Origin of the sequence: Microbacterium sp. Bi121 (assembly GCF_918698005.1) — a bacterium.
In the GTDB taxonomy this organism is placed as follows: Bacteria; Actinomycetota; Actinomycetes; order Actinomycetales; family Microbacteriaceae; genus Microbacterium.
Map to the genome: position 1 here is coordinate 171,830 of NZ_CAKKLJ010000005.1, position 167,336 is coordinate 339,165.

Annotated in this window: 168 protein-coding genes, 3 tRNA genes and 1 other RNA gene (1 of these 172 cut by a window edge); 56 read left to right on the forward strand and 116 right to left on the reverse strand. The window is 67.6% G+C overall.

Annotated elements, in window-relative coordinates:
• Nucleotides 1-116, reverse strand: the start of a protein-coding gene (locus LQZ87_RS09785) for a carboxyl transferase domain-containing protein (RefSeq protein WP_230103278.1). The gene continues 1,438 nt to the left of window position 1, outside the view; the window shows 116 of its 1,554 coding nt (coding positions 1-116); its start codon is at nt 114-116; its stop codon lies beyond the left edge, outside the window.
• 96 nt (nt 117-212) lie between these two features.
• On the opposite strand from LQZ87_RS09785, the gene LQZ87_RS09790 reads away from it, so the two are divergent.
• The gene (locus LQZ87_RS09790) at nt 213-800 is read left to right on the forward strand and encodes a TetR/AcrR family transcriptional regulator (protein ID WP_230103279.1); all 588 of its coding nucleotides are present in this window, start codon (nt 213-215) and stop codon (nt 798-800) included.
• Nucleotides 801-813: 13 nt separating this feature from the next.
• Here LQZ87_RS09790 and LQZ87_RS09795 read toward each other — a convergent pair whose 3' ends face one another.
• Genes LQZ87_RS09795 through pdhA form a run of 3 tightly spaced genes read right to left on the reverse strand, consistent with a single transcriptional unit; the run spans nt 814 to nt 4,308 of the window.
• Complete coding sequence (locus tag LQZ87_RS09795; RefSeq protein ID WP_230103280.1) at nt 814-2,187, reverse strand: dihydrolipoamide acetyltransferase family protein; 1,374 nt, start codon at nt 2,185-2,187, stop codon at nt 814-816.
• On the reverse strand, nt 2,184-3,194 hold the full coding sequence (locus LQZ87_RS09800; protein ID WP_230103281.1) for an alpha-ketoacid dehydrogenase subunit beta: 1,011 nt from the start codon (nt 3,192-3,194) through the stop codon (nt 2,184-2,186). Before LQZ87_RS09800 ends, LQZ87_RS09795 begins: the two co-directional genes overlap by 4 nt.
• Before the next feature lies 1 nt (nt 3,195).
• The gene (gene pdhA, locus LQZ87_RS09805; RefSeq protein WP_230103282.1) at nt 3,196-4,308 is read right to left on the reverse strand and encodes a pyruvate dehydrogenase (acetyl-transferring) E1 component subunit alpha; all 1,113 of its coding nucleotides are present in this window, start codon (nt 4,306-4,308) and stop codon (nt 3,196-3,198) included.
• A 169-nt stretch (nt 4,309-4,477) separates the two neighbouring features.
• Here pdhA and LQZ87_RS09810 point away from each other — a divergent pair, with 169 nt between their 5' ends.
• Nucleotides 4,478-4,951 carry an Lrp/AsnC family transcriptional regulator gene (locus LQZ87_RS09810; protein WP_230103283.1) on the forward strand — a complete coding sequence of 158 codons (474 nt, stop codon included), beginning with the start codon at nt 4,478-4,480 and terminating at the stop codon, nt 4,949-4,951.
• Here the strand turns inward: LQZ87_RS09810 and LQZ87_RS09815 are convergent.
• Nucleotides 4,923-5,858, reverse strand: a complete 936-nt coding sequence (locus LQZ87_RS09815; RefSeq protein ID WP_230103284.1) for an alpha/beta hydrolase — start codon at nt 5,856-5,858, stop codon at nt 4,923-4,925. The two genes, LQZ87_RS09810 and LQZ87_RS09815, sit on opposite strands and share 29 nt — an antisense overlap.
• A 77-nt stretch (nt 5,859-5,935) precedes the next feature.
• Here LQZ87_RS09815 and LQZ87_RS09820 point away from each other — a divergent pair, with 77 nt between their 5' ends.
• Nucleotides 5,936-6,664, forward strand: coding sequence for a 3'-5' exonuclease (locus tag LQZ87_RS09820; RefSeq protein ID WP_230103285.1), 729 nt, complete (start codon nt 5,936-5,938; stop codon nt 6,662-6,664).
• Nucleotides 6,665-6,711: 47 nt separating this feature from the next.
• On the opposite strand, the gene LQZ87_RS09825 is transcribed toward LQZ87_RS09820, so the two are convergent.
• The 3 genes from LQZ87_RS09825 to glgA all read right to left on the reverse strand — a co-directional run bounded on the left by LQZ87_RS09825 (nt 6,712) and on the right by glgA (nt 9,046).
• A complete protein-coding gene (locus tag LQZ87_RS09825) occupies nt 6,712-6,966 on the reverse strand; it encodes a type B 50S ribosomal protein L31 (protein ID WP_230103286.1) in 255 nt (84 codons plus the stop codon).
• Between the two features lie 92 nt (nt 6,967-7,058).
• On the reverse strand, nt 7,059-7,844 hold the full coding sequence (locus LQZ87_RS09830; protein WP_230103287.1) for an ABC transporter ATP-binding protein: 786 nt from the start codon (nt 7,842-7,844) through the stop codon (nt 7,059-7,061).
• 17 nt (nt 7,845-7,861) lie between these two features.
• A complete protein-coding gene (gene glgA, locus LQZ87_RS09835) occupies nt 7,862-9,046 on the reverse strand; it encodes a glycogen synthase (protein ID WP_230103288.1) in 1,185 nt (394 codons plus the stop codon).
• A 46-nt stretch (nt 9,047-9,092) separates the two neighbouring features.
• On the opposite strand from glgA, the gene LQZ87_RS09840 reads away from it, so the two are divergent.
• The 3 genes from LQZ87_RS09840 to LQZ87_RS09850 all read left to right on the forward strand — a co-directional run bounded on the left by LQZ87_RS09840 (nt 9,093) and on the right by LQZ87_RS09850 (nt 11,762).
• Nucleotides 9,093-10,337 carry a glucose-1-phosphate adenylyltransferase gene (locus LQZ87_RS09840; RefSeq protein ID WP_230103289.1) on the forward strand — a complete coding sequence of 415 codons (1,245 nt, stop codon included), beginning with the start codon at nt 9,093-9,095 and terminating at the stop codon, nt 10,335-10,337.
• A gap of 36 nt (nt 10,338-10,373) precedes the next feature.
• Nucleotides 10,374-11,009: a phosphoserine phosphatase SerB gene (gene serB, locus LQZ87_RS09845; RefSeq protein WP_230103290.1), complete on the forward strand. Its 636-nt coding sequence runs from the start codon at nt 10,374-10,376 to the stop codon at nt 11,007-11,009.
• 63 nt (nt 11,010-11,072) lie between these two features.
• Nucleotides 11,073-11,762: an alpha/beta hydrolase gene (locus LQZ87_RS09850; RefSeq protein WP_230103291.1), complete on the forward strand. Its 690-nt coding sequence runs from the start codon at nt 11,073-11,075 to the stop codon at nt 11,760-11,762.
• Nucleotides 11,763-11,772: 10 nt separating this feature from the next.
• On the opposite strand, the gene LQZ87_RS09855 is transcribed toward LQZ87_RS09850, so the two are convergent.
• Entirely contained in the window at nt 11,773-12,483 is a 711-nt protein-coding gene (locus LQZ87_RS09855) for a beta-ketoacyl-ACP reductase (protein ID WP_230103292.1), read from the reverse strand.
• A 131-nt stretch (nt 12,484-12,614) separates the two neighbouring features.
• On the opposite strand from LQZ87_RS09855, the gene LQZ87_RS09860 reads away from it, so the two are divergent.
• The 4 genes from LQZ87_RS09860 (at nt 12,615) to LQZ87_RS09875 (ending at nt 14,602) form a co-directional block, all read left to right on the forward strand.
• On the forward strand, nt 12,615-13,151 hold the full coding sequence (locus tag LQZ87_RS09860; RefSeq protein ID WP_230103293.1) for a DUF4190 domain-containing protein: 537 nt from the start codon (nt 12,615-12,617) through the stop codon (nt 13,149-13,151).
• 76 nt (nt 13,152-13,227) lie between these two features.
• Nucleotides 13,228-13,593 (forward strand): DUF3099 domain-containing protein, encoded by a 366-nt coding sequence (locus tag LQZ87_RS09865; protein WP_230103294.1) that lies wholly within the window; start codon nt 13,228-13,230, stop codon nt 13,591-13,593.
• The gene (locus tag LQZ87_RS09870) at nt 13,590-13,781 is read left to right on the forward strand and encodes a hypothetical protein (RefSeq protein WP_230103295.1); all 192 of its coding nucleotides are present in this window, start codon (nt 13,590-13,592) and stop codon (nt 13,779-13,781) included. The genes LQZ87_RS09865 and LQZ87_RS09870 overlap by 4 nt, the downstream gene beginning before the upstream one ends.
• Complete coding sequence (locus LQZ87_RS09875) at nt 13,778-14,602, forward strand: SURF1 family protein (RefSeq protein ID WP_230103296.1); 825 nt, start codon at nt 13,778-13,780, stop codon at nt 14,600-14,602. The genes LQZ87_RS09870 and LQZ87_RS09875 overlap by 4 nt, the downstream gene beginning before the upstream one ends.
• Nucleotides 14,603-14,612: 10 nt before the next feature.
• Here the strand turns inward: LQZ87_RS09875 and trmD are convergent, their stop codons facing one another.
• The 4 genes from trmD to rpsP are packed head-to-tail and all read right to left on the reverse strand — an operon-like array spanning nt 14,613 to nt 16,584.
• Nucleotides 14,613-15,305: a tRNA (guanosine(37)-N1)-methyltransferase TrmD gene (trmD, locus tag LQZ87_RS09880; RefSeq protein ID WP_230103297.1), complete on the reverse strand. Its 693-nt coding sequence runs from the start codon at nt 15,303-15,305 to the stop codon at nt 14,613-14,615.
• A gap of 22 nt (nt 15,306-15,327) precedes the next feature.
• Nucleotides 15,328-15,915, reverse strand: coding sequence for a ribosome maturation factor RimM (gene rimM, locus LQZ87_RS09885; RefSeq protein ID WP_230103298.1), 588 nt, complete (start codon nt 15,913-15,915; stop codon nt 15,328-15,330).
• A 1-nt stretch (nt 15,916) separates the two neighbouring features.
• Nucleotides 15,917-16,147 (reverse strand): RNA-binding protein, encoded by a 231-nt coding sequence (locus LQZ87_RS09890; RefSeq protein ID WP_230103299.1) that lies wholly within the window; start codon nt 16,145-16,147, stop codon nt 15,917-15,919.
• Between the two features lie 5 nt (nt 16,148-16,152).
• The gene (rpsP, locus tag LQZ87_RS09895; RefSeq protein ID WP_230103300.1) at nt 16,153-16,584 is read right to left on the reverse strand and encodes a 30S ribosomal protein S16; all 432 of its coding nucleotides are present in this window, start codon (nt 16,582-16,584) and stop codon (nt 16,153-16,155) included.
• Nucleotides 16,585-16,788: 204 nt separating this feature from the next.
• Here rpsP and LQZ87_RS09900 point away from each other — a divergent pair, with 204 nt between their 5' ends.
• Nucleotides 16,789-17,934 (forward strand): glutamate--cysteine ligase, encoded by a 1,146-nt coding sequence (locus tag LQZ87_RS09900; protein WP_230103301.1) that lies wholly within the window; start codon nt 16,789-16,791, stop codon nt 17,932-17,934.
• A 2-nt stretch (nt 17,935-17,936) separates the two neighbouring features.
• On the opposite strand, the gene glpK is transcribed toward LQZ87_RS09900, so the two are convergent.
• Both glpK and LQZ87_RS09910 read right to left on the reverse strand, forming a co-directional pair.
• Entirely contained in the window at nt 17,937-19,436 is a 1,500-nt protein-coding gene (gene glpK / locus LQZ87_RS09905; protein WP_230103302.1) for a glycerol kinase GlpK, read from the reverse strand.
• 104 nt (nt 19,437-19,540) lie between these two features.
• Nucleotides 19,541-20,506: a sugar-binding domain-containing protein gene (locus LQZ87_RS09910; protein ID WP_230103303.1), complete on the reverse strand. Its 966-nt coding sequence runs from the start codon at nt 20,504-20,506 to the stop codon at nt 19,541-19,543.
• Between the two features lie 88 nt (nt 20,507-20,594).
• Between LQZ87_RS09910 and LQZ87_RS09915 the strand changes: the two genes are divergently transcribed.
• Nucleotides 20,595-22,313, forward strand: a complete 1,719-nt coding sequence (locus LQZ87_RS09915; protein WP_230103304.1) for a glycerol-3-phosphate dehydrogenase/oxidase — start codon at nt 20,595-20,597, stop codon at nt 22,311-22,313.
• Between the two features lies 1 nt (nt 22,314).
• Here LQZ87_RS09915 and ffh read toward each other — a convergent pair whose 3' ends face one another.
• Genes ffh through LQZ87_RS09935 form a run of 4 tightly spaced genes read right to left on the reverse strand, consistent with a single transcriptional unit; the run spans nt 22,315 to nt 25,658 of the window.
• Complete coding sequence (gene ffh, locus LQZ87_RS09920; protein WP_230103305.1) at nt 22,315-23,865, reverse strand: signal recognition particle protein; 1,551 nt, start codon at nt 23,863-23,865, stop codon at nt 22,315-22,317.
• A gap of 12 nt (nt 23,866-23,877) precedes the next feature.
• Nucleotides 23,878-24,384, reverse strand: a complete 507-nt coding sequence (locus tag LQZ87_RS09925; RefSeq protein ID WP_230103306.1) for a sigma-70 family RNA polymerase sigma factor — start codon at nt 24,382-24,384, stop codon at nt 23,878-23,880.
• Nucleotides 24,381-25,034 (reverse strand): hypothetical protein, encoded by a 654-nt coding sequence (locus LQZ87_RS09930; protein WP_230103307.1) that lies wholly within the window; start codon nt 25,032-25,034, stop codon nt 24,381-24,383. Before LQZ87_RS09930 ends, LQZ87_RS09925 begins: the two co-directional genes overlap by 4 nt.
• 36 nt (nt 25,035-25,070) lie before the next feature.
• Nucleotides 25,071-25,658 (reverse strand): TetR/AcrR family transcriptional regulator, encoded by a 588-nt coding sequence (locus LQZ87_RS09935; RefSeq protein ID WP_230103308.1) that lies wholly within the window; start codon nt 25,656-25,658, stop codon nt 25,071-25,073.
• 188 nt (nt 25,659-25,846) lie between these two features.
• Here LQZ87_RS09935 and lipB point away from each other — a divergent pair, with 188 nt between their 5' ends.
• Genes lipB through LQZ87_RS09955 form a run of 4 tightly spaced genes read left to right on the forward strand, consistent with a single transcriptional unit; the run spans nt 25,847 to nt 30,683 of the window.
• On the forward strand, nt 25,847-26,518 hold the full coding sequence (gene lipB / locus LQZ87_RS09940; RefSeq protein ID WP_230103309.1) for a lipoyl(octanoyl) transferase LipB: 672 nt from the start codon (nt 25,847-25,849) through the stop codon (nt 26,516-26,518).
• On the forward strand, nt 26,515-27,507 hold the full coding sequence (lipA, locus tag LQZ87_RS09945; protein WP_230103310.1) for a lipoyl synthase: 993 nt from the start codon (nt 26,515-26,517) through the stop codon (nt 27,505-27,507). The genes lipB and lipA overlap by 4 nt, the downstream gene beginning before the upstream one ends.
• A 57-nt stretch (nt 27,508-27,564) precedes the next feature.
• Nucleotides 27,565-29,988 (forward strand): hypothetical protein, encoded by a 2,424-nt coding sequence (locus LQZ87_RS09950; RefSeq protein ID WP_230103311.1) that lies wholly within the window; start codon nt 27,565-27,567, stop codon nt 29,986-29,988.
• Complete coding sequence (locus tag LQZ87_RS09955; RefSeq protein WP_230103312.1) at nt 29,985-30,683, forward strand: GNAT family N-acetyltransferase; 699 nt, start codon at nt 29,985-29,987, stop codon at nt 30,681-30,683. Before LQZ87_RS09950 ends, LQZ87_RS09955 begins: the two co-directional genes overlap by 4 nt.
• 13 nt (nt 30,684-30,696) lie before the next feature.
• On the opposite strand, the gene LQZ87_RS09960 is transcribed toward LQZ87_RS09955, so the two are convergent.
• The 3 genes from LQZ87_RS09960 to smc are packed head-to-tail and all read right to left on the reverse strand — an operon-like array spanning nt 30,697 to nt 35,699.
• Nucleotides 30,697-31,197, reverse strand: coding sequence for a DUF2004 domain-containing protein (locus tag LQZ87_RS09960; protein WP_230103313.1), 501 nt, complete (start codon nt 31,195-31,197; stop codon nt 30,697-30,699).
• A gap of 21 nt (nt 31,198-31,218) precedes the next feature.
• Entirely contained in the window at nt 31,219-32,094 is an 876-nt protein-coding gene (ftsY, locus tag LQZ87_RS09965; protein WP_230103314.1) for a signal recognition particle-docking protein FtsY, read from the reverse strand.
• Between the two features lie 53 nt (nt 32,095-32,147).
• Complete coding sequence (gene smc / locus LQZ87_RS09970) at nt 32,148-35,699, reverse strand: chromosome segregation protein SMC (protein WP_230103315.1); 3,552 nt, start codon at nt 35,697-35,699, stop codon at nt 32,148-32,150.
• A gap of 506 nt (nt 35,700-36,205) precedes the next feature.
• On the opposite strand from smc, the gene LQZ87_RS09975 reads away from it, so the two are divergent.
• The 5 genes from LQZ87_RS09975 (at nt 36,206) to LQZ87_RS09995 (ending at nt 40,845) form a co-directional block, all read left to right on the forward strand.
• A complete protein-coding gene (locus LQZ87_RS09975; RefSeq protein WP_230103316.1) occupies nt 36,206-36,508 on the forward strand; it encodes a hypothetical protein in 303 nt (100 codons plus the stop codon).
• A 13-nt stretch (nt 36,509-36,521) separates the two neighbouring features.
• A complete protein-coding gene (locus tag LQZ87_RS09980; protein WP_230103317.1) occupies nt 36,522-37,610 on the forward strand; it encodes a GNAT family N-acetyltransferase in 1,089 nt (362 codons plus the stop codon).
• Nucleotides 37,607-38,698 carry a GNAT family N-acetyltransferase gene (locus tag LQZ87_RS09985; protein ID WP_230103318.1) on the forward strand — a complete coding sequence of 364 codons (1,092 nt, stop codon included), beginning with the start codon at nt 37,607-37,609 and terminating at the stop codon, nt 38,696-38,698. The genes LQZ87_RS09980 and LQZ87_RS09985 overlap by 4 nt, the downstream gene beginning before the upstream one ends.
• Before the next feature lie 114 nt (nt 38,699-38,812).
• Nucleotides 38,813-39,529 carry an ABC transporter ATP-binding protein gene (locus LQZ87_RS09990; protein ID WP_230103319.1) on the forward strand — a complete coding sequence of 239 codons (717 nt, stop codon included), beginning with the start codon at nt 38,813-38,815 and terminating at the stop codon, nt 39,527-39,529.
• The gene (locus LQZ87_RS09995; RefSeq protein ID WP_230103320.1) at nt 39,526-40,845 is read left to right on the forward strand and encodes a permease; all 1,320 of its coding nucleotides are present in this window, start codon (nt 39,526-39,528) and stop codon (nt 40,843-40,845) included. The genes LQZ87_RS09990 and LQZ87_RS09995 overlap by 4 nt, the downstream gene beginning before the upstream one ends.
• Nucleotides 40,846-40,857: 12 nt before the next feature.
• On the opposite strand, the gene mutM is transcribed toward LQZ87_RS09995, so the two are convergent.
• The 6 genes from mutM to LQZ87_RS10025 all read right to left on the reverse strand — a co-directional run bounded on the left by mutM (nt 40,858) and on the right by LQZ87_RS10025 (nt 45,941).
• Complete coding sequence (mutM, locus tag LQZ87_RS10000; RefSeq protein WP_230103321.1) at nt 40,858-41,724, reverse strand: bifunctional DNA-formamidopyrimidine glycosylase/DNA-(apurinic or apyrimidinic site) lyase; 867 nt, start codon at nt 41,722-41,724, stop codon at nt 40,858-40,860.
• Between the two features lie 8 nt (nt 41,725-41,732).
• The gene (rnc, locus tag LQZ87_RS10005; protein ID WP_230103322.1) at nt 41,733-42,425 is read right to left on the reverse strand and encodes a ribonuclease III; all 693 of its coding nucleotides are present in this window, start codon (nt 42,423-42,425) and stop codon (nt 41,733-41,735) included.
• A 16-nt stretch (nt 42,426-42,441) separates the two neighbouring features.
• Entirely contained in the window at nt 42,442-42,651 is a 210-nt protein-coding gene (gene rpmF / locus LQZ87_RS10010) for a 50S ribosomal protein L32 (RefSeq protein ID WP_196323994.1), read from the reverse strand.
• 2 nt (nt 42,652-42,653) lie between these two features.
• Complete coding sequence (locus LQZ87_RS10015) at nt 42,654-43,151, reverse strand: DUF177 domain-containing protein (protein WP_230103450.1); 498 nt, start codon at nt 43,149-43,151, stop codon at nt 42,654-42,656.
• Nucleotides 43,152-43,235: 84 nt separating this feature from the next.
• Entirely contained in the window at nt 43,236-43,733 is a 498-nt protein-coding gene (gene coaD / locus LQZ87_RS10020; protein ID WP_230103323.1) for a pantetheine-phosphate adenylyltransferase, read from the reverse strand.
• A 27-nt stretch (nt 43,734-43,760) separates the two neighbouring features.
• The gene (locus LQZ87_RS10025; protein WP_230103324.1) at nt 43,761-45,941 is read right to left on the reverse strand and encodes an ATP-dependent DNA helicase RecG; all 2,181 of its coding nucleotides are present in this window, start codon (nt 45,939-45,941) and stop codon (nt 43,761-43,763) included.
• Nucleotides 45,942-45,980: 39 nt separating this feature from the next.
• Here LQZ87_RS10025 and rsmD point away from each other — a divergent pair, with 39 nt between their 5' ends.
• The gene (gene rsmD / locus LQZ87_RS10030) at nt 45,981-46,559 is read left to right on the forward strand and encodes a 16S rRNA (guanine(966)-N(2))-methyltransferase RsmD (RefSeq protein WP_230103325.1); all 579 of its coding nucleotides are present in this window, start codon (nt 45,981-45,983) and stop codon (nt 46,557-46,559) included.
• Here the strand turns inward: rsmD and thiL are convergent.
• Nucleotides 46,529-47,524: a thiamine-phosphate kinase gene (thiL, locus tag LQZ87_RS10035; RefSeq protein WP_230103326.1), complete on the reverse strand. Its 996-nt coding sequence runs from the start codon at nt 47,522-47,524 to the stop codon at nt 46,529-46,531. The genes rsmD and thiL overlap by 31 nt on opposite strands.
• Before the next feature lie 23 nt (nt 47,525-47,547).
• Between thiL and LQZ87_RS10040 the strand changes: the two genes are divergently transcribed.
• Nucleotides 47,548-48,075, forward strand: coding sequence for a DUF3515 family protein (locus LQZ87_RS10040; RefSeq protein WP_230103327.1), 528 nt, complete (start codon nt 47,548-47,550; stop codon nt 48,073-48,075).
• 7 nt (nt 48,076-48,082) lie between these two features.
• Here LQZ87_RS10040 and LQZ87_RS10045 read toward each other — a convergent pair whose 3' ends face one another.
• From LQZ87_RS10045 to LQZ87_RS10075, 7 genes are all read right to left on the reverse strand, one after another.
• Nucleotides 48,083-49,165, reverse strand: coding sequence for a D-alanine--D-alanine ligase family protein (locus tag LQZ87_RS10045; protein WP_230103328.1), 1,083 nt, complete (start codon nt 49,163-49,165; stop codon nt 48,083-48,085).
• Nucleotides 49,071-50,219 carry an NAD(P)H-dependent glycerol-3-phosphate dehydrogenase gene (locus tag LQZ87_RS10050; protein WP_230103329.1) on the reverse strand — a complete coding sequence of 383 codons (1,149 nt, stop codon included), beginning with the start codon at nt 50,217-50,219 and terminating at the stop codon, nt 49,071-49,073. Before LQZ87_RS10050 ends, LQZ87_RS10045 begins: the two co-directional genes overlap by 95 nt.
• Nucleotides 50,209-50,964 carry a lysophospholipid acyltransferase family protein gene (locus LQZ87_RS10055; protein ID WP_230103330.1) on the reverse strand — a complete coding sequence of 252 codons (756 nt, stop codon included), beginning with the start codon at nt 50,962-50,964 and terminating at the stop codon, nt 50,209-50,211. The genes LQZ87_RS10050 and LQZ87_RS10055 overlap by 11 nt, the downstream gene beginning before the upstream one ends.
• A 5-nt stretch (nt 50,965-50,969) precedes the next feature.
• On the reverse strand, nt 50,970-52,337 hold the full coding sequence (gene murA / locus LQZ87_RS10060; protein WP_230103331.1) for a UDP-N-acetylglucosamine 1-carboxyvinyltransferase: 1,368 nt from the start codon (nt 52,335-52,337) through the stop codon (nt 50,970-50,972).
• Nucleotides 52,338-52,430: 93 nt separating this feature from the next.
• Nucleotides 52,431-53,027 carry a 3-isopropylmalate dehydratase small subunit gene (gene leuD / locus LQZ87_RS10065; protein ID WP_230103332.1) on the reverse strand — a complete coding sequence of 199 codons (597 nt, stop codon included), beginning with the start codon at nt 53,025-53,027 and terminating at the stop codon, nt 52,431-52,433.
• A gap of 2 nt (nt 53,028-53,029) precedes the next feature.
• Nucleotides 53,030-54,505, reverse strand: a complete 1,476-nt coding sequence (gene leuC, locus LQZ87_RS10070; RefSeq protein WP_230103333.1) for a 3-isopropylmalate dehydratase large subunit — start codon at nt 54,503-54,505, stop codon at nt 53,030-53,032.
• A gap of 148 nt (nt 54,506-54,653) precedes the next feature.
• A complete protein-coding gene (locus LQZ87_RS10075; protein WP_230103334.1) occupies nt 54,654-55,646 on the reverse strand; it encodes a TerC/Alx family metal homeostasis membrane protein in 993 nt (330 codons plus the stop codon).
• 342 nt (nt 55,647-55,988) lie between these two features.
• Between LQZ87_RS10075 and LQZ87_RS10080 the strand changes: the two genes are divergently transcribed.
• The 5 genes from LQZ87_RS10080 to LQZ87_RS10100 all read left to right on the forward strand — a co-directional run bounded on the left by LQZ87_RS10080 (nt 55,989) and on the right by LQZ87_RS10100 (nt 60,599).
• On the forward strand, nt 55,989-57,020 hold the full coding sequence (locus tag LQZ87_RS10080) for a TerC family protein (protein ID WP_230103335.1): 1,032 nt from the start codon (nt 55,989-55,991) through the stop codon (nt 57,018-57,020).
• 61 nt (nt 57,021-57,081) lie between these two features.
• Complete coding sequence (locus LQZ87_RS10085) at nt 57,082-57,639, forward strand: RNA polymerase sigma factor (protein ID WP_230103336.1); 558 nt, start codon at nt 57,082-57,084, stop codon at nt 57,637-57,639.
• Nucleotides 57,636-58,745, forward strand: coding sequence for a DUF4349 domain-containing protein (locus tag LQZ87_RS10090; protein ID WP_230103337.1), 1,110 nt, complete (start codon nt 57,636-57,638; stop codon nt 58,743-58,745). The genes LQZ87_RS10085 and LQZ87_RS10090 overlap by 4 nt, the downstream gene beginning before the upstream one ends.
• Nucleotides 58,746-58,804: 59 nt before the next feature.
• Nucleotides 58,805-59,353: a helix-turn-helix domain-containing protein gene (locus LQZ87_RS10095; RefSeq protein ID WP_230103338.1), complete on the forward strand. Its 549-nt coding sequence runs from the start codon at nt 58,805-58,807 to the stop codon at nt 59,351-59,353.
• A gap of 10 nt (nt 59,354-59,363) precedes the next feature.
• Nucleotides 59,364-60,599, forward strand: a complete 1,236-nt coding sequence (locus LQZ87_RS10100; protein WP_230103339.1) for an MFS transporter — start codon at nt 59,364-59,366, stop codon at nt 60,597-60,599.
• A 55-nt stretch (nt 60,600-60,654) separates the two neighbouring features.
• On the opposite strand, the gene LQZ87_RS10105 is transcribed toward LQZ87_RS10100, so the two are convergent.
• Nucleotides 60,655-60,727, reverse strand: a tRNA-Glu gene (locus LQZ87_RS10105).
• Nucleotides 60,728-60,881: 154 nt separating this feature from the next.
• Between LQZ87_RS10105 and LQZ87_RS10110 the strand changes: the two genes are divergently transcribed.
• Both LQZ87_RS10110 and LQZ87_RS10115 read left to right on the forward strand, forming a co-directional pair.
• Nucleotides 60,882-61,520 carry an MBL fold metallo-hydrolase gene (locus LQZ87_RS10110; protein WP_230103340.1) on the forward strand — a complete coding sequence of 213 codons (639 nt, stop codon included), beginning with the start codon at nt 60,882-60,884 and terminating at the stop codon, nt 61,518-61,520.
• Nucleotides 61,517-62,044: a GNAT family N-acetyltransferase gene (locus LQZ87_RS10115; protein WP_325471466.1), complete on the forward strand. Its 528-nt coding sequence runs from the start codon at nt 61,517-61,519 to the stop codon at nt 62,042-62,044. Before LQZ87_RS10110 ends, LQZ87_RS10115 begins: the two co-directional genes overlap by 4 nt.
• Here the strand turns inward: LQZ87_RS10115 and pepN are convergent.
• Nucleotides 62,029-64,518 (reverse strand): aminopeptidase N, encoded by a 2,490-nt coding sequence (gene pepN, locus LQZ87_RS10120; RefSeq protein WP_230103341.1) that lies wholly within the window; start codon nt 64,516-64,518, stop codon nt 62,029-62,031. The two genes, LQZ87_RS10115 and pepN, sit on opposite strands and share 16 nt — an antisense overlap.
• A 219-nt stretch (nt 64,519-64,737) precedes the next feature.
• Here pepN and LQZ87_RS10125 point away from each other — a divergent pair, with 219 nt between their 5' ends.
• Nucleotides 64,738-64,941: a cold-shock protein gene (locus LQZ87_RS10125; protein WP_175986543.1), complete on the forward strand. Its 204-nt coding sequence runs from the start codon at nt 64,738-64,740 to the stop codon at nt 64,939-64,941.
• 466 nt (nt 64,942-65,407) lie between these two features.
• Nucleotides 65,408-66,076 carry a M23 family metallopeptidase gene (locus LQZ87_RS10130; RefSeq protein WP_230103342.1) on the forward strand — a complete coding sequence of 223 codons (669 nt, stop codon included), beginning with the start codon at nt 65,408-65,410 and terminating at the stop codon, nt 66,074-66,076.
• A 3-nt stretch (nt 66,077-66,079) separates the two neighbouring features.
• On the opposite strand, the gene LQZ87_RS10135 is transcribed toward LQZ87_RS10130, so the two are convergent.
• The 4 genes from LQZ87_RS10135 to LQZ87_RS10150 all read right to left on the reverse strand — a co-directional run bounded on the left by LQZ87_RS10135 (nt 66,080) and on the right by LQZ87_RS10150 (nt 69,614).
• Nucleotides 66,080-67,063, reverse strand: coding sequence for a DNA topoisomerase IB (locus LQZ87_RS10135; RefSeq protein ID WP_230103343.1), 984 nt, complete (start codon nt 67,061-67,063; stop codon nt 66,080-66,082).
• 76 nt (nt 67,064-67,139) lie between these two features.
• Nucleotides 67,140-67,211 (reverse strand) — tRNA-Gln (locus LQZ87_RS10140).
• A 94-nt stretch (nt 67,212-67,305) separates the two neighbouring features.
• Nucleotides 67,306-68,811: a glutamate--tRNA ligase gene (gltX, locus tag LQZ87_RS10145; RefSeq protein WP_230103344.1), complete on the reverse strand. Its 1,506-nt coding sequence runs from the start codon at nt 68,809-68,811 to the stop codon at nt 67,306-67,308.
• 32 nt (nt 68,812-68,843) lie between these two features.
• Nucleotides 68,844-69,614, reverse strand: coding sequence for a class I SAM-dependent methyltransferase (locus LQZ87_RS10150; protein ID WP_230103345.1), 771 nt, complete (start codon nt 69,612-69,614; stop codon nt 68,844-68,846).
• Between the two features lie 274 nt (nt 69,615-69,888).
• Here LQZ87_RS10150 and LQZ87_RS10155 point away from each other — a divergent pair, with 274 nt between their 5' ends.
• Nucleotides 69,889-71,133 (forward strand): acyl-CoA dehydrogenase family protein, encoded by a 1,245-nt coding sequence (locus tag LQZ87_RS10155; protein ID WP_230103346.1) that lies wholly within the window; start codon nt 69,889-69,891, stop codon nt 71,131-71,133.
• Nucleotides 71,134-71,189: 56 nt separating this feature from the next.
• On the opposite strand, the gene LQZ87_RS10160 is transcribed toward LQZ87_RS10155, so the two are convergent.
• The 6 genes from LQZ87_RS10160 to LQZ87_RS10185 all read right to left on the reverse strand — a co-directional run bounded on the left by LQZ87_RS10160 (nt 71,190) and on the right by LQZ87_RS10185 (nt 78,312).
• The gene (locus tag LQZ87_RS10160; protein ID WP_230103347.1) at nt 71,190-72,446 is read right to left on the reverse strand and encodes an MFS transporter; all 1,257 of its coding nucleotides are present in this window, start codon (nt 72,444-72,446) and stop codon (nt 71,190-71,192) included.
• Nucleotides 72,443-73,225, reverse strand: a complete 783-nt coding sequence (locus LQZ87_RS10165; protein WP_230103348.1) for a fumarylacetoacetate hydrolase family protein — start codon at nt 73,223-73,225, stop codon at nt 72,443-72,445. The genes LQZ87_RS10160 and LQZ87_RS10165 overlap by 4 nt, the downstream gene beginning before the upstream one ends.
• Before the next feature lie 120 nt (nt 73,226-73,345).
• On the reverse strand, nt 73,346-74,320 hold the full coding sequence (locus LQZ87_RS10170; RefSeq protein WP_230103349.1) for a hypothetical protein: 975 nt from the start codon (nt 74,318-74,320) through the stop codon (nt 73,346-73,348).
• Nucleotides 74,321-74,523: 203 nt separating this feature from the next.
• Nucleotides 74,524-75,618 carry a branched-chain amino acid aminotransferase gene (locus LQZ87_RS10175; RefSeq protein WP_230103350.1) on the reverse strand — a complete coding sequence of 365 codons (1,095 nt, stop codon included), beginning with the start codon at nt 75,616-75,618 and terminating at the stop codon, nt 74,524-74,526.
• A gap of 44 nt (nt 75,619-75,662) precedes the next feature.
• On the reverse strand, nt 75,663-76,712 hold the full coding sequence (locus LQZ87_RS10180; protein ID WP_230103351.1) for a 3-isopropylmalate dehydrogenase: 1,050 nt from the start codon (nt 76,710-76,712) through the stop codon (nt 75,663-75,665).
• A gap of 64 nt (nt 76,713-76,776) precedes the next feature.
• Nucleotides 76,777-78,312 (reverse strand): MFS transporter, encoded by a 1,536-nt coding sequence (locus LQZ87_RS10185; RefSeq protein WP_230103352.1) that lies wholly within the window; start codon nt 78,310-78,312, stop codon nt 76,777-76,779.
• A gap of 58 nt (nt 78,313-78,370) precedes the next feature.
• On the opposite strand from LQZ87_RS10185, the gene LQZ87_RS10190 reads away from it, so the two are divergent.
• Nucleotides 78,371-78,913, forward strand: a complete 543-nt coding sequence (locus LQZ87_RS10190; protein ID WP_230103353.1) for a TetR/AcrR family transcriptional regulator — start codon at nt 78,371-78,373, stop codon at nt 78,911-78,913.
• Between the two features lie 6 nt (nt 78,914-78,919).
• Here LQZ87_RS10190 and serA read toward each other — a convergent pair whose 3' ends face one another.
• From serA to LQZ87_RS10205, 3 genes are all read right to left on the reverse strand, one after another.
• A complete protein-coding gene (gene serA, locus LQZ87_RS10195; protein WP_230103354.1) occupies nt 78,920-80,524 on the reverse strand; it encodes a phosphoglycerate dehydrogenase in 1,605 nt (534 codons plus the stop codon).
• 127 nt (nt 80,525-80,651) lie between these two features.
• Nucleotides 80,652-80,987 carry a hypothetical protein gene (locus LQZ87_RS10200; RefSeq protein WP_230103355.1) on the reverse strand — a complete coding sequence of 112 codons (336 nt, stop codon included), beginning with the start codon at nt 80,985-80,987 and terminating at the stop codon, nt 80,652-80,654.
• Entirely contained in the window at nt 80,984-81,478 is a 495-nt protein-coding gene (locus tag LQZ87_RS10205; RefSeq protein WP_230103356.1) for a hypothetical protein, read from the reverse strand. Before LQZ87_RS10205 ends, LQZ87_RS10200 begins: the two co-directional genes overlap by 4 nt.
• A gap of 71 nt (nt 81,479-81,549) precedes the next feature.
• Between LQZ87_RS10205 and LQZ87_RS10210 the strand changes: the two genes are divergently transcribed.
• Entirely contained in the window at nt 81,550-82,452 is a 903-nt protein-coding gene (locus tag LQZ87_RS10210) for a hypothetical protein (protein ID WP_230103357.1), read from the forward strand.
• Nucleotides 82,453-82,555: 103 nt separating this feature from the next.
• Here the strand turns inward: LQZ87_RS10210 and ilvC are convergent, their stop codons facing one another.
• The 7 genes from ilvC to LQZ87_RS10245 all read right to left on the reverse strand — a co-directional run bounded on the left by ilvC (nt 82,556) and on the right by LQZ87_RS10245 (nt 91,187).
• Entirely contained in the window at nt 82,556-83,584 is a 1,029-nt protein-coding gene (gene ilvC, locus LQZ87_RS10215; protein ID WP_230103358.1) for a ketol-acid reductoisomerase, read from the reverse strand.
• Between the two features lie 39 nt (nt 83,585-83,623).
• Nucleotides 83,624-84,133 (reverse strand): acetolactate synthase small subunit, encoded by a 510-nt coding sequence (gene ilvN, locus LQZ87_RS10220; protein ID WP_230103359.1) that lies wholly within the window; start codon nt 84,131-84,133, stop codon nt 83,624-83,626.
• 3 nt (nt 84,134-84,136) lie between these two features.
• Entirely contained in the window at nt 84,137-85,939 is a 1,803-nt protein-coding gene (locus tag LQZ87_RS10225; RefSeq protein WP_230103360.1) for an acetolactate synthase large subunit, read from the reverse strand.
• Between the two features lie 24 nt (nt 85,940-85,963).
• A complete protein-coding gene (gene ilvD / locus LQZ87_RS10230; RefSeq protein ID WP_230103361.1) occupies nt 85,964-87,682 on the reverse strand; it encodes a dihydroxy-acid dehydratase in 1,719 nt (572 codons plus the stop codon).
• Nucleotides 87,683-87,691: 9 nt separating this feature from the next.
• Nucleotides 87,692-88,489: a trehalose-phosphatase gene (gene otsB, locus LQZ87_RS10235; RefSeq protein WP_230103362.1), complete on the reverse strand. Its 798-nt coding sequence runs from the start codon at nt 88,487-88,489 to the stop codon at nt 87,692-87,694.
• Nucleotides 88,490-88,568: 79 nt separating this feature from the next.
• On the reverse strand, nt 88,569-89,981 hold the full coding sequence (locus tag LQZ87_RS10240; protein WP_230103363.1) for a trehalose-6-phosphate synthase: 1,413 nt from the start codon (nt 89,979-89,981) through the stop codon (nt 88,569-88,571).
• Between the two features lie 33 nt (nt 89,982-90,014).
• Complete coding sequence (locus LQZ87_RS10245; protein WP_325471455.1) at nt 90,015-91,187, reverse strand: MFS transporter; 1,173 nt, start codon at nt 91,185-91,187, stop codon at nt 90,015-90,017.
• 235 nt (nt 91,188-91,422) lie between these two features.
• On the opposite strand from LQZ87_RS10245, the gene LQZ87_RS10250 reads away from it, so the two are divergent.
• Nucleotides 91,423-91,719, forward strand: coding sequence for a hypothetical protein (locus tag LQZ87_RS10250; RefSeq protein WP_230103365.1), 297 nt, complete (start codon nt 91,423-91,425; stop codon nt 91,717-91,719).
• A gap of 9 nt (nt 91,720-91,728) precedes the next feature.
• Here LQZ87_RS10250 and LQZ87_RS10255 read toward each other — a convergent pair whose 3' ends face one another.
• Genes LQZ87_RS10255 through LQZ87_RS10265 form a run of 3 tightly spaced genes read right to left on the reverse strand, consistent with a single transcriptional unit; the run spans nt 91,729 to nt 94,348 of the window.
• Nucleotides 91,729-92,907: an acetyl-CoA C-acetyltransferase gene (locus tag LQZ87_RS10255; RefSeq protein ID WP_230103366.1), complete on the reverse strand. Its 1,179-nt coding sequence runs from the start codon at nt 92,905-92,907 to the stop codon at nt 91,729-91,731.
• Nucleotides 92,904-93,557: a 3-oxoacid CoA-transferase subunit B gene (locus tag LQZ87_RS10260; protein WP_230103367.1), complete on the reverse strand. Its 654-nt coding sequence runs from the start codon at nt 93,555-93,557 to the stop codon at nt 92,904-92,906. The genes LQZ87_RS10255 and LQZ87_RS10260 overlap by 4 nt, the downstream gene beginning before the upstream one ends.
• A gap of 2 nt (nt 93,558-93,559) precedes the next feature.
• Nucleotides 93,560-94,348 (reverse strand): CoA transferase subunit A, encoded by a 789-nt coding sequence (locus tag LQZ87_RS10265; RefSeq protein WP_230103368.1) that lies wholly within the window; start codon nt 94,346-94,348, stop codon nt 93,560-93,562.
• 104 nt (nt 94,349-94,452) lie between these two features.
• On the opposite strand from LQZ87_RS10265, the gene LQZ87_RS10270 reads away from it, so the two are divergent.
• Nucleotides 94,453-95,244: an IclR family transcriptional regulator gene (locus LQZ87_RS10270; RefSeq protein ID WP_230103369.1), complete on the forward strand. Its 792-nt coding sequence runs from the start codon at nt 94,453-94,455 to the stop codon at nt 95,242-95,244.
• On the opposite strand, the gene LQZ87_RS10275 is transcribed toward LQZ87_RS10270, so the two are convergent.
• The 9 genes from LQZ87_RS10275 to LQZ87_RS10315 are packed head-to-tail and all read right to left on the reverse strand — an operon-like array spanning nt 95,238 to nt 103,874.
• On the reverse strand, nt 95,238-96,173 hold the full coding sequence (locus LQZ87_RS10275) for an alpha/beta hydrolase (RefSeq protein WP_230103370.1): 936 nt from the start codon (nt 96,171-96,173) through the stop codon (nt 95,238-95,240). The two genes, LQZ87_RS10270 and LQZ87_RS10275, sit on opposite strands and share 7 nt — an antisense overlap.
• The gene (locus tag LQZ87_RS10280) at nt 96,170-96,922 is read right to left on the reverse strand and encodes a 3-hydroxybutyrate dehydrogenase (protein WP_230103371.1); all 753 of its coding nucleotides are present in this window, start codon (nt 96,920-96,922) and stop codon (nt 96,170-96,172) included. The genes LQZ87_RS10275 and LQZ87_RS10280 overlap by 4 nt, the downstream gene beginning before the upstream one ends.
• Nucleotides 96,915-97,589 carry a TetR/AcrR family transcriptional regulator gene (locus tag LQZ87_RS10285; protein WP_230103452.1) on the reverse strand — a complete coding sequence of 225 codons (675 nt, stop codon included), beginning with the start codon at nt 97,587-97,589 and terminating at the stop codon, nt 96,915-96,917. The genes LQZ87_RS10280 and LQZ87_RS10285 overlap by 8 nt, the downstream gene beginning before the upstream one ends.
• A gap of 19 nt (nt 97,590-97,608) precedes the next feature.
• A complete protein-coding gene (locus LQZ87_RS10290) occupies nt 97,609-99,171 on the reverse strand; it encodes an AMP-binding protein (RefSeq protein ID WP_230103372.1) in 1,563 nt (520 codons plus the stop codon).
• Complete coding sequence (locus tag LQZ87_RS10295) at nt 99,168-100,292, reverse strand: branched-chain amino acid ABC transporter permease (protein WP_230103373.1); 1,125 nt, start codon at nt 100,290-100,292, stop codon at nt 99,168-99,170. Before LQZ87_RS10295 ends, LQZ87_RS10290 begins: the two co-directional genes overlap by 4 nt.
• Entirely contained in the window at nt 100,289-101,164 is an 876-nt protein-coding gene (locus tag LQZ87_RS10300; RefSeq protein WP_230103374.1) for a branched-chain amino acid ABC transporter permease, read from the reverse strand. The genes LQZ87_RS10295 and LQZ87_RS10300 overlap by 4 nt, the downstream gene beginning before the upstream one ends.
• Complete coding sequence (locus LQZ87_RS10305) at nt 101,161-101,871, reverse strand: ATP-binding cassette domain-containing protein (protein WP_230103375.1); 711 nt, start codon at nt 101,869-101,871, stop codon at nt 101,161-101,163. Before LQZ87_RS10305 ends, LQZ87_RS10300 begins: the two co-directional genes overlap by 4 nt.
• Nucleotides 101,868-102,662, reverse strand: coding sequence for an ABC transporter ATP-binding protein (locus tag LQZ87_RS10310; RefSeq protein ID WP_230103376.1), 795 nt, complete (start codon nt 102,660-102,662; stop codon nt 101,868-101,870). The genes LQZ87_RS10305 and LQZ87_RS10310 overlap by 4 nt, the downstream gene beginning before the upstream one ends.
• A gap of 21 nt (nt 102,663-102,683) precedes the next feature.
• Complete coding sequence (locus LQZ87_RS10315) at nt 102,684-103,874, reverse strand: substrate-binding domain-containing protein (RefSeq protein ID WP_230103377.1); 1,191 nt, start codon at nt 103,872-103,874, stop codon at nt 102,684-102,686.
• 131 nt (nt 103,875-104,005) lie between these two features.
• Between LQZ87_RS10315 and LQZ87_RS10320 the strand changes: the two genes are divergently transcribed.
• The 3 genes from LQZ87_RS10320 to LQZ87_RS10330 are packed head-to-tail and all read left to right on the forward strand — an operon-like array spanning nt 104,006 to nt 106,177.
• Nucleotides 104,006-104,449, forward strand: a complete 444-nt coding sequence (locus tag LQZ87_RS10320; protein ID WP_230103378.1) for a MarR family transcriptional regulator — start codon at nt 104,006-104,008, stop codon at nt 104,447-104,449.
• The gene (locus tag LQZ87_RS10325) at nt 104,446-105,678 is read left to right on the forward strand and encodes an MFS transporter (protein WP_230103379.1); all 1,233 of its coding nucleotides are present in this window, start codon (nt 104,446-104,448) and stop codon (nt 105,676-105,678) included. Before LQZ87_RS10320 ends, LQZ87_RS10325 begins: the two co-directional genes overlap by 4 nt.
• A gap of 22 nt (nt 105,679-105,700) precedes the next feature.
• Nucleotides 105,701-106,177: a YbaK/EbsC family protein gene (locus LQZ87_RS10330; RefSeq protein ID WP_230103380.1), complete on the forward strand. Its 477-nt coding sequence runs from the start codon at nt 105,701-105,703 to the stop codon at nt 106,175-106,177.
• A gap of 61 nt (nt 106,178-106,238) precedes the next feature.
• On the opposite strand, the gene LQZ87_RS10335 is transcribed toward LQZ87_RS10330, so the two are convergent.
• Nucleotides 106,239-106,311: transfer RNA gene (locus LQZ87_RS10335), tRNA-Lys, on the reverse strand.
• A gap of 105 nt (nt 106,312-106,416) precedes the next feature.
• Here LQZ87_RS10335 and LQZ87_RS10340 point away from each other — a divergent pair.
• Together LQZ87_RS10340 and LQZ87_RS10345 are read left to right on the forward strand one after the other, a co-directional pair.
• Nucleotides 106,417-107,220: an inositol monophosphatase family protein gene (locus LQZ87_RS10340; protein ID WP_230103381.1), complete on the forward strand. Its 804-nt coding sequence runs from the start codon at nt 106,417-106,419 to the stop codon at nt 107,218-107,220.
• Nucleotides 107,221-107,225: 5 nt separating this feature from the next.
• Nucleotides 107,226-107,801, forward strand: coding sequence for a hypothetical protein (locus LQZ87_RS10345; protein WP_230103382.1), 576 nt, complete (start codon nt 107,226-107,228; stop codon nt 107,799-107,801).
• An 80-nt stretch (nt 107,802-107,881) separates the two neighbouring features.
• Here the strand turns inward: LQZ87_RS10345 and ssrA are convergent.
• Nucleotides 107,882-108,251, reverse strand: a transfer-messenger RNA (tmRNA) gene (gene ssrA / locus LQZ87_RS10350).
• A gap of 126 nt (nt 108,252-108,377) precedes the next feature.
• Here ssrA and LQZ87_RS10355 point away from each other — a divergent pair.
• Entirely contained in the window at nt 108,378-109,043 is a 666-nt protein-coding gene (locus LQZ87_RS10355; protein WP_230103383.1) for an SIMPL domain-containing protein, read from the forward strand.
• 128 nt (nt 109,044-109,171) lie between these two features.
• Here the strand turns inward: LQZ87_RS10355 and hflX are convergent, their stop codons facing one another.
• On the reverse strand, nt 109,172-110,680 hold the full coding sequence (hflX, locus tag LQZ87_RS10360) for a GTPase HflX (protein ID WP_230103384.1): 1,509 nt from the start codon (nt 110,678-110,680) through the stop codon (nt 109,172-109,174).
• Between the two features lie 59 nt (nt 110,681-110,739).
• Between hflX and LQZ87_RS10365 the strand changes: the two genes are divergently transcribed.
• Nucleotides 110,740-111,381, forward strand: a complete 642-nt coding sequence (locus tag LQZ87_RS10365; protein WP_230103385.1) for a methyltransferase — start codon at nt 110,740-110,742, stop codon at nt 111,379-111,381.
• On the opposite strand, the gene LQZ87_RS10370 is transcribed toward LQZ87_RS10365, so the two are convergent.
• From LQZ87_RS10370 to dapA, 15 genes are all read right to left on the reverse strand, one after another.
• Nucleotides 111,382-112,764: an LLM class flavin-dependent oxidoreductase gene (locus tag LQZ87_RS10370; RefSeq protein WP_230103386.1), complete on the reverse strand. Its 1,383-nt coding sequence runs from the start codon at nt 112,762-112,764 to the stop codon at nt 111,382-111,384.
• A gap of 57 nt (nt 112,765-112,821) precedes the next feature.
• Nucleotides 112,822-113,217, reverse strand: a complete 396-nt coding sequence (locus tag LQZ87_RS10375) for an HAD-IA family hydrolase (protein WP_230103387.1) — start codon at nt 113,215-113,217, stop codon at nt 112,822-112,824.
• On the reverse strand, nt 113,105-113,977 hold the full coding sequence (gene dapF, locus LQZ87_RS10380) for a diaminopimelate epimerase (RefSeq protein ID WP_230103388.1): 873 nt from the start codon (nt 113,975-113,977) through the stop codon (nt 113,105-113,107). The genes LQZ87_RS10375 and dapF overlap by 113 nt, the downstream gene beginning before the upstream one ends.
• A gap of 35 nt (nt 113,978-114,012) precedes the next feature.
• Complete coding sequence (locus tag LQZ87_RS10385; protein ID WP_230103389.1) at nt 114,013-114,534, reverse strand: dihydrofolate reductase family protein; 522 nt, start codon at nt 114,532-114,534, stop codon at nt 114,013-114,015.
• Nucleotides 114,531-115,457 (reverse strand): tRNA (adenosine(37)-N6)-dimethylallyltransferase MiaA, encoded by a 927-nt coding sequence (gene miaA / locus LQZ87_RS10390; RefSeq protein WP_230103390.1) that lies wholly within the window; start codon nt 115,455-115,457, stop codon nt 114,531-114,533. The genes LQZ87_RS10385 and miaA overlap by 4 nt, the downstream gene beginning before the upstream one ends.
• Nucleotides 115,450-117,000, reverse strand: a complete 1,551-nt coding sequence (gene miaB, locus LQZ87_RS10395) for a tRNA (N6-isopentenyl adenosine(37)-C2)-methylthiotransferase MiaB (RefSeq protein WP_230103391.1) — start codon at nt 116,998-117,000, stop codon at nt 115,450-115,452. Before miaB ends, miaA begins: the two co-directional genes overlap by 8 nt.
• A gap of 32 nt (nt 117,001-117,032) precedes the next feature.
• A complete protein-coding gene (locus LQZ87_RS10400) occupies nt 117,033-117,731 on the reverse strand; it encodes a regulatory protein RecX (RefSeq protein WP_230103392.1) in 699 nt (232 codons plus the stop codon).
• Nucleotides 117,731-118,786, reverse strand: a complete 1,056-nt coding sequence (gene recA, locus LQZ87_RS10405; RefSeq protein WP_230103393.1) for a recombinase RecA — start codon at nt 118,784-118,786, stop codon at nt 117,731-117,733. The genes LQZ87_RS10400 and recA overlap by 1 nt, the downstream gene beginning before the upstream one ends.
• A 241-nt stretch (nt 118,787-119,027) precedes the next feature.
• Complete coding sequence (locus LQZ87_RS10410) at nt 119,028-119,252, reverse strand: DUF3046 domain-containing protein (RefSeq protein ID WP_230103394.1); 225 nt, start codon at nt 119,250-119,252, stop codon at nt 119,028-119,030.
• Nucleotides 119,253-119,276: 24 nt separating this feature from the next.
• Nucleotides 119,277-119,585 carry a helix-turn-helix transcriptional regulator gene (locus tag LQZ87_RS10415; protein ID WP_194422266.1) on the reverse strand — a complete coding sequence of 103 codons (309 nt, stop codon included), beginning with the start codon at nt 119,583-119,585 and terminating at the stop codon, nt 119,277-119,279.
• Nucleotides 119,586-119,729: 144 nt separating this feature from the next.
• On the reverse strand, nt 119,730-120,212 hold the full coding sequence (locus LQZ87_RS10420) for a CinA family protein (protein WP_230103395.1): 483 nt from the start codon (nt 120,210-120,212) through the stop codon (nt 119,730-119,732).
• Nucleotides 120,209-120,787: a CDP-diacylglycerol--glycerol-3-phosphate 3-phosphatidyltransferase gene (pgsA, locus tag LQZ87_RS10425; protein ID WP_230103396.1), complete on the reverse strand. Its 579-nt coding sequence runs from the start codon at nt 120,785-120,787 to the stop codon at nt 120,209-120,211. Before pgsA ends, LQZ87_RS10420 begins: the two co-directional genes overlap by 4 nt.
• A complete protein-coding gene (locus LQZ87_RS10430; protein ID WP_230103397.1) occupies nt 120,787-123,534 on the reverse strand; it encodes a DNA translocase FtsK in 2,748 nt (915 codons plus the stop codon). Before LQZ87_RS10430 ends, pgsA begins: the two co-directional genes overlap by 1 nt.
• Before the next feature lie 86 nt (nt 123,535-123,620).
• Nucleotides 123,621-125,297 carry a ribonuclease J gene (locus tag LQZ87_RS10435; protein WP_230103398.1) on the reverse strand — a complete coding sequence of 559 codons (1,677 nt, stop codon included), beginning with the start codon at nt 125,295-125,297 and terminating at the stop codon, nt 123,621-123,623.
• Nucleotides 125,298-125,375: 78 nt separating this feature from the next.
• On the reverse strand, nt 125,376-126,353 hold the full coding sequence (gene dapA, locus LQZ87_RS10440) for a 4-hydroxy-tetrahydrodipicolinate synthase (RefSeq protein ID WP_230103399.1): 978 nt from the start codon (nt 126,351-126,353) through the stop codon (nt 125,376-125,378).
• A gap of 55 nt (nt 126,354-126,408) precedes the next feature.
• Here dapA and LQZ87_RS10445 point away from each other — a divergent pair, with 55 nt between their 5' ends.
• Nucleotides 126,409-126,948, forward strand: a complete 540-nt coding sequence (locus LQZ87_RS10445; protein ID WP_230103400.1) for an NUDIX hydrolase — start codon at nt 126,409-126,411, stop codon at nt 126,946-126,948.
• Between the two features lie 16 nt (nt 126,949-126,964).
• Here the strand turns inward: LQZ87_RS10445 and LQZ87_RS10450 are convergent, their stop codons facing one another.
• The 3 genes from LQZ87_RS10450 to LQZ87_RS10460 are packed head-to-tail and all read right to left on the reverse strand — an operon-like array spanning nt 126,965 to nt 129,008.
• A complete protein-coding gene (locus tag LQZ87_RS10450) occupies nt 126,965-127,726 on the reverse strand; it encodes an SDR family NAD(P)-dependent oxidoreductase (protein WP_230103401.1) in 762 nt (253 codons plus the stop codon).
• Nucleotides 127,726-128,202, reverse strand: coding sequence for a dihydrofolate reductase (locus LQZ87_RS10455; protein WP_230103402.1), 477 nt, complete (start codon nt 128,200-128,202; stop codon nt 127,726-127,728). The genes LQZ87_RS10450 and LQZ87_RS10455 overlap by 1 nt, the downstream gene beginning before the upstream one ends.
• Nucleotides 128,199-129,008 carry a thymidylate synthase gene (locus tag LQZ87_RS10460; protein WP_230103403.1) on the reverse strand — a complete coding sequence of 270 codons (810 nt, stop codon included), beginning with the start codon at nt 129,006-129,008 and terminating at the stop codon, nt 128,199-128,201. The genes LQZ87_RS10455 and LQZ87_RS10460 overlap by 4 nt, the downstream gene beginning before the upstream one ends.
• Nucleotides 129,009-129,086: 78 nt before the next feature.
• Here LQZ87_RS10460 and LQZ87_RS10465 point away from each other — a divergent pair, with 78 nt between their 5' ends.
• The 3 genes from LQZ87_RS10465 to LQZ87_RS10475 all read left to right on the forward strand — a co-directional run bounded on the left by LQZ87_RS10465 (nt 129,087) and on the right by LQZ87_RS10475 (nt 130,507).
• Complete coding sequence (locus tag LQZ87_RS10465; RefSeq protein WP_230103404.1) at nt 129,087-129,536, forward strand: thioredoxin family protein; 450 nt, start codon at nt 129,087-129,089, stop codon at nt 129,534-129,536.
• Nucleotides 129,533-130,012, forward strand: coding sequence for a DUF4395 domain-containing protein (locus tag LQZ87_RS10470; protein WP_230103405.1), 480 nt, complete (start codon nt 129,533-129,535; stop codon nt 130,010-130,012). Before LQZ87_RS10465 ends, LQZ87_RS10470 begins: the two co-directional genes overlap by 4 nt.
• A gap of 69 nt (nt 130,013-130,081) precedes the next feature.
• On the forward strand, nt 130,082-130,507 hold the full coding sequence (locus LQZ87_RS10475; protein ID WP_230103406.1) for an OsmC family peroxiredoxin: 426 nt from the start codon (nt 130,082-130,084) through the stop codon (nt 130,505-130,507).
• A 25-nt stretch (nt 130,508-130,532) separates the two neighbouring features.
• Here the strand turns inward: LQZ87_RS10475 and LQZ87_RS10480 are convergent, their stop codons facing one another.
• From LQZ87_RS10480 to LQZ87_RS10505, 6 genes are all read right to left on the reverse strand, one after another.
• Nucleotides 130,533-130,970 carry a hypothetical protein gene (locus LQZ87_RS10480; RefSeq protein WP_230103407.1) on the reverse strand — a complete coding sequence of 146 codons (438 nt, stop codon included), beginning with the start codon at nt 130,968-130,970 and terminating at the stop codon, nt 130,533-130,535.
• Nucleotides 130,970-131,716: a 4-hydroxy-tetrahydrodipicolinate reductase gene (dapB, locus tag LQZ87_RS10485; RefSeq protein WP_230103408.1), complete on the reverse strand. Its 747-nt coding sequence runs from the start codon at nt 131,714-131,716 to the stop codon at nt 130,970-130,972. Before dapB ends, LQZ87_RS10480 begins: the two co-directional genes overlap by 1 nt.
• Nucleotides 131,717-131,735: 19 nt before the next feature.
• Entirely contained in the window at nt 131,736-132,338 is a 603-nt protein-coding gene (locus LQZ87_RS10490) for a histidine phosphatase family protein (RefSeq protein WP_230103409.1), read from the reverse strand.
• Nucleotides 132,339-132,417: 79 nt separating this feature from the next.
• Nucleotides 132,418-133,446, reverse strand: a complete 1,029-nt coding sequence (locus tag LQZ87_RS10495; protein WP_230103410.1) for an aldo/keto reductase — start codon at nt 133,444-133,446, stop codon at nt 132,418-132,420.
• Between the two features lie 183 nt (nt 133,447-133,629).
• Nucleotides 133,630-135,912 carry a polyribonucleotide nucleotidyltransferase gene (locus LQZ87_RS10500; protein WP_230103411.1) on the reverse strand — a complete coding sequence of 761 codons (2,283 nt, stop codon included), beginning with the start codon at nt 135,910-135,912 and terminating at the stop codon, nt 133,630-133,632.
• A 154-nt stretch (nt 135,913-136,066) separates the two neighbouring features.
• The gene (locus tag LQZ87_RS10505; RefSeq protein ID WP_230103412.1) at nt 136,067-137,989 is read right to left on the reverse strand and encodes a GDSL-type esterase/lipase family protein; all 1,923 of its coding nucleotides are present in this window, start codon (nt 137,987-137,989) and stop codon (nt 136,067-136,069) included.
• 154 nt (nt 137,990-138,143) lie between these two features.
• Between LQZ87_RS10505 and LQZ87_RS10510 the strand changes: the two genes are divergently transcribed.
• Both LQZ87_RS10510 and LQZ87_RS10515 read left to right on the forward strand, forming a co-directional pair.
• Nucleotides 138,144-138,764, forward strand: coding sequence for a VTT domain-containing protein (locus LQZ87_RS10510; protein ID WP_230103413.1), 621 nt, complete (start codon nt 138,144-138,146; stop codon nt 138,762-138,764).
• Between the two features lie 9 nt (nt 138,765-138,773).
• A complete protein-coding gene (locus LQZ87_RS10515) occupies nt 138,774-138,953 on the forward strand; it encodes a DUF5302 domain-containing protein (protein WP_230103414.1) in 180 nt (59 codons plus the stop codon).
• Nucleotides 138,954-139,020: 67 nt separating this feature from the next.
• On the opposite strand, the gene LQZ87_RS10520 is transcribed toward LQZ87_RS10515, so the two are convergent.
• Nucleotides 139,021-139,665: an FMN reductase gene (locus LQZ87_RS10520; protein WP_230103415.1), complete on the reverse strand. Its 645-nt coding sequence runs from the start codon at nt 139,663-139,665 to the stop codon at nt 139,021-139,023.
• Between the two features lie 2 nt (nt 139,666-139,667).
• Complete coding sequence (locus LQZ87_RS10525) at nt 139,668-140,894, reverse strand: LLM class flavin-dependent oxidoreductase (RefSeq protein ID WP_230103416.1); 1,227 nt, start codon at nt 140,892-140,894, stop codon at nt 139,668-139,670.
• 116 nt (nt 140,895-141,010) lie between these two features.
• Here LQZ87_RS10525 and LQZ87_RS10530 point away from each other — a divergent pair, with 116 nt between their 5' ends.
• Together LQZ87_RS10530 and LQZ87_RS10535 are read left to right on the forward strand one after the other, a co-directional pair.
• On the forward strand, nt 141,011-142,135 hold the full coding sequence (locus tag LQZ87_RS10530) for an acyltransferase family protein (protein WP_230103417.1): 1,125 nt from the start codon (nt 141,011-141,013) through the stop codon (nt 142,133-142,135).
• A gap of 73 nt (nt 142,136-142,208) precedes the next feature.
• The gene (locus tag LQZ87_RS10535) at nt 142,209-143,213 is read left to right on the forward strand and encodes a 2-oxoglutarate and iron-dependent oxygenase domain-containing protein (RefSeq protein WP_230103418.1); all 1,005 of its coding nucleotides are present in this window, start codon (nt 142,209-142,211) and stop codon (nt 143,211-143,213) included.
• Nucleotides 143,214-143,396: 183 nt separating this feature from the next.
• Here the strand turns inward: LQZ87_RS10535 and rpsO are convergent, their stop codons facing one another.
• On the reverse strand, nt 143,397-143,666 hold the full coding sequence (rpsO, locus tag LQZ87_RS10540) for a 30S ribosomal protein S15 (protein WP_230103419.1): 270 nt from the start codon (nt 143,664-143,666) through the stop codon (nt 143,397-143,399).
• A 144-nt stretch (nt 143,667-143,810) separates the two neighbouring features.
• Between rpsO and LQZ87_RS10545 the strand changes: the two genes are divergently transcribed.
• Complete coding sequence (locus LQZ87_RS10545) at nt 143,811-145,097, forward strand: MFS transporter (protein ID WP_230103453.1); 1,287 nt, start codon at nt 143,811-143,813, stop codon at nt 145,095-145,097.
• 27 nt (nt 145,098-145,124) lie between these two features.
• On the opposite strand, the gene LQZ87_RS10550 is transcribed toward LQZ87_RS10545, so the two are convergent.
• The 3 genes from LQZ87_RS10550 to LQZ87_RS10560 form a co-directional block, all read right to left on the reverse strand.
• On the reverse strand, nt 145,125-145,679 hold the full coding sequence (locus LQZ87_RS10550; protein ID WP_230103420.1) for a YceI family protein: 555 nt from the start codon (nt 145,677-145,679) through the stop codon (nt 145,125-145,127).
• A 150-nt stretch (nt 145,680-145,829) separates the two neighbouring features.
• The gene (locus LQZ87_RS10555) at nt 145,830-146,198 is read right to left on the reverse strand and encodes an FKBP-type peptidyl-prolyl cis-trans isomerase (protein WP_230103421.1); all 369 of its coding nucleotides are present in this window, start codon (nt 146,196-146,198) and stop codon (nt 145,830-145,832) included.
• 196 nt (nt 146,199-146,394) lie between these two features.
• Nucleotides 146,395-147,630 carry a PrsW family intramembrane metalloprotease gene (locus LQZ87_RS10560; RefSeq protein WP_230103422.1) on the reverse strand — a complete coding sequence of 412 codons (1,236 nt, stop codon included), beginning with the start codon at nt 147,628-147,630 and terminating at the stop codon, nt 146,395-146,397.
• A 60-nt stretch (nt 147,631-147,690) separates the two neighbouring features.
• Here LQZ87_RS10560 and LQZ87_RS10565 point away from each other — a divergent pair, with 60 nt between their 5' ends.
• Nucleotides 147,691-148,560, forward strand: coding sequence for a fumarylacetoacetate hydrolase family protein (locus LQZ87_RS10565; protein ID WP_230103423.1), 870 nt, complete (start codon nt 147,691-147,693; stop codon nt 148,558-148,560).
• Here the strand turns inward: LQZ87_RS10565 and LQZ87_RS10570 are convergent.
• From LQZ87_RS10570 to LQZ87_RS10580, 3 genes are all read right to left on the reverse strand, one after another.
• Nucleotides 148,557-150,017 (reverse strand): aspartate ammonia-lyase, encoded by a 1,461-nt coding sequence (locus tag LQZ87_RS10570; protein ID WP_230103424.1) that lies wholly within the window; start codon nt 150,015-150,017, stop codon nt 148,557-148,559. The two genes, LQZ87_RS10565 and LQZ87_RS10570, sit on opposite strands and share 4 nt — an antisense overlap.
• 64 nt (nt 150,018-150,081) lie before the next feature.
• Entirely contained in the window at nt 150,082-150,417 is a 336-nt protein-coding gene (locus LQZ87_RS10575; protein WP_230103425.1) for a peptidase, read from the reverse strand.
• Nucleotides 150,414-151,874, reverse strand: a complete 1,461-nt coding sequence (locus tag LQZ87_RS10580) for an inorganic phosphate transporter (protein ID WP_230103426.1) — start codon at nt 151,872-151,874, stop codon at nt 150,414-150,416. Before LQZ87_RS10580 ends, LQZ87_RS10575 begins: the two co-directional genes overlap by 4 nt.
• A gap of 154 nt (nt 151,875-152,028) precedes the next feature.
• Here LQZ87_RS10580 and LQZ87_RS10585 point away from each other — a divergent pair, with 154 nt between their 5' ends.
• Nucleotides 152,029-154,122 carry a S9 family peptidase gene (locus LQZ87_RS10585; RefSeq protein ID WP_230103427.1) on the forward strand — a complete coding sequence of 698 codons (2,094 nt, stop codon included), beginning with the start codon at nt 152,029-152,031 and terminating at the stop codon, nt 154,120-154,122.
• A gap of 130 nt (nt 154,123-154,252) precedes the next feature.
• Here the strand turns inward: LQZ87_RS10585 and LQZ87_RS10590 are convergent, their stop codons facing one another.
• The 7 genes from LQZ87_RS10590 to LQZ87_RS10620 form a co-directional block, all read right to left on the reverse strand.
• The gene (locus LQZ87_RS10590; protein ID WP_230103428.1) at nt 154,253-155,281 is read right to left on the reverse strand and encodes a 6-phosphofructokinase; all 1,029 of its coding nucleotides are present in this window, start codon (nt 155,279-155,281) and stop codon (nt 154,253-154,255) included.
• 213 nt (nt 155,282-155,494) lie between these two features.
• Nucleotides 155,495-157,630: a DEAD/DEAH box helicase gene (locus LQZ87_RS10595; RefSeq protein WP_230103429.1), complete on the reverse strand. Its 2,136-nt coding sequence runs from the start codon at nt 157,628-157,630 to the stop codon at nt 155,495-155,497.
• A 149-nt stretch (nt 157,631-157,779) separates the two neighbouring features.
• Nucleotides 157,780-158,736: a bifunctional riboflavin kinase/FAD synthetase gene (locus tag LQZ87_RS10600; protein WP_230103430.1), complete on the reverse strand. Its 957-nt coding sequence runs from the start codon at nt 158,734-158,736 to the stop codon at nt 157,780-157,782.
• A complete protein-coding gene (locus tag LQZ87_RS10605; protein WP_230103431.1) occupies nt 158,733-159,173 on the reverse strand; it encodes a hypothetical protein in 441 nt (146 codons plus the stop codon). The genes LQZ87_RS10600 and LQZ87_RS10605 overlap by 4 nt, the downstream gene beginning before the upstream one ends.
• 46 nt (nt 159,174-159,219) lie before the next feature.
• Nucleotides 159,220-159,588, reverse strand: a complete 369-nt coding sequence (locus tag LQZ87_RS10610) for a hypothetical protein (RefSeq protein WP_230103432.1) — start codon at nt 159,586-159,588, stop codon at nt 159,220-159,222.
• Nucleotides 159,585-160,478 carry a tRNA pseudouridine(55) synthase TruB gene (gene truB, locus LQZ87_RS10615; RefSeq protein WP_230103433.1) on the reverse strand — a complete coding sequence of 298 codons (894 nt, stop codon included), beginning with the start codon at nt 160,476-160,478 and terminating at the stop codon, nt 159,585-159,587. Before truB ends, LQZ87_RS10610 begins: the two co-directional genes overlap by 4 nt.
• A 35-nt stretch (nt 160,479-160,513) precedes the next feature.
• A complete protein-coding gene (locus LQZ87_RS10620) occupies nt 160,514-161,155 on the reverse strand; it encodes a hypothetical protein (protein ID WP_230103434.1) in 642 nt (213 codons plus the stop codon).
• A gap of 77 nt (nt 161,156-161,232) precedes the next feature.
• Here LQZ87_RS10620 and LQZ87_RS10625 point away from each other — a divergent pair, with 77 nt between their 5' ends.
• Nucleotides 161,233-162,132 (forward strand): A/G-specific adenine glycosylase, encoded by a 900-nt coding sequence (locus tag LQZ87_RS10625; RefSeq protein WP_290368262.1) that lies wholly within the window; start codon nt 161,233-161,235, stop codon nt 162,130-162,132.
• Nucleotides 162,133-162,137: 5 nt separating this feature from the next.
• On the opposite strand, the gene LQZ87_RS10630 is transcribed toward LQZ87_RS10625, so the two are convergent.
• The 3 genes from LQZ87_RS10630 to infB form a co-directional block, all read right to left on the reverse strand.
• On the reverse strand, nt 162,138-164,348 hold the full coding sequence (locus tag LQZ87_RS10630) for a helix-turn-helix transcriptional regulator (protein WP_230103435.1): 2,211 nt from the start codon (nt 164,346-164,348) through the stop codon (nt 162,138-162,140).
• A gap of 85 nt (nt 164,349-164,433) precedes the next feature.
• The gene (rbfA, locus tag LQZ87_RS10635; protein ID WP_230103436.1) at nt 164,434-164,868 is read right to left on the reverse strand and encodes a 30S ribosome-binding factor RbfA; all 435 of its coding nucleotides are present in this window, start codon (nt 164,866-164,868) and stop codon (nt 164,434-164,436) included.
• 60 nt (nt 164,869-164,928) lie between these two features.
• A partial coding sequence (gene infB, locus LQZ87_RS10640) for a translation initiation factor IF-2 (RefSeq protein ID WP_230103437.1) occupies nt 164,929-167,336 on the reverse strand: 2,408 nt, incomplete at its 5' end.

A 167,336-nucleotide genomic window follows, 5' to 3' on the forward strand; every position in this document is an offset into this window, starting at 1 on the left:
GGCAGGAGCTTGCCCCTGGCCACGTGGCGCTGGCGCGACGACTCCGGCCCCCCGGCGGCCGCTACGGCCAAGCGCGCATGCAGCTCGGCCGCGAGCGACTGCTGTGTCACTGACATCGTGTCGTCCTCCTCGACTCACGTGGTGGCATCCATCGCACGTTTTCGGTTAGTGTTCACTAACCCGATAATTTAGGTTAGCGAGCGTTAACTGAAATGACAAGCCCTCTCACCGCCAGGGATCGTGCGAAGGCCGAGCGCGCCGATGCGCTCCTGACCGAAGCGGCACGCCTGTTCGCGGAGCGCGGATACTCCGGCGTGAGCCTGGAGGACATCGGCGCGGCCGTCGGCGTCTCCGGCCCAGCCGTGTACCGCCATTTCAGCGGAAAGCAGGCGCTGCTCGGCGCCGTCCTCATCAAGGTCAGCGAGGACCTCGTCAGCGGGGGCTTGCGCGTCGCCGAGGAGGAGCAGAGCGCCGAGGATCGGATGCGGGCGCTCGTGGGCTTCCACGTCGACTTCGCCCTCGGGAACGCCGACGTGATCCGCGTGCAGGACCGGGACCTCGCGCATCTCTCCGATGAGGACCGTGCCGACGTGCGCCGGCTGCAGCGCGAGTACATCGACATGTGGATCTCGGCACTCTCGCCGCTGCACAATGCGCCGGCGGACGAACTGCGGCTGCGCGTTCAGGCGTGCTTCGGCCTGATCAACTCCACGCCGCACAGTACCCGAAGCGCCACACGCTCGAAGAAGTCGACCGCGGCGATCCTCAGCGCGATGGCGCACGCTGCGCTCATCGCCTGAGGATCGCCTGCGCTCACCCCAGCAGCATGGCGCGGCCGGGCTCCTCGAGGATGTCGGCCACGTCCTTGACGAAGCGCGCGCCCTCGGCGCCGTCCACGATGCGGTGATCGAACGAGAGGCTCAGCGTCATGACCTGGCGCAGGGCGATCTCTCCGCGGTACTCCCAGGGCATCCGCCGGACAGCGCCGACAGCCAGGATGCCGGACTGCCCTGGCGGCAGGATCGGCGTGCCTGCGTCGATTCCGAACACGCCGATGTTTGTGATCGAGAACGTGCCGCCGGCGAGGTCGGCCGGCGACGTCTTGCCCGACCGCGCGGTCTGCGTCAGCGCACCGAGCGCATCGGCCAGCTGCGGCAGCGTCATGCGATCAGCATCGCGGATGTTCGGCACGATCAGGCCGCGTTCGGTCGCTGCCGCGATGCCGAGATCGACGTAGTGCGGCTGAACGATCTCACCCGCTTCCTCGTCCCAGCGGGAGTTCAGACCCGGGGTGCGACTGAGCCCCAGGCACGCGGCCTTCGCGACGACGACCAGGGGTCCGATTCTGTGCTCGGAGAGCGAGCGGTCGGCCTTGAGGCTCGCGATGAGATCCATCGTGGCCGTGACATCGACCGTGTGGAACGTCGTCACGTGCGGTGCCGTGAACGCGCTCTGCACCATCGCTGCGGCCGTGTGCTTGCGGACGCCGCGGATCGGGATCCGCGTCTCGCGCTCCGTCGAGCCGGTGAACAGAGTCGGCTGCGCAGCAGGAGCCGCCTGCACCTCGACGTGTCCGCCCACGCGCTCGGCGTACGCGTCGATGTCGTCGCGCGTGATGACCCGATCGCCGACCTCAGCCGCGACGAGCGCGATGTCGACGCCACGTCGCTTGGCATGGGCGCGGACCGGCGGTGTCGAGCGGGGCCGCTCGCCGACCGCGGCGGCAGCGGCGGTCTCCGGCAGCGCATCGTGCGGTGCTGCTTCCAGGACGGCGGTGTCGGCGGCGACGGACGCTGCGGCGCCACGACGGGCGCGACGTGCAGGGCGGGCCTTGCTGGAGGGCGCGGCGCCGTAGCCGACGAGGTTCGGGGGCGTCTTCTCCTCCGCCGCGTCCTCGACCGGTTCCTTGGCAGCGGCATCCTCGCCCGGACCCGTCGCCGGCTCGTCACCCGCGACGTCGAACTCGATCAGTGGAGCGCCGACGTCGACGGTCTCACCGGCTTCTGCATGCAGCGTCGTCACTGTTCCGTCATAAGGCGATGGCAGCTCGACGACGGCTTTGGCCGTCTCGACCTCTGCAAGCGTCTGGTTCAGCGTGACGGTGTCGCCGGGGGCGACGAGCCACTGGACGATCTCGGCGTCGGCGAGACCTTCACCGAGGTCAGGGAGGCGGAACTCCTGGATCATGACTCGGCTCCCGTCAGGCTGTTGGGACGGTCGAGGACGCGGTCGACGGCATCCAGGATCCGGTCCAGGTCCGGCAGATGGAACTTCTCGAGCTTCGCCGGCGGGTACGGCACATCGTGCCCTGTGACGCGCACCGGAGCGGACTCCAGGTATTCGAAGCAGCGTTCGGTGATGCTCGCGATGACCTCAGCCGCGACACCGGCCTCGCGAGAGGCCTCGTGTGCGACGACGACACGGCCGGTTCGACGGACGGATGCCGCCACCGTGCCGTAGTCGACCGGCGAGATCGAGCGCAGATCGATGACCTCGAGCGACAGGCCTTCGTCCTCGGCTGCGGCCGCCGCATCGAGCGCCGTCGTGACCATGGCACCGTAAGTGATTACGGTGGCGTCGGTGCCCTCCCGGACGACGTGCGCGAGCCCCATCGGAGGCGCGTCGGCGAGCGGGGCGTCCAGATCGACCTCGCCCTTGTGGTGGTACAGGCGCTTGGGCTCGAAGAAGACCACTGGATCGTCCGAGGCGATGGCCTGCTGAAGGCAGCGGTAGGCATCCTGCGGATTGGACACGGTGATGACGCGGAGTCCAGCCGTGTGCACGAAGTAGGCCTCAGGGGACTCGGAGTGGTGCTCGGCCGCCCCGATGCCGCCGGCCCACGGAATGCGGATCGTGATCGGCATCTTTACGCGGCCCTGCGTGCGGTAGTGCAGCTTCGCGACCTGCGACACGATCTGATCGAACGCGGGATACACGAAGCCGTCGAACTGGATCTCGACCACGGGGCGGTAGCCGCGGTAGGCCAGACCGACCGCCGTGCCGACGATGCCCGACTCGGCGAGCGGCGTATCGATGACTCGCGCGGCGCCGAACTCGTCGAGGAGCCCGTCGGTGATCCGGAAGACGCCACCGAGCTTGCCGATGTCCTCCCCCATGATGACGACCTTGTCGTCATCATGCATGGCCTGGTGAAGGCCGGCGTTCAGTGCTTTGCCGAGGGTGAGTTGCGTCATCTCAGGCCTCCTCGAAAGTCGCAAGGTACGCGGCGTACTCGTCGCGCTGGCGGTCGATGCCGCAGTGCGGCTCTGCGTACACGCCGTCGAAGACGGCGAGCGGCTCGCGGGTGACCATGCCCAGGCATTCGGCGCGCATCTCGCGGGCCATCTTGTCGGCGTCGGCGTGCGCTGCGGCGATCTGCTCGTCGTCGATCTCGCCGAGGCTGCGCAGGTACGACTCGACACGGGCGATCGGGTCCCTCGTCTTCCACGACTCGAGCTCTGCCGGGTCGCGGTACCGGGTGGGATCGTCGGACGTCGTGTGCGGGCCCATCCGGTAGGTCACGGCCTCGATGAACGCGGGACCCTTTCCGGAGCGCGCGTGGTTCAGCGCCCAGCGCATGGCGGCCATGCAGGCGAGGATGTCGTTGCCGTCGACACGCATGCTCGGGATGCCGAAACCGGGCGCTCGGCCGGAGATCGGGTACTGCGACTGCAGTGCGACCGGCTCGGAGATCGCCCAGTGGTTGTTCTGACAGACGAAAACGACCGGCGCCTGGTACGACGCGGCGAACACCATCGCCTCGTTGACGTCGCCCTGGCTGGTGGCGCCGTCGCCGAAGTATGTGACGGCGACCTCGGGGGCCTGCTCGTGCTTGATGCCCATCGCGTAGCCGACGGCGTGCAACGACTGCGCTCCGATGATGATCTGCAGCGGAGCGACCCGCATCTGCATCGGGTCGTACGGAGCACCCTCCTCGCCGCGCCAGACGCGGACGAAATCGCCGGGCTGGGCGCCGCGAGCGTAGATCACACCGGTTTCGCGGTAGCTCGGGAAGACGAAGTCGATCGGGTCGAGCGCACGGGCGGTGCCGATCTGCGAGGCCTCCTGCCCGTTGCACGGAGCCCACAGTCCGAGTTGTCCCTGCCGCTGCAGAGCGACGCCCTCGGCGTCGATGCGGCGCAGGATCACCATGTCGCGGTGGAGCGAGCGCAGTTGTGCTGGATCGACATCGGCGACGAACGGGTCGAGCTCGGGGTTGCTGAGTCGGGTTCCGTCCGGGGCGAGAAGCCGCTCGGCGAGTTCAAGATCCTGCGCTGTGTCTGCGATCGGAGTGGTCTGCGATGACATCTTCGTCCTCCTGTCGTGTGTGTCCCTTGTGGGGACGTTCACGCCGTGCACCGACGTCTTCATCGGTTAGTTCGAGGGTACGTCCGTTTGTCAGCACGCTCAAGCATCTACGCCACGCTTGAGCATGTTGCGCAATTCGGAGCGTGCGCACCTGCTATGGTTTGGCACTATGTCCGCCCTCGATCGTGTAGACCTCGAACTGCTGAGTGTCCTGTCCGAAGACCCGCGCACAACGGTCGTCTCGCTCGCCGAACGCCTCGGCCTGTCGCGCAACACCATCCAGGCCCGGATGGCTCGACTCGAACAGACCGGCGTCTTCCTGTCGTACGAGCGATCGTTCTCGCCTGAGGTACTCGGCTTCCCGCTCCAGGCGTTCATCAGCATCGGACTGCGTCAGACAGAACTGCCGCGGATCACCGCCGAGCTGGCGAGAATCCCTGAGGTGCTGCAGGTGCACGGACTCAGCGGATCGATCGATCTTCTCGCCCGCGTCGCGTGTCGCGACGCCAGGCATCTCTTCGACACGGATGCCCGGATCCTGTCGATCGAGGGCGTCGAGCGAACAGAGACCTCCCTCGCCATGGGCGAGGTCATCCCCTACCGTGTCGCCGGACTCATCGGCCTCGCGCGACGGGAACCCTGAGGAAGCGGCGGATCGCTCCGGCAGCCTCCTCCGGAGTCTCGTAGTGGATGAGGTGGCCGACGTCGGCGATCTCGACGAGTTCGGCGTCGGAGAAGAGCGTCGCCAGACGCCGCTCCGCCTCGATCGGGGTGATGTCGTCGTCCTGCGCGGCGATCAGCAGCGTCGGTACGTCGATATCAGGAGCGAACTCGCGCACGTCGTGCGACACGCTCGCGACGAAGGCGTCACGGAGCACGTCACGATCGGCGAAGTCGGAGAAGTACGTGTCGTGCTGGCCGTGGATGAACCGGCGCAGGTCGGAGTCCTTCGTCTTGGCCATGGCGATGCTCATGCCGCGGACGATCAGCCCGTTGCGCAGCAGCGCGGTGCCCAACGCGGCCGGGAGCTTCGCTCCGAGGCCGTAGTACAGCACGGCGAGCTTCGTCAGCACACCCTTCGGACCCTCGAGTGCCGGCGCACCGATCGGGTTGATCAGGATGAGCCGTGGGGTCTCGAGGCCGCCGGCGACGGCGGCCGACGCGACGATGGATCCGAAGGAATGCCCCAGGATGACCGCGTCGGGGGCGACCGCCGCCGCGAACTCCGTGAGCCATTGGGCGTACGCGTCGAGATCGTGCGTGCGACCGGGCAGCGGCGCGGTCTCCCCGAAGCCCGGAAGATCCGGCGCGATGACCCGCAGCTCCGGCAGGTAGGCCAGGACCGGCTCGAGGCCGTGGTGCTCACCGCGGAAGCCGTGCACCGCGATCACGGTCAGCGGCGCGCGCTCATCACCGCCCTCGCTCGGCGTCTGTGCTTCCGTCGATGGTCCGTACGTCCAGTAAGCGGTCCGCCCACCGGTCACATCGACCTCGTGCCGTTCGATCTGGATACGGCTGAGCCGTTCGGCGTAGGGCGACGGGATGGGCATGCATTCAGTCTACGGGCGAGCCTTCGCCGCCATGTCGGTGGCCATCCCTACCGTTGGGCGAGACAGAGGAGAATTTCATGGCAATCGATCAGGAGCTCCCGAACTGGCTCGGGCGCATCGGCGTCTTCGATCTCGAAACCACCGGCGTCGACGTCACGGCAGACCGCATCGTCACAGCGCACGTCGGAGTGCTCGACGCGAAGGGACGCGAGATCGCCGCTCGCTCATGGATAGCGGACCCGGGCGTTCCCATTCCGGACGGCGCCGCCGCCGTGCACGGGATCTCGACGGAGCACGCACGTGCGCATGGCCGTCCGGCCCGTGAGGTCGTGACGGAGATCGCCGGATCACTGCGCGCCCTGTTCGACCAGGGCCTCCCCGTGGTCGCGTACAACGCCTCATACGACTTCTCACTGCTGACCAACGAGTGCCTCCGGCACGGCATCCCGCCGCTCGAGGCGCCGGGCCCGATCATCGACCCGCTCGTCATCGACAAGGCTTTCGACCGCTACCGAAAGGGCAAACGCACGCTCGAAGTCGTGGCGGAGCATTACGGCGTCTCATTGGACGGCGCGCACGAGGCCTCGGCCGACGCGATCGCCGCAGGGCGTGTCGCACAGGCCATCGCGCGCAGCTTTCCGCTCGCCGAGACCGCGCAGGAACTGCACACCCGTCAGATCGGCTGGGCGCGAACGCAGGCCGAGAGCCTGACCGAGTACTTCGTCCGCATCGGCCGCATCGAGCCGGAGGAGGCGCTCGACGGGACCTGGCCCGTGAGAGGGCGCGCCCCGCAGCACGAGGCCTGAACACGAAGAAGGCCCCGCCGGAGCGGGGCCTTCTTCGTGCGATCAGCTTACTTGCTGCCGCCGAAGCCCTTGAAGCGCTGGTTGAACTTCTCGACGCGACCGGCCGAGTCCATGATGCGCTGCTTGCCCGTGTAGAACGGGTGCGAAGCCGAGGAGATCTCGACATCGATGACCGGGTACTCCACGCCGTCGAGTTCGACGGTCTTGTCGCTGGTGACGGTGGAGCGGGTCAGGAAGGTCTCGCCCGAGCCCAGGTCGCGGAACACGACGTTCTTGTAGTCGGGGTGAATGTCAGTCTTCATGGGGTTCCTTAGATGGTGCCCTGGATTGTGCCAGGAGCGAGGGAAGTCTGCGGCGCGAAAGCACCAAGGATCGATTCTAGCAGATCCTCGGCTCAGGACGTGGCGCGGGCCGCGTAGCGGCCGTCCTCGGCGGACAACGTGATCGGCATGCCGAACGCCTCGGTGAGAGCATCCGCCGTCAAGGTCTGCTCGATCGGGCCGGCCGCGACGACGCCGCCGTCGCGGAGAAGCAGCACGTGCGTGAAACCGACGGGTATCTCCTCGACGTGATGCGTCACCATCACCATCGCCGGTGTGGTCGGCGACGAGGCGTAACCGCTGAGGAGCCCGAGCAGCTCTTCGCGGGCTCCGAGGTCGAGGGATGCCGTGGGCTCATCGAGCACCAGGAGCTCGGGATCCGTCATCACCGCGCGGGCGATCTGGACGCGCTTCTGCTCGCCGTCGCTGAGCGTGCCGAAAGTGCGATCGGCGAGGTGGTCGAGCTTCCACTCCCCCAGCACGCGCAGCGCGCGGCGCTCGTCGATGTTCTCGTACTGCTCGTTCCATCGGCCGGTGACCGAGTAGGCGGCGGTGAGCACGACGTTCAGGACGCTCTCCTCGCGCGGGATGCGCTTGGCCATCGCCGTGGACGCGAAGCCGATCCGCGGACGGATCTCGAAGACGTCGGTGCGCCCGAGGGTCTCGCCGAGGATCTCGACGCTTCCCGACGTCGGGTGCATGAGCGTGTCGGCCAACTGCAGCAGGGTGGTCTTGCCGGCGCCGTTCGGCCCGAGCACCACCCATCGCTGGTCGTCTGCGACCTGCCAGGTCACATGATCGACGATGTTGCGCCCGTCACGGCGCACGACGACATCGGTGAAATCAAGAGCGCTCGGCATGCACCCAGCCTATCGGCTCAGTCGATCAGCTCCGCGTAGAGGGCGCGCGTGGTGTCGGCGATCGCCGCCCAGCTGAACTCGCGTGCGGCTCGCTCCCGCCCGGCGCGGCCGTACTCGGCGGCACGGTCGACATCGGAGACGACCTCGGTGAGAACGGCTGCGAGATCGGCGACGAACCGGTCGGGGTCGAGCGGTGTTCCCGTCCCGTCCTGCGCCTGATCGATCGGGACGAGGCGGCCTGTGACGCCGTCGTCCACGACCTCGGGGATGCCGCCGGTGGCCGTGCCGACGACGGCTGCTCCGCACGCCATCGCCTCGAGGTTCACGATGCCGAGGGGTTCATAGACCGATGGGCATACGAATGTCGTGGCCGCCGCGAGGATCGCGCTGAGCTGTTCGCGGGGCAGCATCCGTTCGATCCAGATCACGCCCTCACGGGACTGCTGGAGGCGGCGCACCCCCTCCTGCACCTCGGCCATGATCTCCGGCGTATCAGGGGCCCCTGCGCAGAGCACGAGTTGCACGTCCGGCGGCAGCAGCTCCGCCGCGCGGAGCAGGTACGGCAGGCCCTTCTGCCTCGTGATGCGTCCGACGAACACCACGGACGGGCGTGTCGGATCCATCCCGACAGACGCCAGGAACTCCGGGTCGTCGACGGGCTTCCACCGGTCGACGTCGATGCCGTTGTGGATCACGCGCACTCGCGCGGGGTCGACGTTCGGATAGCTGCGCAGGATGTCCGCCCGCATACCGGCGGACACGGCGACGATAGCTGTGGCGTTCTCGTAGGCGAGCTTCTCGACTCCGCTGGAGACCGCGTAGCCGCCGCCGAGCTGTTCGGCCTTCCACGGCCGCAACGGCTCGAGGCTGTGCGCGGTGAGCACGTGCGGGATGCCGTGCAGCTGCGATGCGAGGTGCCCGGCGAAGTTCGCGTACCAGGTGTGGCTGTGGACCAAGTCGGCTCCAGCGACGTCGGAGACCATCGTGAGGTCGGTGCCGAGCGTCTGCACGGCGGGATTCGCATCCGCAAGCTCGCGAGGCGTCCGGTACGACTGCGTCCCCGGCTCGGAGCGCTCGGCACCGAACGCGCGCACCCGCACGTCGATGGATTCGCGCAACGCGGCGACGAGCTCGGCGACGTGCACTCCAGCGCCCCCGTAGATCTCCGGTGGGTACTCTTTGCTGATCATGTCCACGCGCATGTCTGAACGCTAGTACAGCGACCCGTTCGGGTTCTATGGTGGAGCCATGGCAGCCCCAAAGAAGGTCTTCGGCATCATCCTCGCCGGCGGTGAGGGCAAGCGGCTCATGCCGCTGACAGCGGATCGCGCCAAGCCGGCCGTTCCGTTCGGCGGCCAGTATCGGCTGATCGATTTCGCGATCTCGAACCTCATCAATTCGGGCCTGCGCCAGATCGTGGTGCTCACCCAGTACAAGTCGCACAGCCTCGACCGTCACATCACGCAGACCTGGCGGATGTCGGCACTGCTGGACTCGTACATCACCTCGGTCCCGGCGCAGCAGCGTCTGGGCAAGCGCTGGTTCTCGGGTTCTGCGGACGCGATCCTGCAGAGCCTGAACCTCATCAACGACGAGAAGCCGGACATCGTCGTCGTCATCGGCGCCGACCATGTGTACCGGATGGATTTCCAGCAGATGGTGGATGCGCACATCGCCTCTGGTGCCGCGGCGACCGTCGCCGGCATCCGTCAGCCGCTCGCCCTCGCGAACCAGTTCGGCGTGATCGATGCCGACCCCGACGGATCGGGACGGATCCGCGCATTCCTCGAGAAGCCGACGGATGCCACGGGTCTCGCCGATTCGCCGCACGAGGTGCTCGCGTCCATGGGCAACTACATCTTCGACGCCGACGCCCTGATCGCGGCGGTGGAGGCCGACGGAGAGGTCGCCACCTCGAACCACGACATGGGCGGCGACATCATCCCCTACTTCGTCGAGCGAGGCGAGGCGGCGTACTACGACATGAAGCAGAACGACGTGCCGGGTTCCTCGCCGCGTGATCGCGCCTACTGGAGAGACGTCGGCACCATCGACTCCTTCTTCGACGCGCACATGGATCTCATCGCGACGCTGCCGGTGTTCAACCTGTACAACACGCTGTGGCCGATCCGCACGCAGAGCGTGAACGCGCCCCCTGCGAAGTTCGTCCGCGACGCCGTCGGCCGCATCGGCAACGCGATCGACTCGATCGTGTCACCGGGTTCTGTGCTCTCGGGCACGCACCTGGAACGCAGTGTCATCGGGCCAGGCACCCTCGCCGCAGGCGGCTCGACGATCACCGACTCGGTGGTCTTCGACGGGGTCGTCGTCGGCCAGGGAGCGCGGGTTCACCGAGCGGTGCTCGACAAGAACGTCGTGATGCTCGACGGGGCGACGGTGGGCGTCGACCGCGACCGCGATCTGGACCGCGGATTCACCGTGACCGAGTCCGGGATCACCGTGGTCGGCAAGGGCGAGCTCATCGAACGCTGATCAGCGGGCCATCGATTCGGCGCTACGCTCGATCGCGTGACTGCTGCGCGTTTCCTCGTCGTCCTCGATGCCGATTCCACGCTGATCCAGGATGAGGTGATCGAACTCCTCGCCGATGAGGCGGGTCGACGCGACGAGGTGCAGGCCGCCACAGAAGCCGCGATGCGCGGCGAGATCGACTTCGCCACGAGCCTGCGCTCACGCGTCCACGCGCTGACCGGTGTCGGAACTCGTTCCTTCGAGCGCGTGCGCGCCAGGGTCAGGCCGACGATCGGCGTCCGCGAGCTCACGTCCGCGATTCACGAGCGCGGAGGTGTCGTCGGCGTCGTCTCCGGCGGGTTCCACGAGATCCTCGATCACGTCGCCCCGGAGCTGGGCGTGGATCGATGGCGCGCGAATCGCCTGGCCGTCACGGATGACGCTCTGACCGGTGCTGTCGACGGCGAGATCGTGGATGCCACGGTCAAGGCGGGTTCGCTGATCGACTGGGCACGCGAGCTCGGTGTTCCTCGGCGCGCGACGATCGCGATCGGCGACGGCGCGAACGATCTCGAGATGATGGCGGTTGCCGGGCTCGGGCTCGCGTTCAACGCCAAGCCCATGGTGCGCGCGTCCGCGGATCTCGTGATCGGCCAACAGGATCTGCGCGCGGTCATCCCACTGCTGCCGTGATGTTCCCCGGGCTCGATCGCCCATGTCTGGTCGATGTCCGAGGGTTCGCGTAACGTTCGCGACATGGACATCATTCTCGTGCCTGGTCTCTGGCTGGATGCCTCCTCGTGGGACGATGTCGTCCCTGCCCTCGAGGCCGCTGGGCTCCGCCCGGTCCCGGTGACGCTTCCCGGCCTCGGCGAACCCGCCGAGACATCGGCCGGCATCGGCATCTCCGACTGGGTCGACGCCGTGGTGCAGCAGATCGATGCGGCGTCCGAACCCGTCGTGCTCGTCGGGCACAGCGGCGGCGGCAACGTCGTGTGGGGTGCGGCCGACGCCAGGACAGACAGGGTGGCGCGGGTGATCTTGGTCGACACCGTGCCGCCTCCGCCCGAATCGGTCATCTCCGAGTTCGCGCTCGTCGACGGTGTCATCCCGTTCCCCGGGTGGGACTTCTTCCCCGATCAGGACGTCTACGACCTCGATGAGCAGACTCGGGCTCGCACCCTTCCGCTGACGCGTTCCGTGCCGGCGCGCGTACCGACCGACCCCATCCAGCTCAGCGGTGCACGGCACACCGTGCCCGTGACCATGCTCATGGGCGGGATGAGTGCGGAAGAGTTGGAGAGCGAGCTCGACCAGTGGGGCTCATACGGCGACGAGTACCGCGCGCTCCGCGACGTCACCGTCACAAAGGTCGGCAGCGGGCACTGGCCGCAGTTCTCGCAGCCCGCACGGCTGGGCGAGCTGATCGCCGCCGCCGCCCGCTAGGTTTCGTTGGTCAGTGGCCCATTCCCAGGCCGCCGTCGACGGGGATGACCGCGCCGGAGATGTAGGCAGCGTCGTCGCCGGCGAGCCAGGTGACGACACCCGCGACCTCTTCCGGCGTCGCGAAGCGGGCAGCAGGGATGTTCGCCTTGTACTGCTTCTGGGTCTCTTCAGGCAGTTCGGCCGTCATGTCGGTCTCGATGAAGCCGGGGGCGACGACGTTGGCCGTGATGCCTCGGGCGCCGAGTTCACGAGTGAGCGAGCGCGCGAACCCGACCAGCGCGCTCTTCGACGCGGAGTAGTTGACCTGTCCTGCGGAGCCGTACAGGCCCACCACGCTCGAGATCAGGATCACGCGGCCGAACCGTGCTCGCAGCATGCCCTTCGAAGCCCGCTTGACCACGCGGAACGTGCCGCCGAGGTTCGTCGCGACCACACTGTCGAAGTCGTCCTCGCTCATCCGCATGAGCAGCGTGTCCTTGGTGATGCCTGCGTTGGCCACGACGACTTCGACGGGGCCGAGCTTGTCCTCGACCTCGGTGTACGCCGCGTCGATGGAGGCGGCATCCGTCACGTCGGCGCGCACCGTGAGCGTGCCCTCCGGACCCTCACCGCTTCGGGCCGTGACGGCGACGCGGTATCCGTCGCGGACGAACCGCTCCGCGATCGCGCGGCCGATGCCGCGATTGCCGCCGGTGACGAGGACGACGCGTTCTGAACTCATGAGTGCACTCCCGGAGGGCTGTTCGAAGGGACCCGAGCCATCCTATCCGGGCACATCTCCCCGCCCCGGGACACGAGATTCACGACAAGATGGATACGACCACCGAACGGCATCCGATGAAAGGTACCGCGATGAGCGACAGCACGAACCAGGGCGATCACCCGGCGCTTCCGCCGCAGGCCCCGCCCTACTCGCCACCGCCCGCAGCCGCGCAGTATCCGGCGCAGCCCGCTCAGCCGCCGTACCCCGCTCAGCCGCCGTACCCCGCGGCACAGCAGTACCCGCCGCAACAGCAGTACCCGGCTCAGCAGCAGTACCCGGCCGCGCAGCCGTATCCCGGAACTCAGCAGTACCCCGGCGTCCAGCCGTACGCACCGTCCCGGCCGACCAGCGGTCTCGCTGTGACGTCTCTCATCACCGGCATCGCAGGAATCGTCCTGAGCTGGGCCTTCCTGCCGCTGCTCGCCTCGATCGCCGCCGTGATCACCGGTCACATGGCGCTCAAGCAGACACGCACCAACCCGGCACTCGGCGGACGAGGCATGGCGATCGCCGGCCTCATCCTCGGGTACGTCGGGGTCGCGATCCTCGCCTTGACCCTCATCTTCGGGATCCTCTCGCTCTTCGTCATCGGCAGCGCGGGCTTCGTGCCCTTCCTGCTGTCCTGACACGCGTGCCCCGACGCGGCGATCCTGCCGCGATTGCGACTCCGGCATCGCCCGCGCGGCGTAGGCTGGAGAGATCGTGAAACAGTCGCATGCCGCACCTGTGACCTCGCTCCCGCAATCCCCGCAGGACGAGGCATCCGGTCGTGTGCGCCGGTACTGGATCACCATGGGGATCCGAATGGTGTGCTTCGCGCTGACCGTGCTCGTGACGCCGTACGGCTGGTACACCTGGGTGTTCGCGGCAGCGGCTGCGATCCTGCCGTACATCGCCGTCGTGTTCGCGAATGCGGTGAGTCCGACGGCCACGCCCCCGGCCGAGTCGCCGACGCAGGAGCTCAGCGCCCCGGCTCCTGCGGCGCCTCCCGCTGCCGCCGATCCGACCATCATCACGATCCAGGAGCGTCCAGCTGTGACCGAACGCCGCGAGGACGACGAGAAGTGACGCACGAATGCTCCCGCGCCGGCTGCCGGCGCGATGCGACGCAGCACATCGTGTGGCGCAACCCGCGGATCCACAGTGCCGATCGCGAGAAGATCTGGCTCGCCTGCGATGAGCATGCGGTGTTCCTGCGCGATTATCTGGCGGCGCGGGACTTCCCCGTCGCCGTCCGTGAGGGGCTTCCTGCGTGAACAACCGGTTCGTCCGCTGGGGCGTCTACCTCCTCATCGCAATCGCCTTCGCGATCGCCTGCGTCTTCCTTTCGCAGTGGCAGTTCGACCGCAACGAGACCCGCGCCGCGGACATCGCGCTGGTCGACCAGAACTACGACGCCGACCCGGTGCCGCTGGACGACCTGATCGGAACCGACGGCGGGCTCGGCACCGACGACGAATGGCACCCTGTTCTGCTTCAGGGCGAGTACCTCGCCGACGAACAGGTCCTCGTTCGCAACCGTCCGCACGGCGGGACGAGCGCGTTCGAGGTTCTGGTGCCCTTCCAGAACGAGGACGGCAGGATCCTCATCGTCGACCGCGGCTGGGTTCCGCCAGGCGAAGGCGATACCCCGGATGCCGTCCCCGCGCCGCCGTCCGGCACCGTGGAGGTCACTGTCCGCCTGCGGCCGGGCGAACAGCTTCCGTCTTCGGGACGCAGCGCCCCCGAGGGACAGGTGCCGACGATCCACCTGCCGACCGTCGCAGCCGGCCTCGACGGCGACGTCGTGACCAGCGCCTACGGCCGGCTCGTCGACGAGACCCCGTCACCGGAGACAGCACTCGGAGGGTTCGAGTCGCCGACCGACGATCCGGGCCCGCACCTGTCCTACGCGATCCAGTGGATCCTGTTCGGCGTGATGGGTTTCATCTTCATCTTCTACATGATCCGCACCGAGGTGCAGAAGCATCGCGAAGAGGCGGAAGGCCGTCCCGCTGCGGCTCCGAAGGTGCGCCGGCGCGACCGGGACGCCGACGTCGAGGACGAGCTCCTCGACGAGGTCGGCAGCGGGCGCTGAGCCGCGGCGGTCAGTCGGAGAGCAGATCGGGTCGACGTGTCCGCGTGCGTTCGAGCTGCTGCTCACGCCGCCAGGACGCGATGGCAGCATGGTTGCCGCTCAGGAGGACATCCGGCACCGCGCGCTCGCGCCACGCCGACGGCTTCGTGTACGACGGGTACTCGAGGAGTCCGTCCTCGTGAGACTCCTCGACGAGACTCTCCGGGTTGCCGACGACACCGGGGATGAGTCGCCCGATGGCTTCGATCATCGCCATGGCGGCGACCTCTCCCCCGTTGAGCACGTAGTCACCGAGGCTGACGAGGCGGACCTCGCCCAGGGTCGCGGCGTACTCGAACACGCGCTCGTCGATGCCCTCGTACCGACCGCAGCCGATGATGATGTGCTCGCGTTCCGCGAGATCGCGGGCCGTCGCCTGTCGGAACACCTCGCCGGCGGGTGACGGGAAGATGATCGTCGGTCGCGCGGCGCCGGACTCGCGCGTCAGCTCATCCAGGGCTTGAGCCCACGGCTCCGGCTTCATGACCATTCCGGCGCCGCCGCCGTACGGCGTGTCGTCGACGGTGCGGTGACGGTCGCTCGTCCAGTCGCGCAGGTCGTGCACGCGAAGGTCGAGGATGCCGGATTCGCGTGCCTTGCCGAGCAGAGAGAGCGCGAGACCGTCGAAGTACGACGGGAAGATCGAGATGACGTCTACGCGCATGGGTCGATCGTACTCAGCGCCGTCAGTCGGCGTCTTCGGCCGCAGCGGCCGTGCCGTCGGCATCCGGGAGCTCTTCGAACAGCCCTGGAGGCGGCGTGACCGTGACGCGGCCGGCGGCGATGTCGACGGAGGGGACGATCGCCTCCACGAACGGGACCATGACCTCGCGCTCGCTCGCCTTGATGATCAGCAGGTCCTGCGCCGGCATGTGCTCGACGCGGACGACCTTGCCGATGACCGTGTCCTCACGGACGACGTCGAGGCCCACCAGCTGGTGGTCGTACCACGCGTTGTCCTCGGGCTCATCGGCATCCTGGTCGATCCACAGGATGGCGCGCACGAGTCCTTCTGCACCCTCACGGTCGTCGACGCCGTCGATGAACACCACCGGGTTGCCGTTCATCACACGGTACTCGCGGACGGTGATCGACTTGCCGTGCCACGGAGATGCCTCCGGCACCTGCAACGTGAACTCGGCCCCCGGGACGAAGCGTCGCTCCGGGTTGTCGGTGTACAGCTCCAGCTTGAGCGCGCCCTTGAGGCCGTGGGCCTTCACGAGGCGGCCGACGCGCAGCTGGTTCTTGCCCTGGCTTCGGTCGTTGGCGACCACGTCAGTCGTCCGCGACGTCGACGCGGACACGCTGCCCATCTGCCAGGGAGGAGATGAGCGTGCGCAGTGCCTTCGCGGTGCGGCCGCCGCGCCCGATCACGCGTCCTCGGTCCTCGGGGTGCACGCGCACCTCGAGGAGATCGCCTCGCGGCGAGGTGGAGGAGCTGATGCGGACATCGTCCGGGTGATCGACGATTCCCTTGACGATGTGTTCGAGCGCGGCGGCGAGCACGGCGATTACTCTGCGTCGGCGGCGGGAGCCTCAGCGGCCTCCGCGTCGGCGGCGGGAGCCTCCTCAGCAGGAGCCTCCTGCTTCTTCTCAGCCTTCGGCTTCACGACGGACTTCTTCGCCGAGTCGACCTCGAACGGAGCCTTGGGCTCAGCGACCTGAACGGTGGACTTCGCGTCCTTGTCGCCCTTGAACTTGCCCCAGTCACCCGTGAGCTTGAGGATGGCGGCGACCTGCTCGGTCGGCTGAGCGCCGACGGACAGCCAGTACTGCGCGCGCTCCGAGTCGACCTCGATGAACGAGGGCTGCTCGGTCGGGTGGTACTTGCCGATCTCTTCGATGACGCGGCCGTCGCGCTTGGTCTTCGAGTCGGCGACGACGATGCGGTAGTAAGGCGCGCGGATCTTGCCCAGGCGCTTGAGACGAATCTTTACAGCCACGATTCTCCTGAATGGTGTGGAAGGAACGAACTGATCGCCTGGAGAGTGGGGTGCACACCCGGCGGAAGCTCAAATGAGTGGACGCGGTCTGGATAGAGGGTCGAGAACGTCGTCCGACCTTCTATTCTGCCAGATCCCACGCCGCACGCGAAACCGTGCGACACGCATGTCGGGAGTTACGGGGCGGCGTGTCAGACTGTGCTCGTGAAGCAGGAGTTCGCAGATTCGCCGCGCTCGACAGTCGGTCTCGAGTGGGAGATCATGCTCGCCGATCCCGACTCGGGTGATCTGGTCGGGCGCGCACCGGAGCTTCTCACCGCGCTCGAGGACGAGAGCGCACCCGAACGCCACACCGTCACCGGCGAGCTCCTCACCAACACGATCGAGGTGACCAGCGGCATCGGCGACTCCGTCGAGCACGCCATCGGCGACATCGCGGCCGCCATCGCGGCTGTCAGGGCACGCACCGACCCGGCCGGCGTCGAGCTGCTCTCTGCGGGGAGCCATCCCTTCGCGCAGTGGTTCGACCAGCGCGTCACCGACAAGAGCCGCTATCACAAGCTCATCGAGCGCACCCAGTGGTGGGGACGCAACATGATGATCTGGGGCATCCACGTCCACATCGGCGTCGAGGATCGCGACAAGGTGATGCCGATCATCGGCGCGCTTTCGGCGTACCTGCCGCATCTGCAGGCCCTCACATCGTCGAGTCCCTTCTGGGCGGGCGAGCGAACCGGCTACGCCTCCAACCGCGCACTCGTGTTCCAGCAGCTGCCGACCGCCGGACTCCCCTGGCCGATGCGCGATTGGTCCGACTTCGAGCGATATCTCGACGACATGGTGCGAACCGGTGTGATGGCGGACGCCACCGAGGTGCGCTGGGACATTCGGCCGGCCCCGCGCTGGGGCACGATCGAGGTCCGGGCGTGTGACGGCCTCTCCACCCTCACCGAGATGGCGGCGATCGCCGCGCTCGTCCAGGTTCTCGTCGAGCATCTCTCCCGCCGCCTGGATGCCGGTGAGACGCTGCCGACCATGCCGCCGTGGTTCCACCGGGAGAACAAGTGGCGCGCTGCGCGATACGGCTTGGAGGCGCGGGTCATCGTCCACGCGGACGGCACCCAGCGCCTGATCCGCGAGCACGTGTCCGAACTTCTGAGCGAGCTCTCGCCGGTGGCCGAGGAGCTGCACTGCGGTGCGGAGTTCGCCGGTGTGCGAGACATCCTCGATTCCGGCGCCAGCTACGAGCGTCAGCTTCGCGTGGCGGATGCCGCCGACGGCGACCTGCACGAGGTCGTCCACCATCTGATCCGCGAGTTCCGCTCCGGACCAGGCGTCCCTGTGGTCTGAGCTCAGTCCTCGTCGACCCAGTCGAATGTGCGCTTGACCGCCTTGCGCCACCGCGCAAGCAGCCGCTCGCGCTTCTCGTCGTCGATGCCGGCCTCCCAGCGCTCGTCCTCCCGCCACATGGCTCTGAGCTCATCACGGTCAGCCCAGACGCCGACCGCGAGCCCGGCGGCGTAGGCGGCACCGAGCGCCGTCGTCTCGATGACGGCGGGCCGGACGACCGGCACGCCGAGCACATCGGCCTGGAACTGCATGAGAGTGTCGTTGCCGACCATGCCCCCGTCGACACGGAGCTCTTCGAGCTTCACCTGGGTGTCGGCGGTCACGGCATCCAGCACCTCCCTGGTCTGGAAGGCGACCGCCTCGAGCGCCGCACGGGCGATATGCCCCTTGTTCGCGAACCGGGTGAGCCCGAGGATCGCGCCGCGCGCATCCGGCCGCCAGTAGGGGGCGAACAGGCCGGAGAAGGCGGGAACGATGTAGACGCCCCCGTTGTCCTCGACGCTCAGCGCCAGGGACTCGACGTCGGGCGCCTGATCGAACAGGCCCAGGTTGTCACGCAGCCACTGCACCAGGGATCCGGTCACAGCGATCGATCCCTCCAGCGCGTAGCGGGGTGCTTCATCGCCGAGCTGATAGGCGACCGTGGTGATGAGGCCGTTCTCGCTCTCGACGATCTCCTCTCCCGTGTTCACGATGAGGAAGTTCCCCGTCCCGTAGGTGTTCTTCGACTCTCCGCGCTCGAACGCGGCTTGGCCGAAGGTCGCGGCCTGCTGGTCTCCGAGGATCGCCGCGATCGGAGTGCCGTCGAGAGCGGTACCCTTGGCCTCCCCGTAGAGCTCCGACGATGAGCGGATGCTGGGCAGCATGGCCCTCGGCACGCCGAACGCGCTGAGCAGACCGTCGTCCCAGTCCAACGTGCGCAGGTCCATCAGGAGGGTTCGGCTGGCGTTGGTGACGTCGGTGACGTGGACGCCGCCGTCCGGACCGCCGGTCAGATTCCACAGCACCCAGGTGTCAGGCGTGCCGAACAGCAGGTCGCCGGTCTCCGCGCGCTCTCTGGCGCCGTCGACGTTCTCGAGAATCCACGCGATCTTGGACGCGGAGAAGTATGTCGCGAGCGGCAGTCCGGTGATGTCCGCGAAACGACGGATGCCGCCGTCCGCCGCGAGCTCGTCGATGAGCGGCTGCGTGCGGGTGTCCTGCCAGACGATCGCGTTGCAGATCGGCTCCCCTGTGCTGCGGTCCCAGACGATCGCCGTCTCACGCTGATTCGTGATCCCGATTCCGGCGACCTCCGACGCGTCGATGCCTGCGGCCTCGAGCGCCTCGCCGATCACGGCACTGGTGTTGGTCCAGATCTCGGCGGCGTCATGTTCGACCCATCCGGCGCGCGGGAAGATCTGCTCGTGCTCGCGCTGACCTGTTGCGACGATGGTGCCGTTGTCGTCGAAGACGATGGCCCGACTGCTGGTGGTGCCCTGATCGATGGCGACGATGTGCATAGGTTGTTCTCTCCAGCCGGTGACGGCGTTGTCTGGTCTGATCCACAGCCTAGGGCGGCCGGCGTCTCACGCCCCGCGTGCGTGCACGAACGTGCAGCTCGAGCTCACGTTCCGACGAGCTGGTCCGCGAGATGCTCGTCGAGGATCAGGTCGGTGATGAGCCGCGCTGCGATCGCGCCACGAAGGCTCGCGAGCTTCTGGGTTCCCGAGACGACGCAGATCCGCCGGGCGGCACGAGCGAGCACCGAGAAGCCGGGCCCCGTGGCCCGGCGGTTCAGTTCGATGTCCTTCCAGCTCCCGTCCTCACGGTAGAAGACCGTCGCGACGTCCCCGACGATCCTCCCGTCGCGGATGCTCCGATAGTCGGAGCGGTCGAGATAACCGCCGATGTAGACGCGACTCGGCACCTCAGCGAACGGTGAGCCGAGACCGAATATCACGACGTCGGCGCGTGATTGCAGGTCCAGGACGCGCCGGGTGCTGCGCTCGCGCCACATGGCCTCCTTCGTCATCGGATCGTCGAAGAACGCGGGCACGGGGAACTGCTGGACTGCGGCCCCGAACGCCTGGCCGAAGCGGTGCAGGATCTCGCTGGCATAGTCGACACCGCTCGTGAACGTGTTGCCTGCCCCGTTGAGCTGCACCACGGTCGAGTTGTGCGTCTCCTTCTTCGGCAGGTGCCTGCTGATGGCATCCAGGGTCGATCCCCAGGCGATGCCTACCGTCATGTTCGAGTCGATGTGCAGTGGAAGCTGTCGTGCGGCGCTGAGCGCCACCCGCTCGAATCTCTCCACGTCCGAGAGCGTCCGCGGCGCGGGGACGACATGAGCGGCGATCCCGAAACGGGCTCGGATCGCCTCCTCGAGCCGGAGCTCCTGGCCCTGCGGCGGATGGATGCGCACCTCGACGAGACCGGTCTCCCGCGCATGGCTGAGAAGACGAGACACCGACGACCTCGAGGTTCCGAGTTCGGTCGCGATGGCATCCATCGTCATGTCCTGGAGGTAGTAGAGCTGGGCCGCCCGAAGGGCGGATGCCACCTTCGGGTCATCCGGTGATCGATCGGGCATCGCGTTCTCCTTGCACGTTCGTGCAGCCCGCTTGCGCAGGTGTGCTGACCGGCTCAGGATATACGGTGAGGCACCAACGAGGAGAGATATGAGCGCGGTCAGCATCCCGAACGAGCGAGCGAGCGTCACGGCAGTGCGCGAGAGCGGACGCACGAGCGTCATCGTGATCGGTGCGGGCATCAACGGCATCTCGACCTTCCGCGACCTCGCGATGCAGGGCGTCGATGTTCTGCTCGTCGAGCGCGCAGATTTCGCCTCCGGTGCGACGGCGGCTTCGAGCCACATGATCCACGGCGGCATCCGATACCTCGAGAACGGCGAGTTCCGCCTCGTCAAGGAGTCCGTTCAGGAACGCAACGGCCTGCTCAAGATCGCACCGCATTACGTCAAGCCCCTGCAGACGACGATTCCGATCTACTCGACGTTCTCCGGCATCTTCACCGCCCCCCTGCGTTTCCTGACGCACAAGCAGGGCAAGCCGCAGGAGCGCGGGGCATTCCTGATCAAGATCGGCCTGACGCTCTACGACACGTTCTCCCGCGACGGCGGCAACGTGCCGCGGCACCGTTTCGTGGGTCGCAAGAAGTCACTCGAGCAGCTGCCGCAGCTCGACCCGGCCATCAAGTACACCGCCACGTACTACGACGCATCGATCCACGACCCGGAACGCCTCGCGCTCGACGTTCTTCGCGACGGCCAGGCCGCGCACGCGGGCGCCAGGGCGCTGAACTACGTCGAAGCCGCGGGGCTCGTTCCCGAAGGACTCCTCCTGCGCGATCTCGAGACCGGCAGCGAGTTCCCCGTGCAGGCCGACGTCATCGTCAACGCCTCCGGACCATGGACCGATCTGACCAACGAGACGCTCGGCACCGATACGGCTTTCATGGGCGGCACCAAGGGCTCGCACATCGTTCTCGACCACCCCGAGCTGCTGGACGCCACGGGCGGCCGCGAGATCTTCTTCGAGCACTCCGACGGCCGCATCGTGCTGATCTATCCGCTCAAGGGCCGCGTGCTCGTCGGCACCACGGACCTGGAAGCCGATCCTCGTGAGCCCGCGCTGTGCACGGAGGAGGAGGTCGACTACTTCTTCGACCTCATCGGGCACGTGTTCCCGACGATCGCTGTCGACCGTTCGCAGATCGTCTACCGCTACTCCGGCATCCGTCCGCTCCCTCACCACGACGACACCGCGCCCGGATTCGTGTCACGCGACTATCGGATCGAGCGCCGCAAGGACGCTGGGCTCCCGACCGTGTTCAGCCTCGTCGGAGGCAAGTGGACCACATTCCGCGCGCTCGGTGAGAATCTCGCCGACCACGTGCTCGAGGAGCTGGGCCGCCGGCGAAGCGTCGGCACCGCCGGCGTCCGGATCGGCGGCGGCAACGGCTACCCCAAGACGCCGCGACGCAAGCTCGAGTGGCTGCGCGAGAACGTCGGCGATGACGAGCGCGGTCGCGTGCTGTTCACCCGGTACGGGACCAGGGCAGCGGAGGTCGCGTCGTACATCGCGGATGGCGAGGACGCACCGCTCGTGGGCGTCGCACTGTCGACACGCGAGCTCGCGTGGATGGTCGAGCACGAGATGGTGCGGCATGTCGCGGACGTGATCTTCCGGCGCACGAGTCTCGCGTTCACGGGTGATGCCGACGCCGGTGTGGTGCGTACGATCGCGGCCGTGCTCGCGCCTCTCATGGACTGGGACTCGGTGCGAGTGGATGCCGAGATCGACGACGCCCTCACCCAGCTGCGCGAGGCGCACGGCGTCGGCATCGCCGCGGAGGCCGCAGCAGACGTGAGCTCCTGACTCAGCCCTTGCCGAAGAGCTTCTGGATCTCGGCGAGATCGGCCTCGCTGGGGGCCTTCTGACCGCCGAGGCCGAAGCCGGAGCCCGTCGAAGGGCCGGTCGGGACTCCAGCGTTCTCCGCTGCGCGCTTCGCCGGGTTGCCCGAGCGCGAGCCGCCGGACGACTTCCCCTTCTTGCCGCGCTTTGTTGAGGCGCCAGGGCGTCCCATGCCGGGTACCGGGCCCATGCCCGGGATGTTCGGGGTTCCACCGCGCGCGACGGTCTTCATCATCTTGGCTGCCTGGTCGAAGCGCTGCACAAGCTGGTTGACGTCGGTGACCGTCATGCCGGAGCCCTTGGCGATGCGCAGGCGACGCGAGCCGTTGAGCACCTTGGGGTTGCGCCGCTCCCCCGGCGTCATCGAGCGGATGATCGCCTCTGTGCGGTCGATCTCGCGCTCGTCGAAGTCATCGAGCTGCTGCTTCATCTGGCCCATGCCCGGCAGCATCCCGAGCATCTTCTTCATCGATCCCATCTTCTTCATCTGCTGAAGCTGGTCGAGGAAGTCCTCGAGGGTGAAGGCCTCGTTCGCGAGCTTTTCGGCGACCTTCTGCGCTTCCTCCTCGTCGAACGCCTGCTGGGCCTGCTCGATGAGCGTGAGGATGTCGCCGAGGTCGAGGATGCGGCTCGCCATGCGGTCGGGGTGGAACGGCTCGAGGTCGTCCAGCCCCTCGCCGGTCGAGGCGAAGATGATCGGACGCCCGGTGACGGACGCCACGGAAAGCGCCGCACCACCACGGGCGTCGCCGTCGAGCTTGGACAGCACGACGCCGGTGAAGTCGACGCCCTCCTGGAAGGCCTTGGCCGTGTTCACGGCATCCTGACCGATCATCGCGTCGATGACGAACAGGACCTCGTCGGGGTCGACGGCCTTGCGGATGTCGGATGCCTGCTTCATCAGCTCGGCGTCGACGCCCAGGCGTCCTGCGGTGTCGATGATGACGACGTCGTGCTGCTGACGACGAGCGTGCTCGACGCCGTCGCGTGACACCTTGACGGGGTCGCCGACGCCGTTGCCGGGTTCGGGTGCGTAGACCGTGGCGCCGGCCTGCTGCGCGACGACCTGCAGCTGGTTCACCGCGTTGGGACGCTGGAGGTCGGCCGCGACGAGGAGCGGCGTGTGACCGTCCTTCTCGAGCTGCTTTGCGAGCTTGCCTGCGAACGTCGTCTTTCCCGACCCCTGCAGGCCCGCGAGCATGATCACCGTCGGCGGGGTCTTGGCGAACTCCAGCCGACGCTGCTCGCCGCCGAGAATGCCGACGAGCTCCTCGTTGACGATCTGCACGACCTGCTGCGCCGGGTTCAGCGCCTTGCTGACCTCGTCACCGAGCGCGCGCTCGCGCACCTTCGCGGTGAAGTCCTTCACGACGGCGAGGGCGACGTCGGCGTCGAGCAGCGCGCGACGGATCTCGCGGACGGTGCCGTCGACGTCGGCGGCGGTGAGCTTTCCCTTCGTGCGCAGGTTGCGGAAGGTTTCGGTCAGCCGATCGGAGAGCGTGCCAAATGTAGCCATGGTGCTCCGATTCTACGCGAGCGGAGCCTCCATGCTCAGCGCGGCGCGAAGCTGTTCCCTGGCCTTCTGATAACGCCCGCGGGCGGTGGATGCCGGGATGCCGAGCAGCTCGGCCGCATCGGCCAGGCTGAGCCGGTCCCAGTGCACGAGCCGGACGAGTTCTGCGAGCTCGGGGTCGAGCCGGGCGATGGCGTCACGCACGTCGGCGCCTTCGTCGGCTGCCGGCGCCGTGGCGCCCTCGCGAACGCGTCCGCGGATGCGATCGGCCAGGGCCCAGCGGCGGCGCTCCCCTCTGGTGTGATTCTGCAGCGTGCCGCGGGCGATGCCGAACAGCCACATGCGAGCGCGCTCCGGGTCGGCGGGCAGGTCCTTCACCCTGCGCCAGGCGACGACCATGGTCTCGCCGAGAAGGTCGGGCGCATCGTCGGCGTTCGTTCGGCGAGAGAGGTAGGCCAGGAGATCGGCGGCATTGCTCTCGAACGCTCCGACCAGTGCCCGGCTCTCAGGCTCACGCCTCATTCGGCGGCACCCGTTCCGTCCCAGTCCTCGCCCTCGCAGTGGAGCTGGCTGTGGGAATCGGTCCCGGCAAGCGCTCCGCTGTCGTAGCCGTGCATCTTCAACTCCATGTGCAGCGCCTCCGAGAGCGCCTGCTCGTGGGCAGTCCATGCCTCAAGGTCCGGCAGCCGCGGGTCCGCGCTGTTCTCGGCGTCCCGGCTGTCCGCCATCACCGCCAGGTACTTCGCGACGAAGGGCTCGGCCGCGGCCTCGACGTCGGTGTTCGCGAACCACTCGTCCACGACGCGGTTCACGTCACCCTGGATCAATGGCTTGTGGGTGTCGAATCCGCTGAAACGGATCTCGCACTCACCCCACGTCGGCGAGGTGTAGGCATAGCTCCGGTCGGGATTCTCCAAGCCGTCGCCCCAGAGCCAGTCCGAAGACGCCGTCGCGACCCCCGCTCCTCCGGCCATGAGAATCGCCAGCACACCCGTGATGACTGCGGCCCGCTTGGCCCGCGGGGCGACGCGAACCTCCTTACGAGCGTCCGCGACCATCGCGAGCACGTCGCGATCGTCGACCGTCGCCGCCGGCGGTGCGGCAGCATCCAGCAGATCATCCAGAGCATCCCTGGTCATGAGTTCCTCCTCGTCGGGGGTGGGTTCACTCATGACGTGTCCGGCAGCGGCGATTTCGTCCGCGGCGCGTCAGATCTTCCACGGCAGGTCGTGGATGCCGCCCAGCGCCTCCTGCGCGAGTGACTCCGGCGTGCCGTGCCCTGCCCCGCGCTCCGCCCAGACACGCAGCGCCGACAGAACAGCGGTCGCGTGGGCCGCACCGAGGATGTCGGCGGGGATCGCAGCGATTCCGCTGCGGCGCGCGGCCTGCGAGATTCCGTCGGCGAGTCGCGCGCTGCGCAGCCCGGTGTCGCGGACCAGCTCCTCCTCCAGCCCCATCGCGCTCGCATTGCGCAGCGCGAGTGCGAGCGGGTCTGGGGCGAAGTCGTCCACGACGTGCAGCAGGATCCCGCGCACCGGATCGGCGCCGGCTGCCGCACCCAGCGCGGTGAGCGCCTCGAGCGCCTGATCGATCCGTGCGTCGAGCCCCGACCACAGCACATCGCTCTTCGAGGAGAAGTAGTTGAAGAAGCTCGATCGGCTCACCCCGGCTCGCCGAGTGATGTCGGCGACGGAGGTCGCCTCGTACCCCTGCTCGAGGAACAGCTCGCACGCTGCCTCGGCGAGCGTCTCGCGCGACGACGCGCGAGGGCGTCCTGGGCGCGGCTCGTTTCTCACGCATTCACCGTATCGCGCCGGCGTCCGCAGGAAGCGACGGCGATGGAAGAACAGTTTTCCGGCTTCGCACGCGTCGGAAGGCACGATTTCCTTCTCGCATCGCTGGCACTCCGCGTCGCATGGGCGTCGACGAGTCACCTCGTCGAGGGGTATTGTTAGACAGCATCCAATAACCCGGGAAGGCGATCATGCTCGACATTCTCACCGCGGGACTCGCACCGCGGTTCGTCCCGTATGTGGACGGCTGGGAGCTGCAGCGCAACGTCCACCACGACGTGGCCTTCGGCAGCCGCCCAGACACGCTCATCCTTCTCGAGCACGAGGCCGTTTACACCGCAGGCAAGCGCACCGAGCCGCAGGAGCGGCCGCGAGACGGCACTCCCGTCGTCGACGTGGATCGCGGCGGCAAGATCACCTGGCACGGTCCGGGACAGCTTGTCGGGTACCCGATCGTGCGTCTGCCGGAGCCGATGGACGTCGTCGCGCATGTTCGCCGGCTCGAGCGCGTGCTCATCGAGATCCTCCGCCCGCTGGGCGTCGCCGGCTATCAGGTCGAGGGGCGCAGCGGCGTGTGGGTGCGCCGGCCGCTCAGCGAGGACAAGATCGCCGCGATCGGCGTACGAGTGCAGAACGGCGTGACCATGCACGGCTTCGCCATCAACTGCGACAACACGCTTTCCGGGTTCCGCGGGATCATCCCCTGCGGCATCACGGATGCCGGCGTCACGACCATCAGCGAGGTCGTGGGCCGTGACGTCTCCCCCGCTGACATCGTGGATGCCGTCGCCGAAGCCTTCGTCGACGAACACGCGGATGCCGAGTCCGTGCCGACTGCCCAGTACGAAGGAGTTTCCGCGTGAGCGCCGCTGCCCCCGAGGGTCGCAAGCTCCTGCGCCTCGAAGTCCGAAACGCCGAGACGCCGATCGAGCGCAAGCCGGAGTGGATCAAGACGAAGGCGAAGATGGGTCCGGAGTACCAGGCCCTGCACTCGCTGGTGAAGGACGAGGGCCTGCACACCGTCTGCCAGGAGGCCGGCTGCCCGAACATCTTCGAGTGCTGGGAGGACCGCGAGGCGACCTTCCTCATCGGCGGCTCGCAGTGCACGCGTCGCTGCGACTTCTGCCAGATCGACACCGGCAAGCCCGATGCGTACGACACCGACGAGCCGCGCCGCGTCGCCGAGAGCGTCACCCGGATGGGTCTGAGGTACGCGACCGTCACGAGCGTCGCCCGCGACGACCTCCCCGACACCGGCGCATGGCTGAACGCCGAGACAGTGCGCCGCATCCACGCCGAGAACCCGAACACCGGCGTCGAGCTGCTCGCGAACGAGCACAACGGCGACCCGGAGTTCCTGGGTCAGATCTTCGACGCTCGGCCCGAGGTTTTCGCGCACAACGTCGAGACCGTGCCGCGCATCTTCAAGCGCATCCGCCCGGCGTTCAAGTACGAGCGGTCGCTGGATGTCATCACGCAGGGGCACGCAGCCGGACTCATCACCAAGTCCAATCTCATCCTCGGCATGGGCGAAGAGCCCGAAGAGGTCGTGCAGGCACTCAATGACCTGCACGAGGCCGGCTGCGACATCATCACGATCACGCAGTACCTTCGCCCGACGCCGCGGCACCTGCCGGTGGCCCGCTGGGTGAAGCCCGCCGAGTTCGTCGAGTTCAAGGAGGAGGCCGAGCGCATCGGGTTCCTCGGCGTTCTCGCCGGCCCGCTCGTGCGCTCGTCGTACCGTGCCGGGCGCCTGTGGGCGCAGTCGATGATCTCGAAGGGGCGCGAGATCCCGCCGCACCTGGCACACATCGCCGCGGGCGCGGACCTGGGTTTCGCGCAGGCCGTCTGAAATTCCTCGCTTGCTCTCGCCGCGACCCCTACACTGGTCGGCATCGAGAGGAGCCTCGTGGACCGCGACGACCCGACGTCGCCGGCATCCGTCTTCGCATCCGTCGACGTCGACGCGGATGCTGCCCGGCAGTGGATCGCTGACGGCCTCACGCGGCAGGCCGAGCTCGGCGAACGCCACGCGTTGAGCGCGAGTCAGCGCGCCGATCTGACTCAGCTGCTCAGCGGCACGTGGTGGGAGTCGATCTTCGAGAACGAGGGCGACGCCGACGAAGAGCCGCGCGCGCTGCTCGAACGCGCGCTGCCGCCGGTCGTCCGCGCCGCCGACCGGCTTCCGGCCGGTGGACTGGTCCTCTCCCTGTACCTGCGCAACCTCGTCAACAGCGCGTGGGCGCTCACGTGGGACCACGAGACGCTCGCACTCGCCATTCGCGTCGCGTGCGCGGCCGCCGCCGCCGCGCGGAAGCGCCGCGCCGATCCGCTGTGCACGCTCGGCTGGCACCTGCTGGAGTTCCTGCTGCTGGAGTTCCGCGTCGAATCCGCTCTGCTGGCGGGCCGGCTCGACATCGTGGACCGAGCGGCGGACGATGCAGTGGACGCTGCGGCCGTCATCGTCGAAGCCGTCCGAGCTCTGACGATCGACGACGCGGAGGAGCACGCCAGGCGAGGGCACGGTGTTCTCGAGGCCGAGGCGTCCAACGAGCTGGCCTATTACCGCACGGTCCGCGACGGCGCCCGCCTCGCACAGAGGATGCTGGAGGGCTTCGTCGGCGACGCTGACGAAGAGCTCGAACGCTTGCGCGTCCGCGTCGCGACCACTCCGTTCAACCCCGTCGACGCCAGCGAACTGCGCGGTCATCTGACGGCCATCGGGACGGTCTGCGTCTCTCAAGATCGCGACCGCCTCCACATCGACGAGGGGCGCGTGCGCTTCATATACCCGTTCGGGGTGCGCAGTCGTCACCATCAGACACACATCGAGATCACGGAATCGCTCGTCCTCGCTGCGCAGCGAAGACGAGCCGACGGCGGGACGATCGGCGGCGTGCCGATCAAGGGGGTGCGCCGACGTCTCGATCTGAGCGACGTGTGGCAGGGAACGGACAGCTTCGGGCGCGGCTATCGCGGTGCGACGATCGAGCTCGGCGACATCCGGGTCGAGCATCCGGGTAACGATCGAACGCCGCAGATCATCAGAACGCGTGTCCAGCTGTCTCATCTGGGAAACAATGCGATCATCTTCGAGATCGATCTGGCCGACCATGCGGCGCACCACGTGGCCGAGACCGTCCATCTCGCGACGCCTTCCTTCGGCGATCTCAGGGAGATTCCAGAACTGCTGCGCATGCGCAGCGACGCCGGCGACCTGGCCGGGCTGCCCCAGCTCGTCGACGATCTCCTCGACGACATCGGCGCACTCGATCCGGAGGCGACGGTCGCCGCACGCGAAGGATCGTTCGGCGTGATCACCAGTGTGCTCGCAGCGTCGAGGGTCCGTGGGCGCACACGGACGGCGCTCACGAGCGCTGGCGAGCTCCTCGATGTGTGGGGAAACCAGCCGCTCATCCACCCGTTGCCGAGCGGCGCAGCCAGCATCGCCGACTGGACGATGTACGACCTCGACGGCATCCACACCTGGTCTCTCCTGCATCTAAACAGCGAGATCCTCGCCTCCAACAGCAACGTCTCGCTGCTCGCGAGTCTCGGATCTCCGGATTTCGCCGTTCAGGACATCGAGAGCTTTCTGGAGTTCGCACACAGCATGCACGGCATGTACCAGGGCTGGCAGGACACGATCCGCTACTTCGCCGAGCAGATCGCTCAGTTGCTGCGCGATGCGGAACTGCTTCTGTCCCGTGCCGAGTCGACGCCGGACTCGGCCGACGCGCGCGCAGGCGCCATCGGCGAGCTGAACGAACTCGTGAACCGCGTCGAGCGCACCGAGTTGGCGCTGCAATCGTTCGTGCAGTCGAACGAGGCGATCATGCTGTTCATCGAATCGCCGACGATCGTGACCTCTCCCCCGCTGCGAGTCGACCTCGACACCGTCCTGAGATCGAACGGCTACACCCGACTTCGGGACGGCTTCACCCGGGCGGTGCGCGATGTGCTCGGTACCAGGCTGCAGCCGCTTCTGGAGGTCGTGCACCGGCGCATGGAGCAGGCCTTCGCCGCGGAGCAAGCGCTGCAGGTGCGCGAGCAGCGCGAGCACCAGGCAGCGATGGAGGAGATGCGCGAGGCGCGCGAGCGGCGCAACTCCCGGCTGCTCGAGCTGCTCGGCGCCGTATTCGCCGCGGTGGGGTTCGCCGGTCTCGCCTCGGTGCTCCAGGCCGGGCATCCGGAATGGGGCGCCGCTGAGGCGTGGGTGCTGTTCGCCGCAGTGCTCGGCCTGGCCGCGCTAACGGGTGCGGTGCTCGCCGCTGTCACGCGTGCCGGCCGCCGCAGCCGCCGCGGAAGCGGACCCCGAGATGAGCCCGGATGAGCATGCGCATCGAACCGACAGCGGATGCGCGCCTGCTCGAGACTGTCTATCTCGAGATCCTCGAGCCGAGCTTTCCCGCGAAGGAGCTCACCCCGCGCACCGCGTTCCTCGAGCAGGTGCGGGATGGTGATCTCGATGCGCTTGTCGCCCGTACGGACGGCGCAGTGTGCGGGGCGATCGTCGGCGAACGCGTCGGATCGACCGTCCTCATCGCCTGGCTCGCTGTGACAACGAACCGGCGCGACCGCGGCGTCGGTTCAGCGCTCCTGGCTGCCGGGATCGAGCGCTGGTCGGCATCACCGGACGTAGACCTCGTACTGGCGGAGATCGAGCGGCCCGACATGCATCTCGCGGACACCGCGTTCGGCGACCCGTATCGACGCATCGAGTTCTACGCGCGACACGGAGCGGCCGCACTCGTCATGCCCTACTACCAGCCGCCCATCTCCGAGGGGATGCCCCGGGTTCGCGGCCTCATCCTCGCACTCGTCGCCTCGGCCACCCGCGCACCCGTCCCACGGATGCTCGACGCCGCCGAAGCGGAAGCCCTTCGGGGCTACCTGCTGGAGACGTTCGGCCCCGCGCATCGCGCGCATCGCGGCGATGACGAGACGGTGCGCATACACGCCGCAGCCGGCGCCGCTGATGGCATCCGCGTCATCGCCCTGAACGACTACGAAGAGATTCCGGTCTGAGCACGCCTCAGCGTCAGTCGGCGCTCATCACCGACTGGACGGTGCCGTCCGAGGCGAGATTCACCAGCAGCACTTCGTCTGTGTCATCCGCATCGAGGGCGTACTCGAGGACGGCGAAGGGTTCGCTGCCGCCGTGCTCGTCGGCCAGGATCGTCATGCTCATCAGGCGGAGCGAGCGGATGATGTCGACGGCTGCGTCTCCGCTGACATCGATCAGCAGGTCAGGCAGATCCTCGCCGTAGGCCTCCTGCTGCTGCAGGATGAACTCGGTCACCTCACTCGTGCGATCGTCGACCTCGGCGAGCATGCCGCGGCGTGCCGTCGCATCCACGTTCTCGATCCCAGAGATCAGCGCGGCGGCGATGTCGAGGGCGTCGGGCGAGATGTCGTCCTGGTCCGGCGCGGTGAGGTCGACAGTCACCGTCTGGTCGCCGAGATCCACCGTCTCGCTCCAGAAGATCGATCCGTCCGGCCCCGAGGACAGGAGCCCGAAGTAGTCGTGTTCGATCGCCATAACGCTATGAAACCAGTCCGATCACTGCCCGACAAGGGATGCCACGAAGACATGCGGTGTGAATCCGGTGAGGTCGTCGATCCCCTCTCCCTGACCGAGGAGCTTCACCGGGATGCCGGTGCGCTCCTGCACCGCGAGAACGAAGCCGCCCTTGGCGGAACCATCGAGTTTTGTGATCACCAGACCGGTGACGCCGGCATGCTCGAGGAACGCCTCCGCCTGCATGACACCGTTCTGACCTGTGGTGGCATCGAGAACCAGCAGCACCTCGCTGATCGGTGCCTGCTTCTCGATCACACGGCGGATCTTGGACAGCTCGTCCATCAGCCCGCCCTTGGTGTGCAAGCGGCCGGCGGTGTCGATGATCGCGATCTCGATGCCTTCGCGCTGGGCGAATTCGATGGTCTGGTAAGCGACGGATGCCGGATCCTGGCCCTCCTGCTGCGGCCGGACGATGGCGGCTCCCCCGCGCTGCGCCCACGTGGCGAGCTGATCGACCGCCGCTGCACGGAACGTGTCCGCTGCACCGACGACGACGCTGCGCTGGTAACCGCGCAGGAACTTCGTGAACTTGCCGATCGTCGTGGTCTTGCCGACTCCGTTCACGCCCACGACGAGCACCACGGCCGGACGCTCGGTGAGTTTGAGCGTGGTGTCGAACTTCGCGAAATGCTCTTCGAGGGTCTCCCGCAGCATCCGCTGCAGATCCTTCGGATCGGTCGTGCGGTAGCGCTCGACCTTGTCTCGCAGCTCATCGACGATGCGCTCAGTGATATCGGGCCCGAAATCAGCGGTGATCAGAGCTGTCTCGAGGTCCTCCCACGTCGTCTCATCGATCGTGGGTTTGACGAACATGCCGCGCAGCGCGCGGCCGAGGGACCAGGACTTCTCCGCCATGCCTCCAGCCTATGCGGTGCCGGCCCCGTGCAGTTGCGGCGGACGCCGGATGCTCAGCTCGCGGCGGCGGCGCGATCGCCCACGCGCTGTCCGACCACAGCGGAGACGCCGTCCTGGCGCATCGAGACGCCGTACAGGGCGTCAGCGATCTCCATCGTGCGCTTCTGGTGGGTGATCACCAGCAGCTGCGAGCTCTCACGAAGCTGCTCGAACACGCTGAGAAGACGACCGAGGTTGGCGTCGTCCAGGGCCGCCTCGACCTCGTCGAGGATGTAGAACGGGCTCGGCCGCGCTTTGAAGATCGCTACCAGCAGCGCGACAGCCGCCAGCGACCTCTCGCCGCCGGAGAGCAGCGAGAGCCGCTCGATCTTCTTGCCGACGGGCCGGACCGACACCTCGATGCCTGTGGTGAGCATGTTGTCCGGATCGGTGAGCGAGATGCTGCCGGACCCGCCGGGGAACAGCAGCGGGAAGACCTCGCCGAACGCCTGCTTGGTGTCCTCGAACGCGCTCGCGAAGATCGTCTGCATGCGCTCGTCGAGGTCGGCGATGATCGTCAGCAGATCCTGCCTCGTCTGCGTGAGGTCGGCGAGCTGCTCGGTGAGGAACGCATGCCGCTGCTCGAGCGCGGCGAACTCCTCCAGAGCGAGCGGGTTCACGCGCCCCAGTTGCGAGAGCTTTCGCTCCGCCTCGGCGAGCCGACGCTCCTGCATGCGCCGGTCGTACGGGATCGCGGTGGGGTTGACGCCATCGATCGCGTCTGTGACCGGCTCGGCGAGCGGGTCGCGGGGAACGAGCTCATCCGGCCCATATTCCGCAATGAGAATATCTTCGTCGAGGGCCAGTTCGGATGCCACGCGCTCGAGCAGGCTCGTCAGGTGGAGCTTCTTCTCGTGGATCTGCAGCTCGAGGCCGTGCACGCTCTCAGTGAGGCCTGCGAGCCGTTCGCGCAGGGATGACTCCTGGGCACGGAGCGCCGTGAGCTCCTCGTTCTGCGCCGACCGCGCGCTCTCGGCACCGCTGAGTGCGACGCGCGCCTCGGTGACTGAACGATCCAGAGAATCCAGGATGCGGGGCAACTCAGCCGCGACCCCTGATGCCGCCTCCCGCTGCGCACGCCGGATCACAGCGCGACGTGCGGCCTCGGCAGCGGCATCCCGTTCCTGCTCGCGCTGACGCTCCAGGCCGGCGACCCGCGCCTGCGCCGCGCGCACCCGCTCGCGCAGTGTCTCGATCTCGAGGCGGGCGCGGACCTCGCCCTCGCGTGCACTCTCGAGCGCCTCGAGCAGACCATCGCGCGCCGAGGCATCGAGCACGGGGCGCGGTGTGGCCTCTGCCTGTTCGAGCTCGGCCGTCGCCGCTGCCGCAGCCGTCTCGGCATCCGAGACAGCAGCCTGGGCCTGGACGAGTCCGGTCTCGAGACGCTCGCACTCCGCGACTGCGGACTCATGCCGAACCGTCACACGGTTGACCTGCTCGGCGTGCGTCGCGAGCGCCGCGTCGTGCTCGCGCAGGGACCGAAGGGCGTCCTTCGCGTGTCGACGGGTGGTGTCGACACGCTCCGAGGCCTCTTCGCGCGCCTCCCGCAGCGAATCCACGATCACCCTCACCTCGGAGAGGCGCTCCTGCGCAGCATCGCGCTCGGCCGTCAGCTCGAGGCGTGAACGCTCTCCCCCGGCGCCCGTGCGCAGCGTCTGTGCCGTTATGACGTCTCCACCCGTCGTGACGATCGTGACGGCGGTGTCACCGAGCGCGTCCAGCGCGGTGCGTGCACGCCTGGCCGCATCGAGGTCGTCGGCGATGAGCACGTGCGAGAGCACGCCGAGCACGCCGTCCGGCGCGGTGACGACCGAGGCGGCAGGTGTGACACCTGCGACCTCTGGCAGATCCACCGAGCCGCGAAGCGCATCGGCGATCACGAAGTCCACGACGCCGCGCTTGTGCTCGACCGCCGAGGCGGCCAGTGCGTACGCGGCATCCGCATCATCGACGAGCACGCCCTCGGTGAGCGGCCCCAGCACGGCCGCGATCGCCGCTTCGAAGCCGGCGGTGACCTGCACCGCGTCGCCGACGAGACCCCGTACGCCGGCGGCTGCCGACTTCACGACCTCGGCGGCACCGCCGGAGAGCGACAGTGCGCTCGAAAGGGCCGATGCCTTAGCCGTGAGCGACTCGGCCTCGCGTTCGGCGGAGTGCAACCGCTCACGCAGCGCCTCCAGCTCGCCCTCCGCAGCCGTCGCGTTGCGCTGCGCGGTCTCATACGCCGCCGCGTGCTCGGCCGCGCTGCCCTCCGGCGCTTCGGCGTCCTCGAACTGCTCGAGCGCCTCTGCGGCCTCACGACGACGCTCGTTCGCGGCTTCGAGCGCGTTCTCCTGGCGCACGACAGCGCCGCGTACGGCGGCCAGTGCGGATGCCGCGGCCTCGGCTGTCCCTCGCAACGCGCTCAAGCGCATGTCGTGCTGAGAGACGAGCGCGCTCTGCTCGGCGATGTCGACATCCAGGGTGTCGAGCTCGGCTCGTGCGCCGATGACCTCGCGGCTCGCCGCCGAGGCTGCGTCCTGCGCGTCGCCGAGTCCGGCGGATATCTCCGTGATCTGATCCTTGGCCTCGTCGATGGTCGCCTGCGTCACGGTCACTGATGCGACTGCAGCATCGTCCTCCTCGGAGCCGAGGAGCGCGAGCCGCTGATTGGCCAGCGTGTACAGGGACCGCATCCGCTCCTGGACCTGCTCGAGTCCGAACGCCACTCGCCGGGCCTCGTCGACGGCGGCCGAGTTCTGATCGGCCTCGAGCTTCGCGATCCCTGACCGGACGGTGTCGGACTGCTCCGTGAGCACGAGTCGCTCGGTGTGGCGCTCCTGCTCCGTACGCGCATGATCGGCGAGGGATGTCCGAAGCGCGACGACGTCATCCGCGAAGATCCTCGCCTTGGCATCGCGCACGACCGCGGCGATCGTCTGCGCCTCTCTGGCGATCTCGGCCTGCCGCCCCAGCGGCTTCAACTGGCGTCGGATCTCGCCCGCGAGGTCGCTGAGCCGGGTGAGGTTGGCCTCCATGGCGTCGAGCTTGCGGAGAGTCTTCTCCTTGCGCCGCCGGTGCTTCAGGATGCCGGCTGCTTCTTCGATGAACCCTCGACGGTCCTCCGGCGAGGCCTGCAGGACCGTGTCGAGCCGGCCCTGACCGACGATGACGTGCATCTCACGGCCGAGGCCCGAGTCGCTCAGCAGCTCCTGCACATCGAGCAGGCGGCAGTTGGATCCGTTGATCGCGTACTCGCTCGAACCGTTGCGGAACAGCGTGCGGCTGATGGTGACCTCTGCGAACTCGATCGGCAGCGCTCCATCGCTGTTGTCGATCGTCAACTGCACCTCGGCGCGACCGAGCGGGCCGCGAGTGGAGGTGCCGGCGAAGATGACGTCCTCCATCTTGCCGCCGCGAAGCGTCTTGGCGCCCTGCTCTCCCATGACCCAGGCGAGCGCATCGACGACGTTCGACTTTCCGGAGCCGTTCGGCCCGACGATGCAGGTGACTCCGGGCTCGAAGACGAACGTCGTGGGTTGCGCGAAAGACTTGAAGCCCTTGAGGGTCAGGCTCTTCAGATGCATGGGCGCACCGCCCGGGGAGCGAGAGGACGTCCAGCGAGAATCACGCGGCAACGCTATCGGAATTCCGCGGTTTCCCCGGCATCCCGCGCTGCGGGGAGCCGGATCCCTGAAGCGCACGACACGCCGATGGAGGAACAAATGCTTGACGTCCTGGCGGATCAGGCACTAACTTTGCAACCCGGATCGCTCACGAAAGGAGGACGCTCATGATTTCCACAATCAACACCGCAGCAGCTGCAGGCTTCGATACCGCGCACACTGTCGGCAAGGCGTCCTCGGCATTCGGCGTCCGTCGCAGCGCGCTCGCGTAGAACCGCAGCCAGAGGTCTCCGCCGATTCCGGCTGACCTCCACCGGTTCCGCAGCCCCGTGCATCCGTCGGTCTCTTCGACCGTCTGCATGCCCCAGGTGACCTCTCCATCCTTCGAGATCGCACCTGCGCCCCCGCCACCCGCGGGTCAGACGCATCACTCCTTCCGCACCGTTCGACAAGAAACGAGCACTCTCGTGAGTACCCAAACGCTGCTTCGCAGCACCGCCCACCCACCATGTCCGCAGGAACAGGAGATCCTCGAGATCGCCGTCCCCGCAGACCGAACCGAACTGGCCCTCACCGACCGGCTGTCGCTGCGTCTCGGTCTCTGGCTGATGCTGCGAACGCAGCGCCAGCGCCGCAACCGGAACACCACGATGAGCCGCGATGAGGCTCTGCGCCTGCTCAGCGCCCGCCGCAACGCGGGCATCGAACACTTCACCGACCGTGAGAGCCTCGCCATGCTCACGTACGACATGCAGCGCCACATGCTGTGACCCTGGAGTCCCGATGAGCATTCGACTGAACGAAACCGCGACGCTGCATCCGCTCGAGCTTCCCGCTCGGGCGGATGCAGCGCCCACCGATCTCGTCCGCACTTACGCCGACGTGCGCAACCGGTCCATCCGCGAAGTCAGCGGACGTTCCGACGAAGACATGAGTGCCGAGTCGCTGCTGCCCCTGCTCCGCTCGACTCCGGAGTTCACGCGGCGCCAGTGGTGCGTGCGGGACGGCGGAGACATGGTCGGCGTCGCGACTCTGAACATCATGGCCGACGCGGACGGGCGCACCGCGATCACCGTCATCAGCCTGCTGCGCAGCGCCTGGGGCCGCGGCATCGGCTCCGCCGTGCTGCCGCATATCGAGCGCGTGGCCAGGGATGCCGGTGTCGTCCGTCTTCTCGTCTGGGTCGAGCATCCGGCATCCGACGAACCGGCGCTCGCCGCGCCGACCGGATTCGGTGAGATCCCCCGCGACCACCACGCCCGCTTCCTGCTCCGGCACGGATTCTCGCTCGAGCAGGTCGAGCGGGTCAGTATGCTCACCTGGTCGGATGCCGTGGTCGACCGCATCCGCGCCGCACGAGCGGTCGCCGAGCAGAAGTCCGCCGGTTACCGCGTGGTGCAGTGGATGCTGCCGACGCCTGCCGAGCACGTCTCCGGGTACGCCTGGATGAAGGAGCACATGTCCACCGACGTCCCGGACGCCGACCTGGGCATGCCGCCGGAGAAGTGGGACGCCGAGCGGGTCGCCAGGCACGACGAGCGATATGCACAGCGCGGCACCACCGTGCTGGTCACAGCGGCCGAGCACATCGCCACCGGCGAACTGTGCGCATACAACGAACTGGCGATCGACACCGACCCCGGCGACACCTCGCATCAGGAAGACACGCTCGTGCTGGCATCCCATCGCGGTCACCGTCTGGGCATGCTCGTCAAGACCGCTGGGCTCCTCGCATGGCACGATCAGCATCCGGATTCACCCGGCGTTATCACCTACAACGCCGAGGAGAACCGTCCGATGCTCGACATCAACGAGGCCATCGGATTCGCGCCCATCTCGTACGAGGGCGCCTGGAAGAAGGAACTGCAATGACCGACACGACACTGGTCGATCTCGTCATCACCGACATGATCGTCCCCACCCGCGCCGACGCGTCGGATGGTGCGGAGTTCCGCGCCATGGTCGAACTCGGCAATCGCTCGGCGGAACTCGACGCCGGCATCGACGACCTCAGCGACACCCCGGAGCAGGTGCTCCCTGGGTGGCTCGATCAGACCGATCGCCTGCGCCGCGGCTTCATCGCACGACGCGGAGGCGAGATCGTGGGAGCGGCCGTGCTCACCACCGCGTCTGCTGCAGGGACGACCGCGGCCGAGCTCGAGCTCATGGTCGTCCCGCCGCACTGGCAGACCGGGGTCGGGAGGGCTCTTCTCGAGCGCACCGAGCAGGAGGCGAACGCACTGGGGCGCACCGTGCTGCACCTGTGGACCCTGCATCCGACGACGAGGACCGACGGGATGCTGTCACCGGCCACCGGGTGGGGCGAGGTGGCTCCGACGTCGCTGAGCGAACTCCTGGCAGCGAGCGGATACGCACTCGAGCAGGTGGAGCGCAACAGCGTGCTGCTGCTCGACGGCCCCCTCGAGATGGCAGAGCAGCGGCTCGCCGAGGCAACGGCGTTCGCCGGGCCGGAGTACCGCGTGGTCGCGTGGACCCTGCCCACGCCGCCGGAGTTCCGGAGCGGCTACGGCGGGGTCATCGCGCGGATGGCAACGGACGTGCCGAGCGGCGATCTCGAAATCGATGAGGAGGTCTGGGACGACGGGCGCGTGGCGCGTCGCGATGCGACGCTTCTCGCGGGCGGGCAGACGATGTCGGTCGCGGCCGTCATCCACGAGCCGACAGGAGACATGGTCGCATTCAACGAGCTTCTGATCGGCGCGGACAGAACCGGGGTCACGCACCAGTGGGGAACGCTCGTCACGAAGGAGCACCGAGGAAAGCGGCTCGGCACGATCGTGAAGTGCGCGAACCTGCTGCGCTGGCGCGATGTCGCCCCCGAGTCTCCCAAGATCTCGACGTTCAACGCAGAGGAGAACCGTCCGATGCTCGACATCAACGAGGCGATCGGCTTCGTGCCGGCGTCGTACGCCGGTGCGTGGCAGAAGCGTCTGCGCTGAGGCATGACCTGACCCTCGTGACCGGCCGTAGATCATCCTCTCGGTGTATCTTCGGCCGGTCATGTCGGTCGGCAGGCTGACGACGTCGACCCGGCGACTGACGATGCTGGAAGCATGAACTCTCCCGTCATCGAAGCGCAGTCCCTCGTCAAGGCCTTCGGGCCGACCACGGCCCTCGCCGGCGTAGACCTCACCGTCCGAGGCGGTGAGTCCGTCGCGATCATGGGGGCATCCGGATCGGGCAAGACCACGCTCCTGCATGTGCTCGCCGGCATCACCGCCCCCGGCACCGGACAGGTCCGGTTCACGCCGGCAGATGGCTCCCCGGTCGACGTGACCGCGATGAATGAACGCGATCGTTCGCGCCTGCGCAGGGAGTCCTTCGGGTTCGTCTTCCAGCAGGGGCTGCTCATTCCTGAGCTCACCGCGATCGAGAACGTCGCGCTTGCGCTGATGATCAACGGGACTCCGCGCCGCCGGGCCCTCGAGCACGCAGCGGGGTGGATGGCATCGCTCGGTCTCGCCGGATTCGAGGAGCGCCGCATCGGTGAGTTGTCGGGCGGGCAGGCTCAGCGCGTCGCGATCGCGCGATCGCAGGTCACCGGCGCAGAGCTCGTCTTCGCCGATGAGCCGACCGGAGCGCTCGATTCACAGACCTCCGCGGACGTCATGGATGCGCTGCTGTGGTCGACGACAGGGCAGGGCCGCACGCTGATCGTGGTGACGCACGACGCTGAGGTCGCTGCGCGCTGCTCTCGCACGGTGCACATGCGTGACGGCGGCATCGTCGCAGGTGAAGTGTCCGCCGCGGTGAACGAGGCGCGGTCGTGAACGCCCGCGTGCTCGCCCTGCTGCTGCGTCCTGCCCCCGGCCGCAGCGGTGTCGTCGCGCTGCCGGCGACTGCCTTCGCGCTGGTGACGTCGCTCGTGCTCGTCGTGGTGGGCGGGGCCCAGGCGTTCTGGACGTGGACCGATCCGGATGCCGGTCTCTACCAGGCGCTCGCCGCGATCGCGCTGGTCCTCCTGATCGTTCCGCTCGCCGGTCTCGGCGGCGCGGCGGCCAGGCTGTCAGCGCGCCGCAGGGATGAGCGCCTGTCGACGCTGCGTCTTCTGGGGGTCTCCCCCGCCGGCGTCGTGGGCGCGACGGTTCTCGAATCTACGCTGGTGGCGGCATCCGGCGCCGTGCTCGGAGCTGTCGCGTATCTCGCCGCGGCACCGCTGGTCGGCATGATCCCGTTCCGCGGATCGCCGCTCGGGCTGGATGCCGTGACGCTCCCTCCCCTGGCGATCACCGGGGTCGCAGCCGGCGTCACCGCGCTGGCGGGAGCGAGCGCGGCGATCGGTCTGCGCCTGGTCGTGATCTCACCGCTCGGAGTGCGAACGCGGACTGCGGTACCGCGTGTGCACTGGATCCGCTGGGTCATCGCGGTCGGAGTCGTCGTCCTCGCCTTCGCCACCATGCAGTTCTTCCCCGGTACCGCCGGCCTGATGATCACGATCGTCGTCGTGGCCGGCATGTTCGCCGCTGCGCTCGCCGTGCTGAACCTGATCGGGCCGTGGGCGCTGAAGGTGCACGCCAACCGCACGCTGCACCGAGCGGAGGTGCCCACGAAGCTGCTGGCAGCGCGGCTCGTCCTCGACTCGCCGAAAGCGGCGTGGCGTCAGGTGAGCGGTGTTGCGATGGCGAGCTTCATGGCCGTGTTCGCCGGTACTGGCGTCGCGATGGTCGACGCCATGAGCGCGCCGGGCGCCGGTGCCGAGGCGTACCTGGGCGCAGACATCCGCACCGGCCTGATCATCACCCTGATCGCGTCGTTCCTCATGGTCGCCGTCTCGGTCGGGGTGAACCAGGCCTCGAGCATCCTCGACCAGCGCGAACTGCACCGAAGCCTGCACTTCCTCGGCCTGCCTGTGGAGACGGTCGACCGCGCGCGAACCCGTGCCGTGATGGCACCGCTGCTGCTCACTGCGATCGGGTCCGCCCTGTGCGCCGGCGTGCTCGTCCTGCCGCTGATCGGAATCGCTCTGATCGTCCAACCCGTCTCGATCCTCACGATCGTCGCCGTGCTCGCCGCCGGCGTCGGGATCGTCTGGCTCAGCACCCGGCTCACCCGTCCGCTGCTGGGTCGAGCGTTCGTGGACGCCTGACCAGTCGCTCCGCTACCAGCGTCGTCTCTGGCACCGCGGACAGTAGTGCGAGCTGCGATTCATGAATGCGTCGCGGCGGATCTCGCCACCGCACCGAGGACACGGCTGACCGCCGCGACCATAGGCGTTGAGCGAATGGGCGAAGTACCCGGCCTGGCCGTTGACGTTCACGTACTGCGCATCGAAGCTCGTCCCGCCTTCAGCGAGGGCCTTCTCGAGAACGAAACGCGCTTCACCGAGCAGCCGGCGTACGGCCTGCGAAGACAGGGCACTGCCCTGGGTCTCCGGGTGGATGCGGGCCGCCCACAGAGCCTCGTCAGCGTAGATGTTGCCGACGCCGCTGATGACGGTCTGATCGAGGAGGATGCGCTTGATCGCACTCGAGCGCCGACGCACCGAGGCGATGAAGCCCGCATCGTCGAACGCAGGATCCAGGGGGTCGCGCGCGATGTGGCTGACCTGTGTCGGGACGAGATCCGCGCCGTCGGCGACGAGGATGTCGACGGCGAGAGAGCCGAACGTCCGCTGGTCGGCGAACACGACCGCGAGATCGCCGTGGCGCGGGTGCAGGATGCCGATGCGGATGCGCTCATGACGCTCGAGTGGAGCGTTCGGAGAACGCAGCAGGAGCTGGCCGCTCATGCCCAGATGTGCCGTGAGCGCAGCGGTGCCGCCCGCGAGCGGGAGCCAGAGGAACTTGCCGCGTCGCTCGGCGGCGATGATCGAAGCGCCTTCGAGACGTCCGACGAAGTCGGCCGCCCCTGCGGGGTGCCGCGTGAGCGCCCGCTCGTCGACGACGGAGACGCTGGTGATCCCGGCGCCGATGACAGCTGGGGCGAGGCCGGAGCGGACGACCTCGACTTCGGGAAGTTCAGGCACGGCGCTTTTCAGGCACGCTCGCTGAGCGCGCGCCAGACCGCCAGTGCGCCCGCCATCTCAGCGGTCTTCTTGCTGGTGCCGTCGCCGCGCATGCTGACGCCTGCCGCTGTGACCGTCGCGGTGAACCGTCGATCGTGGTCGGGACCGGATGCCGACACCGTGTACGCGGGCGGGGCTGCGCCCAATCGTGCGGCCAGCTCCTGCAGACTCGTCTTGGGATCCATGGCGGCACCGTAGCGCTCGGGGTCGGCGAGCAGAGGCGCGGTCAGCCGAAGCACGAGTTCGGTTGCGGCCTCCGGGCCCGCCGACAGATACGTGGCGCCGAAGACCGCCTCCATCGTGTCGGCGAGGATCGAATCCTTGTCGCGCCCACCCGTCTGCTCCTCGCCGCGTCCGAGCAGGAGGTGGTCCCCTAGGCCGATGCTGCGGGCGACCTCAGCGAGAGCGACCGTCGATACGACACTGGCACGTCGCTTGGCGAGCTGGCCCTCGTCGAGGTCAGGGTGCGTCGTGAACAGCATCACCGTCACGGCTTGACCCAGCACGGAGTCGCCGAGGAACTCGAGTCGCTCGTTGTGCGGGATGCCGCCGTGCTCATAGGCGTACGAGCGGTGGGTCAGCGCCAACGCAAGCAGCTCAGGGTCGATATCGACCCTGAGCTCAGCTGCGAGAGGCGCCGTCCCCCTGGGGACGTCTGTCACGATCGTGAGACCGTGATCAGATGTCGGCGACCTTGCGGCCCTTGTACTCGAGGAACAGCTCGGTGCCCTGCGAGTCGGTGACGACCTTCGCCTGGTGCGGGCGGCTGTAGACGACCTTGCCGTTCTCGACGGTCTTGACGAGCGGGGTGGGCTCGGCCTTCCACTGCGCGCGACGCGAGCGGGTGTTCGAACGGGAAACCTTGCGCTTCGGGGGGTTACCGGCCATGGCTAACTCTCTTCTGTGTTCTCGGGATCGCGGCCATCTGCCGCGCTCCCCTGGTCTGCGATCTGTCGGAGCGCACTCCATCGAGGATCGATGGGGGCGTCTTCCTCTGCCCTGGTGTCATCTGTCCGCCGCTCACCCGTATTCGGGTCGAGCCCGGGGCAATCCGGCTGACACACCGGCTGAAATGGAAGCGCCAGTACTGCCGCCTCCCTGACCAGAGTTTCAAGATCCACGTGGTCGTCTTGAACCTCGAAGTCAGTTTCTTCCTGTCCAGGATACGCGAAAAGCTCCTGGAACTCGACTTCGACAGGCTCAGAGATGTCCGTGAGGCATCTGCCGCACACACCGGTGTACTCGGCATCCGCTGTTCCGGAGACGAGAATGCCCTCGTGCACGGACTCCAGGCGGACCTCGAGATCGATGTCGGCGCCGGCGGGGTACGAGACGATGCCCTCACCCCACTGCTCGGCGATGGCGACGGAGAACTGGTGCTCGCGCATCTCGCCGGGGTGATGGACGATGTCGCGTACGGGCACCACGAAGGGTCCGTTGAGTCGAGTCTTCACACGACAATGCTACGCGTATCAGAGGTTGCGGGCGCCCGTGTCGAGGAAAGCGGCGACCGCGGGCGGGACGAACGGGGCGATGTCGCCACCGAGCCCGGCGACCTGCCGGACGAGCGAACTCGACACCATCGCATGCGAGGGATCCGGCAGCAGGAACACGGTCTCGATGTCGGCGAGGTGGCGGTTGACGATCGCCATCGGCGACTCGTAGGCGACGTCGATCTGAGAGCGGATGCCCTTGACCAGGACGCCGGCGTTGACGTCGCGGGCGTAGTCGACCAGGAGTCCCATGCTCCAGGACCCGACGACGACGTTGCCGTCGATGCAGTCCTCCTGAATGGACTGCTCGAGCAGCGACAGACGCTGCGCGATCGGCAGCATCGCCTCCTTGCCGGGGTTGTGCACGACCAGCACGTGCAGCTCGTCGTACAGCTTCGCCGCGCGACGGATCACGTCGAGGTGACCGAGAGTGGGCGGGTCGAAAGAACCAGGGACGACGGCGATCCGGCTGCTCATGCCTTTCACCCTATTGCACGCATTCGGCTAATTCTTCGCGAGCGCTGCGCGGTCCTCCTCCGTCACCCGGCGCGCGATGACCTCTCGCAGACCGGAGTGGTCGGCGAGCGTGGGATCGGCTTCCAGTATCCCCTCGGCGAGCTCACGGGCGCGGGCGATGAGCTTCGAGTCCTTGACGACGCGCAGGAGGCGGAGCGAGGATCGAACGCCGGACTGCGTCGAGCCGAGCACGTCGCCCTCCCCGCGCAGTTCGAGGTCGACCTCGGCCAGAGCGAAGCCGTCGAGGGTGGCCGCGACGGCTTCGACCCGTTCGCGCGCAATGGTCCCTTCCTCCGCCTCGGTCACCAGCAGACACAGTCCGGGGACGGAGCCTCGGCCGACGCGGCCGCGCAGCTGGTGCAGCTGTGAGACGCCGAAGCGATCGGCATCCAGCACGATCATGGTGGACGCATTCGGCACGTCGACGCCGACCTCGATCACCGTCGTGGCGATGAGAACGTCGATCTCGCCGCGTGCGAAGGCCTGCATCACGGCATCCTTCTCGTCCGAAGGCATCTTGCCGTGCAGAACGGCGCGGCGCAGTCCGCCGACCGTCGGGTGCGTCGCCAGCGCCTCGTCGAGTTGCACGACGCCCCAGCGCGGGCCCGTCGCCCCCTCTTCCGTCGGCAGCAGGGCTTGGTCCTCCTCGGCTGCGCCGGTCTTCTTCGTCGTGTCGATGGCGGCGCAGACGGCGAACACCTGACGGCCCTGCGCGACCTCTTCCGCCGCACGGTCCCACACGCGCTGGAACCAACCGGGGTGCTCGGCGAGCGGTGCGACGAACGACTGGATCCCGGCGCGCCCTGCCGGCATCGTGCGGATCACCGAGGTGTCGAGGTCACCGAATACCGTCATCGCCACGGTTCGAGGGATCGGCGTCGCCGTTAGCACGAGTGCGTGCGGGCTCGAGCCCTTGGCACGCAGCGCCTCGCGCTGCTCGACGCCGAACCGATGCTGCTCGTCGACCACGACCAGTCCGAGTTCGGCGAATGTCGTCTTCTCCCCCAGCAGGGCGTGCGTGCCCACGACGATGAGGGCCTGGCCCGCCGCGACCCGCAGTGCGGCCTTGCGACGCTCGGGAGCAGACATCTGCCCTGTGAGCAGTGTCGGCATCAGTTCGGGCGCGAGCTGGGGTCCGAGCATCCTGGTGATCGATCGCAGGTGCTGCCCTGCAAGAACCTCGGTGGGTGCGATCAGCGCCGATTGTCCGCCTGACTCGGCGACCTGCAGCATCGCCCTGAGTGCCACGAGGGTCTTGCCGGAGCCGACCTCACCCTGCACGAGTCTGTTCATCGGCCACTCGCCGGTGAGGTCGGCCGCGACCCGGGCGCCGACGGACTGCTGATCGGGCGTGAGCGTGTACGGCAGCGTCGCATCGAACCGTTCGAGGAGTCCGCCGGGCTTCGCCGCCCGTGGGGTCGCCGTCAGCGCGCGCACGGCTGCGCGCTGCTGCAGCAGCGCCGTCTGGAGCACGAGCGCCTCGTGCATCCGCATCGTACGAACGGCGGGCGCGACGTCGCTCTTCGTCTCGGGCCGATGCACCTGAATGAGTGCGGTACGCGCGTCGAGAAGACCCTCTGCGGCCCGCATCGAATCGGTGAGCGGATCCGGTACATCGCCGAGCGCCGGCAGCACCTTCTCGACGAGCTCGCGGAACTGCCCGCTCTCCACCGCCGACGTCGCCGGATAGATCGGGATCGGCCGGTGCGCGCGCTCCTCGACTTGCGTTCTGCGGTCCTCGTCGTCGTCGAACAGCTCGTACTGAGGATGGGAGAACTGCGTGACCTCGTTGAACAGCCCGACTTTGCCGGAGAACACCCCGCGCCGCCCCGGGCGGAGCTGATCCCTGCGCCACTCAGCCTGTTTGATGCCCTTGGCGAAGAAGGTCAGCGACACCCGACCGTGGCCGTCGCCGATGATCACATCGGTCATCGCGCCGTTGCGGTTGCGCATCGGACGCGCAGACGATGAGAGCACTTCGGCGACGATCGTGACCGTCTCGCCGACGGGAAGATCGAGGATCGGCGTGAGCTCGGCGGGGTCGGCATAGCGACGGGGATAATGCGCGAGCATGTCGCCGACGGTGCGCATCTCGAATGCCCTCTCGAGTTTCTTCGCAGCCGTGCCGCCGACGGCCTCCGCCAGCGGCGTGTCGAACGAGAAGACCATGTCAGAAGTCTAGAGAACGCCACGGACTACGCTGATGAGGTGACGAGGATCATCGCCGGCGACGCGAGAGGACTGCGCCTGGAAGTGCCTGGCAGCGGGACCCGGCCCACCAGTGACCGCGTGCGCGAGTCGCTGTTCGGTGCGCTGGAATCCGCGGACGCCGTCTCCGGAGCCCGGGTGCTCGACCTCTACGCCGGCTCAGGAGCCCTCGGTCTCGAGGCGCTCAGCCGCGGCGCCGCGAGTGCGGATCTGGTCGAGCGGTCCCGCCCCGCGGCTGCGGTGGTGAGGCGCAATGCGGCAGCGGTCGCCAAGGCGCTGTCCGGCGCTGCGGCCCGTGTGCACGAGAGCGCCGTCCTGCCGTTCCTGAAGCGCGCCGGCGGACAGTGGGACCTCGTCTTCACCGACCCCCCGTACGACCTCGACGATGTCGCGATGACCGCTGACCTCGTGGCCCTCGGTCCGCTGCTGTCCGAGGATGCCGTGGTCGTCATCGAGCGCGCACGGCGTTCGACGCCACCCGATGTGTCCGCAGCCGGCCTGGAGGTCTTCCGCGAGAAGGCCTACGGCGACACGGCCGTGTGGTGGGCTCAGCCCGTCGCGGCATCCCAGTCGCGGTAAGGGTCCCATCCCGCAGCATCCACCGGCTGCCCGTCGCACAGCACGCCGTCCTCGGCACGCTCGCGCACGTCGCCGATGACGCGGAAGCCGGGAGGCAGCACGTCGGGCGGGAACGTCGCGAGCAGCGCATGGTCCTCGCCCCCTGTCAGCGCGCGCTGCGGATCGCTGCCCAGCGTCACGCGCGAGAGATCGATCGTGACGGCGGATGCCGATGCCATCCGGCCCGCATCGAGCGCCAGCCCGTCGGAGATGTCCATCATCGCGGTCGCGCCGGCCATCGCGGCGACGCCGCCGAGACCGATGGGCGGTGCGGGGCGCAGCTGCGCATCGACGGCTGCGCGCTCTCCATCCGCGAGTCGGGCCGCATCCACCGGGATCGGCGTGTCACCATCGCGGAATCGGCCGAACAGCACCGCGAGGCCGCGGGCTGCGAGCCCGAGCTCGCCAGCCACCGCGACGACGTCTCCGGGGCGTGCTCCTGCGCGCGTGACCGCACTCCTGCCCTCCAGATCGCCGAGCGCGGTCACGGCGATCGTCAGCACATCCGAGACGGTCAGGTCGCCGCCGATCACGGAGCATCCGGGGGCCAGCGCCTCGCACGCGGCGCGGAAGCCGTCCGCGAGCTGCTCGACGAACGACAGGCGCATGTCACGCGGAACGGCGAGGGCGACCAGCAGGCCGGTCGGCCGAGCGCCCATCGCCGCGATGTCCGCGAGGTTCACGGCAGCGGACTTCCACCCCAGGTCGTACCCGCTCGACCAGGCGAGACGGAAGTCGGGACCGTGCACGAGGGTGTCGGTGGTCGCCACCACGGAGCCGGACGGTGTCGCGAGCACTGCGGCGTCATCACCAGGGCCGAGGATCGCGTGAGAGGCGGGCGCTGTACGGGCGAGGATGGCACGCAGGACGGTGCCTTCCGAGACGTCGCCGAGGCGCGGATCGTCGTCGGCTGAGCGGGAGGGCATGCAGTCAAAGGTAGCCTGGAATCATGTCCCGTCGTCTTGCCGTCGCCGCCGTCCTGCTACTGGGAGCGACGCTTCTCGGCGGCTGCTCGAGCACGGTGCACCTGGAGCCTGCGGCCGACGCGAACAACCCGAAGTGCGCGGATGTCACGGTCGGGCTGAAGAACGCGAACAGCATCGCAGACCTCGATCGCCGCTGGACCGACGCCCAGGCGACAGCTGCGTGGGGCGCGCCGTCCGGCGACTCGGCGATCATCCTGCGATGCGGGGTCACTGTGCCGGGACCCACCGCCGATCTGCAGTGCGTGACCCTCGAAGGGGTCGATTGGCTCGTGGATGCGTCGGAGACGCCGTACCTGCGTCTGACGACATACGGGCGCGACCCCGCCGTGCAGATGTTCATCGACACCGGCGCCGTGAGCTCCAACGATGTCATCAGCAGTCGGGCGCTCGTCGGGGCGATCACCTCGATCCGCGCCGATGGCAAGTGCACGAAGCCGGACGAGCTCGATCAGGACGTGCAGGACCTGCTCGACAGCACGCCATCGAGCTAGGACCGGCTCAGCGCCGCAGCCCCGCCTCGATCAGCTCGCTGATCAGGTCGCCGTAGCCGAGTCCTGACGCGACCCAGCACTTCGGGAACATCGAGATCGGCGTGAACCCCGGCATCGTGTTCAGCTCGTTGACGATCAACTCGCCCTCGTCGGTCAAGAACATGTCCACGCGGGCGAGCCCGCGGCCGTCGACAGCCGCGAACGATCGAACGCCGACTTCCTGGATCGCGGCGATCTGGGCATCGCTGAGTTCGGCAGGGCACACGACGTCGACCCCGTCTCCGCCGAGATACTTGCCCTCGAAGTCGTAGAACCCGCGCGAGGTGAGCACGATCTCCCCCGGCAGCGAGGCCCTGACACCGTCGGCTGTCTCGAGGATGGCCACCTCGATCTCACGCCCGGTCACCCCGGTCTCGACGAGTACCTTCTCGTCTTCGGCGAAGGCGATCTCGAGCGCCGCGTCGAGTTCGGCGAGATCGGAGACCTTCGAGACGCCGACGCTGGAACCGGCGCGGGCGGGCTTGACGAACAGGGGCAGGCCGAGCTTCTCGATCCGCGTGCGCGACTGCGCAGCATCTTTCGCCCAGTCCGCACGGCGAACCGTCTCCCACGGAGCGACTGCGATCCCGGCGGACGCGAGCACGACCTTCATGAAGTGCTTGTCCATGCACAGCGCGGAGTCCAGCACGCCACCACCGGCGTACGGCACCTCCAGGGTGTCGAAGAAGCCCTGGATCGTGCCGTCCTCTCCGTGCGTTCCATGCAGGATCGGCAGCACGACGTCGATCGCACCATGATCGCGGATCGTCCCATCCGCGTCGACGACGCGCAGGGTCCGTGTTCCGCCCGGCTCCGGCCAGAGCACCCGTGATCCGTTGTCGACGACCTCGGGCAGGTGCGCGGCATCCAGCGCGAACTTCTTCGGGTCGTCAGACTCCAGGACGAACGCCCCGTCGCGCGTGATCCCGACCGGGATCACGTCGTAGCGCTCTCGATCAATCGCGTCCAGTACTCCGCCCGCCGTCGCGGAACTGATGGAATGCTCGCTGGAACGCCCGCCGAAGAGCACCACCACCGTCTGCTTGTCCATGATTGCTTCTCTCCTCCTGGGGAGTGTCGTCGTCCGTGGTGAGGTGGGGTGCGATGTCGCGGGGATTCATCCTGCCGTCGAGCACCATCTTCACCTGTTCCACGATGGGCATGTGCACGTCTGATTCGCGCGCCAGCTGCAGGATCGGCGCAACGGATGCCAGGCCCTCAGCGGTCTGGTTCATCTGCTTGACGACGTCCTGATAGCCGTATCCCTGTCCGAGGAGCCGCCCGGCGGTGTTGTTCCGGCTGAGCGGTGACTGGCAGGTCGCGATGAGGTCGCCGAGGCCGGCGAGACCCTGCAGCGTCTCGGGCTTGGCGCCGTTGGCGACGGCGAAGTCGGTCATCTCGACCAGGCCGCGCGTGATGATCGAGGCCTTGGTGTTCTCGCCGTATCCGACGCCGTCGACGATGCCGATGGCGACCGCGATGAGGTTCTTCAGGACGCCGCCGAACTCCGTGCCGATCACGTCGGTGTTCACGAAGGTGCGGAAGTACGAGTTGCGCGCGGCGCGTGCGATCGTCTCGGCCGTCTCTTGGCTGAGGGACGCGATCACGGCAGCCGTGGGCTGCTCTCGGGCGATCTCGAGGGCGAGGTTCGGACCGGATGCCACGGCGATCCGTGCAGGGTCGCAGGCGAGCTCCTGCTCGATGACCTGGCTCATGCGCAGCCCGCTGGCGCGTTCGACGCCCTTCATGAGGCTGACGACGGGGATCTCGGAGTTTTCGAGCAGCGGACGCACGGCCTTGAGGTTCTCGCGCAGCGACTGGCTCGGCACTGACAGGTAGACCTGATCCGCTCCGTCGATCGCCGTGGACAGGTCGTGCGTGGCGGTCATCGTCCGCGGCAGGTTGATGCCGGGGAGGTACTTCGAGTTGCGCTTGCCCTCGGCGATCTCGAGCGCCTGCTCTGGGCGGCGCGCCCACATGGTGACCTCTGCCCCGCCATCGGCGAGGATCTTGCCGAAGGTGGTGCCCCAGCTCCCGGCGCCGATGACCGTCACGCGGGGACCGTGGACGCTGGCGTTCTTACGAGTCGGCTTCCTAGACGTCAAGGCGACCGGTCTCCTTCTGCCCGTGGTCCGCAGGATTCCAGCGCTTGGCGGGTGCCTTCTCGTGTCTTACCTGTTCGAGCAGGGCGGTGATCGCGTTCATGAGACGGTCGGTGGCCTCGTTGATCGCCGCCGGCTCGTTCTGCCGATCCTTCAGATCGCTGAGGTCGACCGGGTCGCCGAAGATGATGTCCACGGGCTTGCGCGGCGGCCACAGCTTGAGGCCCTTCTGATAGCGCCCCATGATGTTCTGCGTGCCCCACTGCGCCATCGGGATCAGCGGGATGCCGCCGGCCATCGCGAGACGGACGGCGCCGGACTTGCCGCGCATGGGCCACAGCTCAGGGTCGCGGGTGAGCGTCCCCTCGGGGTAGACGATGACGCCGCGCCCGTTCTCGACGATCTCGCGCGACTGTGCGATCGTCTGAGCGGATGCCGTGCGCGATGACGACCGCGCGACGGGAACCATGCCCGTCCCGCGCAGAGCCGCGCCGACCACGGGGACACGGAACAGGCTCTCCTTCGCCATGAAGCGCGGGGCGCGGCCCAGCTTCCACACGGCGGCGGCGACGATCAGCGGATCGAACTCCGAGTAGTGGTTGGGTGCGAGAACGAACGAGCCGCTCATCGGCAGCTTCTCACGATCGGTGAAGCGCATCTTCGACAGATAGGAGACGAAGGGCACCACGATGACGGCGAGAAGCCAGAACAGGCTCGGCCGAGACTTCTCCGGCGACGCGGGGGCCATGCGGGTCAGCCGATGACGTCGAAGTCGGCGCCGAGGGCGTCGAGCTTGGCCAGGAACTTCTCGTAGCCGCGGCTGAGGATGTCGACACCGGACACCTTCGACTCGCCGGTCGCCGTGAGCGCCGCGATGACGTGGCTGTACCCACCGCGCAGGTCCGGCACGACGATGTCGGCGCCGTGCAGCGGCGTCGGGCCTGTGATGACCGCTGCCTGCTCGAGCTCGCGACGCGGCACGCGACGGGGCCCGTCCTGCAGCCCGTGCGGGTGAACGACGATGTCGGCGCCCATCTTCACGAGAGCCTGGGTGAAGCCCATCCGGTTCTCGTACACCGTCTCGTGGACGACGGAGCGGCCCTTCGCCTGGGTCAGAGCGACCACGAGCGGCTGCTGCCAGTCGGTCATGAACCCGGGGTGCACGTCGGTCTCGACGACGACGGGGCGCACGTCGCCGTCACGACGGAACAGGATGCCGTCCTCGCGGATGTCGAACCATCCGCCCGCCTTGCGGAAGACGTTGAGGAACGTCAGCATCTCCTGCTGCTTCGCCCCGCCGACGAAGATCTCGCCGTCTGTGGCGAGGGCCGCGGATGCCCACGACGCAGCCTCGTTGCGGTCGAAGATCGACCGGTGGTCGTAGCCGCGGAGCTTCTCGACACCCTCGATGAGGATGACGCGGTTCGGCTCGTACGAGATGATCGCGCCCATCTTCTGGAGCACGGCGATCAGGTCCATGATCTCGGGCTCGATGGCCGCGTTGCGCAGCTCGGTCGTGCCCTCGGCGCGGACGGCGGTCAGGAGCACCTGCTCCGTGGCTCCGACGCTCGGGTACGGCAGGTGGATGTTCGCACCGTGCAGGCGGCCGTCTCTCGTCGAGAGACGGATGCCGCTGGGCAGCTTTTCGACGACGGCGCCGAACTTGCGGAGGGCGTCGAGGTGAAAGTCGATCGGGCGGTCGCCGATGCGGCAGCCGCCGAGATCGGGGATGAAGGCCTGGCCGAGACGGTGGAGCAGCGGTCCGCAGAACAGGATCGGAATGCGGGATGCACCGGCGTGCGCGTCGATCTCCTCCATGTGGGCGGACTCGACGTCGCTCGGGTCGAGGTGCAACGTGCCCGGCTCGTCCCCCTCGGTGACGCGCACACCGTGCACCTCGAGGAGTGAGCGGACCACGGCGACGTCGCTGAGATCGGGGACGTCGCGGAGGATGCTGGGTTCTTCGCCGAGGAGCGCGGCGACCATCGCCTTGGTAGCGAGGTTCTTCGCGCCCTTCACGTCAACTCGTCCACGCAGCGGTCGTCCGCCGCGGATCGCCAGCACATCTCCGGTCAAAGCAGACACCCCATCCTGGAGGTCAGCGCGCACAGTAGCGGTCATTCGATGAGCCTCACTTCGTCTTCACGGTCGCGGCGGCAGCCGCCGGGGCGAGGATGCCCCAGGCTCACGATGCTCGGTGTCGGCGGACTGGTGTCAGCGAACAGGGAGCGTACGTGGCCGCCACGACTCGCGGCGGGCCTCGAACTGAGCGATCTTGTCTTCGTTGCGCAGCGTGAGCCCGATGTCATCGAGCCCTTCGAGGAGCCGCCATCTAGTGTAATCGTCGACGTCGATGGGAGCCTGGAAATCCGCGATCGCGGCGGTGCGCGCCTCGAGATCGACGGTGATGGACGTGCCCGGATTCGCATCGATGGCGGCCCAGATGCGCTCGAGGTCGTCTTCGGAGATGGTGGCCGCCAGCAGCCCCTGCTTGCCGGAGTTTCCGCGGAAGATATCGGCGAAACGAGGGCTCAGCACGACCTTGAAGCCGAAGTCGCGCAGCGCCCACACGGCGTGCTCACGGCTGGATCCCGTGCCGAAGTCGGAGCCGGCGACGAGTACGGACGCCCCCTGGAACGGCTCCTGGTTGAGCACGAAGTCCGGGTCCTGGCGCCAGGCGTGGAACAGCGCGTCGTCGAAGCCGGTCTTGGTGACCCGCTTGAGGAACACGGCGGGGATGATCTGGTCGGTGTCGACGTTCGAGCGCTTCAGGGGCGCGGCGACACCGGTGTGCGTCGTGAACTTCTCCATGCTCAGGCTCCCACCAGCTCGCGTGCGGTCTCGAGGTCGCTCGGGCTCGACAGCGTCCCCCGCACAGCGGTGGCTGCGGCCACCAGCGGCGACACGAGATGCGTTCGGCCGCCCTTGCCCTGTCGTCCCTCGAAGTTGCGGTTCGATGTGGAGGCGCAACGCTCGCCAGGGGCCAGCTGATCCGGATTCATCCCCAGGCACATCGAGCATCCGGCGAAGCGCCACTCGGCTCCGAAGTCCTTGACGATCTGGTCGATGCCCTCGGCCTCGGCCTCCAGCCGAACCCGCGCGGAGCCGGGCACGACCATGACGCGCACGCCCTCTGCCTTCGTGCGTCCCTTGATGATGGAGGCGAACGCCCTGAGGTCCTCGATGCGGCTGTTCGTGCACGAGCCCATGAAGACGGCATCCACCGGCACCTCCTTCAGAGGGGTGCCCGGTACGAGATCCATGTACTCCAGCGCACGCTCTGCAGCTGCCCGCTCGTTCGCGTCGGCGATCTCGGCGGGGTTCGGAACCGTCGAGGACAGCGAGCTGCCCTGTCCGGGGTTGGTACCCCACGTGACGAACGGCTCGAGCTCGTCCGCGTCGATGTCGACCTCGGCATCGAAGGTCGCGCCGTCGTCCGTCGGGAGCGTGCGCCAGTAGGCGACCGCGTCCTCCCAATCCTGGCCCTGCGGCGCGTGCGGCTTGTCCTGCACGTAGGCGAACGTCGTCTCGTCGGGGGCGACCATGCCGGCGCGCGCGCCGGCCTCGATCGACATGTTGCAGATCGTCATGCGCCCTTCCATCGACAGCGCGCGAATGGCGCTGCCGCGGAACTCCAGCACGTATCCCTGACCGCCACCGGTACCGATCTTCGCGATGACGGCGAGGATGATGTCCTTCGCCGAGACGCCGGGCTTCAGCTCGCCCTCGACGTTGATCGCCATGGTCTTGAACGGCTTCAGCGGCAGCGTCTGCGTCGCCATGACGTGCTCGACCTCGCTGGTGCCGATACCGAAGGCCATGGCGCCGAACGCACCGTGCGTCGAGGTGTGCGAATCGCCGCACACCACCGTGATGCCGGGCATCGTGAGCCCCAGCTGGGGGCCGACGACATGGACGATGCCCTGCTCGGCGTCGCCGAGCGAGTGCAGCCTGACACCGAACTCCTCGGCGTTGCGACGCAGCGTCTCGATCTGCGTGCGGCTGGTGAGATCCGCGATGGGCTTGTCGATCTCGAGGGTCGGCGTGTTGTGGTCCTCGGTCGCGATCGTCAGGTCGAGGCGTCGGAGCGGACGCCCCTCTGAGCGGAGCCCGTCGAACGCCTGCGGGCTGGTGACCTCGTGGACGAGGTGCAGATCGATGTAGATCAGGTCGGGCTCGCCGTTCTCGCCCTTTACGACGAGGTGGTCGTCCCAGACCTTTTCCGCCAGCGTGCGCTTGGCGGCCTTCTCGGCGAGGGTCCGCGGACGATTCGATGAAGCTTCGGTCATGTCGGTATCTCCAGTATTCGGCGGTTCGGCCACGCTGGACGCCGCGACGAGGAAGGCCTAGATCGAGGTCTCGTCGCGGCCGCTAAGGAGAAGAACCACCCGCCGCATGTCGGTCAGTTTACATGCTGGAGGCGGGTGGTCGGCACGGTCACTCGGTCAGTGCGGCCGCGCGCTTCTCGCGTGACGAAGCGATGAGGCTGGCGACGGTGGCTACCGCCATCGACGCGAAGATGACACCCAGCGAGACCCAGTTGTTGATGTCCGGAGCCCACTCGATCGGCTGGCCCCCGTTGATGAACGGCAACTCGTTCTCGTGCATCGCGTGCAGCACGAGCTTCACGCCGATGAAGCCCAGGATGAACGCGACTCCGTAGTGCAGGTACTTCAGCTTCTCGAGCAGACCGCCGAGCAGGAAGTAGAGCTGGCGCAGACCCATGAGCGCGAACAGGTTCGCGGTGAAGACGATGAACGGATCCTGTGTCACACCGAAGATCGCCGGGATCGAGTCGACCGCGAACATCAGGTCGGTGACGCCGAGAGACACGAACACGATGAGCATCGGCGTCCACATCTTCTTGCCGTTCACGACGGTGCGGATCTTCGGGCCGTCGTACTCGTCGCTGATGTCGATGCCGCGACGCAGCAGACGGATGATGAATCCCTCTGTCTTCTCGTCGTCCTCATGCTTCTCAGGCATCGCCTGTCGAATGGCGGTGTAAACGAGGAAGGCGCCGAACACGTAGAAGATCGGGCTGAGGTGCTCGACGGCGGCGCCCACGATCACGATGAAGATCGCGCGCAGCACCAGGGCGATGATGATGCCAACCATCAGTGCTTCCTGCTGGTAGCGCCGCGGCACCGAGAACTGGGTCATGATCAGCACGAACACGAACAGGTTGTCGATCGAGAGGCTGTACTCCATCGCCCAGCCGGTGAGGAAGTCGAGCGAGGTCTTCGAGTCGCCGATGAAGAACAGCACGGCCGCGAAGATCAGCGCCAGCGTCACGTAGAACGCGACCCAGAGCGCGGACTCCTTGGTCGACGGAATGTGTGGACGCTTCAGGATGAGGAGCAGGTCAGCGAGGAGGATGACGCTCAGGACCACGAGGGCTGTGATCTCGAACCACACGGGGATGTTCAAGGGCGTACTGCACCTTTCGAGAGGGTCGGCAATGGTTCGAAAGTCTCTCCCCCGCACGATACGCGGCCCGCGCCCGGAGCAACACCGTCGATGCTCGTGATGACGAACGCAGAGAATCGGGATACTCCCTCTCGCTCAGTAGATGCTAGCCGAGGAATCGCGGCGGGCTCACGTGCAGCCGACTCCTGGAGAGTTCGTGTAACCTTTCGGGTGCAAGGGGAGTACTCCGACACGGTCGGCTCGTCATTACGGATGCATGTCGCATCCCGGGTCACCGGTTCCCGATCGGGAATGGAGAAGACCTTGGCAGTGATTCCGTCACGCCAGGTATTGGAGCTCCTCTTGAACATCACCCCGCTCGTCTGGGGCGTCACGATCCTCATCACGGTCGCCTTCTTCGTCTACGAGTTCTTCGCTCACGTCCGCAAGCCGCATGAGCCGACCATCGCGGAATCCGCCCGCTGGTCGGTTTTCTACATCAGTCTCGCCCTGCTCTTCGGCGTCGGCATCGGCGTCGTGTCGGGGTGGACGTACGGCGGAGAGTACTTCGCCGGGTACCTCACCGAGAAGGCGCTGTCGATCGACAACCTCTTCGTCTTCCTGATCGTGATGACCGGGTTCGCTGTACCGAAGATCTATCAGCAGAAGGTGCTGATGATCGGCATCGTGATCGCGCTCATCATGCGCGGCGTGTTCATCGCCCTCGGCGCGGCGCTCATCGAGAGCGGTGCGTGGGTGTTCTATCTATTCGGCGCCCTGCTGCTGGCCCTGGCCTATCGTCAGGCCTTCAGTCACGGGGAGAGCGACCCGACGGACAGCTGGTTCGTCCGATCGGTCAGGCGCGTCCTGCCGGTGACCGACGAGTACCACGGCGACAAGCTCACGGTGAAGAAGAACGGCAAGCGCTGGGTCACGCCGATGCTGCTGACCATCGTCGCGATCGGGTTCATCGACCTCGTCTTCGCATTCGACTCGATCCCCGCGATCTACGGTCTCACCTCGGAGGCGTACATCGTCTTCACCGCGAACGCGTTCGCCCTGATGGGCCTGCGTCAGCTCTACTTCCTCGTCGGAGGCCTGCTCGAGCGTCTGGTGTATCTCGCGCAGGGCCTCGCCGTCATTCTCGCCTTCATCGGCGTGAAGCTGGTGCTGCACGCGATGCACGTCAACGAGGTGCCGTTCATCAACGGCGGAGAGCCGATTCTCTGGGCTCCGGAGATCCCCATCTGGTTCTCCCTGATGTTCATCGGCCTGACGATCGCCGTCGCGACCGCCGCCAGCCTGCTGAAGACCCGGGCGAACGGCCGTCGAAGCGGCGCCCCGATCGCATCATCCGCCGACGGCGCTCACGAGGAAGTTTCCATGCGCGACTGATCTTCTGAGACGATGAGGCATCGCGCGACACTCTCCAGTGAGAGACACCGAAAGGAACCGGATGTCGGAACGGTCCGAAGACCAGAACCTCACGTCGCGCGCTGCGGCAGGCGACGAGAGCGCCTTCCGCGAGCTGTACCGCGCACACGTGCGTCCGGTCTACTGGATCGCCCACGGCATCCTCCGCTCCTCCACTGATGCGGAGGATGTGACGCAGGAGACTTTCGTCACCGCGTGGCGGAAGCTCCCCGGCCTCCAGATCGCCGGCGACTCCCTGCTGCCGTGGCTGGCTACGATCTGCCGATTCCAGGCGGCCAATCGGCTGCGCAGGCGTCGCACCGATCAGGCGCACACGACGGATGCGGCCGATGAGAGCCTCCCGGACACCGTGAACGTCGAGGAGCAGGTGATCACAGCGGCGCTGGCCGAGCGCATCGCCGACGAGATCGGCACACTCGGAGAGCTCGACCGCGAGATCTTCCGGCTGTGCGCGGCTGAGGGGTACGCCTATCAGGCGGCAGCGGACGAGCTCGGCGTGTCGACCGGTGTGGTTCGGAACCGTCTCTCCCGTGTGCGCACGCAACTGCGGAGCGCCGTCGATGAAGTGAGAGACGCATGAACGATCAGATTCCAGCGGATGCCGCAGCACAGCTGCCCGAGCTGCCACAGGCGAGCATCGACAGGATCGAGAAGGCGGTGCTCGCCGATATCGCCGCCGACCGCGCACCGGCTCTGGCATCCGCCGCCGTGCCCGCGAAGCGTCGCACACGTCGTCGTGGGTGGCTGACCGCGGTCGGCATCGCCGCGGCCTTCGTCGTCGGCGTCATGATCACCCCTCCGCTGTTGAACGTCACGAACACCACGGCAGGGAGCTCCGGCGATGTCGCGTTCGTCTCGGACGGCTCGGCCGGCGGAGCGGCCGACACTTCCGCGGGCGACAGCGCCGGCATGGCAGTACCGGAGGGCGCATCCATGGATGCCGCGGCCGAGGCGGACCAGAGCGGGCGGGAGATCATCGCCAGTGCCGGGGCGACCGTCCGGGTGCGGGATATCGCGGCTGCCGCGGACGAGATCGCGGGCCTCGCGGACGAGCACGGCGGCTACGTCGAAGCCACGAACCTCTCGGCATCCGGCTTGTCGACCGACGGGAGCACGTCGACCGATGTGAGCATGCCGGCGCCCGAGGGCGTGTACGGGTGGGTCAGCGTCCGCGTGCCTGCGGACGATCTCACCGACGTGATCGCCGCTCTGGCCGACACCGGCACTGTGCTGTCGTCGTCCACCGCGAAGCAGGACGTCACGTCTTCGGCCATCGATCTCCGTGCTCGCGTCAAGGCGACTCAGGCTTCGGTCGATCGCCTGACGGAGCTGATGTCGCAGTCCGGCTCGGTCTCCGAGCTCATCGATGCCGAGGTGGCGCTCACCGACCGTCAGGCGGAGCTCGAGTCGTACACCCAGCAGCTCGTCGCCCTCGAGGATCAGGTGGCGCTGTCGTCGCTGCAGGTGCAGCTGACCGAGGCGACGACAGTGGCACCGGCCGAGCCTGCCGGCTTCGCGGACGGACTGCTGGCGGGGTGGAACGGACTGATCGCCTCGCTCAACGCCCTGGTCATCGCTCTCGGGTTCCTGCTGCCGTGGCTCGCCGTCGCCGGAGTGATCGCGCTGATCGTGTGGTGGATCATCCGCAGGCGCCGTCGCACCGTCGCAGCATCCGATATTCCCTGATTTCTCGGGGTATACAAGAAGTCTTGTGAGAACTGTCTCCCGCGCTTAGCGTGGGTGCCATGGAACCCATCGAGGCGATAACGGCCGTGCATCACCCGATGCGCAGGCGCATCGTCGACTACCTCGGTCTGTACGGCGCGAGTCAGGTGACGACGCTGGCGCGCGCGCTCGAGCAGCAGGTCGGCAGCATCAGCCATCACCTGCGGATGCTGGAACGCGCGGGCATCATCGAGCGCGCGGACGATCCGACGGGCGACAAACGCACCAGCTGGTGGCAGCCGTCCAGGACGAGCTTCAGCTGGTCGGTCGACGACTTCGCCGACTCCCCCGCCGACGCGATGCTCGCTCGCGGGGCTGAGCGCGCCAACATCAACACGCAGATCGGAAGGCTGTCGGCCTGGCATCGCAGCGGGAACGCCGACCCGGCGTGGAGCCGAGCGGCCTTCAGCTCCGACACGCTGACCTGGGCGTCTTCCGACGAACTCGCGGCGCTGTCGGCAGCCGTGTCCGCGACGATCGAGACGTGGCGTCGCTCCATCGACAGTACGGATGGCGTCGAACGGCGCCCGGTGTTCGTCTTCGCACACGGATTCCCGACCGCACCGTGACCACCAAACCATGACCGCCACAGAACCGACCCTGCTGCGCGAGCCTCCTCGCTTCTCCCGCGACCTCACGGTCCACGCGTGGATCGTCGTGAAGGCGCTGTCCGACGCCGGCGATGCGATCTGGAGCATCGCGCTCGCGTGGACCGCGGTGCAGATCACCTCACCGGCGATCGCCGGCCTCATCGTCGCGGCAGGCACCGTGCCGCGCGCCGTCATCCTGCTCTTCGGCGGCGTCCTCGCCGATCGAGCCAATGCCCGCCACGTGATGATCGCGTTCAACGTGCTGCGGGTCGCGGTGCTGGTCGGCGTCGCCCTGTGGGTGCTCGGGCATCCGCCGACCGTGCTGGTGCTGCTGCTCGCCGCGATCGCCTTCGGCGCGTGCGACGCGTTCTACGAGCCGTCGGCGGCGACGATCGGTCGGCAGCTCGTCCGGGTGGAGGATCTGCCGTCATACAGCGCGGTGATGCAGACGGCCACCAGACTCGGGACAATGGGCGGCGCGGCGCTCGGCGGATTCCTCGTCGCGTACGCCGGCCTCGTCGGCAGCGCATCGATCAATGCCGTAACCTTCGCGCTCGTCATCGCCTTCATCGCGATCTGGCTTCGGCCCAGGTTCGCGCTGGCCAGGGCAGATCGGGAGTCGGCGCTGCGCGGCATAGCGCGCGGGTTCACACACCTGAAGGATGCTCCGACGACACGCACCCTCGTGATCGCACTGTCCGGTCTCAATCTCGCGGTCGGGCCGGCGACGGGCATCGGGATCGCACTGCGAGCGCACGACGAGGGCTGGGGAGCACAGGCGGTGGGCATCTTCGAGGCGCTGATCGGACTCGGCGCGGCTCTCGGTGCGATCACGGTCGCGAAGTGGCGGCCGCGTCACGAAGCCCTCGGCGGATTCTCGGCGCTCGTCGTGCAGGGCGTCGGGATCATCCTGATCGGAGTCGGGCCGCTGTGGCTGACCGGTGTCGGCAGTCTCGTCATCGGCCTCACTGCTGGTTTCGCATCCGTGCTGCTGAGCGCCACGTTCGCGGCGACGATCGACACCGCGTACCTGGGCCGGATGAGTGCGATCACCCGGCTCGGCGACGACGTGTTCATGCCACTGGCCATGGCAGCTTTCGGAGCGCTGGCTGCGGCGACCGCGACCTGGATCGCGTTCGTGGTGTTCGGCATCGCGCTGGTGGGCATGATGGTCTTCCCGCTGCGCAATCGGCAGTTCCGCGAGTTGACGCTGCGAGCGACCTGATCGCGGCCTCCGGATACGCGAAAACCCCCGGCAGAACCGGGGGTTTTCCGTGTTGTGACCCCAGCGGGATTCGAACCCGCGTTACCGCCGTGAGAGGGCGGCGTACTAGGCCGCTATACGATGGGGCCAGGCCTTGCGGAGCGTTTCCGTCCCGCGACAACCGTTCAAGTATGCCATGAGGTTTTCGAGTCCGCAAAATCGAGGCGAGAGGCTCGCGATTCCCGGGCGCGTCTCTCCCGAACCATGTTTGCCGCGGCCGCCGGAACGGAGTTGACTCTTGGTATGCGCGTAACGAAGCACGAACATGCCGCCCTCCGTCTCGATGAGAGCGGCGAAAGCCTGATCATCGACCCCGGCTCGTTCACCACACCGCTCGATGAGCTGTCCAGCGTGATCGGCGTGGTGCTCACGCACGAGCACCCGGACCACTGGACGCCTGAGCACCTCGACCGCATCCTGCGGGCGGCCCCCGGCACGCCGATCTTCGCTCCCGCAGGCGTGGCTGCGGCTGCGACCGACTACGAGATCACCGTCGTCGCCCCCGGCGACACTGTCACCGCAGGACGCTTCACGCTGCGCTTCTTCGGCGGCGAGCACGCTCTGATCCACTCTTCGATCCCGCTCGTGCAGAACGTCGGCGTGCTGGTGAACGACCAGCTGTATTACCCCGGCGACTCGTACGCCGTTCCTGAGGGAGTCGATGTCGACACTCTTGCAGCGCCGGCAGGGGCGCCGTGGCTCAAGATCGGCGAAGCCATGGACTTCGTCCTGGCGGTTCGGCCCCGTCGGGCCTTCGCCGTGCACGACATGACCCTGTCGGTCATCGGCCGCAACATGCACCGTCAGCGGCTGCAGTGGGCGACCGAGCAGAACGGCGGCGAGTTCTTCGAGCTCGACCCCGGCGATGCACTCGACCTGTGAACAGGCTGCTCCCCGCTCCCACCGCGCGGTTGCGGTTCCGCGAGATGACTCCTGCCGATCTCGACGACATGGCCGCGCTCCTCGGAGACCCGGAGGTCATGACGTTCTACCCGGCGCCGAAGACGCGCGATGAGAGCGTAGAGTGGATCGAACGCATGCAGGAGCGCTACGCGATCGACGGTCATGGCCTGTGGCTCGTCGAGACCCACGGCGGCGAGTTCGTCGGCGACTGCGGCATCACGTGGCAGTCGTACAACGAGACCCCGGTCCGCGAGATCGGGTACCACGTCCGCCGCGGCCTCCAGGGACGGGGCCTGGCGACCGAAGCCGCCCTTGCCTGCCTAGAGCTCGTCAGGGACGAGTTCGCGCCGACGCTTCTCACCGCGATCATCCACCCCGACAACACCGCGTCGCGACGCGTCGCAGAGCACCTCGGGATGACGCACATCGCCGATGACCATGCGCACCCGTGGATCGTGCGCACGGTCATGGGGGTGACCGTCGAGCCTCAGCCGTCGAACTGACCCTGCGCGGCACGCACTCGCAGGTCGCGGGCGAGGTTGTCCCGCTGTTCGATCACGAGGCGACGGAGCGCCGCGGGGGCCGATTCATTGGCCGCGAGCCAGCCGTCGACGAGGACGAGATCTTCGGATGCCGGGAACAGCCCGAGCACGAGCCTGCGGGCGAGTTCGATGCTCCGGTTCTGCCACGCGCCCGCGATCCGCTCGAAGTAGCCCGCGTCCAGTGATGCGATGAGATCTCGGCGGCCGCCGGCGCGCACGCCGCCGATCGTCGCGCTGAGATGATCGTTGCTGAGCGACTCGTCCTCCCAGGCCGCATGCCAGGCGACCAGGCGAGACTCGGCGAGCGGCTGCGACCACAGCGCGCGCACGGAGGCGGTACGGCCGCTGGCGGTGCCGTCGCGTTCGAGCTCGGCTGCGACGTCGTCGGCATCGGCGTGACCTGTCGTGCACAGGGCGATCATCAGTTCCCAGCGGAGATCGGGATCGATGCGCAGACCGGCAGGGGCGTCGCCGTCGAGGATGCCTCGTACGTCTGCGGCTCTGCCGGCATCCATCGCCGCCGCGGCGGCGAACGCGCGCGCCCACGACAGCTGGGCATCGCTCCCCTGCTCGGCGTTCTGAAGCGACGCCCAGGTCGTCTCCAGCCAGGCGCGCCCGGCATCCTGGCGCGCAGCATCCGGCAGGTAGTGTCCGATGGCATGCGCAGCGTTGGCGAGAACGCCCGCGAGGAGGCCGATGTTGTCCTCTGCCGGCGCGTGGGCGCCGACGATCGCCAGGTAGCGAGCGGTCGAGAGCTCGCCGTCGCGGGTGGCGTTCCACAGCGACGACCACACGAGGGCGCGCGGCAATGGTTCGAGTGTCGACAGCGCCTGTTCGACGGCGTCGAGGGAACGCGCATCGAGACGTGCCTTGGCATAGGTGAGGTCGTCGTCGTTGATGAGGACGAGGTCGGCGCCTCCGACGTCGATCGCTGCCCGCTCGTCGGACAGATCGACTTCGATCGCCTCCCGCCGTGTCAGGGTCCCCTCTGCGAGCTGGTAGCGGCCGACACGCAGCCGGTGCGGCCGAGGGTCGCTCTGCACGAGGACCTGCCCGTCGCCGGCGTCCTCCAGCCGGATCGTCGACATGCCGGTGGTCTCCAACCAGGCCCGAGACCAGGCGCGCACATCGCGACCCGATGCCGCTTCGAGCTCGACCAGCAGGTCCTCGAGCGTCGTGTTGCCGTAGGCGTGAGCGGCGAAGTACCGACGAGCGCCCTCGAAGAAGTTCTCCTCGCCGACGAAGGCGACGAGCTGCTTGAGAACGGCGGCGCCCTTGGCGTAGGTGATGCCGTCGAAATTCAGTTTGGCCGCTTCGAGGTCGGTGATGTCAGCCACGATCGGATGCGTCGTCGGCAGCTGATCCTGCTGATACGCCCACGACTTGCGGTTCGCTGCGAAGCGGACCCAGGCGTCGGTGAAGCGCGTCGCGGCGGCCGAGGCGTGCGCGCCCATGTAGTCGGCGAACGACTCCTTGAGCCAGAGGTCGTCCCACCACCGCATCGTGACGAGGTCGCCGAACCACATGTGCGCCATCTCATGGAGGATCGTGTTGGCTCTGCCGCCGCGCTGCGCGTCGGTCGCGGCTCCGCGTGACAGGTACGCCTCGGTGAAGGTCACGAGCCCTGGGTTCTCCATCGCGCCGAGGTTGTACTCGGGCACGAAGATCTGGTCGTACTTGCCCCAGGGGTACGGGAACGCGAACGCGTCGGTGAAGAAGTCGAGGCCCTGCTTCGTCACCTCGATGATCTCGTCCGCTTCGAGGAACTCCGCGAGCGATGGCCGGCACAGCACTCCGAGGGCGACGACCTGGTCGCCGCGCGTCCATTCCGCGTCGACACGGTGATACGGCCCGGCTGCGACGGAGGTTATGTAGCTGGACAGCGGCAGCGTCGGCGCGAACTCGACGGTCTGCACCTCGCCCTGCTCGGAGACGCTGACGGCGCTCTGGTTCGACAGCACGTGCCAGCCGATCGGCGCGTGGACGACGAACGTGTATGCGGCCTTCATGTCCGGCTGCTCGAAGCAGGCCATGACGCGTCGCGCGTCGGCAGGCTCGTACTGCGTGTAGAGATACGTCTCGCCGTCGACGGGATCCACGAACCGGTGCAGACCCTCGCCGGATCGCGAGTAGCTGCCTGTGGCTTCGATCGTCACCGTGTTGGATGCCGCGAGGCCCCTGATCGTGACGCGAGCACCGTCGTACTCGACCGGCTGGTCCGTGCCGTTGACCGTGACCCGCTGGATGTCTTCGCCGATGAAGTCGATCCAGGTGTCCGGGGTCGTGGCGTCGAAGCTCAGCGTGGTGGTGGATCCGAAGCCCGTCCGCGCCAGGTCGCGTGCCTGACGGAGGTCGAGCTCGACGCGGATCTCGTGGACGGTGACGTGCGCAGATCGTGCAGCCGTCTCTTCCCTGGTCAGGTTCGCTGAGGTCATGGCACCATCGTTTCATGCCGGCCGAGAGAACCAGGGGCTGACGTTCAGCGGCGCATCCGTTAGGCTGGACGTGTTCGTCCGCCTTCATCTACCTCACCCTCTCGGGCATGCCACGCCGCTTCTACGCCGCTTCCCGGGAGTTTCTGACACCGCCGCACCAGTTCAACGCGCGGCTGACGGGTCGATGATCGGCCCACCGAACACCAAAGGAAACACAGCATGGCCACTGGCACTGTCAAATGGTTCAACTCCGACAAGGGCTACGGCTTCATCGCTCCCGATGACGGCTCTGCCGACGTCTTCGCGCACTTCAGCGCGATCCAGTCGTCCGGCTACCGCAACCTCGAGGAAGCGCAGAAGGTCGAGTTCGACACGGAGCAGGGCCCCAAGGGCCCCCAGGCGACGAACATTCGTCCGCTCTGATCCGAGCTTTTGAAGGCCCGGTGCCGCAGTTTCGCGGAACCGGGCCTTTGCCATGTCACGGCTCGACTTGACGATCGTCGACGGTAACGCGTACATTACAGAACGGTAACGGTCCCACCCGAAGGGATCGACGACGAGCAATCCTGCTCTGCCGGAAGGATCCCTCACGACTTCAGCACTACCCGAGCGCGCGCCCGAACTCGCCTCGGCCACCAGCCCCGTCACGCCTCGACCGCAGCTGCGGCGAGACCTGCGCCGCTCGTCGACCCCCGACGCGCAGCGGCCGGCAGCACCCACTGCCGCTTCTGAGCAGGACGCCTCCGCGGCAGCACCCACCGCACCGCGCGCAGCCGCTCGCACGGCGCCGTCGGCTCCTGCCTCGCGACACAAGCCGCGCCGCACGGGCCATACGCATCGCCCGTGGGCCAAGACGAAGGCGCTGGGAGCAACGCTCGCCGTCGGCGCGATGATCACGGGTGCAGCGCTCCCCGCGCTCAACCCCGATGCCGATCCCGTGGCGGCGACCACCGGTCTCAACGTCACGACCGAAGCGGCCGCGAACCCCCAGTCGTACAGCTCGACGGACGAGATCCGCGCTGAGATCGCCCCTCGGGGCAACTTCTCGGCCACGACGCCGGCCGAGATCGAGGAGACGCGCTCGCAGGCGGTCGCCGCAGCGTTGTCGGCGGGCATGCCTCTGGCCAGTGCCGTGGACATTCCGATCGCCGATGAGGTTCTCATGCCGATGGCAGCGGGCACCTACTCGTTCACCGATGGCTTCGGCGCCTCGCGCCCCGGCCGGTCCCACCTCGGCCAGGACTTCGCAGCCCCGGTCGGCACTCCGATCCGTGCGGCGATGGACGGCTGTGTCTCGCGCTCCACCGAGAGCTACCAGGGCTACGGCGTGACGATCCAGATCGAGAGCATCCTCGACGGGCGTTCGGTCAGCACCGTTTACTCGCACATGACCAACGGCAGCCGCGCCGTCCAGGTCGGCGACTGCGTGCAGGCCGGCGACTACCTCGCCGACGTCGGCTCGACGGGATACGTCTTCGGCTCGTGCCTGCACTTCGAGGTGCATGTCGACAGCACGCCGGTCGACCCGATGCCCTGGCTCTCCGCCAACGTGCGCTGACGCTCAGCGCTTCTGCAGCACCTTCAGCACGCACTGCTCTTCGACGGTGAGGTGTTTGCGCGGCCGCATCCGCGACATCGCTCGGCGCACGGCTGGAATCGTGACGCCGTCCTCGAACGCGCCGAACACACGCGGATCGATGTAGGAGTCCCTCGTCACGGCCGGCGTGTTACCCAGACGCTCAGCGACGTCAGCGATCACATCACGCACCACCGCGGCGCCCGCCGTGTCGTCGTCGCTCTCCAGCGCGAGCAGCGCCGACGTCGCGAGCAGCGTGCCGCCCCACGTGCGGAAGTCCTTCGCGGTGAATTCCTCCCCCATATGCCGCTTGACGTATGCGTTCACGCGCTTGCTGTCGACGTCGTGCAGGATGCCGTCCTCGTCGAAGAACCGGAAGATCTCGTGCCCGGGCATCTGCTCCAGCTGTGCGAGCACCCGGACGAGCTGCGGATCACGCACGGTCTTGACATGCCGCTTCCCGCTCTTACCTACGTAGTCGAACGTCACCTTCGTCGAGGAGACGTCCGTGTGCTTCCGCCGGAGCGTCGTGACACCGTAGTGGCCGTACGCACGCGCGTACTCGGCATTGCCGACGCGGAAGAACTCCTGGTCGATCAGCTTGACCACGCAGGCCACGACCTTGTCCTCGTCGAGCCGTCGACGCCGCAGATCCTTCTCGACCTGCTTGCGCAGCCGTGGCAGGCGCTCGGCGAAGAGCAGGACGCGTGCGAACTTCTTCTTCTCCTGCCGCCGGCGGTATGACGGTCCGTAGAGCGTCTGCGTGCGTCCTGCCGCGTCGATGCCCCTGGCGAGCACTTTGGACGACGATGAGCGCGATATCTCGACGTCCGTCCAGGCCGGCGGTATCGCGAGCTTCTCGATCCGCGCGATCTCGCGCGCGGCGGTGATCCGCCGGCGACCATCGCGATAGACGGTCTGTCCGGCGACGTCCTGCCGCGTGATCGGCAGCCGGGGTATGCGGCTCATGGTTCCTGAATCATACTCGCGGCACTCGTGCTCCGAACAGCAGAAAACCCCCGCCTGAGCGGGGGTTCTTTCACTGCTGGGGTACCTGGACTCGAACCAAGAATGGCGGTACCAGAAACCGCTGTGTTGCCAATTACACCATACCCCAAGGGCGAAACCGGAGCCTCGCACCGAGGTACTACTCTACCCGACTTCGGCGGTGCCGCCAAAACGCGGCCGGGCTCTCGGGCGAGTCGTGCGGCTCAGCCGCGCAGGTGCTCGGCCAGCGCGACCAGGCGCCGGAGCGACTCGTCCTTCCCGAGCAGTTCCATCGACTCGAACAGGGGCGGTGAGACTCGACGACCGGTGATCGCGACACGCGGCGGACCATAGGCGACACGTGGCTTGAGCTCGAGGTTCTCGACCAGAGCCGTGGCGAGAGCATCCTGGATCTTCTCCGGGGTGAACTCCGAGACGGGCTGCAGAGCCGCCACGCACGCCTCCACGACCTCGGCGGCGTTCGCCGGCAGACCCTTGAGCGCGTCCGCGTCGTACGAGACCTCGTCGACGAACAGGAATCCGACCATGCCGGGCACATCCCCGAGCAGCTGCACGCGCTCCTGCACGAGCGGTGCGACGCGGAACGCGAGCACCAGCTGCTCGTGCGTCGGCTCGTCGAAGAGGCCGGCTGCAGCGAGGTACGGGATGGTCCGCTCGGCGAAGTCCTTCTCTCCCAGCATCCGGATGTGATCGCCGTTGATCGACTCGGCCTTCTTCTGGTCGAATCGTGCCGGGTTCGGGTTCACGTTCTCGATGTCGAAGGCCGCGATGAACTCGTCGAGCGAGAAGACGTCGCGGTCGGGGCCGATCGACCAGCCCAGAAGCGCGAGGTAGTTCAGCAGGCCCTCGTGGATGAATCCGCGGTCGCGGTGCAGGAACAGATCGGCCTGCGGATCGCGCTTGGAGAGCTTCTTGTTGCCGGTCTCGCCCAGCACGAGAGGCATGTGCGCGAAGCGCGGGACGAAGGTCGTGACGCCGGCGTCGACGAGCGCCGCGTACAGCGCGAGCTGGCGCGCCGTCGAGGGCATGAGGTCCTCGCCGCGCAGCACGTGGGTGATACCCATGAGCGCGTCGTCCACCGGGTTGACGAAGGTGTAGAGCGGGATGCCGTTGGGCCGCACGACGACGAAGTCGGGGAAGGATCCGGCGGGGAATGTGACCTCGCCGCGGATCAGGTCGACGTAGGTGAGATCCTCGTCCGGCACGCGCAGGCGCAGCGCCGGCTGGCGTCCTTCGGCGCGGAATGCCGCCTTCTGCTCGTCGGTGAGATCGCGGTCGTGGTTGTCGTAGCCGAGCTGCTTGGCGCGACCGTTCGCCTCGTTGCGGGCGTCGATCTCGTCCGCGTTGGAGAAGCTCTCGTAGATGGCCCCTGCGGCGAGCAGCTTGTCGATGACCTCACGATAGATGTCGTGGCGCTGCGACTGGCGGTACGGCGCGTGCGGGCCACCCACCTCGACGCCCTCGTCCCAGTCGATCTCCATCCAGCGCAGCGCGTCCAGCAGCTGCTGGTAGCTCTCCTCGCTGTCACGCGCGGCGTCGGTGTCTTCGATGCGGAACACGAGCTTGCCGCCGTTGTGGCGCGCGTACGCCCAGTTGAAGAGCGCCGTGCGGATCAGGCCGACGTGCGGCAGACCCGTCGGCGACGGGCAGAAGCGGACGCGGACGTCCGAACCGGATGCGGTGGTGGTGAGGGGATGCGGGGTAGCCATAGCCCCTCAATCCTACGCGTGCGCGTGCACCCTCAACGGGCCCGTCCGATGGCCAGGGCGGCCGTGTGGTCCAGGGCGATGACACCGCCCGGGGCCCGCTCGTCGCAGAGCTCGTCGAACGCGCGTCTGAAGAGCGGTCGATCGCTCGGGTCGAGCGCCAGGTAGAACGCGCCGGCCGAGGCGACGCCGCCCTCGGCAGAGGCCCAGAGCGCGTCAGGATGGGCCTGCCAGGTCCACGTGATCTCGGAGATATCGACGGCATGCCACCCGCCGTCGATGAGCATCTGTCCGAACCCGGGCGGAGTGCGCTCGAAGTCCTTGTCGGGTAGAAGCCGTTCACCCGCGGCCGGCGTCAGGCCGGCGCGTTCGCAGACCCCGGCCCAGAACCATGACGGGGATACCGTCCAGATCGTTGCGACGAGCGGCGCGCCGGCCACCGCAACTCTGGCCATCTCGCGGGCGGCCGCACGCGGATCGGGCACGTGATTGAGCACGAAGTTCGCGGTGACCGCGTCGAATGCGGCATCCGGATACGGAAGCTCGGGCAGAGCGCCGGGAACGAATTCGAGGGTCGGATGCTGCGTAACGGCGATCTCGCGCATCGTCGGCTCCGGCTCGCAGCCGGTCACCATCCACCCGGCACGGGCGAGGGCAGCGGCCAGAGTGCCAGTGCCGGAGCCGACGTCGATCAGACGGCGCGAATCCGACGGGCCCAGAGCGGACGCGATCCGGTCGACTGTGCCGGCGCAGAGCGCCGCGTAGGACGCCGCATAGGCCGCGCCGATGCCGCGCCAGGCCTTCATGACGCGAACTCCCCTGGCACGGGAGGTTCGACCCCGGATGCGGGGGCGGAGAGAGGATGCGGCGTCGCCATAGACCCTCGATCCTATCGAGGCGAGTTCGCCGCCAACGGCGTCATAGCCGGTAACACGCCCACACCTGGGGTAACACGCACACACCTGCGGTAACAACCGTCGCGTCAGCGAATCCGGCCCATAGTCTTGCCGCACTCGATCGCACTCCATCGGACTTCGGGCGATCAGTCCACCGATATCCACCAACCGAAAGGGCACGACCATGACAACCACCACCCCCGCTGCCACGGCGCTCGTCGATCGCTGGCGAGATGCACCACGGCCCGCGAAGAGCGACGAATGGCTGAGTCGCGCCCAGGAGGTGGCGGACATTCTCGCCGCCGATGCCGTAGAACGTGATCGCGTCGGCGCCACGCCGCGTGCTGAGGTCCAGCTGCTCAAGGACTCGGGCCTCGTGACGCTGCTGGGTCCAGCAGCCCACGGCGGAGCCGGCGAGAGCTGGGACGTCGCGTACAAGGTCATCCGCACCATCGCGCGCGGTGACGGCTCCATCGGTCAGCTGCTCGGCTATCACTACCTCTGGGCATGGGCTGCACGGCTGGTCGCAACCGATGAGCAGATCGCAGTGGTCGAAGAGCTGTACACGACGAACAACTACCTGTTCGGCGGCGCCGTCAACCCGCGCGATTCCGACCTGGTGATCCGCGAGGACGGCGACGACCTCGTCTTCTCGGGGCACAAGTCGTTCTCAACCGGCGGACAGATCTCTGACCTCACCGTCCTGGAGGGCGTGCTCGAGGGCACCGGGACGCACATCTTCGCGATCGTTCCGACAGCTCAGGAGGGCATCGTCTTCGCCGATGACTGGAACAGTCTCGGACAGCGGCTGACAGAATCCGGTTCGGTGGACATCCGCGACGTGCGGGTTCCCTGGGCATCGGCGGCAGGCTTCGTCGACAAGGTGTTTCAGCCGCTGACCTACAACACCCTCAATGTGCCGGCCATCCAGTTGGTCTTCGCGAACTTCTACCTCGGCATCGCGCAGGGCGCGCTGGAGACGGCATCCGCATACACCCGCACCACCACCCGCGCGTGGCCCTACGGCGGCGACGACAAGAAGCACGCCAGCGAGGAGTGGTATCTGCTCGAGGGATACGGCACTCTGCAGTCGAAGCTGTGGGCGGATGAGGCTCTCCTCGATGCGGCCGGAGCGGAGATCAGCGCGGTGCTGCACGCACCCCGTGGCGAACTCACCGAGCGGCGACGGGGCGAGCTCGCCGTGCGGATCGCGGCCGGGAAACTGCGCATCGTCGACGACGGGCTCGAGGTCGCCACGAAGGTGTACGAGCTCACGGGCGCCCGCGCCTCTGCGAACTCCGTGGGCCTGGACATCTTCTGGCGCAATCTGCGCACGCACAGCCTGCACGACCCGATCGCCTACAAGAAGCGCGAGGTCGGCGAGTACGTGCTGCTGAACCAGGTGCCGGCACCCACCTGGTACACCTGAGCACTCAGCGAGGTGCGCGTGAGGCCGTCACTGCGAGGATCGGCGCGGAGACGGCCTCACGCCGCGCGCATCCGCCCCAGCGGGGATGCGACGACGATCGCGAGGACGAGGACGGATGCCGCGACAGCCAGCCCGCCGTACTGGAAGTTCGACAGGATGACGCCGGCAAGCACCGCTCCACCCGCAGCGGAGAAGCTCATCAACGAGTCGCTGCGGCCTTGTCGACGGGTTCGGAGGGCGGGCATCGTGGCCTCGGTCAGGAGGGCAGCGCCCGATACCGTGGCCGCGCTCCAGCCGAGCCCGAGCAGGACCAGCGCAACCATCACGCCCCACGCCTGATCGTTCGCGAACATCGCGAACAGCAGCGACGCCGCGAGCAGGGCCTGACCGAGCAGCACGACCCTGAGCCGGCCCCACCGGTCGGCGAGGATGCCGAAGACCGGAGAGAGCGCGTACATCCCCGCGACGTGCATCGCGATCGTCACACCGACGAGCGACGAGATGTCGGCCGGCGTCGCATGCCCTCCGTGCGCTCCGTGGGCCATGTGTGCGAGATGGATCGGCGTCATCGCCATGACCGATGCCATCGTCACGTGCGATGCGGCGATGGCGAACATGGCGTAACGAGCGACGAGCGGATGGTCGCGCCGCTCCTCCACCGTGTTCTGGTCGGCGCCTGCGGCCATGATGCGCTGCGCGAGCAGCAGCGGATCGGGCCGCAGCGCCACGATGTACAGCACGAACGCCGCGACCTGAGCGACCAGCGAGAACAGGTACGAGCCGGTCTGCGGCGGCATCCCGATCGCTTGGCCTAGCACCTCACCCGGGCCGAGCAGTAGAGGGCCGGCGACTCCCCCCACGGTCGTCGCCCACACGACGATCGACAGATCCCGGCCGCGATGGTGAGAACTCGCGAGGTCTGTGGCAGCGAAACGGGACTGAAGGTTGCCGGCGTTGCCTGCGCCGATCAGCACGATGCCGACGAGCAGAAGCGGGAACACGCGCAGCGCCGCGGCGAGGATCACGATCCCGATCCCGATCAGGGCGAACAGGTTGCCGAGGGTCAGCGCCCGCCTGCGGCCGAGCTTCGTGGCCAGACGCGCGAGCGGTATCGCGCACAGCGCGGCGCCGAGCGTGACGGATGCTGTTGCCAGGCCCGAGAGCGCGTCGTCACCGGAGATGTCGGCGGCCAGCAGCGCACCGAGCGAAACGGTTGCGCCGAACGCGATGCCGCCGAGCACCTGTCCGGCCGAGAGGATGGCGACCGTGCGTCGCTGAACCGCCTGCTGCTGCGCGACGGTCGGCAGAGTCATGCGACCGGCAGCGCGTCGCGTACCGTGTTGCGCAGGATGCCGATGCCGGACACCTCGACCTCGATGGTGTCACCGGCGACGAACGGGCCGACACCGGCCGGTGTTCCGGTGAGGATGACGTCGCCCGGCAGCAGCGTGAACACGGCGGATGCGTACTCGATGATGTCGGCGACGGAGTGGATCATGTCGCTCAGCGGCGCGTGCTGGCGGACCTCGCCGTTCACGCGGGTCTCGATGGTGGCATCCTCATCGTCGAACTCGGTCTCGATGACGGGCCCGAGGGGGCAGAAGGTGTCGAAGCCCTTCCCGCGCGTCCACTGGCCATCCTTCTTCTGAAGGTCGCGTGCGGTGACATCGTTCGCGACGGTGAAGCCGAGGACGTAATCGAGCGCGTCCTCCGCCTTGACGTTCTTCGCGATGCGGCCGATGACGACGGCGAGCTCGCCCTCGTGCTCTGTCCGCTCGGACAGCGTGGGACGCACGATGGTGTCACCCGGCCCGATGACCGACGTGTTCGGCTTCAGGAACAACAGCGGCTCCTCTGGTGCCACGCCGCCCATCTCGGCTGCGTGGTCGTGGTAGTTCTTTCCGACGCAGACGACCTTCGACCGAGGGATCACCGGGGCGAGCAGCGCGGCATCCGCCAGCGGAACCCGCTCCCCCGTCGTCTCGAAACCTGCGAACATCGGGTCGCCGGCGAGCACGACCAGCTCCTGCTCGTCCTCGTCGAGGATCCCGTACTGGATGGCGTCGTTGTGGCTGAACCGGGCGATCTTCACCCGCCCAGCCTAGCGCCGGCCGTCCCGCGCGCCGAGACCCCGTCTTCGTACCGAGCCCCCGTCGTAGGACGGTATCTACGACGGGGGCTCGCGAGAAAGACGGGGGCTCGGCGCGGAAGGTCAGCCGGGTGGAAGGACACCGAACGCGGCCAGGCGCCGTCCGAGGTTCTCGGGGGTGCGGATATCCTCATTGCCCCACCGCGCGAAGCCCCAGCCCGTGACGCCGCGAATGTCATCCTCGCGACGTTTCTCAGCGAGTACGACGTCGGCGGGAGTCTCCGCTCGACGCAGATCCGGTTCGAGGTACTTCCCATCACCGTCGAACTCCCCGAAGACGCGAGAACGCGTGAAGCCGAAGTCGAGGAAGTACTCATCGTCGGCTGCCCCGACCACCCGAACCTGAAGCGGCGGCGGCGCGAACCCGAGCCGATGCAGCTGGATGCGGCTGACGCTCTCACCGGGGAGTTGCGCACGACCGTCGATGAAATCCGTCACCCATCGCGCCTGGCGGATGCCGCGCAGACCCGGATCGCACATGCGCTCAAGATCGGTGCGCCACTCGTCAGCGATATTCGTGTCGTAGAGCTGGCCGTCGACAGCGACGAGACGCAGCGCCGCATCGCCTGCGCTGACCGCCGTTTCCAGACGCGTTGTCCGCGCGAGATCGAGGACCGTTCTGTGAAGCGTCGTGCACAGGATGCCGTGACGGACGGTGACGTCGTCATCGTCCACCACCATCTGATGACGAGCCACGCCTGCCGCGACACGGCTGTGCCGGGCACCGTTTATCAGCGCGTCGACCAGAACATCCCGATCGCCCCGTAGCGGCAGACCCCAGAGCACCGCAGCGGACTGATGCGTAAAGACCGTCACCGTCCCCGCACGCGCAACAGCGATGACGCGAAGCAGATGCTGCCCCTCAGGCCACAGCTTCGTCCAAGCCTGAGCGTCGACGAACCAGCCTCGATGCACTCGGACGAGCGCGCCGGAACGTTCATCCTCCTGCAGCCTCCGCGGGGTGCGACCGGCATCCAGCAGAGCAGTCCGCGATTTCAGCATCCTGTCGGCTTGATCGAAGGTGATCCTTGTGCGCATTGCGCCATCGTGCCGCGCGGCACCCGTCTCTCACAGCGCTCCACACGCCAAGCCGCACTTTCTCACCTGTGCAGAACAAGTGCCGGCGATGTGCCGGCGCGCTGCCAGCGCGCCGAGACCCCGTCTTCGTACCGAGCCCCCGTCGTAGAACGGCTTCTACGACGGGGGCTCGCGAGCAAGACGGGGGCTCGACGAAAGACGACTCAGGCGTCGAGGCGGTGCAGCCAGCCGTGCTTGTCCTCGCGGCGGCCGTACTGGATGTCGGTGAGCTCCTCGCGCAGCGACAGAGCGAGGTCACCCTCGGGCTGGGGCTCCTCGCCCGCAGCGGTCACGAGAGCGCCGATCGGGGTGACGACAGCAGCCGTGCCGCACGCGAACACCTCGACGATCTCGCCCGATGCCACGCCGTCGCGCCATTCCTGCAGCGAGAGGGGCCGACGCTCGACGGTGTGACCGCGGTCTTCGGCGAGCTGCAGCAGTGAATCGCGCGTGATGCCCTCGAGGATGCTGTCGGACTGCGGCGTGACGATCCGGCCGTCCTTGAACACGAACACGACGTTCATGCCGCCGAGCTCTTCGACGTTGCCGTCCTGGTCGAGGAAGACGACCTGGTCGCAGCCCTTCTCGTACGCCTCGGCCTGCGGCAGCAGACTCGAGGCGTAGTTGCCGCCGGTCTTCGCGGCGCCGGTGCCGCCCTTGCCGGCGCGAGCGTAGGTCTCGGAGAGCCAGATGCGCACAGGCTTCATGCCACCCTTGAAGTACGAGCCGGCCGGGCTCGCGATCAGGTAGTAGGCGACCTTCTCGGCGGGGCGAACGCCGAGGAACGCCTCCTTGGCGAACATGAACGGCCGAAGGTACAGGCTCTGATCGTCACCGGAGGGCACCCACGCCCCGTCGACGGCGACCAGTTCGCGCAGCGACTGCAGGAAGTACTCGACCGGCAGTTCGGGCAGCGCCATGCGACGCGCGCTGCGCTGCATCCGCTCGGCGTTCTTCTGCGGTCGGAACGTGTGGATGGAACCGTCGGCGTGACGGTAGGCCTTGATGCCCTCGAAGATCTCCTGACCGTAGTGCAGCACGGCGGCAGCCGGGTCGAGCGCGATCGGGCCGTAGGGCTGAACGCGAGGGCGGTGCCAGCCTCCGCGTGCCGACCAGCACACGTCGACCATGTGATCGGTGAAGACCGTGCCGAAGCCCGGGTTCTTCAGGATCTCCTCGCGCTCGGCAGCCGATTTCGCGGCGAGGTTCTTGGTCACGGCGAAGTCGAGCGGAGCGAGTTCGGTATCGATCGTTGTCATGTCACATCCTGCGTTCGTTGCGAAGGGCGGGCGCTGGGTCCAGGTTACGCCTGGAGCCCGGCGATGATGGCGTCGCCCACGTCGGTGGTGGTGCGAGAGCCCGACCTGGCGGCGATGTCCGCCTCGACCGCGCTGGTGACGCGAGCGGCTTCCTCGCTGAGCCCGAGGTGATCGAGCAGGAGGGCGACGGACAAGATCGCCGCGGTGGGGTCGGCTTTCTGCTGGCCTGCGATGTCGGGCGCCGAACCATGAACGGGCTCGAACATCGAGGGGAACGTGCCGTCGGGGTTGATGTTGCCCGAAGCGGCGAGGCCGATGCCACCGGTGACGGCGCCTGCCAGATCCGTGAGGATGTCACCGAAGAGGTTGTCGGTGACGATCACATCGAAACGGCTGGGGTTGCTGACCATGAAGATCGTCGCCGCATCGACGTGCAAGTAGTCTACGACCACGCCGGGGTACTCCTGCGCCACCTCGTTCACGATCCGCTGCCAGATGGAGCCCGCGTGGACGAGCACGTTCGTCTTGTGCACCAGAGTGAGCTTCTGACGGCGACGCTCGGCGAGCTGGAACGCGTAGCGGACGACCCGCTCGACGCCGTAGGCGGTGTTGACGCTCGTCTCGTTGGCGATCTCGTGAGGCGTGCCGACGCGGATGGCCCCGCCGTTGCCGACGTACGGGCCCTCGGTGCCCTCACGCACGACGACGAAGTCGATCTCTCCCGGGTCGCTGAGCGGACCGGGAGCGCCGGTGTACAGCTTCGATGGGCGCAGATTCACGTAGTGGTCGAGTGTGAAGCGGAGTTTGAGCAGCAGGCCGCGTTCGATGTTCGCGTCCTTCAGCCGCGGATCGCCCGGCGTGCCGCCGACCGCGCCCAGGAGGATCGCGTCGTTCGCTTTGATGGCGTCGAGGTCACCTTCAGTGAGCGTGTCCCCAGTCTCGAGGAAGCGTGCGGCTCCGAGGGAGAACCGCGTCTTGTCGAATGTGATGTCGGTGCCTGCCGTGACGGCGTCGAGCACCTTCTCCGCTTCGGCGACGACCTCAGGACCGATGCCGTCACCGGGGATGACGGCCAGTTTCACGACACGCGACATTCGCACTCCTAGCATCGGGATGCCCACGGCTCGGCGCAGGCGCGGGTCTCCCCCAGCGTACTGGTCAGTCCGAACGGGGCGTGCGCAGTGTGACGGCGGCGACGACACCGGCTGTGACAACGAGACCGGCGCCGATCAGCGAGGTCACGGCGACACCCGATTCGAATGCAGAGGTCGCAGCTTCCCACAGCTGGCCCGCCAACGGGCCGGTGAGTTCGTGGGCGGCCGCGTAAGCACCGGCCAGCGTCTCGCGCGCAGTCGCCGCCAGTTCTACCGGCACACCGTCGGGGGTGACGAGCGCGCCCCGGTACAGAGCCGTGATGATCCCGCCCAGCACGGACGTCCCGAGGACGGCGCCGAGTTCGTACGCCGTCTCGGACACGGCACTCGCCGCGCCGGCCTTCGCCGGCGGAGCACTGGAGAGGATCAGTTCATTCGAGATCGTCTCGGCCGCGCCGATCCCGATGCCGAGAACCACGAACGCGATGACCAGCGTCAGGATGCTCCGGTCCTGGGAGGCGAAAGCGACGAGCAGGTAGCCGAGAACAGAGAAGACCAGCGCGGCCGGCACGACGATGTGCGGGCGGACTCGGCGCGAGATCGGCACGACGACGAGTCCGGCGATGATCATGACGACCATCCCGGGAACGAGCGCGAATCCGGCGACCATCGGCGACAGGCCGATCACCAGCTGCAGATGCTGCGACACGAAGTACAGGAATCCGACGAGCGCCACGACGCTGAGCAGGTTGACGAGGATCGCTCCGGAGAATGTGCCGAGACGGAACAGCGCCATGTCGAGCATCGGCGACTGCGACCGCAGCTGCCGACGGACGAAGAGCGCACCCAGCACGACACCGAGCATCGCCCACAGCAGGGCGCCGATCGTCGGGCCATCGACCGCGAACGACTTGATCGCGTACACGACCGGGATCATCGCCCCCATCGACAGGACGATGCTGATCGGATCGACCCGGCCCGGTGCGGGGTCGCGGCTCTCGGGAACCAGCAACGGTGCCGCGATGAGAAGCGGGATGAGCACCGGGACTGCGATGAGGAACACCGAGCCCCACCCGAAGTGCTCGAGCAGGAACCCGCCGACGATCGGGCCGAGGGCGGCGCCGGCCGAGAAGGCCGACGCCCACACCGCGATCGCCATCCGGCGCTGGTCGCGATTCTGGAAGATCGAACGCAGCAGCGAGAGCGTGGACGGCATCAGCATGGCTCCGAAGAATCCGAGCATGACGCGAGCGGCGATGAGCAGTCCGGCGGTGGGGGCGAACGCGGCCAGTGCCGAGACGACCGCGAACCCGGTCGCGCCGATGAGGAGCATCCGGCGGCGTCCGAATCTGTCGCCGAGGGTTCCCATCGTCACCAGGAGGCCCGCGAGCACGAGCGGGTAGGCGTCGATGATCCACAGTTGCTCCGCCCCCGACGGGTGGAGCGCGAGAGCGATCTCCGGCAGCGCGAAGCTCAGCACGGTGTTGTCCACCGAAACCAGAAGCACGGGGAGCATGAGGACGATCAGCGCCCACCAGGCGCGCGCCCCCGCGCGCGGGCCGTCGTTCGTGGCCACCGGAGCCGGTGCCGTCTGCGTCATCGTCTCTGCCTGTCGTCGAAGAAGTTATCTATACCGTCCGGCTGGTATAGTAACAGACATGGCGAGACCACCACTAGCCCGCGAACGAGTCCTCGATGCCTTCGAGGCGATACTCATCGACGACGGCGAGCGTGCCGCTACGCTCGAGGCCACCGCCGCCGCGGCCGGCGTCTCGAAGGGCGGCCTGCTGTATCACTTCGGCTCCAAGGACGACCTCGCCATGGGTATGACGGATCGACTGCTACGGCTCGTCGACGAGGATCTCGTCGAGATGGGCAAGGCGTCAGACGGCCCGATCGCGTACTACGTGCGCACCTCGGTCATGGAGAACGATCCGCTCGATCGTGCGATTATCGCCGTGTCGTGCCTGGCGCAGGGAGGGTCGACGACGGCCAAGGAAGCGCTGCGCGGCATCCACATGCGTTGGGGCGAGTCGATCCGTCCCCACGTGCGCGACCAGGCCGCATTCGACCTCGTCATGCTCGTCAGCGACGGGCTCTACTTCAACAACTCCCTGGGGCTGAACGGTCCCGAGCGGCCCGTCCCCCGTGACGCCGCGCTGCGCGCACTGGTGGATCTCGTCGTGCGCGCAGCGACCTGAGCCCGGTCAGACCTCTTCGATCTCGATCTGCTTCATGACGCTGGCCTCGATTGCGACGCCGACCTCGTCGAGCAGCTCCTCCGGCACGCGGGAGTCCACGGTGAGCACCGTGAGCGCCTCTCCTCCGGCTGCGCGACGAGCGACCTGCATGCCAGCGATGTTGATGCCGGCGTCGCCGAACTTCTGTCCGTAGACGGCGACGATGCCCGGCCGGTCGATGTACTGCATGACGATGTGGTTCGTCTCGATCGGGACCTCGATGTCGTGGCCGTTGATCCCCACGATCTTCTGCACCATCCGGGTGCCGGCCAGCGTGCCGGCGACCGTGAGCACCGTGCCGTCGGCGAGTGCGCCGCGCAGGGTGGTGAGGTTGCGGTACTCGGGGCTCTCCTTCTCGACGATCAGGCGGGCCTCGATCCCGCGCTGCTCGGCGAACAGCGGGGCGTTCACGTAGGAGACGTTCTCACTGATGACGTTCGAGAGGATGCCCTTGAGCGCTGCGAGCTTGTAGACGCTCACGTCGTAGTCGGCGAGCTCGCCGCGCACCTCGATGTCGAGCGCGGTGACCGCAGAGCCGGCCAGGCCGCTGAAGACCTGTCCGAGCTTCTCGACCAGGGCGATACCAGGGCGCACGAACGGGTCGATGATGCCACCGGCGACGTTCACGGCATCCGGGACGAGGTCGCCCTCGAGGGCGAGCTTGACCGAGCGCGCGACGGAGATGCCGGCCTTCTCCTGGGCCTCATCGGTCGACGCGCCGAGGTGCGGGGTCACGACGACGTTCGGCAGCTCGAGCAGGTCGCGAGCGGATCCGCCCTCCGCCGGCGGCTCTGAGGTGAAGACGTCGAGGCCTGCACCGGCGATCTCTCCGGCGACCAGAGCCTCGCGCAGGGCGACCTCGTCGATCAGGCCGCCGCGGGCGACGTTGACGACGTAGGCGGACTTCTTCATCGCCGCGAACTGCGCCGCACCGATCATCCCTGTCGTCTCGGGGGTCTTCGGCATGTGGATCGTGAGGAAGTCGACCTCGGCGACCAACTCGTCGAGGGACCGGAGCTCGACACCCAGCTGCTGGGCGCGGGCGCTGGTGACGTACGGATCGTAGGCGACGACTTTCATCCCGAAGCTCTGCATGCGCGCCGCGACAAGAGCGCCGATCCGGCCGAGGCCGACGATGCCGAGCGTCTTCTCGAACAGCTCGGTGCCCGTGTAGGCGCTGCGCTTCCACTGCCCTGCCGCGAGCGACGCGTGCGCAGCGGGCACGTGGCGGGCGAGGCTGATGATGTGCGCGCAGGTGAGTTCGGCCGCCGAGATGATGTTCGACGTCGGGGCGTTGACAACCATGACGCCGGCCTTGGTCGCTGCCGGGATGTCGACGTTGTCGAGACCGACGCCTGCGCGTGCGATGACTTTGAGCTTCGGAGCGTGGCCGAGCGCCTCGGCATCCACCTTCGTCGCCGAGCGCACCAGCACCGCGTCCGCGTCCGTCAGAGCCGAGAACAGCGCCTCGCGATCCGTTCCGTCCACCTGACGGACGTCGAAGTCGGGGCCGAGGGCCTCGATCGTGGCGGGCGAGAGAACTTCGGCAATGAGCACGACGGGCTTCGGCACAGGCGGATCCTTCGGGTTAGCGGCACAGCGCGGATTGGGGACCGATGCGCCGCACACCGTCGGGGGCGCGATCGAGACCAACCTTACCGGAGCAGGAACAGTGCCCCGCGCCGTGTGACGGGCACCGTCAGGTCGTCAGCGACGAGAAGTTCAAGCTGCTCAGGGCCACCACGTTCATCCAGAACACTGCGACCAGCGCTAGCCCCGCGAGCAGCACGACCGCGAACTCGAATGCGCTGCGTCGGCGCCCGAGAGCATACCCCGCCACGAATACGAGCACCGGGAAGAGCACCGAGAAGATCAGCACGAACCAGCCGTACGCGTTCAGTCCATACTGCGCGACCGTCACCAGATAGGCGATGGCGTTCCATACGGCGTAGGCGTAGAACAGGCCCGCCAGCCCCAGGATGATCGTCTTCACCACGCCGAGCGCCGGCCGAGCCAGAACCGACTGCTCGCTCATGCGCCCACCGCCCCTGTCATCACGAACGGCCACGGGACGAGGAGAGCCGCACCGGCCAGGAACCCGAGTACGCGCACCCACCCGGCAGAGCGACGCGTGAGCAGCCAGACGGCGGCGAACCACAGCGCAGGAGCGATGACCGCGGACCAGACCGCGACCTGGTACATCACGGACGGAACGAGGAACAGCGCACTCGCCTGCAGGTTCAGTCCGCCGATGATCCAGCCCACCGTGTAGAGCAGGTAGATGCCGCCGATGATGCCGACCAGCAGCAGCATCGGGGTGCTCAGATGACCGGGCTGCTCGGGATCGCTGATACGGCCGTCGGCTTCGATCCGGCCGACCGATTCGCTGTCCCTGCCGACCGCCTTCCACCCCTGGGGCAGTGCAGCGGCAGGTGCGGCAGCCGGCTCGTCGCGCTTGCCCGGTCGTTGCGGCGACGGGTCAGCGTCGCCCTCCCAGGACAGCGCGTCGTCTGCATCCGATGTCATGTGTCCAGCGTAGCGATGCCCACGAGCGCCGGATATGCTCAGGGAATTCACAGAACCACGAGGGGGACATCTTGTCGAAGTCGGAGAAGGACGTCGCAGAGAAGAACTGGACGCCCACAGCGGAGTCGAAGCGCAAGGCGACGATGTTCCGCTGGATCGCAGCCGTCCTCTGGGCAGTCGCGATCGCCGCAGAGGCAGTCGCCATCTTCTGGCTGCTGCGCCAGCGCGAGTTCGTAGGTGAGGACGGCGGTCTGGTAAGGAACTCGGAGACGGGCCTGCTCGAAGACCAGCAGGCCACAGCCCAGTTCCCGCAGTGGGCCTTCATCACGCTCATCGTGCTGCTCGTCGTGATCGCGGCGCTGTCGATCACCGGTTCCTTCCTCTGGAAGAAGGCGAACCGCCTGGATCCGGCGAAGAAGTCGGACACGCTGCGGTTCTTCGTCCAGAACCAGCTCGGCGCGATCATCGCGATCATCGCGTTCCTGCCGCTGATCATCCTGATCTTCCTGAACAAGGACATGGACAAGGGTCAGAAGACGACGGCCGGCATCATCGGCGTGGTCCTCGCGGTCGCCGCTGTGGCCCTCGGCATCGATTACAACCCGTCGTCCGTCGAGCAGTACACGGCAGATCAGTCAACCGTCATCCAACTGCTCGGCCAGGACGAGGTCGTCTGGGTCGACGGCGGCTCGGTCTATCACGTGTGCGAAGAGGTCTCCGACATCCAGACCGGCAGCGAGAAGCGCACCGGCACGACGGCCGAGGCGGTAGCGGCCGGCAAGACGCGCCTCACGCTCGAGTTCGCTTCGGAGATGCGCACCTGCGGGCTCGCGGTGCCCGAGAACTCTGACGAGATCGTCGAGGCGCTGCGGGCGATCCGCGACGGTCAGACCGACACACTGCTCCCGGCACCGGTCTGGACGGACGCTTCCGACGCACCGATCCAGATCCCGGATGCTGCGCCCGCCGAGTGATCGACACACGCCGAGACCCCGTCTCATTGCCGAGACCCCGTCGCAATCACGCGGATGCGACGGGGTCTCGGTGCGAAGACGGGGTCTCGGTGAGGGGTTGGGATCAGCGAGCGGCCGACCCGTCCACGTAGTCCTCGTCCTGCTGCTTCCAGGCGAACAGCGAGCGCAGCTCCTTGCCGGTCGTCTCGATGGGGTGCTGCTCCTCCTTGGCGCGAAGCTCCTGGAACTCCTTGGCACCGTTGTCCTGGTCATCGATGAAGCGCTTGGCGAAGGCACCGGACTGGATGTCGGCGAGCACGCCCTTCATGCTCTCCTTGACGGCGGAGTCGATGACGCGGGGGCCGGAGACGTAGTCGCCGTACTCTGCGGTGTCGGAGATCGACCAGCGCTGCTTGGCGATGCCGCCCTCCCACATGAGGTCGACGATGAGCTTGAGCTCGTGCAGGACCTCGAAGTATGCGATCTGCGGCTGGTATCCGGCCTCGGTCAGCGTCTCGAATCCGGCCTGGACGAGGTGGCTGACGCCACCGCAGAGAACGGCCTGCTCGCCGAACAGGTCGGTCTCGGTCTCTTCGGTGAAGGTCGTCTTGATGACGCCGGCACGGGTGCCGCCGATGGCCTTGGCGTACGAGAGGGCGAGCGCCCAGGCGCTGCCCGATGCGTCCTTCTCGACGGCGATGATGTCCGGGATGCCGCGGCCGGCGACGAACTCGCGACGCACAGTGTGGCCGGGAGCCTTCGGTGCGACGAGGATGACGTCGACGCCCTCGGGCGCGTCGATGTAGCCGAAGCGGATGTTGAAGCCGTGCGCGAACGCGAGGGTCTTGCCGGCGGCGAGGTTCGGGGCGATCGACTCGGAGTAGATCGTCCGCTGGTGCTGGTCCGGTGCGAGGATCATGATGACGTCGGCCCAGGCGGTGGCATCCGCCACGTTCTTGACCGGGAAGCCGGCCTCCTCGGCCTTCGCGGCCGACTTCGAGCCGTCCTTGAGGGCGATCGTGACCTCGACGCCCGAGTCGCGCAGGTTCTGCGCGTGGGCGTGGCCCTGCGAGCCGTAGCCCACAATGGCGACCTTCTTGCCCTGGATCAGGGAGAGGTCGGCGTCGTCGTCGTAGAAGATCTCAGTGCTCACGTTGTGTTTCTCTTTCCTATCGAGGTATATGGATGTCAGTCAGCCGCGCAGGACGCGTTCGGTGATGCTCTTGCCGCCGCGCCCGATGGCGAGAAGACCGGACTGCGCGATCTCCTTGATGCCGAAGGGCTCGAGGGCGCGCAGCAGTGCATCGATCTTGCCGCGGTCGCCGGTGACTTCGATCACCAGCGCGTCGGAGGCGTAGTCGACCACGGCGGCGCGGAAGAGGTTCACGACCTCGATCACGTTCGACCTGGTCGAGTTGTCGGTGCGCACCTTCACCAGCACGTGCTGGCGCTGCACTGATGAGGCGAAGTCGAGCTCGACGATCTTGATGACGTTCACGAGCTTGTTCAGCTGCTTGGTCACCTGCTCGAGCGGCAGTTCCTCGACGTCGACGACGACCGTGATGCGCGAGATGCCGGGCACCTCGGTGACGCCCACCGCGAGCGACTCGATGTTGAAGCCGCGTCGAGCGAAGAGACCGGCGACGCGGGTCAGCAGACCTGGCGTGTCCTCGACGAGGAGGCTCAGCACGTGCTTGGACATGGGTCAGACCTCCTCATCGAACGCGGGGGCGTGATCGCGCGCGTATTGGACGTAGTTGTTGCTGACGCCCTGCGGCACCATCGGCCACACCATCGCATCCGCCGAGACGACGAAATCGATGACGACGGGGCGATCGTTGGTCTCGAGCGCGAGTTGGATCGCCGCATCCACCTCTTCCTGCTTCTCGACGCGGATGGCCAGGCACCCGTACGCCTCGGCGAGCTTCACGAAGTCCGGGATGCGGACGGTGTCGTGCCCGGTGTTCAGGTCGGTGTTCGAGTAGCGGCCGTCGTAGAACAGCGTCTGCCACTGCCGCACCATGCCGAGCGACGAGTTGTTGATGATCGCGACCTTGATCGGGATGTTGTTGATCGCGCAGGTGGCGAGCTCCTGGTTGGTCATCTGGAAGCACCCGTCGCCGTCGATCGACCATACGACCCGGTCGGGTTCGGCGACCTTGGCGCCCATGGCGGCCGGGACGGAGTAGCCCATCGTCCCCGCTCCCCCGGAGTTCAGCCAGGCGTTGGGGCGCTCGTACTTGATGAACTGCGCTGCCCACATCTGGTGCTGACCGACGCCGGCGGCGTAGATGCCCTCGGGTCCGGTCAGCTCGCCGATCCGCGAGATCACGTACTGCGGGGCGAGCAGACCGTCGCTGGGCTCTGTGTACCCGAGGGGGAACTCATCCCGCAGACCGTCGAGGTACGACCACCAGTCCGAGATGTCAGGCCGGTCTCCCCCGATGACACCGCGGTACGCGGCATCCAGGTCGATGAGCACGTCGCGCACATCACCGACGATCGGAACGTCCGCCGTGCGGATCTTTGAGATCTCGGCCGGATCGATGTCGACGTGCACGACCTTCGCGAACGGAGCGAAGAGCGCGGCCTTGCCGGTGACGCGGTCATCGAACCGGGCGCCGAGCGAGACGATGAGGTCCGCCTCCTGCAGTGCCAGCACAGCGGGAACCGTTCCGTGCATGCCCGGCATGCCGAGGTGCTGCTCGTGCGAGTCGGGGAACGCCCCGCGCGCCATCAGCGTGGTGACGACCGGCGCATTCGTCGATTCTGCGAGGTCCTTCAGCTCGGCGGACGCACGACCGCGCACGACGCCGCCGCCGACGTACAGCACGGGCTTCTTCGCCTCTGCCAGCAGCGCCGCGGCCGCCTGGATCTGCTTGCCGTGCGCCTTCGTGACGGGCCGGTAGCCCGGCAGGTCGATCTTGGGCGGCCAGATGAAGGGCACCGTGTCCTGTTGGGCGTCCTTCGTGATGTCCACGAGCACGGGCCCTGGACGACCGGTCGAGGCGATCTCGAACGCCGCCGCGATCGCGCCGGGGATGTCGCGAGCGTCCTTCACGAGGAAGGAGTGCTTGGTCACCGGCATCGTGATTCCGACGATGTCGGCCTCCTGGAAGGCATCCGTGCCCATCAGCGTCGAGAACACCTGGCCGGTGATCGCGACCATGGGCACCGAGTCCATGTACGCGTCGGCGATCGCCGTGACGAGGTTCGTCGCGCCGGGCCCGGAGGTGGCGATGCATACGCCGACCCTCCCGGACGCCGAGGCGTAGCCCTCGGCGGCGTGGCCTGCTCCCTGCTCATGACGGACGAGGATGTGGCGGAGCTCTGATGCGTCCATCAGCGGGTCGTAGACAGGGAGGATCGCGCCGCCGGGGAGACCGAACACGTCGGTCACTCCGAGCAGCTCGAGTGAGCGGACAACGGCCTCCGCGCCGGTGATCTCCGGCGCGGAGTTCTTCGGGGACGGCGGCCGTGGCACGGCCGATAAAGCGTCAGCAGTCATGTCATTCCTTGGTGATCCGCAGGGTCAGCCCGTGGTCGCGCCTTCGGCGGCGGAGCGCACGAGCTTGGAGTACTTGGCAAGAACGCCACGGGTATAGCGCGGGGGAAGCGGCTCCCAGCCGGAACGGCGGGAGGCGAGCTCTGCGTCATCGACGAGTAAGTCGAGCGAGCGAGCTGCGATATCGACCCGTATCAGATCACCATCGCGCACGAAGGCGATAGGACCTTCGTCCACCGCTTCGGGTGCTATGTGGCCGATGCACAGGCCGGTTGTGCCGCCTGAGAATCGTCCGTCCGTCAAGAGTAGTACATCTTTTCCGAGCCCAGCGCCCTTGATGGCGGCGGTGATCGCGAGCATCTCCCGCATCCCGGGGCCGCCCTTCGGACCCTCGTAGCGGATCACGATGACTTCGCCGGCGTTGATCTCGCCGTTCGCGACAGCATCCATCGCGGCGCGCTCGCGCTCGAACACGCGAGCAGGGCCCTCGAACACCGTGGCGTCGAAGCCGGCGGTCTTGACGACCGCGCCCTCCGGGGCGAGCGAACCGTGCAGGATCGTCAGACCGCCGGTGGCGTGGATCGGGTTGTCGAACGTGTGGATGACCTCGCCGTCGATCGGGTCCGGGTCCAGGTCCGCCAGGTTCTCAGCGAGCGTCTTGCCGGTCACGGTGAGCGCGTCGCCGTGCAGCAGGCCCTCGTCGAGCATCGCCTTCATGATCACCGGGATGCCGCCGTGACGGTCGACGTCGTTCATGACGTACTTGCCGAACGGCTTCATGTCGGCCACGTGCGGGACCTTGTCGCCGATGCGGTTGAAGTCGTGCAGATTCAGTTCGACCTCGGCCTCGCGGGCGATGGCGAGCAGGTGCAGTACGACGTTGGTCGATCCGCCGAGCGCCATCGCGAGGGCGATCGCGTTCTCGAACGCCTCGGGGGTGAGGATGTCACGCGTGGTGATGCCCTGACGCAGCAGGTTCACCACGGCCTCACCTGAGCGGTGCGCGAAGTAGTCGCGGCGGCGGTCCGCGGCGGGCGGGGCTGCTGATCCGGGGAGGCTCAGTCCGAGCGCCTCGGCCACGGATGCCATCGTGTTGGCGGTGTACATGCCGCCACAGGCGCCTTCACCCGGAGCGATCGCGCACTCGATGCGCTTGAGGTCCTCTTCGCTCATGAGGCCCGCTCGGCACGCGCCGACGGCCTCGAACGAGTCGATGATCGTGACGTCCTTCTCGGTGCCGTCCGACAGCTTCACCCAGCCGGGGGCGATCGATCCGGCGTACAGGAACACGCTCGAAAGGTCGAGGCGCGCGCTGGCCATGAGCATGCCCGGAATCGACTTGTCGCAGCCGGCGAGCAGGACGCTGCCGTCCAGACGCTCGGCCATCATGACCGTCTCGACCGAGTCGGCGATGACCTCACGGGAGACTAGGGAGAAGTGCATTCCCTCGTGGCCCATCGAGATGCCGTCCGAGACGGAGATCGTGCCGAACTGCAGCGGGTATCCCCCGCCGGAGTGCACGCCCTCCTTCGCCCCCTGTGCAAGCCGGTCCAGGCTGAGGTTGCACGGCGTGATCTCGTTCCAACTGGAGGCGATGCCGATCTGCGGCTTGTCCCAGTCCGCATCGCCCATTCCGACGGCGCGGAGCATGCCTCGGGAGGTCGTGGCCTCGATGCCGTCGGTGACGACGCGGCTGCGGGGTTTGATGTCGATGGACGCGTTCGAAGAAGGATCTTGCGGGGACATGACGGCAGTCTATTCCCGTCCGGCGGAGCGCTCTGACGCCACCGCCTCCAGAAGCACGGCCATGTCTTGTGGGGTGTCCACACGCAGCGTCGCGGCGGAATCGCCCGGTCCGACGCGAACGCCCAGATCACCGGGGAGCAGCACCTGCATGGCGTCCTCGTCGGTCACGTCGTCGCCGGCGAACAGGATGCCGGTGGCGTCGAAGTGCTCGCGCAGCACGCGCATCGCCGTGTCCTTGCCCTCCACGCGGGAGGAGAACTCCAGGACGCGATGGCCGAGGCGGCGGCGCCAGTGCGGGAAGCGTTCGGCGACCAGGGCGTCGACGGCGGCGAACGCGGCGAGCTCGGTCTCGCGCGTGGCGCGGCGGCTGTGGATGCCCATGCCGAAGGTCTTCGGCTCGAGCCCGACGCCTTCGTAGCGGTCGACGATCGGCTGTGCCGCGGCCCACAGCTCCTCGCGCGCGCCGTCCTCGGTGGCCGCGCCAGGCGCATCCTCGTCACCGGTGCCGGGGAACCAGTACTGCGCCCCGTGCGATCCGGCCAGGGCGACGACCGAGTCGTCGGTGTGCTCGGTGATGATTCTGAGATCGTGCATGCTGCGCCCGGAGACGTAGGCGACGAGCGTGTCCGGGAGCGCGGCGAGGCGACTGACCTGCTCGGCGACGGCGGGGAGAGCCCGTGCGGCCATGGGGTCGGGCACGAGCGGGGATGCCGTCCCGTCGAAGTCGAGGGCGACGATCAGGCGCGGTGTCGCCGCGATGGCGGTCAGCGCGTCGTCTGCGGTTCCGGGGGTCCAGGTGCGGGTCACTGCGTGTCTCCTCGTCGGGGTCCGATTCCCGACCAGCCTCTCACGCGGGCGCGACGGCGAACCGCCACATGACGGGCGCTCAGGCGTGCCGTGAGCGGACCGCCGCCAGCGCGTCGAGGAACGAGGCCGACCAGGCCCTGACGTCGTGCTCGAGCACGCGCTTGCGCAACGATCGCATCCGCCTGCTCTGTTCGGCCGGGTCCATCTCGACCGCCGTCATGATCGCGTCCTTCAGGCCCTCGATGTCGTGCGGGTTGACCCGGATCGCCTGTCGCAGCTCGTCCGCGGCGCCGGTGAACTCGCTCAGCACCAGCGCACCCCTGTTGTCGGCCCTGCTGGCGATGTACTCCTTGGCGACGAGGTTCATGCCGTCGCGCAGGGCCGTGACGAGCATGACGTCCGCGGCCAGATAGAGGGCGACCATCTCCTCGCGCGGGAATCCCTGATGCAGGTACCGGATGGCCGTATGCCCCATGGTGTCGGTGTCGCCGTTGATGCGGCTGACGGACAGCTCGATCTCGTCCCGCAGGTGCACGTAGGCATCGACGCGCTCACGGCTCGGACTCGCGACCTGGATGAGCGTGACGTCCTCCACCTGCAGCCTGCCCTCGGCGAGCAGCTCGCCGTATGCCTTGATGCGGTGCCTGATCCCCTTGGTGTAGTCGAGTCGGTCGACGCCGAGCAGGATCCGCTTCGGGTTTCCGAGGCTCTGGCGGATCTCCGCCGCGCGCGCGCGCACTTCCGGCTTGGCGACCAGCTCGAGGTAGGGCGATGTGTCGATCGAGATCGGGAACGCCTTGGCGAGCACTGGCCTCGACCCGGTCTCGGCCGGCACATCGACCATCGAGCCCTTGACCCCGTACTGCAGACGTCGCCGGACGGCAGCGAGGAAGTAGGTGGCATCCTGCGCTCGCTGGAAGCCGATCACGTCGGCCCCGAGGAGTCCGCGGAGGACCTGATCGCGCCACGGCAGCTGGGCATAGAGGCCGTGCGCCGGGAACGGGATGTGATGGAAGTACCCGATCGTGACATCGGGCCGCAGCGCCCGCACCATCTCGGGGACGAGCTGCAGCTGGTAATCGTGCACCCACACCGTGCCCTTCGGCGCGACCGCATCGGCGGCGGCCTCGGCGAACCGTCGATTGACGGTGACGTACGAGTCCCACCACTCCCGGTGGTACTGGGGCGGCGCGATCACGTCGTGGTAGAGCGGCCAGATCGTGTCGTTCGCGAACCCCTCGTAGTACTCCGCGACCTCCTGCTCGCTGAGCGCGATGGGAATCAGCTTCAGATCGTTCGCCACGAACGGTTCGAGTTCCAGGTCGGCCTGCCCTGCCCAGCCGACCCAGGCGCCGTCGACCGATCTCATCACCGGTTCGAGGGCGGCGACGAGCCCGCCGGGCGACGTGCGCCAGATCTCCTCACCGTCGTGGCTGACGACCCTGTCCACCGGAAGGCGGTTCGCGACGACGACGAATTCTGCGGCGGTCATGGGAGCTCCTCGCACCAGGGGTGAGCCTCCAGGTTATCGAGTGCGCGACCGCGTGCGGCTGGCGAACCAGTTCAGGATGCCGGTGACGAAGACGATCGCGGCTGCGCACGCCGGCAGCAGCAGCGCGGTCGTGGTGCCCAGGTTCTGCGCCACCTCGCCGGTGACGGCGGCTCCGATGGACTGGCCGACGATGACGGCCGATCCGAGCATCGTCATGACGGTCGCCGAGCGGCCGAGCGGGCTGCGCGCTGCGCCGAAGCTGTACTGGGTGACCAGCGTCGGGCCGATCCCGATCCCCATGATGGCGAGCACCGCGGTGATGCCGCCCGGCGAATCGACGAAGGCCAGCAGCAGCGCGCCGAGCAGCAGGATGCCGGCGAACACGAGCCATCGCGCGCGCAGCGAGAAGCGCGGGGGGAACCATGCGACGCCGAGTGCGAGTGCAGCAGAACCGATCCCCATGACGCCGTACAGCAGACCGGCCTGCTCCGGCGACCCTCGGTCCGCCATGAAGGCGGTGAGCGAGGTGAGGGTCGCACCGAAGAACAGCCCGACCCCCAGGATGCCGATGACCACGACGAGCAGCTGCGGACGGACGAGCTCGGACACGGAGGACGGCGCACGACCATCACTCCCCCGTTCAGCCGACACATGCCTGGCGCTGGGGTGCAGCGCGAAGGCGCCGACGAACGCGAGCGTGAGCACTGCGGCGCCGACCAGAGGCGCCCAGGGGGCGATGACGGATGCCGCGATGCCGACCAGGAACGGGCCGAAGACGAAGACAGTCTCGTCCGCTGCCGACTCGTACGCCATCGTGCCGGAGGTCGTCCGCACACGCTGGTCTTCCGGCATCCGCTCGTTGATGATCGTCACCAGACGGGAGCGGGACATCGGCGCCACCTGAGGAGCCGTCGCACCGATTCCGACGGCGGCGAGCAGCACGAGCGTGTCAGCGGCCGCACTGTAGACGACGAGCGTGAACACGATCAGCACCGCGCTGTTGGCGATCGTCAGAAGGATCAACACCGGGCGCTGCCCGAACCGGTCGGCGGCCGCACCGAGCAGCGGGCCGAAACAGGCCGTGCCGAGGCCGACCGCTGCCGAGGTGAGTCCGCCGAGCGACAGCGACTCGCGTGCGGAGACGACGATCGTGAGGACGCCGACCACCATCATGGCGAACGGCAGCCGTGCCACGAAGGCGATCACGAAATAGGGAATCCCAGCCTGTCTGAGAAGGCTCGCAGGAGCAGATGCGTGTGTCTGTGTCATGACTCTCGCGCGCCCGAGGACGCGGGGATCAGGTGCCGCCGCTGTCCGTCGGGGCGCCGACGGCCGGTAGATACACAGCTTCAAGCGCTCACGCGCCGCACTGATCCTAGCGTCCGAGCCTGATGGTTTCCAGGGCCAGCTACCTCGCGGCTGGAAGGGGTAGCGTGGCTGCATGCGCTACCTCTTCAGCACCGGACTCGTCGCAGCGATCTCGGCGGGAGTATCGCTCCTGCGCGGAACGCGCGATGAACCGATCACGTGGCGCGCTGCCCTCTCGTGGGTCAGCTGGGGCATCACCCTCGCGCTCGCGGTCGGCGCTGTCGTCGACCTCAGGCGCGAGCGTCGCGGCGACCTCGTCGATGCCGACTCGCCCCAGTCAGTGAAGAAGGCGAAGAAGGCGCAGCGGCTCCAGTTCCGGTCTCAGAAGGCGCTGGCCGACGCGCAGGGACACGCCAAAGCCCGCCGTTGAACGGCTTGCTCAGCGCGTGAGGATCAGCGCCTCGCCCTGACCGCCGCCTCCGCAGAGACCGACGGCGACCGTACCTGTCCCCCGTCTGGCGAGCTCATGCGCCATGTGCACGACCAGACGGTTGCCCGATGCGCCGATCGGGTGGCCGATCGCGATCCCGCCGCCATGGATGTTCACGATGTCGCTCGAGATCCCGAGCTCGGTCTGCGACCGGGCGACGACGGCGCCGAAGGCCTCGTTGATCTCGACGAGGTCGAGGTCGGCCGCCGTGATCCCCTGCTTCTCGAGCGCGCGGGTGATCGCCTGCGCCGGCTGCGCCTGGAGCGAGTTGTCCGGGCCGGCGGTCTGACCGCTCGCGCCGATGACGGCGAGCACGGGCCAGCCCTGCGCTTCGGCGTTCTCACGAGTCGTGACGATGACAGCCGAGGCGCCGTCGGAGATCTGCGAGGAGTTGCCCGCCGTGATCGACCCGCCCTCGGCGAATGCGGCACGCAGTCTGCCGAGCGTTTCCACTGTGGTCTCCGGGCGCACGCCCTCGTCGCGGCTGACCACGACCGGCTCCCCGCGGCGCTGCGGAACCTCGACGGTGACGATCTCGTCGTCGAAGGCACCGGCGTCTGCGGCAGCGGCCGCTCGCTGATGGGACAGCGCAGCCACCTCGTCCTGCGCCTCACGGGTGAGCTCGAAGCGCGCATTGTGACGCTCGGTCGACGCCCCCATGCTCTCCCTGTCGTACGCGTCGGTGAGGCCGTCGTACGCCATGTGGTCGAGCACCTCGACGGTGCCGTAGGTCCAGCCGTCGCGCGAGCCCATGAGCAGGTGCGGGGCTCGTGTCATCGACTCCATGCCGGCAGCGACCACGGTCGTGGCATCCCCGGTTCGGATCATACGAGCGGCATCGATGATCGCCGTGAGGCCCGACAGACACACCTTGTTGACCGAGTGCGCTGGCACGTCCCACCCGATGCCGGCGCCGATCGACGCCTGGCGCGCGGCGTTCTGCCCTGAGCCGGCGGCGAGCACCTGCCCGACGATGACCGCGTCGATCGCCCCGGGGTCGACGGCCGCCTGCTCCAGCGCGCCCTTGATGGCGAGCGATCCCAGCTGGGGCGCCGTGAAAGATGCCAGCTGCCCCTTCAGACGGCCCTGCGGGGTACGGGCGGCGGCGACGATGACGACGTCGGTCATGACAGCTCCTTCAGTTCAGGCGACAGGATGAGTGCCGGCTCGGTCGCGTCGATCACGTCCTGCACGCTCACCCCCGGTGCGGTCTCGACCAGCACGAGTCCATCATCGGTCACGTCGATCACGGCGAGGTCGGTGATGATGCGATGCGCCACACCCTTGCCGGTGAGCGGCAGCGAGCACGCGTTCACGATCTTGGCGGAGCCGTCCTTCGCGACGTGCTCCATGAGGATGATGACGCGACCCGCCCCGTGGACGAGGTCCATCGCACCTCCGGGGCCCTTGACCATCTTCCCCGGGATCATCCAGTTCGCCAGGTCGCCTGAGGCCGAGACCTGCATGGCTCCGAGGATGGCGGCATCGATCTTGCCGCCGCGGATCATGCCGAAGCTCGTCGCCGAGTCGAAGAACGCGGTGCCGGGCAGAGTCGTGACCGTCTCCTTGCCGGCGTTGATGAGGTCGGGATCCACCGCATCCTCCGTCGGGTAGGGGCCGACGCCGAGGATGCCGTTCTCGGACTGCAGCACGAGGGTGACGCCCTCGGGGACGTAGTTCGGGACGAGCGTCGGCAGACCGATGCCGAGGTTGACGTAGGAGCCGTCTGTGAGCTCGGCGGCGGCGCGGGCGGCCATCTGCTCTCGGGTGCGTGCCATGGTCAGGCTCCTTCCGTGGCGGTGCTCGGCTGGGACACGGTGCGACGCTCGATGCGCTTCTCGATCTCGGTGCCGACCTCGATGATGCGGTGCACGAAGACCCCGGGCAGGTGGACGGAGTCCGGGTCGATCTCGCCCGGCTCGACGAGCCGTTCGACCTGTGCGATGCAGACGCGACCGGCCATCGCGGCGAGCGGGTTGAAGTTGCGGGCGGCCTTGTTGAAGACGAGGTTGCCGTGCCGGTCGCCGACCGCGGCGTGCACCAGCGAGAAATCGGTGGAGATCGCCTCCTCGAGAACGAAGTCCTTCGGCGTGCCGTTCAGATCGAAGGAACGAACTTCCTTCTTCGGCGATGCCACAGCGACCCCGCCGTCGGCGTCGTAGCGACGAGGCAGGCCGCCATCCGCGACCTGCGTTCCGACGCCGGTCTGCGTGAAGAACGCCGCGATGCCGGATCCTCCTGCACGCAGCTTCTCGGCGAGCGTCCCCTGCGGTGTGAGTTCGAGCTCGAGCTCACCGGAGAGGAACTGTCGCTCGAACTCCTTGTTCTCGCCGACGTACGACGACGTCATCTTGCGGATGCGCCGCGCGCCCAGCAGGATGCCGAGCCCCCAGTCGTCGACGCCGCAGTTGTTGCTGACGACGCTGAGGTCGGTCGTTCCCTGCGCGAGCAGGGCCTCGATGAGGGCGATCGGGTTGCCGGAGAGTCCGAAGCCTCCGACCGCCAGGGACGCCCCGTCAGGGATGTCGGCGACGGCGTCAGCAGCCGATGCCCATTGCTTGTCGATCACGCAGCACTCCTTCGTGTGAGGTCTTCCTCCAGCATCCGCCATCTGCGGCGCCGGGTGAAGCCGGGTCTTGCGATATGGGCGAATGGGAAGGTAGCGTCCACATTATGGACACCCCGGCTCGCTCCGTGCCCGGCGCTCAGGCCGTGGCGCGCGCTGCCAGGCTTCTGCGTCTGGTGACCGCCGGAGGCGACGACGGAGCCGCCCTGCAGGACCTCGCGAAGGCGGCCGACCTGACACGCTCGACTGCGCACCGTCTGCTCAGCGCGCTGCGCGCCGAAGGTCTCGTCGATCGCGACGAGGAGAGCGGCCGATGGATGCCTGGACCGGAGCTGTTCCTCATGGGATCAGTGGCCGCGGCGCGCTACGACGTCACGGCTCTGGCGCGTGACATCGTGCGGTCGCTGGCGGTGAAGACCGAGGAGAGTGCCTTCCTCTCGGTGCGCCGAGCCGACGAGACGGTGTGCCTGCTCCGCGAGGAGGGTGCCTTCCCGATTCGCTCGTTCGTACTCAGCGAAGGTGTGCGGTTCCCCCTGGGCGTCGCGAGCGCCGGGCTGGCGATTCTCTCGTTCCTCCCTGCCCACGATGTGGATGCCTATCTGGACAGGCATCCTGAGCTCAGCAGCCGATGGGGGCGCACGCACTCCGCGGCTCCCCTGCGCCGCCGCTTGGCCGAGACGAAGGAGCGCGGCTACGCCGTGAACCCCGGCCTCATCGTCGAGGGCAGCTGGGGCATGGGCGCCGCCGTGTTCGACCGCAGCGGGCGTCCGGAGTGGGCTCTGAGCCTCACCGGAGTCGAGTTCCGCTTCGGCCCCGATCGGATCGCCGAGCTCGGCCGGACACTGATGGCGCACGCCCACCAGCTGTCGTCCCGAATCGCCAACCGGACCGGTCACTGAGCCTGTCGAAGTGCGTCCGGTTGCGCTCCCACGACGCCGACCTCGGCCTGCACGAGAGGAGCGAGCGCCAGGGCGCCGCGGTCGCTCATGACGACGGTGTAGTGGTTGAGTCCGTCCAGGTGGCGATGGCGGATGTCCGGGTGCTCGGCCAGCAGCTTCTCGCGGTGCCCGGCCGGGTAGAGGCCGGGCGTCTCGTTCTGCAGGCCGCGGGGCACGGTGATGAACAGCGTCGGAACGGTCAGCGCGGCCAGCGCCTCGGGCAGCGCCGATCCCAGATTCAGATCGATCGTGTCCTCGACGGTGGTCTGGTAGCTCGTGGCGGGACGGAGCCCATCACCATCGGGCACGAGGTCGTAGGCGATGTAGCGCTCGAGGTCGTCGCTCCAGTCCGCCTCGAAGGCGGGGTGGTGCCGCCAGAACACCTCGATGTACTCCTCGACGCTCGTCCAGCGCTTGGACAGGCGGTCGGCGGTCGGTCCGAGGATGATCGACACGAGCTGGTCCGGCTCGACCCCGGCCGGGACGTCCAGCGGTAGCCCGCCGTCGACCAGAACCAGCTGCTGCACCCGCGTCGGATGCAGGTGCGCGAGCACGACGGCGACGAATCCTCCCATCGAGTGTCCGATCACCGGTGCAGTGCTCACGCCGAACGCGTCGAGAACCGCGACCATGTCGGTCGCGTGGGCGACCATGCCGGCCGCGCCGGCGAGCTCGTTGCTCGCGCCGCGGCCGCGCAGATCCGGGGCGATGACGCGGACACCAGGCAGCTGCTCCACGAGGAACGGCCACGCCAGATGGGAGGAGGTGACACCGTGGATCGCGAGAACCGTGAGGATGTCGCCTACGGCATCCACCGGGTCCCACACGCCGACGCGCAGGTCGCCACCGCTGACCGGGACATCGACGGTGCGATACGTGTGCGTGCTCATCGTGCCGTCCACCCGCCGTCCATCGTGTACGACGAGCCGGTCACCATCGCGGCGTGCGGCGACGCGAGCCATCCCGCCAGCGACGCCACCTCTGATGCATCGACGAGACGCTTGATCGCGCTCTCGGTCAGCATGATCTTCTCGACGACCTCGTTCTCGGGAATGCCGTGCACCTTGGCCTGATCGGCGATCTGCTTCTCGACCAGCGGCGTGCGGACGTAGCCGGGATTGATGCAGTTGCTGGTCACTCCGTGCGGCCCGCCCTCGAGAGCCGTGACCTTCGACAGGCCCTCGAGGCCGTGCTTCGCGGTGACGTACGCGGATTTGAAGGGGCTAGCGCGCAATCCATGGACGCTGGAGATGTTGATCACACGCCCCCACCCCCGCTCGTACATGCCGGGAAGTGCCGCGCGGATGAGCAGGAACGGCGCCTCGAGCATGATGCGCTGGATGGTGCGGAAGGCGTCAGGATCGAACTCGGCGATCGGGCTCACGCGCTGAATCCCGGCGTTGTTGACGAGGATGTCCGCCTCGAGCTCGAGGTCGTCGAGCGCCGACGTGTTCGAGAGGTCGACCGCCCAGGCCTCACCGCCGAGGGCCGCCGCGTGCTCCTCGGCCGCGTCGCGGTTCAGGTCGGCTATGACGACGTGCGCGCCGCGCGAGGCGAACTCCCGAGCGCACGCGAGGCCGATGCCGCTCGCTCCCCCGGTGATGACGGCTCGGCGTCCGGCCAGATCCTGATCAGCCATTGTCGTTCTCCTTCTCCCCCGCACCCGCGGCGGCGTGCGGCCGCAGTGCATTGCCGATGAACCGCGTCATGCCGTCGATGACGGCGGCGTCGATCTGCGCGGGCGGTCGCCCGTCGGCGTCCCGCTCCCAGAGCAGGTATCGCATGCCGATCAGCTCGCCGGCGCCCATGAGCGCCCAGGCGGCCACCTCTGGGTCGAGCGTCGGATCGATGTCTCCGTCCTGCTGCGCGGCGCGCAGACCTGCGCGGTAGCCCTCGACGATCCGCTCGTAGTGCAGTCGCATGGTCGAAGGCGAGACGAACTCCGCCTCGCGGACGACACGATAGAGCGCCGGGTGCGCGGCGGTGAATCGGAAGAATCCCTCGAATCCGAGTCGCTCCGCCTCGATGCGGTTCTTCGCTTCAGCCATCGCTTCGGACATGGAGTGCCGGACGCGACGGTTGAGATCGATGACGAGCGCTTCGAAGATCGTCTGCTTGCTGTCGAAGTACAGGTAGAAGGTGCCGAGAGCCACGCCTGCTCGCTCGGTGATCTTCACGATCGACGCCTCGTGGTACCCGAGGTCGGCGAACACGCCCTCGGCGGCCTCGAGCAGCCGGCGTCTGGTGGCCTCTCCGCGCTTGGTCAGCGGACGGCCAGTGGCGGGCGAGACCAGCTCGTCGGCCATGGTCTCAACGGACGTGGTCTCAACGGATTCGGTCATCTGCGTCCTCTTCTCGTCGCGCCGTCAGCTGTGCGGCCATCGCCCGCAGACGGGCACGGGCGACCTTCTCGATGGTGGAACGGGGCAGCTCGTCCAGGAAGACGATCCGCGCCGGGAGCTTGAACGCCGCCAGTCGATCACGCGCGAACGCGAGCAGTTCGTCCGCCGACAGCGCCTCACGGGCGACGACGAACGCGACACCGCGCTCACCCCAGACGGCGTCCGGCGCTCCGACGACGGCGACAGCCTTCACGAGCGGATGCTCCGACAGAGCCCGCTCGATCTCGGCCGGTGCGACGTTCTCGCCCCCCGAGACGTAGATCTCCTTGAGTCGGTCCACGATCCGGTAGATGCCGTCGGCGTCGCGGTGCGCGAGATCCCCCGAGCGCAGCCAGCCGTCCGAGCGCGCCCTGTCTGTGGCAACCGGATCGTCGAGGTACCCGCTGAACGTGCTGGGGCCGCGCACCCACAGCTCGCCGGTGGCGACGCCCTCGAGCGGCAGCGATGTCGCGACATCCACGAGGCGGACGTCGACGGAGGGGTACGGGCGTCCGACTGCTCCTGGGTGCGATGCGAGCTCGGATGCCGGCAGCGCGAGCACGTTGGGTCCTGCCTCGGTGAGGCCGTATCCCTGAGTGAGGGCCACGCCGCGCGCAGACCACACCTCGGCGAGGTCGACGGGCATCGTGGCTCCGCCGACGAGGACGTGCCGCAGCGACGACAGGTCTGCGTCGGCCCAACCGGCCGTCTCCTGCAGCATCCGGTACTGGGTGGGTACGCCCATCATGGTCGTGACGCGCCGATCGCAGATCAGCTGCAGCACCCGACTCGGCTGGAACGACCGCTCGAGGACGACGGTCGCGCCGGTCCACCAGGCGAGCAGCGGCTGCACGTTCCAGGCCGCGACGTGGTAGTGCGGCAACATCGCCAGAACCACGTCCGTCGGCACCATCGGCATGGCCTGCGAGAGCGCCATGTTCGTCCAGAAGCAGTTCGCGTGGGTCAGCACGACGCCCTTGGGCGCCGCTTCGCTGCCGGAGGTGAAGATCACCAGCAACGGGTCGTCGTCGCGGACCGCGCGTTGCGCCGCGGACTCCGTGGCCACTGGGACATCGGTCTCGACGCCGGTGCTCCCCAGGAACACGTACGCCGGAGCATCGTCACCCAGCATCCGCAGAGCCGCCCCGGCCAGGGCGACGTACTCGTCCTCCACCAGGACCAGGACCGGGTCGCTCCGGCGCACCAGCTCGGCGAGCTCTGTCGGCGTGAGCCGCCACGACAGCGGGATGAACGCGATGCCGAGGAACGCGCACGCGAAGAAGGCGACCACGTGATCCGCCGAGTTGCCGGACACCGTCGCGATCCGCTGACCAGGGCCGTACCCCGCGTCCGTCAGTCGCTGCGCGAGCAGTTCGGCTCGACGCGCGAGCGTGGCGTAGTCGAGGGCCACACCGCGATCGTCGATCGCGATCTTCGCCGGATTGGATGCCGCGCGATCGCGCAGCCATCTCCCGACCGTGTGGGGGCCGTCGACGTCGGGATTCATCGCACGCTCACCTCGGCCTCGAGCGTCTCGCTGTCTTCGAGCGCGGCCAGCGAGCCGGCCGCCGGTGCGGCGCCACGGCGACGGCGACGCAGGCTGTCGACGGTTCCGGCGATGCCGCCGGGCAGGAACATGACCACGAGGATGAAGAGTACGCCCAACAGGAACAGCGGCTCCGAAAGCGGGATGCGCAGGAAGTCCGGCAGCGCCTGGATGCCCTCTGCGCGAGCGAGCACCGTGAGGCGCTGATCGAGGATCGTGTACAGAACGCCGCCCACGATGGCACCCCATCGGAATCCGACGCCGCCGAGCACCACCATCACCAGAACGGTGATCGTGAGGTCGGCGCCAACGGCGCTCGGCTGCGTGCCGGACTGCAGCAGGAGGTACGCGACGCCGGCGAGGCTGGCGCACAGGGCAGCGATCACGAAGACGATGAGCTTCGCACGAGCGGGGCGCAGGCCCAGCACCTGCACGCGCAGTTCGTTCTCGCGCGCCGCTGCGGCGAGGTGACCGAGGCGGGACGTGTCGACCCAGAGCACGATCAGGTAGACGACGACGAGCACGATCAGCGCGAACCAGTAGAGGTTGCGGGTGTTGATCACGCCGACCAGCCAGTCGGGGACGCTCTCGGTGTGCAGTCCGAGGCCCTCCTCACCTCCGGTGATCGCCTGGTTGCGCCGGACGAGCACCGAACCCGCCTGCGCGAACGCCAGGGTCACCATGGCGAACGGGATGCCGTTGACCCGCATCGCCACCGCCCCTGTGACCAGAGCGATGACCATCCCGCCGATCAGGGCGACGAACACGCCCTGCCAGAGCGGCAGGCGGAAGGCGTCGAGCAGGATGCCGAGCCCGTAGGCTCCGGCGCCGAAGTACAGCGCGTGGCCGAACGACAGCATTCCGGCCGAGCCCAGCAGCAGGTTGTACGACAGCGCCAGAGCCGCGAACACCATGCACAGCGAGAGCAGCGCGAGCGATCCAGGCGTGTAGGTGGGCCCTGGCAGGATGCCGGGCAGCGACAGGTTGAGCAGCGGCAGGATCGCCATCACGACGACGAGGACGCCGCCGACGATCGCGGGCGCGAAGCGCATCGGTCCCTGAGCTTGTCGAAGGGCCATCATGCTTTCCTCCCCATGAGGCCCGCGGGTCGCACGAGCAGGACGACGGCGAGCAGGATGACGACGATGAAGTCTCCCGTGCCGCCGAGATACGTGTTGGCGACCTGCTGGAGCACTGCGACGAGCACCGACGCGATCGCGGCCCCCGTGAGGGACCCGAGACCGCCGACGACGGTGACGATGAAGGCGAAGATCAGCAGCGTCGAGCCGAGGTGGGCCGAGACGTAGGTCATGGCGTGCATGGCGAGCACGCCGCCGATGCCTGCGGCCGCCCCGCCGATCGCGAAGACGAGCGTGAACGAGCGGCGCACGTCGATGCCGAGCGCCGTCACCATCGACCGGTTCTCCACGCCGGCGCGGATGATCATGCCGTAGCGGGTGTTCTTCAGGAACAGCACGAGCCCCGTGAGCACGAGACCTGCGGCGATGATCAGCACCCAGTACTTGTTCGGGATGCTGGCGCCAAGAACATCCGTCGTCTGTCCGAGCCACGACGGGCCGGTCACGTTGATCGCGTCCGTGCCCCAGATGCCCTCGAACAGGGCGATCGCGGCGAACGAGAGGCCGACGGTGACGAGCACCTGCTCGATATGCCGTTCATACAGCGGTCTGATCAGCACCAGTTCGGTCAGGGTGGCGAACACCGCGCCGACCACAGCGCCGACGAGGATCGAAAGCAGGAAACCCGCCCAGGTGTTCGCGCCGATCGCCTGTGCGACGCCCCACCCGACGAAGGCGCTGAGGGTGAGGAACGCGCCGTGCGCGAAGTTCAGCACGTGCATGAGACCGTAGATGAGGCTCAGTCCGCTGGCGACGAGGAAGTACAGGGCGCCGAGCCCGACGCCGATCACGAGGGTGAGGATGAGCGCGCTCATGCGTGGGCCTCCGCACTGACTCCGAGGAGCCTTCGGGTGAGATCGGGGTCGTCGAGGATCGTGCTGGCGTCGCCGGTGTGGACGACACGGCCGCCCGCGATCACGACGGCGCCGCCGGCGAGCTGACGGACGACTTCGAGGTTCTGCTCGACGAGCAGGATCGGTACGGTCTTGGCCGCCTCGGCGAGGGCCTCGGCCACTTCTTGCACGATCTTGGGTGCGAGGCCTTTCGTCGGTTCATCGACGAGGATGATGCGGTTGTCGTTGAGGAGGGCCCTGGCGACCGAGACCATCTGCTGCTGGCCGCCCGAGAGGGTGCCCGCGCGTTGATCCTTGCGCTGCACGAGGTCGGGGAAGAGCTCGGCGACGAACTCGCGGCGCGGTGTGCGCTGGCGCTCCGCGAGGGCGAGGTTCTCGGCGACCGTGAGCCCGGCGAAGACCTCGCGGTCCTCCGGAACGTAGCCGACGCCGCGCTGGACGATCTTGTGGGTGGGGAGGCTGTCGATCCGCGCTCCCTCGAGGAGCACTTCGCCGCGACGGGAGATGAGGCCGAGGATGCCGCGCAGCGTCGAGGTCTTCCCCACGCCGTTGCGGCCGAGCACGGCGGTGATGCCGGTAGCCGGGACATCGAAGGTGACGTCCTCGACGACCTGCTGGCCGGCGATGGATGCTCGCAACGAGCGGACTTGGAGGATCGGGTCGGTCATGCTGCCGTCCCCGTTCCGAGGTACGCGCTCTGCACCGTGGGGTTCTCCATGATGTTCTGCGGGGTGTCGAACGCGATGATCGTGCCGAAGTACATCACCGCGACGAGGTCGACGAGCCCCATCAGGACGTCGATGTGGTGCTCGACCATCAGCACGGTGCATCCGCTCGCCCGCTGCATCTCGCGGATGTTCTCCACGAGCCCCGCGACATCGCCGGATGCGACGCCCGCCATCGGCTCGTCGAGCAGCACGAGCCGGGAGTCCGTGGCCATCAGCGACGCGATCTCGAGCTTGCGCTTGTCGCCGTGGCTGATGTCACCGGCCGGGGTGTCGAGCCGGTGAGCGAGTCCGACCTTCTCGAGGACCTCGATGGCCTGCCTGGTAGCGCTGTCGTCGCGACGCGGAAACTTCAGCAGCGAGTAACTGCCGCCGTGCGCGGCCTGGACGGCCACCCGGACGTTCTCGAGGATGCTGAGCTTGGGGAACAGGCTCGAAGTCTGGAACGTGCGCCCCAGTCCTGCCCGCGCCCGCTTCGGGACGGACAGGCCAGCGATGTCTTCGCCGTCGAGGAGGATCCGGCCGGCGGTGGGTCGGATCACCCCAGAGATCGCATTGAACAGCGTGGTCTTGCCCGCGCCGTTCGGTCCGATCACTCCCACGAGGGAGCCGGAAGCGACATCGAGGTCGACGTCCTTGAGGATCGTCGCTCCGCCGATCTGGAGGCCGAGGCCCTCGACGCGGAGTGCCGCGCCTTCGGGCTTGCCATCGGACAGGACTGGGGTGTCGTTCATGAACGCGGATCGCCCTTCGGGTTACGGAGCGACGTCGGCGGCGTCGACCGTGGCGACCAGCTCGGGAACGAACCCGGAGCCATCCGCGACGAGCCTCGCCTGGTACATGTCCTGCAGGAGTGCGTGGTCCTCGGCGCGCACAGTGTTGGTGCCCTTCGGACCCTCGAACTCGAAGCCCTCGAGGGCTGCGATCATGGCATCCACGTCGCCCTTGCCCTCCTTCACGGCCTGCACGAGCATGATGGCGGCGTTGAAGCCGTCGGGGCTGAACAGGTCGGGTGTACCCCCCGCTCCCTCGATCGCCTCGACCATCGCGGTGTTCACCTCGTTGTCAGGGGCTGCGGGGAAGTAGTGGTTGAGGAAGTTGATCTTCTCGCTCGCCTCACCGTATGCGCCGAACGTCGCGGCGTCGCCGAGACCGGTGACGACGGGGATGCTCTCGAGCACACCCTGCTGGCTCATCGCCTGCCACATGGCACCAGAGGTGGCGCCGGCCCAGGCGACGAACACGAGGTCGGGCTCGGCGCTCAGCACCTGCTGCGCGAACGGGGTGAACTCGGTGACGTCCTCGGCGACGAGGACGGGCGTGACGGTCGCGCCCTGGCCGCCGAGGATGGCCTCGACCGCTGCGACGTTGCCCTGGCCGAACGCGTTGTTCTGCGCGAACACCGCGACGGTCTTGCCGTCGATGTCGTCGAGGAAGGTACCTGCGGTCGCGACGTCCTGAGCGGACTGACGGCCGGAGCGGAACGTGTAGTCGTTGATGCCGGTGACGGCATCGGCTGCCGCAGGGCCGGAGATGAAGAGCACCTTGTTCTGCTCTGCCTGTTCGGCCATCGCGAGTGCCACCCCGGACGATGCGCTGCCGAGGAGGATGTTCACGCCGTCTCCGATGAGCTCCTTCGCCGCGGTCACGGCGGTGTCGGGATCACCGGCGTCGTCGCGGTACTCGACTGTGATCTTCGTGCCGTCGACCTCGTTCGTTCCATCGGTCGCGTAGTCGAGCCCCGCTTTGAACGCGTCGAGGTACTGCTTGCCGTAGCCGGCGAGCGGCCCGGTCTCGCTTGTGATGACGCCGGCGACGATCTCGGCGGGGCCGTCCCCGCCGCCTTCGCCGCCACCGCCGGTGGCCGCCTGCGGCGCACAGGCCGCCAGAACCAGGGCGGCCGTGGCGACCACGGAGCCCAGGAGCAACTTCTTCGTAACTCGCATGTGAATGCCTTTCGCCCTTGGAAGGTCTTGATGCTGAACCTGAAAGCTGATTCAGGTTACTTGAACTCTAAAGCGCGGCATTGTCGATCGTCAAGTCCGCGATACATACCAATGGGTATATACTTGCTGGTATGAACCGTGCGGACATCGTCTCTTCGATCGTGGTCTCGGCACATGCGCTGGCTCGGATTGCGGCGCAGGATGCCGAGAACGACGCCCCTGCAGCGCAGTGGCGCGCGCTGACCCTGCTCGAAAGAGAGCCCGATCAGCGCGTCGGCGCTCTGGCTCGCGCGTCGCGGACCACACAGCCCGGGATGACGCGCCTGCTGGGAGAGCTCGAGCGTGCCGGACTCGTCAGCCGCTCCCCCGACGCGTCGGACTCTCGGGCGACGGTCGTCGACATCACCGATGCCGGCCGTACCGCTCTCAAGGAATGGCGTGAAGCCTTCCGGCGCACGCTCGCACCTCGCTTCGCGGATCTGGATGCCGCGGACTGGGATGCACTGCATCGCTCGGCCGAGATCCTCGCCGCGCACAGCATCGAACAGCATCCAGAGTCAGGAGTCGGCGAGTGAACAGCGCCAGTACCAGCGGATCCATCTGGAAGCAGCCGGCCCAAGTGTGGGCGGTGGCCTTCGCCAGCGTCGTCGCCTTCATGGGCATCGGACTCGTCGATCCGATCCTTCCCGCGATCGCCGAGTCGCTGGAGGCGACGCCGACCGAGACGGAACTGCTGTTCACCAGCTACCTGCTGGTCACCGGCCTCGCGATGCTGGTCACCAGCTGGATCTCCAGCAGAATCGGCGCCAAGGCGACGTTGATGATCGGTCTGGGTCTGATCATCCTCTTCTCGCTCGCATCCGCGATGAGCGGGAGCGTCGACGCGATCATCGGCTTCCGCGCCGGCTGGGGCCTCGGCAATGCGTTGTTCATCTCCACCGCCCTCGCCACCATCGTCGGCTCGGCGTCTGGCGGCAGTGGTGCGGCGATCGTTCTGTACGAGGCCGCCCTCGGGCTCGGCATCGCCATCGGACCGCTGCTGGGCGGTCTGCTCGGCGAAGTGAGCTGGCGCGGCCCGTTCTTCGGCGTCGTCGCTCTCATGGCGATCGCGTTCATAGCCGTTTCCGCGCTGCTGCGGGGCCCGCTCGACAAGCGTCAGCCCGTGCCGTTCTCGGCTCCGTTCAAGGCGCTCGGCCGCCCGGCCCTGGCGATCCTCGCCGTCGCCGCTCTCTTCTACAACATCGGCTTCTTCGTGCTGCTCGCGTTCTCCCCGTTCCCGCTGGGTTTCGGAGCGATGGGCATCGGGTTCACGTTCTTCGGATGGGGTGTGGCTCTGGCCATCACCAGCATCTGGGTGGCCCCGTGGATGATGCGGCGGATGTCGCGCACGGCGATCATCCTCACGGTCCTGCCGCTGCTCGCCGTCGACCTGATCGCCGCCGGTCTGGTCGCGGAGACGCCGTCCGCACTTGTCGTCTGCATCGTCATCGGCGGCCTGCTCCTCGGTGTCATGAACACCGTCCTCACCGAGGCGGTCATGGAGGCGACGGATCTCCCCCGCTCCGTCGCCTCATCCGCGTACTCCGCCGTCCGCTTCATCGGCGGCGCGATGGCTCCGCCGATCGCAGCGCTGCTGTGGCACGCGTTCAACGCAACGGTGCCGTACCTGTTCGCCGCAGCATCCGTGCTCGTCGCGACGCTCACCGTCTTCCTGGGTCGCAAGGTGCTCGCGCGCATCGACGACGAGCCGGTGGATGCCGTCGCCGAAGACGCCGAGGCGATCACGGTCGGCGACGCCGCCTGATCCACCCGGTACGTTGGGGCGCATGAGCGAACCACTTCCCGAGCGCAGTCGCCTGGTCAGGCAGCATCTGGCCGACGCCGGTCTCGAACCCGCGATCCGGGTGCTGCCTGATTCTGCCCGTACCGCGGTCGAGGCCGCTGCCGCGATCGGCTGCGACGTCGCGGCGATCGCGAACAGCCTGGTGGTCCTCGCCGATGGCGAACCAGTGCTGGTCATGACCAGTGGAGGGCACCGCGCGGACTTCGCCGTCGTCTCAGCATCCATCGGTGCCGAGCATGTCGCGATGGCGCCGGCATCCATCGTCCGGGAGGCGACGGGACAGGCGATCGGCGGCGTGGCCCCGGTCGGTCATCCTGCGCGACTGCCCACATACATCGACGAGGCGCTGCGCGACTTCGACGAGATCTGGGCTGCGGCGGGTCATCCGCACACGGTCATGCCGCTGACCTTCGAGACCCTGCAGCGCCTCACGAACGGTCGGGTCATCACGGTCGTGTGAGCCGGGGTCGGAAAGCAGAAAAGCCTCGGAGCACTGGCGAGAGTGTTCCGAGGCTGATCCGTGCACCCCCAGGGACTTGAACCCTGAACCCATTGATTAAGAGTCAATTGCTCTGCCGATTGAGCTAGAGGTGCGTGGCCCGGGTTACCCCCGGCCGAGGAATTACATTACCAGTTTCATGAGCTCATGCGAAATCGAGGCGGCATTCGGCGTGGCAACTCGCCGACTATCCTGAGAACGTGACCGCAACCCCCGCCGCCGATGATCTGGCCGCCGATCTCGACCTCGCTCTCCGGCTCGCGGACGCCGCAGACAGCGAGTCCCTTCCCCGCTTCGACGCGAGCGATCTGAGGATCTCGACCAAGTCCGATCGGTCGCATGTCACGGACGCCGATCTCGCCACCGAACGCGCACTCCGCGCGATCCTGGCGGACGAGCGGCCGTCCGATGGCATCTTCGGCGAGGAGTTCGGCGTCTCCGGCGACGCGCGTCGGCAGTGGATCATCGACCCGATCGACGGCACCGCGAATTTCATGCGCGGCATCCCTCTGTGGGGCACGATGATCGCCCTCGCCATCGACGGGGTCCCGCAGGTCGGCGTCGTGAGCATGCCTGCTCTGGGCAGACGGTGGTGGGCATCGACCGGCAACGGGGCATGGACCGCCACGCACGCCCAGCCGCGACGCATCGAGACGTCGGCTGTCGCCTCCGTCGACGACGCAGCGGTCAGTTTTCAGAGCATCACGCAGTGGGCGGATGCCGGGCACCTGCCCGCGCTGCTCCGCATCGCCGACCGGGTGTGGCGCGATCGCGCATATGGCGACGTGTACTCGTACATGATGCTCGCCGAGGGCCGCCTCGAGATGGTCGCGGAGTTCGATGTCAAGGAGTACGACATCGCCGCAGCCGTCCCGATCGTGCGCGAGGCCGGTGGCGCATTCACCTCGTTCGACGGCGCGGACAGCATCTCCGAGCGCTCGGTGCTCGCGACCAACGGCATCCTCCACGACGCCTTCCTCGACCTGACGCACACGAAGGACTGAAGCCCGTGATGAACCGACGACTGCCCGCTGTCTCGCTCGCGTCCGCCGCCCTGCTCTCGCTACTGGCAGGCTGCGCACCGCAGCCGGAGATCGCCCCGACGTCAACGCCGACGCCGACCGCCGCGGCCGACCCCAGCCCGTCACCGGAGCCCGTCGCGACGGAGCCGACCGAGGAACCGGCGCCGGAGGATCCGACCTGCGAGACGCTCCTCGCCCCGAGCACGCTCGCGATGTTCGACGAGCACGGCTGGACGTACCGCGAGCAGGAGTTCCGGTTCGGTGAAGACGTCGTCGACGGCGGCTTCCAGTGCGTGTGGGGCGACTACTCCGTGGCGTCCGATCATGTCCAGGTGTTCGGGTGGGCACCGCTCGATGCGTCAGCATCCGTCGCAGCTCAGCAGAAGCTCCTCTCGCAGGGATGGCTGCGGGCCGATCAGGACGGCCACACGTACATCACCGAGGATCCGTCGTTCGCTTTCGCGGTCGACGAGGACGGCTACGGCATGACGTACGAATTCGGCGACGGCTGGGCGACCCTGGCCGACACCCGCCAGGGACTGGTGCTGATCCAGTTGCCCTGACGACACAAGTCGCGTCACGAACGAAGGCCCACCACCGGGAGTTCACCGGGTGGCGGGCCTTCTTTCGTCGTGACAGCGGGTGGTGGAGCTGGGGGGAATCGAACCCCCGTCCAACGCTGATAATCCACGCCTTCTCCGGGCGCAGTCTGTGCAGACGTTCTACTCGGCTCCGACCTTTGTCACAGACACCTAAGTCGACGAGCCCAGCCTGGGAAGAGTCCCGCGTGACGTCCAGACGCCGTCACGCAGCAAGATTCCTAGATGACGCCAGGGTCCGTATCGGAATCACATACGGTCTGACGGACTATCGGGCTCGCTTATGCAGCGAGGGCGAAGTCGTTGCGCTTTGTTTCGGCAACTATTGTTTTGCAGGGAGCGTTCACGAGATAACCCTGCATCCTCGGCCCGCTTCTCGTGGATACACAGGCGCTGTCGAAACCGATCAGCCCCGTGGACCTTCTTGCGAAGGAGCCGCTGTCACTCTGTTGATTTACCACCTCGGACAACACATCATCCGAGCATCACAGGTTACAACGTATCCGGGCCCCACGCCATTCCTGGCGTAGAGTCGCTGCCATGAGCGACGTCACCATCACCGTCCGCGGCGAGAACGAGACGCGCATCGCGCCCGAACGCGCCACGATCCACGTCACCGTGCGCGCTGAAGGCCCAGAACGCTCCGCCGTGGTCGAGCGGGCGATGACCTATGCGGAGCCCGTTCGACAGGGCGTCTCCGAGCGCGAGGCGGCCGGGAGCATCGTCGAGTGGAACAGCAAGCGGCTGTCCGTCCGCGCGGAGCGTCCGTGGAACAGCGAGGGCAAGCAGCTGGCACCCGTGTACTACGCGAGCATCGACCTCAATGCGACGTTCATCGAAGCATCCGAGCTCTCGATCTGGGTCTCGGAGATCTCGGCGTGGGACGGCGTCGAGGTGGGCTGGGTGAATTGGCACCTGACTCCGCAGACACGGGCGGACGCGGAGCGCGAGGTCGCCTCTTCGGCCGTCGGCGTCGCCGTGCAGCGTGCTCAGGCATACGCGGCGGCGCTCGGGCTCGCTTCGGTTACCCCGGTCGAGATCGCCGACACCGGGCTCATCTCCCGCGAGCAGTCCCCCGCGCCTCAGATGATGAAGACGCGTGGCGCTGCGTTCGCGATGTCAGCGGACTCTGCCCCGGCGATGGAGTACGAGCCGGAGGACATCGTCATCTCCGCGACCGTCGAGGCGCGGTTCATCGCGCGCTGACGCTGCGCGCGCTCACGACCGCGCACAGCACGGGGTATCCGCAGTCGATGCCGTATCACTTCAGTCGGTTCTCAGCGATCACAACCGACTGAAGTGATACAGCATGCAGGTTGCGACTCGTGCTCGCGTCAAGCGTGCGCGAACGGCGCCAGGTCGGCCGCGAGGCGCTCTGAGACATGCGCGTGGATCTGCGTGCCGTGCTCAGTGTGCTCCGCAGAGATCAGGATGCCGGTCTCGTGCACGGCTGCGATCAGATCTCCCCTGTCGTAGGGAACGAGCGCATGGACCTCGGCTGCCGGCAGCGGCAGCGCCTCATCGATCGCGGCGCGCAGCTCCTCGATGCCCTCGCCGGAGCGCGACGACACGAAGTGCGCCTTCGGCTCGAGCCCTTGCAGCACCAGACGATCGTCGGCCGGGATGAGGTCGGCCTTGTTGAACACGACGAGCTCCGGGAGGTCCCTCGCGCCGACGTCGCCCATCACATCACGGACGGTCTGCAATTGTCCTGCGGGATCGGGGTGCGAGCCGTCGACGACGTGCAGCACGATGTCGGCGTCCGCCACCTCTTCGAGCGTCGATCGGAACGCCTCGACGAGCTGGTGAGGGAGGTTTCGCACGAAACCGACCGTGTCGGTGAACGTGTACACGCGGCCGTCATCGGTCGCGGTGCGTCGTACCGTGGCATCCAGGGTCGCGAACAGGGCGTTCTCGACCAGCACGCCTGCGCTCGTGAGCGCGTTGAGCAGGCTCGACTTGCCGGCGTTCGTGTATCCGGCGATCGCCACCGAGGGAATCGTGTTGCGCTTGCGCTCAGCGCGCTTCGCGTCGCGGGCTGGAGCGAAGTCGCGGATTTGCCGGCGAAGCATGGCCATGCGGGTGCGGATGCGACGACGATCGAGCTCGATCTTCGTCTCACCCGGTCCACGAGATCCCATGCCGGCACCGCCGGCGCCGACCTGCCCACCGGCCTGGCGGCTCATCGAGTCGCCCCAGCCGCGCAGCCGCGGCAGAAGGTATTCGAGCTGGGCGAGTTCGACCTGGGCCTTGCCCTCCCGGCTCTTCGCGTGCTGGCTGAAGATGTCGAGGATGACGGTCGTACGATCGATGACCTTCACCTTCACGACGTCCTCGAGCGCACGGCGCTGGCTGGGTGCGAGCTCGGTGTCGGCGATCACGGTGTCTGCGCCGGTGGCTGCGACGAGGTCCTTGAGCTCCTGCGCCTTGCCCCGGCCCAGGTACGTCGCGGGGTCCGGGTGCGGGCGCCGCTGCAGGACGCCGTCGAGGACGACGGCGCCCGCGGTCTCGGCCAGGGCCGCCAGCTCGCGCAACGAGTTCTCGGCATCCGTCTGCGCACCCTGCGGGTAGACGCCGACGAGCACGACGTTCTCGAGCCGCAGCTGGCGGTACTCGACCTCGGTGACGTCTTCGAGCTCGGTCGACAGACCGGCCACGCGCCGCAGCGCATGCCGGTCATCGAGGTCCCACTGCTCGCCGTCGCGATCGCCGTAGGAGGCCGTCGCCTTGTCCTGCAGCGCTTGCGCCGCGCCGAAGACTCGAGCCTCTGTGCGCTTCTCTGCGCTGGCGAGCACGCGGTCGAGAGTCTCGTCGCCGTGGGTGTCTTCTGTGGTCTTCGTCATCCTCTGCCTTCTATGTTCGGCGTCTTAACCTTAACCCGCCCGTCCGGTACGCTCACCGTATGGGGTCCGATCACTACTTCTCTGCGACCCCGGCAAGTGCGGAGAACCTTCGGACCATTCGTGTGGTTCTCGCGGGTCGAGACCTCGAGGTCACCACCGCCGGAGGCGTGTTCAGTCCCGACCGCCTTGATGCCGGAACCGCAGTGCTTCTCGCCAACATGCCGCCACTGCCACCGAGCGGGCACTTCCTTGACCTCGGCTGCGGCTGGGGCCCGATCAGCCTGGCCATGGCGATCGCGTCTCCGCACGCCACCATCTGGGCGGTCGACGTGAACGAGCGTGCTCTCGATCTGGTACGGCGGAACGCCGAGGCGCTGGGCCTCACCAATGTCAACGCCGTGCTGCCGGACGATGTTCCCGACGACATCGTGTTCCGCACGATCCGGTCGAACCCGCCGATCCGCGTCGGCAAGAACGTGCTGCACGACATGCTCGAACGGTGGATCCCCCGTCTCGACGAGCGCAGCGACGCCTGGATGGTCGTGCAGCGCAACCTCGGGGCCGATTCGCTGCAGCGATGGATCGCTGCCACGTTCAGCCCCGGGTACAGCGTCTACCGCTCGGCCACGGGCAAGGGGTACCGGGTGCTCAAGGTCCGTCGGCACGGGACCCCTGCGACCGAGCCGATCACGACGCTCTGATCAGGCGTTCACCGCACTGCTGACCTTGAAGCCCGCCCCGCGGTGCTCGCGCGGCAGGTGGTCCCCGCGTCCGTGCAGCTTGTGACGGAGCGTTCCGGGCGTGTAATCGGTCTGGTAGACACCGCGTCGCTGCAGCTCGGGAACGATGAACGTCACGATGTCCTCGAACGTCCCCGGCGTGATCGCATAGGCGAGGTTGAACCCGTCGACGTCGGTCTCATCGACCCACTCCTGCAGGAAGTCGGCGACTTCCTCGGGCGATCCGACCACTCGCGGGCCGAGGCCGCCGATGTTGCCGAGGCGGGCGATGTCGCGGACCTTCCATTCCTTGCCGTCATCATTCGCCTGCTGGAAGTTCGCAACGGTGGACTGGATCGCGTTGCTCTTGACGTTGCCGATCGGCTCGTCGAGGTCGAACTGCGACAGGTCGATGCCCATCCAGCCCGACATGAACACGAGCGCGCCCTCGTCGCTGGCGTACTGCAGGTACTCCTCGTGCTTGGCGTGCGCCTTCTCGCTCGTCTCGTCCGTGATGATCGTGAGCAGCGTGTAGATCTTCGCCGAGTAGCGGTCGCGACCGGCGGCTTCGAGAGCGTCGCGGATGCGCTTCACCGTCCCGGCGAGCACGGTCTTGGTGGGAGCCGCGACGAAGATCGCCTCAGCGTTGCCCGCTGCGAACGCGATGCCGCGCGGCGAGGCGCCGGCCTGGAAGATCACCGGCGTGCGCTGAGGCGACGGCTCCGAGATGTGGATGCCCGGAACGGTGAAGTGCTCGCCGTGGTGCCCGATCTCGTGCACCTTCGCCGGATCGGTGAACACACCGGACTCGCGGTCGCGGACGACCGCGTCGTCCTCCCAGGAGCCCTCCCACAGCTTGTAGGTGACCTCGAGGTACTCGTCGGCGACGTCGTAGCGCTGATCGTGCTCGAGCTGGTCGTCGTGTCCCATGTTGCGGGCGGCGGAGGGCAGGTAGCCGGTGACGACGTTCCAGCCCACGCGGCCGTTCGTCAGGTGGTCGAGCGTGGTCATGCGCCGCGCGAACGGATACGGGTGCTCGTACGCCGTACCGGCGGTCACTCCGAAGCCGAGGTGCTCGGTGACGGCCGCCATGGCACTGACCAGCAGGATGGGGTCGTTGACGGGGACCTGCGCTCCGTGCCGGATCGCCGCCTCGTTCGACGCGCCGTAGACGTCGTAGGTGCCGAGCACGTCCGCGATGAACAGACCATCGAAGTGGCCGCGCTCGAGCAGCTGCGCGAGTTCGGTCCAGTACCCGATCTCCTTGTATCGCGCTGACTGATCGAGAGGATGCCGCCACATGCCCGAGGACTGGTGGGCGACGCAGTTCATGTCGAAGGCGTTGAAGCGGATCTGCTTGCTCATGCGATCCATCGTGAACGATGTCTCCTGCCTACGCCGCATCCGGTGTCACAGAGAGACTCACAGCTGTGGGACACCTCCGAAACGGCTGTCTTCGACAACGACGCAGCGATCCGGAGACACACCGAGACGTGCGGCCGCGTGGAGGAAAAGGTCCGGTGCCGGTTTGCCGGCCGCTACTTCTGTGGCGCTGAAGATTCGACCTTCGAACCGAGAATACAGAGCCGTGATCCCGAGAGTACGCCGAAGCTTCGCGTGTGATCCGCTCGAAGCCCCACACGTCGTCCAGGGGATCCGATCGAGCGCGTCCTCGATGCCCGGCACGGGGACGAGCGAGCATTTCTCAGACGAGATCGACGTTACCGCTGTAGACCAGTTGGGCCGGCCCCGACAGAGCGACGTGCTCGCCGTCTTCTGCTGGGAACATCCGCACACCCAGAGTGCCGCCCGGGACATCGACGCGCCAGTTGTCGGGCGCGCGGTCTCCGGCCCAGTACCGGACGGCGAGGGCCGTCGCTGCGACACCGGTACCGCAGCTGAGGGTCTCGCCGACACCGCGTTCGAAGACGCGCATCGTCACGTGCCCGATGCCGTCGCGGACGAGCGGCTCCCCCGGCACGACGAACTCGACGTTCGCACCACCGGGCAGGGCCGGCTCGAGCTCGGGGATGTACTCGAGTTCGAGCCCGGCGAGCTCTTCGTCTGAAGCCAGTGCGACCACGACGTGGGGATTGCCGACGTTGATGCCGAGACCGGGGCGGGGCACGTCGAGACCACGGGCGTTGGCGAGCGAATCGTCGCCGGACAGCCGCCACCGACCGAGGTCCACCTGATACCCGTTCGCGCTCGCTGTGACGTCGCGCACGCCCGCACGGGTGCCGATCGGCAGCGTCGTGCCGGGCTCGATCGTCGGGAGCCCCGCTCTGACGAGATAATGCGCGAAGACGCGGACTCCGTTGCCGCACATCTCGGCGATCGAGCCATCGGCGTTGCGGTAATCCATGAACCACTCCGCGGCGGGTTCTTCTTCCAGCGCTGCCGCACCCTCGGCGATCGCCGTCGAACGCACGACGCGCAGCACGCCGTCTGCGCCGATGCCGAAGTGCCGGTCGCACAGCGCCGCCACCTGTTCGACGGTGAGATCGAGTTCACCATCGGCATCGGGGATGATCACGAAGTCGTTGCCGGTGCCGTGCCCCTTGGTGAATGCGACCATGCTTCCAGTCTAGGGATGCCCGCTGCCGGCGCCGTTCACTTCAGCACCCGGTAGCGACCGCACATGAATGCACGGTTGCGCGCGATGTCGATGACTTCGAGATCGAGGGCTCGAGGCAGGACCGGCGCTCCGCTGCCCAGGGTCACCGGGGCGTACTGCACCCAGACCTCGTCCAGGAGTCCGGCGTCGGCGAATTGACCGGCGAGATCGCCCCCGCCCACGATCCACAGGTCGTCGCCGTCGGCCGCAGTGACCATGGCGGCGTGGACGTCGCGCACGTCGGCCTGCGTCAGATGTACGGAACCGTCATCGGGGACCGCCAGCTCACGATGCGTGAAAACCCACGTGGGGAGCGTGTACGGCCAGGCGCCTTCGTGATCGAGCACCCATTGGTACGTGGTGGCCCCCAATGCCATCGCACCGAGCATCGCGCGGAAGCCGTCGTACGCCATCGGCCCGTTGTCGTCGATGTCCTGCTTGAGCAGCCAGTCGAGCGAGTTCTCGCTGGTGGCGATGAATCCGTCCAGGCTGCTGGCCGTGTAGTAGTGGGTCGTCATCCCGTCAGAATGTCACGGGGGTCGGACATCGGAGAGATCCACTCGATCTCGGGGTAGCGCTTGAACCACGACACCTGACGCCGGGCATATCGGCGCGTGAGCGCCTGCGTCTCAGCGATCGCTTCTGCCTCGCTCTTCTCACCCGCGAGCTGCGCCAGCGCCTGCGCGTAGCCGATCGCCCGCGGCGCCGTCGTGCCCTTCTCGATGCCGGCGGCGCGCAGTCGCTCAGCCTCGTCGATCATCCCGCTTTCCCACATCTGTCCCACACGGCGGTCGAGCCGCTCGACCAGTTCAGCACGCTCCACATGCAGACCCAGGATGCGGGTGTTCGGATGCCACAGCTGCGGTTCGTCTGGAAGAGCCGCCCCATGCGTCTGGGAGCCCTGCTCGAGAACCTCGAGCGCGCGGACGATGCGGCGACCGTTCTTCGGGTCGACGCGGGCCGCTGTCGCGGCATCCGCCTCGCGCAGCCGCGCGAACAGCACCGCAGCACCCTGCTCATCGAGCTCGCGCTCCAGACGCTCACGGACGGCCTGATCACGCGGTGGGAACCGGAAATCGAAGATCACGCTGGACACGTAGAGGCCGGACCCGCCGACGAGGATCGCATCGCCGCCTCTGGCATGGATATCTGTGATGGCGGCGCGCGCAAGGGGCTGGTACCAGGCGACGGCGGCGTCCTCCGTGACGTCACGGACGTCCAGCATGTGATGCGGGATGCCGCGACGGTCGGGGACGGACAGCTTCGCCGTGCCGATGTCCATGCCGCGGTACAGCTGCATCGCATCAGCATTCACGATCTCCGCCGGATTGCCTTCGTCGCGCAGCCTTTCAGCGAGCGACAGTGCAAGGTCGCTCTTGCCGGTGCCGGTCGCGCCGACGATGGCCCAGACGCGGCTGTCAGCCCCGCTGGAGCTAGACACCGACGCGGAGCGCGGGAAGACCCAGGGATACCGAGCGCGGCGCTCCAGACTCGCCCGCCGGCGCAGGAACACCGCAGGATTCGGTCTGCGCGCGATCCCACGCGTCGCCACCACGGGTGCGACGGATGCGCAGCGGAGCGCCGGATGGGTCATCGGCGAGCAGATGGAACGGTGCACCGTGGGTGATCGTGACCGTGACGACGTCGCCGGGGCGCGGCAGGTCCGAACCCGGTGTGACCTCGAAGTGCACCAGCCGGTTGTCCTCAGCGCGACCCGTGAGGCGGTGCGTCTCGGCATCCTTCTTGCCCTCGCCGACGGAGACCAGCACCTCGACCTCGCGGCCGACCTGCTTCTCGTTCTCCTCGAGGGAGATGCGCTCCTGCAGGGCGATCAGACGGTTGTAGCGCTCCTGGACGACCTCCTTGGGAACCTGGTCCTCCATGGTCGCTGCGGGTGTTCCCTCGCGGATCGAGTACTGGAAGGTGAAGGCGTTCGCGAACCGCGCCTGCTCCACGACGCGCAGGGTGTCTTCGAAGTCCTCATCCGTCTCACCGGGGAAACCGACGATGATGTCCGTGGAGATCGCCGCGTCCGGCATGCGCTCACGCACGCGGTCGAGGATCCCGAGGAACTTCTCGCTGCGATACGAGCGTCGCATCGCTTTGAGAATGCGGTCGCTGCCGGACTGCAGCGGCATGTGCAACTGGGGCATCACGGACGGCGTCTCGGCCATGGCCTCGATGACGTCGTCGGTGAACGCCGCGGGGTGAGGGCTCGTGAACCGGATGCGCTCGAGCCCATCGATCTGTCCAGCGGCTCGCAGCAGTTTGCTGAAGGCCTGACGATCGCCGAACTCGACGCCATAGGAGTTGACGTTCTGCCCGAGCAGGGTGACCTCGATGGCTCCGTCATCGACGAGGAGGCGGATCTCGTTCAGGATGTCGCCCGGCCGGCGGTCCTTCTCTTTGCCTCGCAGGCTCGGAACGATGCAGAACGTGCAGGTGTTGTTGCAGCCGACGGAGATCGAGACCCAGCCGCTGTGGGCGGAGTCGCGCTTGGTCGGAAGCGTCGAGGGGAAGACCTCGAGAGACTCGAGGATCTCGAGCTCGGCGTCGCCGTTGTGCTTGGCCCGCTCGAGGAGAGCCGGCAGCGAGCCCATGTTGTGCGTTCCGAAGACCACGTCGACCCAGGGCGCCTTGTCGAGCACGGCGTCCTTGTCCATCTGGGCCAGGCACCCGCCGACCGCGATCTGCATGCCGTCCTTGCGACGCTTGACCGACGCGAGGTGGCCGAGCGTCCCATAGAGCTTGCCGGCTGCATTGTCACGTACAGCGCAGGTGTTGATGATGACGACGTCGGCCTCTGTGCCGGCATCCGCGCGCAGATACCCGGCGCTCTCGAGAGACCCGGAAAGACGCTCCGAGTCGTGCACGTTCATCTGGCATCCGAAGGTGCGCACCTCGTACGTTCGCCGGCGGCCGTCGGCGTCGACGGCTGCAGAGGATGCCGAGATGATCGTCGGTTCGCTGCGGGGAATAGTCATGGTGCTCTCATTCTACGAGCGGATGCTGACGATCAATCCGAGTCGACGAATCGCACTCCGGAGGGGCGAGCGCCCAGTGATGCTTCGGTCAACGCCGTGCGCGCGGCTGACATCGCCACCGAGCCTCCGTAGCCGCGACGGGCGAGCTGCCCCATGAGTCGACGCAGTGCCGTGTCGAAGTCGAGGCGGGAGAGGGACCGCGCTTTCGTCCGCGCGAACTCGAGGGCCCGGTCGGCGTCATCATCCGGGAGGTCGCCGAGCGCAGTATCGATGACATCGCGTGCGATACCGCGCTGCGCCAGGGCTCGGGATAGCGCCACTCGCCCCTGTCCCTTGCGCTCGACACCGGAGATCACCAGATGCTCCGCCAGGAGCGCATCGTCGAGGTACCCGCGTTCGCAGAACCGGTCGATGATGTCGTCGACGGCCGCGGCGCTGAGGTCGTGGCCCCGGAGCACGCCTCTGGCCTCGGAGATCGACAGCGAGCGCGCGCGAAGCTTGCGAACCAGTGCCTCTTCTGCCTTCTGCGCTGTCTGGTCGGGAACGCGCTCCCCCGACCAGACAGCCGGTGCATGCTGCTCATGAATGACAGAGCGCTTCGCCGGGGTCTGGGTCGGCTCCTCGATCGCATCGGTGGCAGGCAATGCGGAAGCCCGAACGACACGGTCGCCGAAGAGGGGAATGACGGGGGCGAGGCGGTCCACGCCCCCGTCATCGTGATCCTGAGTCATCAGGCCGGGCGACGCTGAGCCAGCTCGTCAGCAGCCGGTGCGGCCTCGGCCGCCGCGGCACCGCCGATGCCGAGCTTCTGCTTGATCTGCGTCTCGATCGTCAGCGCGATGTCGGGGTTCGCGATCAGGAAGTTGCGGGCGTTCTCCTTGCCCTGTCCGAGCTGATCGCCGTCGTAGGTGTACCAGGAGCCGGACTTCTTCACGATGCTGTGCTCGACGCCGAAATCGATCAGGCTGCCCTCGCGTGAGATGCCGACACCGTAGAGGATGTCGAACTCGGCCTGCTTGAAGGGCGGGGCCATCTTGTTCTTGACGACCTTGACGCGCGTGCGGTTTCCGACCGCGTCGGTGCCGTCCTTGAGGGTCTCGATACGACGGATGTCCATACGGACCGACGCGTAGAACTTCAGCGCCTTTCCACCGGCGGTGGTCTCGGGGGAGCCGAAGAACACGCCGATCTTCTCGCGCAACTGGTTGATGAAGATCATGGTCGTGTTGGTCTGGTTCAGGCCACCGGTGAGCTTGCGCAGCGCCTGCGACATGAGGCGCGCCTGCAGACCCACGTGCGAGTCGCCCATCTCGCCCTCGATCTCGGCGCGCGGCACGAGGGCCGCGACGGAGTCGATGACGATGAGGTCGATGGCGCCGGATCGAACCAGCATGTCGGCGATCTCGAGCGCCTGCTCACCCGTGTCCGGCTGAGACACCAGCAGCGCGTCGATGTCGACACCGAGCTTCTTGGCGTACTCGGGGTCGAGCGCGTGCTCGGCGTCGATGAAGGCCGCGATACCGCCGGCGCGCTGTGCGTTGGCGATCGCGTGCAGGGTCAGCGTCGTCTTACCCGACGACTCAGGGCCGTAGATCTCCACGATTCGTCCACGCGGAAGACCGCCGACGCCGAGGGCGACGTCGAGGGCGATGGAGCCTGTCGGGATGACGGCGACAGGCGCGCGCTCATCACTGCCCAGTCGCATGACCGAGCCCTTTCCGAACTGCCGATCGATCTGGGCGAGAGCTGATTCCAGAGACTTCTCGCGGTCTGCGGTGGTTGGCATGACGTGCTCCTCATGTGTTCGCGTGGTGCCGCCTGTAGGCTGTCGCGGCCGCCCCGGCTGGGGCGCACTCTCCGACAAGGCGTATGGCTTTTCGGCCTGTGATCACCGTAAGAGGCACCTCCGACATCGCGTCGGAAACTCCACGAACAGTGGATGACAGCACGTCCAAACCACTTGTGCAGAACGATACGCGCACTTCGAACACATCTTCGACGACACGCCGATCCGGCCGCGCGTCGGCTCAGCGGCGGCGCGGCTCCAGCCGTCCGACACCGTAGCGGCGCTCGGCGGGGACGTCGGTCTCCGCACAGAGCGCCAACCAGATGTCGCGCGGGGGAACACCGGCATCGAGGGCCTCAGCGGCGGTCCGGTTCCCCACCGCGCCGAGCACCAGGTCGTTCATGATCGCGACGGCACGCGCACCGAACTCATCTTCGACCGCACGAAGAAACTCGCTTCGTCGCATCCGCTCTCAGAATCCGTCGTCGCGTCAGTGCAGCGACAGCTCGGGCTCAACCGACGCCACGAGGTCGTCGGGAACCACATCGGGGAAGACCTGGATGCCCTCGAGCACCGAGATGCGGTCGCCCACTTCACGCATGATCATGGAGATGGGAACGTCGAGCGCTTCTGCGACGGAGGCGAGGATCTCGCTGGATGCTTCCTTCTGGCCGCGTTCGACTTCGCTGAGGTATCCGAGCGCGACCGAGGCCTTGCTCGCGACCTGCCGAAGCGTGCGACCCTTCTGCAGGCGGAAGTCCCTCAGCACATCGCCGATTTCCTGCCGTACAAGAATCATCGGAACCTCCTCTCCATTCGCGTCACCGGAGTCTCCTCCGAGCGGATCGCCAGTCTAACGCGACTCCCTGCTGAAAACGCTACCGTTTCACGCTGTGGTTTCGTTGAGAACGACACATGTGTGAGAACGCGAACCTCCGGTCGGCTATTCCCCGAGCGTCGCCAGTGCCATTGCGATCGCTGCGCCAACCGACTCGGCACGGATGGCTGCCCGATCGCCGGCGAAACGGAACTCCTCGGTGCGCACGCCGTCAGACGTCGCAACGGCGATGTGGACGGTACCGACCGGCTGTCCGTCCGGCGAGTCCGGTCCGGCGATACCGGTGGTCGAGATGCCCATGTCCGCCGGGCGACCATCCACCTGAACGGCTGTCCGCACGCCGATCGCCATCTGCGCGGCGACTTCGGCGCGCACAGGTCCGTACTCGTCCAGGAAGGCAGCATCCACGCCCAGCAGAGACGCCTTCACCGGCGTCGCGTAGGCGACCACTCCGCCCAGCAGCGTAGCGGAGGCGCCCGGTACGGAGACGATCTCAGCCGTGAGCGCTCCGCCGCTGAGGGACTCGGCCACTCCGAGCGTCCAACCACGCGCGGTCAGCGCCGCGATCAGCCGTGCGGCCTCGCTCATGCTCGGTCTGCGCGAGATCCGCGCACCTGCGAGATGACGTAATCGACGCCGCTTGCGACGGTGAGCACGAGGGTGGCGTACATCAGCACGATGCCGATGCCGGTCCACCAGTCCATGCCGATCCACTGATGCAGCGGCAGGAGCCACCAACCGAGCGCGACACCCTGGAATGCGGTCTTGAGCTTGCCCATCCACGCCGCAGCCACGATGTGATTGCCGGCGACGATGAAGCGGTGCACCGTGATGCCCCACTCGCGGATGAGGATGACGATGACGACCCACCAGGGCCACTCCGCGAGGATGGCGAGTCCGACGAATCCGGCACCGGTGAGCAGCTTGTCAGCGATCGGGTCCCAGAGCTTGCCGAAGTCGCTGACGATGTCGTACCTGCGCGCAAGGTATCCGTCGACCCAGTCGGTCGAGATCGCCAGCACGAACAGGGCGCCGGCGACCCAGCGGATGACCACGTCCTCGGCCCCGTACGTGCCGCCGAGCAGGAGAAGCACGAAGAAGACGACGGCGAGCGGGATGCGGGCGATCGTGATCGCGTTCGGCAACTGCCGTGGGATGGCCATCAATCGCGACCCGTCAGACCCCAGGCGTCCTCATCGCCCTGGTCCTCGTCGACTACGGGCTTCCCGTCGAACTGCGCCTCGATCGGATCGCGCCCGTAGTCGACGGACTCGGCAGCCGGGGCCGCAGCAGCGGCAGCAGGGGCAGCGGGCGCGGCAGAAGCCGGGGCATCCTGCCCGCGGAGCTTCGCCATCACCGCAGGCAGCTGCTCGGCGGTCACGAGCACGTCGCGCGCCTTCGACCCCTCGGACGGCCCGACGATCTCGCGGGATTCGAGCAGGTCCATCAGGCGGCCCGCCTTCGCGAAGCCGACGCGGAGCTTGCGCTGCAGCATCGACGTCGAGCCGAACTGCGACGACACGACGAGCTCGGCCGCGGCGAGCAGCACCTCGAGGTCGTCGCCGATGTCTTCGTCGACCTCCTTCTTCTTCGCCGGATCCATCGCCTCTTGAACGTCAGCGCGGTACTCGGGTCGCGCCTGGGCCGTCACGTGCTTGACGACGGCGTCGATCTCGCTCTCCTCGACCCAGGCGCCCTGCAGCCGGAACGGCTTTGACGATCCCATCGGCGAGAACAGGGCATCGCCCTGGCCGATGAGCTTGTCGGCACCTGGCGCGTCGAGGATGACCCGGCTGTCCGTGACGCTCGTCACGGCGAATGCCAGGCGGGAGGGCACGTTGGCCTTGATGAGACCGGTGACGACGTCGACGCTCGGACGCTGCGTCGCGAGGACCAGGTGGATACCGGACGCGCGGGCGAGCTGCGTGATGCGCACGATCGAGTCCTCGACGTCGCGCGGGGCGACCATCATGAGGTCGGCGAGCTCGTCGACCACGACGAGCAGATACGGGTACGGCTTGAGCACGCGTTCACTGCCGACCGGCACCTCGACCTCACCGGCGCGGACGGCCTTGTTGAAGTCATCGATGTGACGGAATCCGAACGACGCGAGGTCGTCGTACCGCATGTCCATCTCCTTCACCACCCACTGCAGAGCCTCTGCGGCCTTCTTCGGATTGGTGATGATGGGCGTGATCAGGTGGGGCACACCCGCGTAGCTGGTGAGCTCCACGCGCTTGGGGTCGATCAGGACCATGCGCACGTCAGCCGGGCGCGCGCGCATCAGCAGGCTCGTGATCATCGAGTTCACGAAGCTCGACTTACCCGATCCCGTGGACCCTGCCACCAGCAGGTGCGGCATCTTGGCGAGGTTCGCGACGACGAAGTTGCCGCCGACGTCCTTGCCGACGCCGACTGTGAGCGGATGAGCGCTCTTCTGCGCGGCTGCGGAGCGGATCACGTCGCCGAGGGCGACGGTCTCGCGGTCGGTGTTCGGGATCTCGATGCCGATCGCGCTCTTGCCGGGGATCGGCGAGAGGATGCGCACGTCGTTGGATGCCACGGCATAGGCGATGTTGTTGCTGAGCTGAGTGATCTTCTCGACCTTGACGCCGTGGCCGACCTCGACCTCGTACTGCGTCACCGTCGGGCCGCGCGAGAAGCCCGTCACCTTGGCGTCGACCTTGAACTGGGTCAGCACGCTCGTGATCTGCTCGACGATCCTGTCGTTCGCCTCGGAGCGTGCGACGGACGGGGGGCCCTCGCTCAGCACGCCGGGCGACGGGAGGACGTACGGAGTGCTGGGCGCCTGCAGACCCCGGTCGCCGGGGCCCTCTGTGCCGAAACCGGAGAGGCCTGGGAGCTCCGGCTGTTCGCCGGTGTCACCGGAGTCGTCGAGCAGCGCGGTGCTGCCGTGCTTGCCGAGGCCAGCCATGACGCCCTCGACGTCGGTGAGCACTTCGGTAGCGGCATCCGAAGCGTCGGCCAGGATCACGGCCTGGTCGTAGGCGTTGTTGTCGTACGGCTCGTCCGTCGGCGTGAGCAGCTCGGTCAGATCCTGCGAGCCGATCCCCTCGTCCGGGTCCTCTTCGCGACCGCTCTTGTTACGACGCCACCACGGCAGGGAGTCGTCCTCGGCGATCTCGACGAGGTCACCCGAATCGCCATCGGCGCTGCCGCTCTCCGCTCTCTCCGGGCGCTCGGCGCCGAACATCCAGGCGTACAGATCGCCGAGACGCGCGCCGATCTTGTTCGGCGGAGTCTTGGTGATGATCAGGATGCTGAGCAGCGCCAGCAGCCCCAGAACGATATAGGCGACGATGTCGGTCAGATACGACAGCGGCTCGCCCAGCATCCAGCCGAACAGTCCTCCTGCGGCGCTGAGCGCCGGCATGCCCTGCTTGGGCTCCGGCTGTCCGCCGGCCACGTGGCAGATGCCGGCGATCGAGATGACGAACAGGCCGAAGCCGATGCCGATGCGACCGTTGTCGTGGACGGAAGACGGATGCCGGAACAGCCACCCTGCGAGGATCAGCAGCATCACCGGCATGAGGAACGCGGTGCGGCCGATCAGCCCGCCGACGGTGTACGCGCTGATGTTCTGCGCGATCTCGTTGCCGATGAAGAACCACTCGTCGACCGCGCCGAGGCAGGCCAGGATCACCAGCAGGAACGGGAACCCGTCACGACGCTGGTCCTTCTCGAGAGCCTCGGGGCCGAACGCCCGGAACAGCCCGCCGACGCCGTGCGCGAGTCCGATCCATGCGCGCACGATGAGCGCGGGCTTGTCGTCCTCGTCGATGTACTTCTTCGGAGCAGCCGGGATCTTCTTCGTCGGAGCCGTCTGCCCCTTGGCGCGCGCCTGAGTCTTCTCCGACGCGCGCGAGGTCTTCGTGGTGCTCCTGGCCATACCCACAGACTACGTTCGGGTGCCGACACAGCCGCGTAATGACGCGGCTTTCCAGACGATCCGGCAGCCCGAACGAACCGTGACGATCAGGCTTCGATGACGAGAGGGACGATCATCGGACGACGGCGCAGCTTCTGGTTGACCCAGCGTCCGATCGTGCGACGGACGACCTGCGAGAGCGCGTGCGTGTCGCGGACGCCGTTGCCGGACGCCTCCTTGAGCGCTGCGACGATCTTCGGCACGACGTCCTCGAACACCGCATCGTCCTCGGCGATCCCTCGGGCGTGGATCTCAGGGCCCGTGATGATGCGCCCGGTGGCGGCATCCACCACGACGATGATCGAGACGAAGCCCTCCTCGCCCAGGATCCGGCGGTCCTTGAGGTCGGCGTCCGTGATCTCGCCGACCGTGGAGCCGTCCACGTACACGAAGCCGATGTCGTACTGACCTGCGACGCGCGCGTCACCGTCCTTGAGGTCGATGATCGTGCCGTTCGACGCGAGGAACGTGTTCTCGACCGGGATGCCTGTTTCCTGGGCGAGCTTGGCGTTCGCCATCAGGTGCCGGTACTCGCCGTGCACGGGGAGCACGTTCTTGGGCCTGAGGATGTTATAGCAGTAGATCAGCTCGCCGGCGGCGGCGTGACCGGAGACGTGCACACGGGCGTTGGCCTTGTGCACGACGTTCGCACCGAGCTTGGTGAGGCCGTCGATCACGCGGTACACCGCGTTCTCGTTGCCGGGGATGAGGCTCGAGGCGAGGATGACGGTGTCCCCCTCCCCCGGCTCGATCGCGTGATCCAGGTTCGCCATGCGACTGAGCACGGCCATCGGCTCGCCCTGGGATCCCGTCGACATGTAGACGATCTTGTCGTCTGGCAGGTCCTTGGCCTTCTTGTAGTCGATGAGCACGTTCTCCGGCACCTTCAGGTAGCCGAGGTCTGCGGCGATGCCCATGTTGCGGACCATGCTGCGGCCGAGCAGTGCGACGCGGCGGCCGTTCGCGTGAGCGGCGTCGAGCACCTGCTGCACGCGATGAACGTGGCTCGAGAAGCTCGCGACGATCACTCGCCGCTGCGCCTTGGCGATCACCTGATCGAGCACCGGCCCGATCGAGCGCTCCGTCGGCGTGAAGCCAGGGACATCGGCGTTGGTGGAGTCGACGAGGAACAGGTCGACGCCCTCTTCACCGAGACGCGAGAAGGCGCGCAGGTCGGTGATGCGACCGTCCAGCGGCAGCTGGTCCATCTTGAAGTCGCCTGTTGCGAGGACGAGGCCGGCCGGAGTGCGGATCGCGACGGCGAGGGCGTCCGGAATCGAGTGGTTCACCGCGACGAACTCGAGGTCGAACGGTCCGACCTTCTCGTGCTGCCCCTCCTTCACCGTGAGGGTGAAGGGCTTGATCCGATGCTCCTTGAGCTTCGCCTCGACGAGAGCCAGCGTCAGACCCGAGCCGATCAGCGGGATGTCGCTCTTCAGGCGGAGCAGGTACGGGACCGCGCCGATGTGGTCCTCGTGACCGTGCGTGAGCACGACGCCGACGATGTCGTCGAGGCGGTCCTTGATCGGCTCGAAGTCCGGCAGGATCAGGTCGACACCTGGCTGGTGATCCTCGGGGAACAGCACTCCGCAGTCCACGATGAGGATCTTGCCGTCGAACTCGAAGGTCGTCATGTTGCGGCCGACCTCGCCGAGCCCGCCGAGCGGGATGATGCGGAGCGTTCCCTCCGCGAGCTGTTCAGGGGCGGCGATGGGAATGGACATTCATGTCTCCTCAGTCGAGCACCTGCGGTGCTCGTGTTGCTGTGGGCGCCTTCTGCGCCCGTCGCCTTCACGTATGTGTCAGCGGGTGGTGCCGTGCACCTTCGGAAGCGCGCCGCCGGCGGCCGCATTGCGGTCGGGGCGGAAGTTCGAGAAATCAGCGCCGGTCACATCCTTGACGAGAGCCAGCTCGTCCTCGATGAGAGCGGCCTCCCACTCCTCCGGCCCCACCAGGGGCAGGCGGACGCGGGGGCTGGAGATGCGGCCGAGGCCGTGCAGGATGTACTTCGCCGAAACAGTGCCGGGCACGTGGGTCATCGTGGCCCGCACCAGCGGCTCCAGGCGCTTGTGCTCGGCCGTCGCGGTTGCGAGGTCGCCGCGGTTCACGGCATCCATGATCGTGCGATACGGCGCCGCGGTGATGTTCGCGGTCACGCCGATGAGACCGGACGCGCCGATCGCCAGGTGCGGGAGCACATTGGCGTCGTCGCCGGAGAAGTACATCAGGTCGGTCTGGTTCAGCACTCGGCTGACCTCGCTGAAGTCGCCCTTGGCGTCCTTCACGGCGAGGATGTTGGGATGCTTGGCCAGGCGCAGGATCGTCTCGTACTTGATCGGGACGCCCGTTCGGCCTGGGATGTCGTAGAGGATGACCGGCAGATCGGTGGCATCGGCGACGAGTCGGAAGTGCGTGAGGATGCCGGCCTGCGTGGGCTTGTTGTAGTAAGGCGTGACGATCATGATGCCGTCGGCGCCGGCCTTCTCGCTGGCTTTGTACAGCTCGATGGCGTGCGCCGTCTCGTTCGATCCACCGCCCGTGATGATCTTCGCGCGTCCGGCGGACACCGATCGGCCCACCTCGACGAGCTTGAGCTTCTCCGGGTCGGTGAGGGTCGATGTCTCCCCCGTCGTGCCGGTGACGACGATGCCGTCCGCACCGGCGCCGATCACGTCATCCATGTGCTTCTCGGTGGCGGCCCAATCGACTTCGCCGTCTGCCGTCATCGGAGTGACGAGCGCGACGAGGACCTGACCGAAGGGGTTGTCCGAGTGCGTCATGCTCCCAGCGTATCGGTTTCGGCCCTGCCTGACCGCGCCGGATAGGCTCGCGTTCATGACCTGGCAGACCGAGGATTCCCGCGTCGTGTACGAGAATCCGTGGATCTCCGTTCGAGAGGACGCCGTGACCGGGCCTGCCGGCGACGGCATCTACGGCGTCGTGACCCTGCGCAACCCCGCCGTGTTCATCGTGGCTCTGGATGAGACCGACCGGGTCTGCCTCGTCACCCTCGACCGCTACACGGTGGGGCGATCCATCGAGGTCCCTGCCGGCGGCAGCGACGGCGAGGATCCGCTGACCGCCGCGCAGCGAGAGTTGCGCGAAGAGACCGGCCTGCAGGCTGAGCAGTGGACGCCGATCGGCACCATGAACGCCTTGAACGGAGTCACGGTCGCGCCGGAGCACGTGTTCCTCGCGCGCGGCCTGAGCGGCGCCGCCGCCGACGTGGAGGATGCCGAGGACGAAGGCATCGAAGAGGTGTCATGGGTGCCGTTCTCAGACGCGCTGGCCATGGTGGCCGACGGCCGCATCACCGACGGTGAGACCGTGGCTGCGCTGGCATACGCCGGCATCCATCTCGGACGATTCGTGTAACGGGGCAGCCCGCGGTTCAGACGCGCCCGCGGCGAGCGGCGCCTGCCGTGAGCGCCGACGGCAGCACGCGCGTCAGCGCCACGACCGCCTTGTAGCGGAGCGAAGGGACGGACACGGCCTTGCCGCGTGCGGCATCTCTGAGCCCTTCACGGACGACATCAGGCGCGTTCAGCCACCCGATTGCGGGGATCCCCTCGTGACCCGGTGCGAGGCCCATCCGCTCATGGAAGGTCGTGTGCGTGAATCCTGGACACACCGCGGTCACCGTCACGCCGTCACGGGAGTACTCCGCGTTCGCCCATCGGCTGAAGCCGATCAGCCACTGCTTGCACGCCGAATAGGTCGACCTGGAGATGAATCCGGCGACGGATGCCACGTTGATGATCCGCCCGCCGCGACCGCGCATCGCGCCGAGCGCGGCGTGCATGAGCCGCATCGGCGCTTCGACGTGGATGCGAAGGTGCCGCACCTCGTCTTCGATGTCGTTGTCTGCGAAGTGCAGCGGGAGTCCGAATCCGGCGTTGTTCACGAGGACGTCGATCGGATGCTCCGTGTCGCTGACGCGGGTCACGACGCTCTGCATCCCTTCCGCGGTCACCAGGTCTGCGGCGAGGACCTCGACGGCGATGCCGTTCGCTTCGCGGAGTTCCGCTGCCAACGCCTCGAGCGAGCCGGCCGAGCGTGCGACGACGACGAGATCGGCACCGCGTGCGGCGAGCTGGCGTGCGAACTCAGCGCCGAGGCCGGCGCTCGCACCCGTGATCAGCGCGACGGGCATCAGCGCTCGTACCCCAGGAACCGGTAGCGGATGCCGCTGCGGGACGTTCGCCACTCCCCCTCGTCGACGAGCCGCCAACCCTCCTTCGAAGGTGCATAGGCGTCTCCGGCCACCTCGAGATCGAGCTCGGTGACCTCCAGTCGGTCGGCGTCGCCGATCACCTGGGCGAAGATCTCGGCCCCGCCGATGATCCACACCTTGTCGAGACCGCGGACGGCGGCGGGCAGATCCGCCGCGCGGCTGGCGCCTTTCGCCTCCCAGTCCTGCTGGCGCGTGATCACGATGTTCTCGCGGCCGGGCAGCGGGCGGAAGCGCTCGGGCAACGAGTCCCACGTTTTGCGCCCCATCACGACCGGGGCGGTGATCGTGACGTCCTTGAAGTGCGCCAGATCCTCCGGGACGTGCCACGGCATCCCGCCCTCTGCACCGATGACGCCGCCGGCGGCCTCGGCCCAGATCAGACCGACCCAGGTCATACGGCCACCGCCGCACGGATCGCGGGGTGGTGCTGGTAGTCCTCGATGACGAGATCGTCGTACGCGTAGTCGAAGATGGACTCCGGCTTCCGCGCGAACCGCAGCGTCGGGTACGGATATGCCTCACGCGAGAGCTGCTCCCGCACCTGGTCGACGTGGTTGTCGTACACGTGGCAGTCGCCGCCGGTCCAGACGAGGTCGCCGGGCTCGAGACCTGCCTGTTGGGCGATCATCATCGTCAGCAGCGCGTAGCTGGCGATGTTGAACGGCACGCCGAGGAACATGTCCGCGCTCCGCTGGTACAGCTGGCACGAGAGTCTGCCGTCCGCGACGTAGAACTGGAAGAGCGCGTGGCAGGGCGCGAGGGCCATGTCGGGGATGTCGGCGGGATTCCACGCCGAGACGATGAGGCGCCGGGAATCCGGTGTCGCGCCGATCTGCTCGACGACCTGGGACAGCTGGTCGATGTGACCGCCGTCCGGTGTCGGCCACGAACGCCACTGCACGCCGTACACCGGCCCGAGCTCGCCGTCGGCATCGGCCCACTCGTCCCAGATCGTGACGCCGTTCTCCTGCAGCCAGGACACGTTCGAGTCTCCGCGCAGGAACCAGAGCAGCTCGTAGGCGATCGACTTGAAATGCACGCGCTTGGTGGTGATGAGCGGGAAGCCCTGCGACAGGTCGAACCGGATCTGACGACCGAAGACACTGGTGGTGCCGGTTCCGGTGCGATCGTCCTTGTGCGTGCCGGTCTCGAGCACGTCTCGGAGCAGATCTTCGTACGGCGTGGGGACGGCTTCGCTCATGCCTCACACGATACCCGGCGTCCGTCATGAGCGGTCATATCCGCGCCCTGGTCCGCGTGGTCGCCCTATCCTCGGAGCATGTCCGTCACGACCGCGCTTCTGATCGCCGGCGCTCTCGTGGTGCTCACCGCCGTGGCCGGGATCGCGCTCCGCGCGCAGGACGGACGCACGCGCACCGGCGGCGGCGTCCTGGTCCGTGCCGACGACCTGCCCGGCGGGCTTCCTGCATCGGCCGCGCTCGTGCAGTTCAGCACCGAGCTGTGCGCGCGGTGCCCGCAGGTACGGCGCCTGCTCGGCGAGATCGCCGGAAATCGGAGCATCCCCCACCTCGAGGTGGACCTCACCACGCGCAGCGACCTCGCGACGAGATACCACGTCCTGCAGACACCGACGACGATCCTCATCGATGCATCCGGCAGAGTCGTGTCCCGCTGGGGAGGCGTTCCGGATCGACGGTCGATCGATGAGGCCGTCAGCGCTCTTGTCGGCGCTCCGTCGGCCCCCCTTCAGAATCAGGAGCAGTCATGACCGGTCCCGCTGGAATCGATCCGAGAGGCCCCCGCTTCGCCGCGACGATCACGTCCGTGCTGCTGCTCGCAGCCCTGGTGCTGAACCTCGTCGGCCTGTCGGAGGCGCCCAGGGCCCTCGGCCCCGGTTTCGTGCTGCTCCTCATCATCGCCCTGCTGTTCCTCTGGGGCGCGGCGTGGCCGCGCACGGCGCCCTGGGGGGCGATCTTCCGCCGGTTCGTCCGGCCACGGCTGTCGGCTCCCGCAGAGTTGGAAGACCCCCGGCCGCCGCGCTTCGCACAGGGCGTCGGACTCGCGGTTGTCGGCATCGGACTCGTCCTGCATCTGATCGGGGTTCCGTTGGCGCTCCCGATCGCAACCGGCGCCGCCTTCATCGCTGCCTTCCTCAACGCCGCCTTCTCGTTCTGCCTCGGATGCCAGATCTACCTGCTGCTGCAGCGTGCCGGGGTGGTCGGTCGCCGGGCTCCCGCGGTCTGAGCGCCGGTTCCCCGCAGGTCGCGTGGTCGATAGGCTGGCCGAACACCAGCCACGACCCCTGGAGGAATCATGCCCGTCACCAGCGAAGCAGCCACGACCTGGACCGGTTCTCTCACGGAGGGATCGGGAACCGTTCGATTCTCGTCGTCGAACCTCGGCACCTTCCCCATCGATTGGAAGTCGCGCAGCGAGGGCTCCGAGACGACCACCACGCCGGAAGAGCTCATCGCCGCAGCGCACGCATCGTGCTTCTGCATGGCGCTCTCGCACGCGCTGTCCGAGAACGGCACTCCGCCGGAGCGCGTCGACACCACGGCGTCGGTGACGTTCAAGCCGGGAACCGGAATCACCGGCAGCCACCTGAACGTGAATGCGAAGGTGCCAGGGCTCACGGCGGAGCAGTTCCAGGAGATCGCCGAGGGCGCGAAGACAGGGTGCCCGGTGTCTCAGGCGCTCTCAGGCATCGAGATCACCCTCGAGGCGACACTCGCCTGACCCTTCGACAGGCTCAGGGACCGATTCAGCGGACCTTCGCGAGCCTGATCGCCTCGCGGATGCTCGCGCGGGCGTCCTTGCGGCGCCCCGCGGCATCCTGCACCACACCGAGGCGGTAACGGGCTCGCCAGTCGGCCGCAGAAGCCTCAGCCTCGGCCGTGTAGCGCTGGACGAGCGGCTCGGCGTCCGACTTCGCCAGGCGCCCGCTCGGGCTCAGCTCCGTCTCCGCTGCCGGCATCCCGCCTTCGGCATCCAGCCGCGTGCCGAGCCGATCCGCGCTGATGCCGAACTGGATCTCGCGGACGAGGGCCCATGCTCCGATCAACGGCAGCACGATGAGCGCGACGCCCATGGCGATGCCGATGGGTTCGCCGCTGGTCAGGTACAGATACGACCACTGGCCGGTGAGGACGAAATAAAGGATCAGGCACAGCCCGACGACGATGACACCGGCTCTAGCCATCACGAGCGCGCCTGGATTCCGATGTCGATCATGTTCTCGAGGCCGACCACGACGCCGCGGGCCTCTGCGGCGTACGGCACAGCGAGGCGGATGCCGGGGGCATACGCCTGAGCGGACTCGACAGTGTCGTGCGTGATGATCAGAGACTCGCCGGGGCCGGAGAGGATCACATCCTGCCTGGCGATCACTCCTGGGCGTCGAAGGGAGTGCACCGGCACGCTCGCGACCTGCTGGCCACGGGCACGCTGGTCGGCGTGCGGCGCGCTGACGGGGCCCTGCTCTCCTCGAGCTGCGGCGATCAGCTCGGCCGTGCGCACGGCCGTGCCGCTCGGGGAGTCCACCTTCGTGTCCCGGTGCGCTTCGATGATCTCGGCGGAGGCGAAGAAGGGCGCAACGGCGGCGGCCAGGGCTGAACCGAGCACGGAGCCGAGCGAGAAGTTCGGGATGAAGACGGCTCCGGTGCCGGCCGACTCGACAAGAGGACGCATCAACGCGATGCGCTCGGCCGACCATCCGGATGTTCCGACCAGAACGTTGATGCCGCGCTCGATGGCCGCACGGACGACGTCGACGCTCACCTGCGGAGTCGAGGCGTCGACGACGAGGTCGGCACCGTCGAGCTCACGGAGGTCGCTCGACGAGTTCAGCACCCGGGCAACGTCGAAGCCGTCGAGCTCGCCGATCACCTGATGGATGATCGTGCCGAGCTTGCCTGAGCCGCCGACGAGTGCAACCTGCTTGGTCATGCGACCAGTCTATTTGCGCTCAGACCGGCATGGCGTCCGGCAGGCCGGTGCGCAGCTCCATCGGGAGGTGGCTCAACTCGTTGTGGTTGACCAGGGTCCAGGGGCGCCCGTGTTTCTGCCCGATCACGGTGAGCCCGCAATGCGCCTGGCTGAGAGTCATCCAGCGCCAGTCCGGCGCGCCGAGGACCTCTCGGACGAACCACGCGATGACGAAGTTGTGCGTGATGAGGACTTCGTGGACGTCGCCCTGCTTGCGCACGAGGAACTCGTTGACGGCATCCGCCATCTGAGCGCTGCCCGCCTCGATCTCGGCGTCGGTGACCGAGCCGAAGAATGACTCGTACACCGCTGGGGTGTCCTCCGTCATGCCGGTCGGCACGCAGTCGAACAGGAGCGCTGAGGGCTCGGGCGTCACGGACGGGAGTCGCTCTGCGATCGCGCGAGCGGTCTCGGTTGCCCGCAGCAGCGGCGAATGCCAGACGGCGTCCAGCGGGAGCCCAGAGAGCCGATCGGCGATCAGCTCGGCTTGACGCTGCCCCCGCGGGGAGAGGGGTCCGTCGTCGACACCGTGCTCGGCATCCTGATGTTCACCATGTCTGACCAGATATATGTAGTGCGTCACAACCCGCTCGCTTCGTCGCCAGCCTTTACAGAGGCGATTCCACCTTAGCCGGAGTTCGGAGAGCCTCGGCTCGTGTCGATCAGTTGCCGGCGCGAGTGAGCTCGGCGACCTGGGTACGCGACAATGCGATCCCCGCGCCCTGCATGAGCTCGTCGACATGGTCGGTGGCGAACGTGTTCACGATCGGTGCCACGACACTGCGCTGCGCGAGAAGCCACGCGATGGACACCGCGGCGACGGGCGCCTCCACCTCGGCCGCGACCTGGTCGAGCGCGCGGAGGATCCGGATGCCTCGACGATTCAGGTGGCCACGCAGCTGCTCGCCCCGCACACCCCGGGACATGTGCGCCTTGCTGCGATGCCGTCCGGAGAGGAACCCGTGCTCGAGCGCATGCGACGGCGTCACGGCGAGGCTCTGAGCCCCGGCGACGAGCCGCAGGTCGCCCTCGAACGCCTCACGACGGACGAGGTTGTACGGCTCATCGAGCGCCTCGATGCGCGGGTACCCGGCCGATGCCAGGATCCGGGCCTCGACCAGCCGTTCCGGGGCGAGCCCGAAGGCCCCGACCGTGCCGACCTTGCCGGCATCGCGGAGCCACTCGACTGTGGCGAGAGTGTCTTCGAGGTTCGTGTCGCGGTCGAGCGTGGCATCCAGATAGATCACGTCGATGCGTTCGATACCGAGCCGCGTGAGGGATGCTTCCACGGCGCGCACGAGGTTGGTGGACCCCAGCCCCGGGTTGTCGGCGTGGGAGCCGATCCGCACGCTGAGCACGGTGCGGTCGCGCAGGCCGCGTGAGCGCAGCCACTGCCCGATGATGTGCTCGCTGCGACCGCCCGAGAACCCGTCAGCGGTGTGGATCGCGTTGCCGCCGAACTCCACGTAGCGGTCGAGGATCGCGTGGCTCGTCTCGAGATCGACGTTCCAGCCGAACTCCGCCGCCCCGAGCATGAGAGGGAAGATCTGAATGCCGCTCTCACCGAGCGAGATCCGGATGCTCTCCCCCACCCCCGGCCCGACCACCGGGATGGGTGCTGAGGGGTGCTGTGCCCCGGTCTGGGCACGTGCGGACTGAGCATCAGCGGTTCCTGCGCCGAACAATCCCATCCTCACCACCCCCGAGGTGCACACCCTGCGGGTGCGTACTCAAAGGGTAAGCGAGAACGGCGAAGGCGCCGTCCATTGGCGCTAACGAGAGAGGAACTTCCGATAACGTTTCGGTCACGTCAGGCAGAGAAACGGCCCGGATTCCGCACCTGACGGGTGGAATCCGGGCCGTTCTCGGATGACTTAAGCGTCTGCGGACTCGGTCTCAGCAGCGTCGCCCGCCGCCTCGGCCGGAGCGTCGTCGAGCACGGGCTCGAGCGACAGCTTGCCGCGGTCGTCGATCTTGGTGATCTTGACGAGCAGCTTCTGGCCGACCGAGAGGACGTCGTCGACGTTCTCGACGCGCTTGCCACCGGCGAGCTTGCGCACCTCGGTGACGTGCAGCAGGCCGTCCTTGCCGGGCAGCAGCGAGATGAAGGCGCCGAACGAGGCGATCTTCACGACGGTGCCGAGGAACTGTTCGCCGACCTCCGGGTTGGTGGGGTTGGCGATCGCGTTCACCTGAGCACGAGCAGCCTCGGCCGAGGGGCCGTCGGTCGCGCCGATGTAGACGGTGCCGTCCTCCTCGATGGAGATCTGCGCGCCGGTCTCGTCCTGGATCGCGTTGATCGTCTTGCCCTTCGGGCCGATCAGCTCGCCGATCTTGTCGACCGGGATCTGAACGCTGATGACGCGAGGCGCGGTCGGCGCCATCTCGTCAGGAGCGTCGATGGCGGCGTTCAGGACGCTCAGGATCGTCAGACGTGCGTCCTTGGCCTGCGTCAGAGCGCCGGCGAGGACATCGGACGGGATGCCGTCGAGCTTCGTGTCGAGCTGGATGGCGGTGATGAACTCGCTCGTGCCTGCGACCTTGAAGTCCATGTCACCGAGGGCGTCCTCGGCTCCGAGGATGTCGGTCAGCGCGGCGTAACGGGTCTCGCCGTCGACCTCGTCGGAGACGAGGCCCATCGCGATGCCCGCGACGGCCGCACGCAGCGGCACACCGGCGTTCAGCAGCGACAGAGTAGACGCGCACACGGAGCCCATCGACGTCGAGCCGTTGGAGCTGAGAGCCTCAGACACCTGGCGGATCGCGTACGGGAACTCCTCACGGCTGGGCAGCACCGGCACGAGGGCGCGCTCGGCGAGGAAGCCGTGCCCGATCTCGCGACGCTTCGGCGACCCGACACGGCCGGTCTCACCGGTCGAGTAGGGCGGGAAGTTGTAGTGGTGCATGTAGCGCTTGCTCGTCGTCGGCGAAAGCGAGTCGATCTGCTGCTCCATCTTGAGCATGTTCAGCGTGGTGACGCCCATGATCTGGGTCTCACCGCGCTGGAAGATCGCCGAACCGTGAACGCGCGGGATGACCTGCACCTCTGCGTCGAGCGGACGGATGTCGGCGAGGCCACGGCCGTCCATGCGAACGCCCTCGGAGAGGATGCGTCCGCGGACGATGCCCTTGGTGACGGACTTGTACGCGCCGGAGACCTCGCCTGCGGCGGACTCGGGCAGCGTGCCTGCCTCGACGGCTGCGGCGACCTCGGCCTTGACACGGTCCTTGACCTCGTCATCGGCATTCTGACGCTCGACCTTGTCTGCGATCTGGTAGACCTTCTCGAGGTCTGCCGTCGCTGATGCGGCGATGAAGTCGTACGTGGCCTGCTCGTACGCCGGGAAGACCGGGTAGACACCAGGCTCCTTCGACGAGTGCGACGCCATCTCGGCCTGCGCCTCGACGAGCTGCTTCAGGAACGGCTTGGCGGCCTCGAGACCACCGGCGACGATGTCCTCGCTCGGCTTGACGGCGCCGCCCTTGATGAGGTTCCAGCTGTTCTCGGTGGCCTCGGCCTCGACCATCATGATCGCGACATCTTCGGTGCCGTCAGCCTTCTTGACCACGCGGCCGGCGACCATGAGGTCGAACACGGCCTCTTCGACCTGGGCCTGGTTCGGGAACGCGACCCACTGGTCGGCGTTCTCGCCGTGGCCGGGGATCAGCGCGAGGCGGACACCGGCGATCGGGCCGGAGAACGGCAGACCCGAAATCTGGGTCGACGCGGATGCCGCGTTGATGGCCAGTGCGTCGTAGTACTCGCCAGGGGCGATCGACAGGACGGTGATGACGATCTGGACCTCGTTGCGCAGGCCGTCGACGAACGACGGACGCAGCGGACGGTCGATCAGACGGCAGACGAGGATCGCCTCAGTCGAGGGACGACCCTCACGACGGAAGAACGAACCGGGGATCTTGCCCGCTGCGTACGAACGCTCTTCGACGTCGACGGTGAGCGGGAAGAAGTCGAAGCCTTCGCGCGGGTGCTTGCCGGCGCTGGTTGCGGAGAGAATCATCGTCTCTCCGTCGAGGTAAGCCGCAACCGAACCCTGTGCCTGCTGAGCGAGGCGACCGGTTTCGAAGCGGACAGTGCGAGTGCCGAAGCGGCCGTTGTCGAGAACGGCCTCGGCGGCAGTGATTTCAGGACCTTCCAAGAGGTCTCTCCTTCTTTGTTTAGACTCGTTCGTCCGTGTGACGACCGAGGTCATACGTACCCGTGCGCACAGCGCACGCGGATTGCGCACAGCAATCCAATGTCAGCCTATCAGCGCGAGGCCCGACTTCCCTGGCCTCGTCGAAGGTCCAGCCTCAACGGACCTCGACGTTGCGCATGCTGGACGAGCGTCCGATGTACACGTAGTCGTCGTGCTTGGCGACCCGCCCGTCGCCGGCGACCCGTCCGCGCATGCGGCGCCAGACCCACGGCAGGGCATGCTCACGCCACCAGGTCGCCTTCGTCGTGGCGTCGACCTCGTGCAGCACCGCATCGAGCGCTCCGAGGGTCTCGGCGTGCGGCACCCCGAGCAGATCACCGGCGCAGTACGCGAGGAAGCGATGTCCTCTGCTCCCGAGGTGCACCAGATCCTCGCCCCAGTTCGGACGCGCCGCAAGCGACGGATGCAGATCGGTGTCGAGCAGGATGGCGCCATGGCGCGCCGCAGTCTCGGCGAGCCGGACGGCGAACGCGGCGAACCGGGCGGAGAAGAGACCAGCGGCGCGGCGATCGGGAAGGAACGGCGTGACGAGCAGCACGTCGGCACCATCCTCGCGCAGCACCCGAACCGTCTCGTCGACACGTGCTGCCAGAGCAGGCACGTCCGCGTGGGACTTCACGAGGTCATTCGCCCCGATCAGGATCGACACCAGGTCGGGTCGGAGCTCACGTGCCCTGGCCAGCTGCTCGCCGTGCACGTCGCGCACGCGCCTGGAGCGCACGGCGAGGTTCGCGTAGTGGATGCCGCCGCGGGCGGAGAGCAGCAGAGCAAGACGATCCGCCCACCCGCGCAGCGCTCCGTCTGTTCCCGGATCGCACAGCCCCTCGGTGAGCGAATCGCCGAGAGCGACGTACCGCCGCCACTGACGCGTCTGCGCCGGCGTCGACGGCTCGGGCCGGCGCAGTCGCGGGGCGCGCAGGGAGCGATCGACGCGTTGGAGCTCCTGCGCCTGGTCGAAGTGCTCGAGCAGCTGATCGCACACGACGGTCCAGCTGCGCCCTTCGACTGCGGCGCGTCCAGCGGCACCGAAGGCGCGCCGCTTGCGCGCGTCACCGGCGAGATCGGTCACGCGCATGCGCAGATCCTCGAGGTCCCCCGGGCGGTACAGCCAGCCGTCGATGCCCATCCGAACGAGGTCGAGAGGTCCGCCACGACCGGTGGCGACGATGGGAACGCCGCTGGCGTGCGCCTCCTGCAGCGTCTGTCCGAACGTCTCGCTCTCGCCTGGATGCACGAAGATGTCGAACGACGCCAACGCAGTGGCGAGGCGGTCACCGTCGAGGTGGCCGAGGAACACGGCATCCGGCATGGCCGCCTGCAGGCGGGCGCGTGACGGACCGTCCCCGACGATGACGAGCCGGGTACCCGGCACGCCGTGCAGCACCCGGAGGTCCTCCACCTGCTTCTCGGCTGCGAGGCGGCCGACGTACCCGACGATCGCCTCGTCTCCGAGGCGCTGCCACCGCTCATCCCTGGCTCCGGGGTGGAATCGCTCGGCATCCACTCCTCGGCCCCACCGGCGGACGCGGTCGACGCCGAGAGCAGTGAGCTGCTGCTCCGACTCAGACGACGGAGCCAGTGTGAGCGTGGCACGGCGATGCAGTCGGGTGATGTGGTTCTGCGCGAAGTTCGTGGTGGCGGCGAGCCGGTAGCGCTCGGTGTAGGCGGCGACGTCGGTCTGGTACGCGGCGACGGCGGGGAGGTTCAGTCGGCCGGCGGCCAGAACGCCGCGCCAGCCGAGCGCGAACGGCGACGCCAGATGCACGACATCGGGCCGGAAGCGCGCCAGCGAGGATGCCACGCGCTGAGCGGTCACAGCTCCGACGCGGACATTGCGATACCCGGGCAGAGCCAGGCTGGTGACGGCTTCGATGGTCGCGCCGTGCATCGCGGTCGGGATGCCCGTGGCATCCGGGGCGATGACGTGAGCCTGATGGCCCGTGCGTTCGAGGTGTCGCAGGATCTGCAGCACAGATCCGGTCACCCCGTTCATGTGCGGCAGAAATGATTCGGTCACGATTGCGACTCTCACGATGTCAGGATGCCCCGCGACACGCGCCCGGCTGGGCCACGACAGCCCCTGACGCCGAGAGTTCACCGGTTGCACGACTTTCCTTCACCGGCTGTCCCCGCTTCCGTTTCCGTTCACCTCCGAAGCGCATCGTGAAGGCGTGATCCCCGACCTCCTCCTCGACGCCGTCCACGGCCCGTGGGCGCTGATCGCGATGACACTGCTCGTCCTCGGCGACGCGTTCTTCGTCGTCGTCCCCGGCGAGGTCGCCGTCACGGCTTTGGGGGCGCTGTCGATCGAGTCCGGTGCTCCCCCGCTGTGGGCGGTGGTGCTCTGCGCCACCGCTGCCGCAGCCTGCGGCGACATGCTCTGCTATGCGATCGGCCGGTGGGTCGGCCTCGAACGCTGGCGCTGGATGCGAGCCGCACGCGTGCAGCAGGCTCGCCGGTGGGCGCACGAGCGACTCCAGTCCGGCACTGCGGTGGTGCTCTTCACCGCACGATTCATTCCGTTCGCGCGTCTGGCCGTGAACCTGGTCGCCGGTGCGACACGTATCCCGATCCCCCGCTACTGCGCACTGGTCGTGCTCGCAGCGGCGGGCTGGGCGAGCTATCAGGCCGCTGTCGGAGCCCTGTTCGCCGCGATCCTGCCCGGCGGACCGATGGTCGCCATCTTCGTCTCCGTCGTCGTCGCGATCGTCATCGGCGCGGTGGTCGATCTGCTCATCCGGCGTCGCGATCGCGCACGAGCACGCTTTCGGTCATCGGTCCGGCCCGACTAGGCTGACCGCATGAGCACCGAAGAAGGCGCAGCGTCCCCCTCGGAGGACATGAAGCGCAAGTTCAAGGAAGCGCTCGAGAAGAAGAACGCTCACCACCGCGACGGCGAGTCGCATCTGGACGGCGACTCAGCCGTCCATTCGGTGAATGCTCCGCAGACGCGGCGCGAGTTCCGACGTAAGAGCGGTTGACCACCGAGAAGGCGCCGGCCCATTGGGGCCCGGCGCCTTCATTTCTCGGTCGGTGCGTCTGCGCGGATCACTCCCCTGCCAGCCCGCCGAGCAGATGGCCGAAGGACCGCCCGTCACCCAGGTAGTTGGCCGGATCGAACGGGTCGCTCGAGGTCGCCGCCTCCTTGCGCGAGATGGCCTCAGCGAGCTCCCGCGCACCCTTCTCGACGCGCCGGCTGAGCGGTGCCACGTCGTCGCCCGCGCCGCCCCAATCGCTGGATGCGGCGAAAACGCCGGTCGAGACGGTCTCGGCGTGGAGGTACGCGAACAGCGGACGGATCGCGTAGTCGATCGCCAGCGAGTGCCGCGGCGTGCCGGCGTTCGCGCCGATCAATACTGGTTTGCCGGTGAGAGCGTCGGGGTCCAGCACGTCGATGAACGACTTGAACAGCCCCGAATAGCTCGTCGAGAAGATCGGCGTCACCGCGATCAGGGCATCGGCGGAGTACACCGAATTGATCGCGGATTCCAGTGCGGCGGGCGCGAATCCGGTGAGCAGGTTGTTCGTGATGTCGTGCGCGAGGTCACGCAGCTCGATCACGTCGACGGTCGCCTGGATGTCGAGCTCCGCCAGCTGCTTCACGGTCTCACCGGCCAGTCGATCGGCCAGCATCCTGGTCGATGACGGGTTGGAGAGTCCTGCCGAGATGACGGCGATGCGACGCTCTGTCATGATCATGCCTCCGTCCGGCCGAGGCCGAATGCCGCACCGGCAGGTGCAGCCGAGTCCTGGTAGGGCGATCCGCCGGTGAGGTTGTCACCGCGGTTCGCGCGCGGCCGCGCCTCACGCGCAGGACCGTCCCCGTACGCGGCCTTGACACGTGCGGTGTGGGTCGGCGCATCCGGAACGCTCGCCGGACGATTCTTCGCCAGCTCCTTGCGCAGAGCAGGGACGACCTCGCCACCGAGGATGTCGAGCTGCTCGAGCACGACCTTCAGCGGGAGTCCGGCGTGGTCGATGAGGAACAGCTGGCGCTGGTAGTCGCCGAACGTGTCGCGCATCGCCGCGTAGCGGTCGATGACCTGCTGCGGCGAGCCGACGGTCAGCGGAGTCATCTCGGTGAAGTCCTCCATGCTCGGGCCGTGGCCGTAGACCGGCGCGTTGTCGAAGTACGGACGGAACTCGTTCACCGCGTCCTGCGAGTTGGCGCGCATGAACACCTGACCGCCGATGCCGACGATGGCCTGCTCCGGCGTTCCGTGGCCGTAGTGCGCGAAGCGCTGACGGTAGAGCTCGATGAGACGCTGGTAGTGCTCCTTGGGCCAGAAGATGTTGTTCGCGAAGAAGCCGTCGCCGTAGTAGGCGGCCTGCTCGGCGATCTCGGGCGTGCGGATCGAGCCGTGCCACACGAACGGCGCCACGCCGTCCAGTGGCCGCGGCGTCGAGGTGAAGCCCTGCAACGGCGTACGGAACTTTCCCTCCCAGTCGACGACGTCCTCGTCCCAGAGCTTGCGCAGCAGCGCGTAGTTCTCGATGGCGAGCGGCAGTCCCTGCCGGATGTCCTTGCCGAACCACGGGTAGACGGGACCGGTGTTGCCGCGGCCCAGCATGAGGTCGGTGCGGCCGTCCGATACGTGCTGCAGCATCGCGAAGTCCTCGGCGATCTTCACCGGGTCGTTCGTGGTGATGAGCGTGGTCGACGTCGAGACGATGATGCGCTCTGTCTGCGCGGCGATCGCGGCAAGAGTGGTGGTCGGAGATGAGGACCAGAACGGCGGGTTGTGGTGCTCACCGAGTGCGAAGACGTCGAGCCCCACCTCTTCGGCGTGCTTCGCGATCGTGATCGCGTCCTTGATCTTCTGACGCTCGCTGGGTGTCTCACCCGTGACCGGGTTCTGGGTGACGTCGCTGACGCTGAAGAGTCCGAACTGGATGCCTGAGGTTTCGGCCTGGTCGCTCATCGTGGGTGCTCCGGGTTTCTCGAGGCGGATGCGGGTGGCATCCGTTTCTATGCAATTGAATGTATCTGGTAGAACGCCGCCCAGGCAACTTTATTCCCGGCCGGTAGCCTTCATTCATGAGCAGCACCCCGCTGACCGGTCCGATAACCGGATCCGTCGCCCGCCCGCGCCGCCGAGTGCCGTTCTGGGACAACGCCAGGTACGCCTGCATCGTCCTCGTCGTCCTCGGTCACGCGATTCAGCGCCTGACGTACGACTCCGACATCGCGATGGCTCTGTACCTGTCGTTCTACGCGTTCCACATGCCTGCGTTCGCGATCATCGCCGGGTACTTCTCGAAGTCCGCGCCGCCGACGAAGAAGCAGATGGCCCGCGTCATCACCGACATCCTCGTGCCCTACGTGATCTTCGAGGTGCTGTGGACCCTGACGAAGTGGGCATTCGAGGGGCAGGCCAACCCGAACCTGACGCAGCCGTCGTGGACGCTGTGGTTCCTGCTCGCACTCGGCATCTTCCGACTGATCCTCCCCTACCTCGCCCTGTTGCGATGGCCGCTCGTCTGGGCCCTGCTCATATCCGTCGGCGCCGGCTATCTTCCGAACGTCGACAGCACGTTCTCGCTGTCGCGGACACTCGGGTTCCTGCCGTTCTTCGTCCTGGGCTGGTGGGTGCGCGAGAAGGACCTGGTGAATCGGCTGCGGCTGATCGACTTCCGCCCCTGGTGGCTGCGCGCGATTGCGATCGTCATCTTCGCCGTGGACATCTACGTCGCCTGGAACTGGGTGAACCTCTGGAAGCGCGTCGACCTCGACACCTGGTTCTTCTACAACGACTCGTACGCCGACCTCGGCGCGCACGTGTGGTGGTCCGGCGGCATCCGTCTCCTGCTGATCGTCATCGGCCTCGTCCTCAGCGTCGCCTTCTTCGCGCTGATCCCCCGCAGCGAGCACTGGTGGACGAAGTTCGGGCAGTACACGATGTACGTCTATCTGCTGCACTCGTTCGTGCTGTATCCGTTCCGCGAAACCGGCATCCTGCGCAACGCGGAGCCGACCTGGCTCTGGCTGCCCGCCGTGATCGTGCTCTCCGTGGTGATCGCCCTGGCGCTGGCCACCAAGCCAGTCCGCTGGGTGTTCCGCCCATTCATCGAACCGCGCGCACGATGGTTGTTCTCGGACGCGCGCCTTGCCGAGACGTCGCGCAGGGACGACCCGACGGGTTCGCGTCGACCGCGCAGCTGAGCTGCACTCGAGGCGATGAAGGCTGTCCGTAACACTCGCCCTTCCCTCTCGAAATCCGGCTTACTCTCGGGTCATGGCTGATCTGAACCTCCCCATCCTCGACCTGTCCCAGCTGGACCAGGGCCCTGCGGCCGCCGAGAAGTTCCGTGAGGACCTGGCCGTGGCCGCCCACGACGTCGGGTTCTTCTATCTCGTCGGCACCGGCATCGAGCACGAGCTGTTCCGCCGCCTGCAGCAGACCGCACGGGACTTCTTCGCCCTTTCCGATGACGCCAAGCTCGCCATCGAGAATGTTCACAGCCCGCATTTCCGTGGGTACACCCGCGTCGGCGGAGAGCTCACCCAGGGCAAGATCGACTGGCGCGAGCAGATCGACATCGGACCGGAGCGGACGCCGGTCGAAGGCGGCCCCGCGTTCAACCGCCTGATCGGCCCGAACCTCTGGCCCGAAGCCCAGCCGGAGCTTCGCGAGGTCGCAGAGACCTGGCAGGGGCACCTCACCGCCATCTCACGCAAGCTTCTGAGCAGCTGGGCCGAGGCCCTGGGCGCAGACCCCACTCATTTCGACGCCGCCTTCGAAAACGCCGAGAGCCTGCTCAAGATCGTGCGGTATCCCGGCACGGACGCCGCCGAGCCCCAGCAGGGCGTCGGGATCCACAAGGATGGCGGGGTTCTCACTCTGCTGTGGGTCGAACCGGGCAAGGGCGGCCTGCAGGTCGAGCGCGAGGGTGAATGGGTGGACGCCCCGCCTGTTGACGATGCGTTCATCGTGAACATCGGCGAGATGCTCGAGTACGCGACCGGGGGCTATCTCAAGGCGACCAAGCATCGCGTGATCTCGCCGAAGGCTCCGGAGGACCGGGTCTCGGTGCCGTTCTTCTTCAACCCCGCGCTGGACTCGCAGGTGCCGGTCATCGACCTCCCAGAGGACCTGCGTGCACAATCGCGCGGCGTCTCCGGGGAGGGCGAGAATCCGATCGACGGCGTGTACGGCGAGAACGCCCTGCGCTACCGGCTGCGCGCGCACCCGAACGTCGTGGAGATCCACCACGCGGATCTGCTCAGCCCCACGTCCTGAGTCCCGCCTCGGCCCGAATCCCAGACGAACCGCGTCGGTCCCGGCGTGGAGCCCCCGCGACACGCCGCGAGCGGAGCGCAACGTCTGGGATTCGGTACGCGGTGGCGCGACCGGGATACGACGAAGGCCGCCCCACACCCGGGGCGGCCTTCCAAGAAGTTTTGCGCGATTGAACGCTGGTCGTTATCGGCGCAGTCCGAGCTTCTCGATCAGCGAGCGGTAACGCTCGATGTCGACATCCTGGAGGTAGCCGAGCAGACGACGGCGCTGACCGACGAGCAGGAACAGGCCACGACGCGAGTGGTGGTCGTGCTTGTGCTCCTTGAGGTGCTCGGTGAGGTCCTTGATGCGCTGCGTCAGCATTGCGACCTGCACCTCGGGGGATCCGGTGTCACCGGGGTGCGTCGCGTACTCTTCAATGATCGCCTTCTTGACGTCTGCTTCCAGTGCCATAGATTCGATCCCCTTTCAGTCATTGCGCGGCGCCCGACGCCTGATGCGTGGGCTCTCTTTATCCGCGGCCGATCAAACGGCAACCTGTAGAGTCTACCAGCCCTTCGACAGGCTCAGGGAACGATGGAGACCGGCTAGCCTCGACTGGTGAGCAGCGCCCTGATCGATCTTCGCCCCTTCCGCGCGAGCCCGGCGTTCACTCGCCTGTGGATCGGATCGACCCTCGCCGGCATGGGCGGCCAGCTGACACTCGTCACAATCATGCTGCACGTATTCGAGCTGACGCAGAGCACGTTCGCCGTTTCGATGGTCGCCGTCGCCGGGCTCGTGCCCATGATCCTCGCCGGCCTGTACGGCGGGATGCTGGCGGATGCGTTCGATCGCCGCATCGTCGGTCTCATCGCCGCCGTGATCACCTTCGTCTCCACTCTGATGCTGGCGATCCTCACCTGGACGCACCTCGAGACGATCTGGTGGCTGTATGCGCTGAGCATCATCAACGCGGCAGCCAACTCGGTCGGAATGGCGACGCGGACAGCCATCATCCCCCGCCTGATCCCTCGCGAACTGTTGGCGCCGGCATCCGCCCTGAACGGCATCACGATCGGCATCATGGTCATGGTCGGCCCAGCTCTCGCCGGCGTTCTCGTCGCAACGACGGGCTACGGATGGACCTACACGATCGACGTCGTCCTCATGCTGGCGATGTTCCTGGGGCTCTGGACCCTCCCTCCGCTGCGGCCGGAAGGCACCATAGTCCGCCCCGGACTCGAATCGCTCGTCGACGGCTGGCGCTTCCTCAAGCGGGCGAAGAACATCCGGATGCAGTACATCCTCGACATCGTCGCGATGACCTTCGGGCAACCAGTGGCCCTCTATCCCGCTCTCGGCACCCTGCTGCTCGGCGGTGGCGCCGTCACAACCGGCGCACTGACGGCAGCGGTCGCCGCCGGCACCTTCCTGTCGAGCCTGTTCTCCGGTCGCGTCGTGCGCTATCGGTGGCACGGTCGCGGCATCCAGCGGTCCATCCAGGCCTACGGAGCGTCGATTCTCGCGTTCGGCGTCATCCTGCTGATCGGGGTGTGGATGCCGCCGGCCAGTGAGACCGCGGTCAACCTCGGCCTGATCGTCGCAGCCTGCATCGTTCTCGCGGCATCGGGCGCCGCCGACAACGTCAGCTCGATCTACCGCAACACGATGATGCAGGCCGCCGTGCCCGACAGCATCCGGAGTCGGCTGCAGGGCGTTTTCGTCGTCGTCGTCACAGGCGGACCGCGGCTTGGAGCCCTGTACGCCGGCACGCTCGCGACGTTCACGGCGCTCTGGTTCCCGCCCCTGCTTGGCGGCCTCGCCGTCATCGCGCTCGTCGCTCTGCTGGTGCGCCTCACGCCGCATTTCCGTGAGTACGACGCAGAGAACCCCGCGCCCTGAGCGGACGCGGGGTTCGCGAACCGGCGATCAGTCCTGCTGGAGCGAACCCTGCAGATCGAGGTTGATCGTGATGTCCTTGCCGACGAGCACACCGCCGGTCTCGAGGGCTGCGTTCCAGGTCAGGCCGAAGTCCTCGCGGTTGATGACGGTCGTCGCGGAGGCACCGGCCTTGTAATTGCCCCACGGGTCGGCGCCGAAGCCGCCGAACTCGAACTCGAAGCTCACGGGCTTCGTGATTCCACGGATCGTCAGATCTCCGTCGACGAAGAAGTCGCCGTTCTCGACGCGTGCGCCGGTGGAGACGAACTCCATGGTCGGGAAGTTCTCGGTGTCGAAGAAGTCAGCGGAGCGCAGGTGCGTGTCGCGGCCCTCGTCCTTGGTGTCGACGGAGGTGACGTCGACGGATGCCTCGACCTTGGCATCGAGGGGGTTCTCGGGGGCGACGAGCGTCGCGCTCTTCATTCCGAATGTGCCGCGCACCTTCGAGATCATCATGTGGCGGACGCTGAAGGTGACCTCGCTGTGAGCGGGGTCGAGGGTCCAGGTGCCGGAACGGTAACCGGGGACGTCGATCGTGGTCATGCGGGGTTTCTCCTCGAGATCAGGTCTGTGCCGCTTCGCGGCGTTCACACAGACACAACTCGCATGCGTTTGCATGTATTCCGAAATTCTCGAAATTACAGAAGACCCCCGCCCGGGCGATGGACGAGGGTCTTCTCAGCGGGCGCCGGCTCAGCCGACGGCCACCAGGTCGATGATGAAGATGAGGGTCTTCCCCGAGAGGAAGTGGCCGGCGCCAGCAGGACCGTACGCCAGCTGCGGCGGGATCGTGAGCTCACGGCGTCCGCCGACCTTCATGCCGGGAATCCCCTCCTGCCAGCCCTGGATCAGGCCGCGCAGCGGGAACTGGATGGTCTCGCCACGACCCCACGAGGAGTCGAACTCCTCGCCGGTGTCGAATTCGACACCCGCGTAGTGCACGGTCACGGTGTCGCCGGGCTGCGCCTCGGCTCCGTCGCCTTCGATGATGTCTCGGATGACGAGCTCTGCGGGAGCAGGGCCGGTAGGGGCGTCGAACTCGGGCTTTGTGCGATCAGTCATGCCTCCATACAACCCTGCGCCGTCACTCTCGGTCAACGCGATGACGACAGCCGACAGCGAACACGGACCGGGTGGGAGCTGCTCCACAGCAAGACTCAGCGCCCGGTGCTGCGGCGATGCCTGCGAGACTCCCGGGCGCTGAGTTGATCTGAAACCAGGGTGCACCCACTCGTGGCGTGTGTCAAGGGTGCGCGCGTCAATAAGCCAGCAGGGCCGCCCGCGTCGCCGTGCTCCGGGTCAGCAGAGCGCGCTCATCGTCGGCAGCGAGAGCATCCCGACCGGTGATGGCGCGCTGCCGGACGGCGGCCAGAGCCGTGGCGTCCTTGATGAACTGCTTCATCAAGGCTCGGCGGTCGCCGCTGAGCGTCGACGCCCATTTCATGCCCACCTTGCGTCCCGCAGGGGTCGCGAGCATCGTCACCTCCTCCGGTGTGAACCACCCTGCGGCGGCGTACTCCCCCAGCCTCTCCCGCGTCAGTCGCGCTTCCTCGCGTCGCAGCGCGACGATCGCCAGGATGAATCCGATGAACAGCGGCACCTGCAGCGTGATGTATACCGCGAAGAAGTCGCTGAAGACGGCGGAACCGTTCCAGAATCCGTGCAGCAGCATCGCGCCCACGAGCCCGATCAGCCCGGTGCCGAACACGGCGCTCCTGGAAGCGTGGCGGCGCGCCGCGAGCCCCATCGCGAACCCGGTGAGGCTCGTGAACATGGCGTGAGCGAACGGTGAGAGCAGGCCGCGCATGACGAAGGTCGCCGTCAGCTGAGTCCCGCCGCCCTCGATGAGGCTGATCGCGAAGTACTGGATGTTCTCGGTGAATGCGAACCCGCCGCCGATCAGCGCTCCGTAGACGATGCCGTCGATGGGCCCGTCGAACGCGCGCCTGCCGATGAGGAAGATGATGAAGATTCCGATGCCCTTCGCGATCTCCTCGATGATCGGTGCTTGGATGACCGTACTCAGAACTTCGGCGCGCAGACCGATCGCCAGGGTGATCGCGAGGTCGACGAGCAGCGTGATGCCGATCGCAGCGATCGCACCCCACGCGATGGCGAAGGCGATCATCAGCTTCGGCTCCGGCTCCCAGCGGTCGATGATGTACACACCGAGGAACACGATCGCCAGCGGCACGAGAGCGATGACCAGTCCGATGCCGGACGCCACGGCACCCAGGGCCCACACGAAGTACCCGATCAGCGCGACGAGCACGAAGCCGAGGATGCCGAAGAGCCAGATCGACACGGTGCGGCCCCGCCTGGCCGGCACCGGAAGCGCCGGCAGCGCAGGGCCCGGCGCGGTCACCACGGGCGCGGGCGGTGCGTACGCGGTCGGCTGGGCGAGTGCGGAGGCATAGGCCTGCTGCTGCCCGTAGGCCGGCGGTGAGTACTGCGGTCGCCTGTTGCTCGGTTCGGCGGATCCTCCGAAAGTCATAGCCAAAGCCTAGAGGTCGACGGTACGCCGTCACGGATGCGCGACCGGTAGCGTAGAAGCATGCGTTTCGCCCATCTGCGCGGCTCTGACTCCTCCGACTTCCAGCTCGCCGTCATCGAAGAGTCCACCGCGATCCTCGTCTCCGATCTCGTCTCCCCCGCTCCTGCCACGCTGCAGCAGCTCATCGAGGGTGGCGATGATCTGCTCGGGGCCCTGCGCACGGCGGTCGCCGAGGGCACGGCGCCGCGGCATCCGCTCACCGGTTTCGGGTTCGCGTCGGCCGTGGTGGCCCCGCCCGTGGTCCTGGCGGTCGGGCTGAACTACGCGGCCCACTCCAGCGAGCTGGGCCTGAAGACCGACACCGCGCCGACCGTCTTCACACTGTGGCCGAACTCTCTCACCGGCCACGATGCGACCACCGGCTGGCCGCGCTCCCTCAGCGAGTCCGTCGACTACGAGGCGGAGCTGGGCGTGCTCATCGGCAGCCCGGCGAAGGATGTCTCAGTCGACGACGCGCTCGACAGCGTCTGGGGCTACACGGTCGTCAACGACATCACTGCACGCGACATCCAGTTCGCCGAAGCGCAGTGGTCGCGCTGCAAGTCGTTCGACGGCTTCACCCCGACTGGTCCGTTCGTGGTGACAGCCGACGAGATCCCCGACCCGCAGGATCTGCACATCTGGACGGTCGTCGACGGTCAGACCGTTCAGGATGCCAGCACCGGGCAGATGGTCCGATCGGTGGCGACGCTCATCGCCCACCTGTCGCAGTCGATCACGCTGCAGCCAGGGACCCTCATCTCGACCGGCAGTCCTGGCGGCGCCGGCTACTCGCGGGACCCTCAGATCTTCCTGCGGGACCGCTCGACCGTGACGGTCGGCATCGACGGCATCGGCGAGCTCACCACGCACTGCCGAATCTACGACTAAATCTGGATCATGTCCTCCGGCGGGATCACGCTGATCGCCGCCGTCACGGCCTCCAGGCCGGACAGGCGCGCAGGCGAGAGCTGCTTGGTGACCTCCTCGCGCGTCATGAGCTCGGCCTCGACCACGAGGTCCGCGACGTTGCGGTTGGTCAGCAGTGCCGTCTTCGCGAGAGCAGCAGCCGCGGCGTAGCCGATGAACGGCGTCAGCGCCGTGATGACGCCCACGGATGCACCGACCATGGCGCCCAGGCGATCCTCGTTCGCGGTGATTCCGTCGACGCAGTTGACGCGCAGGGTCCACATCGCCTGCCGCATCCACGTGATCGACTGGAAGATCGAGTGCGCGATGACCGGTTCGAAGGCGTTCAGCTGAAGCTGCCCTGCTTCCACCGCCATCGTCACGGTCGTATCGGCGCCGACGACGGAGAAGGCCACCTGGTTGACGACCTCGGGGATGACCGGATTGACCTTGCCGGGCATGATGCTGGAACCTGCCTGCTTCGCGGGGAGGTTGATCTCGCCGAGACCCGCCTGCGGGCCGGACGACAGCAGACGCAGATCATTGCAGATCTTCGACAGCTTGACCGCATTGCGCTTCAGCGACGACGAGAAGGACATGAACGCACCGGTGTCGCTCGTGGACTCGACGAGGTCGCTCGCGGTCTCGAGATCGAGACCGGAGATCCGGCGCAGATGCTTGAGCACTGCCGGCGCGTAGTCGCCGTGCGTGGTGATGCCGGTGCCGATCGCGGTGGCGCCCATGTTGATCTCGAACATGAGCGAGGCGTTCTCGGTGAGGCGCGAGTGGTCCTCGCCGAGGGTGGTCGCGAATCCGTGGAACTCCTGACCCAGCGTCATCGGCACGGCATCCTGCAGCTGGGTGCGGCCCACCTTGAGCACGTCGTGGAACTCGACGGCCTTGCCGAGGAACGAACGACGAAGCAGGTCGAGCTCGTCGAGGAGCGACTGCAGGTTGAGGGACAGACCGATCTTGATGGCCGTCGGGTACACGTCGTTCGTGGACTGGCTGCGGTTGGTGTGGTCGATCGGCGAGAGGAAGTCGTAGTCGCCCTTCTCGCGCCCTGCCATCTCGAGCGCGATGTTGGTGATGACCTCGTTCGCGTTCATGTTCGTCGACGTTCCGGCGCCGCCCTGGATGACGCCGACGGTGAACTGGTCGTGGAACTCTCCGTCGATGACGCGCTGCGCTGCGTCGTCGATCAGATCGGCGCGTTTCGGATCGAGTACCCCGATCTCCTTGTTCGCACGCGCGCTGGCCTGCTTGACCATCGCGAGACCGCGGATCAGGTCCGGGTACACCGAGATCGGGCGCTTCGAGATCGGGAAGTTCGCGTCGGCGCGAGCGGTGTGGATTCCCCAGTATGCGTCTGCGGGAATCTCCATGCTCCCGAGCGAGTCGGTCTCTGTGCGGGTCGATGCGGGCGCGGCAAATGCCATGTCACTTCCTTGTGGGTGGTGGCGGAACAGTGAAACGGGGGATGCCACCATCCTATTGCCGCCGTCAGTGGTTGAAGACGATCAGCAGGACGCCCGACAGCACAGCAGCGCCGCACAAGACGAAGCAGATGTAGGCGCCGATGAGCGCGAGCGTCTTCTGACCTTCGGAGAGCGGGCTCTTCTGCGCAGCCTTGGCCGCGTGCTTCGCGGCCCGCTTCGCCTCCTTGTCGGAGATGATCGTGATCGCGTCGGTGAACTCCGCCGGCGTGACCACGGGAACGCGACCCGCTCGAACGAGAAGCCGAACGCCTGTCGCGTAGAAGCCGACGATCAGCAGGGCGCCGACCAGCGCAGCGACGAAGACGCTGACGAAGGCCATCCAATCGATCTCGACGCTCATCGCTGTGCCTCCCTGCGCGCGGCCTCTTCCTCAGAGACGTCCCATTCTGCGAGTTCGGCGCGAGCGCGCCGACTGGCGCTGAGAGTCTCCCAGTCCTGCGCGGCCTTCTGCGCCTCGGCGAGCTTGCGGTTGGCGCGATCAGCGGCCTTCCGAGCCGCCTTGACCTCGGCGGCGGAGCCGCCCTTCTTCTTCAGCTTGCGTGCGCGACGACCCGCCTTCTCGGCTTCCTCTGCCTTGCGCTCCGCGCGATCGAGCGCGCGGACGAGTTCCATGCGCGACTGGCGCCGCGTGGGCGGCGGCACGTCGGGATGCTCGACGGCGTGTCCCGAGTCGGCGACGTCGCTCATCGCGTTGGCGTGCGTGACCTCGTTGCGGCGCGAGCGCAGGAACAGCCCGACGATGATGGCGACGGCCAGGACGGCGTCGATGAGGACGCCGACTGTGCCGAGCCACACCACGAGCAGCGCGGCCAGCCCTCCAACGGCGCCGGCAGCCGGCAGCGTGAGCAGCCACCCGAGTGCGATGCGTCCCGCTGTGCGCCAGCGCACCTGCGAGCCGCGACGTCCGAGCCCCGAGCCGATGACCGATCCCGATGCGACCTGCGTGGTCGACAGGGCGAAGCCGAGCGCGCTGGACGCCAGGATCGTGGCCGCCGTCGAACTCTCCGCTGCGAAGCCCTGAGCCGGCTTCACCTCGGTGAGTCCCTTGCCGAGCGTGCGGATGATCCGCCATCCACCGAGGTAGGTGCCGAGCGCGATCGTGACGGCGCACGCGACGATGACCCAGAGCTGCGGCTCGTGGCGCTCGCCGGACTGCCACCCGACCGTGATGAGCGCGAGAGTGATCACGCCCATGGTCTTCTGCGCGTCGTTGGTGCCGTGGGCGAGGGCGACCATCGACGAGGTGAAGATCTGGCCGAGGCGGAAGCCGGATCGTCCGTCGGGCTTTCCGTCGTAGCGCCGGGTTATGCCGTACGCGATCTTGGTCGCTGCGAAGGCGATGAGGCCGGCGGTGAGGGGCGCGATCAGCGCCGGCAGAACGACCTTCGACATCACGACGCCGAAGTTGATCCCTGCCACGCCGACGCCGACCAGCGTCGCACCGATCAGTCCGCCGAACAGGGCGTGCGACGAGCTCGACGGGAGGCCGAGCAGCCAGGTCAGCATGTTCCACGTGATCGCGCCGATGAGTCCGGCAAAGATCAGCGACGGGAGCAACGCGTGCGAGATGTCACCCTCGTTGACGATTCCGCCGGAGACGGTCTTGGCGACTTCCGTGGAGAGGAACGCGCCGACGAGGTTCAATACCGCCGCGAGCAGGACCGCCGTCTTGGGCTTGAGAGCGCCCGTTGCGATGGGAGTGGCCATCGCATTCGCGGTGTCGTGGAATCCGTTGGTGAAGTCGAAGAAGAGTGCCAGTGCGATCACCAGCACGACAATGAGGGCTGCGGTTTCCACCGTTCGCTTTCAGGTCGACGAAGCAGGATTGTGCCGACGTGATCGGCGTGACGAACGAAGAGTTCATCGTGGGTTTCACATCCGTTTACCGGGCCCGCACAATCCTCGCACCGACCTCTCTACCGGTCAACTCGACACGGGATAGCGTTGAACCGTGACCAACGCTCCGCACGCCCCACGCCGTTCACATATCCGCACACACCACGGAGACTCGTTCGACGACCCGTACGAATGGCTGCGTGAGAAGAACTCCCCCGAGGTCGTCGCCCATCTCGAGGCGGAGAACGCCTACACCGACACCGCCACCGCCCACCTCGAGGAGCTCCGCGAGAAGCTGTTCCAGGAGATCAAGGGCCGCGTGCAGGAGACAGATCTCTCCGTGCCGTCGCGACGCGGCGACTGGTGGTACTACAGCCGCAGCGAGGAAGGATCGCAGTACGGCATCCACTGCCGAGCTGCGGCCGAACCCGGAGACTGGACTCCCCCGACCCTGGAGCCGGGCGTGCCCGTCCCCGGCGAGGAGATCCTGCTCGACGGCAACGTCGAAGCCGAGGGCCATGAGTTCTTCTCGCTGGGTTCGTTCGACGTGTCGGACGATGCGACCAGGCTCCTCTGGGCCCCGGATTACGACGGCGACGAGCTGTACACGATCCGGGTTCGGGATCTCGCGACCGGCGAGACGCTCGCCGACGAGATCCCGCGAACGGGCGGAGGGTTCTTCACTCCGGACGGCAGTGCGATCGTCTACACCACCAGAGACGACGCGTGGCGCCCCGACACCCTGTGGCTGCACCGTCTCGGCACCCCAGTCGAGGACGACGTGAAACTGTTCCATGAGGCGGACGAGCGCTTCTGGCTGGGAGCCGGCATCACACGCAGCCGCCGCTACCTCGTGATCGGCGTCGGCTCCAGCATCACCAGCGAGGAGTACCTCGTCGACCTCCAGGGCGACATCACGGCCGAGCCCCGACTCATCTGGCCGCGCATCGAGGGAGTCGAGTACGAGGTCGAGCACGCCGTGGTCGACGGTGAGGACCGGCTGCTGATCCTGCACAACCAGGACGCTCTGGACTTCGAGCTCGTCTCGGTGGCGGCATCCGACCCGCAGGGCGGGCGTCGGGTGGTCATGGCGCACGAGCCGGGCCGACGCATCCTCGGTGTGGACTGCTTCCGCGACTTCGGCGTCGTCGGGTACCGCAGCGAGGGACTCGAGCGGGTCGCCCTGCTCGACTACTCATCCGCCACCACTGAGGAGCTGCGCTTCGATGAGCCGCTCTTCTCGGCAGGCCCTACGGGCAACCCGGAGTGGCACTCGCCGTTCCTGCGCCTGTCGTACACGTCGTTCGTGACGCCGGCGACCGTGTACGACCTCGACCTCGCCACACGCGAACTGGTGCTGCGCAAGCAGCAACCGGTGCTGGGCGGGTACGAACCGGCGGAGTACGGGCAGGAGCGGCGCTGGGCCGAGGCGGCCGACGGCACGAAGGTGCCGATCTCGCTGGTGTGGAAGAAGTCGTTCGGCGACCCGGGCGCTGAGGTCCGCCCTCTGCACCTGTACGGCTACGGCTCGTACGAGCACTCGATCGATCCCGGATTCTCTGTCGCCCGGCTCTCGGAGCTCGACCGAGGCGTGATCTTCGCGGTGGCCCACGTGCGAGGAGGCGGCGAGATGGGCCGCAACTGGTACGAGGAAGGCAAGCTGCAGCACAAGCGCAACACCTTCACCGACTTCGTCGCGTGCGCCGAGCATCTGATCTCCAGCGGCGTGACGTCGCCCGAACGGATGGTCGCAGAGGGCGGCAGCGCCGGAGGCCTGCTGATGGGCGCGGTGGCGAACCTCGCTCCTTCGTCGTTCGCCGGCATCCTGGCATCCGTGCCGTTCGTCGATGCGCTCACGTCGATCCTCGATCCGTCGCTGCCGCTCACGGTCATCGAGTGGGATGAGTGGGGCGATCCGCTGCACGACCCCGAGGTGTACGCGTACATGAAGACGTACACGCCGTACGAGAACGTGCGGACGGATGCCGCCTACCCGCCCATCCTCGCGATGACGTCGATCAACGACACGCGGGTGCTGTACGTCGAGCCTGCGAAGTGGGTGGCTGCGCTCCGGCACGTCGGTGCGCAGGACGTGCTGCTCAAGTGCGAGATGGCCGCCGGACACGGCGGGGTCAGCGGTCGCTACAACGCGTGGCGAGAGCGTTCGTTCGAGCTCGCCTGGATGCTGGACCGCCTCGGCCTTGCCTGAGTCGTCGCGGCTCCGTCGCCGCCCGGCTTCGAGCCCCCGTCTTATCGCCGAGACCCCGTCGTGGGCACCATCGTACGACGGGGTCTCGATGCGAAGACGGGGGCTCGGCGCCGCGAGAGCGCTCTACAAATCAGCCGAAGAGCGCTGCGGCCTCGTCGTAGCGGTAGCGCGGGACGGTGTTGAGCTCGCCGAGGGCCTCCTCGAACGGCACGCGTACGATGTCGGTGCCCTTCATCGCGACCATCTGCCCCCACGCTCCCTCGACGATCGCGTCTGCCGCGTGCAGGCCGAGTCGCGTGGCGAGTACGCGGTCGAAGGCGGAGGGCGATCCACCGCGCTGGATATGCCCGAGGATCGTCGCCCGGGTCTCGACTCCTGTGATCTGCTCGATCAGGGGGGCGAGCTGATCACCGATGCCGCCCAGGCGCGGGCGGTTGAACGCGTCGAGCCCCTTGTCGCTGTACGCCTCGTCCATGCCCTTGAGCTTGAAGCCCTCCGACACGACGACCAGCGGCGCACGTCCGCGGTCATGAGCGCTGGTAACGAGCGCGGCGATCTCGTCGATCGACATCGGCACCTCGGGAATGCAGATGACGTGCGCACCGGCGGCCATGCCTGCGTGGAGTGCGATCCATCCGACGTGGCGGCCCATGACCTCGGCGACCATGCAACGCTGGTGCGAGTCGCCGGTCGTGCGGAGGCGATCCATCGCGTCGGTCGCGATGTTCACCGCCGTGTCGAAGCCGAACGAGTAGTCGGTGGCCCTCAGGTCGTTGTCGATCGTCTTCGGCACACCGAGGACCTTGATGCCGTCCTTGGACAGTCGGTCAGCAGCAGCGAGCGTTCCCTCGCCGCCGATCGCGATGATGCCGTCGATCTTGTGACCGTAGAGAGTCTTGGCGATGTTGTCGGCTCCGCCGCGCTCCCCCTCGTACGGGTTCGTCCGGCTGGTGCCGAGGATGGTGCCGCCGACCTTCGACAGACCCTTCACCTCGTGTCGCGTGAGAGGCATGAAGTCGCCTTCGACGACGCCTCGCCAGCCGTCGCGGATGCCGACGAACTCCAGATCGTACGACGTGGTGCCCTTGAGCACGACGCCGCGGATCACTGCGTTGAGGCCGGGGCAGTCGCCGCCGCTGGTGAGGATGCCGATCTTCATGCTGATGCCTTCGGACGTTTCGGGTGGGGGAATCGGCGACGCTGCCTGCTCTCGACCCTAGTGGGCATCAGTGCCGGATGCCATTCACGAGGCGCGAGAATGCCCGATCTTGCACCCGCTTTCGACGGGATGGGCGCGTTCCACGGTCAACCGTCCGATAGGCACCGGATTCGCCCGCAAGAATGACGATTCTTGCGGGCGAATCCGTGTGGTTCAGATGCTGAGCGCCTCGCGCAGCAGATGCATCAGAGCAGCCAGTTGCACGGGCTCACTCGCCGTCTCATCGACTGCCTCGCCGTCGAGAGCGCGGGCAGCGAGGCCCTGCTTCTGATCGATCAGCTCCGCGATCTTGGTGTCGATCGTGTGCGCGGCGATGATCCGCCACGCCGTGACCGGCTCGTCCTGGCCGATGCGGTGCACACGGTCGATCGCCTGCGTCTGCTCGGCCGCGGTCCAGCTGAGCTCGGAGAGCACGACGTTGGACGCCGCCTGCAGGTTGAGCCCGACACCGGCTGCGGTGAGCGAGCACACCGCGATGCCGACGCTCTCGTCGCCGTTGAAATCGTCGATCGCCTGTTGACGAGCGGGCGTCGTCTGGTCGCCTCGGATCGAGACGTACCGGATGCCGGATGACGCGAAGTGCGCCTCGGCCTGATCCATGACATCGATGTGCTTGGCGAAGAACACGACCTTGCCGACCGAGCGCTGCAGTTGCGCCGCGTAGTCGGCGGCGAGGACGGACTTGGCCTGACCGATCTTGCGCACCATCGTGAAGACGTTGTCTCCACCGGTGCCAGCGGCCCTCGACTCCTCGAGCTCGTTGTGCGCGACGAGACGGACGATGTCCTCGTCGATCTCGCCCTCGGCTAGCCCGCGGTCGCCACGTGCCTCGATGATGCGACGGTACTTGGCTGCCAGGCGCTCGCCCAGCTCGCGCTCCGCCTGACGGATGCCGCGGCCGAACTCGTCGTCCAGCTGCACTGGCAGGTCGGCGATCAGCTTGTCCGGCAGATCGGCGGCGACGTCCTTCTTCTTGCGCCGGACGATGCCCATCGAGATGACGGCGTCTCGCGCCTCACCGTAGAACGCCTTGTCCGCCGGCGTGAGGCCGGTGGCATCCAGCTTGCCCATCAGCTCGGAGCCCGGCTTGTCTCCCGTCGTCCACCCAAGGAACCGCCAGATCGCGTCGAAGTCCTCGACGTCGTTGATCAACGGAGTCCCGGTGAGGGCCATCATGAGCGGGTTGCGCGTGTGCTCCCGGATCCGGGAGGCCAGCGCCAGCACGTTCTGCGAACGCTGCGACGAGAGGTTCTTGATGAAGTGCGCCTCGTCGACGACCATGCCCTTCAAGCCGATCGAACCGAGCCACGACAGATGCCGATCGAGGATCTCGTAGTTGACGATGAACACGTCGGCGAACGCGTCGATGTCGGTGCCGTCGCCCTGGATGACTGTCGCACGGCGCTGCGGTGTCCACCGCTCGACCTCGCGCGCCCAGTTCATCTTGACGACGTTCGGGACGACGACCAGCAACGGGTATGCGTCCGCGAGGGATGCTGCGAGCACGGACTGCGCCGTCTTGCCGAGGCCGGGCTCGTCCGCCAGCAAGAAGCTGCGGTGACCGGCGCGCACCGCTTCGAGGAAGCGGGACTGGTGCACCATCACCTCGAGCCCCTTGGGCGAGATGTGGTCGTACTCGGGCAGCGGCGGCAGTTCCATCGTCGCCGACGAACCTCCGGCCCCCGTCTCGAAAGCCTTGTACAGCGGGCCCATGAGCTCCCACCCGTCCAAGCGACGACGCGGAGTGGTCGCGGGTCGCGGGGTGAGATCGGGGGCGAGGAAGGGATTCGCGAGCTGGCGGGACTCGACCGATGGGGGCGTCACCTGCTTCTCGGCGAGAGCGGCCGGCACGACGGGGGTCTGCACGGGAGCGATGTCCGTGATGATGAGCTCCTCGGGCGCCAGCTCGGCACCCGACTCGAGCAGCCAATCGCGGCGCATGCGCTTCGCGACTGGACTCGTGGCCTGATCGGCCTCGAGCAGCTGGATCAGCGAGGTGTCGCGTGCTGCGGTTTTCGCGAGGATCGTCGCCACGCCGTCGAGCCGCTTGAGCAGCTCGGCGCGCGCGGAGTCGCTGAACGCGTCATCCGTCTTCACCCTGGCGCGCTCCTCGCGCACCAGGAATGCGATCACCTGGAACTTGACCCTGTTCGTCGGGCCGAGTTTGCCGCGCTGTGCCTTCGCCTCGATCTCGCGGACCTTGCGGGCCAGGATCGGGATCAGCGGGGCCTCGTCATCACGACGAGATGTCTTCCTGCGCCGCGTCGCGGCAGTTGCCGAAGTCGGCATGCTCCTCCTGAGCGTGAATACCGGATCGCCGTCGGAGGCGGTCCGTGCCGTACGAGTCGCCCGCGTGTGGCGTGAGCCAGGACCGTGCGGACGTCGTTCTCGCGCTCAGCGATGCGCGAAATCCGCAGCAGCAACGTCGAGAACCACACTCATCCTAGAGCATCTGAGCCCAGAATCGCGCGCGCGGCGTCGACATCCGCTGTCATCTGGACCATCAGAGCGTCAATTCCCTCGAAGGCGACCATGCCGCGGAGGCGCTGCGTGAACTCCACCGTCACGTCGTGACCGTACAGGTCGAGCGCGTCTTCGTCGATCACGTGCGCCTCGACCTGACGCACGAGCACGTCGTCGAAGGTCGGGTTCGTTCCCACCGAGACAGCAGCGGGATACCGGATGCCCGTGTCGTGATCTTCGAGCCAGCCGGCGTAGACGCCGTCGGCCGGGACGAAAGCGTCGACGGTCTCCGACAGGTTCGCCGTGGGGAATCCGAGCTCGCGCCCGCGCTTGAGGCCGTGCACCACTTCTCCACGGACGTCGACGGCGCGACCGAGCGCACGCTCCGCCGTCGCGACATCACCTTCAGCGAGAAGCTCGCGGATCCAGCTCGACGAGACGCGCCGGTCCGAACCCTCCAGGTACACGTCATCGACCACGTCGACGGTGAATCCGTACAGCGGCCCCAGCTCTCGAAGCAGCTCGGGCGTCCCGGCACCCCGATGGCCGAACCGGAAATCCTCTCCGACGAGAACAGTCGACACATGCAGAGCGCCGACCAGGATCTGCTCGACGAACGCCTCGGGCGACTGCGAAGCGAGTTCGCTGTCGAATGTCAGCAAGAGCGTGGCGTCCAAGCCGAGACCTCCGAGGAGCTCGAGCTTGCGATCGGTGGAGACGACGTTGTCAGGGCACAGTTCGGGGCGCAGAAGCGCGAGCGGGTTGCGATCGAACGTCACGGCCACGGAGCGTGCACCGGATGCCGCGGCATCCGCCTTCAAGCGCTCGATGACAGCCCGGTGTCCAGCGTGCACGCCGTCGAACTTGCCGATCGCGACGGCCGAACTCCCGAAGTCCGCCGGTACCTCGCTCGGGCCACGGAAGACGATCACGCGATGACCTCTGCAGGAGCCGTCGTGCGTGCGACGGGGCGATGCGTACGCAGCCACCAGATGCCGAACATCGGCAGGACGAGCGGGATGAACAGGTACCCGCGGCCGAAGACCGACCACACGGAGTCGTGCTGGAAGAGTTCCGGGGCCGTCAGGCTGAGAGCGCCGACGATGAGGACGCCGGCGAGCTCGAAGACGATCGCCACCCACGCGACGCTGTACCAGCCGCGCCGGCCGGCCAGAACGAGACCCAGCGTCGCGATGATGTAGACGACGGCGGCGAGAGCCGAGAGCGAGTACGCGAGCGGCGCCTCGTCGAACCGGCGGATGATCTGCACGAAGCTCCGGCCGGTGGCGGCGAGCGCCATGACCGCGTAGACGATGACGAGAACGCGGCCGATGCCGGTCATCCGCTGTCGGGTTTCGGTGGTGGTCATAGCGTCTTCCATCCTAAGCGCGCGCGATGCCGCCGGATGCCGGGCGCTAGGCGACCTGGACCGTCCAGATAACTTCCATGCGCCACAGCATGATCGCGATGGCGAAGGCGATGACGCCGAGGATGACGGTGCTCCACCTGCTGCGCTCGAGCAGCGCCCAGATCACACCGCCGATGGGCAGCAGCACCGCAGAGACCAGGTACACCCAGAACTCGAGCAGGTCGCCACTGGGCAGATTGCCCGCGAAGGGGGCGATGATCGCCATGACGACCTGCACGATCAGGAGAACCTCGACCAGCGCGAGCGCACCGACCGTGTAGTCGCTCGGGCGTCGGCCCATGAGCCCGGCGATGACGGCGAACAGCCCCGCTGCGACCGCCACGACGATCTGGACGTTCGTGAACCACAGGATCACCGAGTCTCCTCCGGCATGTTCATCGCGCTCTTGAGGTCGCGGCCACGACGTTCGACGACGCCGACCAGGACGCCGTCCTCGTCGATCGCCGCGGCCTGCCGGCCTCGCAGCCGTTCCGCGTGATCGACGAGTCGCTTGCCGTGGCGCAGATCGCGAGCCTCCTGTGCGGACACGTCCAGTCGGTCGAGCACTCTCGCCGCGGCTTCAGCAGCCGTGAGCGTGCTCGCGCCCTCGAGGGATTCGATATCAGCAGCATCCGCGACGTCGAACGGTCCGACCCTGGTGCGCCGCAACGCCGTCAGGTGCCCGCCGACGCCCAGGGCCTCCCCCAGGTCGCGTGCGAGCGCGCGGATGTACGTGCCGGACGAACAGTCCACGACCACATCGAGATCCAGGAGGCCGTCTCCGCGACGTTCGGCGAGGACCTCGAACCGCGAGACGGTGACCGCCCGCGCCTTGAGCTCGACCTCTTCGCCGGCGCGTACACGGTCGTACGCGCGCCTCCCGTCGACCTTGATCGCGGACACGGAGCTCGGCACCTGCGAGATGGGGCCGGTGAGGGCGGCGATCCCGTCCGCCAGCCGGACGGGCGTCACGGCATCCACGTCCTCGGCCGAGGCACGCACGGTGATCTCGCCCTCGGCGTCGTCCGTGGTCGAGGCCTGACCGAGGCGAATGGTGGCGAGGTAGGTCTTGTCCGCGCCGACGATGTACGTCAGAAGCCGCGTCGCTCCTTCGATGCCGAGCACGAGCAGGCCGGTGGCCATCGGGTCGAGCGTGCCGGCGTGGCCGACCTTGCGCGTGCCCAACGCACGGCGCGTCCGCGCGACGACATCGTGGCTGGTGAGCCCACCGGGCTTGTCCACGAGAAGGATGCCGGGTGAGACCATGCCCCCAGCCTACCGAGGCAGAGCGCGACCTCGTGTCAGCCGCAGGTCTCGTACGGAGGCGCCTCGAGCGTGGTCACGGTCACCGCGTTCGCCTGGTCTCCGGTGTAGTACTCGAAGAACATGGTCGCGCCGTCCGTGGGGACGCTGAGCCAGGTGCCGTCGCCGATCGGCGCATCTCCCTCACTCGCATCCGGATACTGCGCGAGCACCTCGTCCTTCGTCGACCCGATGCCGAGGCCCTCCTCGGTGCGCGGCCCGACCCCTGCCGTCACAGGATCCGCGGCGGATGCCGACGCCAGCACGATCGGCGCGTCATCCGACTCCGTTCCGCGGACGAAACTCATCGAGTAACTGTTGTCATCAGCGTTCCACCATGCGGCCCAGGAGCAGTTCTCGTCGTTGTTCCACGAGTCGGGAAGCTCGGCGAGAGTCTCCTGAAAGTCTCCACCGGTCTCGATCGGGCCGATGCCCGCGGCCGTGACGGGCCAGGTCGCCGGATCGTCGGGATCCAGGGACGGTTCGGGAATCGGAGATGGTTCGGACGATGGTTCGCCGACCGTCGAAGTCGGCGTCGGGTTCGACGTCGCACCCGGATCGGTCGTCGCGCTTGCGCATCCCGCGAGCAGCAGCGCGCTCAGCGCTGCGAGGATGACTGGGCCTGCTGTTCTGCGTGACACGCGGAACTCCTCTGCTTCCCCCCGGAGCGCCCATCCCCTCGGCGTCCTGTGCCGAGCGCTCCACATAGGCTAACGAGGTGACTCTCCGTTCGACACCCCCTGTGCATCTGGCCGCAGAGCTGTCGGACTGGTATCGCGAGAACGCCAGAGACCTGCCGTGGCGCAGGCCCGAGTTCCACTACCGCTACGGCGCATGGGGCACGCTGGTGAGCGAGTTCATGCTGCAGCAGACGCCGGTCACCCGCGTGATCCCGCGGTTGGAGGCGTGGCTCGACCGCTGGCCGACGCCGGCGAGGATGGCGCAGGCGACGCCGGCTGAGGTCGTGCACGAGTGGGCTAACCTCGGCTATCCGCGCCGGGCGCTCTGGTTGCACCGTGCCGCGATCGAGATCACCGAGCGGCACGGCGGCGAGGTGCCCCGGGACGTCCCTGCGCTGCTCGCTCTGTCAGGCATCGGCGACTACACGGCGCGGGCTGTGGCCGCCTTCTCGTTCGGAGACCGGCATCCGGTCGTCGACACCAACACGCGCCGGGTGATCGCGCGTGCCGTGGACGGCCGATCGCAGCCCGGTCCTGCCGCGCGCCGCGACCTGCTCGCGATGTCCGCGCTCCTACCGGACTCGGACGCCGAGTCCGCCGTGTTCAACGCCGCCATCATGGAGCTCGGTGCGATCGTCTGCGTGTCCAGGACGCCCCGATGCGAACGGTGCCCGATAGCCGACTCCTGCGCGTGGGTCGCCGCGGGGCGCCCTGACACCGGCGACGCCCGCCCGCGACAGGCTCGATACGAGGGTTCGGACCGTCAGGCGAGAGGAGCGGTTCTCAAGGAGCTGCGCAGTGCTGTCGCCGATGGTGTTCCCCTTGCGAGCGTGATCCACGATTGGGCCGATGCCGCCCAGCGCGATCGCGCCATCGACTCGCTGATCGCTGACGGCCTCGCCGAGGCGATCGACGGGATGCTGCGCCTGCCGCGCTGACCGCTTCAGAAGACCCGGCCTGCGCGATGCGCCATCACAGCGAGCTCGACACGATTGCGGACGCCGAGCTTGTCGAAGAGACGGCCGACATGAACCTCGACCGTGCGGACGGAGACGTCGAGCGCCTTCGCGATCTCACGGTTCTCACCGCCGGCGGCCACCCGCATCGCGACTTCCAGTTCGCGCTGGGTGAGGAGCGTCTCCCACGCCGCGCGCCCTGCCGCGAGCGGGTCATCGTCGCGTATCACTGTGATCGGATCGGTCATCGGGTCGCTCGCTGCCGCCTGCGCCACGTGGAGTCGCGACATCCGCGCGTCCATCGCATCGCGCCATGCGTGCGCGCCCGAATCGTCGAACAGGCGCCGCGCGGCCCGCAGATGGCGGCGACCTGCCGCCAGATCGCCATGGAGCAGGCAGGTGGAGCCCAGCAGAGCCTCGACCCTGCCCCGGTCGAAGGAGGAACCGAGGCGACGGCACGCCTCGGAGATCTCCGAGTGGGCGTGGCGCCACGACGTCTCAGGGAGACTGCGGATGCGGTGGATGAGCTCACGGGCCTCGCTCGACTCCGGCGGCTCGACGCGCACCCGGTCGACGAACGGCCCGACCTCTTCGAGCCCGGCGACCGACAGGGCAGGCTCAGGAGCTCCGCGGTCCCGCCACAGCGCGAGATCGGTGGCAGCCTGCTCGGACTCGCCGTCGAGGTAGGCGCTCAAGCCGGCGTCAACGAGGCCGTCGATCCGGATGCCGTCCGGCAGCGTCACCGTGAGCGCCTGCGACAGCGGACCGGGTGCTCCGAGCGTCGCGGTGTCCAGGCGCTGGGCCAGAGTCGCACCGAGTCCGGCGAACGGGATGCCGACAGGCAGCGACAGGGACGCCGTCGATAGACGCTCCCGCGCCACCTCGATGTCGCCGCGCCAGAACAGCAGGAGCGACTCCGTCACGGCCAGATACGCCTCGACGAGCGGGCTGTGCTCGAAGCCCGGTACCAGCGGGTCATGCTCATCGATCAGGCTCGTGTGAGTGCCAGCCATCAGTTGGAGCCCCTCGTCGACATCGCCCGTGACAGCAGCTCGCAGCGCTGCGCTCATCGTCCCGGAGAACGGCCCATCGGCGTACGGCTTCGCGTCGTCGGCGTCCCCCGTCAGCATCCAGCACAGTGCGGCCGTCGGGTCGCGCACTTCGCCCCCGGCGCCGGCGCGAGCGTCCGCCTCGCGGACCTCGGCCAGCCAGGTGCGCATGGCCGGCGTCGCGCCGCGCTCGGCGCACATCAGCGCGGCCAGCCCTGCCGTCCGCGCCCAAGCGCACCAGTGGTGAGCATCCGAGACCTGCGGGCGCAGTTCGGCCGGTTCCAGCGCGGGTACCCATCCGCGCGCGCAGGTCTGCGCCAGGAGCACGCCGGGGAGTGCGCCGATGCGCGTGGCCGCGTCTTCGCTCTGGAGGAGCCCCGCCAGCAGCTCGTTCGCGTCGTCGAAGCATCCCGCCGCTGCCGCAGACGTCCCGGCGATCAGACGTGCCGTCTCGCGCTGCGGGTCATCCGCGTGCTCGGCCGCGGCAGTCGCGAACGCGAACGCCGATTCCATCGAACCGAGCAGGCTCAGTTCCCTGGCCGCGGTGGTCAACGCGCGCGACACCTCAGGGCGACGCGTGACAGCGCCGCGGGCCGCATGCCAGTCCGCGGCCGCCTGGTTGCCGTGCTCTCGATGCGCACGCTCCAACCGCGCGTGCGCATTCACCGACTCGAGCGGTGCGGCCGTGTGATCGAGCCATATGCCCATTCGCGGATCGTGAAGAGCGAACCGGCCGTTGGATGCTGTCAGGTGCTCGGCGAGACCGCCCTGCAGGAGCTCATCGGCGGTGCAGCCGCACGCGTCGAGCAGCGGCTCGACGCGGTCATCGATGCTCAGCGCCGCCGTCAGCAGGACCGCGCGCGTATCCGCGTCCAAAGCGACGCGGGAGAAAGCACCCTCGATCGACGGCACCAGCGGCAACGGGGATGGGAGCATCCGCTGACCGGAGCGATGAGCGCCCGAGAGTGCCGCTGCTGCTTCGCGCACGGCGAGGACGTCGCCGTTCAGTCCGCGCAGCAGACGGGTGATGACGTGCGGAGCCGTAGGCAGCTCGTCCGACAGCAGTCCGGCCGCGATGTCGGCCGTGAGCTCGCGCTCATCGGTCGAATGCTGTCCGAGCCGCAGGTCGTCCTGCCACACCGTCGTCACCGGATCGATTCCCCCCGAAATCCTGATCGCACACCGCCGGCATGCCGACAGTGCCGTTCAGGGTATCAAGGGAGGGGTGATACGGCTAGCGCTCTTCGTCGTCGGTCGGCTCGACGCGGTACGGGTCGGCATCGCCGGCGTGCTGCGCCGATGATGCGAGCTTGGCGACCTCGGCATCCCGCTCCTGCGCCTGACGCAGCAGTGCGCTGATGTTGTCTGCGTTCTCCGGGAGCGCATCGGGGATGAACTCCAACGTCGGCACCAGACGCGTGCTCAGCTGACGGCCGACTTCGCTGCGGAGCATCCCCGTCGCGGACGCCAGTGCGGCTCCGCTGGCGACGCGCTCCTCTTCCGTGCCGAGCACGGTGTAGAAGACGGACGCGTGCTGGAGGTCACCGGAGACGCGCACGTCGGTGAGCGTGACGAAGCCCAGGCGCGGGTCGCGCAGTCCCTTCTCGAGACGCTCTGCCAGGATGACGCGGATGCGGTCCGCCAGACGGGCCTGTCGTTCTCCAGCCATTTCCTTCTCCTCTTGTGACGAATGAGGGGCGCCCGTAGGCGCCCCTCACGATCGATCGGATCAGCCGCGAGGCTTCTCCACCATCTCGGTCGTCTCGATCTCGTCGCCGATCTGGATGTCGTTGTACTTGCCGAGGCCGATGCCGGCCTCGAAGTCCGTACGCACCTCGGTGACGTCATCCTTGAAGCGGCGCAGCGACTCGATGGCCAGGCCATCGGCGAGCACGACGCCATCGCGGATGACACGGGCCTTGGCGTTTCGGGTGATCGTGCCCGAGCGGACGATGACACCCGCGATGTTGCCGAACTTCGAGGAGCGGAACACCTCGCGGATCTCGGCGACACCCGACTTGACCTCTTCGAACTCCGGCTTGAGCATGCCCTTGAGGGAGCTCTCGATCTCGTCGATCGCCGCGTAGATGACCGAGTAGAAGCGCACGTCCACGCCTTCGCGGGCCGCGGCCTCACGGGCCTTCGGGTCGGGGCGGACGTTGAAGCCCACGATGATCGCGTTGTCGATCGTCGCCAGGTTCACGTCGGACTCGGTCACTGCACCGACACCGCGGTGGATGATGCGCAGCTGCACCGAGTCGTCGACCTCGATCTTGAGCAGCGACTCCTCCAGCGCCTCGACGGCACCGGACACGTCGCCCTTGATGATGAGGTTGAGCGTCTCGACCTTGCCCTCTTCGAGAGCGCGGGTGAAGTCCTCGAGCGAGATGCGCTTGCGGGCCTTGGCCAGCAGGGCGTTGCGCTGGACGGCTTCACGCTTCTCGGCGATCTGACGGGCCATGCGGTCTTCCTCGGTGACGATGAAGACGTCGCCGGCACGGGGCACGGAGTTCAGACCCTGCACCTGGACCGGACGGGAAGGCGCCGCCTCTTCGACGGCCTCGCCATTCTCGTCAGCCATCGCCCGGACGCGACCGTAGGCCGTTCCCGCGACGATCGAGTCGCCGACGCGCAGCGTTCCGGACTGGATGAGGACGGTTGCGACCGAACCGCGACCCTTGTCGAGCTTGGCCTCGATGGCGACACCACGCGCAGCCTTGTTCGGGTTGGCGGTGAGGTCGAGGCCCGCGTCTGCGACGAGCAGCACGGCGTCCAGGAGCTCCTGGATTCCGGTGCCCTGGCGAGCCGAGACGTCGATGAACATGACGTCTCCGCCGTATTCCTCGGCGACCAGACCGTACTCGGTGAGCTGCTGACGCACCTTGGCGGGATTCGCCTCCGGCTTGTCGACCTTGTTCACCGCGACCACGATCGGCACGTTCGCCGCCTGGGCGTGGTTCAGCGCCTCGACCGTCTGCGGCATGATGCCGTCGTCGGCTGCGACCACGAGGATCGCGAGGTCGGTGACCTGCGCACCACGAGCACGCATGGCCGTGAAGGCCTCGTGACCCGGGGTGTCGATGAACGTGACAGCGCGCTCGTGGCCGTCGTGCTCGGTCCAGACCTGGTACGCACCGATGTGCTGGGTGATGCCTCCGGCTTCGCCCTCGATGACGTTGGTCTTGCGGATCGCGTCGAGCAGTCGGGTCTTACCGTGGTCGACGTGACCCATGACGGTGACCACAGGAGGACGGATCTCGAGGTCGCCCTCGTCTTCCTCGTCGAGCTCCTTCTCGAGGTCGAGACCGAAGCCCTCGAGGAGCTCCTTGTCCTCGTCCTCGGGCGAGACCATCTGGATCTTGTAGCCGAGCTCTTCACCGAGGACCTCGAAGGTCGCCTCGTCCAGCGACTCGGTGGCCGTGGCCATCTCGCCGAGGTTGAAGAGGATCGTGACGAGGGTTCCGGGCTGAACCGTGTATCCGGTCAGCGTCTCGATCTTGTCCGCGAAGTCCGAGATCGATGCGCCGCGGCGCATGCGGATGGTCTCCCCGTTGCCGCGGGTGACGTTGACGCCACCGACGACGGGGGCATCCCGCATCTCGAATTCCTGCCGCTTCGCCCTACGCGACTTGCGCTGCTTGGACTTGCCGCCTCCCTTGCCGAAGGCGCCTGCGGTTCCACCACCGGGTCCGCGGCCGCGGCCACCGCCGCCACCCGGGCGACCTGCGAAGCCGCCACCAGGACGTGCACCGGGGCCGCCTGCACCCGGACCGCCGCCCGGGCGGCCTGGGCCACCCGAACGCTGCTGGAACGGAGCACCTGGGCGACCGCCCTGACCGCCGCGGGGGGCGCCGGGACGAGGCGAGCCCGGACGCGGAGCACCCGGACGGGGCGCACCGGGGCGGGGAGCCTGCGGACGCGGGATGTTGCCCGGCGTCGGACGCTGGCCCATCCCCTGCGCAGAGGCGAAGGGGTTGTTGCCAGGACGGGGACCGGCGGGACGCTGGCCCATGCCCTGCGAGGACGAGAACGGGTTGTTGCCGGGGCGAGGCGCACCGGGCTTCGGTGCGTCCTTGTCGGCGGACGGAGCCGGGGTGCCGGCTGCGGGGGCGGCGGGAGCCGCGGCCTCCGGGGCAG

Excerpts from the sequence above, each read along its gene's own strand:
- LQZ87_RS09790 (WP_230103279.1), top strand. The coding sequence starts at position 213 with ATGACAAGCCCTCTCACCGCCAGGGATCGTGCGAAGGCCGAGCGCGCC.
- LQZ87_RS09795 (WP_230103280.1), bottom strand. The coding sequence starts at position 2,187 with ATGATCCAGGAGTTCCGCCTCCCTGACCTCGGTGAAGGTCTCGCCGAC.
- LQZ87_RS09800 (WP_230103281.1), bottom strand. The coding sequence starts at position 3,194 with ATGACGCAACTCACCCTCGGCAAAGCACTGAACGCCGGCCTTCACCAG.
- pdhA (WP_230103282.1), bottom strand. The coding sequence starts at position 4,308 with ATGTCATCGCAGACCACTCCGATCGCAGACACAGCGCAGGATCTTGAA.
- LQZ87_RS09810 (WP_230103283.1), top strand. The coding sequence starts at position 4,478 with ATGTCCGCCCTCGATCGTGTAGACCTCGAACTGCTGAGTGTCCTGTCC.
- LQZ87_RS09815 (WP_230103284.1), bottom strand. The coding sequence starts at position 5,858 with ATGCCCATCCCGTCGCCCTACGCCGAACGGCTCAGCCGTATCCAGATC.
- LQZ87_RS09820 (WP_230103285.1), top strand. The coding sequence starts at position 5,936 with ATGGCAATCGATCAGGAGCTCCCGAACTGGCTCGGGCGCATCGGCGTC.
- LQZ87_RS09825 (WP_230103286.1), bottom strand. The coding sequence starts at position 6,966 with ATGAAGACTGACATTCACCCCGACTACAAGAACGTCGTGTTCCGCGAC.
- LQZ87_RS09830 (WP_230103287.1), bottom strand. The coding sequence starts at position 7,844 with ATGCCGAGCGCTCTTGATTTCACCGATGTCGTCGTGCGCCGTGACGGG.
- glgA (WP_230103288.1), bottom strand. The coding sequence starts at position 9,046 with ATGCGCGTGGACATGATCAGCAAAGAGTACCCACCGGAGATCTACGGG.
- LQZ87_RS09840 (WP_230103289.1), top strand. The coding sequence starts at position 9,093 with ATGGCAGCCCCAAAGAAGGTCTTCGGCATCATCCTCGCCGGCGGTGAG.
- LQZ87_RS09850 (WP_230103291.1), top strand. The coding sequence starts at position 11,073 with ATGGACATCATTCTCGTGCCTGGTCTCTGGCTGGATGCCTCCTCGTGG.
- LQZ87_RS09855 (WP_230103292.1), bottom strand. The coding sequence starts at position 12,483 with ATGAGTTCAGAACGCGTCGTCCTCGTCACCGGCGGCAATCGCGGCATC.
- LQZ87_RS09860 (WP_230103293.1), top strand. The coding sequence starts at position 12,615 with ATGAGCGACAGCACGAACCAGGGCGATCACCCGGCGCTTCCGCCGCAG.
- trmD (WP_230103297.1), bottom strand. The coding sequence starts at position 15,305 with ATGCGCGTAGACGTCATCTCGATCTTCCCGTCGTACTTCGACGGTCTC.
- glpK (WP_230103302.1), bottom strand. The coding sequence starts at position 19,436 with ATGCACATCGTCGCCATCGATCAGGGCACCACCAGCAGTCGGGCCATC.
- LQZ87_RS09910 (WP_230103303.1), bottom strand. The coding sequence starts at position 20,506 with ATGCCCGATCGATCACCGGATGACCCGAAGGTGGCATCCGCCCTTCGG.
- LQZ87_RS09915 (WP_230103304.1), top strand. The coding sequence starts at position 20,595 with ATGAGCGCGGTCAGCATCCCGAACGAGCGAGCGAGCGTCACGGCAGTG.
- ffh (WP_230103305.1), bottom strand. The coding sequence starts at position 23,865 with ATGGCTACATTTGGCACGCTCTCCGATCGGCTGACCGAAACCTTCCGC.
- LQZ87_RS09925 (WP_230103306.1), bottom strand. The coding sequence starts at position 24,384 with ATGAGGCGTGAGCCTGAGAGCCGGGCACTGGTCGGAGCGTTCGAGAGC.
- LQZ87_RS09930 (WP_230103307.1), bottom strand. The coding sequence starts at position 25,034 with ATGAGTGAACCCACCCCCGACGAGGAGGAACTCATGACCAGGGATGCT.
- lipB (WP_230103309.1), top strand. The coding sequence starts at position 25,847 with ATGCTCGACATTCTCACCGCGGGACTCGCACCGCGGTTCGTCCCGTAT.
- LQZ87_RS09955 (WP_230103312.1), top strand. The coding sequence starts at position 29,985 with ATGAGCATGCGCATCGAACCGACAGCGGATGCGCGCCTGCTCGAGACT.
- LQZ87_RS09960 (WP_230103313.1), bottom strand. The coding sequence starts at position 31,197 with ATGGCGATCGAACACGACTACTTCGGGCTCCTGTCCTCGGGGCCGGAC.
- ftsY (WP_230103314.1), bottom strand. The coding sequence starts at position 32,094 with ATGGCGGAGAAGTCCTGGTCCCTCGGCCGCGCGCTGCGCGGCATGTTC.
- smc (WP_230103315.1), bottom strand. The coding sequence starts at position 35,699 with ATGCATCTGAAGAGCCTGACCCTCAAGGGCTTCAAGTCTTTCGCGCAA.
- LQZ87_RS09980 (WP_230103317.1), top strand. The coding sequence starts at position 36,522 with ATGAGCATTCGACTGAACGAAACCGCGACGCTGCATCCGCTCGAGCTT.
- LQZ87_RS09985 (WP_230103318.1), top strand. The coding sequence starts at position 37,607 with ATGACCGACACGACACTGGTCGATCTCGTCATCACCGACATGATCGTC.
- LQZ87_RS09990 (WP_230103319.1), top strand. The coding sequence starts at position 38,813 with ATGAACTCTCCCGTCATCGAAGCGCAGTCCCTCGTCAAGGCCTTCGGG.
- rpmF (WP_196323994.1), bottom strand. The coding sequence starts at position 42,651 with ATGGCCGGTAACCCCCCGAAGCGCAAGGTTTCCCGTTCGAACACCCGC.
- LQZ87_RS10015 (WP_230103450.1), bottom strand. The coding sequence starts at position 43,151 with ATGCGCGAGCACCAGTTCTCCGTCGCCATCGCCGAGCAGTGGGGTGAG.
- coaD (WP_230103323.1), bottom strand. The coding sequence starts at position 43,733 with ATGAGCAGCCGGATCGCCGTCGTCCCTGGTTCTTTCGACCCGCCCACT.
- LQZ87_RS10025 (WP_230103324.1), bottom strand. The coding sequence starts at position 45,941 with ATGGTCTTCTCGTTCGACACGCCGCTGGCGGAGGCCGTCGGCGGCACG.
- thiL (WP_230103326.1), bottom strand. The coding sequence starts at position 47,524 with ATGCCCTCCCGCTCAGCCGACGACGATCCGCGCCTCGGCGACGTCTCG.
- LQZ87_RS10040 (WP_230103327.1), top strand. The coding sequence starts at position 47,548 with ATGTCCCGTCGTCTTGCCGTCGCCGCCGTCCTGCTACTGGGAGCGACG.
- LQZ87_RS10045 (WP_230103328.1), bottom strand. The coding sequence starts at position 49,165 with ATGGACAAGCAGACGGTGGTGGTGCTCTTCGGCGGGCGTTCCAGCGAG.
- LQZ87_RS10055 (WP_230103330.1), bottom strand. The coding sequence starts at position 50,964 with ATGGCCCCCGCGTCGCCGGAGAAGTCTCGGCCGAGCCTGTTCTGGCTT.
- murA (WP_230103331.1), bottom strand. The coding sequence starts at position 52,337 with ATGACCGCTACTGTGCGCGCTGACCTCCAGGATGGGGTGTCTGCTTTG.
- leuD (WP_230103332.1), bottom strand. The coding sequence starts at position 53,027 with ATGGAGAAGTTCACGACGCACACCGGTGTCGCCGCGCCCCTGAAGCGC.
- leuC (WP_230103333.1), bottom strand. The coding sequence starts at position 54,505 with ATGACCGAAGCTTCATCGAATCGTCCGCGGACCCTCGCCGAGAAGGCC.
- LQZ87_RS10085 (WP_230103336.1), top strand. The coding sequence starts at position 57,082 with ATGTCGGAACGGTCCGAAGACCAGAACCTCACGTCGCGCGCTGCGGCA.
- LQZ87_RS10090 (WP_230103337.1), top strand. The coding sequence starts at position 57,636 with ATGAACGATCAGATTCCAGCGGATGCCGCAGCACAGCTGCCCGAGCTG.
- LQZ87_RS10095 (WP_230103338.1), top strand. The coding sequence starts at position 58,805 with ATGGAACCCATCGAGGCGATAACGGCCGTGCATCACCCGATGCGCAGG.
- LQZ87_RS10100 (WP_230103339.1), top strand. The coding sequence starts at position 59,364 with ATGACCGCCACAGAACCGACCCTGCTGCGCGAGCCTCCTCGCTTCTCC.
- LQZ87_RS10110 (WP_230103340.1), top strand. The coding sequence starts at position 60,882 with ATGCGCGTAACGAAGCACGAACATGCCGCCCTCCGTCTCGATGAGAGC.
- pepN (WP_230103341.1), bottom strand. The coding sequence starts at position 64,518 with ATGACCTCAGCGAACCTGACCAGGGAAGAGACGGCTGCACGATCTGCG.
- LQZ87_RS10125 (WP_175986543.1), top strand. The coding sequence starts at position 64,738 with ATGGCCACTGGCACTGTCAAATGGTTCAACTCCGACAAGGGCTACGGC.
- LQZ87_RS10130 (WP_230103342.1), top strand. The coding sequence starts at position 65,408 with ATGATCACGGGTGCAGCGCTCCCCGCGCTCAACCCCGATGCCGATCCC.
- LQZ87_RS10135 (WP_230103343.1), bottom strand. The coding sequence starts at position 67,063 with ATGAGCCGCATACCCCGGCTGCCGATCACGCGGCAGGACGTCGCCGGA.
- gltX (WP_230103344.1), bottom strand. The coding sequence starts at position 68,811 with ATGGCTACCCCGCATCCCCTCACCACCACCGCATCCGGTTCGGACGTC.
- LQZ87_RS10150 (WP_230103345.1), bottom strand. The coding sequence starts at position 69,614 with ATGAAGGCCTGGCGCGGCATCGGCGCGGCCTATGCGGCGTCCTACGCG.
- LQZ87_RS10155 (WP_230103346.1), top strand. The coding sequence starts at position 69,889 with ATGACAACCACCACCCCCGCTGCCACGGCGCTCGTCGATCGCTGGCGA.
- LQZ87_RS10160 (WP_230103347.1), bottom strand. The coding sequence starts at position 72,446 with ATGACTCTGCCGACCGTCGCGCAGCAGCAGGCGGTTCAGCGACGCACG.
- LQZ87_RS10170 (WP_230103349.1), bottom strand. The coding sequence starts at position 74,320 with ATGCGCACAAGGATCACCTTCGATCAAGCCGACAGGATGCTGAAATCG.
- LQZ87_RS10175 (WP_230103350.1), bottom strand. The coding sequence starts at position 75,618 with ATGACAACGATCGATACCGAACTCGCTCCGCTCGACTTCGCCGTGACC.
- LQZ87_RS10180 (WP_230103351.1), bottom strand. The coding sequence starts at position 76,712 with ATGTCGCGTGTCGTGAAACTGGCCGTCATCCCCGGTGACGGCATCGGT.
- LQZ87_RS10185 (WP_230103352.1), bottom strand. The coding sequence starts at position 78,312 with ATGACGCAGACGGCACCGGCTCCGGTGGCCACGAACGACGGCCCGCGC.
- LQZ87_RS10190 (WP_230103353.1), top strand. The coding sequence starts at position 78,371 with ATGGCGAGACCACCACTAGCCCGCGAACGAGTCCTCGATGCCTTCGAG.
- LQZ87_RS10200 (WP_230103355.1), bottom strand. The coding sequence starts at position 80,987 with ATGAGCGAGCAGTCGGTTCTGGCTCGGCCGGCGCTCGGCGTGGTGAAG.
- LQZ87_RS10205 (WP_230103356.1), bottom strand. The coding sequence starts at position 81,478 with ATGACATCGGATGCAGACGACGCGCTGTCCTGGGAGGGCGACGCTGAC.
- ilvN (WP_230103359.1), bottom strand. The coding sequence starts at position 84,133 with ATGTCCAAGCACGTGCTGAGCCTCCTCGTCGAGGACACGCCAGGTCTG.
- LQZ87_RS10225 (WP_230103360.1), bottom strand. The coding sequence starts at position 85,939 with ATGACTGCTGACGCTTTATCGGCCGTGCCACGGCCGCCGTCCCCGAAG.
- ilvD (WP_230103361.1), bottom strand. The coding sequence starts at position 87,682 with ATGTCCCCGCAAGATCCTTCTTCGAACGCGTCCATCGACATCAAACCC.
- LQZ87_RS10240 (WP_230103363.1), bottom strand. The coding sequence starts at position 89,981 with ATGACCGCCGCAGAATTCGTCGTCGTCGCGAACCGCCTTCCGGTGGAC.
- LQZ87_RS10250 (WP_230103365.1), top strand. The coding sequence starts at position 91,423 with ATGCGCTACCTCTTCAGCACCGGACTCGTCGCAGCGATCTCGGCGGGA.
- LQZ87_RS10255 (WP_230103366.1), bottom strand. The coding sequence starts at position 92,907 with ATGACCGACGTCGTCATCGTCGCCGCCGCCCGTACCCCGCAGGGCCGT.
- LQZ87_RS10260 (WP_230103367.1), bottom strand. The coding sequence starts at position 93,557 with ATGGCACGCACCCGAGAGCAGATGGCCGCCCGCGCCGCCGCCGAGCTC.
- LQZ87_RS10270 (WP_230103369.1), top strand. The coding sequence starts at position 94,453 with ATGGACACCCCGGCTCGCTCCGTGCCCGGCGCTCAGGCCGTGGCGCGC.
- LQZ87_RS10275 (WP_230103370.1), bottom strand. The coding sequence starts at position 96,173 with ATGAGCACGCACACGTATCGCACCGTCGATGTCCCGGTCAGCGGTGGC.
- LQZ87_RS10280 (WP_230103371.1), bottom strand. The coding sequence starts at position 96,922 with ATGGCTGATCAGGATCTGGCCGGACGCCGAGCCGTCATCACCGGGGGA.
- LQZ87_RS10285 (WP_230103452.1), bottom strand. The coding sequence starts at position 97,589 with ATGGCCGACGAGCTGGTCTCGCCCGCCACTGGCCGTCCGCTGACCAAG.
- LQZ87_RS10290 (WP_230103372.1), bottom strand. The coding sequence starts at position 99,171 with ATGAATCCCGACGTCGACGGCCCCCACACGGTCGGGAGATGGCTGCGC.
- LQZ87_RS10295 (WP_230103373.1), bottom strand. The coding sequence starts at position 100,292 with ATGATGGCCCTTCGACAAGCTCAGGGACCGATGCGCTTCGCGCCCGCG.
- LQZ87_RS10300 (WP_230103374.1), bottom strand. The coding sequence starts at position 101,164 with ATGAGCGCGCTCATCCTCACCCTCGTGATCGGCGTCGGGCTCGGCGCC.
- LQZ87_RS10305 (WP_230103375.1), bottom strand. The coding sequence starts at position 101,871 with ATGACCGACCCGATCCTCCAAGTCCGCTCGTTGCGAGCATCCATCGCC.
- LQZ87_RS10310 (WP_230103376.1), bottom strand. The coding sequence starts at position 102,662 with ATGAACGACACCCCAGTCCTGTCCGATGGCAAGCCCGAAGGCGCGGCA.
- LQZ87_RS10315 (WP_230103377.1), bottom strand. The coding sequence starts at position 103,874 with ATGCGAGTTACGAAGAAGTTGCTCCTGGGCTCCGTGGTCGCCACGGCC.
- LQZ87_RS10320 (WP_230103378.1), top strand. The coding sequence starts at position 104,006 with ATGAACCGTGCGGACATCGTCTCTTCGATCGTGGTCTCGGCACATGCG.
- LQZ87_RS10330 (WP_230103380.1), top strand. The coding sequence starts at position 105,701 with ATGAGCGAACCACTTCCCGAGCGCAGTCGCCTGGTCAGGCAGCATCTG.
- LQZ87_RS10355 (WP_230103383.1), top strand. The coding sequence starts at position 108,378 with ATGAGCGACGTCACCATCACCGTCCGCGGCGAGAACGAGACGCGCATC.
- hflX (WP_230103384.1), bottom strand. The coding sequence starts at position 110,680 with ATGACGAAGACCACAGAAGACACCCACGGCGACGAGACTCTCGACCGC.
- LQZ87_RS10365 (WP_230103385.1), top strand. The coding sequence starts at position 110,740 with ATGGGGTCCGATCACTACTTCTCTGCGACCCCGGCAAGTGCGGAGAAC.
- LQZ87_RS10370 (WP_230103386.1), bottom strand. The coding sequence starts at position 112,764 with ATGAGCAAGCAGATCCGCTTCAACGCCTTCGACATGAACTGCGTCGCC.
- LQZ87_RS10375 (WP_230103387.1), bottom strand. The coding sequence starts at position 113,217 with ATGTCCCGGGCGGCACTCTGGGTGTGCGGATGTTCCCAGCAGAAGACG.
- dapF (WP_230103388.1), bottom strand. The coding sequence starts at position 113,977 with ATGGTCGCATTCACCAAGGGGCACGGCACCGGCAACGACTTCGTGATC.
- LQZ87_RS10385 (WP_230103389.1), bottom strand. The coding sequence starts at position 114,534 with ATGACGACCCACTACTACACGGCCAGCAGCCTGGACGGATTCATCGCC.
- miaB (WP_230103391.1), bottom strand. The coding sequence starts at position 117,000 with ATGACTATTCCCCGCAGCGAACCGACGATCATCTCGGCATCCTCTGCA.
- LQZ87_RS10400 (WP_230103392.1), bottom strand. The coding sequence starts at position 117,731 with ATGACTCAGGATCACGATGACGGGGGCGTGGACCGCCTCGCCCCCGTC.
- recA (WP_230103393.1), bottom strand. The coding sequence starts at position 118,786 with ATGCCAACCACCGCAGACCGCGAGAAGTCTCTGGAATCAGCTCTCGCC.
- LQZ87_RS10410 (WP_230103394.1), bottom strand. The coding sequence starts at position 119,252 with ATGCGACGAAGCGAGTTTCTTCGTGCGGTCGAAGATGAGTTCGGTGCG.
- LQZ87_RS10415 (WP_194422266.1), bottom strand. The coding sequence starts at position 119,585 with ATGATTCTTGTACGGCAGGAAATCGGCGATGTGCTGAGGGACTTCCGC.
- LQZ87_RS10420 (WP_230103395.1), bottom strand. The coding sequence starts at position 120,212 with ATGAGCGAGGCCGCACGGCTGATCGCGGCGCTGACCGCGCGTGGTTGG.
- pgsA (WP_230103396.1), bottom strand. The coding sequence starts at position 120,787 with ATGGCCATCCCACGGCAGTTGCCGAACGCGATCACGATCGCCCGCATC.
- LQZ87_RS10430 (WP_230103397.1), bottom strand. The coding sequence starts at position 123,534 with ATGGCCAGGAGCACCACGAAGACCTCGCGCGCGTCGGAGAAGACTCAG.
- LQZ87_RS10435 (WP_230103398.1), bottom strand. The coding sequence starts at position 125,297 with ATGTCCATTCCCATCGCCGCCCCTGAACAGCTCGCGGAGGGAACGCTC.
- dapA (WP_230103399.1), bottom strand. The coding sequence starts at position 126,353 with ATGACGCACTCGGACAACCCCTTCGGTCAGGTCCTCGTCGCGCTCGTC.
- LQZ87_RS10445 (WP_230103400.1), top strand. The coding sequence starts at position 126,409 with ATGACCTGGCAGACCGAGGATTCCCGCGTCGTGTACGAGAATCCGTGG.
- LQZ87_RS10450 (WP_230103401.1), bottom strand. The coding sequence starts at position 127,726 with ATGCCCGTCGCGCTGATCACGGGTGCGAGCGCCGGCCTCGGCGCTGAG.
- LQZ87_RS10455 (WP_230103402.1), bottom strand. The coding sequence starts at position 128,202 with ATGACCTGGGTCGGTCTGATCTGGGCCGAGGCCGCCGGCGGCGTCATC.
- LQZ87_RS10460 (WP_230103403.1), bottom strand. The coding sequence starts at position 129,008 with ATGAGCGAAGCCGTCCCCACGCCGTACGAAGATCTGCTCCGAGACGTG.
- LQZ87_RS10465 (WP_230103404.1), top strand. The coding sequence starts at position 129,087 with ATGTCCGTCACGACCGCGCTTCTGATCGCCGGCGCTCTCGTGGTGCTC.
- LQZ87_RS10470 (WP_230103405.1), top strand. The coding sequence starts at position 129,533 with ATGACCGGTCCCGCTGGAATCGATCCGAGAGGCCCCCGCTTCGCCGCG.
- LQZ87_RS10475 (WP_230103406.1), top strand. The coding sequence starts at position 130,082 with ATGCCCGTCACCAGCGAAGCAGCCACGACCTGGACCGGTTCTCTCACG.
- LQZ87_RS10480 (WP_230103407.1), bottom strand. The coding sequence starts at position 130,970 with ATGGCTAGAGCCGGTGTCATCGTCGTCGGGCTGTGCCTGATCCTTTAT.
- dapB (WP_230103408.1), bottom strand. The coding sequence starts at position 131,716 with ATGACCAAGCAGGTTGCACTCGTCGGCGGCTCAGGCAAGCTCGGCACG.
- LQZ87_RS10495 (WP_230103410.1), bottom strand. The coding sequence starts at position 133,446 with ATGGGATTGTTCGGCGCAGGAACCGCTGATGCTCAGTCCGCACGTGCC.
- LQZ87_RS10515 (WP_230103414.1), top strand. The coding sequence starts at position 138,774 with ATGAGCACCGAAGAAGGCGCAGCGTCCCCCTCGGAGGACATGAAGCGC.
- LQZ87_RS10520 (WP_230103415.1), bottom strand. The coding sequence starts at position 139,665 with ATGACAGAGCGTCGCATCGCCGTCATCTCGGCAGGACTCTCCAACCCG.
- LQZ87_RS10525 (WP_230103416.1), bottom strand. The coding sequence starts at position 140,894 with ATGAGCGACCAGGCCGAAACCTCAGGCATCCAGTTCGGACTCTTCAGC.
- LQZ87_RS10530 (WP_230103417.1), top strand. The coding sequence starts at position 141,011 with ATGAGCAGCACCCCGCTGACCGGTCCGATAACCGGATCCGTCGCCCGC.
- LQZ87_RS10535 (WP_230103418.1), top strand. The coding sequence starts at position 142,209 with ATGGCTGATCTGAACCTCCCCATCCTCGACCTGTCCCAGCTGGACCAG.
- rpsO (WP_230103419.1), bottom strand. The coding sequence starts at position 143,666 with ATGGCACTGGAAGCAGACGTCAAGAAGGCGATCATTGAAGAGTACGCG.
- LQZ87_RS10550 (WP_230103420.1), bottom strand. The coding sequence starts at position 145,679 with ATGACCACGATCGACGTCCCCGGTTACCGTTCCGGCACCTGGACCCTC.
- LQZ87_RS10555 (WP_230103421.1), bottom strand. The coding sequence starts at position 146,198 with ATGACTGATCGCACAAAGCCCGAGTTCGACGCCCCTACCGGCCCTGCT.
- LQZ87_RS10560 (WP_230103422.1), bottom strand. The coding sequence starts at position 147,630 with ATGACTTTCGGAGGATCCGCCGAACCGAGCAACAGGCGACCGCAGTAC.
- LQZ87_RS10565 (WP_230103423.1), top strand. The coding sequence starts at position 147,691 with ATGCGTTTCGCCCATCTGCGCGGCTCTGACTCCTCCGACTTCCAGCTC.
- LQZ87_RS10570 (WP_230103424.1), bottom strand. The coding sequence starts at position 150,017 with ATGGCATTTGCCGCGCCCGCATCGACCCGCACAGAGACCGACTCGCTC.
- LQZ87_RS10575 (WP_230103425.1), bottom strand. The coding sequence starts at position 150,417 with ATGAGCGTCGAGATCGATTGGATGGCCTTCGTCAGCGTCTTCGTCGCT.
- LQZ87_RS10590 (WP_230103428.1), bottom strand. The coding sequence starts at position 155,281 with ATGAAGATCGGCATCCTCACCAGCGGCGGCGACTGCCCCGGCCTCAAC.
- LQZ87_RS10595 (WP_230103429.1), bottom strand. The coding sequence starts at position 157,630 with ATGCCGACTTCGGCAACTGCCGCGACGCGGCGCAGGAAGACATCTCGT.
- LQZ87_RS10605 (WP_230103431.1), bottom strand. The coding sequence starts at position 159,173 with ATGACCACCACCGAAACCCGACAGCGGATGACCGGCATCGGCCGCGTT.
- truB (WP_230103433.1), bottom strand. The coding sequence starts at position 160,478 with ATGGTCTCACCCGGCATCCTTCTCGTGGACAAGCCCGGTGGGCTCACC.
- rbfA (WP_230103436.1), bottom strand. The coding sequence starts at position 164,868 with ATGGCTGGAGAACGACAGGCCCGTCTGGCGGACCGCATCCGCGTCATC.